158 protein-coding genes, 1 tRNA gene, 1 rRNA gene, 2 pseudogenes and 2 riboswitches (1 of these 164 only partly in view) are annotated in these 169670 nt (G+C 40.4%); of the genes and pseudogenes, 134 read left to right on the top strand and 28 right to left on the bottom strand.

Annotation, left to right across the window (positions count from 1 at the left end; all coding sequences use genetic code 11):
- The first annotated feature begins 10 nt into the window (after window positions 1-10).
- Together rrf and PCY06_RS04060 are read left to right on the top strand one after the other, a co-directional pair.
- Window positions 11-126 (top strand): 5S ribosomal RNA (gene rrf, locus PCY06_RS04065).
- Window positions 127-131: 5 nt separating this feature from the next.
- Window positions 132-205, top strand: a tRNA-Asn gene (locus PCY06_RS04060).
- A 98-nt stretch (window positions 206-303) separates the two neighbouring features.
- Here PCY06_RS04060 and PCY06_RS04055 read toward each other — a convergent pair.
- Window positions 304-1674 carry an aspartate kinase gene (locus PCY06_RS04055; protein ID WP_082307410.1) on the bottom strand — a complete coding sequence of 457 codons (1371 nt, stop codon included), beginning with the start codon at window positions 1672-1674 and terminating at the stop codon, window positions 304-306.
- 251 nt (window positions 1675-1925) lie between these two features.
- Between PCY06_RS04055 and PCY06_RS04050 the strand changes: the two genes are divergently transcribed.
- The 16 genes from PCY06_RS04050 to PCY06_RS03975 all read left to right on the top strand — a co-directional run bounded on the left by PCY06_RS04050 (window position 1926) and on the right by PCY06_RS03975 (window position 15508).
- The gene (locus PCY06_RS04050; protein WP_061596381.1) at window positions 1926-2717 is read left to right on the top strand and encodes an enoyl-CoA hydratase; all 792 of its coding nucleotides are present in this window, start codon (window positions 1926-1928) and stop codon (window positions 2715-2717) included.
- A 138-nt stretch (window positions 2718-2855) separates the two neighbouring features.
- A complete protein-coding gene (locus PCY06_RS04045) occupies window positions 2856-3290 on the top strand; it encodes a MarR family winged helix-turn-helix transcriptional regulator (protein WP_008809618.1) in 435 nt (144 codons plus the stop codon).
- Window positions 3290-4264, top strand: coding sequence for a beta-ketoacyl-ACP synthase III (locus tag PCY06_RS04040; protein WP_082307411.1), 975 nt, complete (start codon window positions 3290-3292; stop codon window positions 4262-4264). The genes PCY06_RS04045 and PCY06_RS04040 overlap by 1 nt, the downstream gene beginning before the upstream one ends.
- 55 nt (window positions 4265-4319) lie before the next feature.
- A complete protein-coding gene (locus PCY06_RS04035; RefSeq protein ID WP_002893611.1) occupies window positions 4320-4544 on the top strand; it encodes an acyl carrier protein in 225 nt (74 codons plus the stop codon).
- 288 nt (window positions 4545-4832) lie between these two features.
- Complete coding sequence (fabK, locus tag PCY06_RS04030) at window positions 4833-5807, top strand: enoyl-[acyl-carrier-protein] reductase FabK (protein ID WP_008809616.1); 975 nt, start codon at window positions 4833-4835, stop codon at window positions 5805-5807.
- The gene (fabD, locus tag PCY06_RS04025) at window positions 5800-6720 is read left to right on the top strand and encodes an ACP S-malonyltransferase (protein WP_046165205.1); all 921 of its coding nucleotides are present in this window, start codon (window positions 5800-5802) and stop codon (window positions 6718-6720) included. The genes fabK and fabD overlap by 8 nt, the downstream gene beginning before the upstream one ends.
- Window positions 6721-6729: 9 nt before the next feature.
- Complete coding sequence (fabG, locus tag PCY06_RS04020) at window positions 6730-7464, top strand: 3-oxoacyl-[acyl-carrier-protein] reductase (RefSeq protein ID WP_082307412.1); 735 nt, start codon at window positions 6730-6732, stop codon at window positions 7462-7464.
- Between the two features lie 89 nt (window positions 7465-7553).
- Complete coding sequence (gene fabF, locus PCY06_RS04015; protein WP_008809613.1) at window positions 7554-8786, top strand: beta-ketoacyl-ACP synthase II; 1233 nt, start codon at window positions 7554-7556, stop codon at window positions 8784-8786.
- A gap of 6 nt (window positions 8787-8792) precedes the next feature.
- Complete coding sequence (accB, locus tag PCY06_RS04010) at window positions 8793-9281, top strand: acetyl-CoA carboxylase biotin carboxyl carrier protein (protein WP_061600574.1); 489 nt, start codon at window positions 8793-8795, stop codon at window positions 9279-9281.
- Window positions 9278-9700 carry a 3-hydroxyacyl-ACP dehydratase FabZ gene (fabZ, locus tag PCY06_RS04005; RefSeq protein WP_082307413.1) on the top strand — a complete coding sequence of 141 codons (423 nt, stop codon included), beginning with the start codon at window positions 9278-9280 and terminating at the stop codon, window positions 9698-9700. The genes accB and fabZ overlap by 4 nt, the downstream gene beginning before the upstream one ends.
- 17 nt (window positions 9701-9717) lie before the next feature.
- The gene (locus PCY06_RS04000; RefSeq protein ID WP_008809610.1) at window positions 9718-11097 is read left to right on the top strand and encodes an acetyl-CoA carboxylase biotin carboxylase subunit; all 1380 of its coding nucleotides are present in this window, start codon (window positions 9718-9720) and stop codon (window positions 11095-11097) included.
- Between the two features lie 67 nt (window positions 11098-11164).
- Window positions 11165-12028: an acetyl-CoA carboxylase, carboxyltransferase subunit beta gene (accD, locus tag PCY06_RS03995; protein WP_082307414.1), complete on the top strand. Its 864-nt coding sequence runs from the start codon at window positions 11165-11167 to the stop codon at window positions 12026-12028.
- Complete coding sequence (locus tag PCY06_RS03990) at window positions 12025-12795, top strand: acetyl-CoA carboxylase carboxyl transferase subunit alpha (RefSeq protein ID WP_045504127.1); 771 nt, start codon at window positions 12025-12027, stop codon at window positions 12793-12795. The genes accD and PCY06_RS03990 overlap by 4 nt, the downstream gene beginning before the upstream one ends.
- 118 nt (window positions 12796-12913) lie before the next feature.
- Window positions 12914-13630, top strand: coding sequence for a hypothetical protein (locus PCY06_RS03985; protein WP_225791186.1), 717 nt, complete (start codon window positions 12914-12916; stop codon window positions 13628-13630).
- Between the two features lie 246 nt (window positions 13631-13876).
- Complete coding sequence (locus PCY06_RS03980) at window positions 13877-14425, top strand: carboxymuconolactone decarboxylase family protein (protein WP_009659051.1); 549 nt, start codon at window positions 13877-13879, stop codon at window positions 14423-14425.
- Window positions 14426-14443: 18 nt separating this feature from the next.
- Window positions 14444-15508 carry an acyl-CoA dehydrogenase family protein gene (locus PCY06_RS03975; protein ID WP_125369981.1) on the top strand — a complete coding sequence of 355 codons (1065 nt, stop codon included), beginning with the start codon at window positions 14444-14446 and terminating at the stop codon, window positions 15506-15508.
- A 498-nt stretch (window positions 15509-16006) separates the two neighbouring features.
- On the opposite strand, the gene serS is transcribed toward PCY06_RS03975, so the two are convergent.
- Window positions 16007-17284, bottom strand: a complete 1278-nt coding sequence (gene serS, locus PCY06_RS03970) for a serine--tRNA ligase (protein ID WP_061596020.1) — start codon at window positions 17282-17284, stop codon at window positions 16007-16009.
- Window positions 17285-17594: 310 nt separating this feature from the next.
- Between serS and PCY06_RS03965 the strand changes: the two genes are divergently transcribed.
- From PCY06_RS03965 to PCY06_RS03955, 3 genes are read left to right on the top strand one after another with little or no spacing between them, the layout of a single operon-like run.
- Window positions 17595-18152 carry a TetR/AcrR family transcriptional regulator gene (locus tag PCY06_RS03965; RefSeq protein WP_004193252.1) on the top strand — a complete coding sequence of 186 codons (558 nt, stop codon included), beginning with the start codon at window positions 17595-17597 and terminating at the stop codon, window positions 18150-18152.
- A complete protein-coding gene (locus tag PCY06_RS03960) occupies window positions 18145-18723 on the top strand; it encodes an NAD(P)H-dependent oxidoreductase (RefSeq protein WP_008809603.1) in 579 nt (192 codons plus the stop codon). Before PCY06_RS03965 ends, PCY06_RS03960 begins: the two co-directional genes overlap by 8 nt.
- 13 nt (window positions 18724-18736) lie before the next feature.
- Window positions 18737-19369, top strand: a complete 633-nt coding sequence (locus PCY06_RS03955; protein ID WP_082307415.1) for a GNAT family N-acetyltransferase — start codon at window positions 18737-18739, stop codon at window positions 19367-19369.
- 187 nt (window positions 19370-19556) lie between these two features.
- On the opposite strand, the gene PCY06_RS03950 is transcribed toward PCY06_RS03955, so the two are convergent.
- The 4 genes from PCY06_RS03950 to PCY06_RS03935 all read right to left on the bottom strand — a co-directional run bounded on the left by PCY06_RS03950 (window position 19557) and on the right by PCY06_RS03935 (window position 22827).
- Entirely contained in the window at window positions 19557-19919 is a 363-nt protein-coding gene (locus PCY06_RS03950) for a DUF956 family protein (protein WP_002908911.1), read from the bottom strand.
- Window positions 19920-19989: 70 nt separating this feature from the next.
- A complete protein-coding gene (locus PCY06_RS03945) occupies window positions 19990-20901 on the bottom strand; it encodes a PTS system mannose/fructose/sorbose family transporter subunit IID (protein WP_008809602.1) in 912 nt (303 codons plus the stop codon).
- A gap of 17 nt (window positions 20902-20918) precedes the next feature.
- Window positions 20919-21719, bottom strand: coding sequence for a PTS mannose/fructose/sorbose transporter subunit IIC (locus PCY06_RS03940; protein ID WP_061596018.1), 801 nt, complete (start codon window positions 21717-21719; stop codon window positions 20919-20921).
- 118 nt (window positions 21720-21837) lie between these two features.
- Window positions 21838-22827, bottom strand: coding sequence for a PTS sugar transporter subunit IIB (locus tag PCY06_RS03935; RefSeq protein WP_082307416.1), 990 nt, complete (start codon window positions 22825-22827; stop codon window positions 21838-21840).
- A 340-nt stretch (window positions 22828-23167) separates the two neighbouring features.
- Between PCY06_RS03935 and PCY06_RS03930 the strand changes: the two genes are divergently transcribed.
- From PCY06_RS03930 to yidD, 11 genes are all read left to right on the top strand, one after another.
- A complete protein-coding gene (locus tag PCY06_RS03930; RefSeq protein WP_082307789.1) occupies window positions 23168-24418 on the top strand; it encodes a diaminopimelate decarboxylase in 1251 nt (416 codons plus the stop codon).
- 54 nt (window positions 24419-24472) lie between these two features.
- Window positions 24473-24721: a YneF family protein gene (locus tag PCY06_RS03925; RefSeq protein ID WP_008809598.1), complete on the top strand. Its 249-nt coding sequence runs from the start codon at window positions 24473-24475 to the stop codon at window positions 24719-24721.
- Window positions 24722-24792: 71 nt separating this feature from the next.
- Window positions 24793-25587, top strand: a complete 795-nt coding sequence (racE, locus tag PCY06_RS03920) for a glutamate racemase (protein WP_082307417.1) — start codon at window positions 24793-24795, stop codon at window positions 25585-25587.
- Window positions 25584-26561, top strand: coding sequence for a nucleoside-triphosphate diphosphatase (locus PCY06_RS03915; protein WP_082307418.1), 978 nt, complete (start codon window positions 25584-25586; stop codon window positions 26559-26561). Before racE ends, PCY06_RS03915 begins: the two co-directional genes overlap by 4 nt.
- Entirely contained in the window at window positions 26537-27058 is a 522-nt protein-coding gene (locus PCY06_RS03910) for a metallophosphoesterase (RefSeq protein ID WP_082307419.1), read from the top strand. Before PCY06_RS03915 ends, PCY06_RS03910 begins: the two co-directional genes overlap by 25 nt.
- Window positions 27055-27516 (top strand): cyclic-di-AMP-binding protein CbpB, encoded by a 462-nt coding sequence (gene cbpB, locus PCY06_RS03905; protein ID WP_045773076.1) that lies wholly within the window; start codon window positions 27055-27057, stop codon window positions 27514-27516. Before PCY06_RS03910 ends, cbpB begins: the two co-directional genes overlap by 4 nt.
- Window positions 27513-28241, top strand: a complete 729-nt coding sequence (gene xerD / locus PCY06_RS03900) for a site-specific tyrosine recombinase XerD (RefSeq protein WP_082307420.1) — start codon at window positions 27513-27515, stop codon at window positions 28239-28241. The genes cbpB and xerD overlap by 4 nt, the downstream gene beginning before the upstream one ends.
- Complete coding sequence (locus PCY06_RS03895; protein WP_008809592.1) at window positions 28241-28942, top strand: segregation/condensation protein A; 702 nt, start codon at window positions 28241-28243, stop codon at window positions 28940-28942. The genes xerD and PCY06_RS03895 overlap by 1 nt, the downstream gene beginning before the upstream one ends.
- Window positions 28943-28944: 2 nt before the next feature.
- A complete protein-coding gene (scpB, locus tag PCY06_RS03890) occupies window positions 28945-29511 on the top strand; it encodes an SMC-Scp complex subunit ScpB (RefSeq protein WP_045504094.1) in 567 nt (188 codons plus the stop codon).
- Between the two features lie 36 nt (window positions 29512-29547).
- Complete coding sequence (locus PCY06_RS03885; RefSeq protein WP_045773079.1) at window positions 29548-30276, top strand: pseudouridine synthase; 729 nt, start codon at window positions 29548-29550, stop codon at window positions 30274-30276.
- Window positions 30273-30527: a membrane protein insertion efficiency factor YidD gene (yidD, locus tag PCY06_RS03880; protein WP_082307421.1), complete on the top strand. Its 255-nt coding sequence runs from the start codon at window positions 30273-30275 to the stop codon at window positions 30525-30527. Before PCY06_RS03885 ends, yidD begins: the two co-directional genes overlap by 4 nt.
- Window positions 30528-30895: 368 nt before the next feature.
- Here the strand turns inward: yidD and PCY06_RS03875 are convergent, their stop codons facing one another.
- Both PCY06_RS03875 and trkA read right to left on the bottom strand, forming a co-directional pair.
- Complete coding sequence (locus PCY06_RS03875; protein WP_082307423.1) at window positions 30896-32338, bottom strand: TrkH family potassium uptake protein; 1443 nt, start codon at window positions 32336-32338, stop codon at window positions 30896-30898.
- A 4-nt stretch (window positions 32339-32342) separates the two neighbouring features.
- Window positions 32343-33692 carry a Trk system potassium transporter TrkA gene (gene trkA, locus PCY06_RS03870; protein WP_048777593.1) on the bottom strand — a complete coding sequence of 450 codons (1350 nt, stop codon included), beginning with the start codon at window positions 33690-33692 and terminating at the stop codon, window positions 32343-32345.
- Between the two features lie 360 nt (window positions 33693-34052).
- Here trkA and PCY06_RS03865 point away from each other — a divergent pair, with 360 nt between their 5' ends.
- From PCY06_RS03865 to PCY06_RS03825, 9 genes and pseudogenes are all read left to right on the top strand, one after another.
- Window positions 34053-34559 carry a tRNA (cytidine(34)-2'-O)-methyltransferase gene (locus PCY06_RS03865; protein ID WP_082307424.1) on the top strand — a complete coding sequence of 169 codons (507 nt, stop codon included), beginning with the start codon at window positions 34053-34055 and terminating at the stop codon, window positions 34557-34559.
- A 55-nt stretch (window positions 34560-34614) separates the two neighbouring features.
- A riboswitch (FMN riboswitch) is annotated at window positions 34615-34765 on the top strand.
- Between the two features lie 131 nt (window positions 34766-34896).
- A complete protein-coding gene (locus PCY06_RS03860; protein ID WP_082307425.1) occupies window positions 34897-35454 on the top strand; it encodes an ECF transporter S component in 558 nt (185 codons plus the stop codon).
- Window positions 35444-36094: a phosphatase PAP2 family protein gene (locus PCY06_RS03855; RefSeq protein WP_082307426.1), complete on the top strand. Its 651-nt coding sequence runs from the start codon at window positions 35444-35446 to the stop codon at window positions 36092-36094. The genes PCY06_RS03860 and PCY06_RS03855 overlap by 11 nt, the downstream gene beginning before the upstream one ends.
- A gap of 95 nt (window positions 36095-36189) precedes the next feature.
- Window positions 36190-36498: an MGMT family protein gene (locus tag PCY06_RS03850; protein WP_082307427.1), complete on the top strand. Its 309-nt coding sequence runs from the start codon at window positions 36190-36192 to the stop codon at window positions 36496-36498.
- Between the two features lie 59 nt (window positions 36499-36557).
- Window positions 36558-37505 carry a TIGR01212 family radical SAM protein gene (locus PCY06_RS03845; RefSeq protein ID WP_082307428.1) on the top strand — a complete coding sequence of 316 codons (948 nt, stop codon included), beginning with the start codon at window positions 36558-36560 and terminating at the stop codon, window positions 37503-37505.
- The gene (locus PCY06_RS03840) at window positions 37499-38050 is read left to right on the top strand and encodes a class I SAM-dependent methyltransferase (RefSeq protein WP_082307429.1); all 552 of its coding nucleotides are present in this window, start codon (window positions 37499-37501) and stop codon (window positions 38048-38050) included. The genes PCY06_RS03845 and PCY06_RS03840 overlap by 7 nt, the downstream gene beginning before the upstream one ends.
- Before the next feature lie 239 nt (window positions 38051-38289).
- Window positions 38290-38905: pseudogene (locus tag PCY06_RS03835) on the top strand (TetR/AcrR family transcriptional regulator).
- Entirely contained in the window at window positions 38886-39839 is a 954-nt protein-coding gene (locus PCY06_RS03830; protein ID WP_082307431.1) for an ABC transporter ATP-binding protein, read from the top strand. The pseudogene PCY06_RS03835 and the gene PCY06_RS03830 overlap by 20 nt, the downstream one beginning before the upstream one ends.
- A complete protein-coding gene (locus PCY06_RS03825) occupies window positions 39826-40602 on the top strand; it encodes an ABC transporter permease (protein ID WP_082307432.1) in 777 nt (258 codons plus the stop codon). Before PCY06_RS03830 ends, PCY06_RS03825 begins: the two co-directional genes overlap by 14 nt.
- Before the next feature lie 544 nt (window positions 40603-41146).
- Here the strand turns inward: PCY06_RS03825 and PCY06_RS03820 are convergent.
- The 4 genes from PCY06_RS03820 to PCY06_RS03805 form a co-directional block, all read right to left on the bottom strand.
- A complete protein-coding gene (locus PCY06_RS03820) occupies window positions 41147-41911 on the bottom strand; it encodes a class I SAM-dependent methyltransferase (protein ID WP_082307433.1) in 765 nt (254 codons plus the stop codon).
- 119 nt (window positions 41912-42030) lie between these two features.
- Complete coding sequence (locus PCY06_RS03815) at window positions 42031-42405, bottom strand: hypothetical protein (protein ID WP_048777579.1); 375 nt, start codon at window positions 42403-42405, stop codon at window positions 42031-42033.
- 111 nt (window positions 42406-42516) lie between these two features.
- Window positions 42517-44079: a beta-carotene 15,15'-monooxygenase gene (locus PCY06_RS03810; RefSeq protein ID WP_082307434.1), complete on the bottom strand. Its 1563-nt coding sequence runs from the start codon at window positions 44077-44079 to the stop codon at window positions 42517-42519.
- The gene (locus PCY06_RS03805; RefSeq protein WP_082307435.1) at window positions 44076-44870 is read right to left on the bottom strand and encodes an ABC transporter ATP-binding protein; all 795 of its coding nucleotides are present in this window, start codon (window positions 44868-44870) and stop codon (window positions 44076-44078) included. Before PCY06_RS03805 ends, PCY06_RS03810 begins: the two co-directional genes overlap by 4 nt.
- 74 nt (window positions 44871-44944) lie before the next feature.
- Here PCY06_RS03805 and PCY06_RS03800 point away from each other — a divergent pair, with 74 nt between their 5' ends.
- The 4 genes from PCY06_RS03800 to PCY06_RS03785 all read left to right on the top strand — a co-directional run bounded on the left by PCY06_RS03800 (window position 44945) and on the right by PCY06_RS03785 (window position 50007).
- Window positions 44945-46069, top strand: coding sequence for an AI-2E family transporter (locus PCY06_RS03800; protein ID WP_096755026.1), 1125 nt, complete (start codon window positions 44945-44947; stop codon window positions 46067-46069).
- Between the two features lie 100 nt (window positions 46070-46169).
- Complete coding sequence (locus tag PCY06_RS03795) at window positions 46170-47813, top strand: phosphoenolpyruvate carboxykinase (ATP) (RefSeq protein WP_082307437.1); 1644 nt, start codon at window positions 46170-46172, stop codon at window positions 47811-47813.
- 91 nt (window positions 47814-47904) lie between these two features.
- Window positions 47905-49245, top strand: a complete 1341-nt coding sequence (locus tag PCY06_RS03790; protein WP_082307438.1) for a hemolysin family protein — start codon at window positions 47905-47907, stop codon at window positions 49243-49245.
- A gap of 231 nt (window positions 49246-49476) precedes the next feature.
- Complete coding sequence (locus PCY06_RS03785; protein ID WP_225791188.1) at window positions 49477-50007, top strand: hypothetical protein; 531 nt, start codon at window positions 49477-49479, stop codon at window positions 50005-50007.
- A gap of 289 nt (window positions 50008-50296) precedes the next feature.
- Here the strand turns inward: PCY06_RS03785 and treR are convergent, their stop codons facing one another.
- Window positions 50297-51007 (bottom strand): trehalose operon repressor, encoded by a 711-nt coding sequence (treR, locus tag PCY06_RS03780; RefSeq protein WP_046165239.1) that lies wholly within the window; start codon window positions 51005-51007, stop codon window positions 50297-50299.
- 179 nt (window positions 51008-51186) lie between these two features.
- On the opposite strand from treR, the gene treP reads away from it, so the two are divergent.
- The 9 genes and pseudogenes from treP to PCY06_RS03735 form a co-directional block, all read left to right on the top strand.
- On the top strand, window positions 51187-53196 hold the full coding sequence (gene treP, locus PCY06_RS03775) for a PTS system trehalose-specific EIIBC component (protein WP_082307439.1): 2010 nt from the start codon (window positions 51187-51189) through the stop codon (window positions 53194-53196).
- A 135-nt stretch (window positions 53197-53331) separates the two neighbouring features.
- Window positions 53332-54957, top strand: a complete 1626-nt coding sequence (gene treC / locus PCY06_RS03770) for an alpha,alpha-phosphotrehalase (protein ID WP_082307440.1) — start codon at window positions 53332-53334, stop codon at window positions 54955-54957.
- A gap of 199 nt (window positions 54958-55156) precedes the next feature.
- The gene (locus PCY06_RS03765) at window positions 55157-57496 is read left to right on the top strand and encodes an endonuclease/exonuclease/phosphatase family protein (RefSeq protein ID WP_096755028.1); all 2340 of its coding nucleotides are present in this window, start codon (window positions 55157-55159) and stop codon (window positions 57494-57496) included.
- A gap of 372 nt (window positions 57497-57868) precedes the next feature.
- Entirely contained in the window at window positions 57869-59953 is a 2085-nt protein-coding gene (locus PCY06_RS03760; RefSeq protein ID WP_061596002.1) for an FctA domain-containing protein, read from the top strand.
- 283 nt (window positions 59954-60236) lie between these two features.
- Window positions 60237-61046 (top strand): pyruvate formate-lyase-activating protein, encoded by an 810-nt coding sequence (gene pflA, locus PCY06_RS03755; protein WP_061596001.1) that lies wholly within the window; start codon window positions 60237-60239, stop codon window positions 61044-61046.
- A 135-nt stretch (window positions 61047-61181) separates the two neighbouring features.
- Window positions 61182-62117, top strand: a complete 936-nt coding sequence (locus PCY06_RS03750) for a manganese-dependent inorganic pyrophosphatase (RefSeq protein WP_002899779.1) — start codon at window positions 61182-61184, stop codon at window positions 62115-62117.
- 92 nt (window positions 62118-62209) lie between these two features.
- Complete coding sequence (locus PCY06_RS03745; protein ID WP_061596000.1) at window positions 62210-62722, top strand: YiiX/YebB-like N1pC/P60 family cysteine hydrolase; 513 nt, start codon at window positions 62210-62212, stop codon at window positions 62720-62722.
- Window positions 62715-63368: a DUF1803 domain-containing protein gene (locus PCY06_RS03740; protein ID WP_061595999.1), complete on the top strand. Its 654-nt coding sequence runs from the start codon at window positions 62715-62717 to the stop codon at window positions 63366-63368. The genes PCY06_RS03745 and PCY06_RS03740 overlap by 8 nt, the downstream gene beginning before the upstream one ends.
- Window positions 63369-63424: 56 nt before the next feature.
- Window positions 63425-63578: pseudogene (locus tag PCY06_RS03735) on the top strand (CsbD family protein); the annotation flags it as partial.
- 43 nt (window positions 63579-63621) lie between these two features.
- Here the strand turns inward: PCY06_RS03735 and PCY06_RS03730 are convergent.
- The gene (locus PCY06_RS03730; RefSeq protein WP_082307442.1) at window positions 63622-65067 is read right to left on the bottom strand and encodes a UDP-N-acetylmuramoyl-L-alanyl-D-glutamate--L-lysine ligase; all 1446 of its coding nucleotides are present in this window, start codon (window positions 65065-65067) and stop codon (window positions 63622-63624) included.
- A 97-nt stretch (window positions 65068-65164) separates the two neighbouring features.
- Between PCY06_RS03730 and PCY06_RS03725 the strand changes: the two genes are divergently transcribed.
- The 13 genes from PCY06_RS03725 (at window position 65165) to PCY06_RS03665 (ending at window position 80066) form a co-directional block, all read left to right on the top strand.
- Complete coding sequence (locus PCY06_RS03725) at window positions 65165-66796, top strand: polysaccharide biosynthesis protein (RefSeq protein ID WP_082307443.1); 1632 nt, start codon at window positions 65165-65167, stop codon at window positions 66794-66796.
- Window positions 66797-66947: 151 nt separating this feature from the next.
- Window positions 66948-68042 (top strand): cystathionine gamma-synthase, encoded by a 1095-nt coding sequence (locus PCY06_RS03720; protein ID WP_082307444.1) that lies wholly within the window; start codon window positions 66948-66950, stop codon window positions 68040-68042.
- Between the two features lies 1 nt (window position 68043).
- Complete coding sequence (locus PCY06_RS03715; RefSeq protein WP_082307445.1) at window positions 68044-69210, top strand: MalY/PatB family protein; 1167 nt, start codon at window positions 68044-68046, stop codon at window positions 69208-69210.
- A gap of 82 nt (window positions 69211-69292) precedes the next feature.
- A riboswitch (M-box (ykoK) riboswitch) is annotated at window positions 69293-69449 on the top strand.
- Window positions 69450-69718: 269 nt separating this feature from the next.
- Complete coding sequence (mgtA, locus tag PCY06_RS03710; protein WP_082307446.1) at window positions 69719-72379, top strand: magnesium-translocating P-type ATPase; 2661 nt, start codon at window positions 69719-69721, stop codon at window positions 72377-72379.
- A 97-nt stretch (window positions 72380-72476) separates the two neighbouring features.
- A complete protein-coding gene (upp, locus tag PCY06_RS03705; RefSeq protein ID WP_008809560.1) occupies window positions 72477-73106 on the top strand; it encodes a uracil phosphoribosyltransferase in 630 nt (209 codons plus the stop codon).
- Between the two features lie 172 nt (window positions 73107-73278).
- On the top strand, window positions 73279-73896 hold the full coding sequence (locus PCY06_RS03700) for an ATP-dependent Clp protease proteolytic subunit (RefSeq protein WP_256262209.1): 618 nt from the start codon (window positions 73279-73281) through the stop codon (window positions 73894-73896).
- A gap of 77 nt (window positions 73897-73973) precedes the next feature.
- Window positions 73974-74243, top strand: coding sequence for a YlbG family protein (locus PCY06_RS03695; protein ID WP_048777535.1), 270 nt, complete (start codon window positions 73974-73976; stop codon window positions 74241-74243).
- Between the two features lie 89 nt (window positions 74244-74332).
- Window positions 74333-75499, top strand: coding sequence for an ABC transporter substrate-binding protein (locus PCY06_RS03690; RefSeq protein WP_045635067.1), 1167 nt, complete (start codon window positions 74333-74335; stop codon window positions 75497-75499).
- Window positions 75500-75657: 158 nt separating this feature from the next.
- On the top strand, window positions 75658-76527 hold the full coding sequence (locus PCY06_RS03685; protein ID WP_008809556.1) for a branched-chain amino acid ABC transporter permease: 870 nt from the start codon (window positions 75658-75660) through the stop codon (window positions 76525-76527).
- A gap of 3 nt (window positions 76528-76530) precedes the next feature.
- Window positions 76531-77484 carry a branched-chain amino acid ABC transporter permease gene (locus tag PCY06_RS03680; protein WP_046165252.1) on the top strand — a complete coding sequence of 318 codons (954 nt, stop codon included), beginning with the start codon at window positions 76531-76533 and terminating at the stop codon, window positions 77482-77484.
- Window positions 77484-78248 carry an ABC transporter ATP-binding protein gene (locus tag PCY06_RS03675; protein WP_012130688.1) on the top strand — a complete coding sequence of 255 codons (765 nt, stop codon included), beginning with the start codon at window positions 77484-77486 and terminating at the stop codon, window positions 78246-78248. Before PCY06_RS03680 ends, PCY06_RS03675 begins: the two co-directional genes overlap by 1 nt.
- The gene (locus tag PCY06_RS03670) at window positions 78248-78958 is read left to right on the top strand and encodes an ABC transporter ATP-binding protein (protein WP_008809553.1); all 711 of its coding nucleotides are present in this window, start codon (window positions 78248-78250) and stop codon (window positions 78956-78958) included. Before PCY06_RS03675 ends, PCY06_RS03670 begins: the two co-directional genes overlap by 1 nt.
- A 451-nt stretch (window positions 78959-79409) precedes the next feature.
- Entirely contained in the window at window positions 79410-80066 is a 657-nt protein-coding gene (locus tag PCY06_RS03665) for a CBS domain-containing protein (RefSeq protein ID WP_060970182.1), read from the top strand.
- A gap of 62 nt (window positions 80067-80128) precedes the next feature.
- On the opposite strand, the gene PCY06_RS03660 is transcribed toward PCY06_RS03665, so the two are convergent.
- The 4 genes from PCY06_RS03660 to PCY06_RS03645 are packed head-to-tail and all read right to left on the bottom strand — an operon-like array spanning window position 80129 to window position 84705.
- Complete coding sequence (locus tag PCY06_RS03660; RefSeq protein ID WP_060970183.1) at window positions 80129-81364, bottom strand: aminoacyltransferase; 1236 nt, start codon at window positions 81362-81364, stop codon at window positions 80129-80131.
- Window positions 81365-81378: 14 nt separating this feature from the next.
- Window positions 81379-82593: an aminoacyltransferase gene (locus PCY06_RS03655; protein ID WP_061595992.1), complete on the bottom strand. Its 1215-nt coding sequence runs from the start codon at window positions 82591-82593 to the stop codon at window positions 81379-81381.
- The gene (gene yidA, locus PCY06_RS03650) at window positions 82593-83402 is read right to left on the bottom strand and encodes a sugar-phosphatase (protein WP_082307447.1); all 810 of its coding nucleotides are present in this window, start codon (window positions 83400-83402) and stop codon (window positions 82593-82595) included. The genes PCY06_RS03655 and yidA overlap by 1 nt, the downstream gene beginning before the upstream one ends.
- Window position 83403: 1 nt before the next feature.
- The gene (locus tag PCY06_RS03645; RefSeq protein ID WP_045503982.1) at window positions 83404-84705 is read right to left on the bottom strand and encodes an HD domain-containing protein; all 1302 of its coding nucleotides are present in this window, start codon (window positions 84703-84705) and stop codon (window positions 83404-83406) included.
- 104 nt (window positions 84706-84809) lie between these two features.
- On the opposite strand from PCY06_RS03645, the gene PCY06_RS03640 reads away from it, so the two are divergent.
- The 9 genes from PCY06_RS03640 to icd all read left to right on the top strand — a co-directional run bounded on the left by PCY06_RS03640 (window position 84810) and on the right by icd (window position 97872).
- Window positions 84810-85196: a DUF1934 domain-containing protein gene (locus PCY06_RS03640; protein ID WP_082307448.1), complete on the top strand. Its 387-nt coding sequence runs from the start codon at window positions 84810-84812 to the stop codon at window positions 85194-85196.
- Between the two features lie 220 nt (window positions 85197-85416).
- The gene (locus PCY06_RS03635) at window positions 85417-88113 is read left to right on the top strand and encodes a cation-translocating P-type ATPase (RefSeq protein WP_082307449.1); all 2697 of its coding nucleotides are present in this window, start codon (window positions 85417-85419) and stop codon (window positions 88111-88113) included.
- Between the two features lie 538 nt (window positions 88114-88651).
- Entirely contained in the window at window positions 88652-90196 is a 1545-nt protein-coding gene (locus PCY06_RS03630) for a peptide chain release factor 3 (RefSeq protein ID WP_061593560.1), read from the top strand.
- Window positions 90197-90510: 314 nt separating this feature from the next.
- The gene (locus tag PCY06_RS03625; protein WP_008809542.1) at window positions 90511-90759 is read left to right on the top strand and encodes a hypothetical protein; all 249 of its coding nucleotides are present in this window, start codon (window positions 90511-90513) and stop codon (window positions 90757-90759) included.
- A gap of 31 nt (window positions 90760-90790) precedes the next feature.
- Window positions 90791-91537 (top strand): CPBP family intramembrane glutamic endopeptidase, encoded by a 747-nt coding sequence (locus PCY06_RS03620; protein WP_008809541.1) that lies wholly within the window; start codon window positions 90791-90793, stop codon window positions 91535-91537.
- Between the two features lie 228 nt (window positions 91538-91765).
- A complete protein-coding gene (locus tag PCY06_RS03615) occupies window positions 91766-92674 on the top strand; it encodes a magnesium transporter CorA family protein (protein WP_008809540.1) in 909 nt (302 codons plus the stop codon).
- Between the two features lie 215 nt (window positions 92675-92889).
- Entirely contained in the window at window positions 92890-95553 is a 2664-nt protein-coding gene (gene acnA / locus PCY06_RS03610) for an aconitate hydratase AcnA (protein WP_082307450.1), read from the top strand.
- A gap of 2 nt (window positions 95554-95555) precedes the next feature.
- Complete coding sequence (locus PCY06_RS03605) at window positions 95556-96674, top strand: citrate synthase (RefSeq protein WP_008809538.1); 1119 nt, start codon at window positions 95556-95558, stop codon at window positions 96672-96674.
- Complete coding sequence (gene icd / locus PCY06_RS03600) at window positions 96661-97872, top strand: NADP-dependent isocitrate dehydrogenase (protein ID WP_082307451.1); 1212 nt, start codon at window positions 96661-96663, stop codon at window positions 97870-97872. The genes PCY06_RS03605 and icd overlap by 14 nt, the downstream gene beginning before the upstream one ends.
- 28 nt (window positions 97873-97900) lie before the next feature.
- Here the strand turns inward: icd and PCY06_RS03595 are convergent, their stop codons facing one another.
- Window positions 97901-98299, bottom strand: a complete 399-nt coding sequence (locus tag PCY06_RS03595) for a hypothetical protein (RefSeq protein WP_008809536.1) — start codon at window positions 98297-98299, stop codon at window positions 97901-97903.
- A 357-nt stretch (window positions 98300-98656) separates the two neighbouring features.
- Between PCY06_RS03595 and PCY06_RS03590 the strand changes: the two genes are divergently transcribed.
- Window positions 98657-100228, top strand: a complete 1572-nt coding sequence (locus tag PCY06_RS03590) for a DEAD/DEAH box helicase (protein WP_070492927.1) — start codon at window positions 98657-98659, stop codon at window positions 100226-100228.
- A gap of 306 nt (window positions 100229-100534) precedes the next feature.
- Window positions 100535-101281, top strand: a complete 747-nt coding sequence (locus PCY06_RS03585; protein ID WP_061410449.1) for a DeoR/GlpR family DNA-binding transcription regulator — start codon at window positions 100535-100537, stop codon at window positions 101279-101281.
- Between the two features lie 17 nt (window positions 101282-101298).
- Here PCY06_RS03585 and PCY06_RS03580 read toward each other — a convergent pair whose 3' ends face one another.
- The 3 genes from PCY06_RS03580 to PCY06_RS03570 all read right to left on the bottom strand — a co-directional run bounded on the left by PCY06_RS03580 (window position 101299) and on the right by PCY06_RS03570 (window position 104775).
- On the bottom strand, window positions 101299-101565 hold the full coding sequence (locus tag PCY06_RS03580; protein ID WP_012130671.1) for a GIY-YIG nuclease family protein: 267 nt from the start codon (window positions 101563-101565) through the stop codon (window positions 101299-101301).
- On the bottom strand, window positions 101555-102301 hold the full coding sequence (locus PCY06_RS03575) for a tRNA1(Val) (adenine(37)-N6)-methyltransferase (RefSeq protein ID WP_048777520.1): 747 nt from the start codon (window positions 102299-102301) through the stop codon (window positions 101555-101557). The genes PCY06_RS03580 and PCY06_RS03575 overlap by 11 nt, the downstream gene beginning before the upstream one ends.
- 104 nt (window positions 102302-102405) lie before the next feature.
- Window positions 102406-104775: a cation-translocating P-type ATPase gene (locus PCY06_RS03570; protein WP_048777519.1), complete on the bottom strand. Its 2370-nt coding sequence runs from the start codon at window positions 104773-104775 to the stop codon at window positions 102406-102408.
- A gap of 129 nt (window positions 104776-104904) precedes the next feature.
- Between PCY06_RS03570 and PCY06_RS03565 the strand changes: the two genes are divergently transcribed.
- The 16 genes from PCY06_RS03565 to PCY06_RS03490 all read left to right on the top strand — a co-directional run bounded on the left by PCY06_RS03565 (window position 104905) and on the right by PCY06_RS03490 (window position 121403).
- The gene (locus PCY06_RS03565; RefSeq protein ID WP_041789898.1) at window positions 104905-105645 is read left to right on the top strand and encodes a 1-acyl-sn-glycerol-3-phosphate acyltransferase; all 741 of its coding nucleotides are present in this window, start codon (window positions 104905-104907) and stop codon (window positions 105643-105645) included.
- 38 nt (window positions 105646-105683) lie between these two features.
- Window positions 105684-106211, top strand: coding sequence for an HXXEE domain-containing protein (locus PCY06_RS03560; protein ID WP_082307452.1), 528 nt, complete (start codon window positions 105684-105686; stop codon window positions 106209-106211).
- A gap of 96 nt (window positions 106212-106307) precedes the next feature.
- A complete protein-coding gene (locus tag PCY06_RS03555; RefSeq protein ID WP_082307453.1) occupies window positions 106308-106973 on the top strand; it encodes a helix-hairpin-helix domain-containing protein in 666 nt (221 codons plus the stop codon).
- Window positions 106957-109197 carry a DNA internalization-related competence protein ComEC/Rec2 gene (locus PCY06_RS03550; protein WP_082307454.1) on the top strand — a complete coding sequence of 747 codons (2241 nt, stop codon included), beginning with the start codon at window positions 106957-106959 and terminating at the stop codon, window positions 109195-109197. Before PCY06_RS03555 ends, PCY06_RS03550 begins: the two co-directional genes overlap by 17 nt.
- Window positions 109198-109287: 90 nt before the next feature.
- Window positions 109288-110325: a DNA polymerase III subunit delta gene (gene holA / locus PCY06_RS03545; RefSeq protein ID WP_096755043.1), complete on the top strand. Its 1038-nt coding sequence runs from the start codon at window positions 109288-109290 to the stop codon at window positions 110323-110325.
- A 72-nt stretch (window positions 110326-110397) separates the two neighbouring features.
- Entirely contained in the window at window positions 110398-111003 is a 606-nt protein-coding gene (locus PCY06_RS03540; RefSeq protein ID WP_045773124.1) for a superoxide dismutase, read from the top strand.
- Between the two features lie 111 nt (window positions 111004-111114).
- Window positions 111115-112188: a serine hydrolase gene (locus PCY06_RS03535; RefSeq protein ID WP_096755044.1), complete on the top strand. Its 1074-nt coding sequence runs from the start codon at window positions 111115-111117 to the stop codon at window positions 112186-112188.
- Window positions 112189-112393: 205 nt separating this feature from the next.
- Window positions 112394-113182: a YhfC family intramembrane metalloprotease gene (locus PCY06_RS03530; protein ID WP_096755045.1), complete on the top strand. Its 789-nt coding sequence runs from the start codon at window positions 112394-112396 to the stop codon at window positions 113180-113182.
- Window positions 113160-113441 (top strand): autorepressor SdpR family transcription factor, encoded by a 282-nt coding sequence (locus tag PCY06_RS03525; RefSeq protein ID WP_012130660.1) that lies wholly within the window; start codon window positions 113160-113162, stop codon window positions 113439-113441. Before PCY06_RS03530 ends, PCY06_RS03525 begins: the two co-directional genes overlap by 23 nt.
- Window positions 113428-113925, top strand: a complete 498-nt coding sequence (locus PCY06_RS03520) for a DUF1648 domain-containing protein (protein WP_082307456.1) — start codon at window positions 113428-113430, stop codon at window positions 113923-113925. Before PCY06_RS03525 ends, PCY06_RS03520 begins: the two co-directional genes overlap by 14 nt.
- Before the next feature lie 76 nt (window positions 113926-114001).
- A complete protein-coding gene (locus tag PCY06_RS03515) occupies window positions 114002-114688 on the top strand; it encodes a Crp/Fnr family transcriptional regulator (RefSeq protein ID WP_008809520.1) in 687 nt (228 codons plus the stop codon).
- Window positions 114689-114947: 259 nt separating this feature from the next.
- Window positions 114948-116177, top strand: a complete 1230-nt coding sequence (arcA, locus tag PCY06_RS03510) for an arginine deiminase (RefSeq protein WP_082307457.1) — start codon at window positions 114948-114950, stop codon at window positions 116175-116177.
- A 50-nt stretch (window positions 116178-116227) separates the two neighbouring features.
- The gene (gene argF, locus PCY06_RS03505; protein ID WP_012130656.1) at window positions 116228-117244 is read left to right on the top strand and encodes an ornithine carbamoyltransferase; all 1017 of its coding nucleotides are present in this window, start codon (window positions 116228-116230) and stop codon (window positions 117242-117244) included.
- A 175-nt stretch (window positions 117245-117419) separates the two neighbouring features.
- Window positions 117420-118367 carry a carbamate kinase gene (gene arcC, locus PCY06_RS03500; protein WP_082307458.1) on the top strand — a complete coding sequence of 316 codons (948 nt, stop codon included), beginning with the start codon at window positions 117420-117422 and terminating at the stop codon, window positions 118365-118367.
- 168 nt (window positions 118368-118535) lie between these two features.
- Window positions 118536-120050, top strand: coding sequence for a YfcC family protein (locus PCY06_RS03495; protein ID WP_082307459.1), 1515 nt, complete (start codon window positions 118536-118538; stop codon window positions 120048-120050).
- A gap of 18 nt (window positions 120051-120068) precedes the next feature.
- The gene (locus PCY06_RS03490) at window positions 120069-121403 is read left to right on the top strand and encodes a dipeptidase (RefSeq protein WP_061600483.1); all 1335 of its coding nucleotides are present in this window, start codon (window positions 120069-120071) and stop codon (window positions 121401-121403) included.
- Between the two features lie 36 nt (window positions 121404-121439).
- On the opposite strand, the gene PCY06_RS03485 is transcribed toward PCY06_RS03490, so the two are convergent.
- Both PCY06_RS03485 and queA read right to left on the bottom strand, forming a co-directional pair.
- Complete coding sequence (locus PCY06_RS03485) at window positions 121440-121910, bottom strand: arginine repressor (RefSeq protein ID WP_008809514.1); 471 nt, start codon at window positions 121908-121910, stop codon at window positions 121440-121442.
- A gap of 11 nt (window positions 121911-121921) precedes the next feature.
- Entirely contained in the window at window positions 121922-122950 is a 1029-nt protein-coding gene (gene queA, locus PCY06_RS03480; protein ID WP_045503922.1) for a tRNA preQ1(34) S-adenosylmethionine ribosyltransferase-isomerase QueA, read from the bottom strand.
- Between the two features lie 307 nt (window positions 122951-123257).
- Between queA and nagB the strand changes: the two genes are divergently transcribed.
- The 3 genes from nagB to PCY06_RS03465 all read left to right on the top strand — a co-directional run bounded on the left by nagB (window position 123258) and on the right by PCY06_RS03465 (window position 126758).
- Window positions 123258-123965, top strand: coding sequence for a glucosamine-6-phosphate deaminase (gene nagB / locus PCY06_RS03475; protein WP_045503920.1), 708 nt, complete (start codon window positions 123258-123260; stop codon window positions 123963-123965).
- Between the two features lie 154 nt (window positions 123966-124119).
- Window positions 124120-125487: a DUF1958 domain-containing protein gene (locus PCY06_RS03470; protein WP_045504827.1), complete on the top strand. Its 1368-nt coding sequence runs from the start codon at window positions 124120-124122 to the stop codon at window positions 125485-125487.
- A 98-nt stretch (window positions 125488-125585) separates the two neighbouring features.
- Window positions 125586-126758 (top strand): MFS transporter, encoded by a 1173-nt coding sequence (locus tag PCY06_RS03465; RefSeq protein WP_105165120.1) that lies wholly within the window; start codon window positions 125586-125588, stop codon window positions 126756-126758.
- 48 nt (window positions 126759-126806) lie between these two features.
- On the opposite strand, the gene PCY06_RS03460 is transcribed toward PCY06_RS03465, so the two are convergent.
- A complete protein-coding gene (locus PCY06_RS03460) occupies window positions 126807-127172 on the bottom strand; it encodes a hypothetical protein (RefSeq protein WP_061596273.1) in 366 nt (121 codons plus the stop codon).
- Between the two features lie 199 nt (window positions 127173-127371).
- On the opposite strand from PCY06_RS03460, the gene PCY06_RS03455 reads away from it, so the two are divergent.
- The 24 genes from PCY06_RS03455 (at window position 127372) to PCY06_RS03340 (ending at window position 150346) form a co-directional block, all read left to right on the top strand.
- Window positions 127372-128805, top strand: a complete 1434-nt coding sequence (locus tag PCY06_RS03455; RefSeq protein ID WP_061596272.1) for a 6-phospho-beta-glucosidase — start codon at window positions 127372-127374, stop codon at window positions 128803-128805.
- 89 nt (window positions 128806-128894) lie between these two features.
- The gene (locus PCY06_RS03450) at window positions 128895-129134 is read left to right on the top strand and encodes a SemiSWEET transporter (protein WP_070492948.1); all 240 of its coding nucleotides are present in this window, start codon (window positions 128895-128897) and stop codon (window positions 129132-129134) included.
- A gap of 110 nt (window positions 129135-129244) precedes the next feature.
- Window positions 129245-129559: a PTS cellobiose transporter subunit IIB gene (locus PCY06_RS03445; RefSeq protein ID WP_060554150.1), complete on the top strand. Its 315-nt coding sequence runs from the start codon at window positions 129245-129247 to the stop codon at window positions 129557-129559.
- 90 nt (window positions 129560-129649) lie between these two features.
- The gene (locus tag PCY06_RS03440; protein WP_185760779.1) at window positions 129650-131602 is read left to right on the top strand and encodes a BglG family transcription antiterminator; all 1953 of its coding nucleotides are present in this window, start codon (window positions 129650-129652) and stop codon (window positions 131600-131602) included.
- A 17-nt stretch (window positions 131603-131619) separates the two neighbouring features.
- The gene (locus PCY06_RS03435) at window positions 131620-131937 is read left to right on the top strand and encodes a PTS cellobiose transporter subunit IIA (protein WP_060554151.1); all 318 of its coding nucleotides are present in this window, start codon (window positions 131620-131622) and stop codon (window positions 131935-131937) included.
- Window positions 131938-131964: 27 nt separating this feature from the next.
- A complete protein-coding gene (locus tag PCY06_RS03430) occupies window positions 131965-132450 on the top strand; it encodes a hypothetical protein (RefSeq protein WP_061596268.1) in 486 nt (161 codons plus the stop codon).
- Between the two features lie 20 nt (window positions 132451-132470).
- Window positions 132471-133826, top strand: coding sequence for a PTS cellobiose transporter subunit IIC (gene celB / locus PCY06_RS03425; protein WP_061593541.1), 1356 nt, complete (start codon window positions 132471-132473; stop codon window positions 133824-133826).
- A 93-nt stretch (window positions 133827-133919) separates the two neighbouring features.
- Entirely contained in the window at window positions 133920-134873 is a 954-nt protein-coding gene (locus tag PCY06_RS03420; RefSeq protein ID WP_082307460.1) for a competence protein CoiA, read from the top strand.
- 160 nt (window positions 134874-135033) lie between these two features.
- Window positions 135034-136836 (top strand): oligoendopeptidase F, encoded by a 1803-nt coding sequence (pepF, locus tag PCY06_RS03415; RefSeq protein WP_082307461.1) that lies wholly within the window; start codon window positions 135034-135036, stop codon window positions 136834-136836.
- Between the two features lies 1 nt (window position 136837).
- Window positions 136838-137524, top strand: coding sequence for an O-methyltransferase (locus PCY06_RS03410; protein ID WP_061596263.1), 687 nt, complete (start codon window positions 136838-136840; stop codon window positions 137522-137524).
- A 202-nt stretch (window positions 137525-137726) separates the two neighbouring features.
- Window positions 137727-138656 carry a peptidylprolyl isomerase PrsA gene (prsA, locus tag PCY06_RS03405; RefSeq protein WP_012130637.1) on the top strand — a complete coding sequence of 310 codons (930 nt, stop codon included), beginning with the start codon at window positions 137727-137729 and terminating at the stop codon, window positions 138654-138656.
- A gap of 228 nt (window positions 138657-138884) precedes the next feature.
- Window positions 138885-139370 (top strand): LURP-one-related/scramblase family protein, encoded by a 486-nt coding sequence (locus PCY06_RS03400; RefSeq protein WP_082307462.1) that lies wholly within the window; start codon window positions 138885-138887, stop codon window positions 139368-139370.
- 34 nt (window positions 139371-139404) lie between these two features.
- Window positions 139405-142023, top strand: coding sequence for an alanine--tRNA ligase (alaS, locus tag PCY06_RS03395; RefSeq protein WP_061596259.1), 2619 nt, complete (start codon window positions 139405-139407; stop codon window positions 142021-142023).
- A gap of 228 nt (window positions 142024-142251) precedes the next feature.
- Window positions 142252-143274, top strand: a complete 1023-nt coding sequence (gene argC / locus PCY06_RS03390; RefSeq protein WP_061585635.1) for an N-acetyl-gamma-glutamyl-phosphate reductase — start codon at window positions 142252-142254, stop codon at window positions 143272-143274.
- Between the two features lie 17 nt (window positions 143275-143291).
- Window positions 143292-144485: a bifunctional glutamate N-acetyltransferase/amino-acid acetyltransferase ArgJ gene (argJ, locus tag PCY06_RS03385; RefSeq protein WP_082307463.1), complete on the top strand. Its 1194-nt coding sequence runs from the start codon at window positions 143292-143294 to the stop codon at window positions 144483-144485.
- An 11-nt stretch (window positions 144486-144496) separates the two neighbouring features.
- Entirely contained in the window at window positions 144497-145234 is a 738-nt protein-coding gene (gene argB / locus PCY06_RS03380) for an acetylglutamate kinase (RefSeq protein WP_082307464.1), read from the top strand.
- Window positions 145235-145236: 2 nt separating this feature from the next.
- The gene (locus PCY06_RS03375; RefSeq protein WP_082307465.1) at window positions 145237-146379 is read left to right on the top strand and encodes an acetylornithine transaminase; all 1143 of its coding nucleotides are present in this window, start codon (window positions 145237-145239) and stop codon (window positions 146377-146379) included.
- A gap of 146 nt (window positions 146380-146525) precedes the next feature.
- The gene (locus PCY06_RS03370) at window positions 146526-146855 is read left to right on the top strand and encodes a hypothetical protein (RefSeq protein WP_082307466.1); all 330 of its coding nucleotides are present in this window, start codon (window positions 146526-146528) and stop codon (window positions 146853-146855) included.
- A gap of 11 nt (window positions 146856-146866) precedes the next feature.
- A complete protein-coding gene (locus PCY06_RS03365) occupies window positions 146867-147070 on the top strand; it encodes a helix-turn-helix transcriptional regulator (protein WP_008809497.1) in 204 nt (67 codons plus the stop codon).
- On the top strand, window positions 147067-147309 hold the full coding sequence (locus PCY06_RS03360) for a hypothetical protein (RefSeq protein WP_082307467.1): 243 nt from the start codon (window positions 147067-147069) through the stop codon (window positions 147307-147309). The genes PCY06_RS03365 and PCY06_RS03360 overlap by 4 nt, the downstream gene beginning before the upstream one ends.
- A complete protein-coding gene (locus PCY06_RS03355) occupies window positions 147306-148046 on the top strand; it encodes a DUF3169 family protein (RefSeq protein WP_045773146.1) in 741 nt (246 codons plus the stop codon). The genes PCY06_RS03360 and PCY06_RS03355 overlap by 4 nt, the downstream gene beginning before the upstream one ends.
- An 18-nt stretch (window positions 148047-148064) precedes the next feature.
- Window positions 148065-148598 carry a DUF3267 domain-containing protein gene (locus PCY06_RS03350; RefSeq protein WP_082307468.1) on the top strand — a complete coding sequence of 178 codons (534 nt, stop codon included), beginning with the start codon at window positions 148065-148067 and terminating at the stop codon, window positions 148596-148598.
- A gap of 4 nt (window positions 148599-148602) precedes the next feature.
- Window positions 148603-149268 (top strand): CPBP family intramembrane glutamic endopeptidase, encoded by a 666-nt coding sequence (locus PCY06_RS03345; protein WP_061585643.1) that lies wholly within the window; start codon window positions 148603-148605, stop codon window positions 149266-149268.
- Window positions 149269-149428: 160 nt separating this feature from the next.
- Window positions 149429-150346 carry a diacylglycerol kinase family protein gene (locus tag PCY06_RS03340; RefSeq protein WP_061585644.1) on the top strand — a complete coding sequence of 306 codons (918 nt, stop codon included), beginning with the start codon at window positions 149429-149431 and terminating at the stop codon, window positions 150344-150346.
- 185 nt (window positions 150347-150531) lie between these two features.
- Here the strand turns inward: PCY06_RS03340 and nrdF are convergent, their stop codons facing one another.
- The 3 genes from nrdF to nrdH all read right to left on the bottom strand — a co-directional run bounded on the left by nrdF (window position 150532) and on the right by nrdH (window position 154122).
- On the bottom strand, window positions 150532-151491 hold the full coding sequence (nrdF, locus tag PCY06_RS03335; protein ID WP_061585645.1) for a class 1b ribonucleoside-diphosphate reductase subunit beta: 960 nt from the start codon (window positions 151489-151491) through the stop codon (window positions 150532-150534).
- 168 nt (window positions 151492-151659) lie between these two features.
- The gene (gene nrdE / locus PCY06_RS03330) at window positions 151660-153819 is read right to left on the bottom strand and encodes a class 1b ribonucleoside-diphosphate reductase subunit alpha (RefSeq protein ID WP_061585646.1); all 2160 of its coding nucleotides are present in this window, start codon (window positions 153817-153819) and stop codon (window positions 151660-151662) included.
- 84 nt (window positions 153820-153903) lie between these two features.
- A complete protein-coding gene (nrdH, locus tag PCY06_RS03325) occupies window positions 153904-154122 on the bottom strand; it encodes a glutaredoxin-like protein NrdH (protein WP_045503882.1) in 219 nt (72 codons plus the stop codon).
- 446 nt (window positions 154123-154568) lie between these two features.
- Here nrdH and PCY06_RS03320 point away from each other — a divergent pair, with 446 nt between their 5' ends.
- The 13 genes from PCY06_RS03320 to atpA all read left to right on the top strand — a co-directional run.
- Window positions 154569-154832: a phosphocarrier protein HPr gene (locus PCY06_RS03320; protein ID WP_006596636.1), complete on the top strand. Its 264-nt coding sequence runs from the start codon at window positions 154569-154571 to the stop codon at window positions 154830-154832.
- Between the two features lies 1 nt (window position 154833).
- The gene (gene ptsP / locus PCY06_RS03315) at window positions 154834-156567 is read left to right on the top strand and encodes a phosphoenolpyruvate--protein phosphotransferase (RefSeq protein WP_045635112.1); all 1734 of its coding nucleotides are present in this window, start codon (window positions 154834-154836) and stop codon (window positions 156565-156567) included.
- Between the two features lie 257 nt (window positions 156568-156824).
- Complete coding sequence (gene glgB / locus PCY06_RS03310; protein WP_048774959.1) at window positions 156825-158726, top strand: 1,4-alpha-glucan branching protein GlgB; 1902 nt, start codon at window positions 156825-156827, stop codon at window positions 158724-158726.
- Between the two features lie 184 nt (window positions 158727-158910).
- Window positions 158911-160053, top strand: coding sequence for a glucose-1-phosphate adenylyltransferase (locus tag PCY06_RS03305; protein ID WP_082307469.1), 1143 nt, complete (start codon window positions 158911-158913; stop codon window positions 160051-160053).
- Window positions 160043-161182 carry a glucose-1-phosphate adenylyltransferase subunit GlgD gene (gene glgD, locus PCY06_RS03300; protein ID WP_061583057.1) on the top strand — a complete coding sequence of 380 codons (1140 nt, stop codon included), beginning with the start codon at window positions 160043-160045 and terminating at the stop codon, window positions 161180-161182. Before PCY06_RS03305 ends, glgD begins: the two co-directional genes overlap by 11 nt.
- Complete coding sequence (glgA, locus tag PCY06_RS03295) at window positions 161179-162609, top strand: glycogen synthase GlgA (RefSeq protein ID WP_061583056.1); 1431 nt, start codon at window positions 161179-161181, stop codon at window positions 162607-162609. Before glgD ends, glgA begins: the two co-directional genes overlap by 4 nt.
- Before the next feature lie 214 nt (window positions 162610-162823).
- The gene (locus PCY06_RS03290; RefSeq protein ID WP_301387062.1) at window positions 162824-165220 is read left to right on the top strand and encodes a glycogen/starch/alpha-glucan phosphorylase; all 2397 of its coding nucleotides are present in this window, start codon (window positions 162824-162826) and stop codon (window positions 165218-165220) included.
- Between the two features lie 152 nt (window positions 165221-165372).
- The gene (locus PCY06_RS03285; RefSeq protein WP_082307471.1) at window positions 165373-165873 is read left to right on the top strand and encodes a phosphatase PAP2 family protein; all 501 of its coding nucleotides are present in this window, start codon (window positions 165373-165375) and stop codon (window positions 165871-165873) included.
- Between the two features lie 305 nt (window positions 165874-166178).
- Window positions 166179-166379, top strand: a complete 201-nt coding sequence (locus PCY06_RS03280; RefSeq protein WP_008809483.1) for a F0F1 ATP synthase subunit C — start codon at window positions 166179-166181, stop codon at window positions 166377-166379.
- 35 nt (window positions 166380-166414) lie between these two features.
- Window positions 166415-167128, top strand: coding sequence for a F0F1 ATP synthase subunit A (gene atpB / locus PCY06_RS03275; RefSeq protein ID WP_111723959.1), 714 nt, complete (start codon window positions 166415-166417; stop codon window positions 167126-167128).
- A gap of 19 nt (window positions 167129-167147) precedes the next feature.
- Window positions 167148-167642 (top strand): F0F1 ATP synthase subunit B, encoded by a 495-nt coding sequence (gene atpF / locus PCY06_RS03270; RefSeq protein ID WP_111723958.1) that lies wholly within the window; start codon window positions 167148-167150, stop codon window positions 167640-167642.
- Window positions 167642-168178: a F0F1 ATP synthase subunit delta gene (locus tag PCY06_RS03265; protein ID WP_301387061.1), complete on the top strand. Its 537-nt coding sequence runs from the start codon at window positions 167642-167644 to the stop codon at window positions 168176-168178. The genes atpF and PCY06_RS03265 overlap by 1 nt, the downstream gene beginning before the upstream one ends.
- Before the next feature lie 14 nt (window positions 168179-168192).
- Window positions 168193-169670, top strand: partial view of a F0F1 ATP synthase subunit alpha gene (gene atpA, locus PCY06_RS03260; RefSeq protein ID WP_008809479.1) — the 5' portion only. Its footprint extends 28 nt past the window's final position; the window shows 1478 of its 1506 coding nt (coding positions 1-1478); its start codon is at window positions 168193-168195; the stop codon falls past the right edge of the window.

Here is a 169670-nt window from a genome sequence, read left to right as displayed (position 1 = left end):
TACTCAATAGTTAAGTGACGATAGCCTAGGAGATACACCTGTACCCATGCCGAACACAGCAGTTAAGCCCTAGAACGCCGGAAGTAGTTGGGGGTTGCCCCCTGTGAGATATGGTAGTCGCTTAGCATTTATCCGGCATAGCTCAGTTGGTAGTAGCGCATGACTGTTAATCATGATGTCGTAGGTTCGAGTCCTACTGCCGGAGTTATATCTATAAGTAAGACAAGAAATTCTTGTCTTTTTATATTTATTGTGTTTTTGCAATTTAACTTTTAAGTTCTTATTTAATAAAAAGCTTGAAGATTATTCTTCAAGCTTTTTATGTTTATTAAAGAATGCTTCATAGAGGGCTTTAATAGCTGCTTTTTCTTGTTCAGAGTTTACTACGAGCATGATAGAAACTTCGCTAGATCCTTGAGAGATCATTTGAATATTAATTTTGCTGTCTGATAGAGCCTTTGTAGCCGTAGCAGTCAGACCGATATGGCTTTTCATTTGCTCACCTACAATCATGATGATAGACAAGCCGTGTTCGATTTCTGCATGATCTACTTCAATTTTTTGTGTAAGTTGACGGAGAATTTCTTCTTCTTTTATTGGGGTTAATTCCCTTTCTCTTAGAATGATTGATAAATCATCGATTCCTGTCGGCATGTGTTCCCAACGAATATTCAATTCTTCCAAGATTTGGAGAACTTTGCGACCGAAACCAACTTCACGGTTCATCAAATATTTTGACATGTTTATACTAACGAAGTTGGAATCTCCTGCAATACCGACAACAGGGATTGCTTTATCAGTATGATTTAGAATAATTTTTGTCCCGGGATGATTGGGGTTATTTGTATTTTTAATAACTAAAGGAATTTTACCACGGTAAGCTGGAATAAGTGCTTCATCATGAAGGACACTAAAACCTGCATATGCAAGTTCACGCATTTCACGATAGGTTAATTCTGGAATAGAGTCTGGTTCATGAATAATACCAGGATGGGCTGCAAAAATGCCATCTACATCAGTGAAGTTTTCATATAGATCAGCTTTAACTCCGGCAGCAATGATTGATCCTGTTATGTCTGAGCCACCTCTAGAGAAAGTACAGATTTGATTGTCTTTAGTTACACCAAAGAAACCAGGTATCACAAGTACTTCTTCAAAGTTGGTTAATTCTTCAATTTTATCATAGCTAGAAGGCAAAATTCTTGCGTTCCCAGGCTCGCTACTGACAAATATTCCTGCATCTCTAGGGTGAATATAACGGGCATTAAGGCCGTTTTTATTAAAGAATGCAGCAACTAGCTTGGCATTATTATTCTCTCCAGCTGCTAAAAAACTATCATAAAGAAATAGATTATCTTCGATTGGTAGTGTGGCTAGATTTAAAATGCTCTTTGTTATTTTTTCAAGGACAACAGGTTTGAGCTCTAATTCTTCAATCATCTGGGCATATCGATTAATGATCCATTCTTGGTGTGGAGTGACATCGCCTTCTTCAACGTAAGCTCGGTAATATTTGATTAGTGCGTCTGTAACTTTTGTATCAGATTGCTCTCGTTTTCCGGGTGCAGAAACAACTACAAACTTTCGTTCGGAATCAGATTTTACAATATTTAAAACTTTTTCTAATTGAGTTGCAGAGGCAAGTGAACTACCACCAAATTTGACAACTTTCATATTTTCTCCTAAAGGGTTTTGTTATTATTCAGACAATTTGTAATATTGCTTCTTTACATTATAGCAAATCTCAAGCATAGTGTCAGTTTTTTAGGAATAAAAAGTAGAAAAGCCGAACTATTGTTTTATTCTTTCAGATTTTGTTTTGAGAAAATAAAATTTTGTGCTAGAATATTTTAAAAGCAACAATTTGATATTCAAAATATTTGCATATCAAATCAAATTGCTAAGATAGAATTTGGAGAAGTGATATGACATTTACAAATATTTTCTACGAAGTTCTGGACGAAGTAGCTGTTCTTACCTTTAACCGACCAGAGGTTTCTAACGGATTTAATATTCCAATGTGCCAAGAAATTTTAGAAGCAATTTCATTGGCTGCGTCAGATGATAGTGTAAAAATTTTGCTTATCAAGGCAAATGGTAAGGTTTTTTCAGTTGGAGGAGATTTAGCAGAAATGCAGCGTGCTGTTGATGCGGATGATATCCAATCCTTGGTGAAGATTGCGGAGTTAGTAAATGTTATTTCTTTCGAGATGAAGAAATTACCTAAGCCAGTCATCATGAGTGTTGATGGACCTGTTGCAGGTGCTGCTGCTAATATGGTCGTTGCTGCTGATTTTTGTATTGCAAGTGAAAAGGCTCGATTTATTCAGGCTTTCGTTGGAGTTGGATTAGCCCCAGATGCGGGAGGATTGTATTTGCTAACTCGTGCTATTGGTGTAACTCGTGCAACCCACCTTGTCATGACTGGTGAGGCTTTGACAGCTGAAAAAGCTTTGGAATATGGGATTCTTTATCGACTTTGTGAATCTGAAAAGTTGGAGAAAACAACAGAGCAACTAATCAAAAAACTAAAACGTGGTTCAGGGAATTCGTATAAAGCAATGAAAGAAATGATTTGGAAAAGTCAATTTTCTGATTGGGAAGAATATGCTGAATTGGAATTGCACTTACAAAAGTCGTTAGCTTTCACCGAAGATTTTAAAGAAGGGGTCTGTGCTTATTCAGAAAAGCGTCGTCCTAAATTTCAAGGAAAATAATATTCGTTTAATTGAAATTATATAAATTGAAAAAAAGTAAATCATTTTCAAAAAGAACTTGCAAAAATATTTGGACTTTGATATAATTTGATAGTCAAATGTTTTGATGCTTGAATATTTATAAAGGGGGATGGATGATTGAATTACCAATTAGTAAATGATTATTTGACGTCGATTTTTAATAATGTATTGGTGATTGAAGAGTCCAGTTTGCGGGGCAGTCGCTTCAATGACGTCTCTATCAAAGAAATGCATACGATTGATGTTATTGGCGAAACTCCCAATGCAACTCCTAGTGACATTTCTAGAGAGCTTATGGTGACTCTAGGAACTGTGACAACGAGCTTAAATAATCTTGAGCGAAAAGGCTATGTAGAACGAACTCGTTCTGATATTGATCGTCGTGTGGTTCATTTGAGTTTGACGAAAAGTGGTCGTCTTTTGTATCGTTTGCATCGACGTTTTCATCATTCAATGCTAGACAAGATTATTGCTGGCATGAGCAGGGATGAGATTCAAGTAATGCAAAAAGGCTTGAAAAACCTTTATCAGTTTCTTGAGGACTTAAAATAATGAAATTTGCAAAAATCAGTCAAGTTGCTCATTATGCGCCTGAGCAAGTCGTTACGAATGATGATTTAGCCCAAATCATGGATACAAGTGATGAATGGATTTCAAGTCGGACAGGAATCAAAAAGCGTCATATTTCTCATCATGAATCGACAAGCGATTTAGCTACAAGAGTTGCCTTAGATTTGCTGAAAAAGTCAGGAATTTCTGCTCAAGATCTTGATTTTGTTATTGTTGCTACTATTACGCCAGATTCATTGATGCCATCAACAGCTGCTCGTGTTCAGGCTAATATTGGGGCAAAGAAAGCTTTTGCATATGATTTAATAGCTGCTTGTAGTGGCTTTGTATTTGCTCTTTCGACAGCTGAAAAGCTCATATCTTCAGGTGTTTATCAGAAGGGATTGGTTATTGGAAGTGAAACCTTATCAAAGGTTGTAGATTGGTCTGATCGAGGCACTGCGGTCTTGTTTGGTGATGGTGCGGGAGGAGTCTTGCTGGAAAGCACTTCTAATCAACATTTTCTTGCAGAAATCCAGAAAACGGATGGTTCTCGTGGAGAAAGTCTCACCTCTTGCCAAATTGGTTTGCAATCGCCTTTTGCACAGACTGAGGATGATGAAAAATATTTGACAATGGATGGTAGGGCAATTTTTGATTTTGCTATTCGAGATGTTGCTCAGTCCATTAAAGATACGATTGAAGCTAGTCCGCTGGAAGTTGATGAAATAGATTATTTCTTGCTCCATCAGGCTAATGACCGTATTTTGAATAAAATAGCGAAAAAGCTTGGTGTTTCAAGAGATAAAATTCCAGCTAATATGATGGAATATGGAAATACAAGTGCAGCTAGTATCCCTATTTTACTATCTGAGTGTGTCGAGCAAGGCCTTGTTAAGCTAGATGGAAGTCAGAAAATTTTATTATCTGGTTTCGGTGGAGGTTTGACATGGGGAACACTTATTGTTACAATTTAGTTAATCATGTGGTTTTCACATATTAAAAAATATTTTTATTTTAAAGGAGTCTATCATGGCAGTATTTGAAAAAGTACAAGAAATTATTGTAGAAGAACTTGGTAAAGAACCATCAGAAGTTACTCTTGAGTCAACTTTCGATGATCTTGAAGCAGATTCACTTGACTTGTTCCAAGTTATCTCAGAAATCGAAGATGCATTTGATATCCAAATCGAAACTGAGGAAGGTTTGAACACAGTTGGTGATTTGGTTGCTTATGTAGAAGAAAAAACTAAATAAGAAAAAGTAAATGGGGCTGAGAATACGTTCTCGCCCTCTTTTAAAGAAGACGAATTTGAGGTGGCAGTCTTGACTGTCTTTTATCTCTTCTAATGTTTAAGAGGAAACAATAGGTAGAGTAGAGATTCGATGAAGTCAAGATGGCCGGGGTGGAACGAAAAAGTCTGTTTAAATGATTTTTTATCCACTCCCTCTTGTTTAGGTAATAGTTTGACTGTCAAAGTATAGAAAACATTCGTTTTTAAGAGAATCAAGCTATTACTTAAGCAATGATAAAAGGAAGGTATTATGCAAACACGAATTACAGAATTACTAAATATTAAATATCCTATTTTCCAAGGTGGAATGGCTTGGGTAGCAGATGGAGACTTAGCTGGTGCTGTTTCTAAAGCAGGTGGTTTAGGAATTATCGGTGGAGGCAACGCTCCCAAAGAAGTTGTTAAAGCTAATATTGATAAGATTAAGTCTTTGACAGATAAGCCTTTTGGGGTGAATATCATGCTTTTATCACCTTTCGTTGATGATATTGTTGATTTAGTCATTGAAGAAGGCGTAAAAGTAGTGACAACTGGTGCAGGGAATCCAAGTCGGTATATGGCTCGTTTTCACGAAGCGGGTATTACGGTCATTCCAGTAGTGCCAAGTGTTGCTCTCGCTAAGAGGATGGAAAAAATTGGCGCAGACGCTGTTATTGCTGAGGGAATGGAAGCCGGAGGTCATATTGGGAAATTGACAACGATGGCCCTTACTCGTCAAGTTGTAGAAGCGGTCAATATCCCTGTTATTGCAGCTGGAGGTATTGCAGATGGTTCAGGTGCAGCTGCTGGCTTTATGTTAGGAGCAGAAGCAGTTCAATTAGGGACTCGCTTTGTAGTTGCTAAGGAATCAAATGCTCATCAAAATTATAAAGATATGATTTTGAAGGCGCGCGATATTGATACAACAATTTCAGCTCAGCATTTTGGTCATGCAGTCCGCGCTTTGAAAAATAAGCTGACAAGAGATTTTGAAAAAGCTGAAAAAGAAGCCTTCAAACAAGAAAATCCAGATTTAACAGTATTCGAAAATCTTGGTGCGGGTGCCTTAGCAAATGCAGTTGTCCGTGGAGATGTTGAAAATGGTTCGGTCATGTCAGGACAAATTGCTGGTTTGGTCAGCAAGGAAGAGACCGTTGAAGAAATTTTGAAAGATGTTTACTATGGTGCTGCTGAAAGAATTCAGCAAGAAGCTAAACGTTGGGCAGGAGTAACTAGAAATGACTAAAAAAGCCTTTCTGTTCGCTGGTCAGGGGGCACAGTACCTTGGTATGGGACGTGAGCTCTATGATCAATATGACGTGGTGAAATCAACTTTTGAGGAAGCTAGTCAAATTTTAGGCTATGATGTGCGTGATTTGATTGATAATGATGAAGAAAAACTGAATCAGACCCGCTATACCCAGCCAGCAATTTTGACTACGTCTCTGGCCATTTACCGTTTGTTAATTCAAGAAGGAATTCATCCTGATATGGTTGCTGGTCTTTCTTTAGGAGAATACTCTGCTTTAGTGGCTTCTGGAGCCTTAGATTTTCAAAGCGCTCTAGCTTTGGTTGCTAAACGCGGAGCCTTCATGGAAGAAGCAGCTCCAGCAGGTTCTGGTAAAATGGTGGCAGTTCTTAATGCTGATTTAGATCTGATAGAGAATGCATGTAAAAAGGCTAGTGCGCTTGGCGTAGTGTCTCCAGCTAACTATAATACACCTAGCCAGATTGTAATTGGTGGAGAAGCTGAAGCAGTGGATAAAGCTGTAGAGCTTTTGCAAGAAGCTGGGGTAAAGAGATTGATTCCACTCAACGTATCAGGACCTTTCCATACTGCTTTATTGAAGCCAGCTAGTGATTTATTAGCTGAAGCTTTAGAAAATGTCAATTTTTCTGACTTCCAAGTTCCCCTAGTAGGGAATACAGAAGCTAGTGTCATGGAAAAGGAACGAATCAAGGAGCTATTAACACGTCAAGTGATGGAGCCAGTTCGCTTTTATGATAGTATTGCCAGAATGCAAGAAGCTGGTGTAACTGAGTTTATCGAGATTGGTCCAGGAAAAGTTCTGTCTGGATTTGTAAAAAAGATTGACAAGTCAGCTACCATTTATCAAGTTGAAGATCAAGCTAGTTTGACACAACTTCTGGAAAAATGAGGAAACAATATGGAATTAAAAAATAAGAACGTATTGATTACAGGTTCCACTCGGGGAATTGGTCTTGCTATTGCCCATAAATTTGCTAGTCTTGGAGCTAATGTTATTTTAAATGGACGTGGAGAAGTCTCAGAGGACGTCTTGGCAGAGTTTAAAGGCTATCCTGTAAAGGTTTTTGCGGTTACTGGGGATGTTTCAGATAGCGCTGATGCAAAGCGTATGGTAGAAGAAGCAACTTTGGCTATGGGTTCAGTTGATGTTTTGGTTAATAATGCAGGAATTACTAAAGATAAACTCATGCTTAAATTGACTGAGGAAGATTTTGAACAAGTGCTAAAGGTTAATTTGACTGGTGCATTTAACATGACGCAAGCTGTTTTAAAACCAATGACTAAGGCGCGTCAGGGAGCTATTATCAATATGTCTAGCGTGGTCGGTTTGACAGGAAATATTGGACAAGCAAACTATGCCGCCTCTAAAGCAGGTTTGATTGGCTTTTCTAAGTCAGTAGCTCGTGAGGTTGCGGCTCGTAATATTCGCGTCAATGTGATTGCCCCAGGATTTATTGAATCTGATATGACTGATGGTTTGCCAGAAAAAATTAAAGAAGCTTCTTTGGCTCAAATACCAATGAAACGTTTTGGTAATACTGAGGAAGTTGCAGATGTCGCAGTCTTTCTTGCCAGTCAGGAATATGTAACAGGTCAGGTGATCACTATCGATGGTGGCTTGACAATGCAATAATTTAGTAAAAGTATAGAATAAGTTTACTTAGAATGCGTCTTATTTGCAATTTTCTAAGTTTAAATCTTACCGTAAAAAGGAGTGTTGAGATGAAACTAAATCGTGTTGTAGTAACTGGCTACGGACTAACTTCCCCAATTGGGAATACACCAGAAGAATTTTGGACTAGCCTTAAGGAAGGAAAAATTGGTATTGGGCCAATCACTAAGTTTGACCACAGTGAATTTGCTGTTCATAATGCTGCTGAGGTTCAAGATTTTCCTTTTGATAAATACTTCATTAAAAAAGATACTAACCGTTTTGATAATTATTCACTATATGCTCTGTATGCTGCTGAGGAAGCTGTAAATCATGCAGGACTTGATGTGGAAGCTATTGATAAAGATCGTTTTGGTGTTATCGTTGCTTCAGGTATCGGTGGTATTAAGGAAATTGAAGATCAAGTTATCCGCTTGCATGAAAAAGGTCCAAAACGAGTGAAACCAATGACACTTCCAAAAGCCTTGCCAAATATGGCTTCTGGGAATGTTGCCATGCGCTTTGGTGCCAATGGTGTTTGTAAATCCATTAATACAGCGTGTGCCTCATCTAACGATGCAATTGGAGATGCCTTCCGTTCTATTAAATTTGGTTTCCAAGATGTGATGTTAGTTGGTGGTTCTGAAGCTTCTATCACTCCTTTTGCGATTGCTGGTTTCCAAGCATTGACAGCTTTGTCCACAACTGAAGACCCAACTCGTGCATCTATTCCATTTGATAAAGACAGAAATGGTTTTGTTATGGGTGAAGGATCTGGAATGTTGGTGTTGGAAAGTCTAGAACATGCTGAAAAACGTGGTGCAACAATCCTTGCTGAAGTTGTTGGTTATGGAAATACTTGTGATGCTCACCACATGACCTCACCACATCCGGAAGGACTTGGTGCGATTAAAGCTATTAAACTAGCATTAGAAGAAGCCGAAATCAAGCCTGAAGATGTGGCATATGTTAATGCTCACGGAACTTCTACTCCTGCCAATGAAAAAGGAGAGAGTGGTGCGATTGTATCTGTATTGGGTAAAGATGTCCCTGTTTCTTCAACTAAATCTTTTACAGGGCATTTACTTGGAGCAGCTGGAGCAGTGGAAGCTATTGCGACTATCGAAGCAATGCGTCATAGCTTTGTACCAAAGACTGCAGGGACTCAAGAATTGTCTGATTACATTGAAGCCAATGTCATTTTTGGCCAAGGAAAAGAGCAGGAAATCCCTTATGCTATTTCCAATACATTTGGTTTTGGTGGACATAATGCTGTTCTTGCCTTTAAACGTTGGGAGGCATAATAACTTATGAATATCAATGAAATTAAAGACTTGATGGCACAGTTTGACCAATCAAGTTTGCGGGAATTTTCATATAAAAATCAACAAGATGAACTGACATTCAGTAAAAATGAAGGAAGAATTGTACCTCAAGAGGTTAATGCAAGTCCTCTTCCTACATCTACACCAGTAGCTCCAATTGCTCCAGCTCCTCAGGCAGAAGTAGTTGTTGAACAGCAAGAAGTGCCTGCTGAAGCAGCACCGGCACCAATCGCAGCTGAAGGTGATGTTGTGGAAAGTCCTTTGGTTGGAGTAGCCTATTTAGCAGCCGGACCAGATAAACCTGCTTTTGTGAACGTAGGTGACCAAGTGAAAAAAGGGCAAACCTTGATGATTATCGAGGCTATGAAAGTAATGAACGAAGTACCTGCTCCTAAAGATGGTATTATCACAGAAGTTTTAGTTCAGAATGAAGAAATGGTTGAATTTGGGAAAGGTCTGGTACGCATTAAATGATCGATATCAATGCAATAAAAGAGGCGCTTCCGCATCGTTATCCAATGTTGTTGGTAGATCGTGTATTAGAAGTTAGCGAAGATGAGATTGTTGCTTTAAAAAATGTGACAATTAATGAACCATTCTTTAACGGTCATTTTCCTCAATTTCCAGTCATGCCGGGTGTTTTGATTATGGAAGCTTTGGCTCAGACTGCGGGTGTACTGGAATTGTCTAAAGAAGAAAACAAAGGCAAATTAGTTTTTTATGCGGGAATGGATAAGGTCAAATTTAAGAAACAAGTTGTTCCAGGTGATCAGCTTATCATGACTGCTAAATTTGTGAAACGTCGTGGTACCATTGCGGTTGTTGAAGCTAAAGCAGAAGTAGATGGCAAACTCGCAGCCAGTGGCACCTTGACATTTGCTATTGGCCAATAGAAAAGGGAGATTTCACCATGTTTCGTAAAATATTGATTGCTAACCGTGGGGAAATTGCGGTCAGAATTATTCGTGCAGCTCGAGAATTGGGGATTGCTACAGTGGCGGTCTATTCAACAGCTGATAAAGAAGCCCTTCATACCTTGTTGGCAGACGAAGCTATTTGTATTGGGCCTGCTAAGTCTACGGATTCTTATCTCAATATGAATGCTGTGCTTTCAGCAGCTGTTCTGACAGAAGCTGAAGCTATTCACCCTGGTTTTGGATTTTTGAGTGAAAATTCTAAGTTCGCAACCATGTGTGAGGAAGTTGGTGTGAAATTCATCGGTCCTTCTGGGGCGATCATGGATATGATGGGCGATAAGATTAATGCTCGTGCTCAGATGATTAAAGCTAATGTTCCAGTTATTCCAGGATCTGACGGAGAAGTTTTTACTGCAGAAGAGGCTTTGGAAGTTGCTGAAAAAATTGGCTACCCTGTTATGCTAAAGGCTTCTGCTGGAGGTGGCGGAAAGGGAATCCGTAAGGTTGAAAAGGCTGAAGATTTGGTAGCAGCTTTTGAGTCTGCTTCTAGCGAGGCTAAGGCTGCCTTTGGGAATGGCGCTATGTATATGGAGCGCGTGATTTATCCTGCTCGTCATATTGAAGTGCAGATTTTGGCAGATCAGCATGGACATGTTGTCCATCTGGGCGAACGTGATTGCTCGCTCCAGCGTAATAACCAAAAGGTCTTAGAAGAAGCTCCATCAGTGGCTATCGGGAAGACTCTCCGTCAAAAGATTGGAGATGCAGCTGTACGAGCTGCTCAGTCAGTCGGCTATGAAAATGCTGGAACAATTGAGTTTCTCTATGATGAAAATAAGGGTGAGTTCTACTTTATGGAAATGAACACTCGTGTTCAAGTAGAACATCCTGTAACAGAATTTGTGACTGGTGTAGATATTGTTAAGGAACAGATTCGCATTGCTGATGGTCAAGAACTTTCTTTCACACAAGATGATATTGAAATTCGCGGTCATGCCATCGAATGCCGGATCAATGCTGAAAATCCAGCCTTTAATTTTGCCCCAAGTCCGGGTAAGATTTCAAACCTCTATTTGCCTAGTGGTGGAGTCGGCCTTCGTGTGGACTCAGCTGTTTATCCAGGTTACACCATTCCTCCATACTATGACAGTATGATTGCTAAAATCATTGTTCATGGGGAGAATCGTTTTGATGCTTTGATGAAGATGCAACGGGCTCTCTATGAATTAGAAATCGATGGTGTATTAACCAACAGTGAGTTTCAGTTAGACTTGATTTCAGACTCTCAGGTTATTGCAGGGGATTATGATACAGCCTTTTTAATGGAGAAATTTCTCCCTGCTTACCAAGAAAGATTAAAAGAAGATAAATAAAACCTTTCATAAAGCGAAGGAAGCTAAGCTTTTGTAAAGGGAAACTGTAGTAATAAAGGAGTAAATGATGGCTTTATTCTCCAAAAAGGATAAATATATCCGGATTAATCCTAATCGTTCATATAGGGAACTGCCTCAACAAAAACCAGAGGTACCGGATGAGCTCTTTTCGAAATGTCCTGGTTGTAAGCATACCATTTACCAAAAAGATTTAGGGAGCGATCGTGTTTGTCCTAATTGTGGTTATACCTTCCGTATTACAGCACTTGAGCGACTTGCTTTAACTGTAGATGAAGATACCTTTGAAGAATTATTTACAGGTATTGAAACGAAAGATCCATTGAATTTTCCTAATTATAAGGACAAATTGGCCCTAATGCGTGAAAAAACTGGCTTGGATGAAGCTGTGTTAACAGGAACTGCCTCCATCAAAGGACATAAAACAGCTTTGGGAATAATGGACTCAAACTTTATCATGGCCTCCATGGGAAGTGTAGTTGGAGAAAAAATTACACGCTTGTTTGAATATGCAACTGAACTTCGATTACCAGTAGTCTTGTTTACAGCTTCTGGAGGGGCACGTATGCAGGAAGGGATTATCAGTCTCATGCAGATGGCTAAAATTTCAGCGGCGGTACAAAGACATTCTAAAGCAGGTTTGTTTTATCTGACGATTTTGACAGACCCTACTACTGGTGGGGTAACAGCATCATTTGCAATGGAAGGTGACATTATTTTAGCGGAACCTCAAAGTCTTGTTGGATTCGCTGGTCGTCGAGTTATTGAATCCACTGTTCGTGAAAATTTACCAGATGGTTTTCAAAAGGCAGAATTTCTCTTGGAACATGGTTTTGTAGATGCTATTGTGAAACGAGCGAAATTAAGAGATAAGATTGCTAAATTGTTGGAATTTCATGGAGGGCAGCAATGACAAAGATTACTCGGATTGTAAGAGAAGCGAGAGATCAGACTCGGCTGACGGCTCTTGATTATGCTAAGGCAATTTTTGATGATTTCATTCAATTGCATGGAGATCGCTCTTTTCGAGATGATGGAGCTGTGATTGGAGGCATCGGTAGCCTAGACGGCCGTCCAGTGACTGTTATTGGAATTCAAAAAGGGAAGAATCTTCAAGATAATCTAAAACGGAATTTCGGTCAACCTCATCCTGAGGGGTATCGTAAAGCTTTGCGCCTAATGAAGCAGGCAGAAAAATTTGGTCGCCCAATCGTTACTTTTATCAATACTGCTGGAGCTTATCCAGGTGTTGGAGCAGAAGAGCGTGGGCAAGGTGAAGCTATTGCTCGAAACCTGATGGAGATGAGTGATCTGAAAGTACCTATTATTGCCATTATTATTGGTGAAGGTGGTTCTGGAGGGGCCTTAGCTCTGGGAGTGGCGAATCGAGTTTGGATGTTAGAAAATTCAATTTATGCAGTCTTGAGTCCGGAAGGCTTTGCTTCTATCTTGTGGAAGGATGGCAGTAGAGCCATGGAAGCTGCTGAGTTAATGAAAATAACATCCCACGAACTCTTGCAAATGGAGATTGTTGATAAGGTAATTGAGGAAACGGGTTTAAGCAATCAGGATTTGATTACTTCTATCAAACAAGAACTTTTAGTTGAATTAGAACAACTTTCTTCATGGAGCGTGGAAGAATTGGTCGACCAACGTTATCAGCGTTTTAGAAAATATTAAGAAGTTTATTTGAAGGCCAGGATATTCTTGTCTTGGTCTCTTTTTACAAATAGTTAGTCTACAATCTATCTTTTTCACCTTAAATCGGATAGCTTGTGCTTAGAGAAGGAGAAGTCAAATGGAAAAAAATCGTTTGTACATTATCATTGCGTCAGTAGCAGTAATAATTGGAAGTGTTTTGCCTTGGGGGACTGTAAATCTAGGTGGATTTGGTGGTTTAAGTGTTTCAGGAATTGAAGGGGATGGGAAAATTGTTATAGTTTTAGCCATCGGAGCTATTGTCCTAGCCATTCTTAAAGATCGTACTCAGCCTTTGATTAAAAACTTGGCTATGGGTGTCGTGGCTTTGGGAATTATTGAGACAGCTATTTCTATTTATGCCTTGTTTCGCTTGGGCGATATGAGTGCTAATTTTGGTTATGGTGGTTATGGTATCTCAGTTGGTATAGGTTTGTACTTGACTTCAATTGCTTCAATTGCAACATTTGTTTTAGGATTAATGGCTTTCTCAGGAGGAAAGATTTCAAAAGAAACCTTGACAGATGCAGCCAATGTAAGTAAGGAATTTGCTCAAACTGTTGGCCGTGTAACTTCTGCAACAGTGAAAACTGCTGTAAATGAAATCAAAAAAGAAACCGATCAGCCAAAAGATACAGAAACACCTGCTTCAGCTGAAGAATCTAAAAAAGTAGAAGCAGATGAAAATAAAGAAGAGCCCACAAAGCTAGCTACAGAAGAAACAGTTGAAAAACAGGTTCAGGCTGAACCAACAGTGGAAGAGGAAAGCTTAGATGCCGTGGTTTCTGACGAAGCTGTTGAGAGCGATAAAGAATAATCTTCTATAAGAAATTGCTAATGAAAAAGTCTTTTAGTAACCATAAAGGTGAAAAAATAAAAAAAGAAGCCAGAAGGCTTCTTTTTTTGGTTTAAAATTGTGTTTGATCAAGGTAAATCTAGGTAAAAAATTTTAGTTTGAATTACTGCATTATATTCTCTTTATAGGACTTATATAAAATATATATTATACAAGCTATTGGTCCTATGTTAAGATAGTTGCTAATTAAAAGAAATGAGGTTTCATATGTCAGAATTTACTATCCACACGATTGAGTCCGCACCAGCCGAGGTAAAAGAAGTCCTGGAAACTGTTCAAAAAGATAACGGTGGCTACATTCCCAATCTTATCGGTCTTTTGGCCAATGCGCCAACGGCTTTGGAAACATATCGGACGGTTGGAGCCATCAATCGCCGTAACAGCCTGACACCGACTGAGCGTGAAGTAGTGCAGATTACGGCTGCAGTTACCAACGGTTGTGCTTTCTGTGTAGCGGGTCATACAGCTTTTTCAATCAAGCAGATTCAAATGAATGATGATCTTTTGGAGGCTCTACGTAATCGTACTCCGATTGATACAGATCCGAAGCTAGATACCCTTGCTAAATTTACCATTGCTGTCATCAATACCAAGGGACGGGTCGGAGATGAGGCTTTGGCAGACTTCCTAGAAGCGGGTTATACGCATGAGAATGCACTGGATGTAGTTCTAGGTGTTAGCCTTGCGACACTTTGCAATTATGCCAATAATCTGGCCAACACGCCAATTAATCCGGAATTACAGCCTTATGCCTAGTCTTTGAGGAGGTGGCAAATGACATTTTTTTCAGAAGAGTTTATCAACTGGTTGGATGAGCACGCTGATCAGATTGACAAAGAATCCTGTGCAGCGGGTAACCAATTGATTGAGCGTATCGCCGCTGAAGGAGCCTTTCGGGTTGGCGTTCCAGAAGAGCTGGGAGGCCGAGGTGGCAATGATACGGATGTGATAGAAGTGCTCAAGGAGCTGGCTCATCATTCCTTGACTGCATCCTTTATCTCTTGGGGACAAAGGACCTTTATTGATAACGTCTTAAAGTCTGCTAATCCCTACTTTAGAGACCACTATTTGGTGGGGCTCCTGTCAGGGGAATATGCAGGTGCGACAGCTCTGTCCAATGCTGTCAAATTCCTGTCGGACTTAGAAGAGTTAAATGTCTCTATTGTGGAAGAAGATGGGCAGCTTTATCTAAAGGGGCGTCTGCCTTGGGTAACCAATGCTCGCGCGGATCGCTTCCTCAGCATATTTGTTGCCGGTTTCGAAGACGGGAGCCGCCGGCCACTTGTTCTGGCTGTGCCATCTGACGCAGAGAATTTCACCCGTTCAGCGGATTTAGAGTTTGTATCTTTGCAAGGGGGAAATACAGCTGCTCTGACCTTTAACCATGTGCCTTTGCAAGAAGAATGGATTCTCGCTCAAGATGCCAAGGCCTTTTTGGCAGAAAATCGCCCAGCTTTTCTCGGTTATCAATTTGGTCTGGCTCTTGGTCTAGCGGAGAAGTCTCTGGCAGAGGTTGAAGCCAATCTGTCAGTTCGCTCTATTTTGAGAGAGGAGTGGGAGGAGCAAGTGGCTGCTCTGACTGAAATCCAGGATCAGCTCTATAGAGGTCTTCTCCAGCCTGGCTATTTTGTTGAGCGTCCTAAGGAACTCTTTCAGCTGCGAATTGATATAGTTGATGTGGTAGCCCAAAGTCTGCTCTTGGAGTTGCAGGCTAGTGGAGGCAGAGGATACTTGAGTAATTCGACTTCAGGCTTTATACGCCGTTGGAACGAAGGAGCTTTTCTTCCCATTGTCTCACCGAGTGCAGTCCAGCTACGGCATATTTTAGAAGCTTCATAGAAATGAAGGCAAACCAGTGACTGATTTATCAGTAGAATGGACATTAAGACGATGATGCAAAAGAGTCACTTTGTAAGCAATTAAAGCTGCTCTGTTTTCTTGAATAGTCTTGATGATTTGCTTATTTCTGACACTAACGTAGCCTTGTCATCTCAAAACAATTGCAAGGATCGACATAAGCTAACATTTTTAGTGACTCTTGCTCCATATTTCAAGTCTAGTAGGCTACCTTTTATTTATTTCCTATGTGAGCTAGATATATTTTGTGAAAGTAGTTAAGTTGCTATATATCCTTTCTGACTTTTGAGATGTCGTCTATGTCTGTTTTTACGATACAGTCTCATTGCTGGTCAGAAAGATAAGAAAAAATCCAAGATGATATTCTTTGAAAATCTGTTTTTGATTTTCTCTGAGTTATTCTCGGATTTTTTTATTTTAGTAAATTAAGTCTATACTTAGACCTAGTGATATAGGCAAAGTATCAGGAGAATCTGCTTTTTATTTTGGTGCGATGACTTCTAATCCACCCATATACGGACGTAGAACCTCTGGGATAGTCACAGATCCATCTTCGTTTTGGTAATTTTCTAAGATAGCAGCCACTGTGCGTCCGACAGCAAGTCCAGAACCGTTGAGAGTATGAAGGAGTTTGACCTTGCCGTCTGCTTCGTCACGGTAGCGAATTTGAGCTCTACGAGCTTGGAAATCTTCTGTGTTAGAGCAGCTAGAGATTTCACGGTAGGTGTTCTGAGCAGGAATCCAAACTTCCAAGTCGTAGGTCTTAGCAGCTGAGAAGCCCATATCTCCAGTACAGAGTGCTACAACGCGGTAAGGCAGATTCAGCTTTTGCAGGATATTTTCTGCGTTGGCAGTCATCTTTTCTAGCTCTTCATAAGATTCTTCTGGCTTGGCAAATTTCACCATTTCAACCTTGTGGAATTGGTGCAGACGAATCAGACCGCGCGTATCACGACCGGCAGAGCCAGCTTCAGAGCGGAATGATGGGCTCATAGCCGTGAAGTAGATTGGTAATTCTTTTCCGTCGAGAATTTCGTCTCGATAGTAGTTGGTCAACGGAACTTCAGCAGTCGGAATCAGAACGAAGTTGGTATCGCTTAGCTCAAACGTATCTTCTTTGAACTTAGGATACTGCCCAGTCCCAAACATGGAATCATGGTTTACCATATAAGGAGTGATGACTTCGGTATAGCCTTCTTTGCCATGCTCATCCAGCATGAAGTTATAGATAGCACGCTCAAGTCTTGCTCCCAAGCCCTTATAGAAGAGGAAGCGAGCACCAGTAACTTTTGCCCCGCGCTCCCAGTCTAAGATATCCAGATCTTCACCCAAATCCCAGTGAGCCTTAGCTTCAAAGTCAAATTGGCGTGGTGTACCCCAGCGACGAACTTCGACATTTTCATCCTCGTCTGCTCCGACAGGAACACTTTCGTGCGGGATATTAGGTAGAGTAGTAGTGAATTCAGTCAACTTAGCATCCAGCTCAGCCAAGCTTGCGTCTAAGTTCTTGACTTCAGCAGAGAGTTTTTGCATGGCAGCAATCTTGTCATCTGCATTTTCTTTGTTGCGTTTAGCTTGGGCAATTTCGGCAGAAACAGTATTACGCTCTGCCTTTAGCTCTTCGACCTTGACCAATAAATCCCGACGTTCTTTGTCAATAGTTTTCATTTGGTTAAGGGTAGCAGCGTCAACACCTCGCGTAGCTAATTTTGCAGCTACAGTATCAAAGTCCGTACGGATGCGTTTTAAATCTAACATAGGTACCTCCAAAAATAAAAAGCACTTTATGAAACTGTTGGAGCGACAGAGCCGCGGTTCCATCCAACTTCACAAAAGTGCACTTGCTTAATTATTCATTTTTAAACTAACGGTAGAATTTCCTATTTTCTTCTTATCTGCTCACAGCCACCGCAGACTTTCTGAAAAGTGCCCAATAGTACTTATCCGTTTCGACTATTATACAGGATTTTCCGGAAAATGTAAATCCCAGGATGGGAAAAATCTTGACAGAAAAAGATAACTATGTTATCTTTAGATAGGGGTAATACAGTTATCCAAAGGAGTTCTTATGGTAAAACAAACAACGCGTGACCGTATGATTGAAAAGGCAAGCCAGCTTATCAGAGAGTATGGCTATCAGAATATCCCCCTAAGGAAACTGGCATCTCTGCTGGGGGTTACGACTGGTGCTTTCTACAAGGCTTTTGAGAATAAGGAGGAACTTTACTATCAGGTCTGTCTTTTGGAAAACCAGAAGCAGCTTAAGCGTTTAGAGGAGCAGTATCTAGATGGAGTCTCTGATCCTCTGGATTGCATTTGGCAGATAGGACTCTTTCTTTTATCGGAATACAAGACCAACAGTCAGATAATGGATTTTCTCTTTTTCAGCCCTGTAGCGACAGAGGCTTACCGGAAAGGTGAGCTTCTGGAAATCGGGAATAAGACAGTGGTTTATCTGGATCAGCTGCCTATTGAGAGTCAGAAAGAGAAAAAGATTCTCTTGCTCAAGCTGGACACCTTCATCACAGGCTATGGTCATTTTATTGCCAAAGGCTTGGAGCCTTTTGATGAGGAAGTCTATCGCTCAATGTTCAATGATTTACTAGGAGGTTACAAACATGATTAAAAATCTCATTGTTTATGCACATCCCTATGAGAAAAGCTTTAACCATGCTATTTTAGAGCAGGTTCAAGATTTGTTGGAGAAGAAAGGTCAGACCTATGAATTGATCGATCTCTATGAGGATGGTTTTAATCCAGTCTATACCAAGGAAGAGCTAGCACTTTTTAATAAAGGGCAGGCACTTGACCCACTGGTTTTAAAATATCAGGAAGCTCTTGCGTCCTGTGACCGCCTTATCATGATTTTTCCTATCTGGTGGGCGGATATGCCAGCTATTGTCAAGGGCTTTGAAGATAAGGTCTTTTTGAAAAATAAGATTTACGAGGAGAGCAAAACTCGCCAGTTAGTTGGTCGTCTGACCAATATTAAAGAGGTGTTGGCTATTACTACCTCTGCAGCACCGACCTTCTATCTTAAGTATTTCTGTGGTGACGTCGTCAAGAAAGCCATGTTGGGCCATACCTTTAAGTCTATCGGTGCTAGACAGCGCCGTTGGTTGAATTTCGGGAATATTTCTCAGTCTACAGCTGAAAAACGTCAAGATTTTTTAGAAAAATTGGCAGAAAAGATTTGAAGAGGTAGCTATCATGATTCGTTTTCGAAGAGCAGATGAACGAGATCTTGCTGCTGCGGTCTCGGTTTTAACTGCTGCTTTTGCTGTGCATGAGATCTACAGAGAAAAATTTCGTCCTCTCTTTGGCAGTAGCCAGTCTTATATTGATTTTCTAAATAGATTGCATGCAGTTATGGTTAAGGCAGCGATGCGTCATCATATTTGTCTGCTTGCTGAAGTGGACGGGCGTCTTATGGGGGTCGCTACTATTCATAAGCTCGGTAATCATCCTGTCGGTATGCTTTCCTTTTTGCGGGCAGGAGCATGGAGGATGTGGCAATATATTCCTCAGCTTTTAGCTTTTCAAAAAGTCTTTGGGGAGGGCAGTAAAGAAGCTAAAAAAAGGGGTAGTTCAACTCTTTATCTTGAATTGCTGGGGGTGCTACCTGATTATCAAGGACAGGGAGTTGGCGGTCTTTTTATCTCAAAGGGACTTGAGTTGCTTGCAAAAGAAGAGAAATGCCAGCGGCTTACTTTAATTACTCATACAGAAAGCAACTGTCGTTTTTACAAAAAGAACGGATTTAAACAACTAGATGTCCGTGATGTTGAAGGTGTCAAGACATGGACTTTTGAGAAAAAAATAGCTGATGTTTATACTTTTTGAAGATCTAATGATGCGGTCTTGCATTGATAATGTCAGCTTACTCCACCCCATCATTTCAAAGGGCTGAAATAGTGCATTCTCAAACCTGTTTCACTTTTCAATTTTTTGTGCTAGCTCCATTTTGCTGATATAAGCAACTTTTGTCTTAGTCGAAAATATAAAAAATAAGGTTGAAACTTTTTCAACCCTATTTTTTCTTCTTAAAGATTCCAGCAATTTTTTGTAACAGAGTCGGCAATCTAACCACCTTGTCGTTGCCGATATGCTCCCGAGCAATTTTGAGAATCTTACCAGAGTCTTTGGAGGCAAAGAGAAATTTTCCTTTGTCAGTCCAGATTTCAAAGTGGCGGCTGACTTTCTTGCCAGAAACATTGGCGCCGATAGCAGTGATGCTAGTCCAAGGCAGCTGAATATAATCTTCTACATTGGCATCAGCATAAAACTCAAGAGCTGTCTCGCCGATTAAAAATTTCCCAACCTTACCGCCTAATCCAAGATAGGAAACGCCAGTGGTATTAAATTCAACTGTTTTGTTTTGTGATTGCGCCATAATTGCTCCTTCAAAGTAAATCTCTTTCTATTATACCATAAGAAAAAGAAGGCCGAAACCTTCTTTTTGATTACATAATATTGAAGTAGTGAGCAACAATACCAACAATAAATAATGCAACGATGATAATGATTGGTGAAACTTTTTTCTTCAATAACCACATACAGAGGAATGTTAAGAGTAATCCTAGCAGTCCTGGTATTAAAGAATCAAGTTGACCTTGTAGGGTATTTTGTTTTACTGGTCCAAGGTTTACACCAGGGGCTCTGTTTAATATTTCAACTAATTTCTCTCCGGTTACAGGGCCGTTAGGAATTTCAACATAAGCTTTTGGATCTGTAAGAGTTGTAGATGGCAAGGCAATTTTGAAACCAATGTTGACCCATTGTTTTACAAGAACACCAATGATAAACATACCCAAGATAGAGGCACCTTTGGTAATATCTTGGAGGATACCACCAGACATATCTTTGGTGATTTCAGAACCAGCCTTGTAGCCCAATTCTTGTGTGTACCAGAGGAAAGCCATACGAATTGCATTCCAAAGAACAAAGAAAAGTAGTGGACCGATGATATTTCCTGATGCGGCTAGAGAAGCTCCTAGTGCTCCTAAAATTGGTCGTACAGTAAACCAGAAAACAGGGTCTCCGATACCAGCAAGAGGTCCCATCATACCAATCTTAACCCCTTGGATAGCTGCATCATCAATTGACGCACCGTTTGCTTTTTCTTCTTCAAGTGCAAGTGTTACACCAAGAATAGGAGCTGCAACATATGGGTGAGTGTTGAAGAATTCCAAGTGACGCTCAAGAGCCGCAGCCTGGTCTTCCTTTTTAGTGTACAATCTTTTAATTGCTGGGATTAGTGAATAAGCCCAACCCAAGTTTTGCATGCGTTCATAGTTCCAAGAACCTTGTAAGAAAGTAGAACGCCACCAAACTTTTTGACGATCTGATTTTGTTAATTGCAGTTTTTCAGTCATGATTCGTTTCTCCTTTCTTAGTAGTCCTCTAAAATATCGCCGATTGGGTCGTTAGATGAAGCGACTGCTCCACCACCATTTCCACCTTTCTTAGAAAGGTTAATGTAAATAAGAGCAAGTGCAACACCGATTGTACCAAAAGCGATGAGAGATAAACCACTAACAGCAGCAAGAGCGAAACCAATAGCGAAGAAAGGCCATACTTCACGGGTTGCCATCATGTTGATAACCATAGCATAACCGACAGCTACGACCATGCTACCGCCTACTTCCATCCCTTCTTTGAGCCAAACTGGCATTGATTGAAGAGCAGCTTTTACTGATTCTGCAGGAATCAAAAGTAAAAGAATAGCAGGGACTGCAATACGTAACCCTTGGAGGAGGAGGGCAGTATAATGTGCTCTTTCAACACCACGAATATCTCCTTTTTTAGCAGCAGAATCAGCACCATGAACTAGGGCAACTGAAGCAGTACGGACAATCATGGTCAAAAAGAGACCAGCTACTGCAAGAGGAATAGCTGTGGCTGTAGCTACTGAGATATCATCTTTTGCACCACCACTCTGCACTAAAATAATTGCAGATGCCACGGATGCAAGAGCTACATCGGGAGCTACAGCAGCACCGATATTTGCCCAACCAAGAGCGATTAGCTGAAGTGAACCACCTAGCATAACACCGACAGTTAGGTTACCTGTTACCAAACCAATCAAAGTACATGCAACAATTGGTTGGTGGAATTGGAATTGGTCCAAGATACCTTCAAGACCAGCAAGGAAGGCAACAAAGACCACTAAAACCATAGAAATAATAGACATGATTTATAATTATCCTTTCATGAGATATGAGGACGTAAAATAGTCAGGCAAGACCTAGAAAGAACTGAGAGGTGTAGTTTTGCTAAACTATCCGTCCAAATTTTATTCAATTAATGTATTATTGAACGTTTGCTTTTTCAATTAAGTCAAACAAATCTTTCTTAGAGTCATTTGGTACTTTACGCACGTCAAATTCAACGCCAAGGTCACGAAGCTTTTCGTAAGTAGCCACATCGTCCTTGTCCATTGATAGTACGTTGTTAACCATTGTTTTACCTGTCGAGTGAGCCATAGAACCTACATTGAGAGTCTTGATTGGCACACCGCCTTCAATAGCACGAAGAGCATCTTGAGGAGTTTCAAACAGGATCAAAGCATGAGTATTACCAAAGCGTGGGTCTTTTGAAACAGCAATCAGTTTGTCGATAGGCACAACGTTTGCTTTCACATTACCTGGTGCAGCTTGTTTGATTAACTCTTTGCGGAGTTCATCCTTAGCTACTGAGTCAGAAGCTACGATAATACGGTCTGCTTTTGAATCTGGTGTCCAAGCAGTTGCGACTTGTCCATGAAGCAAACGTGTATCGATACGCGCTAGATTGATTTTGAGCTTACCATCACCGATAACAGTACCTTCTGGAATAGCAGCTTGAGCAGTTGCTGCAACAGGAGCGCTTGCAACTTCTTCTGCTGGATTCAATTCTTCAGGCAGAGCTTTTACACCTTCTTTAGCTTCTTTGATGATATTAGCTACGACTGCATCAACACCAGCATTAGCATCCATCATTCTTTCTGTATATGCTTGAATCAACATTGGCAGATTCAAACCTGTAATAATAGCGAACTTGCGCTCTGGATTTTCACCCATTACACGGCTAGCTTGGTTGAATGGAGAACCGCTCCAAAGGTCAGCCAAGACTAAGACTTCATCGTCCGCATCAAACTGTGCCACAGCGTTATTGAATTTAGCATACAAATCATCAGGGCCTTCATTTGGCATAAAAGTAACAACTTGTACTTTTTCTTGTTCGCCAAAAATCATAGAACCTGATTGATGAATGCCAGCAGCAAATTCACCATGGCTTGCAATAATGATTCCAATACTCATTATTGACATTCCCCCTTATTAAAATGTTTGACCAAACTTTAAGAAAAGTTTAAGACAATCTTATTATAAAACGTTTTCAGAAAAAAAACAAGGGGGAGGCGCCAAAATGAATCAAATTCATTCAAGGAATAAAAGTATTCTAAAATATTGCTACAAGTGCATTTTTTAATATTTAAATAGTAGAAAAATATAAAAATAAAAGACCAGTTTGAAAAAGATCGGTTAATATATGAATGAAGGTGGTAGAAAATGATAGATACGAAGGAGATGTACTGGGGTGGAAAGCTTATGAGATACTTATGGTATAATAGAGTGAATTACAATGAAAGTGTGGCATATTATGAAAACTCCTTTTATCAGTCGTGAAAAGCTAGCCGAGATTACGGAACAGTTTCCAACACCTTTCCATCTATATGACGAGAAGGGGATTCGAGAAAGAGCGCGTGCCCTGCATGAGGCCTTTTCTTGGAATCCAGGTTTTAAAGAGTATTTTGCTGTCAAAGCTACCCCAAATCCTGCTATTTTAAAAATCCTCAAAGAAGAAGGATGCGGGGTGGACTGTGCCAGCTATGTTGAGCTACTCATGAGCCAAAAGCTGGGCTTTACTGGGCAGGATATCATGTTTTCGTCCAATAACACACCAGCTGAGGAATTTCAGTTTGCGCGTGACTTAGGAGCTACTATCAATCTGGATGCCTATGAAGATGTGGCTTTTCTAAAGGAAGCCGCGGGTATTCCAAAGGTTATTTCTTGCCGTTACAACCCTGGCGGTGTCTTTGAGTTAGGAACGAGCATCATGGATAATCCAGAAGAAGCCAAGTTTGGCATGACTAAGGACCAGTTGATTCAGGCTTTCAAAGAGCTCAAGGAGCTGGGAGCTGAGAAGTTTGGGATCCATGCCCTCTTGGCCTCAAATACTGTCAGCAATGACTACTATCCTGAACTGGCCCGTCAGCTTTTTGAGTTGGCTGTAGAAGTAGTTGCTGAAACAGGAGTTGAGCTGGACTTTATCAATCTCTCTGGTGGTGTCGGTATCAATTACCAGCCTGAGGGTGAGGAAAACGACATTGCGGTCATTGGTCAAGGAGTTCGTCAGGCCTATGAAGCTATTCTGACACCTGCTGGTCTAGGACAGGTCAAGATTTATACAGAGCTGGGTCGCTTTATGCTGGCACCTTTTGGCCTACTTGTTACCAAGGTTACCCATAAGAAGCAGACCTATCGAACCTATCTGGGTGTGGATGCCTCAGCGGTTAATCTGTTGCGTCCAGCTATGTACGGTTCTTATCACCACATTACCAATATGGATCAACCTGAGGGTGAGACGGAGATTGTGGATGTTGTCGGTAGTCTCTGCGAGAATAATGATAAATTTGCCATTAATCGTCCGCTGCCTATCAGCCAAATCGGTGATACACTCGTAATTCACGATACAGGTGCCCATGGCTTTTCAATGGGGTATCAGTACAACGCCAAACTTCGTTCCAGCGAAATTCTCTTGGAAGAAGACGGAAATGTTCGTATGATTCGTCGAGCTGAAAGACCAGAAGATTATTTTGCGACTCTCTATGGATTTGACTTTGAAAAATAAAGAAGATTTGGTATAATGAAAGCAACGCAAAAAAGGAAATAGGAGATTTATTTTATGAGTTTATTTTTAGCAATTTTGCTGATTATTCTTGCTTTTGCAGGTGGTGTATTTGCAGGAATGTATATCCTTCGTAAGCAAGTCGAAAAAGAATTTGCTGAAAATCCGCGTTTGAATGTGGAAGCAGTTCGTACTTTGCTTGGAGCAAGTGGACAGCGTCCAAGTGAGGCAAAAGTCCAACAAGTTTATCGCCAAATTATCAACCAACAAAAATCAGCTTTAGCTAACAGCAAAAAGAAAAAATAATCATTTGATTATTAAATATCAAAAGGGGATTTGGGCTGTAGGCCCAATCCCTTATTTAGAAAGAAGATTTTATGGATAATCGACCGATTGGTTTTCTAGATTCCGGAGTGGGCGGTTTGACGGTTGTACGTGAATTGATGCGACAGCTTCCCCACGAAGAAGTCATTTATATCGGGGATTCTGCTCGTGCTCCTTATGGACCTAGGCCGGCTGAGCAAATCAGAGACTATACCTGGCAACTGGTCAATTTTCTTTTGACTAAAGATGTAAAAATGATTGTTATTGCTTGCAATACTGCGACAGCTGTTGTCTGGGAAGAAATTAAAGAAAAACTGGATATCCCAGTTTTAGGAGTGATTTTACCTGGGGCTTCTGCAGCGATTAAGTCAACTCATTCAGGAAAGATTGGAGTGATTGGGACACCAATGACAGTCACTTCAGATATCTATCGCAAGAAAATTGAAGCTTTGTCACCTGAGATGGAGGTTAGTAGCTTGGCTTGTCCTAAGTTTGTCCCTCTAGTTGAGTCAAATGAGCTAACGTCCAGTGTTACAAAAAAAGTTGTCTATGAGACCTTGCTTCCGTTAGCAGGAAAGGTTGACGCGCTTGTTCTGGGTTGTACACATTATCCTCTCCTGAGATCCATTATTCAAAATGTGATGGGACCGGATGTTAAACTGATTGACAGTGGGGCAGAGTGTGTAAGGGATATCTCTGTTCTTTTAAACTACTTTGAAATTAATCGAAGCCGAGAAGAACAGACTTTGCAGCATCGTTTTTATACAACAGCCAGTGCTAAGAGTTTTGCTGAGATTGCTGAACATTGGCTAGGACAGAAGGTAAGCGTGGAGCATATAGATTTATGAGTGAAAAAATATACGAATATAAGGATGACCAAGACTGGTATATCACTAAGTGGAGCGAAACGGAATCTTTTAGTAATTTTTCGCAGGTATCAGCTGAGGCTGGCAAAATTTTAGAAGATTTGCAAGTAGCACTGAATAAGGATGGACATAATTTCCCAATTGAAGTGACGATTTTACGTTACCATTCTGCATATCGCTTATTAGTCTTTTTAGTAGACCTTATCAATGAAGAGGCTAAAAGAAAGTTAGAACTGATCCAGCGTCAAGGGGCTTTACTTGTAGTGGAGTCAGGCCAACTTTTGTATGTCTATATACCTCAAGGCGGAGTTTCATTGACTGATTTTTTGGGAGCTAAAGAAGTCAAGGATACTCTTTTAATTGCTACTCGAAATGAAGGCAAAACGAAAGAGTTTCGAAAGTTATTTGAAAAATTGGGCTACAAGGTTGAGAATCTCAATGACTACCCCGACTTGCCAGAAGTGGCTGAAACAGGAATGACCTTTGAAGAGAATGCTCGGCTTAAGGCAGAAACCATTAGCCAGCTAACCGGTAAAATGGTTTTAGCTGATGATTCGGGTTTACAAGTTGATATTCTTGGAGGACTTCCTGGAGTCTGGTCCGCTCGCTTTGCTGGAGTAGGTGCAACCGATGCGGAGAATAATATTAAGCTCTTGCATGAGTTGGCTATGGTCTTTGAATTAAAGGATCGTGCAGCTCATTTTCATACAACATTGGTCGTGGCCAGTCCTGAAAAAGAAAGTTTAGTAGTAGAGGCTGACTGGCCCGGTTATATCAATTTTGAGCCAAAAGGAGAAAATGGCTTTGGTTATGATCCTCTCTTTTTGGTTGGTGAAACAGGCAAGACATCAGCTGAGCTAACAGTAGAAGAGAAGAATGAGCAATCTCATCGCGCTCAGGCGGTGAAAAAGTTAATGGAGGTATTTCCAGCATGGCAAAGCAAACAATCATTGTAATGAGTGACTCTCATGGTGATCGCTCAATTGTCGAGGAGATAAAAAATTATTACTTAGGTAAGGTAGACGGCATTTTCCACAATGGTGACTCTGAATTGCCAAGCGATGACCCTGTTTGGGAGGGGATTCACGTTGTTGCTGGCAATATGGACTTTTATAGTGGCTATCCAGATCGATTAGTGACCGACTTGAATGGGACTCGTATAGCTCAGGCTCACGGTCATTTATTTCAAATTAACTTTTCTTTTCAAAAGCTAGATTTGTGGGCCCAAGAAGAAAATGCGGATATTTGTCTCTATGGCCACCTACATATTCCGGATGCTTGGATGGAAGGGAAGACTCTCTTTTTAAATCCAGGGTCTATCAGTCAACCCCGTGGTTTGATTACGGAGCGTCTTTATGCTAAGGTCGAAATTGAGGAAGATCGTTTCAGAGTGGATTATTTCACTCGTCAGCATCAACTATACCCAAGTTTGTCAAAGGAGTTTGCTAGATGATAGCCCAGGCATTTGAAGATTATCTTGTGAAACAAGAAGGTGCTTTTCTGACACCTGCTGCAAATTTAGCAGTGTTAGTAGACAGTCACAATGTTGATCACGCCATTTTATTGTTGAGTCAGATGACCTACTCTCGGATTCCAGTTGTGACGGATGAAAAGAAGTTTGTCGGAACCATTTCTCTGACGGATATTATGGCTTATCGGATGCAGCATGATCTTCCAGAAGAAGAATTTATGGCGATGGATATCGTTCACATGACTAGGAAAGATGGTTTAACTGTAGGAGTGAATTACACGATTTCAGAAGTCTTGCATAAATTGATTGATGAGTCCTTCTTGCCTGTGGTAGGAGAAGATCAGCATTTTCATGGAATTATTACGAGAAAGTCGATTCTCAAAGCAGTTAATGCCCTTTTGCATGATTTTTCAAGCAGATATGAGATGAAAGCTAAATGAAAGAAGCAATCGAACAGTTTATACATCAAAAACAGTTATCTAAAAATTCCAGGCTTGCTTATACCTACGATTTAGAACAATTCCTTGAGCAAGTTGGAAAAATAAATGATACCAGTCTGCGCCTCTATCAGTCTTCTTTGCAGCCTTTAAAGCTTTCTGTGCAAAAACGGAAATTATCAGCAGTTAACCAATTTTTGTATTTTCTCTATAATCAGAAATATATAGAACATTACTACAAATTAAGTATTCCCAAGGATCAGAAAGAAAGCTCTTCACAAGGTTCGCTTCTTGATTTATCAGCTTTTTGGCAGGAGAGTCAAGTTCCTCAGGGGCGTTTAATTGCCCTTCTAATTTTAGAAAATGGTCTTTTGCCGAGTGAAATTTTGTCTATAAAAATCACGGATATCCAGTTTGATTTTCAGATTTTGAGTGTTGAGAAAGCAGGGCAAAAGAGGATTGTCCAACTTTCTTCCAAACTGACAGAAGAATTAAGTAGGATGGCTTCAGGAACCTATTTATTTGAAAAAAAGGGAAAACCTTATTCTAGGCAGTGGGCCTTTCGTCAGCTGGAGGCTTTTTTATCAGAAAAAGGGCAGACAGGTTTGTCTGCTCAGAGTTTGAGAGAACAATATATTTTGCGTCAGTTGAAAGATAAGCGAAGCCTACATGATATCGCTCGTGACCTAGGGTTGAAAAGTATTACCACATTAGAAAAATATAGATAATGGATATAAAAATTAAAGATTTTGAGGGACCCCTGGATTTGCTACTCCATTTAGTTTCCAAGTACCAGATGGATATTTATGATGTTCCAATTACAGAGGTTATTGAACAATATCTAGCCTATGTTGCGACCTTGCAGGCCATGCGTCTGGAGGTGGCTGGGGAATATATGGTCATGGCTAGTCAGCTTATGCTCATTAAAAGTCGCAAACTTCTACCTAAAGTAGTGGATGATGCTGACTTAGAGGAAGATTTAGAACATGACCTGTTGAGTCAAATCGAGGAGTATCGTAAATTTAAACTTCTTGGTGAGAAAATGGCGGAGCAGCACGAAGAGCGTGCTCAATATTATTCTAAGCCTAAGATTGAATTAGTTTATGAAGATGCTGAGTTGGTGCATGACCGCTCAGCCATTGATTTGTTTTTGGCCTTTTCTGGCTTATTAGCTAAAAAAAGAGAAGAATTTCGTCATAGTCATACTACCATTGTCAAAGATGAATATAAGATTGAAGACATGATGGATGTGGTCTTGGAACGCTGTAAGAGTCAAAAAAAATTGGCCTTACAGGAGTTATTTACTGAGACCAAGGACATGAACGAGGTCATCACTCTCTTTTTAGCAACCTTGGAATTAGTGAAAGTACAGGAGATTCAATTGCTCCAAGAAGAAAATTTTGGAAGTATCTATCTAATTAGGAAGTAAACATGAGTAAGTTATCAGAAATAGAAGCGCTTCTTTTTGTGGCAGGAGAAGACGGCTTGAAAGTTCGGCAGATTGCTGAAATCTTGTCCATTCCTCCTACAGGAGTTAGCCAAAGTTTAGAAAAATTGGCAGCTAAGTACGAAGCTGATGCTGATTGTAGCCTGGCTTTACTTGAAACGTCGAATACTTATAAATTAGTTACCAAACAAGCTTTTGCAGAACTTTTGCGAGCTTATTCTAAATCGCCGATCAATCAGAGTCTGTCACGCGCTGCTTTAGAAACTCTGTCAATTATTGCTTATAAACAGCCAATCACTCGAGTAGAGATTGATGATATCCGTGGGGTTAATTCTAGCGGGGCGCTTGCTAAGTTATTGGCATTTGAGCTGGTTCGAGAAGATGGTAAAAAGGAGGTCCTTGGTCGTCCTAACCTTTATGTGACAACAGATTATTTCTTAGATTACATGGGAATCAACCATTTGGAAGAATTACCAGTCGTGACAGATACAGAATTGGTAGCAGAAGAAAGCCAATTATTTGGTCAAGCGACCGAATCAGAGTTAGAATAAAATGGCTGAACTGTGTATCTTGTGAAAGGATGAAAGATGAGAATTAATAAATATATTGCCCATGCAGGAGTGGCTAGTCGCCGGAAAGCAGAAGAGCTGATTAAGCAAGGCCTTGTGACAATCAATGGCCAGGTGGTTCGAGAACTGGCAACCTTGGTTAAAACAGGTGACAAAGTCGAAGTAGAAGGGCAGCCTATCTATAATGAGGAAAAGGTCTACTACCTGTTAAATAAGCCTCGTGGAGTCATTTCTAGTGTGACAGATGACAAGGGACGTAAAACGGTGGTAGACTTGTTGCCTCAAGTCAAAGAACGGATTTATCCGGTTGGTCGTCTAGACTGGGATACTTCTGGACTTCTTATCCTGACTAATGATGGCGATTTTACAGATGAGATGATTCATCCACGTAATGAGATCGACAAGGTTTATGTTGCTCGTGTAAAAGGAATCGCCAACAAAGAAAATCTTCGCCCATTGACTCGTGGTGTAGAAATTGATGGTAAAAAGACCAAACCGGCAGTTTATGAAATCATAAAAGTCGATCCTGTCAAAAATCGGTCTGTCGTTCAGCTGACCATCCATGAGGGTCGAAATCATCAAGTGAAGAAGATGTTCCAAGCGGTCGGCTTAGAGGTAGACAAGCTGTCTCGGACGCGCTTCGGACATTTGGATCTGACAGGACTTCGGCCGGGTGAATCCAGACGCCTTAATAAAAAAGAAATTAGCCAGCTTCATAATTTGGCTATCACAAAGGCTGGAAAATGATAAAAAAGCTTCTAATCGCTCCGGTTCGATTTTACCAACGTTTTATTTCACCTGCTTTTCCACCCTCCTGTCGTTTTCGGCCCACCTGCTCTAATTATATGATTGAGGCTATACAGAAGCATGGAGCCAAAGGTGTCCTGATGGGCTTAGCACGAATTTTCCGTTGCCATCCTTGGTCTCAGTCGGGAGAAGACCCCGTACCAGACCATTTCAGCCTGAAAAGAAACGATACAAGAAAAGACTCTCACTAGATACGTATAGTTCTTTATCTCTAATCGAAAGGCTCACCATTTTCTCTAGTGCTTTTAACCACTAGAGAAAATAGTGAGCCTTCATTATGAAAAAAATAAGCCACATAGAGAGGCTGGGCATAGGGCTCCAGCCTCTTTGTTTTTTTATAGGCGAAGTTGGGAAACCTATCTTGAGTAGGAGCTTCGTCTAGGTCCTCTAGGAAACTTTTTGATGATGGAGAATTTGTTTTCATTATCGTTTTACCAGGCCTATTCTTTGCAATCAAAAAGCTCTCTCATGTCTATAGTTGTTGATCCACTACAGGAATGAGAGAGCTAACATTATTTAGTAAGACTTTTTTGATAGACCGGTATTCCCTGAATGAGTCCTATCTTCTAGACCAAGTTTTGGGTAGGAAGAGCAGGAGCATTGGATAGATTTCCAGGCGTCCAGCAATCATAGCCAAGGATAAAAGGAATTTAGAAAGGGGACTGAAAATAGAAAAACTCTCAGTTGTTCCGATCATCGGTCCGATGTTATTAAAACAGCTTAGTACTCCACTGACAACGGTCATAAAATTGTTATTATCAAAGCTAACAATAAAAATAAGTGCTGCAATGGTCATCATATAGACAACCATGTACTTTAAGACCTTGTGCTGGGTATCTTTATCTAGTACATTTCCGTTGACATGCAACGTCAATACCCGATTTGGAGAAAGTGTTGATAGAATCTGATTTTTTGCAATCCTTGCCAAAATCATACAACGAATGACTTTAAATCCTCCGGCGGTAGAACCTGCAGACCCTCCGATACACATTAAAAGCAAGAGGATAAACTGTGAAAAGAGAGGCCAATCAACAGTGTTTCCAAAACCAAAACCTGTTGTAGTGATGGTGTTGGAGACTTGGAAGAATGACATTTCCAAGCTGTCAGCAATATTCCCATGGAAAATATGGAGAATATTGAAGGTGATGAGGAGAGTAGAAACCCCAACGATTGTCAAGTAACCTTTTAGTTCTTCATCCGCAAAGAAAGCCTTGAATTTTCTGATCAGGAAGAAATAGTAAAGGTTAAAGTTGACCCCAAAAGTCAAGACTCCAAAGCTAACCAGATAGGTAATCAGTGGACTGTTATAGTGGGCAATACCGTCATTATAAACGGTGAATCCACCTGTACCAGCTGTTCCCATACCAATAATGAAACTGTCAAATAAAGGCATTCCTGCTAGGAAATAAAGAAAAGTGAAAATAGCAAAAAGGGCCAAGTAGATGATGTAGAGAATCTGGGCAGTGTCTTTAAGTTTGGAGACGACCTTGCCAAAGACAGGACCTGGCACTTCAGCCTTCATGACTTCCAAGTGACCGTTCTTGGCATTATCCATAATAGCTAAGGCAAAGACCAACACTCCCATACCACCAATTAAGTGGGTAAAACTACGCCAGAAAAGTAGAGAGTGGGAGAGGACACCAACATCGTTGAGAATAGTGGCACCAGTTGTGGTAAATCCTGAGCTAACTTCAAAGAAAGCATCAATAATATTTGGAATTTGTCCAGAAAAGACAAAAGGTAGAGCCCCAAAGAAGGACCAAAGAATCCAACAGAGAGCAACAATCAAGACGCCTTCCTTAGCGTAGATGTGAGCGTCTTTGGGTTTAAAGAAAATACCAACTCCACCTAAAATTAGTAAAATACCGATTGTACAGCCTAAAGATAGAAAGACTTTAGCTGGCTCCTGATAGATGACAGCTATGACAACTGGCACTAAAAGCAGGCAGGCCTCAATCAGTAACAACTTAGAGAGAAGATAACGAATCATGGATTTATTCATCTGATTACTCCTCTAACAAGTCATAAATTTTGGTGATGTTTTGCAATAAGGTTGTGACAAGAATTTTGTCTCCAGCCTTAATTTGATCGTCACCAGTTGGGAAGATGGCTTTTCCTTGACGGATGATAGCTGCCAAAAGAACTCCTTTTTTCAGTTTCAGCTGAGACAAAGGTCGATTTGTCATCTTATTCTCTTCTTTAATCTGGAATTGCAGAGTTTCAATGCGACCGTTAGCAACATGGTGCAAGGCCTCTAAACTAGAAAATTGTGCATTGTAGCGACCGCGGATAAAGTGCATAATGGTATCTACAGCAATTCCTTTTGGTGTAACGATACTAGCAAAATCTTGACTATCAATAATTTCTAGTAGACTCGTTCGATTGATTTTTGTAATATTTTTTTGAACACCGATGCTGTTTAGGAACATAGACGCAATAATATTTTCTTCATCGACACCTGTAAGAGTAGCAACAGCATCATAATTTGGCGCACTTTCTTCTAAAAGAATATCTTTGGCAGTACCATCACCATGAACAACGTAAATATCAGGAAATTCCTGACTGAACCATTCAGCTCTTTGACGATTAATTTCTAAGACTTTAAGATCAATTTTACTATCTTTCAGAATGTTTAAAAGATAGTAGGCGATCTTACCGGCTCCGATAATCAGCAAGCTTTTGATAACACGTGGGCGGATGTAATGGTGGAAAGCCATGATTTCTGAGCGATTACCGGTCATGAATATCTTATCGTTTGCCTGGATTCTGACATCTCCATCAGGAATAGTCAGTTCATTATTCCGTTCAATAGCGCAGATAATGACATTTCCATATTGTTTCCGGAAGTCAGAAATAGTTGTCTGACACAAGGGACTATTTTCCTTTACCTTGAATTCCATCAGAGCAACCCGTCCATTGGCAAAATGCTCAAAAGATAGGGCATTAGGGAAGTCAATAATATTGGCAATCGAGCGTGCAGCCAATTGTTCGGGATTGACAACTAAAGAGAAGCCAAGAATATTTTTTTCCTTAAAGAAAGGATTAGAATATTCAGGATTGCGGACGCGGACAACAGTTTCTTTAGCTCCCATTTTCTTTGCTAAAACTGCGGAAACCATATTGACTTCGTCTTGTTCAGTCATAGAGATAAAAATATCGCAAGATTCAATATTTGCTTGCTCTAAAACTTTAAAATTAGCTCCATTTCCTAGAATACCAATAATATCGTAACGTTTGGTCAAGTGGTTGAGAACAGCCTCATCCTGCTCGATAAGAACCACATCATGATTCTCAGCAACAAGCGAGCGGCAAAGGGCGCTTCCGACTTTACCACCACCAACAAGAATAATCTTCATCTTATACCTCCGAGATATGTATCTATCATACTCTATTTTGCAAAAAATTTCATCTCTTTGCTTCAATGTAGTGGTTTTGCCTGGAATAAGAGAGGATTTTTTCTAGTTGTTCCTCTATCTGTTTGAGAAATTAAAGCTCTCTTTTTATATAATTTAGAAAAAATAAAAAAATCGTTCATTTTCAAGCTCTTTAAGTTGACATGTCAAAGGAAAATGATATACTAGAAAAGTGCTATCATTGATTTACCTCAAACCTGTTGTGATGTAAGTTAATGAAGCTTTAACCACGCTGTTTGCTGAGCTTGACTCCGGGCAGTGTGGCTATTTTTTTATACAAATGACGACTAGGAAAAGAGAAAGATGTTAGAAAATCACATTGTACTATTTGAACCTCAAATCCCACAAAATACTGGAAATATCGCTCGGACTTGTGCAGCAACAAATGCTCCCTTGCATATTATTAAGCCTATGGGCTTCCCTATTGATGACCGTAAGATGAAGCGAGCTGGTCTGGATTATTGGGATAAGCTGGATATTAGTTATTATGAGAGTCTGGAAGACTTTATGGAAAAAATGGATGGCCAGCTTTACTTGGTTTCAAAGTTCGCTGAAAAGGTCTATTCTGAAGAGGATTTTTCCAAGGAGGGCAAACATTATTTTATGTTTGGTCGTGAAGACAAAGGCCTGCCAGAAGCATTTATGCGTCAGCACCCAGAAAAAGCTCTACGTATTCCCATGAATGATCAGCATGTCAGAAGCCTTAATGTTTCAAATACAGTCTGTATGATTGTTTATGAAGCCCTGCGTCAGCAGAATTTTGTTGGCCTTGAACTGGTACATGAGTATGAAGCGGATAAGCTGAAATAATTTGTATTACATCAAACAAGGAACTTGCTATTGCTGGTTCTTTTTGGTATCATAAAAGAGTCTTCAGGGCAGGGTGAGATTCCCGACCGGCGGTAATTTTTGGACTGGAAATGTTTTTTCCTCAATGCCAAATCAAGTCCGCGAGCGCAAGCTGATGTGGTGAAATTCCACAACCGACAGTATAGTCTGGATGGGAGAAGACGAAGGGCATTGGATTTATTTTGCCATTTAATCTTTATTTAAGGGCTGAGCCTTATACTAAATAATCATTAGCTGACAAGCTTTTTTCGGTAGCCTTTCCAGCTTCTCTAATTTTTATAAATTGGAGGAACCTGTGATGACAAATACTCGTAAATTGGCGATTGTAGCAGTTTTATCTGCACTTTCATTTCTACTCATGCTTTATGAGATTCCTTTGATAACCGAGTTCTTAAAGTTGGATTTTTCAATCATTCCGATTTTACTGGCTTTGGTAGTCTTGGATTTCAAAAGCTCAATGGCAGTACTCTTGATTCGCTCGGCCTTAAAGCTAGCTTTGAATAATCATGGTATAGGCACTCTTATTGGTCTCCCCATGAATATATTGGCGGTAACTGCTTTTGTTTCTGCTTTTGCACTCTTATGGAAAAAGAGGAAGAGCTTGTCTGACTATGTGAAGGCCTCTCTGGTGGCAACGCTTGGTCTAACCGTCACTATGATTGTTTTAAATGTCATTTATGCAGTTCCACTCTTTGCGAGATTTGCTAATTTTGATATTAATAAAACATATGGTATGTCCAAGTATCTGCTGACTATGATTGTCCCTTTTAATCTATTAGAAGGAGTGATCTGGGCTGTTGTCTTTTGGCTAATTTACACACTTTTACAGCCTGTTCTAAAACGCTATGAAAAATAAACAATCTTATCTAACAAAGGGCACTTTTGCCCTTTTACTTTTCGTTATACTCGGTTATATGGTCAAATTTTATCCTGACCAGCTGACTCATTTTGATAACCCCATTCAGACCTGGTTGCGGGGAGATTTACCTGTAGCTTTGACAACTTTTTTCAAACTTGTAACCAGTGTGATTGATCCGATGGGGATTATCATCTGGGTTTCAGCTCTTGTCCTTTTTTTCCTGTATAAAAAATGGAAATTAGAAGCCGCTTTACTAGCAGGAAATCTGGTCTTACATGGGATTTTAATCAAGTTGATCAAATTTGTTTACCAAAGAAGTCGGCCCTCTATCACACATCTGGTTGAAGAAGGAGGTTATTCTTTCCCGAGCGGGCATGCCATGGCGACAGCCATTGTACTTGGGACCTTGATTATCATTGTTCAGCAACGGGTTCAGAACCAGCATATTAAGCGCTTGGTACAAGCTTTGCTCCTACTCTATATTTTCACTGTTATGGCCTCCAGAGTCTATCTGGGCGTGCACTATCCGACAGATGTAATGGGAGGAGCTTTGATGGGATTTGCCATTCTTAATATTGAATTTCCCTTTTATGACAAGCTACGCTTTCAGTGGCGTTTCAAAGGGAAGCAGAAATAAATAGAGATGAGGAAGGTTGGCTTTGCCAGCCTTTTTGTCTTGACAAAGAAAGTCTCTTTCTTTAAGATAGGAGCAAACAAGATTAGGAGGTTAGCTTGTCCAATTTAAATCAAGAACTCATCGATGCTGTTTTGGCATTAGTAGATAGTATTCCCTCTGGGCGCGTGGCGACCTATGGTCAGATTGCCCGTTTGATTGGGAGGCCTAAAAACGCTCGCTTGGTAGGAAAGATCCTCAGCCAGTCGGAGCTTTATGGCAGCAAGCACCCTTGTCATCGGGTAGTCAATGCGACAGGGCGCCTCACACCTGGCTGGGAAGACCAGAGACACTTGCTCTGGGCGGAGGGAGTGGACTTGAAGGCCAATGGCTGTGTGGACCTCAAGCGTTATCAGTGGGAGCGGTGATTTCCTTCTTTCCTTGTGAATGAGGGAATTTTTGTTTCTAAACTATTTTTTGTGGTAGAATGAAAGGTATGAAATCTTACAATTCTTTGAATGATTATTATCGAAAACTTTTTGGTGAGAAGACTTTTAAGGTGCCCATCGATGCGGGCTTTGACTGTCCCAATCGGGATGGTACGGTAGCGCATGGAGGCTGTACTTTTTGTACCGTTTCGGGCTCTGGTGATGCTATTGTGGCACCAGATGCGCCCATCCGCGAGCAGTTTTACAAGGAAATTGACTTCATGCATCGCAAGTGGCCAGATGTTCGCAAGTATCTGGTCTATTTCCAGAACTTCACTAATACACATGAGAACCTTGAAGTGATCCGTGAGCGGTATGAGCAAGCCATAAACGAGCCAGGTGTCGTTGGACTCAATATCGGAACTCGGCCGGACTGCTTGCCTGACGAGACTATTGCTTACTTGGCTGATCTGTCTGAGCGTATGCATGTGACTGTAGAGCTGGGGCTTCAGACCACCTATGAGGAGACCTCAGATCTTATCAATCGTGCCCATTCTTATGAGCTTTATGTGGAGACGGTCCAGCGAGTCCGTAAGCTAGCTCCCAAGGCGGAGATTGTTTCCCACTTGATCAATGGCCTGCCGGGTGAGACCCATGAGATGATGTTGGAGAATGTCCGCCGCTGTGTTACGGACAATGACATCCAGGGAATTAAGCTTCACCTACTCCACTTAATGACCAATACCCGTATGCAGCGGGATTATCACGAAGGGCGGCTGCAGCTGCTCAGTCAGGAGGAGTATGTCTCCATCATATGTGACCAACTAGAGATTATCCCCGAGCATATCGTCATCCACCGCATCACGGGCGATGCTCCAAGGGATATGTTGATTGGCCCTATGTGGAGCCTCAATAAATGGGAAGTTCTCAATGCAATAGAGGCAGAAATGCGTCGTCGTGGCAGCAAGCAAGGTTGTAAAGCAAAGGAGCAGAAATTCGTATGTTAAGACCCTTACAGATGGCCCATGCCTTTTTGGCAGAAGTCGTGACCAAGGAAGATATCGTGGTGGATGCTACTATGGGCAACGGACATGACACCCTCTTTCTGGCTAAGTTGGCCAAGCAGGTCTATGCTTTTGACATTCAGGAGCAGGCTGTGGAAAAGACCCGCCAGCGCTTGGCAGAAGCTGGCTTGGACAATGCTCAGCTAATCTTGGCTGGCCATGAGACTCTGGACCAATACACAGACCATTTCAAAGCAGCTATTTTTAATCTTGGCTACTTGCCTTCGGCGGACAAGTCTGTCATTACCCGACCCGATACGACACTGGAAGCTCTGGGAAAGGTCTGTCAAGGCTTAGCAAATGGCGGCCGTGCAGCTATCATGATTTACTATGGGCATGAAGGTGGCGAAGTTGAGAAAGATGCGGTGCTAGACTTCGTCAGTCAGCTGCCTCAGCAGGACTTCACCGTTGCCCTCTACAAGACCATCAATCAGATTAACAATCCACCTTTCTTGGTCATGATTGAGAAATTGAGAGAAGGAACTTGAGATACAATAAGGATACAGAGAGAAAAGCCAGACAATAGGAGCTTTCAGTACTGTATCCTTATTTTTTAAATTGTGACACTCAAATAAATAGGTCTAAAAGAAGAGGGGTATGATGTGTGTAAATTTAAAGTCTTATATTTTCTTACAAAGAAGATATAAGACTTTTGACATTTTTCAATTTATATGATATCCTATGACTGTAAAACCAAAAAACGTCATAGAGTTTTCAGGAGGAAGTTATGGCTACTGCTTTTACTACTGAAGAAAAGGAAGTAATTAGAAAGAAATTACATAAAGTTGCAAAGGAATGCCTTCAAAGATATGGGGTTAAGAAAACCACTGTAGACCAGATGGCAGCAATGGTAGATATTTCTAAAGGTTCTTTTTATAATTTTTATTCTTCAAAAGAAATGTTATTTTTTACAGTCTTAGAAGAATATCAAATAGATGTTATGAATCGCCTGACAGAACAATTAGGTATGGAAACCAAGATAGATACAAATCGTCTGGTACAGTTACTTTATGATTTTTATCAAGATTTTCGCTATTCATTTATGTATACCATATTTAAAAATCATGAAATGGAATTACTCATAAGAAAATTGCCGAAAGAGGTGATAACAAATCATCATCTGATAGATGATAGGATGGTTAAAGAAATTGTATCTCGAATCAACATTAGAGAGAATGTATCGGTAGAAATCGTCTCTGCTTTATTTAGAACGATTGCTATGACTATATTACACATCGAGGAAATCGGTGAAGAACAATTTGATACCACATTGAGGTTAGTCATACAAGGAGTTGTGGAACAAATTACTAAGGAGGATAGGTAATGGTGAAAGAAGCAATTAGAACCGCAAATCTTTCTAAAAGATATGGAACAAAAAATGTTGTCGACAACTTGAATCTTTCAATAAAACCTGGTGAAATAGTAGGTTTTTTAGGACTGAATGGTGCGGGTAAAACAACAACGATGAGAATGATGCTAGGATTGATAAAATCTACATCAGGAGAGTGTTATATTCAAGGAAAAAAGTTAGATCTGAATAATTTAGAACTTCGAAACGAAATAGGTTATATTATTGAGACGCCTTATTCTTATCCGGATTTAACGGTGAGAGAAAATTTAGAAATCATTAGTAAATTAAGAGGGGTTAATAAAGATAATATTGACTGGGTAATTGAGAAATTAAAACTAAAGCAATATGAACATAAACAGGAGAAGCATCTTTCTTTAGGAAATGTTGCGCGTTTAGGAATTGCAAAAGCGATTATTCATAAACCTAAAATTCTAATTCTTGATGAGCCAACAAATGGATTAGATCCTTTTGGAGTTATTGAAGTGAGAGAACTATTAAAGGAATTGGCGAATAATCTAGGCACAACTGTTCTTATTTCAAGTCATAATCTGGAAGAAATATCTAAAATTGCTACTAGGATAGTTATTGTACATGAGGGCAGACTTATAAGAGAAGTTGAAAGCAATGAATTAGAGCAGTACTTAGAAAAGAAGTTACTAGTAAGTGGCTCTAATAATAAGGCTATGAAAGAAGTATTATCTAACCAGGGCTATCATGTAAACATTCAATCAGACACAGAAAATAATATCGATTTCCTAGAATTAACTGATACAAAAGCTGTGGAATATCCGGAAAAAATTGCTACATTGCTAGTTAATGCAGGTTATCCACCTAAATCACTGACTGTTGAGAAAGAAGATTTAGAGCATTATTTCTTAAGAATACTGAATGACTATAATGGAGGTGTTTCGAATGAAAAAGCTTAGTTCCTGTATTTTAATTGAATGGAAAAAGTTAATAAAATCAAAACTTTCCATCGTAACTGCTTGTTCTATCTGTTTAGTTCCTTTTATTGTTGGGTTGTTTGCAACTATGATGAAATATCCAGAGAATTTCAAAAATCTTGGATTGATTTCTGCAAAAATGGAAATGATGAGGTTAACAGACTGGTCGTCGTACTTAATGACCGTATCACAAGTCATTTCTGTTGGGGGATTGCTCATTTTTGGATTTACAGCATCTTGGGTTTTTGGTAGAGAATATTCTGATAAAACGATGATAGACCTATTAGCGCTCCCGATGAAAAGAGATACAATCGTATTATCCAAGTTTATCGTTATCGCTCTATGGAGCTATATTCTATCAATTTTTGCACTTTTATTAGGATTATTAGCTGGCAATCTGATTGGGCTTGAGGGTGGGAGCTTAACGGTGATTTTCAAAGGTATACTTACTTTTGGTTATTGTACTACTCTTACGATCATACTCTCTACTCCAGTAGCTTTTTTTGCTTGTTTAGGCAGAGGATATCTGTCACCATTGGCATTTATTATTTTTACAATTATTTTTTCTCAACTTGGTTCTGCTCTTAACTTTGGGAAATACATCCCATGGGCGATTCCTGCACTCGCAAGTGGTATTGCAGGAAAAGCACTATTGAATTTTGGGAGCATTGTCAGTTTGTTTGGGGTAAGCATTCTAGGTCTTATCGCAACAATAGCTTGGTGGAGGTATGCTGATTATGATTAAAATGAAGTGATGAAAAAGCTAATAACACAAAACTAAGTCTTATTCATTTCCATTCAAAATCCCTCCTCCTGTTCAGATTGAAAAATAAGAGGGGGTACATTATGACAATCGAAAGTTTTGGACGAGAGGGTATCATATAAGTCCCGTTGGCCTAAATGAAAAGATAGTTTCTAAATATATAGGCGATTGGGAAAAAATGACCTTGTCTTTGATAAGTTAAGTGTCAAACCGTTCTCAGATGGCGGTTTTAGAACAAGGTGAAGTCCCGTTGTTATAGGCATTAGTCAAGTAACCATAGCATTAACCTGAACGAAGTTCAGTGAACGTCTTTAGACGTCGCTGGAGTGAAATGGCTTATAGCCGGTGTACAAGTCACCAGTTTTCACGGGTGGTTATGACTTCTCAAAATGAGCAAAAAAACAGTAAATCTTCGTGATTTACTGTTTCTCAAATCGTTATATTCAATTATACAAACTGGGATTTTTAGATTTTAACCCTTACGGAAAATAAAACGGGCTATTATACTGAAGTATGTTCTATAACATTATAGTTTAATGCAAAATGTAGCGATATAGTCATTTCCATAACGTGATAATCTATTTCTTTTATCACATGATTCATAAAAATCTATCATAGCGAGACCATTTTTAAGTTGTCCTCTAATCTGAGTTTCTAAGGTATGGCTAAATTCATATCCATATTCTGGATTTATGGTTATCTTGCCTTCCTCTTCAAGCTCTTTTGAATTAAAAGGTATTGAAAACTTTAAAAGTAATTCCTCATCGGGTTTGTCCCATACAGTGTCAGCATCATACATGTATATCCAAGGATTCATAAATCCGACCATTAACAATCCACCCTTTTTCAATACTCGAGAGGCTTCTTTATACATGTTTTCTAAATCTTCTATATATACATTTGAAACCGGATTAAAAATAATATCAAAAGTTTCATTTTCAAATGGAAATGGTTTTGTCATATCGCTTTGAACCGTATTGATTTTTAAGCCTTCTCTTTTAGCAACCAACTCATCTCTTTCTAATTGTGATTTAGAAAAATCCATTATGGTCACATCATAACCTTTTGCAGCAAAAACAGCTCCCTGCTGTCCACCACCACAAGCTAAACCTAATATCTTTTTCCCGTTGGCTTTTTCAAACCATTCTGTTGGAACTTTTTTCCCAACAGTTAATGCAACAGAAATTGGATGTTTTCTAACTTCTTCTAATTCTTCATGTGTCAATGGCTCAGTGTAGTCATTTTTTACATTATTCCATCTATCTTCATTTAATTTTATATAATTATTCATCTTACAACTTCCTCGTAATTTTATATGATTTCGATTTAAGTTGAATATGTTGCCATTACATTTTTCTCACATCTACAAATTCCAATTTGACGCACTGTAGATGATCCTCATTTCACATACTACATCTGTAATGCTGTTATCCAAAAACATATTCCGGCTATAAGTGAAATCGGAGTCATAACATATTTTTCTTTCTTACTTTTTGAAATCATGTTCATAATCGTATTCAAGGATAGGTAAGCGGCAAAGAAGAAACAAATATATTTAGTAACCTTGAAAGACAGCCACAGGGGAATAAAACCTCCGGCTTGCAAAATAATGATTATGGCAAAAATTTGGATAGCCACAGAAACGACTGACGCAAGTCTAAATTTCTTAGGTAAGATTTTATGTTGTCCACCCATTGTAAATTCGCCCAAAGGCAGACCGCAAGCAACAAAAACTGTCATAATTGCTATAATTCCAAATAATACTGCACCTAATATTGAAAACATAAATCACTATTCTCCCTTCGCAAAATACAAAAAATTTTAATTACAAATTCAACTTTGTGTCACTTAACAATCCTATAAAATTATAAGGAATTCTTGTCAAGTGTTCAAGTTTTATAGGTTTTTCTCAAGCTGGTCTATTAATTTCTCTTTTCCTTTGTTCTTCCACCAATCACTCAGATCGACTAAGGATTGAGCGGCGGAAGGGATGAGAAGCAGGACATAGATATAGACATACTGGCTCTTGGTTTCCCAGAAGAAGTGGAAGAGACCACCTCCCAAGAGAAAGATGAAAGGATAGAGGTCAAAAGGTGTCAGCTTTCCTCTAGTGACGAAAAAATTACGCAAGATAAAGAAACAGGACAGCAGATAGATGCTGGCTAGTAGGGTCAAGAGCAGGAAATTAACAATCTGATAACCGCTTCTTTCCTCATAAATGCTGCGCAGGACAGTTGGCTTCATATATTGCTGGCGCTCAATCTGCGGTCCGGTCCAAATGGACTGAAACGTCGGCTCAGTCCAGGTAGACTTGACTTTTTCATAGAAGAATCTCAGCGCATAAGCAGGATGCTTGCTGAAGTGAATCAAAATATTTTTCAAATCCCGAGTGGCCATTTCTGTAGCCAAATTTTCATTGTACTTGTTGCGCTTGAGAATCTTGGTATTGTAAGCATCATACCAGCCTCCCAAGGTCTGCCGATTAGGATCATCCCGTAGGCCCATAGTGATATAGGCGATTTTTGGGGTACCGACACCGATCTTTCCGCCAATCAGCTGTTCATAGTAGGCTGTCAAACCCTTGTTTGAAAAGACGATACCAACTACAATCAGGACGATAGCTAGTGGTTTTTTCCAAGACCATTTATAAAAGATGGACAGGAAGCAACATCCGATCAGCATGATGGCAAAGATGATATAGTTGTTGCGCAGGAGGCAGGCTAGACTGATGCTAGCAGCTCCCAACAAGGCATAGAGTAGGTTTCCTTTCTGGTCCAGCTTGATAAAAGCATAGAAACTGAGCAGACAGAAGAAGAGCCCAGGAATGGTGCCGTAGACAAAGAGAACGAAAAAGAGCTGTGGTAGAAAGAGAAATGTCAGCAGAATCGTGTATTTCTGGATTATTTCTCTGGCATTGAGAAGGGAAGTAATCTTGTAAATCAAGAAATGACTAAGTAGAGTCCAGACGACATTCATGCTAAAGGCAAACTGAGTCGTCGGAGAAATAAAAGCATAAAGTCGCTCCAGAGTCATCAGTCCTAGCTGATGGGGATTGCGGTACATGTAGCTTCCGACGGTTGTCAGCGAGCTGTAATCCCCTTGATTAAAGGCCAGGGCTGCATTGAAAACGTGCTTGGCGTCAGCTCGAATGCGGCCATCGTAGGCCGTTATCAGAAAAATCGCGGCTACGATAAAGATGAGAGACAGGCTCCAAAAAAGATGCTTGGTCTGAACCTTTTCTAGCAGAGGTCGGATTAAAAAGAGGCTGAAGAGAAAGAGCAGGAGGATAGGGTAGAAATACCAAGGATTACTGACGAATTGGACTCCTTCTGGAATCCTCAAAGGGATGTATGTGTGGGACAGCAGAATTTGCCCAGACAGGAAAAGCAAGGCAATCGCAGTCATGGTCAGAATCAGGAAATAGCCCAGATTGAAAATGATGTTTAAAAACTGCCTCATAAGAAGTTGCCTTCTACTTTGATGAAATAGCGACCTTCTCCCAATTCAATCAGCTCGACTGGCTGAGGATAAAAGCGGTCCATGACCTCTTTTTGGAGGATATCTTCTTTTGGACCTTGGGCTATAATTTCGCCTTCTTTCAGGAGTAGGACATGGTCTAAAGCGGATATAATTTCCTCTACATGGTGGGTGACATAGAGGATAGTTGGTGCTTGGTCCATTTGTGTAATCTTTTTGATTTGATTTAGCAGGCGCTCGCGGGCAAAGAGATCCAATCCACTAGTTGCTTCATCCAAGATAAGCAGTTCTGGCTCTTCCATAAGACTGCGGGCAATCAGCAAGAGCTGCTTTTCACCTTGAGACAGACTGATGTAGCTCCGGCCAATTAAGTCTTTTCCGCCAATGGAAGCCAGCATTTCCCTAGCTTGATCCAGCTCGGTTTGTCCATAAGCAGCATAGAGAATACTGCTTTTATACTTACCTGTTAAGACGATTTCTTCGGCAGTGAGATGGCTAGGTAGGCGCTCCGCAATGAAGGAACCAACTACTCCAATCTTAGTTCGTAGCTGAGGGATATCACCGGCACCAAATTCCGTACCTAGGACTGTCACCTTTCCTTGGGTCTTCCAATGCTCGGCCATGAGTAGGCGTAAGAGAGTTGACTTTCCTGAGCCGTTGAGACCGAGTATGGCCCAATGTTCTCCCTTGTTCACCTGCCAGTTGAGATTTTTTAAGATGGTTTGGCCTTGTTTTGCCAAGCTTACATTTTCCAGCTTGATAATCTTTTCCATTTTTATTCTTTCTTTCATTAAATCCCCTCTATTATAACAAAATTTATGGTAAAATAACTGATAGGAGGAAAAGAATGTTTCATAAGAGTAAGTTATTTTTTTGGACAGTGGAAGTTTTACTAGCAACACTTGTCTTTTTCCTGTGGAGAATGATGGGGGACTTGATTACTCCAGTGATCAGTGTTGTAAATACTATCTTAATCCCTTTTTTAATAGCAGGTTTTTTATATTATATTGCCAACCCTTTAGTGGTCTTTTTGGAAAAATACCTGAAATTAAACCGTATCTTAGGTGTCCTGCTGACATTGACAATTTTATTTGGATCTATTGTTTTAGCAGTTATCTACCTCCTACCTATCTTAGTCACTCAGCTGACTAGTTTGATTAATTCGAGCCAAAATCTCTATAGTTATGTCTATAGCTGGGTCAATGACTTAGCTCAAAATCCTGTATTCAAAAATCTCAATATCCAATCTACCCTGCAACAGCTGAATCTATCTTATATTGATATTCTGCGAAATATTCTAAACGGGGTAACGAACAGCCTGGGCAGCGTGGTATCGGCTGTAATCAATACCGTCTTTATCATCATTATGACTCCAATTTTCCTTGTTTATTTCTTACTGGATGGTCATAAGCTTCTGCCAATGCTGGAACGCAGTATTCTAAAGCGAGACAAGCTCAACATTTCTTCCTTGCTGAAGAATCTAAATGCAACAGTTTCACGATATATCAGCGGAATTTCTATTGATGCAGTAATTATTGGTTGCCTAGCCTATATTGGTTATAGTACTATCGGAATTAAATATGCTTTAGTATTTGCCATTTTCTCTAGCTTGGCTAATTTGATTCCTTATGTTGGACCAAGTATCGGTTTGATCCCAATGATCATCAGTCATGCCTTTACAGATCCAAAGAGGATGTTGATAGCTGTCATTTATATGCTGATTGTTCAGCAGATTGATGGAAATATCCTCTACCCTCGGATTGTAGGAGGAGTTATGAAAGTCCATCCGATTACTATCATGGTTCTCTTGCTCTTATCCAGTAACATCTATGGTATTATCGGAATGATTGTGGCTATTCCGACTTACTCCATCATCAAAGAAATTGTAAAATTCCTAGCTAACCTCTATGACAATCATAAAGAAGCTCAGGAGATCAAGAAGAATGAAGAATTTGGAATTATAAAAAAATAGGAGAAAGGAATCTTTCTCCTATTTTTTTATTTGAATTTTTATAACACGAAACAGTATATTTATGCTAAAATGGTAGTAATAGGATAAAGGAGGTATGGTCATGGTAACACGTCGTAAATTTTCCCCACAAGAAATAAGGAAAAATTCTTCTTACTTTTCCCCTCTGAAGACTATCGTGGAAACAGCCTTTTATGAGAATCAGGTTCAGTCTATCAAAACGGTAGAAGAGGCCTACCAGTTAGCTTCAGCAGCTGGAACAGTGGTCTTAGATATGCCTGTGATTCATACAAAGGAGTTGGGTCTTCCTTCTTATGCACGGGTTTTACTGACGAATTCAGGAGCAGTCGTTGGGCGAACGGCAAAGGCTAGAAGGATTTATGGTAGAGATAGTCAAGAAGATGAAACCTTACTTTTTCTAGTTCGTAGTGCTATTTACCAAGCTCATCATAGAGATTTTTACAAAGCGGATGCAGTTGTTGGGCTGGATGAAGACTTTATGGTCTGTGCCCACCTCATGGTTCCTAAAGAAGAAATAAACAATCTCTATTCATGGCTACTAAATTTCCAAATTTTAGATGAAGAATTTAAGAACCGTCTGAGAGTTTCAAAAAAATATGAGGAAAATGATATCTTTGTCTTTTTTGATCCCAAGTGGAAGCATCCAGAATATCCAGATGGTCTTGTCTACTTTGATACTAATCACAACTGTGCAGTTATTTTAGGTTTAAATTATTTTGGAGAGTTGAAAAAAGCCACTCTGACTTTGGCCTGGGCAACTGCTGCTAGAAATGGCTACGTAGCTTGTCACGGTGGTCTGAAAATTTTTAAGCAAAATAATGATAAAAAAGATTTCGTTGCTTCATTTTTTGGTCTATCTGGTTCTGGAAAATCCACTCTTACGCACGCCAAACATGGTCAAAAATATGACATCAAGGTTCTCCATGATGATGCCTTTATTATCTCTATCAAGGACGGATCTTCAATTGCCTTAGAGCCATCTTATTTTGATAAGACGAGTGACTATCCAACTGGACATAGGGAACAAGATTTCTTTATCACTGTGCAAAACTGCGGAGTAACCTTAGACGAAAATGGGAGAAAGGTGTTAGTTACTGAAGATATCCGCAATGGAAATGGTCGAACGGTCAAGTCTCGCTTTTCGACTCCAAATCGACTGGATCGAATTGACGAAGCTATCAATGCTATTTTTTGGATTATGAAAGATGACTCTCTACCCCCTCTAGTCAGAATTCACGATCCTCTGATGGCCTCCACGATGGGTTGTACTTTGATGACCAAACGCTCCAATGCAGAAAATGTTCTGGGGTTGCATGATGAGTTGGTGATTGAACCTTATGCAAATCCTTTTCGTGTCTATCCTTTGGTAGAAGACTACCGAAAATTCTGTCGTTTATTTGAGTCGGGAGTATCCTGTTATATTATCAATACTGGGTCTTACATGGGGAAGGCTGTCTCAAAGGAAGTATCTTTAGATGTCATTGAGCAGGTAGTGGATGGGACAGCAGATTTCAAACCCTTTGGTCATATAGTAGGCTTTGATTATCTTGAATACGAGGGATATCCCCTTCCTAATTTTGATAATGCTTACAAGAAATTGATTCGAGAAAGAATGCAGATTCGGCTAAACTTCTTGTTGGCCTTTAACCAAAAGTATCCTCTGACTGCCCTACCAGTTGGGGCTATTTCAAGACTAGAAAAGGTTTTACAAGATCTGGAATCCTAATCAGAACATAAGTTTCTATAAAATCTGTGTGCACGAAACTCAAAAATATGTTATAATCAGGGTTGATTATACTTTTTAGGAGAGGAAACTCATGGAAGACCCCAGCAGTCAGACCCTTTTGTTACAGTTTTTATTATTAGTCGTTTTAACCTTTTTAAATGCTTTCTTTTCCGCGGCAGAGATGGCCATGGTGTCACTCAATCGGGCGCGTGTTGAGCAGAAGGCAGAGGAAGGTGATAAAAAGTACATTCGCCTCTTACAGGTTTTAGAAAATCCCAATAACTTTTTATCTACTATTCAGGTAGGTATTACCCTCATCAATATCTTATCAGGGGCCAGCTTTGCTGATACTCTCGGTCGTGTATTTTCAAGTTTGATGGGCAATTCTAAAACAGCACATGCCATAGCGTCTTTTCTAGCCTTGGCCCTTTTGACCTACGTTTCTATTGTATTTGGTGAGCTTTATCCTAAACGGATCGCACTCAATCTTAAGGATGATTTGGCTGTTCGAACAGCTCCTTTTATCATCTTTTTGGGCAAGCTCGTCAGTCCCTTTGTCTGGCTTTTGTCGGCCTCAACTAATCTGTTAAGTCGCATTACGCCGATGAAGTTTGATGATGCAGATGAAAAGATGACCCGAGATGAGATTGAGTATATGCTGACCAATAGTGAGGAGACCTTGGATGCGGATGAGATTGAGATGCTACAGGGGATTTTCTCGCTGGATGAGCTGATGGCGCGTGAACTGATGGTGCCCCGGACAGATGCCTTTATGGTTGATATTCAGGACGATACCAAAGAAATCATCGAAAGTATTCTCAAGCAGAGTTTCTCGCGGATTCCTGTCTATGATGGTGATAAGGACAATGTCATTGGCCTGATTCATACCAAGCGACTGCTTAATGAAGGATTCATCAATGGTTTTGACAATATCGTTCTGCGCAAGATCCTGCAGGAGCCGCTCTTTGTACCGGAGACTATGTTTGTCGATGATTTGCTCAAGGAGTTGCGTAACACGCAAAATCAAATGGCGATTCTCTTGGATGAGTATGGCGGTATGGCCGGTCTGGTTACACTTGAGGATCTCTTGGAGGAGATTGTTGGTGAGATCGATGATGAGACCGATAAGGCCGAAATTGAAGTCCATGAAATCGGTGAGAATACATACATTGTCTTAGGTACTATGACCCTCAATGACTTTAATGAATACTTTGAAGTTGAAATTGAAAGTGACGATGTGGATACGATCGCGGGTTACTACTTGACTGGTGTAGGAACTATTCCAGATCCAAAAGAACGCATCAGCTTTGAGGTGGAAAGTCAGAATAAGAAACTGATTTTAACCAATGACAAGGTTAAAAATGGCCGTGTCACCAAGGTTAAAGTAGAAATTTCTGAACAAGTAGAAGCAGATGAAGAAGTTACTAAATAGTTGCCTATGTGTAAATCAAACAGACTTTCGATAAAGAAGGTCTGTTTTTGATTATCAAAATAGAATAACAAACAAGTACACTTGCGTAAACATTCTCAAGTTTTTGTTTAGTCAACTTTTATGATACACTGCATATAGAAAGACATAGTATTTTCTATGATGAAACGAGTAAAAATAATGTTTTTATCTCTGCTTTGACTTTTTGTGCTAGCAATCGGAGCTAAGTTTTTCATGGACAGAATGAAAGTGGACAATCTCTACCGGCATGGCTACCAGCTTTTTGAGGAACAAATCGCAACCTACCTAAAAGAGCATTACAGCGGTATCAGTAAAATCGAATTTTCTCTGATTTTTAAAAGTGGTGGAGGAGAAGGTTTTGTCTATGCTCGTATCATTCCAGTAGTTTATGATACTTATGGAAATAAAGTCTATCTACGAAATGATGGAGTGCTAGATATGGCAGTGCCAGATTATGGAACCCTTGCTGGCCTTGACTTAAGCTTTAATGTCAATGACGGGTCAGAGATTATCTATCTGCGAAATAATGAACGTGAGTCTGTTAGCTCAGAAATATATCAACACCTTCCAGAACAGTTAAAATTACAAAAAGAGGAATTTACGGATAAAGTGATGATTGGATTTATCAATGGAGGGCATTTAAAAGGAGTCAAAAAAAATAGTCAAGGTAGCCCTAAGGCTGAGATTGTTTATAATCTAGAAATTCGACGAGTAGATGTACGGGAGGTAGGTAAATGGAAGTAATGCATCAGGACATTAACCATTTAAGCTTTTTTCAAGAAATCTATAAGTCTTCCTTAAGCTTTGCTGGTTATACTATATTCATCTTAAAAGAAAAGAGGACAGTCCAATGACAATAAATAATCATAGCTCCCCAACCTTTTCACTTTTCCCCACTCAAGAAACATAAGCAGTAAAAAGCAAAAGCAAAAGTAGCAATAAAACATTTTAAAAAAATTTTTTCATCTAAATCTCCTAAATTAAATAAATAAATCTGAAAGAGCTGGAAGTTTACAACTTTCAGCTCTTTTTCTTAGTTGTGCCTTTTGGCAAAATCAACAAAGCGAAATTTATCAAGTTTGTGTCTGCTGTCTGTGAACTGAAATTGCTGCCCGTTCGCTAAATAAACCTGAGATTTGACGGAAACGACATGGTTTTCTCTCTCAATATCGAGCAAAATTTTATCTCGACTGGTCGCATGATCAATGGTGATTTCCTTTTTAGCATAGTCGATGCTAAGTCCAAGATCATTTTCAATGAAATGATAGATGGAATGCTCTGCAATTTCTCTCGTCATCGTAGGAACAAGCTCTTTATCTAAATAATCAATATCAAGGACAGAAGCAACTTGATCAACAACTCTTTGTCGAACAATTCGCCAAACCAAGCGATATTCCGGAAAACCAGTTAGCTTAGCAAGTTTTTTATCTACGGTTATCTTTTCTAGGCTGATGACATTGGTTTTAGAGTCTAGTTTATTTTGTAGGACGAGTTCCTGGTAGCTAGTCAGATTGGAGATTGGAAAATTGATGTGTTCCTGCTTGACGATTTTGGATCCTTGTCCCTTAAATTTTTGGATTAATCCTTCTTTTTGAAGTTGCTCCAGAGCCTTTCGGACAGTATCACGGCTGACTTTATAAATCTGAGTTAATTCATTCTCGCTTGGCAAAAATTCACCAACGGGGTATTTCTCGCTCAGGATATCTTGCTCGATTAGTTTAAATAATTGTTGGTATTTCTTCATAATTGACCCACTTGTTTTATTTTTATCATACAACTACTGAAATTTTAGCAAATAATAAGGGAGAAATCAACGGACATCTTTCATACATGTTTGGTATCGTTTACAATTGGTATTAGAAAGCTGTTAGGAAACTAACAAATAAATATAAGGAGAGTGCTGGTTTTCCAGCCAATAATCAAATGGGCAAATTTGAAAAAGAGGCGAAAGTCTTATTGGATGCCATTGGTGGTAAGGAAAATGTGTCTGCAGTAACCCACTGTGCCACTCGGATGCGTTTTGTACTTATTGATGAGAAAAAAGCTGATGTAAAAGCTATTGAAGAAATTGGAGCTGTCAAAGGCACCTTTACGAATGCAGGACAATTCCAGGTTATTATTGGAAATGATGTGCCAATATTTTATAATGATTTTACAGCTGTCTCTGGAATTGAAGGTGTTTCAAAAGAAGCAGCTAAGGCTGCAGCTAAGATCAATCAAAATGCGGTTCAGCGCGTCATGACCATGCTAGCTGAGATTTTTACGCCAATTATTCCAGCGATTATCGTTGGTGGTTTGATTCTTGGCTTCCGTAATATCCTAGAAGGTGTGCAAATTCAAGCTTTTGGTCAAAAAGTGGTTGATGGTGTACTTCAGTTTACTAAAGATGGAGAGCCGATTTATAAAACGATTGTGGATGTTTCAAAGTTCTGGGCTGGAGTAAACCACTTCCTTTGGCTACCAGGAGAGGCAATTTTCCAATTCCTACCAGTTGGAATTGTTTGGTCTGTGAGTCGTAAGATGGGGACTAGCCAGATTCTTGGGATTGTTTTGGGGATCTGTTTGGTGTCTCCTCAGCTCCTGAATGCTTATTTAGTAGCAGGAACTCCCCAATCAGAAATTGCTAAAAATTGGGTTTGGGATTTTGGATTCTTTACAGTGCAACGGATAGGCTACCAAGCTCAGGTTATTCCAGCTTTACTAGCAGGGCTTTCCTTGTCTTATTTGGAAATCTTTTGGAGAAAACGGATTCCAGAAGTTGTTTCCATGATTTTCGTGCCTTTCCTATCTCTCTTGCCGGCGATTATCTTGGCTCACACAGTTTTGGGGCCAATTGGTTGGACTTTAGGTCAATGGCTATCTACGATCGTTCTTGCAGGTCTAACTGGTCCTGTTAAATGGCTCTTTGGGGCTGTCTTTGGAGCTCTTTATGCGCCTTTTGTTATTACAGGTTTGCATCACATGACCAATGCGATTGACTCCCAGTTAGTGGCAGATGCAGGTGGTACTGGACTTTGGCCAATGATTGCTCTGTCAAATATTGCACAAGGATCTGCTGTTTTTGCTTATTATTGGATGAATCGTCATAATGAAAAAGAAGCGCAGATTGCCCTTCCAGCTACGATTTCTGCTTATCTTGGTGTAACTGAGCCAGCTCTATTTGGGGTCAACGTAAAATATATCTATCCTTTTGTAGCAGGAATGATGGGTTCCTCCATTGCAGGTCTTTTGTCTGTAAGCTTTAATGTGAAGGCGAATGCTATCGGAGTCGGTGGACTTCCAGGTATCTTGTCAATCCAACCTAAATATATGTTAGCCTTTGCTGCGATTATGCTCGTTGCAATCGCTGTTCCATTTGTGCTGACCATGATCTTCCGTCGCTTGGGTCTCTTTACCAAAGCAGAAGATGCAGCAGTTAAAGCACCACAAGCTGAAGCCCTGACAGAAGCAAAAAAATCTGCGCCTTTAGCTGACTTAGTTGAAATTGCAAGTCCCTTATCTGGCCAAGTGAAAGAACTTAGTCAAGCAACAGATCCAGTCTTTGCTCAAGGAGTTATGGGACAAGGTGTCCTGATTGAACCAAGTCAAGGAGACTTGCTTGCCCCGGTAGACGGCGTTGTATCGGTTCTATTTCCAACCAAGCATGCTGTAGGTATCGTGTCTGATCAAGGTGTAGAAATGCTTATGCACATCGGTATGGATACGGTGAATCTTGAAGGTAAAGGTTTCACAGCTCATGTCAGTCAAGGAGATCGAGTAAAAGCTGGCGATAAATTAATCAGTTTTGACATTGATCTCATTAAAGATGCAGGTTATGTGACAGAAACTCCAGTCATCATTACCAATCAAGATCAATACCAAGCGGATGCATTGGGCAGTTTGCCACGCCAGATAGCAGTTGGAGACGCCCTGATGACAGCAACAAAAATTTAAGAATTACATGATGGAAGTTGGGCTTCTCTTATGAGATAGGTCTTCCAGACTCTTGAGGATGGGATGAGAAATTCTATTCCTTTCAAGGAATGAAATATTCATCCCACCTCTTTTATATTCAAAAGAAGGAAAAACATGGCATTAGATAAAACAAAGGTAGTCTACCAAATTTATCCAAAATCTTTTAAAGACACGACGGGGAACGGAGTAGGAGATTTTCGCGGGATTATTGAAAAACTTCCCTATCTGAGGGAGCTAGGAGTGGACATGATCTGGCTCAATCCTTTCTATCCAAGTCCGCAGCGGGACAATGGCTACGATATCTCAGATTATACGGCTGTTGATCCTATCTTTGGAAATATGGCGGATTTTGAAGAGATGGTCAAGGTTGGCCAGCAGCATGGTATTGACTTTATGCTGGACATGGTTCTTAACCATTGCTCGATTGAACATGAGTGGTTTCAAAAGGCGCTGGCTGGGGATTCCTACTATCAGGACTTCTTTATCCTGCGGGATGAGCCAACGGACTGGCTGTCCAAGTTTGGTGGCAGCGCCTGGGCGCCATTTGGCGATACGGGCAAATACTATCTGCACCTTTTTGATGTCACCCAAGCAGATCTCAATTGGCGCAATCCCAATGTTCGTCAAGAGCTTTTTAAGGTGGTAAATTTCTGGCGGGACAAGGGCGTCAAAGGCTTCCGCTTTGATGTGATCAACTTGATTGGTAAGGACGAGGTATTGGAGGACTGCCCAGGAAATGACGGCAAGCCAGCATACACGGACAAGCCAATCGTCCATGACTATCTGCACATGATGAACGAAGCGACCTTTGGGAAAGACAATTCCTTTATGACGGTTGGTGAGATGAGTGCAACGACGATTGAAAATTGTATTCTTTACACTGCACCAGACCGGCAGGAGCTATCTATGGCCTTTAATTTCCATCATCTCAAGGTGGACTATGAGGATGGACAGAAGTGGACGCTTAAGGCTTTTGACTTTGAAGAGTTAAAACGCCTCTTCCATACTTGGGGGAAGGAAATGAGCAATCATGAAGGCTGGTCAGCTCTCTTTTGGAACAATCATGATCAGCCGCGAGCTCTCAACCGCTTTGTCGATGTAGAAAATTTCCGAAATGAAGGGGCAACCATGTTGGCAGCCAGTATTCATCTGTCGCGCGGGACGCCTTATATCTACATGGGGGAGGAGATTGGTATGGTGGACCCTGACTACGACTCCATGGAAGATTATGTGGATGTCGAGTCTCTCAATGCTTACCAGAGTCTGCTTGCTGAAGGGCAATCGCCAGAGGAAGCCTTCAGGATTATCAAGGCTAAATCTCGTGATAATTCTCGGACGCCTATGCAGTGGGATGATTTAGTCAATGCAGGTTTTACAACAGGAACCCCATGGCTTAAGGCTGGTAAATCCTATCCTCTTATCAATGTGGAAAATGAAATCAAGGGACCGATCTTTAGCTTTTATCAGAAATTGATTGCCTTGCGTAAGGAACTGCCTATCATAGCAGAAGGTAGCTATCAGCCAGCCTATGAGGACAGTCCCCAGGTCTATGCCTTTGAGCGGGAGTGGCAAGGACAAAAGCTTTTGGTTTTGAATAATTTTTATATGGATCCAATTACAGTGGATATCTTACCAGATTATCAAACTGGCCAGGTCCTTTTATCCAATTACGGCAGGACTCAGATTGACCATATTCTGACTCTACAACCGTATGAAACGCTAGCTATTCTTGTTAATTAAAAATACTATTTTGTAGTGAGGAAAGCTGATTTTTAGATATCGGTTTTCTTCACTGTTTTTATATATAGACTGATTTATCAAAATATATAACAGAAATGGAAGTATGTATGAGTTTAAGAAAGCGTTTGCGAAAATATTGTTTTTTCTATATAATATAAACAGTATAGTAATTAAGTTTCATTAGGAAAAGGAGAACTTTATGAAGAAACAAGCTTATCAAAAGCGTCTTTTTTATTCAGCAGCAGTATTAAGTGCTTTTCTGCCTTTGCTTTCCTTGGCTGTTCCAGTCGGAGCTGAAGAGACGGAAAACTCTTTGAGTTCAGCTCCAGTAACTGTTGCAGAAAGTTCAGCAGTCAGTGATTCAACAGCTAGTAGTTCTGCAGAAAATACAAATTCTTCAGGAGATTCAAGAGCTGCGTCTGCTGAAGAAGCAGATAAAAAAGAAGAGACAGTTGCTGCACAAGCCGTATCAAGCACTGCAGAGACTGTTGTCAATCTAGGAACGATTCAAGGTGAATCGCAAGTATCTCCTTATCAGGATAAAGATGTCCGAGTTTCAAATGTTGTTGTTACAAAGACAGACCGTTATGGATTTTACGTTCAAGATGTGACACCTGATGGGAATAGCAAGACTTCAGATGCGATTTATGTTGTTTCCAAAGAACAAGTCGACGTTGGAGATAAATTAACTCTTGAAGGCCGAGTAAAAGAAGGCTACATGGAAGAGCTCAGCATTCGCCAAGGACAAACTTTTAACAAGCCAAGTGGCAGTTTGACCGTCACGATGCTGGAGGCTTCAACAGTTACTAAGGATGGTAAGGCTGACCTACCTGCTCCTGTTGATATTGTAGATAAGATGCCTCAGGATACAGTAGATAATGATGTGAATAACTATCAGCCGGAAAATGAAGCTTTGGACTATTGGGAAAGTTTAGAAGGCATGTTGACGACAATCAAAAAACCACATGTCTTAGGGCCACAGTATCGAGGAGATATTTATGTTTTACCTGAGGGTTACCAGGCTCTTCCTTTAAATAATATCGGTGGTGTCAATCTACGTCCGAACGCCCAAAATACAGCGACCATCCCTGTCTACGTTGGAAATAAATTCATTGCCAAGGCCAAGGACTATTTCAATGGTGATGTGGTTGGAGTGGTTACCTATCGTGGCAAAATTTATAAACTAGATCCAACACAATTACCTGATTTGGTAGACGGTGGTCTTCAAAGACAGATTTCTCCTCTCTATCCTAGCGAAGATAAGTTAACGATTGCTTCTTACAATATTGAAAATTTCTCTGCCAATACACAAAAAGGTGAAACACCTGACGAAAAGGTGACCAAAATTGCTAATTCCTTTATCAATGAAATTCACAGTCCAGATATCATCACGCTCATCGAGGTTCAAGATGATAACGGTAGCGTTAATGATGGAACGACCAGCGGTGTGAAGAGTGGTGAAAAACTAGCAGCCCGAATCAAGGAGTTGGGAGGAAAAAACTACAAATATACTGAAGTTGCACCTCTTGATGGCCAAGATGGTGGTAAACCTGGATCTAATATCCGTGTAGCCTTTCTTTATAACCCAGATCGTGTAAAACTAGTTGAAAAAGAAGCCGGTAAGAGTGATGAAGCAGCTAGCTTCTCAGGTGGCCATCTAGTTAAAAATCCAGCCCGGATCGATCCAACGAATCCTGCTTTTACTAAGGTTCGTAAATCTTTAGCAGCTGAATTTGAATTTAAGGGACAACATGTTGTTGTTATTGCCAACCACTTGAAATCCAAGCTAGGTGATGATGCTGTATATGGCTCAAACCAGCCGGCTGTCCAACATACCCAAGCTGCCCGGATCGAAGAGGCTAAAATATTAAATAATTTTGTTCAAGAAGGCTTAAGACAAAATCCAAATCTTAAGTTTGTCCTGACTGGGGATTTCAATGACTTTGAATTCTCTGAAACCGCTAAAGCTATTGCAGGAAATGAACTCATTAACCTTATGCAGGAACATGATGCAGCTGATCGCTATTCATATTTCTACCGTGGCAGCAACCAAAGCTTAGATAATATTTTCATCTCTAAGAACCTAGCTGGTAAAGCGATTTTTGCGCCTGTCCATATCAATGCTTCTTTCATGGAAGAACATGGCAGAGCTTCGGACCATGATCCAGTAGTGGTACAGTTAGACTTCTCAAATCAGACTAACCAGCCAGATACATCTTCTTCATCTAGCTCGTCCAATCAGGGATCGAATCATACTGTTCCAAGCACTAGCAACAGCCAAACAGATTTATCTAGTCAAGATAAGGGAGAAAGTTCAAGTCAAGCTTCTTCATCTGATACAAGTCAATCCAAGCAGGTTGGTCAAGAAGCAACCAATCAAAAAGACAAAAAAACAACAGATAAGCATTCAGGTGAAAACAAAAAGAGTTTGCCTGCTACAGGTGAACAAAGAGGCCATTGGGTAGCCTTTGGTTTCTTAGTCTTAATCTTTGCTTATCCATTATCTAGAAAATCAAAAAAGTCATCTAACCTAGAGTAAACTCTAAGCATCTTCGACACCCATCTATTCTTAGCTGAATAAGTATTTTAGGCTGAAAACAAGGTAACAGTAGTAGTTCATCATTGCAACTATGACCTGCCTCTTGAGCCTAAGTATCAGTCATTTAGGATAGACTCGCTATATCTTCTTATGGTAATCAGTGGATCAATAAGATGATCCAGTTTGCCATAAGCTTGATATAGCTTTTTATTTTGAGTTTGTTTGAAGATAGGTGCCTAGCAAAAGAGCTCTTTGTGAAAGCAATTTAGAAAATGCTTGAAAATCCAAGGAAATTATTTTATAATGAAGTGATAGTTTTGTTATAAAACGATCCTGTTGTTGTATTTTTTTTTTGGAAAAGGAGATGATAAAATGAATAAAAAAATCTTGATGATGATTTTTCTTCCCCTAACTCTACTATTCAGTTTATTTGTTACTCAAGGAAATAAGGTCTTTGCTACAGAACATGGAGATGTCATTACTCGGATGTATCTGACAGATAGCAAAGGAAACGAGCTCACTTCTTCTGATGTTGATCAGTGGCAAGAATTTCGTATTAATGTGGAGTTTAAATTACACAATAATGAAATAAAGGCAGGAGACACAACGGATGTTCAACTGCCGGATGTTGTTACTTTAGCAAGTACTGGTAGCTTTGACATAAAAGACCAAGATGGAAATGTTGTTGCCAAGGCAGTTGTAGATCAGCAAACAAAAGTAGTAACGATTACATATGAACCTTATGTTGAAACACATTCGGATGTAAAAGGAACCTTTTATTTTTATGTCCGTGCGGATCATAATGTGATTAAGAAAGCAAAAGAAGTACCAATTGATATCACAGTTGGAGGGAAACTTTTCCCAGCAGGTAAGATTAACTTTACTGGAATTGGTCAAGCTAAAAAAGAAGACTTAAACAAAGTTGGTTGGCAGGATGAAGCTGAGCCAACAATTGGACGCTATTCGATTTCAGTCAACAGAAGCGGAAAAGCTATGTCTGGTGTAAAAATAGCAGACGTTTTAAAAATTCCAGGTGCTACTTATAAACAAGATACTTTCCGAGTTTATAAGGGAGTTTGGGCCTTCCGCGATGGCGATTGGGTTTTAGATAACGCTGTAGACATTACAGGCCAAACTACTGTGAACTTTACTGATGATAATTTTTCTGTTCAATTACCAGATCTTTCGGCTAATGAAGGAATTCGGATTAATTACTCGGTTCAACTGCCATATGCACCTTCAGATGGCGAAAACTTTTTAAATGCAGCTACTTTGACAACGACAAACGGAGTTGAAGACAGCCGCAATTCAACTTATACATATTACCTAGGTCATGGCGAGGCAGAAGGCTACACTTATAAAATTCAAATTAAAAAAGTATCAGATGATGGTTCAGCTTTGCCAGGTGCTAAATTTGATATTATTCGTGATCGTTCTGGTCAAGTAGTTGCTCAAGTAGTGACAAACGACCAAGGTATTGCAGAAGTCAGCAATCTCTTGAAAGATGACTATACAATTAGAGAGACAGAAGCCCCTGCTGGATATGAGTTGGCGGACGATGTTAAAGTAAGTCCGGACGACTTTGATAGCACTCTTAAAATAGCTTCAAAAACAATTGTTGATAGAAAACAATCTTCTGCATCTGCTCAGCTGATGGCTCAAAAAGTCATGATTGGTCGTGATCTAAATGGCGGCGAGTTCTTCTTCACCTTGTATGATAAGAATGGAGCTGAAATTGAGACTGTTAATAATGCGGCTGATGGCTCCATTAAATTCTCACCTTTAACTTTTACAAAAGCTGGAACTTATACTTACACAATCAGAGAAAAATCTGGCAATATCAGTGGGGTCGTATATGACTCATCTGTAATAACTGCTAAAATTAAAGTAAAAGCCGATAATCAAGGCAAGTTGGTGGCAAAAGTTAGCTATGACGATAACAAAAAACAGTTTACCAATACCTATGTCCCAGGTTCAACAACAGCTCAATTAAAAGTTAAGAAATTCTTAACAGGTCGTGACTTGAAAGATGGCGAGTTCTCATTTGAACTAAGAGATGCCAAAGGTAAGGTAGTTGAAACAGTTAAAAATAAGGCAGATGGAAGTGTAGATTTCAAGACTCTGGCCTTTACTAAAACTGGAACATACACGTATACAATTCGCGAAGTGAAGGGTGATGCACAAGGCATTACTTATGACAATAGCGAAATTAAAGTAACGATTACTGTAACGAATGAGAATGGCAATCTTCTTTCAACAGTTTCTTATGAGGGAGGAAAAGATAGCTTTACCAACAGTTACCAACCACCGAAAAATCCTAAATCAAAAACTCCATCAAGCAAGGACAGCAAGAAAGAACTTCCAAATACAGGTTCGTCAGACAGCAAATTTATCTTTGTAGTAGGACTTGCAACGCTTATGCTTCTTGGTTTGGTTTGGAAGAAAAAACATAGTTAAGAAGAAAACATAAAGAGGGGTAACCCTCTTTTTTCTTGGAATAAAGAGGGAGAGAAGGTGGTTTGATTTTTATAATAGAAAATTTTAGCCTAGAACTTGAAAAGATTAGTTTCTTGTGTCAGAGATGAGAATAAAAGTAGAGACTTATCTGTTGTAAGACAATGAAAATGAAACTGAAAAACAGTTTGTTTTCTAAAAAATAGACAAATGGAGTCATTTTTATCATTAATCGTGTTATAATAAAAATAGTTATAAAACGTTTTCAGAGTGAAGAGGTTGTGTTATGGTTGAAGAGAAAAATGAAGAAACTGTTGATTATGGAAAGGTAACTGGCATGGTTCACTCTACCGAGAGTTTCGGTGCTGTTGATGGACCGGGTATCCGTTTTATTGTCTTTTTGCAGGGCTGCCATATGCGCTGCCAGTATTGCCATAATCCAGACACATGGGAGATGGAGACCAACAAATCTCAGCTGCGGACGGTGGATGATGTCTTGCAAGAAGCCCTCCGTTATAAGGGCTTCTGGGGCAATAAAGGCGGTATCACCGTCAGTGGTGGAGAAGCCTTGTTGCAGATTGATTTTTTGATTGCCTTCTTTACCAAGGCTAAGGAGCTGGGCATTCACTGTACATTGGATACCTGTGCCCTACCTTTTAGAAATACGCCTCGCTACCTGAAAAAATTTGACAAGCTTATGGCAGTGACGGATTTAGTCTTGCTAGATATCAAGGAGATTAATGAAGAACAGCACAAAATTGTGACCAGCCAGACCAACAAGAATATCTTGGCTTGTGCCAAGTACTTGTCTGACATTGGAAAGCCAGTCTGGATCCGTCACGTCTTGGTGCCAGGATTAACTGACCGAGATGATGACTTGATTGAGCTAGGTAAATTTGTAAAGACGCTGAAGAATGTTGATAAGTTTGAAATTCTACCTTACCATACCATGGGTGAATTCAAATGGCGGGAGCTGGGCATCCCTTACAAGCTGGAAGGGGTTAAGCCTCCAACAGCTGATCGGGTCAAGAATGCCAAGGAACTCATGCAGACAGAGTCCTATACAGAGTATATGAATCGGGTGCATAATAGCTGATCTGTTTTGAGTATCAATAAAAGGACTGGTGAGTTGACCAGTCCTTTTTTCAAAAAATCTTCTTCTGTTTTTGTGAAATGATTGTAATTGTGGTAAAATAAATGCAATAAAGTTTATATAAAAAAGAGGTTTATCATGTCTAAAATTTTAGTTTTCGGTCACCAAAATCCTGACTCAGATGCTATCGGTTCATCTTACGCTTTTGCTTACTTGGCTCGTGAAGCTTATGGCTTGGATACAGAAGCTGTTGCATTGGGAGAGCCTAATGAAGAAACTGCCTTTGTTTTAGATTACTTTGGTGTAGCTGCACCGCGCGTGATTACATCTGCTAAGGCAGAGGGTGCTGAGCAGGTTATTCTGACAGACCACAATGAATTCCAACAGTCTGTGGCTGATATCGCTGAAGTTGAAGTTTATGGCGTGGTGGACCACCACCGTGTTGCTAACTTTGAAACAGCTAGTCCACTTTACATGCGTTTGGAGCCAGTTGGTTCTGCTTCATCTATTGTTTATCGTATGTTCAAAGAACATGGCGTAGCAGTTCCAAAAGAAATTGCAGGATTGATGCTGTCTGGTTTGATTTCTGATACTCTCTTGCTCAAGTCGCCAACAACTCATCCAACTGATAAGGTCATTGCACCAGAATTGGCTGAGCTGGCTGGTGTCAACTTGGAAGAGTATGGTTTGGCTATGCTTAAGGCAGGTACAAACTTGGCTAGCAAGTCTGCAGAAGAATTGATCGACATCGATGCGAAAACATTTGAGCTCAACGGAAACAATGTCCGTGTGGCACAGGTCAACACAGTTGATATTGCTGAAGTTTTGGAGCGTCAAGCAGAAATCGAAGCGGCTATTGAAAAAGCAATTGCTGACAATGGCTACTCTGACTTCGTCTTGATGATTACAGACATCATCAACTCAAACTCAGAAATTTTGGCTATCGGAAGCAACATGGATAAGGTTGAAGCAGCCTTCAACTTTGTTCTTGAAAACAACCATGCTTTCCTTGCAGGCGCTGTTTCTCGTAAAAAGCAAGTGGTGCCTCAACTGACAGAAAGTTTTAATGCTTAAAGAGCTCATTTGAGGAAATAAGTTACTAGATGAGGGCTATTCCCCTCATACTTAAAAAGGGGTCTCGGCTCCTTTTTTGATAGGCGAGAGAAATGAAGATTCAAGATTTACAAGACGGAGATTTGATTTTTACAGTCGGATCTTCAGAAATTGCTGCTGCAATCCGAGCAGCAACTGGTTCATATAGCCACGTGGCCATCTATTTTAATGGTGAGATTTATCATGCAACCCATGAGAATGGTGTTGTCAATCAAGATTTGTTTGATTTTTTACAGGATGAGGATGTTTATGACGTGTATCGCTATCCAGCTATTGATGCAGATGCTGTCTTTAAAAAGGCCAAATTACACTTAGGAAAACCTTACAATTTCGGCTTTTATTCTCAGTCTGATGGTTTTTACTGTTCGGAGTATATTGCAGAGATTTTGCCAATTTTTGATACGATTCCCATGCAGTTTGGTGATGAGGAAAATCTAATTTCTGATTTTTGGCAGGAGTATTATCGAGAATTGGACTTAGATGTGCCTTTAAATCAGCCCGGGACGAATCCTAGCCAGTTGGCTCAGTCAAGCAAACTCATCTATAAAGGAGAACTCCATGATTAAAATCATCAATCCTAGCCGTTTGACACGCCAGCCTTTTTTTCAGGAGCTAATTGATTATTTAGATCAACGTGAAGAGGTTATTTTGCGGGAGATAAAGCGAGAATTTGTGGGTGTAGCCAATATTGATCGCTCAATCGAGGACTATATCAAAGCTGGCTACATCAAGCGGGAGAATAAGCGATATTACTTATCACTGCCTCTTTTGGAAAGTTTGGAGGATTTGCAATTGGACCAGGAAGTCTTTATACGTGATGATAGTCCCCTCTATCAGGAACTGTTGGAGCTACGCTTTGAGACCCAGCTTTCCAATCAGACTAATGCGGCTGTCTTGCTGGAAGAGACAGATTTTCAGCGGGATGAGCTGACCTTGGCAAATTATTTTTATAAGATGCAGCGCCAATATCCCCTGTCTGATGCACAAAAGCCTCTCTATGCTGTCTTGGGCGATGTCAATCCAGAGTATGCACTTAAGTATATGACGACCTTTCTTCTCAAATATGTCCGCAAGGATGAGCTCATGCAGAAGCGGCGGGACATTTTTGTCGATAGCCTCGTAATCTTGGGCTATATTCGGCAAAACGAAACTGGCAAATACGAGCTAGAGACCAGCTTTGACAAGGAAAAATTAAGTTTTCGTTTGAACTGATGTTTTAAAAGAATCAGAACGTTTGAACTTTAAAAATGAGAGATTTTTCAGTTTAAAAGGAAAAACAAGGAAAGCAGACAGGAGACAGCAAAACAGAAACGAAAGGTCTTGTAGAAAAGACAATCTCCAAAGTAAAAGAAGTCATTGGAGATGCTAAAAATTGCTGTTGAAGGCAAAGTTGAAGGGATTGAAAATAGCTTGAATAAATAAATGTAGTCAAAAAGAGAGTTGACTGTCAACTCTCTTTTTATTTTTATAGATATTTTTCTGCGATTTGATAGTCACCTGGATAGGCTACTTTTTGATCATGGACAATCTGGTAAGCATCGGCTCCTTTACCAGCTAAAATAACAGCATCTCCTTCTTGCCTAGTAAGACTCATTGCTATCTTTATAGCTTCTGCACGATCAGCGATAATGGTTACGTCGTGGGAGATATAACTAGCGATTTCTTTGGCAATGGCTACAGGGTCTTCGCGATTAGGGTCGTCAGCAGTTAGTATGACTTGAATCTCTGGATGTTGGTTGAGTAAGAGTCCAAAATCCTTTCGCCTACTTTCTCCCTTGTTTCCAGTTGCTCCCAGAACAAGAATAGTCTGGTTCTTTTGATGTTCCTGGACTACACTGAGCAGTTTGGTTAAACTGTCTCCATTATGAGCGTAATCAACAAAAACTTTAGCACCATTTTTTTGGGTCAGTACTTCCATGCGACCCGGTACTCGGGTTACAGCAATTCCTTTTTTGATGTCTTCGAGACTAGCCCCCAGTCGTAGACAAGCTAGACCAGCCGCCAGAGCATTTTCTTGATTGAAACGCCCGATAAGCTGAATGTCGTATTTTCCAGCTAGCTTGCCACTTGCTTCAAAGCTAAAGGCTTGAGAATCTATGATGGTGTTGCTAGAATTTTCTCCATAGAAATCATGTTCTATTGAAGAGACTTGCTCTTTCACGATTTGGAAATGATCCATGCCACTGTTAACAATAACTGCTCTGCTATTTTCCATCAAAAGACGTTTATTGTAGAAGTAGTCTTCAAAAGTGGGATGTTCAATTGGCCCGATATGATCGGGACTGATATTGAGGAAAACACTAGCATCAAAGGTTAAACCATAGACACGTTTTTTGAGATAGGCTTGGCTAGATACTTCCATGATAAGATGGGTGCGGTCATTAGCTACAGCCTGGGCCATCATTTCAAATAAATCTAGGCTCTCTGGCGTTGTTAGGCTGGACTTGAAGAAGTTCTTGCCATCCAATGTGGTATTCATGGTGGAGAGGAGGGCTGGCCGGTGACTTTGAGACAGGATTTGGTAGGCAAAGTAAGCAGACGTTGTTTTTCCCTTGGTCCCTGTAAAGGCTAAAATTTCAAGTTTATCTTGCGGATTACCATAAAACTCCATGGCAATCAAGCTCATAGCCTGCTTGATATCATTAACAACAAGTACAGGGATTCCTACTTCAAGATCGCTCTCACTGATATAAAATTTCAGACCAGACTCTACAGCACCTTCTAGGAATTCTTTTTTGAAGTTTTCGCCTTTAACAAAGAAGAGGGTCGAATCTGTCACATTACGGCTATCATAGCTAATTTTGTCAAAAGTCAGTCCACCGTCATGAAAGAAGTAGTGGCCGTCTTTGATGATTTCACGAAAATTATGATCTTTTTTTAAAATATCTATTATTGTTTCAATTTTTATCATAATCTTATTGTAAACTTAATGGCTGGGTTTTACAAGAGGAAAGGAAAAGTTTATAATAAGATAAAAGCTATTAAATGATAAGATGAGGTTTGATCGTATGAGTCAAGAAACGACAAGTCAGCAGCAGCAGATGCTGCGAGGAACTGCCTGGCTGACTGCTGGAAACTTTATTAGCCGTCTTTTGGGGGCTATTTATATTATTCCTTGGTATATTTGGATGGGCAAGCATGGTGCGGAGGCTAATGGTCTTTTCACTATGGGCTACAATATTTATGCTTGGTTTTTGCTGATTTCAACAGCTGGAATTCCGGTGGCTGTAGCTAAGCAGGTTGCTAAATACAATACGATTGATCAAAGGGAACACAGTTTTACTTTAATTAGAGAATTCCTCAAGTTCATGTTGTTGCTTGGTGCTGTTTTTGGAGTAATCATGTATCTTCTATCTCCTCTCTTTGCTAGTTTATCCGGCGGGGGGAAAGATTTGATTCCAATCATGCAAAGTCTCTCATGGGCGGTGCTGATTTTCCCTTCTATGAGTGTTATCCGAGGATTTTTCCAAGGCTTTAACAATTTAAAACCTTATGCAATCAGTCAAGTGGCAGAGCAGTTGATTCGAATTATTTGGATGCTTCTTGCGACCTTCTTTATCATGAATTTCGGATCAAAAAATTATGTTTCTGCTGTCACCCAGTCAACATTTGCAGCTTTTATTGGGATGATTGCCAGTGTAGGAGTTTTGGCTTATTTCCTTTCTAAGGAAAATATGCTCCAAGCAATCTTCAAAAAATCACCAAGCGGAAGCAGTATTGATACCAGAGCTTTGCTTTGGGATACAATTCGTGAAGCCATTCCTTTTATTATCACTGGATCGGCTATCCAGCTCTTCCAAATTATTGACCAGATGACCTTCATCCATGTAATGAGTTGGTTTACGGATTACACTAATACCCAGCTCTTAGTCATGTTTAGTTACTTCTCGGCTAATCCCAATAAAATAACTATGATTTTGATTGCTGTAGCGACTTCTATTGGTGGGGTTGGGATTCCGCTTCTGACAGAGAATTATGTCAAGGGAGATTTTAAGGCTGCTGCTCGTTTGATTCAGGACAACCTAACCATGTTGCTCTTGTTTATCTTACCTGCAACAATTGGTGCTGTTTTGGTAGCTCGGCCTCTTTATACGGTCTTTTATGGTCAGCCAGATAAACTTGCTTTGGGACTTTTTGTATTTGCCCTTATACAGACAATTATTTTGAGCTTTTATACAGTGCTAGCTCCCATGATCCAAGCCCTCTTCCAAAACCGTAAGGCCATTGTTTATTTCTTATACGGTGTTGTGGTAAAGTTTATCTTACAAATTCCTCTGATTTGGCTGTTCAGGGCTTACGGGCCTCTGCTCTCAACGACAATTGGTCTGATTGTTCCAATCGTCTTTATGTACCGTGAAATTCGTGATATCACAGGACTCAACCCTCAAAACTTGGTCAAACGAAGTTTGCTGACTTGTATTTTAACGCTCTTAATGATATTTGTCATTGCAATAGCTGATTTGCTACTCGGTTTCTTTTTCCATCCAGCTGGACGTGTCTCAAGTATGGTTTATTTAGTTCTAATTGGTGGAGTTGGTATTGCAGTTTATGGTGGCCTAGCCTTGCGCGTTCGTTTGCTTGATCGCTTCGTAGGAGAGGCAAAAGCAAGCAGTTTGAGAAGGAAATTCCATATTTCTTAAATGTTAATTCATAAGTATTTGCCCCGGCTATTTGAAGGTCGGGGTTTTTATATAGTTTCAGACTATATCTAGCTCTTGAAAAGAACAAAGCGCAGAACTTTCGCAAGATGTTACAATAGAATAAGATTTACGAGATTGTGAGGAATAAGAAATGAGTCAAGCATTAAACTTGAATACCATACTGGCCCAAGCTGGGGTCAAAACGGATGCAACAACTGGTGCCTTAACAACACCCCTGCATTTTTCAACGACCTACCAGCACCCTGAGTTTGGTCAATCAACTGGTTATGACTACACTCGGACCAAGAATCCAACACGTGTTAGCCTTGAGGAGACTCTGGCTGCTATCGAAAGTGCTGATTATGCTCTAGCAACTAGTTCTGGTATGTCGGCTATTGTGCTGGCCTTTAGTGCTTTTCCAGTCGGAAGTAAAGTTTTGGCTGTTCGAGATCTCTATGGTGGCTCTTTCCGCTGGTTTGCCCAAGCTGAAGCAGAAGGCCGCTTTGCCTTTACCTATGCCAATACGGAAGAAGAGCTTCTGAACAAGTTGACAGAAGATATAGACATTGTCTATATCGAGACACCAACCAATCCTCTTATGGTAGAGTTTGATATTGCACGTATTTCCCAAGTGGCTCATGAGAGAGGTGCAAGGGTAATAGTAGACAATACTTTTTACAGTCCCATTTACCAAAGACCGCTGGAAGACGGTGCTGATATTGTCCTGCACTCTGCGACCAAGTATCTAGGCGGGCATAATGATGTCTTGGCTGGAGCCGTTATGACTAATGACACGGATATCTATGATAGACTTTTCTATAATCTGAACACAACTGGAGCGGTTCTTTCACCATTTGACAGTTATTTACTTTTACGAGGTCTTAAGACCCTGGCTCTCCGCATGGAGCGATCTACTCAGAATGCCCAGGAAGTGGTTGCTTTTCTGAAGCAATCTCCTGCAGTAAAAGAGGTTCTCTATCCAGGGAAGGGTGGTATGATCTCCTTTAAGATTGTAGATGAAGAAAAGATCCCTCATCTCCTAAACAGTCTTAAAGTCTTCACTTTTGCAGAAAGTTTGGGCGGAGTGGAGAGTTTGATTACCTACCCGACAACTCAAACTCATGCTGACATTCCAGCTGAAGTACGTCATTCCTATGGATTGACAGATGATTTGCTACGCCTGTCAATTGGGATTGAGGACAGCCGAGATTTAGTGGCTGATTTACGAGCTGCCTTGGAGGACTAGTATGGGAAAATATAATTTTAAAACAGCTCCTAATCGTTTTGGCCATCATACTTATAAATGGAAAGAAGCTGAAGAGGATAGGGATGTTCTTCCTGCCTGGATCGCGGACATGGATTTTGAAGTTCTGCCTGAAATCCAGCAGGCGGTTCATGACTACGCAGATCACTTAGTCTATGGCTATACCTATGCCAGTGAAGAGCTAATCAATGCCGTGCTGGATTGGGAGCGGGATGAGCATGACTATACTTTTGATAGGGAAGCCTTGGTATTTATCGAAGGAGTAGTTCCTGCTATTTCGACGGCTATCCAAGCTTTTACCAAGAAAGGCGATGCCGTTCTAATCAACACTCCGGTTTACCCTCCTTTTGCTCGCTCTGTTAAGCTCAATAATCGCCAGCTGATTACCAATTCTTTGGTAGAGCAAGACGGCCTCTTTCAGATTGACTTTGAGCAGCTAGAGCGAGATATTGTAGACAATGAAGTCAAGATTTATGTTCTCTGCAATCCTCATAATCCTGGAGGGCGAGTTTGGGAACGGGAAGTGTTAGAAATAATTGGACGTCTCTGCCAAAAGTACGGCGTCCTCCTGGTCTCAGATGAAATCCACCAAGACTTGACGCTGTTTGGCCATGAACATCAGTCTTTCAATACTGTTTCTCCTGACTTTAAGGACTTTAGCCTGATTTTATCCAGTGCAACTAAGACCTTTAATATTGCTGGAACTAAAAATTCCTATGCTGTGATTGAGAATCCCAGCCTGCGCCATCAGTTTAAAAAGCGTCAGCTGGCTAACAACCAGCATGAAATTTCAGGACTTGGTTTTGTAGCGACTGAAGCTGCTTATCGTTATGGGAAATCCTGGTTGACAGAACTTAAGACAGTCTTAGAGGAGAATATCGATTTTGTGGTTGATTATTTTGCCAAAGAAGCCCCACGCCTGAAGGTTATGAAGTCCCAAGGAACCTATCTAATTTGGCTGGACTTTTCAGATTATGACCTGACTGATGACCAACTCTTCCAGTTGTTGCGAGAAGAGGCAAAGGTAGTCCTGAATCGAGGAAGCGACTTTGGTCAAGAAGGCAAGTACCATGCTCGACTGAATGTGGCTACACCAAAGGATATGGTTGTAGAAATTTGTAAACGTATTGGAGCTGTTTTGCCTAAGTAGTCGGTCTTAGCACAGGTTTGAAAATATTTTTAAATTAGTGATTTATTTATTGACAATCCTTCCAAAGAGGAGTATAGTAATAATGGAAAATCGGTAGGTGAGGCTACCATAAGGATACGGATGACTACCGCAAAGCAGTGGAGACACTACTCGTTGGTCAACAGTCCTGATCGCCAAGGTCAAGACTAAGCTCATTTCATCGCCTTATGGAGTTAAAGCTTGAACGGTAGATGTTTACTTTATCTGTTGTAAAATAAAGTGAAAGACCTGACATGCAAACAACCCTGCCGAGAAATTGGCAGGGTATTCTTTTTTGTTGAAAATATTTCAAGTAGGCAAATAGTTGTTTACCTGCCTCTTAAGAAAAAGAAAGGAGACATGCGATGCAAATTGACGATCATCCGGAACCGCACATACACAGCCAATCGCTGATTTGTATCGTTCGGTCCTTATAAAGTGATTGGTCCCTGTGTATGAAATTTATCAATCATACATTAAGGAGAAACCAATGAAAACAGTAAAAGAAAGATTAGTTGCAGCTTTGCAGCTTCCTGTACAAGAAACCCTGGCATTCTACAAAAGTGCCTTTCGTGGTCTGACAGAAGAGCAGGTCGAAGAAAATCGTGACCTCTATGGGGAAAATATCATCACAAAGGGTCAGGAAGACTCTATTCTAAAGAAAATTTACGAATCTATTATCAACCCCTTTACGGTTATATTACTAGTAATTGCTCTGGTGTCCTTAGTGACCAATGTCTGGCTGGCTAAGCCCGGAGAGGAAGATCCGACAACTTCCATAATCATTGTCGTTCTGGTCTTGATTTCTGGAGGCATTCGTTTTATTCAGGAATTGCGTAGTGACCGCGCTGCTAGCAATCTGTCTCGGTTGATTGTCAACACAGCTACAGTCATCAGAGAAGGAGTAGAACAAGAACTTCCCATTGATGAGATTGTTGTAGGAGACATCGTCAAACTTAGTGCCGGAGACATGATTCCAGCAGATGTTTTGCTGCTAGAATCACGTGATTTCTTTGTTCAGCAGTCTGGCCTAACAGGGGAGAGCGATGCAGTAGAAAAGATATGTTTGTCTAAGTCGGATGGGCAAAATCTTGATAGCCTTTTAGAAACAGAGTCACTGGCCTTTATGGGAACCAACGTTATTTCCGGTAGAGCAACAGCTCTGGTACTGGTGGTTGGTGACGATACCATGATGGGGGCCATTGAGCAGACGCTTAACACCTACGATGAGCCGACTTCTTTTGAGCGTGATATGAATAGCATTTCTTGGCTCTTGATTCGTCTGATGCTCGTTATGGTACCTGTTGTTTTCTTCATCAATGGACTGACAGATGGAGACTGGTTGGAAGCAGGAGTCTTTGCCCTCAGCGTTGGGGTTGGCTTGACTCCAGAAATGCTACCTATGATTATCACAGCCAGCCTGGCTAAAGGTTCTATTATCATGGCTCAGGAAAAGGTTGTGATCAAAAAATTGAATGCTATTCAAGATCTAGGAGCTATTGATATCCTCTGTACGGATAAGACGGGTACACTGACCCAAGACGAGATTGTCTTGGAATATCCACTGGACATTCACGGTGATTTAGACTTGGCAGTGCTCCGTCGCGCCTTTCTAAATTCCTACTATCAAACAGGACTCAAAAACCTTATGGATCGGGCCATTATCAACCGAACAGAGAAAGAAGCCGAAAAGCATGAGCTTGTTCGTGATTTAGACCAAACCTTTAAAAAAATTGATGAACTGCCTTTTGATTTCGAGCGTCGTCGCATGAGCGTCATCGTCAAAGATGATGAAGATGTCATCAGCATGGTAACCAAGGGTGCCTTGGAGGAAATGCTGGCGATCTCTAGTTATGTGGAATACAAGAATCGCATTACGGAACTGACTGAGGAAATTCGTCAGGAAATCCTTGCGGAAGTGGCTCAACTCAATGAGCAAGGGCTACGCGTTCTTGGTGTTAGCTACAAGTCAGACCTAGAAGAAGATTACGACTATGAGGTCAAGGATGAGTCTGATATGATCTTGACGGGCTACTTGGCCTTTCTGGATCCACCCAAGTCATCTGCGGCTCCCGCTATTGAAACCTTGGCAGAGTACGGTGTTGCCACTAAGATTTTGACCGGTGATAATGAAAAGGTTACTCAGGCAGTCTGTGAAAAAGTTGGCCTTGATGTAGAAAATATCTTGCTAGGCGTAGAGGTAGATGCTTTATCAGATGAGGAATTGAGCAAAGCGGTAGAGAATACAACGGTCTTTGCCAAGCTCTCTCCTGACCAAAAAGCACGGATTATCCTTCAACTCAAGGCCAATGGACACAAGGTTGGCTACATGGGCGATGGCATCAATGATGCACCTTCTATGAAAGTAGCCGATGTTGGGATTTCTGTTGATACAGCTGTCGATATAGCCAAGGAAACGGCAGATGTCATTCTACTGGATAAGGACCTCATGGTTCTGGAGAAAGGGTTGGTAGAGGGACGCAAGGTCTATGCCAACATGACTAAGTACATTAAGATGACGGTCAGTTCCAATTTTGGGAATATCTTTTCTCTCCTCTTTGCCAGCATCTTTTTGCCTTTTTTGCCAATGGCACCAGTTCACCTGATTGTTCTCAATCTGGTTTATGATCTGTCCTGTATAGCTTTGCCTTTCGATAACGTTGATAGTGAATTTCTCAAGAAACCACGGATTTGGTCTGCTAACTCTATTACCCGCTTTATGGCTTGGATTGGGCCTATCTCATCCATTTTTGATGTTTTGACTTACTTGGCCCTTTACTTTATCATTGTTCCTATGATAACAGGAAGTAGTTATCAAGCTGGTACTGAGCAAGCGGCAACCTTTATCACTCTTTTCCAAACAGGGTGGTTTATTGAGTCTATGTGGACCCAAACTATGGTCATCTATATGCTTCGCTCACCTAAATTACCATTCGTGCAAAGCCGTCCAGCCTTGTCTGTTATTGTAACCACTATGGCTGCTGCTCTCTTTGTTACTTCTTTGCCATATAGCCTCTTTGCTTCTGTTCTCAAAACAGCTCCGCTCAATGGCGCATATTTCCTTTTCCTTCTGCTGATTATTGTGCTTTACATGGTTAGTGTAACCTTTGTTAAACACTTGTATATCAAGCGATATGGGGAATGGCTTTAGAACCAAGAAAAACTCTGAAAAGGTTTGCTTATGGCAAGCCTTTTCAATCTTTTTTTGATATAATAAGAAGAATAAATTGAAAGAAGGAAATCCAATCATGGGAAAACTTGAAGTTATCGCTCATCCACTAATTCAGCATAAATTGTCTATCTTGCGTCGTACAGATACCTCTACCAAGGCTTTTCGTGAATTAGTTGATGAAATCGCAATGCTCATGGGATATGAGGTTTTGCGGGATTTACCACTTGAAGATGTAGAAATTGAAACACCAATTACAAAAACAGTCCAAAAGCAGATTGCAGGAAAAAAATTAGCTATTGTACCAATCCTGCGGGCTGGTATTGGCATGGTCGATGGACTTCTAAGCTTGGTTCCAGCAGCGAAGGTCGGCCACATCGGAATGTACCGTGATGAAGAGACGTTGAAACCAGTTGAATACTTAGTGAAGTTACCAGAAGATATCGACCAACGTCAGATTTTCGTTGTCGATCCAATGCTAGCTACAGGTGGTTCTGCGATCTTAGCTGTGGATTCTCTTAAAAAACGTGGTGCTAGTCACATTACATTTGTATGCTTGGTTTCTGCACCTGAAGGAGTAAAAGCCTTGCAGGAAGCACACCCAGATGTGGATATTTTCACGGCTGCCTTGGATGACCATCTAAATGAACATGGTTATATCGTACCAGGATTGGGAGATGCTGGAGACCGCTTGTTCGGAACTAAATAAGATTTTGCTGAAGGGTTGTCCAAAATCCAAGAAATAGGAAAGTGGAGTGGTTTTGAAGAATAAGCTTCTCAAGGTCAGTATACTCCTAATCGATTCAAAAATTTGACCTTTATTGACCAAAGAGTTATAATGGATTCATACTTTGAATATTCTATTTCCTATTTGATAGAAAATCCAACTAACAGAAAGTGAGAAAACTATGATTCCTGTAGTTATTGAACAAACAAGCCGTGGGGAACGCTCGTATGATATTTACTCACGTCTATTAAAAGACCGCATCATCATGTTGACAGGTCCGGTAGAGGATAATATGGCTAATTCAGTCATTGCTCAGCTTCTTTTCTTGGATGCACAAGACAGTACCAAGGATATCTACCTCTATGTTAATACACCAGGTGGTTCAGTCTCAGCTGGTTTAGCGATTGTTGACACCATGAACTTTATTAAATCTGATGTCCAAACAATCGTTATGGGTATGGCAGCGAGCATGGGGACCATCATCGCATCAAGCGGTGCCAAAGGCAAACGTTTCATGCTTCCAAATGCTGAATATATGATTCACCAGCCAATGGGAGGAACTGGTGGTGGTACTCAGCAAACGGATATGGCTATTGCTGCGGAACACTTGCTGAAGACTCGGAAAACTTTAGAGCAAATTCTTGCCGATAATTCTGGTAAAACAGTTGAGCAAATTCATGCTGATGCAGAACGTGATTATTGGATGAGTGCTGAAGAAACTCTTGCTTATGGATTCATTGATGAGATCATGGCTAACAATAATTTGAGTTAATCATATAAAATCAAATTGCCCCTAAGGGGCTTTTTTGATATAATCAGTAAGTAGTTCTAGTTTGGGAAGGATCGTTTATGTATCAAAAAGAAGAACGAGTTGGAATAATTGTTTATCTTTATTATAATCGTGACGTAAAAAAAGTTGCTGCTTTTGGAGATATAGTTTATCATTCTAAAAAACGCCGGTATCTTCAGCTCTATGTACCAAAAACGCAAGCGGAAGACTTGCAGAAGAAGCTGGGACAGGAAAAGTTTGTAAAAAAAGTTCGTGCTTGTCATATTCAAGAATTGGACAAAAACTTCGTTGGTAGTCTACATCGCCAAGAGGAAAACGTTATCATTTAAAAAGCGTTTGTTTTTATATTGACAATTTTCTGATAATTCGGTATATTCTTACTATATAGTTTTGAATACACATAAAGGAGAACATTTTGATGAAGAAAAAATTTGCATTAACCTTGGTTAGTCTTGCAAGTGTTGCATTGCTAGCAGCCTGTGGAGAAGTCTCTACAACAGGAAATTCTGGTTCTGCTTCAGGAACTGAGATTGGTAAGACACTTAAAATTGGTTTCAACTTTGAAGAAACTGGTGACGTTGCTTCATACGGAACCGCTGAACAAAAAGCTGCTAAGTTAGCTGTTGATGAAATCAATAAAGCTGGTGGAGTAGACGGAAAACAAATTGAAATTACAGATAAGGATAATAAGTCCGAGTTGAGTGAAGCTTCTACAGTTTCTACAAACTTGGTGACCCAGGCTAAAGTAAATGCCATCATTGGCCCTGCGACTTCAGGTGGTACTGGTGCGGCGATTACAAATGCTGCTAAAGCTTCTGTTCCTTTGATTACTCCAAGTGGTACTCAGGATGATTTGACAAAAGGTCAAGATTACTTGTTCCGTACAACTTTCATCGATAGTTTCCAAGGGAAAATTCTTAGCAAATATGTCACAGACAATTTGAAAGCTAAAAAAGTTGTTCTTTACTACGATAACTCAAGTGACTACGCAAAAGGAATCGCCAAGGCTTTCCAAGAAGAGTACAAGGGTGAAATCGTTGCAACTGAAACATTTGCCTCAAAAGATACTGACTTCCAAGCAGCTTTAACTAAATTCAAAGGTAAAGACTTTGATGCCCTTGTTGTTCCAGGTTACTACACTGAAGCTGGTAAAATCGTAAACCAAGCTCGTGGTATGGGAATTGACAAACCAATTGTTGGTGGAGATGGATTTAACAGTGAAGAGTTTATCTCACAAGCAACTCCAGCAGCTGCAACTAATGTTTACTATGTTTCTGGTTACTCAACTAGCGGAGACATGACAGCTAAAGCTAAGAAATTCTTGGAAGCATATAAAGCTAAGTATAATGAAGAACCATCAATGTTCTCTGCTCTTGCTTATGACTCTGTTTATATGGTAGCAGAAGCTTCTAAGGGTGCGAAAAACTCAGTTGATATCAAAGAAAACCTTGCTAAGTTGAAAGACTTCGAAGGGGTGACTGGTTCTATCACAATGGATAAAAATCATAACCCAGTTAAGTCAGCCTTGATGATTGGCTTGAAAGATGGTAAAGTTGATACTGTGGAAACAGTAAAACCAAACTAAGCAATTCAACTGAATTTCTAGAATCTTACAAAAGAAGGAAAAGGAATTGTATTTAAATCAGAATACAGTTCCTTTCTGCGGGTAAGGTGATGAATTCAATTTCTAGGATTGAGTTTGTCTCTTGCCCGATTTTATTATATTAGAAAGTGTGGTGTCTTATGCTCCAACAGCTTGTCAATGGTCTAATTCTAGGTAGTGTCTATGCACTGTTAGCCCTAGGTTACACCATGGTCTATGGTATTATTAAGCTCATTAATTTTGCCCATGGCGATATTTATATGATGGGTGCTTTTATGGGGTATTTCCTCATTAATTCATTGAAATTAAATTTCTTTTTGGCCTTGATTGTGGCTATGATTGGAACAGCTATTTTAGGGGTTGTCATTGAATTCTTGGCTTATCGCCCATTACGAAATTCGACTCGTATTGCAGCCTTAATTACAGCAATTGGGGTTTCCTTCCTTTTGGAATATCTCATGGTTTATTTTGTAGGTGCAAGTACCTTACCATTCCCTCAGGTAATTCCAACTGTTCGTTTTAACTTAGGACCTATTACAGTCTCAAATATTCAGTTAATGATTTTAGGGATTTCTATTTTCTTGATGTTGGCTTTGCAATTTATTGTACAAAAAACCAAGATGGGGAAAGCTATGAGGGCAGTTTCAGTAGATAGTGATGCTGCTCAACTAATGGGAATCAATGTCAACAGGACCATTAGTTTCACCTTTGCATTGGGATCTGCATTAGCAGGGGCAGCAGGTGTTCTTATCGCTCTTTACTATAACTCATTAGAGCCTTTAATGGGGATGACTCCAGGTATTAAGTCCTTTGTTGCTGCTGTTTTGGGTGGTATCGGAATTATTCCAGGGGCTGCCTTGGGTGGTTTTGTTATTGGACTTTTAGAAACCTTTGCAACAGCCTTTGGTATGTCAGACTTCCGTGATGCGATTGTATATGGTATTTTGATTATCATCTTGTTAATTCGTCCTGCGGGGATCCTTGGGAAAAACGTGAAAGAGAAGGTGTAAGGTATGAAGCAAAATCTGAAAGTAAATCTTCTATGGCTTGCTTTAATTCTTGCAGGCTTTGTCTTGATTACTGTTTTAGCTGGTGGAGGAATACTGAACGCCTTCCATTTGCAAATCTTAGAAGAAATCGGTATTAACATTATTCTAGCGGTTGGTCTCAACCTGATTGTTGGATTCTCAGGGCAATTTTCTCTAGGCCATGCAGGTTTCATGGCTATTGGAGCCTATGCAGTTGCAATCATCGGAACAAAATCTCCAACCTATCCTGCCTTTTTTGCTGCTATGATACTAGGGGCTTTCATTGCAGGACTTGTTGCCTTGGGAGTTGGGATTCCTACACTTCGACTAAAGGGAGACTACTTGGCCATTGCAACTCTTGGAGTATCTGAAATTATTCGTATCTTGATTGTGAATGGTGGAGAAGTTACTAATGGTGCTGCTGGTATTTTAAGTATTCCTGGCTTTACTAGCTGGCAGATGGTCTATTTCTTTGTTGTTATTACTACTTTGTTCACATTGAACTTTTTGCGTAGTCCTCTGGGGCGCAAAACCTTGTCTGTCCGTGAAGATGAGATTGCAGCAGAGTCTGTAGGTGTTAACACAACTAAGGCTAAAGTCGTTGCCTTTGTCTTTGGGGCGATAACAGCATCAATTGCAGGTGCTTTGAAGGCTGGTTTTATCGGAGCAGTTGTGCCTAAGGATTACTCTTTTACCAACACGATCAATGTCCTAATCATTGTTGTATTTGGTGGTTTAGGATCTATGACAGGAACAGTTATCGCAGCAATTGTACTCGGTATTTTGAACATGCTCTTGCAAGAGTTCTCAAGCATTCGAATGATTATCTATTCACTCGCTCTTATCTTAGTTATGATCTTCCGTCCAGGTGGACTTCTAGGTACTTGGGAGCTGCAATTGTCACGCTTTTTCAAAAAAGATAAGGAGGTCAAAGAATAATGGCACTTCTTGATGTAAAAAATTTAACAAAACATTTTGGTGGTCTGACAGCCGTTGGAGATGTGACTTTAGAGCTAAATGAGGGAGAATTGGTCGGACTTATCGGGCCAAACGGTGCTGGTAAAACAACTCTCTTTAATTTATTGACGGGGGTATACGAGCCAAGTGAAGGGACAGTGACTTTAGATGGTCACTTGCTAAATGGCAAAGCTCCATATAAAATTGCATCGCTCGGACTTGGACGTACTTTCCAAAATATTCGTCTCTTTAAAGATTTGACAGTTTTAGACAATGTCTTGATTGCTTTTGGGAATCACCACAAGCCGCATACTTTTGCCTCCTTCTTCCGCCTACCAGCTTTCTATAAAAATGAAGAAGAGTTGAAAAATAAGGCTCTGGATTTGCTGAAGATTTTTGACTTGGATAAGGAAGCTGAGACTTTGGCCAAAAACTTAGCTTATGGACAACAGAGACGTCTAGAAATTGTTCGTGCTTTGGCTACCGAACCCAAAATTCTCTTTTTGGATGAGCCGGCTGCTGGTATGAACCCACAAGAAACAGCAGAATTGACCGAGCTAATCCGCCGTATCAAAAATGAATTCAACATTACCATTATGTTGATTGAGCATGATATGAGCTTGGTTATGGAAGTTACTGAACGAATCTATGTATTGGAATATGGTCGTTTGATTGCTCATGGTACACCTGATGAAATCAAGAGCAACGAACGAGTTATTGAAGCATATCTAGGAGGTGAAGCCTGATGACTATGTTAAAAGTTGAGAATTTATCAGTCCACTATGGCATGATTCAGGCTGTCCGTGATGTCAGCTTTGAAGTCAATGAAGGAGAAGTTGTTTCATTGATTGGTGCTAATGGTGCTGGTAAAACAACGATCCTTCGGACGATTTCTGGCTTGGTTCGACCAAGTGCTGGTAAAATTGAATTTTTAGGAAACGAAATCCAGAAGGTCCCTGCTCAGAAAATCGTAGCAGCTGGTCTTTCTCAGGTTCCAGAAGGTCGCCATGTCTTTCCAGGTTTGACAGTTATGGAGAATCTAGAAATGGGAGCTTTCCTCAAAACAAATCGAGAAGAAAATCAAGCCAACTTGAAGAAGGTCTTTTCTCGTTTCCCGCGCTTGGAAGAGCGTAAAAACCAAGATGCTGCAACCCTTTCGGGTGGTGAGCAGCAGATGTTGGCGATGGGACGGGCCTTGATGTCCACTCCTAAACTACTTCTTTTGGATGAGCCTTCTATGGGATTGGCACCTATTTTCATTCAAGAAATTTTTGACATCATTCAAGATATCCAAAAACAAGGGACAACGGTTCTCCTTATTGAGCAAAATGCCAATAAAGCACTTTCGATTGCAAATCGTGGCTACGTTCTTGAGACTGGTAAAATTGTTCTTTCCGGAACAGGACAAGAACTCCTCGCTTCAGACGAAGTCCGCAAAGCATATCTAGGTGGTTAAAAAGGTCCATTGGACCTTTTTAAGTTGCAGATAAAGAAAACCAAGTTTTCGTCAGAATTTCCGGGGGATTGTTTCAGGTTGAAGATTTTGGTTTTTAGGATAGAAATGACAGTAGATCTTTCATATTCTGCTTTTTATTAATTTAATTTGAATAAGCAGGAGAAATCACAAAGTTTTGAAGAATACCCTTATATATTAGGATAGGTAGGTTGGTTATAAGATTATTTATATTTAAAAATGTGATTTTGAATAGAATGAGTCTTAAGCTTAAGCCAGATAATTTTTAGAAACTTGAGTAATTCTCCAGTAGTTTTTCATTGAGGTTCTTCCAATTTTGCCAATAGCTGGATTTTTCTTAATTTTGAAAAAGTAAGAAAAATGATGAAAGCGTTTGAAATTGCGAAAAAAAAACAGTATAATAAAAGAAAGAAAAAATAGAGGAGAGACTCTTATGGCAGTAAAAGATTTTATGACACGCAAAGTCGTTTATATTAGTCCTGATACGACGGTTGCTCACGCAGCAGATATTATGCGAGAGCAAGGTTTGCACAGATTGCCAGTTATTGAAAATGATAAATTGGTTGGTCTTGTGACAGAAGGGACAATTGCTGAAGCTAGCCCATCTAAAGCAACTAGTCTATCCATTTATGAGATGAACTACCTCCTCAACAAAACAAAGATTAAGGATGTCATGATTCGAAAGGTCATCACGGTATCCCAATATGCCAGTCTAGAAGATGCGATTTACCTGATGTTGAAAAATAAAGTCGGCATTCTTCCAGTCGTGGACAATGAGCAAGTTTATGGTGTGATAACGGATCGAGATATCTTTAAAGCCTTTTTAGAAGTATCTGGTTACGGAGAAGAAGGAGTTCGAGCGCGCTTTGTTACTGAAGATGAAGTCGGTGTTTTGGAACATATTGTTCGCTTATTGGTGGAAGAAAACCTGAACATTTCAAATACAGTTAATATACCGAGAAAAGATGGTAAAGTTGTCATTGAAGTTCAAATTGATGGCAAGGTGGATTTAGAATCGCTCAAGAAAAAATTTGAAGACAATCAGATTCATGTGGATAGCATCGTTCATACAGAAGCGAAAGCCTTATAAAATATACAAAAGGACTGGGAATCATGTTCCCGGTCCTTTTGTATATTTTAGATTTACGCATCTTAACGTCTTAAAATTTTCTTTATGAGCTGAATGATTTTAAATTTAAGAGGGTTAGGATAATAACGGAAAGTTCCCATTTTTCGGACGATGAAGCCGTTGAAGTTCTGCTTGAAGCGCAGAACTCCATCAGAACCATCGAAAATTCCCATAATGCCGAGGAAATTATAAAATGGAATGCCTCGCTTGATGCTTTCAGTCATAACGTATTCCTGCAGCAGAGCAGGAGCGTAGAATTTGTTAAACTCAGGATAAGAGCCGCTGAAGAGATAGGTCGCTTCCTGAGGGGTGTAGATAAATAGGCTGGCAGCCAGAACTTGGTCTTTGTCACCGTATTTGTCAATCAGATCTTGAGCCTCTGCTTTACGGGTTTCAAAGCTGTCAAACTGACTGGAAAGCTCTCGCAACTGGTTTTGCTTCTTTTCAGATTGAGGATTGTTTTCCAAGTCAGCCTGTAGTTTCTGGATTTTCTGGCCCAGTTTCTCTTGGTCTTTTTGTAAGTTCTGAAGATAGTCCTTGAAGTTAAGGCTGGCTACCATAAAGTCCGCCTGCTGTCCAAAGCTATCATAAAAATCTTGATAGTAGTCTAGTGGCTTGTCGTCATATTCCCGTCGGTCAGAAGTGGTAGCTGTGATGTCTTTAAAAATGCTGAGTTGGTCACGTTCCAGCCTTGTTAGCTTGATACCAAAGGTGTTAGCCTTTTTGACGGTCGCCTTGCCGTTTTTACTGAAGGACTTGAGCAAGTCTTTCTCCGTCAGACCAGCTAGGTCTTTGACATAATGCCAATCAGGCTCCCCGCCTGGATAGCCTGTCTGCAGGCCGTCAAAGTCAAAGCCCAAATCAGTCAGTTGCTGGATAAGCTCGACCTTTTCATCAGATGTGGGCTGGCCATTGCTGTCAAAGGTCTGATAAGTCTCGTAGGGCTTGATGATGAGCTCTAGGGCACCTTCTTTTTTAGCATAGGCTTGCAAAGCTTGATAGAAAGGAGGCAGGTATTGAGCGTCAGTAGAGACAGGACCGCAGTTGATTTCCATATGAAGGCCACCAGTCATAGGCATGCTGTAGAGGACAGCTGACACCACTACCTGTCCCTGTGGGTCAGTGTAGCCGACATACTGGGTGCTGAAGCCCCTCTTGCTCAGTAGCTCTGCCATTTCCACGGTCTGCATAAAAGAGCGTTGGGAGCTAGCTGAGGTATGCTGGATGAATTCTTCTTGACTGAGAAGTTTAAAGGTCATAGGCTTCCTTTCTTTTAATGCTTGCTACGCAGTTTCTTTCTGATAGTGTAGGCCAGATTGGAGAGGTGGTAAAGAGGATTGGTTGGCAGGTTAAACTCACCAGCAAATTCCTCAATGGTCGGATTGAACTTGGATTTAAAGCTGTAGAGACCGCCCTTAAGATCGTTTTCGATTCCACCCATATTTTGCCAATCTGCTCCGCGCTCAAAAGCATGTTTGGCTGTTTCGTACCAAGTGATGATGGCAGGCTGATAACGACGGTATTCCTCGTCCATTCCGGCATAGATATTTTCAGAGGTTTTGCCGTATTCCAAGACCAGTGTACCAGACAGGGGAACGACAGTAGCACCTTGGCTAATTTTGTCCTGCAGAAAGTCAATCTCTTCTTGGAGGCGTTTCTGTTCTTGCTGGTTATTCTCAATCTTGCCAGGCTTGGTTTTCTCGGTAAATTTCTCTGCTTCCTTGAGTGTCTTGGTCAGCTGAGCCTGCAAGTCTTCCAATCGTGCCTTTAGATCAATACTGGACAAGGTGATGTAGGAGTGGTCAGGATAAGTATCCAAGAGTTTTTGATAATAGTTTTTGCCACGCAGGTGGATGTTTTTTCTGTTTTCTGTCTTTTTCATCAGGGCTGAAAAGTCATCCAGTAATTCTGCTCCGCCAAATTGGATTTGAATACCTTTGTTACGGGCTGTACGAATAGCCTGGCGAGTACTTTTAGAAAGCAAATCCTCACTGAAATCTTCTTTATGGATGTTAGCCTGCAAGCGAGGCTGGATGGTTTCGTCCAGAGACTCAGTCCGTCCGACCCAGACAGCTCCAGCATGCTGCAGCTCTTGAATCAGCTTTACCGTCTCGGCTTTGTCTTGCAATTCGCCACCCATCTTGCTTTCTGCCAGAAAGAGGCTAGGGTCAAACTTGACAAAGAGCGCTTTTTTCTCCTTGGCAAATTTCTTGAGCGACGCCAAAACAAAGGTCAGCAGCTCCTTGTCACCATAGTCCATGATGGGACCCCGAGGGATATAAAGCATGGTCATTCCCAAGGGCAGTGGTTTGATCAGGACACTGGCTACAGCAACCAAGTGGTCGTCTTTATAGAAGCCCAAGCGCTCATTAGCCCAGTTATCTTTGATCTGAGCCCAGGCTGAACTCTGCAGGAGATTGGCCTGGGGATGAGCCGTGACAAAATCGTCGTGTTCTTGAGCTGAAATTCCAATTTTGTAACTAAACATTATTTTAAAACCCACTCTCTAATGGCGTATGCTACGCCGGATTCGTCGTTTGATTTGGTGATGTATTTGGCGATTTTCTTGAGTTCTTCCTTGCCGTTTTCCATGACAACAGGAGAGCCGACAGCTTCTAGCATGGCGCGGTCGTTTTCTTCATCGCCGATTGCCATAGTTTGCCCTTTGTTTAAGCCAAGTTTTTCAGCCAGATGCAGGACAGCAGCCCCTTTATTGACAGTCTTTTTGACAATTTCCAGATAGAAAGGAGCTGACTTAACCAGTGTATATTTTTCGGCTAATTCCGGTGGTAGCTTAGCAATGGCTGCATCCAGAATTTCTGGCTCATCAATATACATACATTTGACGATTTCTTTATCAGCCATTTCTTCAGGCGTACGATAGAAGATCGGCATGCTGACCAGATTGGACTCGTAAACAGTGTACTTGCCGATGTTGCGATTGGCTGTATAAATGCCGTCCTTGGTGATGGCATGCATGTGGACACCTAATTTTCGCCCGAGCAGTTCGATATCCAGATAGTCGTCATAGGTCAGTGTTTCTTTGATTAATTCTTGACCTGTAACAGTATCCTGCACCAGTCCGCCGTTGAAGGTAACGACATAGTTATCTGGTTGATTAAGCTCTAGTTCCTCGAGGAGTCTTTGAACGCCAGCAATAGGACGACCGGTTGCAATGACAATTTTGACTCCAGCAGCTTTGGCATCCTGGATAGCAGAAAAGACTTCTGGTGTGATTTCTTTTTTGCTGTTTAACAAGGTGCCATCAATATCGATGGCGACTAGTTTAATGGACATCTTATTCTCCGTAAATAAAAGTATCGTTTTTCATATAGCTTAGAAAAGCTTGGCTATTTTCATTGAACAAACCAGCATCTGTCAGCATTTCTTTAGGAAAATAGAAACGGTTGTCCCCTTGACGTGTACCCGTAAGAGACTGGACAATTGGGGAAAGGCTAGACAGTTCAGCTAAACTACCGTCTTTTTGAATGATTTCAATCTGAGTACGTGGCTTTTCAACGTCTGGACGATAAAAATCATAAGGAAGGTCAAAATTACGGTGAATAGCGGTGTAATAATCAGGTTCAAAACCAACTTGTTTGACGAGTTGCCGTAGGACATCCAGATGTTTTTCATTTTCCTCTGAGAAAATCATGGATTTAAAAACTTTTCGGTTGACATATCGCTGAGCAAGGTCAGATAAGATGGTGTCAGGACTGGTCATCCAGCTTTGGAAGTAGGTGTTCATGACTCCATCGTCCAAAGCTAAATAGTCTTGCAAACTAAATCTTTTTTCAAAGAAAGGTAGTAAATTTGGCGAAGTCAATTTGAAGAAATCCTTCTGATCTTCGTAAAGGAATTTGGCTCTTTTTAGTAAGTTTTGCAACAAAACTTCCATGGCTCGACTAGCTGGATGGAAATAAACCTGCATGTACATCTGATAACGACTGACCACATAATCCTCCACGGCATGCATACCATTACGTTGAAAAGCAATTCCGTTCTCAACTGGTCGTATAACCCGTAAAATTCTTGTCAAGTCAAATTGACCATAAGAAGCGCCGGTATAAAAGGAGTCCCGTAAGAGATAGTCCATCCGGTCCACATCAATCTGACTGGAAATCAGCTGGACCACTTGCTTGTTAGGATAGGTGTGGTTAATGACGCTGGCCACTTTTTCAGGAAAATCTGGTGAAACCTGAGTCAATACACGATTAATCTCGGTTTCAGGACTTGTGATAATCTGGCGTGTGATTTCTTCATGATCGGTATCAAATAAACGCTCAAAGCTATGAGAGTAGGCTCCGTGTCCTACATCGTGTAAAAGAGCGGTGACCATTACCAAAAGAGACTCGTGATTGTCCCAGGTTTGAAGATATTTCTCATCGAAGATTTTGGTAATCCGTCGAGCGATTTCATAGGCCCCCAGACAATGCGAAAAACGGCTATGCTCACCACCATGGAAAGTGTAACCAGATGTTCCCAGTTGCTTGATGCGGCGTAGTCGTTGAAATTCTTTAGTATTAATTAAGTCGTAAATAACTTGGTGGTCCACATGGATATAGGTGTGAACTGGATCACGAAATACTTTTTCAATCATGCTTCTATTATAACACAAATGGCTTTGTAGAGAGTAGAAGAAGAAAAAACCGATAAAATTTGTTAAAATAGAAAGGAAAAAGACTAGATTGAGAGATAAAACTTATGAAGATTCGGATGAAAAACCAGATTCAATTAGATGGTCAGACAGAATTAATTGATCAAATTTACGATGCTGAATGGACTCAAAAAGGTAATCATCATTACTTACTGTTTAAAAACGAGGAAGACGAGAAAGTGGTGCTTAAATTTCATGATACGGAATTGACCATGACCCGCTTTTCTAATCCTAAAACTCTGATGCGGTTCATCAAAGATGACAGAGCCTTGGTTGGGGTGCCTACTCCTATGGGGATGCAGACCTTGATGACGGATACTCAACGATATTATCTGGATCTAGATAAGCAAATCATTTGTCTAGATTACCAGCTTAAAACACCTGATGGAGAACGATTATTTGCTGATTACCAGATGGAGATTTCTTGGTTGTAAAAAATGTGAAATTTTTTCAAAGAAGCTAGAAGATTTTCTTGCGAAAAAAGAGAAATTTTGATACAATGATAAACAACTCAAGGGAGTAGCTAACGGAATAACCGTTACATGGTCGTCAATACGAAAGCAATTTCCGGCCTTGTATGAAATAGCGAGACTTGTTTAATAAACAGGTCTCTTTTTCTATTTTAAAGAGACCCTATAAAAAGGAGGAGACAATTTGTCTAAAGAACAGAAACGTCAGGCTTTCTATACTCAGGATCAAGACTTAGTCTTGCAAGAGATGGAGACGTCTAAAGAGGGATTGACCAGCAGTGAGGTTGCAAAACGCTTATCTGAATATGGTCGCAATGAATTGGATGAGGGTGAAAAGAAATCTCTCCTCGTGAAATTTATCGAGCAGTTCAAGGATTTGATGATTATTATCTTGCTAGTAGCTGCTGTTCTTTCAGTTGTTACATCTGGTGGAGAAGATATTGCGGATGCCATTATTATCCTGGCCGTTGTTATCATCAACGCTGCTTTTGGTGTCTACCAAGAAGGTAAGGCTGAGGAAGCTATTGAAGCCCTCAAATCTATGTCTAGTCCAGCAGCGCGTGTTCTTCGTGATGGACATGTAGCCGAAGTGGATTCAAAAGAACTGGTCCCTGGTGATATTGTCATTTTAGAAGCTGGAGATGTTGTTCCTGCGGATTTACGTCTCTTTGAAGCCAACTCTCTTAAAATCGAGGAAGCTGCTCTGACAGGTGAATCTGTTCCTGTTGAAAAAGACTTGTCTGTAGAACTTGCTGAAGATGCTGGTATCGGTGATCGTGTTAATATGGCCTTCCAAAACTCTAATGTCACTTATGGTCGTGGGATTGGTGTGGTTGTAAATACTGGTATGTATACGGAAGTAGGGCATATTGCTGGTATGCTACAAAATGCTGATGAGACTGATACCCCACTCAAACAAAATTTGAATAACCTTTCTAAAGTTTTGACATACGCTATTTTGGTGATTGCAGCAGTTACCTTTGTAGTTGGTGTCTTTATCCAAGGAAAAGATCCACTTGGTGAGTTGATGACGTCTGTTGCGCTTGCTGTTGCTGCCATTCCAGAAGGTCTGCCTGCTATCGTAACTATCGTTCTTGCCCTGGGTACTCAAGTTTTGGCCAAACGAAACTCTATCGTTCGTAAGTTGCCAGCAGTAGAAACACTTGGTTCAACAGAAATCATTGCTTCTGATAAGACTGGTACTCTTACAATGAATAAGATGACGGTTGAAAAAGTCTTCTACGATGCAGTCCTACATGACTCAGCTGATGAGATTGAACTGGGCTTGGATATGCCTCTTCTTCGTTCAGTTGTTTTGGCTAACGATACCAAGATTGATGCTGAAGGAAACCTGATTGGGGATCCAACTGAAACAGCCTTCATCCAGTATGCCTTGGACAAAGGCTATGATGTTAAAGGGTTCTTAGAGAAATATCCTCGTGTGGCTGAGTTGCCATTTGACTCAGACCGCAAGCTCATGTCTACCGTTCATCCACTTGCAGATGGTCGTTATCTTGTAGCGGTTAAGGGAGCTCCTGATCAACTCTTGAAACGTTGTGTTTCTCGTGATAAGGCCGGAGATATTGCAGCAATTGATGATGCTACATCGCATCTGATTAAATCAAATAACTCAGAAATGGCTCACCAAGCCTTGCGTGTCCTAGCTGGTGCCTACAAGATTATCGATAGTATTCCAGCAAACCTTACTTCTGAAGAACTTGAAAACAACTTGATCTTCACTGGTTTGATTGGGATGATTGACCCTGAACGTGCCGAGGCAGCAGAAGCGGTTCGTGTCGCTAAAGAAGCTGGAATCCGTCCAATCATGATCACGGGTGACCACCAAGACACGGCAGAAGCCATTGCCAAACGTTTGGGAATCATTGATGAAAATGATTCTGAAGACCATGTATTGACAGGTGCTGAGCTCAACGAACTTTCAGATGAAGAATTTGAAAAAGTAGTTGGCCAATACTCTGTTTATGCACGTGTATCTCCAGAACACAAGGTTCGTATCGTCAAAGCTTGGCAAAATCAAGGTAAGGTTGTTGCTATGACAGGTGATGGTGTCAACGACGCTCCTGCTCTGAAGACAGCGGATATTGGTATCGGTATGGGGATTACCGGTACAGAGGTATCTAAGGGTGCTTCTGACATGATCCTAGCTGACGATAACTTTGCTACTATTATCGTTGCCGTAGAGGAAGGACGTAAGGTCTTCTCTAATATTCAAAAGACTATCCAATACCTCCTTTCAGCTAATACTGCTGAAGTTTTAACCATCTTCCTAGCCACCTTATTTGGATGGGATGTCTTGCAGCCAGTTCACTTGCTTTGGATTAACTTAGTAACGGATACCTTCCCAGCTATCGCTCTTGGTGTTGAGCCAGCTGAGCCTGGTGTCATGACTCATAAACCGCGTGGGCGCAAGTCAAGTTTCTTCTCAGGTGGTGTCTTGAGTTCTATCATTTATCAAGGTGTCTTACAAGGAGCATTGGTTCTGTCTGTTTATGGTTATGCTATTGCAAATCCAGTTCATGCGGGAGATCATACAGCTATTCACGCAGATGCTCTTACTATGGCCTTTGCAACTCTGGGATTGATCCAGCTCTTCCATGCTTATAATGTGAAATCTGTTTACCAGTCTATTTTGACAGTTGGTCCATTCAAATCTAAAACCTTTAACTGGTCAATCTTGGTATCCTTCATTTTACTAGCAGCAACGATTGTTATCGATCCATTAGAAAGCATCTTCCATGTAACCAAGCTTGACTTATCACAATGGGCGGTTGTTCTCTTGGGTAGCTTCTCTATGGTTATCATTGTAGAAATTGTTAAGTTTGTTCAACGTAAAATGGGATTGGATAAAAACGCGATTTAAAACTTGGTTTAATAATAAATATCATTGAGGGGGAATCGGAAAGGTTCCCTCTCTTTACATTATCTACTGCTGTAAATATAGTTTAAGATAAAATCACGGAATGAGAAAATTTTTTTACATGATTTGTCCATGATGTAAGTCAATGTCAAAAAAATAGATTTTAGGCATGAAAAGAGTGAAATGAAGATAGAAGATTTTATCCTCTATCTCTAAAAACGGAACAAAGCTGTTTTATCATGACAATTGAAGAAAAAGAAGAACTGGAAATCAGGAAAGAACGACTACTCTATTTGCTGGTTTTAATCCTAATCTTTGTAATTTTCCTCTTTAGCAATGCCATGTCAGATTTTTGAGATGAATTATATTGATAGAAATGACAGAATCGCTCACAAGGGCGATTTTTTATCTTTTCTAGATAATTGAAAAAAAGGTCTAAATCCGCTATAATAGGTAGGTTGAAAGAACTGGACTATTCCGATGTAAAATAGAAGAAAAATGAACATTCACCATTATCCTAAAACGAGAGAAAGAGAAGAAAATGAATTTACAAGAAGAAATTAAGAAACGTCGTACCTTTGCCATCATCTCCCACCCGGACGCAGGTAAGACAACCATCACTGAGCAGTTGCTTTACTTTGGGGGCGAGATTCGTGAGGCCGGTACTGTAAAAGGAAAGAAAACAGGGACTTTTGCCAAGTCTGACTGGATGGATATCGAGAAACAACGTGGGATTTCGGTAACTTCGTCTGTTATGCAGTTTGACTACGATGGCAAGCGCGTGAATATCCTAGACACGCCAGGGCACGAGGACTTCTCAGAAGATACCTATCGTACCTTGATGGCGGTGGATGCTGCGGTAATGGTAGTTGACTCTGCCAAGGGTATTGAGGCTCAAACCAAGAAATTGTTTGAGGTTGTCAAACACCGTGGCATTCCAGTCTTTACCTTTATGAATAAGTTAGACCGTGACGGTCGTGAGCCACTGGATCTCTTGCAAGAATTGGAAGAAGTCTTGGGCATTGCTAGCTACCCTATGAACTGGCCAATCGGTATGGGGAAAGCCTTTGAAGGCTTGTATGACCTCTATAACCAACGTTTGGAGCTTTATAAAGGGGATGAACGTTTTGCTAGTCTAGAAGATGGGGATAAGCTTTTTGGTAGCAATCCTTTCTACGAGCAAGTGAAAGAGGATATTGAACTTCTAAATGAAGCCGGAAATGAGTTTTCAGAAGAAGCTATTCTTGCTGGAGGATTAACACCAGTCTTCTTTGGGTCAGCCCTGACAAACTTTGGGGTGCAGACCTTCCTTGAGACTTTCTTGAAATTTGCTCCAGAACCACATGGACACAAGAAGACAGACGGAGAAATTGTGGATCCTTATGACAAGGACTTCTCAGGATTTGTCTTTAAAATCCAAGCCAACATGGACCCTCGTCACCGTGACCGTATCGCCTTTGTTCGTATCGTTTCAGGCGAGTTTGAGCGCGGTATGAGTGTCAATCTGCCTCGTACTGGGAAGAGTGCCAAACTATCTAATGTCACTCAGTTTATGGCGGAAAGTCGTGAGAATGTGACCAACGCTGTAGCAGGAGATATCATCGGGGTTTACGATACCGGTACTTATCAGGTTGGGGATACCCTGACTGTTGGAAAAAACAAGTTTGAATTTGAACCACTTCCAACCTTTACACCTGAGATTTTCATGAAGGTTTCAGCTAAGAATGTCATGAAGCAAAAATCCTTCCATAAGGGGATTGAGCAGCTGGTACAAGAGGGAGCCATTCAGCTTTATACCAATTACCAGACGGGCGAGTATATGCTGGGTGCTGTTGGTCAACTCCAGTTTGAAGTCTTTAAGCACCGGATGGAAGGCGAGTACAATGCTGAGGTGGTCATGACACCAATGGGCAAAAAGACTGTTCGTTGGATTTCTCCAGATGACCTGGACGAGCGTATGTCATCTAGTCGAAACATCCTGGCCAAAGACCGCTTTGACCAACCAGTCTTCCTTTTTGAAAACGACTTTGCCCTACGTTGGTTCGCGGACAAGTATCCGGATGTCAAGTTGGAAGAGAAGATGTAACGTACTAAGATTGCTTGGCTACATAGTAGTCTAAGCAATCTACGCCATGTCCTATGGGACCATGGCTAAGTACCTTACTAACTGCATTTGGCAAATAAAATCGATTTGCCAAACTCCGTGTCGTAACGCATTGTTTACCTGATTTAGGCTGATTCATTGACTGAATCTGAATCAAAAGTTGCTAATCAGTTGATGGCAATCGCTATGGTGATTGTCTAGCTATCTTACTAATTTTGGCGAGTAATTTGCCTCTATTTGTTTGATTTCATGTTGTAATTAATAGAAGGAATATAATTAGTGAAGTCAACTACATTGTGGATAATGAGGAAAAAGAAATTATATGGAAAATGCCTTTTAATCCATTAAAAGACAAGGCAGCTAAAGAATATATGATTAAAGAAAATGCAGAAATGCAATTATCTTACAATATAACAGAGCAGATAGGTGGACAGTTGAAGGCAGGGTTCACTTTACTTGATATATATGAAGATACGAATGGCTCTGGTAGGCTTCATGAACTGAATATTAAAACCTATATTGCAATTAAATCAGTTAAAAGATAGAAATGGGTAAATTAAAATTTAGGGGAAATTTATGAGTCGAAAAAAAGCGATCTTCCTTTATTTATTAGGGACCCTAGGTCAAATATGGCTTATATCTATTATAGTTTTTGTATTGCGTCATTTGGGAATGGTTGTAGATTATAGGACGCCAATGGGAATGCTTGCTATTGGCATAGGTGGCCTTTCCACTGCTCTATGGGGAACTATTATTGCAGTTAGATACAAAAAGTACAGTACGAAGAAAATATTAAAGGATTTTTTCGCTATAAAGCAAAACAGGGGCAGTTATTTATTTGCTATTGTGTTCTTGTTTTTGGATTTTTGCTATGTTGCATTTGATGGGGAATTAGCGTTTAATACGTGGTATATTCCTATTATCTTATTTCTTAAAGCAATCCTTTTTGGTGGAATTGAAGAAGTAGGGTGGAGATATGTTTTTCAACCAATTATGATGGAACGCCATAGTTATATTAGTTCAACTATATTTACTTTTGTTCCATGGGGAATATGGCATTTTTCTTATTTCTACATTGAAGGCACATTGCCGCAGGTACAGGCATTGGGATTTTTGCTTGGATTGTTGACTAATTGCTTTATTTTATCCGCATTATTTATAAAGACAAACAGTTTGTGGATATGTGTGATGACACATTCGGTAATAAATGTTTTCTCACAATTAGCGGTAGGTGGTAATCAAAATATATCTTATGCTTGTAGAATAATTATTATAGTAATGGCAACTGTTCTTTCGATTAGAGAGCAAAATAAAAATGACTAGCACTAAATTCTACTGGGCTCTGACTAGCCGCTTCACTAATCAACTTTTTAGGGTAATTTTAATTCATAACAATTTATATCGTAATAGATAAGATAGGCAAACTAGCCACTTTATCAATCGTACTGAGCAAGGAAGTTGTTTTGACATAGCATATTTGAATGCAAGAACAGTTTAGGGAGTTAGGCACTTGTTCTTAAAAATCATTCTAGATGTTAAGAAAGGAGTTTCATGTTTCTGGAAAGAAAACTAAAAGGTCAGGATGTCTGGATTAATATTGATTCTGATGATGTTAAGCAGACTGCGCAGATCTATCAAGATTATGAAATTGACAAAGAAACCATTGAGTATGCTCTGGATAAAAATGAACGGGCTCACATGGACTATAATCGCGAGAATGGTACAGTTGTCTTTATCTACAATGTCCTTAATCTAGCGACAGATAAGGAACATTATGAGACGATTCCGATGACCTTTGTGGCTCAGGAGGGGAGGCTCATTACTATCAGTAATCAGGACAATGCCTATGTTGTTGATATGATGAAGGCCTATACTGAGCGCCATGAGCCAGTATCGGTCTATAAATTTCTCTTTGCGAGTCTGGAGTTGATCTCCAATTCTTACTATCCAGTCGTTGAGCGGATGGACAAGCGTAAGGATGAAATTAATACTCTTCTGCGCCAGACAACTACTAAAAAGCATTTGTTTGCCCTGTCAGACTTGGAAACCTCAATGGTCTATTTAGTTGCTGCGGCTAAGCAGAACCGCATGCTTCTAGAGCATATCAAAAGCCATGGTATTTACCGCCGTTTTGACGATTTAGAAACTGAACAGTTTGAGGATGCAATGATTGAGGCTCGTCAGCTCGTTTCGATGACTGATCTGATTGCTCAAGTTCTCAGTCAGCTCTCTGGCTCCTACAATAATATCCTGAACAACAATCTGAATGACAATTTGACTGTCCTGACTATTATTTCAGTTCTTTTGGCAGTACTTGCAGTTATCACTGGTTTCTTTGGTATGAATGTTCCTTTGCCATTGTCTAATGATAAGAATGCCTGGATTTATATTGTTATCATTAGTCTAGTCATTTGGGGACTTTTGACCAAGCTGCTAAAATGGTTGGCTAATAAGAAGTAAATTTCTGAAATCAAATTATTTTTCTATAACAAGCACCGGGATGGTGCTTGTTTTTTTCTTGATTGCTAAAGAAAATAATTAGTACAGTTTGTCTTTGTTTAAAAAACTGTATTTCTATGTTAGAAAATATAACGTATTGTCAAGAAATCTTATTGCATAAAATTACATAATAAAGTATAATATAAAACAATTTAAAATAAGTGAGGGGTAGAAATATGGCAGAATACCTAAGCGATTTAAATTACAAAGGCAATGTATACCGATATATAGATTTGAAGAAAGCCTCGGCTTTGCTAGGAGGAGATATAAAAAAACTTCCTTATTCTATACGCATATTATTCGAAAGTGTCCTTCGTAAGGAAGATGGTATAGACGTTAAAAAAGATAACATTAATTCTTTGGTGCATTATCAAGCTAAATCACCAAGCGGAGAAGTTCCTTTTAAGCCTAGTCGAGTCATTCTCCAGGATTTTACAGGTGTCCCTGTCGTGGTGGATTTGGCCAGTATGCGTGATGCTATTGTTGGCCAGGGAGGTCAGGCCGATCAAATTAATCCAGAGATTCCGGTTGATTTAGTCATTGACCACAGTGTTCAGGTGGACTTTTATGGCTGTGACACAGCTCTGGAGGCCAATATGAACCAAGAGTTTCTCCGCAATAATGAGCGTTACGAATTTCTCAAGTGGGCAGAAAAATCGTTTGATAATTATCGAGCAGTTCCCCCTGCTACTGGGATAATCCATCAGGTCAATATCGAATTTCTCAGTGATGTCATCATTGAAAAGGATGGGCAACTCTATCCAGATAGTATGTTTGGGACGGACAGTCATACGACTATGATCAATGGTATTGGTGTTCTGGGCTGGGGTGTTGGTGGGATTGAGGCTGAGGCTGCCATGTTAGGTGAGGCTTCCTATTTCCCAGTTCCTGAGGTGATTGGTGTTAGACTTTTGGGCAAGTTACCTAAGATTGCGACAGCGACAGATTTGGCTCTAAAGGTCACGCAAATCTTGCGGCAGGAAAATGTTGTTGGCAAATTTGTCGAGTTCTTTGGACCTGGTTTATCAAATCTAAGTTTGGCCGACCGGGCAACAGTGGCTAATATGGCGCCGGAATATGGTGCTACCTGTGGTTATTTTCCGATAGATGAGGAAACGCTCAATTACATGCGTCTGACCAATCGGTCGGAAGATCATATTGAGCTGACCCGTCTCTATGCTCAAAAAAATCACCTTTTCTATGATGAAAAGGTTGAGCCAATTTATACCAAGGTAGTCGAAATTGATTTGTCCAGCATTGTGCCGAGTATCTCAGGCCCCAAGCGGCCCCAAGATTTGATTGAATTAACAGCTGCTAAAGAGGAGTTCCAAGCTAGTCTAGTCAGAGAAGCGGGGGTCCGAGGCTTTGGATTAGATGAGAGCGAGCTGGAAAAGTCTGCAGTGGTTCGGTTTTCTGACCATGAGGAGACAATTAAGACCGGTCATGTGGCTATCGCTGCCATTACTAGCTGTACCAATACATCTAATCCCTATGTCCTGATGGCGGCGGGGCTTTTAGCCAAGAAAGCAGTCGAAAAAGGTTTACGGGTCTCAAAGACTGTCAAGACTTCTTTGGCTCCTGGCAGCAAGGTGGTCACAGGCTATCTCAAGAAGAGTGGTCTTCAGTCCTATCTGGATCAGCTTGGTTTCAATGTTGTCGGCTATGGCTGCACTACTTGTATTGGAAATTCAGGAAATCTCCGACCGGAAGTGGCTCAGGCAATTACAGATACTGACTTGCTGGCTAGTGCTGTTCTTTCAGGAAACCGGAATTTTGAAGGGCGGATCAATCCACTGGTCAAGGCCAATTTCCTAGCTAGTCCGCCCTTGGTGGTTGCCTATGCTTTGGCTGGAAATACCAATGTCGATCTGACTAGCGAGCCACTAGGATATGATCAAAAGGGGCAGCCGGTTTATTTGATGGATTTGATGCCAGAGCACGACTTGGTTGCAGACTATGTTCAAAAATATGTGACGCGCCAGCTTTTTGAAAAAGAATATGCCCATGTGTTTGACGACAATGAAAAATGGAATCAGATTCCGACAGCCTCTTCTCAAAATTATCAGTGGAATCAAGCTTCGACCTATATTCAAAATCCACCTTACTTTGATGGTTTAGCGGATGATTTAGCTATTCAGCCACTGAAAAATCTTGCAGTGCTGGCAAAATTTGGGGATACGGTCACGACAGACCATATCTCCCCAGCAGGAAATATTGCCAGAAACAGCCCAGCAGCTTCCTATTTGCTAGAACACGGAGTGGATTACCAAGAGTTTAATTCCTATGGTAGCCGTCGGGGTAATCACGAGGTCATGATGCGGGGGACTTTTGCCAATATTCGGATTAAAAATGAACTGGCAGATGGAAAGATTGGTGGTTACACAGATTATAAAGGAGAGTTGTTATCCATTTATGAGGCGGCCATGCGCTACAAGGAAGAGCAAATTGACACCATTGTCCTAGCTGGTAAAGACTATGGTATGGGGTCCAGTCGTGATTGGGCAGCTAAGGGAGCTAATCTTTTGGGTGTCAAGGTGGTGCTGGCAGAGAGTTTTGAGCGTATCCACCGGTCCAATCTGGTCATGATGGGGATTCTTCCTCTGCAGTATCTAGAGGGTGAAAATGCGGCTAGTCTAGGCTTAACAGGCAAGGAGACTTTCGACATTAATCTGCCACAGAACCCGCAAGTTGGCCAGCTGGTTGATGTGGTAGCTCGAAAAGGTGCTGAAGAAATAGCTTTTCAAGCTCGGCTGCGTTTTGATGCAGAGGCGGATATCCGTTACTACGAAAACGGAGGAATTTTGCCCATGGTCGTTAGAAAGAAATTAGAGGAGGTGTGAGCATGAGTCAGACGGACGGTTTGAAAGATACCATTGCCTGTGATACCAGGATTAGCCAGATTGTGGATGATTCTTTGTCTTATGCAGGCTACAATATCTCTGAATTGGTAGAGCACCATGCAAGCTTTGAAGAGGTGATTTATCTGCTGTGGCATTTGCATTTGCCGACTCAGATTGAGCTCAAGCATTTTGAAGAAGATCTGCGAGATAATTATGCCATTAGCGATGCGGTGGAGCAGTGCATCCTTATCCAGTCACGTAAGCACCTTCATCCCATGAGCGTCTTGCGCTCAACGGTCAGTCTTTTGGGTGTTTATAATGTCCATGCTGAGGAAACTTCTCTAGAAGCGACCTATGAGCAGAGCATCCAGCTTATGGCAAAGATGCCGACTATTATTGCGGCTTTTGCCAGACTGAGGTCAGGTCAGACTCCGGTAGAGCCGCGGGAGGATTTGGGCTTTGCGGCTAATTTCCTCTATATGCTCAAAGGACAAGAGGCTAGTGAGCTTGAAGTCAAAGCCTTTAACTGTGCCTTGGTGCTCCATGCTGATCATGAACTCAATGCATCAACCTTTGCGGCTCGTGTCTGCGCCTCAACCTTGACCGATATTTATTCCTGCGTGACAGCAGCTGTTGGAGCGCTCAAGGGCTCGCTTCATGGCGGTGCTAATGAATGTGTCTTTGATATGCTGAAAGAGATCAGAGAGGAAGGGAATTGCCAGGCCTATCTAGACCGCAAACTGGCCTCTCATGAGAAGATTATGGGTTTTGGTCATCGAGTTTATAAGACTCAGGATCCGCGTGAAAAATACCTGCGTCAAATGGCTAAGGACTTGACACAGGGGACCAAGGATGAGGTTTGGTATCAGCTTTCAGTGGAAATTGAAGCCTATATGAAGCATACCAAGCACCTGATACCGAATGTCGATTTTTATTCGGCTACGGTTTACCATGTGTTGGGCATTGACAGCAGTATCTACACCCTGATTTTTGCCATGAGTCGGGTGGCTGGCTGGATTGCTCATATTCAGGAACAGCGCAAGAACAATAAACTGATTCGGCCACGTTCTAACTATATTGGTGCTCAAGGTTTGGAGTATCTTCCCATTGGAAGGAGATAAAATGGCAGATAAGATTTTGTTTGAGAAAGGGTGGTTGCAGGTACCAGATGCTCCTATTATTCCTTACATTCAAGGTGACGGGATTGGGGTTGATATCTGGAAAAATGCCCAGCTGGTCTTTGATAAGGCTTTAGAAAAGGCTTATGGTGGCCAGAGAAAGGTTGTTTGGAAGGAAGTTTTAGCTGGGAAAAAAGCAGCAGACCAGACAGGTGACTGGCTACCGGACGAAACGTTGGCAACGATTAAGGATTGTCTGGTGGCTGTTAAGGGGCCGCTAGAAACCCCAATCGGAGAAGGACTTCGTTCCTTGAATGTGGCCTTGAGACAGGAATTGGACCTTTACGCCTGCCTGCGGCCAGTTCGTTATTTCAAGGGAGTTCCCAGTCCGCTCAAGCACCCAGAGAAGACAGATATCACGATTTTTCGGGAAAATACAGAAGACATCTATGCAGGGATTGAGTGGGAGAGTGGAACGGCTGCCGTCAAAAAAGTTATCGATTTCCTGCAGAAGGATATGCAGGTTGACAAGATTCGCTTTCCAGAAAGCTCTGCTATTGGGATCAAGCCTATTTCTAAGCAGGGCAGTGAGCGGCTGATACGGGCGGCTATTGACTATGCACTAGCTAAAGGACTGAGGCGTGTCACTCTGGTTCACAAGGGCAATATCCAGAAATTTACAGAGGGTGGTTTTCGGAAATGGGGCTATGAACTAGCTCAAAGAGAGTATTCGGATGAGTTGGCTTCTGGAAAACTAGTTATTCAGGATGTCATTGCAGATAATTTTTTGCAGCAGATTTTGCTCTATCCCGAGAAATTTGATGTTGTTGCCTTGACCAATTTAAATGGTGACTATGCCAGCGATGCCTTGGCTGCTCAGGTGGGCGGGATTGGTATTGCGCCAGGAGCCAATATTAATTTCGAGACTGGTTATGCTATTTTTGAAGCTACTCATGGGACGGCGCCAGATATAGCGGGTCAAAACAAGGCTAATCCTTCTTCTCTTCTCTTATCGGGGGCCATGCTCTTTGATTACATTGGTTGGTCAGAGGTCTCTCAGCTCCTGACTAAGGCTATTGAGAAGGCTCTCTTTGAGCAAAAAGTGACAGGCGATTTTGCCAGTCAGCTGGAAGGAGTAGCACACTTGACCACTAGTCAATTTGCTGAGGAGCTGGTAGCTAATATAGAAAAGTGTCCATAATGAAAAAAATGATGAAGAATCTGCCTATCTAGACAGTCTCTTCATCACTTTTTTGTCTTTTTCGATATTCCAGTCCCCAGCCGATGATCCAGCAAAAGACTAGCAGATAATTTTCAATCCAGCCCAGTAGATTCGCTTGATTCGCCTTTGCCAGATAGCCTAGCAGATGGTTGGTACCAAAGCCCAGCCCGCCCAGAATCAGTGCTAGCAAGGTCATACGCAGATAGAACCAATCATACTTTATGTTGGCGGCAATGGCTAAAGGCAGAATAGCCAGATTCCAGAAACCAATTTCCCGCTGCCAGTAGGGAGCTAGACCATAGATGGACTCATTGCCCAAGAGCTGGGGCTGGAATATCTGGATCATAGCCGCGCCCAGCATAGCTAAGATAAGTAAAATGAAAATCACTCGTAAAAATTTGTTCATACCTGTCTCCTTTCTTCTTTGTAGATTATAATGCTTTTGAAAATGATTTTCAAGTTTTCATTTTTTACAAAAGAAATCTCTAATAAAATATTTTACAGTCAAGTCCTATCTTTTTAACCTTATTTATGGTATACTAGATAGGTTGCAAAACTTACAGTTTTTCTATTCAGTGGGAACTAGCGACCGAGTCGGCGCTTTTTTAGTGCCTGGACTTGAGAGACCATATTTATGAAGAGAAGAGCGAATACTCTCAGAGAATCGAGATTTATCAAGCGAAAGCACTTGTCATGTTTCGATAGATGAGTATCAAAAGCCTTATAAGGTGGCTTCGCACCGCCTTTAGAAAGAAGAAGAACATTGAAATTTAATGAATTACATTTATCTGCTGAATTATTAGCAGAGATTGAAAAAGCTGGCTTTGTAGAAGCGAGCCCTATTCAAGAGCAGACGATTCCACTTGCTATGGCAGGTAAGGATGTTATTGGTCAGGCCCAGACAGGGACAGGAAAGACAGCGGCCTTTGGCTTCCCAACTCTGGAGAAGATTGATACAGATAATCCTGCAGTGCAGGCCTTGGTTATCGCTCCAACCCGCGAATTGGCCGTGCAGAGTCAGGAAGAGCTTTTCCGTTTTGGCCGCAGCAAGGGCGTCAAGGTGCGTTCTGTCTACGGTGGCTCCAGCATCGAAAAGCAAATCAAGGCCCTCAAATCTGGTGCTCATATCGTCGTAGGAACACCTGGCCGTCTCTTGGACTTGATCAAACGCAAGGCGCTTAAGTTGAACCAGATTGAAACTTTGATCTTGGACGAAGCGGATGAAATGCTTAACATGGGCTTTTTGGAAGATATTGAGTCGATCATTTCCCGTGTGCCAGAAGAACGTCAGACCTTGCTCTTTTCAGCGACCATGCCGGATGCTATCAAGCGTATCGGTGTCAAGTTTATGAAAGAGCCTGAGCATGTTAAGATTGCTGCTAAAGAGCTGACAACGGAGCTGGTGGATCAGTATTATATCCGTGTCAAAGAAAATGAAAAATTTGATACCATGACTCGCCTGATGGATGTGGAGCAGCCTGAGCTGTCAATCGTCTTTGGTCGGACCAAGCGCCGGGTGGATGAGCTGACTCGCGGTCTGAAAATCCGTGGTTTCCGAGCAGAGGGTATCCATGGTGATTTGGACCAAGGCAAGCGCCTTCGCGTCCTGCGCGACTTTAAAAACGGCAATTTGGATGTCTTGGTGGCGACAGATGTGGCAGCGCGTGGATTGGACATTTCTGGTGTGACCCATGTCTACAACTACGATATTCCTCAGGATCCAGAAAGCTATGTTCACCGGATTGGTCGGACTGGTCGTGCTGGTAAGTCAGGTCAGTCTATCACTTTTGTTGCGCCAAATGAAATGGGCTATTTGCAGATTATCGAAAATCTGACCAAGAAGCGCATGAAAGGCCTCAAGCCAGCGACTGCAGAGGAAGCTTTCCAAGCTAAGAAAAAAGTTGCTCTTAAGAAGATTGAACGCGATTTTGCTGACGAAAGCATCCGTTCTAACTTTGAGAAATTTGGTAAAGATGCTCGCAAGCTAGCAGCAGAATTCAGCCCAGAAGAGCTAGCTATGTATATCCTCAGCTTGACGGTGCAGGATCCAGATACCCTTCCTGAAGTAGAAATTGCACGTGAAAAACCATTGCCATTTAAACCGTCTGGCGGTGGCTTTGGCGGAAAGGGCAAAGGAAGTCGTGGCGGAAAAGGCAACCGTCGCAACAATGACAATCGCCGTGACCGAGGTGGCCGTCACGACCAATTTAAGAAAGGTCGTAAAGAAGAGGGTTTTGACAAAGAAAATCGCTACCGCAAGGACCACAAGAAGCCACGCAATACTTCTAGTGAAAAGAAAACAGGCTTTGTTATCCGTAATAAGGGTGATAAATAAACAATTGAAAGACTGCTAGTTAAAACTAGTGGTCTTTTTCTGTTCTAGAATTGTGAGATACCCTTGTAAAGAGTTTTTGTTTTTTGTAGTAAAAGACAAGCTCAAGTTTAACAAAGTAAAACATTTTTTAACAAAAATAACTAAATTTCATATTTTTATGTGTATCTTTTTCAAAAGGTGTAGTATAATAGGAGTAGAAGACCTACTCATATTAAGATAGGCATTACATTGAATACGGGTTAACCAATAATGTTGAAGATTAGGCGCTGCCATCTCATTTTAACAATAAACAAAAGGAGCAGGTAAATGAAGGAAGGTAGACATAGAATTATTCTGCAGGAGCTTGACCGGGCGGGTTTGGTATCAGTTAGGAAATTAAAGGATCTTTTGGATGTAACGGATATGACCATTCGTCGCGATTTAATTGATCTTGAGAAGCAAGGCTTTTTAGTTCGGGTTCATGGAGGGGCACATAAAAAAGTTAGAGATGGCTTAGTGGAAGTTCCTCATACTGAAAAAATCATGATCAACACGGAAGAAAAAGAAGTGATTGCTAAAAAATGTGCAGATCTCATTTCTTCAGGAGATACAATTTTTATCGGTTCAGGTACTACAACAGCTTTGATTGGAGATTTCCTTGATGATAAGACTGTTAATATTGTTACCAATTCCTTGCCAATTTTTGAAAAACTAAAGGATAATCCTCACTATGATATCCTTTTGATTGGTGGTCGTTATCGGGTTAAAACGCAAACTTTTGTAGGACAATTTGCCGTTAATTTACTCAAAGAAATCAAGGTTTCTAAGGCTTTTATTGGGGCTAATGGAATTGATGGTCACAATGTTACAACAGCTAATGAAGAAGAGGGAAATGCGGATGCTATTATCCTTAACAATGCGATTGAAAAATACATTGTTGCTGATAATAGTAAATTTGATAGTTATTCTTTCTACACTTTTTATCGCTTAGATGACGTGAATGCTATTGTAACGGATGACAATATTTCGCAGAGAATGAAAGATAAGTATCAATCTTATACAAAAGTTTTATAAAAAACAAAAATGCCAAACTAGTGTTGGGCATTTTTTTGTGCTTCAATATAAGCCAATTTTTCTTGGCGAGTTTTCTGTTTGAAGAGAGCTTCTGCTGACATGGCAGAAGATTTGTCAGGGTATTCTTCCTGATAAAGCAGTTTAACAGGAAGTCTGGCACGAGTATACTTTGCACCTTTTCCTGCATTGTGGACAGCCAAACGCTTTTGCACGTCCGTGCTATAACCGGTGTAGAGAGTACCATCAGTGCACTCTAAGACATACATATAGGCTTTAGTTTCCATGGTAGATCTCATATATTTCTGGAGTATAGCTACCGTCTTCCTCGTGAAGAATCAGAGGTGGTAGTATCTTTAAGCCGTCCCTTGAGCCATCTTTAATAGCCTCAATCAAAAGCATATTGGCTCCTTTACCCATCTTGGGATAGACAAATTGGATTCTTTTTGGTGCCAGGTTATGAGCTTTCATAGTATCCAAAATATCTAAGAAGCGGTCGGGTCTATGAACCATAGCAAGGCGACCGTTTGATTTGAGGACACGCTGGGCGACAGTACAGATTTCTTCAAGATTAGTTGAAATCTCATGTCGGGCCAGAAGATAGTGCTCGCTTTCATTGAGATTGGAATGTTTGTCAACCTTGAAATAGGGGGGGTTACAAAAGATCATATCCACCTTACTACAAGGAATATAGTGAGGGAGATTTTTTAAATCATCGTGAATGACTTGCATTTGCTGGTCAAGTTGATTGAGCTGGATGGAGCGTTGCGCCATATCTGCCAGCCGTTCCTGGATCTCAACTGCAATAATCTTAGCCTGAGTGTGGGCACTGGCAAATAAGCCGACAGCACCATTGCCGGCACAGAGGTCTACAATCAAGCCATTCTTGGGTAATTTTGGAAAGCGAGAGAGCAGAACACTATCAACAGAATAGCTGAAGACCTCTCGGTTTTGAATGATTTTAACGTCAGTAGAAAAGAGCTGATCCAGCCGTTCTCCTTCTTTTAATACTGCTTTTTCCATAGTGTTATTATAGCACGAGTCAAAGGACGAATTCAATCTTGAATAGAAAAAAGTTCTAACTAGAAAAAAGTTAGAACTTTAATGAATGTTTCTTAATTCTATCTTCAATTGCTGAATTGGCCATTATCGGATTTTTCATTTTTTTCTTGGAGATAATTGACCAAGATAAAAATAAGGCTGAAAACAAAAGCTAGGATAAGGAAGATAGGGGTAGTTTGACTGGTCAAGGTTCCAATTTCGATAAAGGAACGAAGGAGGTAGGCTGTTCCGAAAAATCCTCCAATAGACCAGATGATGAGAAGAATTCTCCAAAGATTGAGCGGAATACAAGCGCGTGCTACAGAAAGAAAACCAATGGTTCCTAGTAAGTAGTAAGAGACTGTAGACATATCAAGAGAACTCCAGCCATTATAAGAACCGAAAATTCGGACAAATAGTACACTGAAGACAACCATGAGTCCGCTTGGCAGGGCTTTGAAAATTGCTTTTTTAAGGAACTTAGGCTCTACCGGACGGATATTGCGCTCGAATGTCAGCACAAATGGAGGGAATCCTTCAACAAATTGGTCAAAGAGAGTGATTTGCACTGGAATGAAAGGAAAGACAAGAAGCCATTCTTTATTTCCTAACAAGACACTGGCGATACAAATCATGGTCAAGATAAAGGAGTAGATGGTCTTCACCAAGAAAATAGGAGCGATACGGGCAATGTTATTTACCACGCGCCGACCTTCAAAGAGAATCTCAGGAACATCATTGAAATCTGAGTTGAGAAGAACGAGATTAGCAATCTGCCGTGTCGCAGGATCTCCTTCAGCCATAACAATCGAGCAGTCTGCTTCGCGCAGGGCTAGAATATCGTTTACCCCGTCTCCAGTCATGGCTGTTGTATGACCTGCTTTTTTCAGGGTTTGAATAATGAGCTTTTTCTGATGAGGAGATACACGGCCAAAGATAGCTGTTTCTTCAGCAGTAGCAATCAAGTCAGTATCTGAGACAGTCGAACAGTCAAGATAGCTTTGATAATTCTCAAAGCCTGCCTTGGCGGCAATATTTGAAACAGTAATTGGATTATCACCAGAGATGATTTTCAGATTAACGTCTTGGGATCGCAAGTATTCGAGTGTATCAGCAGCCCCTTGCCGGATAGGATCTGTAATTTCTAAGACAGCCAGAACTTCAATCTGTTGTGGCAGAGTCATGTGCTGGTGGTTAAGTTTATCAGTGCTAGAAGCTAGGGCCAGAACCCGCGAGCCACGTTCTTGGGCTTCTTGAACTGATTTTAGATTTTGCTGATGGAGCAAGATTTCGGGTGCTCCTAGGAAGATAGTCCCAAAGGGTTCCATTTCCATAGCTCCCCATTTTCGATCACTGGAGAAGGGGATGGTATTTGACGTTTGGTATTTTGTTTGGCCTGAAGGAAATCTTTTACGAATGGCCTGAGCAGTAGGGTTTTTATCATCGCTGTTGGCCATATAGTTAGCTAAAATATTTGAGATAGTCTCTGCTGAAATAGATTCTGACAAGGGATAAACTTGCTCGACTTTCATCTTACCTTCAGTAATGGTTCCTGTTTTATCCAAGCATAAAGTATCCACATGAGCCAGGGTTTCAACTGAGTACATTTCTTGTACCAGGACTTTGCGCATCCCCAGTTTAATAACAGCTGTTAAGAGCGAAGTGATAGTCAACAGTGCAATTCCTTTTGGTAGCATACCCAAAAGGGCTGTTGATGAATTGATAACAGAGTCTTTGACAGGAAGCTGTTTGATGAGTAAGGCTTCAAAGAAGAGCGCTAAACCGCAGGGAATGATGATTTTTCCAGTAAAAGCAGCGATTTTATTCAAAGAATCCAAGATGCGAGAGTTGAGTGGCTTAAGGGTCTTGGCTTCTAACATTAGTTTTGCAGCGTAGTTATTAGCCCCTACTTGAGATACTTGGGCTAAGACTTGCCCGCTAGCTAAGAAACTACCCGACAGCAATTGATCGCCAACTTCTTTAAGCACAAGATCACTTTCACCAGTAAGCATGGCTTCATTGGCTTCTGCAAAGCCATCTAGTACAATGGCATCACTGGGAACCTGTTCTCCAGCTGACAACTGAATTACGTCCTCTAAAACGATTTCTTCAGGATTTATCTTTTCTTCCAGTCCATTTCGAATCACGCTAATCTTTTCTCTAGTCATAAGATTCAGCTTGTCGATCATCCTTTTAGCCCGAAGCTCAGTCATAATACCGGTTAAGGCATTGAATGATATGACTGCAAAGAATACCATATTACTCCAGGCTTGAACAAAAGCCAGTGCAACAGCAATAACAAAGTTTAGGGCGTTAAATAGTGTGAAGACATTGCGTTTAATAATATCCCAAGTACTGGAGCTGGTCTTAGCCGTAAAATCGTTGGTTAAGCCTTGTTGGATTTTTTCAGACACCTGGTTAGATGTTAAACCAGTAAATTTTTTCATATTTTCCATGTCGCTATCATATCATTTTTTAGGGAAAATTTCTAATGGAATCCGCCTCCAAGCAAAAATGAAAAACATTGCAGTTGATAGAAGGTTGAGGTATAATGGAAAAGTGAATGTATAGAAAGGTTTATGATTATGTTTTATACCTATTTAAGAGGATTAGTAATGTTTATTCTATGGGCTTTAAATGGAAATGCCCATTATCATAATTTGGATAAAATTCCTTCTAAGGATGAAAATTATATTTTAGTTGCACCACACAGGACCTGGTGGGATCCTGTTTATATGGCTTTTGCAACCAAGCCAAAGCAATTCATCTTTATGGCTAAAAAAGAATTGTTTAAGAATCGTATTTTTGGCTGGTGGATTCGGATGTGTGGTGCCTTCCCTATTGACCGTGAAAATCCTGGACCTTCAGCTATCAAATACCCAGTTAATATGCTGAAAAAGAGCAATCGTTCCTTAATCATGTTTCCAAGTGGTAGTCGCCATTCAACAGATGTAAAGGGCGGTGTCGCTGTTATTGCCAAGATGGCAAAGGTTCGGATTATGCCCGCTATTTACGCTGGCCCCATGTCTCTTAAGGGACTAGCTTCTGGTCAACGGGTGGATATGAATTTTGGTAATCCAATTGATATTTCTGATATTAAACGGATGGATGATGCCGGTATTGAAGAAGTGGCAAGACGGATTCAAGCTGAATTTGACCGGTTAGATGCTGAGGTAGTGCCTTATCAAAAAGCTAAAGCGCCAAACATCTTATGGCGCGTATTGCGCTTGTTGGCCTTTGTTCCAGCAGCCATCATTGGTCTTTTAACCATTCTTTTTAGCTTCCTAGCTAGCTTCGTCTGGGATCCGGATAAACATAAAAAGTAGGTTTAGTTATCATTTTCTTTTAGGAGAAAGGAGAGGCTATGTCACTAGCCTTGTTATCTTTTATCGTCCTATCGCTTTTTATGATACATGAGTTTGATGAAATTATACTTGTCAAACCTTGGATCAAACAGAATCAAGATTACCCTGCTTATCAGAAGGAAATGTTCATTGCAGGAAAGTCAAGTTATCCTTCGACCGAGAGCTTAGCCTTGATGATTGCTGAGGAATTTATTTTAGCTTTCCTCCTGCTCTTAGTAGCAATTCTCTGCCGATTTTCTGAGTTGGCCTTAGCAATTACTATCTGTCATACCTTGCATTTATTGGGCCACATTAGTCAGGTTATAAAATTTCGCTCTTTGGTTCCAGGTGGACTGACTGCAGTTCTAACCTTTCCAATCTTGTTAGTGATTTTAGCAGTCTATTTATCTCAGAATTCAGTTTCTTGGGTTTTACTGATTCTGCTCAGCATTCTAGTCATGCTAGCTCTCTTAGGTAATCTACTTTTTCTACATAAACAGGCTCCAACCATTCATGCTTGGATTTATAGAATCAGTAAAAGAAATTAAGAAATATCCTAAAATTATCAAAAGTCAAGTTTACTTGGCTTTTTTTCTTCTTTTACGAATAAATAGGTAATACTTAATTTTACTAAAGGAGAAATGATGATAGAAGATTTGATAGAAAAAGCAAAGCAATATAAAATTGCTCTAGGTCTTGGTCTATTAGGAGCGATTGCAGCAGGCTTTATTTTACTACAGGGAAGAGATCAAGGGGGGACAGATGTTCAGCAATTGACAGAGCAAACTTCTTCCTCTAGTTCATATATGAATGAAAAAAGTAACAAGAGTAATGAGATCAGTCAAACCGAGACAGAAGATCAGTTGGTTACAGTTGATGTCAAGGGTGCGGTAAAAAAGCCTGGTGTCTATCAGTTGCAGTCTAATAGTCGGGTTCATGATGCTTTAGAAAAGGCAGGTGGTTTAACTGACGAAGCTGACTTAAAATCCGTCAATCAGGCTCAGAAACTGAGCGACGAGGCGGTAGTATATGTAGCCAAGGTCGGAGAAAATGCTGTAGATGTTACGGCGAGTGCCCCTGCAAGTGCAACATCAGGAACAAATCAGACAAAATCCGCCCTGGTCAATCTTAATACAGCAACAGAAGCAGACTTTCAAACTATTTCTGGTATCGGGCAAAAACGAGCACAGGATATTATTGCTTATCGAGAAGCCAATGGCAGATTTAAGTCTGTAGATGATCTGAAAAATGTATCAGGTATTGGGGCCAAAACTCTAGAAAAATTAAAAGAATATGTCACAGTGGATTAAAAAACTTCCCCTTTCACCAATCTACTTGTGCTTTCTTTTGGTTTGGCTCTACTTCGCTATTTATAGTGGGGAAAAGCTCGCTTATATGGGAGTTTTTCTGCTTATAGCCCGACTAATCTGGCATTATCCAAGAAAGAAATGGTTGCCAACTGTAGCTATCCTAATTGCTTTTTTTATCTTTTTTTATGCTAGACGTGAGTTGGCGGAGCGAACCTTTCAGTCTCAACCAGCTCCAGCAAGACAAGTCTTAGTTTTACCAGATACAATTAAAGTAAATGGAGATTCCCTGTCATTCCGTGGTAGAATAGGTGGCAGACTCTATCAGCTCTACTACAAATTAGCAAGTCCAAGAGAGAAAGAATCATTTCAAAAACTAGCGGACTTGGTCACTTTAGAGATTGAAGCAGAGTTTAATCTAGCAGAAGAACGGCGCAATTTCTCTGGCTTTGACTATCAGGCTTATTTAAAAAGTCAGGGAATCTATCGGACGGTTAAGGTCAGTAGGATTATGTCTAGTCGTTCTAGTCAGTCTGCTAATCCATTTGATTGGCTGTCTGTTTGGCGTAGGAAGGCCTTGGTTTTCATTAAGTCTACTTTTCCAAGCCCGATGAGTCACTACATGACAGGACTCTTGTTTGGTGATTTAGATATTGATTTTGCAGAGATGAATGACTTGTACTCAAGTTTAGGAATTATCCATCTTTTTGCTTTATCAGGAATGCAAGTTGGTTTTTTTATGGATGTCTTTCGGAAAATTCTTCTACGCATAGGCTTAAGGATGGAAACAGTAGATTGGTTGCAATTCCCTTTGTCCTTCGTGTATGCTGGTTTGACCGGATTTTCTGTGTCAGTAGTTAGAAGTTTAGTGCAAAAGTTGTTGTCTCAATTTGGAGTGAGGCGCTTGGATAATTTTGCGATGACCGTGATGGTTTTGATGTTTCTTATGCCAAGTTTTCTCCTGACAACAGGTGGAGTCCTATCTTGCGCTTATGCCTTTATCATCACTATGTTGGATTTTGAGGATTCTAGTGGTTTTCGTAAAGCCGTGCTAGAGAGTTTAAGTATCTCGTTAGGCATTTTACCGATTCTTATCTACTATTTTGCAGAATTCCAACCTTGGTCTATCCTCTTGACCTTCCTTTTTTCAATCGTCTTTGATACATTTATGTTGCCTCTCTTGAGTCTAATTTTTCTCATTTCGCCTTTGTTTGCCTTCACTCAAGTTAACATCTTCTTCCAATGGCTGGAAATGGTGATTCGTTGGGTAGCTAGTTTGTCAACAAGGCCGATAATTTTAGGACAGCCAAATCTGCCTTTGCTTATTATTCTCCTGCTGGTCTTAGCCTTGCTCTATGACTTTAGAAAACAAAAAAAGATTAGGGTTGGCCTGAGTCTCTTAGCAATCTTACTATTTTTCCTAAGTAAACATCCTTTACAAAATGAAATCACAGTGGTAGATATTGGGCAGGGAGACAGTATATTTCTGAGAGATGTCAGAGGTAGGACTATCGTGATTGATACAGGAGGACGGGTGGAGATTGGAAAAAAAGAAGCTTGGCAAGAGCGCGTGAGAAAAAGTAATGCGGAAACGACCTTGATCCCTTATCTAAAAAGCCGAGGAGTGGATCGATTGGATAAATTGGTCTTGACTCATACCGATACAGACCATATGGGAGATATGTTGGAGTTAGCTAAGCACTTTTCTATCCGAGAAATTTATGTTTCCAAAGGAAGTATGACTCAAGCTGATTTTGTAGACAAGTTAAAGAAGATGAAAGCTAAAGTTCATGTGGTCGAGGTGGGAGATCGGCTTCCTATTTTTGATTCGGCTCTTGAAGTGCTCTACCCGCTTACTCAAGGAGATGGAGGTAATGATGATTCAATTGTCTTGTATGGTGAATTTTTCCGAACCAAGTTTCTTTTCACAGGAGATTTAGAAGCTCTAGGTGAAGGTCAGATGGTGACAGCCTATCCAGATTTAAGAGTAGATGTGCTCAAAGCTGGGCATCATGGTTCTAAAGGATCTTCTAGTCCAGAATTTCTAGAGCATATTAAGCCTAAGTTGGCCTTGATTTCAGCTGGTAAAAACAACCGTTACCAGCATCCGCATAAGGAAACTTTAGATAGATTCGAAAAAATCCGGACTAAGATTTTTCGGACAGATGAGCAGGGAGCTATTCGATTTAAAGGCTGGAATTCTTGGCAGATAGAAACGGTTCGCTAGCCACTTAGGAATGAGATTGGACAGGCATTATCTTAAGCTGTGTGGTATAATATAGAGAACCAAAATAAGACAAACTAGGAGAAAGATTTCTTGTTAGCAATTGAGGCCATCAAAAAAATAAATTTATCCAATCTACCTCCTCTTACGGTATTAACAGGAGATGATTTGGGACAATTCGAATTGCTGAAAGAACAGTTGTTGAAGCAAATTGCATTTAATGCAGCTGACTTGAATTATGCGCTATTTGACATGAAGGAAGCGGATTACCAGCAAGTGGAATTAGACTTGGTGAGTCTTCCTTTTTTCTCAGATGAAAAAATTATTATTCTAGATCATTTTATAGATATCACAACTGCTAAAAAGCGAAATTTATCAGATGATGAATTGAAGTCTTTTGAGGCGTATTTGGAGCATCCGGTTGAGACAACTAGGTTGATTCTTTTTGCAGAAGGTAAATTAGATAGCAAACGTAGAATTGTTAAGCTTTTAAAACGAGATGCAGAGATTTTTGAAGCATCAGAGCCAAAGGAACAGGATTTAAGGTCCTATTTTAGTAAAGTGGCTCAAGCAGATAATCTTCAGTTCGCTCCGACAGTTTTTGATCAGCTCTTGATTAAATCTGGCTTTCAATTTAGTGAAATTAGTAAAAACTTATCTTTTTTAAAAGGATATAAGCCAGATGGTCAAATTGAGCTTGAAGATATTACAGAAGCCATTCCAAAGACCCTGCAGGACAATATTTTTGACTTGACTCAGTTAATCCTAAAGCAAAAGGTTGATGAAGCTAGAAGTCTTGTTAGCGACCTAAGGCTACAAGGAGAGGATGAAATCAAACTGATTGCCATCATGTTAGGGCAGTTCCGTATTTTTACTCAGGTCAAGATTTTGTCGGAAAATGGCAGGGCAGAAAGCCAGATTGTATCGGACTTATCTGATTATCTGGGACGCAAGGTCAATCCTTATCAAGTTAAGTTTGCTTTTAAGGATGCACGTTCTTTGAGTTTGTCTTTTTTAAAAAAGACCATGGCTTGTTTAATTGAAACAGATTATCAGATTAAATCTGGACTTTACGAAAAGGATTATCTATTTGATCTTGCATTGCTTAGGATTGCAACTGGAAATCTGTAAGCAAAATAGTTGAAAAAAAAACATGATTGCGTTATCATTTTCATAATAAATAAAGAAAAAGAGGTTTTGCAAATGGCAATTATTTTACCTGATCTTCCTTACGCTTATGATGCATTGGAGCCATATATCGATGAAGAAACTATGCACTTGCACCATGACAAACACCATAATACTTATGTAACAAATGTCAATGCGGCACTTGCAAAACACCCTGAAATTGGCGAAGATTTAGAAAAATTATTGGCTGATGTCGAGTCTATTCCAGCTGATATCCGTCAAGCAGTTATCAACAATGGTGGTGGACACCTTAACCACGCTCTTTTCTGGGAATTGATGACAGCAGAAGAGACTGCTCCTTCTGCAGAATTGGCAGCTGACATTGATGCTACTTTTGGTTCATTTGAAGAGTTCCAAGCAGCTTTCACAGCTGCAGCAACAACTCGTTTTGGATCAGGCTGGGCTTGGTTGGTTGTTAATAAAGAAGGAAAATTAGAAGTAGTTTCAACTGCAAACCAAGATACTCCAATCTCAGAAGGTAAGACTCCAATCTTGGGCTTGGATGTTTGGGAACATGCTTATTATGTTAAATACCGTAATGTTCGTCCTGATTACATCAAGGCTTTCTTTTCAGTGATCAACTGGAATAAAGTTAACGAACTTTATGCAGCAGCTAAATAATATAAATTAGGAGCGAATCGTGTAGATTCGCTTTTTTAGTTACTATTTTGCCCTTTAGACTTGTTATTTTTCTCATATTTTTTTATAATACTAAAAATTAGGAGAAAAAATTTGACTAAAAAATATATAACAATTGCCGTTGCTGTCATTTCCACCCTCTGCCTGATCGGTTTATTTATCTTCTTTGCTATTGAGTGGAAGATGGCCTATGAGAAACAAAGTCGGATTAATGCTGAATCTACAAGCACTGCTAGTCATCAGAGTCAAAAAGACAAAGAAGCGACTATAGAAAAACCAGAAGAAACCAAGCCTGTTCAAAAAAGTCCTGAAGAAAAGCAAAAAGTCATGGAGGCGGATGGACCGACTATGGATGCTTTAGGTTTACGTTATGACTATGCCAATTTGGATTTGACTCAGGTAGTTCAGGCTTATTTAGCTGAAGCGGGAATTGAACAATCGCAGATTGCCTTTTCTTATAAGGACCTGACGACAGGTCAAACATTTGCCATGAATGATACCCAGCCTATGACAGCTGGCTCAACTTATAAACTACCACTCAATATGTTGGTAGTAGATGAGGTGGCAGAGGGGAAATTATCAATGGAAGAGCGCTTTGATATTACCCAAACTCACTTTGAGTATCAAGGAGAGCATGATAATTATGTTGCAGCCTTTAATGGTGCTATGTCGATTCCTGATATGCAAGAGTATTCCTTGGTTTATTCTGAAAATACACCGGCTTATGCTTTGGCAGAGCGTCTGGGCGGGATGGACAAGGCTTATGAGATGTTCAGTCGCTACGGTCAGTCCAAGGGTGAGCTGAAAACTATTAGTCGTGAAAATAATAAGACCACAACGGATTACTATATCCAAGTACTAGAATATCTGTCCAAAAATCAAGAGAAATATAAGGATATTCTTTACTATATTGGCGAATCCTTCCCTGGTGAATATTATAAGCGCTATCTACGTGATATTACTATTTACCAAAAGCCAGGTTATGTTCGTGAAGCGCTAAATGTTGATGCTCTAGTTATGGAGGAGAAACCCTATATTGTAGCTCTCTATACGGCTTACTTAGGGGGCAGTACTGAATCTAGTGATGAAATCAGCGGACTTGGAATTGAGCAGGTGGGCCAACTAGCCTATGTTATCAATGAATGGCATCGGGTTAATAAGAATTGATTGACAATGAATTATAAGAATTTAAAAGTATGCTTAGATACAGATCTAGGCATATTTTTTCTTATAATGAATGATACTTTAAATAGTATAAGTAAAACTGATAATGGAACCTATTTAGAAAAATATCGAAATATCCTTGACGCTTAAAAGATAGAGGTGTATAATTCTATTTAGAAAATAATCAAAATACTTTGGGAGGATGACTATGATTACTACACATATTATGATTTCTATGTTGCTTATTCTAGTGGCAGTCTTAGTTCCTGTTATTTATTTCAAAAAGAGCAAGCACATTTCTCTGGTAGTCTTTTTTTTAGGAGGAGTTGGTTTTTATTTATCAAGCCAAATTCTTGAAAAAATCTTGCACTGGATTGTTTTACAGCCTCAGGCTGATGGAAGCATAGCTTTGCAGACGGAAAATCCTTGGCTATATGTCCTTTATGGTGTTGCTGTGGCAGCTATTTTTGAAGAAACAGCCCGATGGATCGTCTTTTACTTGTTACAAAAGAAGCGCCCAATGACAGTTAGCGATGGTTTGGCTTATGGCTTGGGGCATGGCGGTATTGAGGCTCTGTTTGTTGGAATTGTGAGTCTCTTAAACTTTTGGATTATAGCTCAAGCAGTGACTCAGGGGAATGCGCAGTTAGTGACTAAAATTCCTCAAGCAACGATTGACTATATTAAGTCTCTGAGTGCTGGAAGCATCTATCTTTTGGTTTTTGAACGTATCGTGGCAGTAATCTGTCAAGTCTTACTAAGCTTTTGGGTTTGGAAGTCAGTCAAAGAAAAGGCCCTGATTTATTTTCTAGCTGCTCTAGGACTCCATGCTTTGATTGATCTAGCTCCTGCATTGGGACAGATTCAGTTGCTTTCACCTCTAGTTGTTGAAGCAATATTCTTTGTTGAAGTAGTTGGTCTAGCTTATCTGACCAAGAAAATAATGAAGGGTTATCTGAAAGAAGGTTCTTATCATGGGAATCAATCAAACACTTAAAGCCTTAGCGGATCCAGTCCGGAGAAATATTTTAGAAATGCTTAAACAGGGCCCTAAGTCGGCGGGAGAAATAGCTCAAGCTTTTGAGCTAACTCCCGCCACAGTGTCCTACCATTTATCGCAGCTGAAAAAGGCAGGCTTATTATTAGAAGAAAAAAAGAAAAACTTTATTTATTATAGTTTAGATATCACAGTTTTTGAGGAAATTTTAGTTTGGTTCCAATCTCTCGGAGGAGGAAATGGAAATGAAAAAAAATAGTTTACAAGAATTAGGTTGGGCACTTGGCGTCATGCTCTTGCCAGTTTTATATGCCGTATGGGTCTATCAAACATTACCAGAAAACCTGGCTATTCATTTTGATTTGTCTGGGAGGGCTGATGCTTTCTTACCCAAATTTTTGGTAGTTTTTATTTTTCCTATTATAATGATGGTTCTTGAAGCAATTATTTATTGGTCGACAATGGTTAAAGATATAGTCAATAGCAACTTTAAACAGATCATCCGCTGGTTCATTCCCTTCATCTTTGTTTTGTTGTATATGGCTACAATTTATCGGAGCATAGATGAAAACTTTAATATTCGTAAAATAGTACTTATTATAGTTGCTTTCGTTTTACTGATTATAGGAAATTATTTGCCTAAAAAAGTACAAGAAAACAGACGACCCCTGAATAGAAAACTGGCTTATCTTTTTGTTGGAATAGGATTTTTATTGTTTGTAATTGCTATCTTCTGTTTGTAAGCAGAATACATAGATATATCTTTATTTGTAAGCGTATTTATGATATACTGTCATTATCAAATATAAAAGGGTTATTATGATTAATAAGGAACATTATCAGTTTATCCGCCAGCATCCTGCATTTGAGAATTTTCCAGTAGAGTCTTTTGATAAATTAGCCATTGAAATTCAATTTCATAAGGTTTCGAAAGGTCAAATTATCTTTTTTTCTGGAGATCGGCGTGATCGCCTTTTTCTTCTCTATCAAGGATATGCTCGAATAGAACAGTATGATGCTACCGATACTTTTTCTTATACTGATTATATAAAAAAGGGGAATGTTTTCCCTTATGGTGGCATCTTCTTTGATGAGCGCTATCATTATACTGCAAGTGCTGTGACACAGGTGGAATATTTTAGTATTCCTATGAAATTGTTTGAAGATTTTTCTAAGAAAAATGTGAATCAGCTGTTGTTTATTACGCAGAAACTATCCAGAATCTTGGAGTTTCAAGAATTACGCTTGCGAAATGTTGTTGCGGTCAGTGCAACAGACAGAGTTGTTCAGTCCCTTTCGATCTTATGTATGGATTTATGCAAAACAGGGGATGTTTTGCCATTTCCAATTAGTATGAAGGAGTTGGCTAAACTAGGAGCTACAACCCGTGAAACAGTTAACCAGGTTCTCAAAAGGTTGAGAGAAGAAGGCCGTATCAGCTATGAGCACAAACAGTTGGTTTTTACTGATAGAGAATATTTTATGAAATATTTCAAAGAAAGTTAGTCTACTGGACCGACTTTCTTTTTTTAGCAAAAACAAAGATTTTATAAAAAAATAAATATTCGCAAAAATCATAAAAGATATAAAATATGCAAAGAAAACGCTTCAAAACATAAAAAAATTTAAAAAAAATCTAAAAGTGATAAAAATTTGGCATTTAGAGTGTCAGTTTTTTTGTGTAAGTGTTTTCAAAAAATGCTAGAATATTATATGTAAACGGGCTTAGGAAAACCTAAACCGCAAAGAACAAGGAGGAAAGTAGATGTCTACACATCCAATTCATGTTTTCTCAGAAATCGGAAAACTGAAAAAAGTTATGTTACATAGACCTGGTAAAGAGTTGGAAAACTTGATGCCAGACTATCTCGAACGTCTTCTCTTTGATGATATTCCGTTTTTGGAAGATGCACAAAAAGAACACGACAACTTTGCTCAAGCACTTCGCAATGAAGGTATCGAAGTGCTATATCTAGAAAAACTGGCTGCTGAGTCTTTGACTTCACCAGAAATTCGCAATCAATTCATCGAAGAGTATCTTGATGAAGCAAATATCCGCGGACGCCAAACTAAAGTGGCTATTCGTGAGTTGCTTCAGGGCATTAAAGATAACCAAGAATTGGTTGAAAAAACAATGGCTGGTGTTCAAAAAGCTGAATTGCCAGAAATTCCAGAAGAAGCAAAAGGCTTGACTGACTTGGTGGAATCAGATTATCCATTCGCTATTGATCCAATGCCAAACCTTTACTTCACACGTGACCCATTTGCTACAATCGGTAATGCAGTATCACTCAACCACATGTACGCAGATACACGTAACCGCGAAACTTTGTATGGTAAATATATCTTCAAATACCACCCAGTTTACGGTGGAAATGTTGAACTTGTTTACAATCGTGAAGAAGATACTCGTATCGAAGGTGGAGATGAGTTGGTTCTTTCTAAAGATGTATTGGCAGTTGGTATCTCACAACGTACTGATGCTGCATCAATTGAAAAATTGTTGGTAAACATCTTCAAGAAAAACGTTGGCTTTAAGAAAGTATTGGCTTTCGAATTTGCTAACAACCGTAAATTCATGCACTTGGATACAGTCTTCACAATGGTAGACTACGATAAATTTACTATTCACCCAGAAATCCAAGGCAATCTTCGCGTCTTCACAGTAACTTATGAAAACGAACAATTGAAGATCGTTGAAGAAAAAGGAGATTTGGCAGAACTTCTTGCTGAAAACCTTGGTGTTGAAAAAGTAACATTGATTCCATGTGGAGATGGCAACGCTGTTGCTGCAGCACGTGAACAATGGAACGATGGTTCAAACACACTTACAATCGCTCCAGGTGTTGTTGTTGTATATGACCGCAATACAGTTACTAATAAGAAATTAGAAGAATACGGCTTACGTTTGATTAAGATCCGCGGAAGTGAATTGGTTCGCGGTCGTGGTGGACCTCGTTGTATGTCAATGCCATTCGAACGTGAAGAAATCTAAACGTTCAATATCTTAAGAAATTCTAATAGATAGAAAGAGGAAATAAAAGAATGACAAATTCAGTATTCCAAGGACGTAGCTTCCTTGCAGAAAAAGACTTTACCCGTGCAGAGTTAGAATACCTTATTGGTCTTTCAGCTCACTTGAAAGATTTGAAAAAACGTAACATTGAACACCGTTACCTTGCTGGTAAAAATATTGCCCTCTTGTTTGAAAAAACATCTACTCGTACGCGTGCAGCCTTTACTACAGCAGCTATCGACCTTGGCGCACATCCAGAATATCTTGGTGCTAATGATATTCAGCTTGGTAAAAAAGAATCAACTGAAGATACAGCTAAAGTTTTGGGCCGTATGTTTGATGGTATTGAATTCCGCGGTTTCAGCCAACGTATGGTAGAAGAATTGGCAGAATTCTCAGGTGTTCCAGTTTGGAATGGTCTGACTGACGAATGGCACCCAACTCAAATGTTAGCTGACTACCTGACAGTTCAAGAAAACTTTGGTCGCCTAGAAGGCTTGACATTGGTATACTGTGGTGACGGACGTAACAACGTTGCTAATAGCTTGCTAGTGACTGGTGCTATTCTTGGTGTTAATGTTCACATCTTCTCTCCAAAAGAACTCTTCCCAGAACAAGAAATTGTTGAATTGGCAGAAGGATTTGCGAAAGAAAGTGGCGCTCACATCTTAATCACTGAAGATGCTGACGAAGCTGTGAAAGGTGCTGATGTACTTTACACTGACGTTTGGGTATCAATGGGTGAAGAAGACAAATTTGCAGAACGTGTCGCTCTTTTGAAACCATACCAAGTAAACATGGATTTGGTTAAGAAAGCTGATAACGAAGACTTGATCTTCTTGCACTGCTTGCCTGCTTTCCACGACACAAATACTGTTTATGGTAAGGATGTTGCTGAAAAATTTGGCGTAGAAGAAATGGAAGTAACTGACGAAGTATTCCGCAGTAAATATGCTCGTCATTTCGACCAAGCAGAAAACCGTATGCATACAATTAAAGCAGTTATGGCTGCAACCTTAGGTAATCTTTACATTCCAAAAGTATAACCTTAGAAACAATTAAACTGTAATACCAACAGCTATGAGGGCTGCGACTAATAGCTTTAGTCCGCCCTCATTTTTAATAGTCAAACAGTTTATCTTTCTAAATTGAAAAACAAACTGGAGGACATTATTATAATCAAAATTAAAACGCATTTACCTTGCGTTGAAGGAGAATTATATGGCAAATCGTAAAATCGTAGTAGCCTTGGGAGGAAATGCCATCCTTTCATCTGATCCATCAGCAAAAGCACAGCAGGAAGCCCTGGTAGAAACTGCTAAGCATTTAGTGAAACTGATTAAAAATGGAGATGACCTCATCATTACTCACGGGAATGGTCCTCAAGTAGGAAATCTCTTGTTGCAACATTTAGCAGCCGACTCTGAAAAGAATCCTGCTTTTCCACTCGACTCTCTCGTAGCCATGACAGAAGGAAGTATCGGCTTCTGGTTGCAAAATGCTTTGCAAAATGCTCTCTTGGATGAAGGAATTAACAAAAACGTTGCTTCAGTTGTAACACAAGTAGTTGTAGATAAGAACGACCCAGCTTTTGTTAACCTTAGCAAACCAATCGGTCCTTTCTATTCAGAAGAAGAAGCAAAAGCAGAAGCTGAAAAGAGCGGAGCAACTTTCAAAGAAGACGCTGGACGTGGTTGGCGTAAAGTCGTTGCTTCACCAAAACCGGTTGACATTAAGGAAATTGACACCATTCGTACTCTTTTAAATGATGGCCAAGTGGTGGTAGCTGCTGGTGGTGGCGGTATTCCTGTCATTAAGGAAGACAACGGTCATCTTTCAGGAGTTGAAGCTGTTATCGATAAAGACTTTGCATCTCAACGTTTGGCTGAGTTAGTTGAAGCTGACCTCTTCATCGTGTTGACAGGAGTAGACTATGTCTTTGTAAATTACAATAAACCTGATCAAGAAAAATTAGAACATGTGAATGTTGCTCAGTTGGAAGAATATATCAAACAAGATCAATTTGCTCCAGGAAGTATGCTTCCAAAAGTTGAAGCAGCTATTGCCTTTGTTAACGGTCGTCCAGAGGGTAAAGCGGTTATTACTTCACTAGAAAATCTGGGTGCTTTGATTGAGTCTGAAAGCGGAACAATTATTCAAAAAGACTGAAATCAATTTTGAACTATAGACTAGTTTAAAAGATTTGCTCTAAAAAACTCTAGTAATTTCCATGTCAATATGATAAAATATTGGTGATAAATAAACATTTTCTTGGATATTTATTCAAGAAGAGAGCTTGGTTTTTTGCACTTTGTTAGATTTTAGGAGGAGAAAACAATGAGTGAAGAAACAAAAAAAGGGTTTAGGATGCCTTCTTCCTATACCGTGTTGATTATTATCATTGCTGTTATGGCAGCACTAACTTGGATTATTCCGGCTGGTCAGTATGATGTCAACAAAGAAGGAAACCTGATTGCTGGAACATATAAACAGGTTGCTTCTAACCCTCAAGGGATTTGGGATGTTCTCATGGCACCGATTCGTGCGATGCTTGGACACGAACCTACAAAGGCAGCGATTGACGTTTCCTTCTTTATCCTGATGGTAGGTGGTTTCCTTGGTGTTGTTAATGAAACTGGAACCTTAGATGTAGGGATTGCTTCTATCGTGAAGAAATACAAAGGCCGTGAAAAAATGTTGATTGTCATCCTTATGCCTTTGTTTGCCCTTGGTGGTACAACTTATGGTATGGGTGAAGAAACTATGGCTTTCTACCCACTTCTTGTTCCTGTTATGATGGCGGTTGGTTTTGATAGTATTACAGCCGTAGCCATTATCTTACTTGGATCTCAAATTGGATGTTTGGCATCCACTCTAAATCCATTTGCAACAGTTATCGCTTCGGATACAGCAGGCGTGCCGACAGCAGATGGTATTGTGCTACGTCTTATCTTCTGGTTTGTAATGGTTGCAATGAGCACTTACTTTGTTTATCGTTATGCAGATAAGATTCAAAAAGATCCTACCAAATCTTTGGTATATAGCCAAAGAGAAGAAGATTTGAAACACTTCAATGTAACGGATAACGATGATGCACCTTCTGTCTTGAGTAAGAAACAAAAACATGTTTTATATCTCTTCATTGCAACATTTGTTATCATGGTTGCCAGCTTTATCCCTTGGACAGACCTTCATATCGATCTTTTTGAAAACTTTAATTCTTGGTTAACAGGACTTCCTGTAATTGGTAAAATTATTGGTTCTTCAACTGGGGCTTTAGGTACTTGGTACTTCCCAGAAGGCGCAATGCTCTTTGCCTTTATGGGTATCTTGATTGGTATCGTTTATGGTCTTAAAGAAGACAAGATTATCTCAGCCTTCATGAATGGTGCTGCAGATTTGCTCAGTGTTGCCCTTATCGTAGCGATCGCGCGTGGTATCCAAGTTATCATGAACGATGGTATGATTACTGCGACTATCCTTCACTGGGGTGAACAAGGACTTAAAGGTTTGTCATCTCAACTATTCATTATCTTGACTTACATTTTCTACTTGCCAATGTCATTCTTAATCCCATCTTCATCTGGTCTTGCCAGCGCAACAATGGGTATCATGGCACCTCTAGGAGAGTTTGTCAATGTGAAAGGAAGCTTGATTATCACTGCTTACCAATCAGCTTCAGGTGTTCTTAACTTGGTAGCACCAACTTCAGGTATCGTTATGGGAGCTCTTGCTCTTGGCCGTATCAGCCTTGGTACTTGGTGGAAATTCATTGGTAAATTGATTGTAGCCATTATCGTTGTCAGCATTTTGTTGCTTCTCTTGGGTACCTTCATTCCAGCTATTGGTTAAGAGATGTGAGGTGCTTCCATGAAAAATTATCTAACAGAACAAGTAAAAAAAGAATTTCTCGAATCTTTGAAAACTCTTATTTCCTACCCATCTGTTCTTAATGAAAATGAAAATGGAACACCTTTTGGACAAGCTATTCAAGATGTCCTAGAAAAAACTTTAGAAATATGTCGAGGAATAGGCTTTACAACCTATCTCGATCCTAAAGGTTATTATGGATATGCAGAAATCGGTCAGGGAGAAGAACTCCTGGCCGTTCTCTGTCATTTGGATGTTGTTCCATCAGGTGAAGAAGCAGATTGGCAAACACCGCCGTTTGTGGCAACTGAAAAAGATGGCTATCTCTTTGGACGCGGTGTTCAGGATGATAAAGGACCGTCAATGGCAGCTTTGTATGCTGTTAAAGCATTGCTAAATAGTGGTGTTCGCTTTAAAAAACGAGTGCGTTTTATTTTCGGGACAGATGAGGAGACACTCTGGCGTTGCATGGGTAGATACAATGAATTGGAAGAAAGGGCGACTCTTGGTTTCGCTCCTGATTCATCCTTCCCATTGACCTATGCTGAAAAGGGGCTTTTACAGGTCAAGTTGCATGGACCCGGGTCCGATTTTATCAAACTTGAAGCTGGGGATGCTTTTAATGTTGTACCAGCTAAAGCTAGTTACCAGGGTCCTTTCTTAGAGAAAGTAATTGCGGGTCTAAGAGCGACAGGCTTTGATTACGAAGTATCGGCTAATCAGGTGACGGTTCTTGGTGTTCCAAAACATGCTAAAGATGCTGCTGAGGGAGTCAATGCAATTGTTCGACTGGCTAAGGTACTCCAAGTTCTTGCTCCCCATCCTGCTTTAGCTTTTATTGCTGAAGCGGTAGGAGAAGATGCAACAGGAGCCCACTTATTTGGTCCCGTTTCAGATGAACCATCCGGAAGTTTATCTTTTAATATTGCCGGATTGACAGTCAGTTCCGAAAAATCAGAAATCCGAATTGATATTCGAATTCCTGTTTTAGCAGACAAAGAAAAATTAGTTCAAACATTGACCGACAAGGCATCTGATTATCGCTTGGTTTATGAGGAGTTTGATTATCTAGCGCCTTTATATGTACCAAAAGATAGCGAGTTGGTCAGTACTTTGATGAGTATTTATCAAGAAAAAACTGGTGATGATAGTCCAGCTATGTCATCGGGTGGAGCAACCTTTGCTCGTACTATGCCAAACTGTGTTGCCTTTGGTGCTCTTTTCCCTGGTGCTGAGCAGACGGAACATCAGGCTAATGAACGAGCTAAACTAGATGATCTTTACCGAGCGATGGATATCTATGCGGAAACGATCTTCCGTTTGGCTGGAGAATAAAAATAAAAAGGAGTTGAAATTTTCAACTCCTTTTGCTTATTTACTAAAGAAAAATGGTGGGGCAAATTCTTTAAGCTTATCAAAACATTCAATGGCAGATGAATTGTCTTCGCAGATGATCAAACAGACATCATCTCCACAGACAGTTGCAACAATTTGAGGTAATTCCAGTGCATCCAGAATCGCTCCAAAAGACTGGGCTAGGCCGGGTAGAGTTTTCATGACCACTTGATTCTGAACGGGCCGTAGCATGATGAGGGCATCTTCCATATAAAAACGCAGGCGCTTCTCCCAGCGGGAAGGAGCAATGCTGTTTATAACATAGTAAGAGATATTGTTTTCAGTGACCTTGACCAGGTTGAGGGCCTTCATATCACGAGACAAGGTTGATTGGGTAACAATAACGCCGTTGGCTTCAAGGAGTTCCTGAAGTTCTTGTTGAGTATGGACTTTTTTTTCCATAATCAGGGAACGAATTAAACGATGTCTACTTTCTATTTTGTTCATAAAATTACCTACTATTTGATAAACATAGCGTCTCCAAAGCTGAAGAAGCGGTAACGCTCAGCAATAGCGTGTTCGTAAGCCTTTAAGGTTAGGTCTCGTCCAGCAAAGGCTGAGACTAGCATAACTAAAGTCGACTTTGGTAAGTGGAAATTGGTCGAAAAGGCGTCGACAATTTGCCACTGATAGCCTGGTTTGATAAAAATATTGGTCCACCCAGAATCAGCTTGAATGTCGCCTTGGAACTTATTTCCGATGGTTTCTAGAGTTCGGATTGAAGTTGTTCCGACGGCGATAACACGGTGACCATTTGCCTTAACCTCACGGAGGGTAGCGGCAGCTTCTTCAGACAAAGTGTAAAACTCAGAATGCATTTCGTGGTCATCTAGATTGTCAACAGAAACTGGTCGGAAGGTGCCAAGTCCAACGTGAAGGGTCAGATAAACCAACTTAACTCCCTTGGCTTCAATTTGTGCAAGCAGTTCTTTGGTGAAATGAAGTCCAGCTGTTGGGGCAGCAGCAGAGCCATTCTCTTTAGCGTAGACAGTTTGGTAGCGTTCGCGATCTGCTAATTTTTCATGAATATAAGGAGGCAGAGGCATTTCACCCAAGCTCTCTAGCACTTCTAAGAAGATCCCTTGATAGTCAAAGCGGACAATCCGTCCCCCGTGTTCTAGTTCATCCACAACCGTAGCTGTCAGTCGACCATCCCCAAAGGAAACTTGAGCACCAACTTTCAAACGTTTAGCTGGTTTTGCTAAGACCTCCCATTGATCTCCTTCAGTATTCTTTAAAAGTAAGAGTTCAACGTGACCGCCAGTTCCAGGTTTCTCACCGTAGAGACGAGCAGGCAGGACCCGAGTGTTATTCATGACAAGGGCGTCGCCAGGCTGGAGTTGATCAATAATTGAGTCAAAATGCTGGTCAGAAAATTCTCCACTTGATCGGTCTACAACCAATAAACGAGAGGCATCGCGCTTTTCAAGAGGAGTTTGGGCAATAAGCTCCTCTGGTAAGTGAAAGTCAAAATCGGCAGTGTTCATTATTTCTCCTTAAACAGTCCATATAATCCATAAAAAGTAAGCACAACATAAAATTGGAAGGCTAGTTAGTAAAATTCCAATACAAAGAGCTATCATTCTTAATGTTTTGATGGCTCTAAAAAATAGGCTGAGTACGAGAAAGACAACACCCAGTAAAAATAAAAGTAATAAATACAGTAACATTCTTATATTATATCACGATTTTATCTTTCTTTGCTGGCAAAATTTAAAATATGGAAATTTCTATCTTGACAAAAATTGGTCTATACCATATAATAATATTAGAGAAAAGTTCAGGAGGATTCTGATGAAAATTATTCAAGTAGCTGACCAAAATGAAGGCGGGAAAGTAGCAGTAGAAATCTTAAGAAGCAAGCTAGCAGAAGGCGCTAAAACACTTGGTTTAGCTACTGGTAGTAGTCCGCTTAGTTTCTATAAGGAATTAATTGAAAGCGATATTGATCTCTCTGATTTAGTCAGTGTAAATCTGGATGAGTATGTTGGCTTAGAGGCTGATGATCCCCAATCTTACCATTACTTTATGAAAGAAAACCTTTTTTCTCATAAACCTTTTAAAAAGAGTTTTTTACCAAATGGCAAAGCTGAGGATGCTGAAGAGGAGACAGCAGCTTATAACAGAATTTTAGCGGAGAATCCAGTAGATTTCCAAATTTTAGGAATTGGAACTAATGGTCACATCGGTTTTAATGAGCCAGGAACAAGTTTTGAGAGTCAAACCCACCTGGTTGATTTGACTCCGTCCACAATCGAAGCAAATGCTCGTTTCTTTGAAACAATCGACCAAGTTCCGACTCAGGCAATTTCCATGGGGATTGCAAATATTATGGCTGCCAAGTCAATTGTCTTGTTTGCTTATGGGAAAGGAAAAGCTCAGGCAATTGCTGGAACAGTAGCAGGACCTGTTACTGAGGAGTTGCCAGCCAGCGTACTGCAGGGCCATGAGGATGTTACGATTATTGCAGATGCTGAAGCACTTAGCCTATTAGATAACTAAAATTTCCTGCCTGTTTATCAGGTGGGATTTTTTTGAAAAAATATATCTACTTTTCAGATGTATTTTCTAAAATATTTTCTATTTTGTTTGGGAAATATGATATACTAATTAGTAACGATGAAAAATTAGGAGGCTTCTGGTGAAGAAGAAATGGATAGCACTTGTTTGCTTGGTAACATTATTATTTGGGGCAGCTACAGTTAGTGCAGATGAGCTGATGGATATTACTCGGAAAGCCTATCCAGATGTAAAAGATATCAATCGTCCCAGATCTTCACTGATTATAGATGGGAACACGGGAGATGTCCTTTGGCAGGATAACATTGATGAAGTTCGAGATCCAGCGAGTATGAGTAAATTGATGACGCTTTATCTTTTGTTTGAGGCTATGGGGCAAGGAAAGCTTTCAGAAGATACCATCATCAAAGCTAGCCAGACAGACCAGAATATTGCTGGAATTTATGAAATTTCCAATAACAAAATTGTAGCGGGTGTAGATTATACAATATCTGAGTTGATTACTATGACAGTCGTTCCTTCTTCTAATGCAACGACAGTTATGATCGCAAATTACTTATCTAATAATGATCCAGACGCTTTTTTGGACCAAATGAATAGTAAGGCTAAAGAACTTGGCATGACCAACACACATTGGTATAATGCGAGTGGAGCAGCGGCTTCATCCTTTAAAGGCTTCTACACTCCTCAACGATATGATAATAATGCGGCCAACCAGACAACAGCTCGTGATCTAGCGATCCTTGCTTATAATTTTGTTAAGAAATATCCTGGTATTCTAAAATACACAAACAAGCCAGTAGTTACTGTCAAAAAAGGAACACCTTATGAAGAAACTTTTGAGACTTACAATTACTCAGTTCCAGGAGCCAAGTATGGATTGGAAGGAGTAGATGGCTTAAAAACAGGTTCCAGTCCTAGAGGAGCCTTCAACTATATTGCAACTGTTAAACGTGGTGAACAACGTATTATCAGTGTGATTATGGGGGTAGGAGATTGGTCTGATCAGGATGGTGAGTACTATCGTCATCCGTTTGGAAATGCTTTGATTGAAAAAGCCTACGCAGATTACGAATATAAGAAACTCCTGACTGCAGGAGAGCACAAAATTGATGGAAAAACCTATAAACTTGAAAAAGATTTTTATGGGACTGTCAAAAAAGGAACAAATCCAAAGCTAGTTGTGAAGGATGGCGTTTTGGAAGTTGATAATGGACTTTTAACCCTGTCTACATTAATTAGCGATGGAATGAAAGTCGAACTGGCTGACGATGGAGACTCACCAGTTATGGATTCTAAAAATGATCAAGGGGCAAATTCTTCAAATAAGGCAAAATCTGGACTTTTATTAGATCCCAAATTGCTTTTATTAGTTCCAGTCTTGGTACTTTTTGCGATTGTTTTTCTTGAATCTGGTCGAAGAAAAAAACGGAATCGACCTCTTGCTGGACGCGATAACCTGGAAGATGATCCTCAGAATTATTCGCGTCGAAATGGGCGATAATGTATAGTGGCTGGGATTTCCCAGCCCTTTTGTAATGTTAGAAATACACTCCAATGTTTTTTTAATAAGATTTAATATTAGTAAAGAATGAGAGAACGATGTTTAAAAAGTTTTATAATAGCTATCTAGCTTATGTCCTGGTTTATACTTTTTATTTTTTATCCTTTGCCTTGTTTTCAAGCTTGATTTCGGTCTATATGCTGGGTTTGGGCTTCTCAGCTGGTCAGACATCCGTAGTCGTATCGGTCGCTTTTTTTGCTTCAATGCTGGCCCAACCGGTTATGGGAATTTTGAATGACCGCTTGAGTATCAAGAAGGTGACCCTGTTTAGCTTTGGAGCCATTATCTTTATTGCAATCTATTTTATGCAAGCTAGAGATTTGTTGGGCTTAACTATTGGATACAGTTTGGTGGTTATGCTGATTAATGGTGTCAATCCAGTTATGGATGTACTTGCTGCGCGTAGTCCCTATACTTATGGAAAAATTCGAATCTGGGGAACGATTGGCTATGCTTTAGGTTCTCAACTGGCTGGTGTACTGTACCAATATGTTTCTCCTATGGCTATTTTTATTGCTTTCATCGGAGCAATGATCATTACAATTGTCGGTGTCCTTTCCATTAAAATCCGCTCTGAATCCCCCAAATCAGATGAAGTCCCCAAAACCAAGAAAGACTCTTATATCAATCAGATTTTGACCAATAAAACCTATCTCTACTATTTACTGATTGTTGCTCTTTATTCAGGAGTTGGAAATGCAGGTCATACTTATATTCCTGCCATGTTGCAACATAGCGGTCTGAGTGTTGGAATGGCCTCAACAGTTGTATCGATTTCTGTTATCTGTGAGTCACCACTGATCTTTTATTCTTATATTTTTATGGATAAATTATCTGCTAAAAAGCTCTTATTGTGTCCTTTACTGATTATGTTAGTCCAATACACAATTTATGGCCTCAATCTAGGGCTAGCCTCTAAAATCATTTTGACCCTGGCATCTAAGCATGTTTCAGGTATGCTTCTCATTATGGTCACCTTAAAGATTGTTTCAGACATTGTGGATTCTAAGTACCTAGTGACTGCTATTGCCCTAGTACAGACGGTTAGAAGCCTTGGCTCCATTTTTATTCAGCATTTTGCTGGGGCTGTTATTGATGCGGCGGGATATGAGATGATGAGTTTCTTTCTAGCAGGTTTAATGGTCTTGGTAATAGTTTTAGCTTGGTTTTTAAAGGTGCCTGAAAAAGAAGGCCAGAAGTTGTTTTCATAAAAAAAGGAGATGGGATTTATCCTGGTCTCCTTTTTATATTCTTAATGTTTAGAATCTGATTGCGGCAGAAGCAACTTTCATTGTTTCTGGTACAGTTACAAGCACTTGACCAGGATTCAGATGATATTCCTTTTCAATCCAGTTTTGAAGCTCTCTGTCTGAGAGTTTTGAGAATCCTTTAAAGTAATTAGCTTCAGGAAAGTATTCCCATTTACCAGTTTTAAGGAAATTTGGGTTGTCTAGTAAGGGAGGAATGCTGTCCAAATGCTCAAATCGAATCAGAGTATAGTAGGTATTTCCCCGCGATAGTATATTGCTTTTTAAGAGAATGGATAGCTTAAAAAATCCGTAACAAATAGCAGGTATCAGAATGACCATGCCTAAAAAACTAAATAAAAATGTTAAGAAAGACATAAATTTAAACCACCTTTCCTTTAGTCTATTTATGTTGAGAGCATTATAGCACTTCCTGAAAACGCTGTCAAATTTTTGTTCTATTTTTTAAAGGATAAAATAAAAGCTTTTTTCCGTTTCGATATGGAAAATCTTGCTATTCAAAATAGCGCTTTCTTTTCCTATAATGGAATTAGTAAAAACTAGGAGGAAATGCAAAATGTCAACATTTAAAGATGGATTTCTCTGGGGTGGAGCTGTAGCTGCTCACCAATTAGAAGGCGGCTGGAAAGAAGGTGGGAAGGGAATCAGCGTGGCTGATGTTATGACCGCGGCTCGTCATGGTGTTCCTCGGGAAATAACGCCGGGCGTCCTAGAAGGCAAGTACTATCCTAACCATGAGGCCATTGATTTTTATCATCGTTACAAGGGAGATATTGCTCTTTTTGCAGAGATGGGCTTCAAGTGTTTTCGGACTTCCATTGCCTGGACGCGGATTTTCCCTAAGGGGGATGAAACGGAACCCAATGAAGCTGGCCTGCAATTTTATGACGACCTTTTTGATGAATGCCTCAAGTATGGTATTGAGCCTGTTATCACTTTGTCTCACTTTGAAATGCCTTATCATCTAGTAACCGAGTATGGAGGTTGGAAAAACCGTCAGGTGATTGACTTATTTGTCCGTTTTACAGAAGTTGTTTTTGAGCGTTATAAGGATAAAGTCAAATACTGGATGACTTTCAATGAAATCAATAACCAAGCTAATTATCAGGAGGATTTTGCTCCTTTCACCAACTCTGGGATTGTCTACAAGGAAGGCGATGATCGCGAAGCAATCATGTATCAGGCTGCTCACTATGAGTTAGTGGCTTCGGCGCGTGCAGTTAAGCTTGGTCACGAAATCAATCCTGACTTCCAAATCGGTTGTATGATTGCCATGTGTCCTATTTATCCGGCTACTTGCAATCCCAAGGATATTCTCATGGCTATGAAAGCTATGCAGAAGCGTTATTACTTTACAGATGTGCATGTCTTTGGTCGATATCCTGAGCATATTCTCAAATACTGGGAAAGAAAGGGAATTAAGGTAGACTTCAGCGAGCAGGATCAGGAAGACTTGCTGGCGGGCACTGTTGACTATATTGGCTTTAGCTACTACATGTCCTTTGCTATTGACTCCCATCGGGAGAATAACCCTTACTTCGACTATATAGAGACTGAAGACTTGGTTAAAAATAACTTTGTCAAGGCTTCTGAATGGGAATGGCAGATTGACCCAGAAGGACTGCGTTATGCTCTCAATTGGTTTACAGACCATTATCATCTACCGCTTTTCATTGTAGAAAATGGCTTTGGAGCTATTGACCAGGTGGAAGAGGATGGTATGGTTCACGATGATTACCGAATTGACTATCTGGGCGCCCATATTCGCGAGATGAAAAAGGCCGTAGTAGAAGACGGTGTGGATCTCATGGGCTACACGCCTTGGGGCTGTATTGACCTAGTGTCAGCAGGTACGGGTGAAATGCGCAAACGCTACGGCTTTATCTATGTTGACAAGGATGATGATGGCAAGGGAACCTATGAACGCTCACCGAAGAAGTCCTTTAACTGGTATAAGGAAGTCATTGCATCAAATGGAGCTAATCTTTAGTAAGCTATAAAATTACCACAAAATATAGAGGAGGAGATGGTAAGTGTGCTGTTTTCCGCCTCTTTTTTTGGAAAAATTAGGAGAAAAACATGATTGGAAGTATTGCAGCAGTTTTAACAACCTTCGCCTTTTTGCCACAGGTCATTAAGGTCATCAAAACGAAAGATACCGAATCTATAGCGCTTGGTATGTATCTGATGCAAGTTCTAGGAATCGCCTTATGGTTAGCACATGGCCTAGTCATTCAGGATTTACCGCTCATTTTAGCTAATAGTGTTTCTTTTATTCTTTCAGGAATAATTTTAGTCTATAAAATAAGGTATAAGTAGCTCTTTAGAAACCATTTCCGTTTCGATACGGAAAAAGGCTAAATGGAGATTGGTAGCGTTTTCATATATAATTGAGTTAACAAATAAAAATTTTAAAAAGGAGAATAATCATGGCAAAAGCATTAATTATCTGTGCAGCAGGGATGTCTTCATCACTAATGGCAAAGAAAACAACAGAGTTTTTGAAAGCAAAAGGAGAAGATGTTGAAGTAGATGCCATTAGCGCGACTGAAGGTGGTAAAGCTATTGCAGATGCAAACTTTGATCTTTATTTAATTAGCCCGCAAACTAAAATGTACTATAAACAGTTTGAAGATGCTGCCGCTAAAGTAGGAAAACCAATCGTTCAAATTCCTCCTCAAGCTTATATCCCAATTCCTATGGGGATCGAAAAAATGGCTAACTTGATTAAAGAAAATATTTAAGTGGTAAACTAGAGGTAGTGACAACTGATTTTGTAAGGAAGGAGGATAAGTGTTTTGCATCAAAAGGAAAAAATAATTCTACAGTATTTGATGGATAATGCTGACCAATACATAACTAGTATGGAATTGGCAACACACTTAACCTGTTCCGATAGAACTGTTAGAAACTACCTCAAAAGTTTAATCGGGATGCCTACTAGTCAAACAGGCTGGAAAATTATTGCCAAGCAGGGGCATGGCTATCGATTCGTTATTGATAATAAAGACGTATACCAAAAATTTCTTCAAAAAGAAGTATTGGGAGAAGCGTCAACAGAGGCTATTGAAGGTATCGATGATCGCTATAATTATATCCTAAATAAGCTCCTCTTTGAGCAGGAATCCATTTATTTCGATGATTTAGCTGACGAATTATATGTTAGTCGTTCTACCTTGTCTTCTGATTTTAAAAAGATTCGACATGATTTATCCAAGTATGACTTACAAATCGAAAGTAAGCCTAATCGTGGTGTCTACGTCACAGGAGATGAGCGTAATATTAGACGGTTTATTATTGATTTTTTCTTTCATGACAAATTTTTCCAAATTCTTCATAATTATATCAAGATAGAGGTTTCTGGTAGACCAATTAGTCTTGAAGAATTAACGATTATCGTCCTTGATGAATGCCGGGAAGGTCGGTTAAAACTCTCTGATTTTGTCATTCAAAACTTAGTCATTCATATAGCTCTTTCTCTCAAAAGAATTGGAGAAGGCTTTCATATTAAGCAGTTAGATAGTTGGCCAATGGATGAATATAGGGAAGAAGGCGAAATTGCAGAGAAAATCTTAAAACGCGTCTATCATTCAACAGGACTCGAATTTCCAAAAGAAGAAGTGGATTATATAACTCTACACTTGGTTTCAAAGGGAAATGTTCCAACGAACAAGTGTGAGAATGAGGATGTCGCTCAGCAAATCAGAAAACAATTATTATCGGTTCTAGAGCAAAATAATTTTACTCATAAATACCCTTTTAAGAATGATTTTCAATTGATAGAAGGTTTGGTTGCTCATTTGTCTACCCTCTTTGTTCGGCTGAAAAATCATGTCAAAATGGATAATCCTCTTTTGGCAGAAATCCAAAATCAGTATGCGGGAATCTTAGAAATGACGGGCAATATTTTATCGGCTATGCCGATATTTGCTAACGAAAAATTGTCTGACGATGAAGTGGCTTATGTAGCTCTACATTTTATGACTTCTTTGGAGCGCCTGAAAGAGAAACAAAAGTTTAATATACTAGTCATCTGCGCAACTGGCTATGGTTCAGCCCAAATGCTTAAACATCGAATCGATAATGAGTTGGGCAATCTAGTTCGTATTGTTGATGTGATTGGTTACTATGAAATAAATGATGAATGTTTGAAGGATATTGATTTTATCATATCTTCTATAGATCTATCAAACCTGGTCTTTAATATTCCGGTTTTTACTGTCAGTATTTTTCTTAATTCGGATGAAATTAGGGAAATCAGACATAAAATTTCTCTTTTAAAACCGATAAAAAAATACGGGTTAGGACAAGAAACTGATGTAGTTAACTCAGATCAAGAGAGAATATTCGATGGATATTTCTCACCTGAATGTTTTGCTGTACTTCATGATGTCAGTAAAGGTCAAGTAATAGATAGCCTTTTGCAAAGAATGTCCCAGGGTGAAGATGAACAATTTGTACCTAAAATGAAGGACTTGATTGAGCAAAGGGAAATGATGAGTTCGATTGTTTTTTCTGACACTGTTGCTGTTCCCCATCCAATCAAAGCTTATGCAAATGGCCATAAGATTGGAGTTGCGCTCATACCTGAAGGAGTAGTCTGGTCTCCAGAGTATCCAAAGATAAAATTGGTATTTCTGCCTTCACCTTCCATTTTTGGTAACGAAGAATTGGCTGATTTGACTTCCAAAATTATCCTCTTGCTTGAGCAAGAAGAGCTACAAAAACAGATGATCAACTGTCAAACTTTCACAGACTTTAAAAAACTATTTCTCAGAATTCGATAAGGTAAAGGAGGCTTTTTATGAATCAAGAAGAGCTACAAGTGGCTGCTTTTGAAATTATTTTGAATAGTGGCAATGCTAGAGCGACTGTCCATGAAGCATTTTCGGAAATGCGTGAGGGTCATTATGCTGAAGCAGAGGAAAAATTAGAGCTAGCTAATACAGAATTAGTAGAAGCCCATCGAGCTCAGACAAAGTTACTGCAGGATTATGCAAGTGGAATTGAGATGAAGATGGAAATTATTATGGTTCATGCTCAAGACCACCTTATGACAACCATGACGCTTCGGGAAGTAGCTCTTGAGATGCTGAATCTGTATCGTAAGATTGAACAATGAGATAAACTGAATGAAGGGGAGCGAAACATGCAAACACAAGAGCAAAAACGGAAAGAAAATAGCCTGAAATCGACTTATTTCAACCGTTATTTGATGCTAAGATATTCTTTAGCAGCTATGTTTTTTGGAAATTTGTACTGGTTGCTTGTCCAGCTCTTTAACTGGACTTTATATGTAGTCATGCCGATCATTTTGCTGTTTTTTGCTGTATTAGCAATAGCTGAGCAGTTTAAAATGTATGGCACAAAAGAAGTTTATTTGACTAAAACAAGATTGTTTTTCAATTTACAATCGATCGTTCAAATTCTATTGATCGCTCTTGTATTATGCACTGATCAAATCTCAATCATCTTTCCTATCTTCACTGCTAAGCTAAATAGCAAGATGTTCATTGCTTTCGTACTGGGGTTAGGCCTGTTGATTAGTCTTTTTAGTCTTCATAGAATAAGATTAATTTTGGAAGGTCGAGATCGAGCTTTGTTAAGACTTCAGCAATTAGAAAAAATAATGTAAAAATATAAGGAGGTTTCGTTATGGAACAACAAGGAGGACTATTTGGTTTCTTAGAGAAATATCTCATGGGACCAATGGGGAAAATTGCTCAGTACAAAATAGTGCGGGCGATCACAGCTGCAGGTATGGGGGCAGTACCATTTACCATTGTTGGCTCAATGTTTTTAGTATTTAGTGTGCTGCCACAATCCTTCTCATTCTGGCCAATCGTTGCAGATATTTTTGCAGCTTCATTTGATAAGTTCCAATCGCTCTACATGATTGCCTATTATGCAACAATGGGTGTCTTATCACTTTATTTCGTTCTAGCTATGGGCTATGAATTGACAAAAATTTATGCCGAAGAAGAAGGTCTAAACATGAATCCGCTCAACGGAGCAATGTTGTCACTCTTTGCTTTCATCATGACCATTCCTCAAATTGTCTTTGAAAAAGGTGCTATGACAGCAGTGACTAGTCTCAAAAAAGGTGCTGTTATTGCTGATGGTTGGGCAATTAGTAATGGAGTGACTCGTTTTGGCACAACAGGTATTTTCACAGCAATTATCATGGCAGTAGTAACCGTTCAGCTCTACCGCCTCTGTCTCAAGAAAAACTGGGTCATCAAGATGCCTGAAGCTGTTCCAGAAGGTGTGTCTCGTGGTTTCTCTGCTTTGATTCCTGGTTTTGTTATTGCCTTTACAGTTCTTTTCATCAACGGAGCTCTAGTGATGATGGGGACAGACATCTTCAAAGTAATTGCGATTCCTTTTAGCTTTGTAACTCACTTAACCAATTCCTGGATTGGTTTGATGATTATCTATTTCTTGACCCAATTGCTATGGATTGTTGGGATTCACGGTGCAAACATTATCTTTGCCTTTGTTAGTCCAATTGCCCTTGCAAATATGGCAAGTAATGCATCAGAGGGAACCCGTTTCATTGTAGCCGGCGAGTTTTCTAATATGTTTGTTATTGCAGGTGGTTCTGGTGCGACTCTAGGTCTATGTATCTGGCTTGCAACTCGTGCCAAATCTGAGCAATTAAGCGCTATTGGTAAGGCTTCAATCGTTCCCGGTATCTTTAACATCAACGAACCTCTTATTTTTGGTATTCCTATCATCTACAACCCTACACTAGCCGTACCATTTATTTTGGCGCCTATGACCTCAGCGACCATCTACTATTTAGCGATGGAGCTAAACTTGATTAAGGCAGTCTTTGCGCAAGTTCCTTGGCCAACTCCTGTCGGAATAGGAGCCTTCTTGGGAACAGGTGACCTAAAAGCGGTAATAGTAGCCCTTGTCTGTGCTCTAGCCGCCTTCTTAGTCTACTATCCATTCATCCGTGCTTATGACAAGAAGCTTCTCAAAGAAGAACAAGGAGCAAGTCTTTAATAAGCGCAGTGATATAGAAAAAGAGAAACTTGATAATAACAAGTTTCTCTTTTCTTTTACGAATAAAGAAGGTAAATGTTTTAGGAGGTGCTCATGTTTTCAGCGCGTGATAAGGACGGAAAAGTGCTTCATTTATTAAAGGAGTCATCCGTTTCAAAAGGAGATTATTTTTGCCCAGGGTGTGGAGGGCCTGTCCGTTTGAAAAAGGGGAAGATCATGCAGCCTCATTTTGCACATATTCGTTTATCCGACTGCCATTATAGTGTCGAAAATGAAAGTAGAGAACATCTAAACCTTAAGGCTACACTTTTTCGTTGGGCCAATCAAACGACAAGAGTAGATGTCGAAGTGTTTTTGCCAGACTTGCAGCAGGTAGCGGATGTCTTAGTTGATGAGCGTCTTGCTTTAGAAGTTCAGTGTAGCAGTCTTTCTCAAGATAGACTTTGGGAGCGGAGTCATAGATATCGACAAGCTGGCTATCAAGTCCTCTGGCTCTTGGGAAAGAAACTCTGGCTCAGGCAAACTCTGACACCTTTGCAGAAGCAATTCCTATATTTCAGTCAAAACATGGGTTTTTATATCTGGGAACTGGACGAGGAAAGAAAGACACTAAGGCTGAAGTATTTGATTCATGAAGACCTTCATGGGGGACTCCAGTATAAAGAAAAAGAATTTCCTTTTGAAAAAGGAGAATTATTAGATATCTTACGCCTGCCTTATAGCAAGCAGGAAATGTGTAGTTTCTTAGTGAAGTCAGATCCTGATATTTGTCACTATATCCGACAGCAACTCTATTATCGAAATCCCAAGTGGATGAAAATACAGGCCAGCTATTATCAAAAAGAAAAAAATCTTTTAACCATGTCCAGAGAAGAATTTTATCCGCAGGTACGCCCGATTCGTTCAGACCAGCCCTTGTGTCAGATTTCCCAAGACCTATCTGCTTATTATGAAAACTTTCAGCGCTATTATCAACATTCTCCAAATAAAAGGTACCAGATTGTCTACCCACCAGCCTTTTACGCAAGTTTAGATCAGTCTTGCTGAAAGTTGGTGTAGCCCAGTTGTCTATTTTTTTCTTGGTCAGGAATTAGCCTCAAAGACTTTTTTAATATGCTTTATCAAATGAAATATACAGCCATTTTCAAACTTGAGTTTTATATAAACAAGGAATTTGTGATAAAATAAAAGGAATGGAGGATTTTTTATGGCTAAACAAAGAAATGAAATTGAAGAAAAATATACATGGGATTTAAGTACGATTTTCCCTACAGATGAAGCCTTTGAGACTGAACTTGCACAGGTTTCTGAAGAATTAAAAAATGCAAGCAATCTAGCAGGACATCTGCTGGATTCGGCAGAAAGTCTTTTGACAACAACGGAAATTCAATTAGACTTGATGCGCCGTATTGAGAAACTTTATTCCTATGCTCACATGAAGAATGACCAGGATACTCGTGTAGCAAAATATCAGGAATACCAAGCTAAAGGAATGACTATTTATAGTGAGTTTGGCCAAACTTTTGCTTTCTATGAGCCAGAATTCATGGAAATTACAGAAGATCAATACCAAGCTTTTTTGGCTGAAAAACCTGAACTACAAACCTATCAACATTATTTTGATAAGCTTTTGCAGAAGAAGGAACACATCCTGACCCAGCGTGAAGAGGAGTTGTTGGCTGGTGCTGGAGAAATCTTTGGTGCTGCCAGTGAAACCTTTGCTATTTTGGACAATGCGGATATCGTTTTTCCGGTGGTTCACAATGAAAAGGGCGAAGAAGTCCAGTTGACACATGGGAACTATATTTCTCTAGTAGAGTCTAAAAATCGAGAAGTTCGTAAGGAAGCTTATGAAGCTCTTTATAGTGTATATGAGCAGTATCAGCATACTTATGCTAAGACCTTGCAGACAAATGTTAAGGTTCAAAATTACAACGCGAAAGTCCGCAAGTTCTCATCTGCCCGTGAGGCTGCTTTATCGGCTAACTTTATCCCGGAAAGTGTCTATGATAGCTTGGTTTCTGCTGTAGACAAACACCTTCCTCTGTTACAACGTTATATTGCCTTGCGAGCAAAGATTTTGGGTATTTCTGATTTGAAGATGTACGATTTGTACACGCCTTTATCAGAAACAGATTACAAGTTCACTTATGAAGAAGCCTTGGCTAAGTCTGAGGAAGTCTTGGCAATTTTGGGTGAGGATTATTTGAGTCGAGTGAAGACAGCCTTCTCAGAGCGCTGGATTGATGTTTATGAAAATCAAGGTAAGCGCTCAGGAGCATACTCAGGTGGCTCTTATGATACCAATGCTTTTATGTTGCTCAACTGGCAGGATACGCTGGACAATCTCTTTACCTTGGTGCACGAGACAGGCCACAGTATGCACTCCAGCTATACTCGTGAGACCCAGCCTTATGTTTACGGAGACTATTCTATCTTCCTAGCTGAGATTGCTTCAACGACCAATGAAAATATCCTGACAGAGAAGCTCTTGGAAGAAGTAGAAGACGATGCTACTCGCTTTGCGATTCTTAATCACTTTTTGGATGGCTTTAGAGGAACGGTCTTCCGTCAAACTCAGTTTGCTGAATTTGAGCATGCTATCCACAAGGCTGACCAAGAAGGACAAGTGTTGACTAGCGAGTTTCTCAATGAGCTATATGCAGACTTAAACGAGAAATACTACGGCTTGAAAAAAGAAGACAATCCGCAGATTCAGTACGAATGGGCACGCATTCCTCACTTCTACTATAATTATTATGTTTTCCAATACTCGACAGGATTTGCGGCCGCTTCGGCCTTGGCCGAAAAGATTGTCCATGGTAGCCAAGAAGACAAGGACAAGTATCTGGATTATCTCAAAGCTGGGAACTCTGACTATCCGCTCAATGTCATTAAAAAGGCAGGTGTGGATATGGAAAAAGAAGACTATCTAAATGCTGCCTTTGCAGTCTTCGAACGCCGCTTGGATGAATTTGAAGCTTTGGTAGAAAAGTTGGGATTAGCATAAGATGGTCGAGACTTATAACCAAAACTCTAATCCCAATATGCGTCGGCCAGTGGTTAAAGAAGAAATCGTAGACTTTATGAGACAGCGTCTCCAGACGGTCGCTGGTGGACTCAAGGAGCTGGAGGATTTTGCTAAAGCCGAAAATGTACCCGTGATTCCCCATGAAACAGTGGCTTACTTTCGCCTGCTTCTCGAAAGTCTCCAGCCAGAGAAGATTTTAGAAATCGGTACGGCTATTGGATTTTCTGCCCTTTTGATGGCGGAGCATGCACCTCAAGCTCAGATTACGACTATTGATCGCAATCCAGAGATGATTGAGCTCGCCAAGGCTAATTTTGCTAAGTATGATAGCCGCCAGCAGATTACCCTGCTGGAAGGTGATGCAGTGGATTTACTTGAGACGTTAGAGGATTCTTACGACCTTGTCTTTATGGACTCTGCCAAGTCCAAGTATGTGGTCTTTCTGCCTCATGTCCTTAAACGCCTCAATCCTGGTGGCCTGGTCCTTATTGATGACGTCTTCCAAGGCGGAGACGTTGCTAAGCCTTTTGAAGAAATTAAACGCGGCCAACGGGCTATTTACCGAGGATTGCATAGTCTTTTTGATGCAACTTTGGACAGTCCTGATCTGACTGCGAGTCTGTTACCTTTGGGAGATGGTCTTCTCATGCTTAGAAAATCAAAATAAGCTGTAGATTTATAGGATTTTATCTAATTTTTAGAAAAATTTAAGCCATCAAATTTAATTTGTGGTACAATAGGAAAAGTGAGTAAACCAAGCTGTGCACTTCATTTTTAAAGAATAAAGAACGCAGTAACTCAATCAAGAATAGAGACAATGGAATGAATTGTTTCAAGTCTAACAATTTTACAAAGGAGTTTTCATTAAAATGAAGAAAAAAATTGTCGCTGGGGCAGTAACCCTTTTGTCAGTAGCTGTCTTAGCTGCTTGTGGAAAAACATCAGGTTCTGACAAGGACATCATTACTATGAAGGGTGATACTATTACAGTATCTGAGTTTTATGATAAAGTGAAAAGCAACCCTTCTGCTCAGCAAGTTTTGTTGAATTTAACGATTAAAGAAGTATTTGAAAAACAATACGGCAAGAAAGTGACTGATAAAGAAGTCGAAGAAGCTTATGAAAAGAGTTCAAAGGCTTATGGAGATAATTTTGCTCGTGTCTTGGCTCAAGCAGGTTTGACAGAAGATGCTTATCGTGAACAAATTAGAACCAATAAGCTTGTAGAGTACGCCGTTAAAAAAGCTGCAGAAAAAGAACTTACTGATGAAAATTATAAAGCTGCATATGAAGCTTATACACCAGAGGTAACTGCGCAAATTATCAAGGTAGATAGTGAAGATAAGGCTAAGGAAGTGTTAGCAGCTGCTAAAGCTGAAGGAGCTGATTTTGCACAGTTGGCTAAAGACAATTCAACAGATGGCGATACCAAAGATAAAGGTGGCGAAATCAAGTTTGACTCTGCAGCTACTAATGTACCAGATGCTGTGAAAAAAGCAGCTTTTGGATTAGAAGCTAATGCAGTTTCAGATCTTGTAACTGTTCGTAGCAATCAAGGACAAGCAAGCTATTATATCGTTAAGTTGGTCAGCAAGACAGAGAAGTCTTCTAAGTGGGAAGATTATAAAGACAAATTGAAGCAAGTTATCTTAACTGCTAAGCAAAACAATACAAGCTTCATCCAAAGTGTTGTAGCAAAAGAATTGAAAGATGCAAACATCAAAGTTAAAGATGCTGCTTTCCAAAATCTCTTTTCTCAATACACCCAAACAAATACTTCATCTTCTTCATCAAAATAAGTTGACGAAGAAGGCATAAGCAAGTATAATGAAATGGTGAGAATTGATTTTTCAAGTTCTTAGTTCAGAGAATTGGCGGTGCTGCAAGCCATCTGAGACGAAAAATCATGCTACTCATCCTGCAAAATTGAATATAAAATGAGAATGACAAGTTCATTGAATGAAGGTGGTACCGCGGTTTTTCGCCCTTCGTGATATGGACTTGTCTTTTGGTTTTTGGAGGTGTTTATGAAGACATTTCTTGTGAAACAAAAGTTTCGTTTTGGAGGCGAACGCTTCGATATCAAAGATGATAGAGGAGTAATAAACTATCAGGTGGAGGGATCTTTTTTCAAAATTCCTAAGACCTTTACCATCTATGACGCCCATGGGGAGCAAGTCAGTGAAATCAGTAAAGAAATTTTCACCTTGCTTCCTCGCTTTAATATTCAGTTATGTGACGGTTCGAATTTCTTCATTCGGAAGAAGTTGACCTTCTTGCGTGATAAGTATGAGTTTGATAGACTAGGGCTTCGAATTGAAGGCAACATCTGGGATTTAAATTTCAAATTGTTGGATGACCGTGATCAACTTGTCGCTGAGATTAAGAAAGAGATTTTCCATTTGACCTCGACTTACACTGTAACTGTCCTTGAGGACTCTTATGCAGATCTAGTCATTTCCCTCTGTGTGGCTATTGACTACGTCGAGATGCTGGAAAGTTCATCATCATAGGAAAAATATTGAAAAGATTTAAGGAGAAAAATAAATGAAACAAATGTCAAGTGCTCAAATTCGTCAAATGTGGTTAGACTTTTGGGCAAGCAAAGGCCACTCTGTAGAACCATCAGTCAGCTTGGTTCCTGTAAATGACCCAACTCTTTTGTGGATCAACTCAGGTGTGGCAACTCTTAAGAAATATTTTGACGGAACTATCAAGCCTGAAAATCCACGGATTACCAATGCGCAAAAAGCCATCCGTACCAACGACATTGAAAATGTCGGAAAAACAGCTCGCCACCATACTATGTTTGAGATGTTGGGGAACTTCTCTATTGGTGATTACTTCCGTGATGAAGCCATCACTTGGGCTTATGAGCTTTTGACAAGTCCAGAGTGGTTTGACTTCCCCAAAGACAAGCTCTACATGACCTACTATCCAGACGATAAAGATTCTTACAATCGCTGGATTGAAGTAGGAGTGGATCCAAGTCACTTGATCCCAATCGAGGACAACTTCTGGGAAATCGGTGCGGGACCTTCTGGACCTGATACTGAGATTTTCTTTGACCGCGGAGAAGCTTTTGACCCAGAAAATATCGGCATTCGTCTTCTTGCAGAAGATATCGAAAACGACCGTTACATTGAAATCTGGAACATCGTTTTGTCACAATTTAACGCAGACCCTGCTGTTCCTCGTAGCGAATACAAGGAATTGCCACACAAAAATATTGATACGGGCGCTGGTTTGGAGCGTTTGGTAGCGGTTATCCAAGGGGCTAAGACAAACTTTGAAACAGACCTCTTCATGCCGATCATTCGTGAAGTTGAGAAGTTGTCAGGTAAGGTCTACGACCAAGATGGCGACAACATGAGCTTCAAGGTTATCGCTGACCATATTCGTTCCCTTTCATTTGCTATTGGAGATGGAGCTCTTCCAGGAAATGAAGGTCGTGGTTATGTCCTTCGTCGTCTCCTCCGTCGTGCTTCCATGCATGGTCAAAAATTGGGCATCAACGAGCCTTTCCTTTACAAACTCGTTCCAACTGTTGGAAAAATCATGGAAAGCTACTACCCAGAAGTGCTTGAAAAATGCGACTTTATCGAGAAAATCGTTAAGAGCGAGGAAGAGTCATTTGCTCGTACTCTTCACTCAGGTCAACACTTTGCAGAAACCATTGTAGCTGACTTGAAAACTAAAGGTCAAAGCGTCATCGCTGGACAAGATGTCTTCAAACTCTATGATACTTATGGATTCCCAGTTGAATTGACTGAAGAAATTGCTGAAGAAGCTGGTATGACTGTAGACCGTGAAGGTTTTGAAGCAGCCATGAAAGAGCAGCAAGAACGTGCGCGTGCATCAGCTGTCAAAGGTGGCTCAATGGGTATGCAAAATGAAACCCTTCAAAATATCACAGTAGAGAGTGTCTTCAACTACAATGCTAGTCAATTGCCTTCTAAGTTGGTGGCTATCGTAGCGGACAATGCTGAAGTTGAAGCTGTTTCTGAAGGAACTGCCTCTCTTATCTTTGCGGAAACTCCATTCTACGCTGAAATGGGTGGACAAGTAGCTGACCACGGTCAAATCTTGGATGCTGCAGGAAACATTGTAGCGAAAGTGACAGATGTTCAAAAAGCACCTAATGGACAACCACTCCATACGGTTGAAGTCCATGCTCCGCTTGCTTTGAATGCAGAATACACTTTAGCGATTGATACTGACCGTCGTCTTCGTGTGATGAAGAATCACACAGCGACTCACCTGCTTCATGCAGCTCTTCACAATATCCTTGGTCACCATGCGACTCAAGCAGGTTCTCTGAACGAAGTAGAATTCCTTCGCTTTGACTTTACGCACTTCCAAGCCGTAACTCCTGAAGAATTGCGTGCTATTGAACAGCAGGTCAATGAGAAAATTTGGGAAGCAATTGCAGTGGAAACTGTTGAGACAGATATTGACACTGCTAAAGAAATGGGAGCTATGGCCCTCTTTGGTGAGAAATATGGTAAAGAAGTTCGTGTTGTGACCATCGGTGATTACTCTGTTGAGCTTTGTGGTGGTACCCACGTTGGCAATACTTCTGAGATTGGTCTCTTCAAGATTGTCAAAGAAGAAGGTATTGGTTCAGGTACTCGCCGTATCTTGGCAGTGACTGGTAAGGAAGCTTTTGAAGCCTATCGCGAACAAGAAGATGCTCTGAAAGCAGTAGCAGCAACCCTGAAAGCACCTCAACTCAAGGAAGTACCTCACAAAGTCGAAGGACTTCAAGAGCAACTCCGTCAATTGCAAAAAGAAAATGCAGAGTTGAAAGAAAAAGCTGCAGCTGCAGCAGCAGGCGATGTCTTCAAAGATGTGAAGGAAGTCAACGGACACCGTTACATTGCTAGTCAAGTTTCTGTATCAGATGCAGGTGCTCTTCGTACATTTGCGGATAACTGGAAACAAAAAGACTACTCTGATGTGCTTGTTCTTGTCGCAGCAATCGGTGACAAGGTGAACGTTCTTGTAGCTAGCAAGACTAAGGACCTTCATGCAGGAAACCTGATCAAAGAATTGGCTCCAATCGTCGATGGACGTGGTGGTGGTAAACCAGACATGGCCATGGCAGGAGGAAGCAACCAAGCGAAAATCCAAGAACTCTTGGATGCAGTAGCAGGTAAATTGTAAGAAAAAAAGATCTATCCATTTGGGTAGGTCTTTTTCCGTGCTCTCAGCTTCATCACTTCTCTATATGAGAAGCAAATAAGCCACTTTTAGGCAAGCAATCAAGCATGTTCTTTCAAATCATTAATGCTATCTTCAAAAAATATTGCATAAAAATACAAAAAATACTTGACAAAGTGGAGAAATATACGTAAAATAAAACGCATATTTATACGGAGGTTTTTTAAAAATATGCGAATTTCGATTGTAGGAATTACTGGTTACTCAGGAATGGAACTCCTCCGTATTTTACTGCAACATCCGCAGGTGGAGGTCGTTTCCCTTCATGCCAGCCGAGATATGGAATCTCCTGTGTCAGAGCTTTATCCTCATTTGAAGGGGATTTGCGGCTTGAAAATAGAAGCTTTTGACAGTCAGGAAATAATGCGACGAGCAGATTTTGTTTTCTTTGCAACGTCAAGTGGAGTGGCTAAAGATTTGTCAAAAGACTTTGTTGAAGCAGGATTTCCAGTCATTGACCTATCCGGCGATCATCGTTTATCAGGGAATATTTATAAAAAATGGTATCAGAAAGAGCCAGCTGAAGACCATGTTCAAAAAAAGTTTATTTATGGACTGTCTGAGTTTACAGATGTCAAAGGGAAGCGATTTATTGCCAATCCCGGATGTTATGCGACGGCTACAGAGTTGGCCTTGATTCCCTTGTTGCAGGCTCAGGCTATTGAGCTGGACTCCATTATTGTCGATGCCAAGAGCGGTTTGACAGGGGCGGGAAAAAATCCAGCTGCATCCAGCCATTTTGTTCATGTGCACGACAACTATGTGACTTACAAGCTGAATCAGCATCAGCATATTCCTGAGATTGTACAGCAGTTACAGCGTTTTGATGAGGGATTGCAGCAGATTCAGTTTTCAACATCCCTCATTCCTGTCAATCGTGGCATTGTAGCGACGGTTTACAGCAAGTTGAAAGAACCTTTGACTCGAGAAGAACTGACTGCTATTTACCAAGAATGCTATCAGGACAAACCTTTTGTTCGTATCCAAGCTTCTCTGCCAAATTTGCACCAAGTTGTCGGTACTAATTATACAGATATTGGTTTTGACTATAACCCTGTGACAAATATTTTAACTGTAGTGGCTGTGCTGGATAATCTGATTAAGGGGGCTGCTGGTCAGGCGATTCAAAATATGAATCTAATGCTGGGTTTTCCTGAAACAGATGGCTTGCTCAGTCAACCGTCCTATGTCTAGATGAGAAAGGGTTAGTTATGAAGATTATTGATGGAACGATTGCCAGTCCGTTAGGATTTTCGGCTGACGGTTTGCACGCTGGCTTTAAGAAAAAGAAGTTGGATTTTGGTTGGATTGTATCAGAAGTACCGGCTAGTGTGGCAGGAGTTTATACGACTAATAAGGTTATCGCTGCTCCGCTTCTAGTGACCAAAGCATCAATCCAAAAGAGCCAGAAATTGCAGGCAATAGTGGTTAATTCTGGTGTTGCCAATTCCTGTACAGGCCAGCAGGGACTGGACGCTGCCTATGAGATGCAGCGATTGACTGCTCAAAAGCTGAAGATTGAGCCCGACTTGGTAGGTCTGGCTTCTACAGGAGTCATCGGCGAGCAGCTTCCAATGGATGCTCTGAAAAATGGCCTGTCACAGATTCTGGTGAGTGGCAAGGCAGAAGATTTTGCTGAGGCTATCTTGACGACGGATACTTGTACTAAGACCTGTGTAGTCACAGAAGAGTTTGGAACTGACCTGGTGACTATGGCAGGAGTGGCTAAGGGATCGGGCATGATTCATCCGAATATGGCGACCATGCTGGCCTTTATCACTTGTGACGCTAATATTTCTAGCGCAACCCTGCAAGCGGCTCTCAGCCAGCATGTTGAGACGACTTTCAACCAAATCACGGTGGATGGAGATACATCGACCAATGATATGGTGCTAGTCATGGCTAACGGCTGCCGGCAAAATGAAGAAATCCTGCCAGATACGGAAGAATTTGAAAAGTTTTCTAAGATGCTCCGCTATCTTATGGCTGACTTGGCTAAGAAAATTGCCAAGGATGGCGAAGGAGCGACCAAGCTGATTGAAGTCAATGTTCGGCATGCCAAGGATGAACAGAGCGGGCGTATGATTGCAAAGAGTGTTGTTGGCTCTAGCTTGGTCAAAACAGCTATTTTTGGCCAAGATCCCAATTGGGGACGTATCTTAGCAGCTATCGGCTATGCGAGAGCAGATGTCTCAGTGGACAATATTGATATTTGGATTGCGGGGATTCCAGTTATGCAGGCCTCTACCCCTGTGGCATTTAATCCTGAGGAGACTAGTGATGCCATGGCTGGGGAGCTACTGATCTTGACCATTGACCTGCACGATGGGGATGCTGAAGCTCAGGCCTGGGGTTGCGATCTATCCTATGATTATGTGAAAATCAATGCCCTCTATAGAACCTAAGGAGAAATGCAATGAAAGATGTGATTGTTATAAAAATTGGTGGTGTTGCTGCGCAAAAGCTGTCTGATAAGTTTATCAAGCAGATGCAAGAATGGATAGCAGCTGGTAAGAAAATCGTGGTCGTTCACGGGGGCGGTCTGGTAATAAACCAACTCATGAAAGAGCGTCAGCTACCAACTCGCAAGGTTAAGGGGTTGCGGGTGACAGCCAAGTCTGACTTACCCATCATTGAGCAGGCCTTGTTGGGTCAAGTCGGCCGGACACTGACTCAAGAACTGAACGATTCAGATATTGAAAGTCTTCAGCTGGTTTCACATTTGGGAAAGACAGTTTCGGCAGATTTTATCGATAAAGATCTCTATGGCTATGTCGGTCAGGTGACGGCGATTCAAACTGCTTATCTAGAGCTGCTGCTGGCTGAGGACATCGTCCCAGTGTTGGCTTCGCTAGGACAAAATGCAACTGGCGAGCTCTTAAATATCAATGCAGACTATCTGGCAGCAGCTGTTGCCAGCAGTTTACAGGCAGAGAAGCTGATTCTGATGACAGATATAGAAGGGGTTTTAGAGGATAAAAAAGTGCTGCCTCAACTTCTGACCAGTCAGGTTTCCAAGAAGATTCAGACAGGTGTCATCAAGGGTGGCATGATTCCCAAGATTGAGAGTGCTGTTCAGACTGTGCTTTCCGGTGTCGGGCAGGTTCTGATTGGCGATAATCTTTTGACGGGCACCTTGATAGCAGAGGGATAATTATGACTTATTTATTTGAAAACTACAAGCGAGCGCCTATTGAGTTTGTTAAAGCAGAGGGCTCCTATCTGATTGACAGTGAGGGAAAGGTTTATTTGGACTTTTCATCGGGGATTGGCGTAACCAATCTTGGCTTTCACCCGCAGGTTCAGCAGGCTTTGATCCAGCAAGCAGGGCGCATCTGGCACAGCCCCAATCTTTATCTTAGCTCCCTGCAAGAGCAGGTGTCTCAGGAACTGGCAGGTTCTTATGATTATTTGGCATTTTTCTGTAATAGCGGAGCGGAAGCCAATGAAGCAGCTATTAAGCTAGCTCGTAAGGCTACTGGCAAGCAAGGCTTTATCACCTTTCAGCAATCCTTTCACGGTCGGACCTTTGGTGCTATGGCCGCAACAGGACAGGATAAGATTAAGGAAGGATTTGGTGATGGGGTGCCCCATTTCAGCTATGCGGTTTACAATGATCTTGCCAGCGTAGAAAAGTTGGTCAATCAGGATACGGCAGCTGTCATGTTGGAATTGGTCCAAGGAGAATCAGGGGTTCGTCCAGCAGAAGCAGCTTTTGTCAAAGACTTGGCTGATGTCTGTCAACAAGAGGGGATTTTGCTGATTGTTGATGAGGTCCAGACAGGTATGGGGCGCACTGGTCAGCTTTATTCCTTTGAGCATTATGGGATTATACCGGATATTGTGACACTGGCTAAGGGTCTGGCCAATGGCCTGCCCGTAGGCGCTCTATTAGGAAAATCCAGCTTGGCTCCCGCTTTTGGACCTGGCAGTCATGGTTCTACCTTTGGTGGCAATAAATTAGCCATGGCAGCTGCCTTGGAGACCTTGCATATCATGAAAGAGGCGGGCTTTATGGAAGAAGTCAGGTCTAAGAGTGCCATCTTACTGGAGCAGTTGCAGCTTGCTTTTCAGGACCATCCAAAGATTTCTGCTGTTCGCGGTCTGGGCATGATGATTGGGATTGAGACAAGCGCCAGTCTGTCAAAGATTGTTGAAGCTGCTCGTCAGAAAGGCTTGATTATCCTGACCGCCGGAGAGAATGTTATCCGTCTCCTGCCACCTTTGACTATCAGCAGGGAGGAAATTCAGCAGGGGATTGCTGTTTTAAAAGAAGTATTTTCAGAATTAGATGAATAAAGGAAAAGGATTCAGTTTGAGCTGGATCCTTATTTGTCTATGATAATAGTATTTATGACAATAATCATTATTTTTTTGACAAATATACTTGTCAAAAAGAAAAGAATCTGTTACAATATTTTTGAACAGGAAATGGAGGGACGCTTATGAATGCATTCTTATGGTTCTTGCTTCCGATGACTTTTATGGTTTTTATCTTTGGGATTGATTCTTCCAATAAGTTAAAACGGATGCAGGGACGGATAAAGTCTTTAGAAAGAAATAGAAAAGGAGAGAAAACAATGTCACGATTTTTAAAAGAGATGATTGGAAAGAAACCGGTGATTACAAGTGAATTGATTGGGACAAATGATTGGCTTGTAGTGGATGTGGATGAAGACTGGGTTAAGCTTAGTAAAACAGATAAAAAAGGCCAGAAAAAAACGAAGCTTATGCGCATTGAAGATATTCGGTCTGTTGAATTGCTGGAGAATTGAGAGGAAATTTCATGAAATTAAAGAATCGTCTCAAGGAGTTGCGAGCACGAGATGGCCTCAATCAGACAGAGTTAGCAAGGAGAGCAGAAGTATCCAGACAGACTATCAGTCTCTTGGAACGAGGCGAGTACACTCCCTCTATCATCATTGCCTTGAAAATTGCTCATATTTTTGGAGAAACTGTCGAGAACGTTTTTAGAATCGAGGAAGAATGAAACAACTTAAAAATAATAGTCAACTTTTGCTTTTATCTTTGTTTATTGTTTATGTCTTGTCTTATGTTTTAAAAGATGCAGGGCTACTTCAAATAGAATTGCCCCTGAGGTTAGAATGGGCTGTTGTGTTTTATCTCACTCTAGCATCTATCCTAGATAAAAGAATAAGCCATAAAAGAAAAGCTAGCTGTAAGTCTAGTGTAGGCTCTAAATTGAGAGATAGGAAAGGAAAATCATGACAACGAAAAAGAGAATAATAAGGAATGTAATTTTCTTAATTCTAGCCATAATCATTGGAGGAGTGATTGGTTTCTTTGCTGGACGCATTGAACACATATCTTGGCCAAGTTTTTTGAATGTAGGACTACTACAAAATATAGGACGTGTATGTTTAACCATCCTCTATCCTTTTACTTTTTATTTTATATACCAAGCAAATAAATATCATCAATCTATGGAGAAAGAAGAGGATGAAGATAAGGAGTATGAACTTTATCGTCAAACCTTTAAAACGTTAGAATCTGTGACAATCTTATATAATGTCACCTCTGCTTTGACTTTATTTACCTTATTTGTTGGTGTAAACTATGTTTTTCCATTATTAGAAGCTGGTGCGGTGTTTTGGATTAATCTATATGATGGAGTTATTCTTCTAGCCCTTGTAATTGCCCAAATAGTATTGCTCAAGACGACACAGAAAATCCGAAAATATAAACTATCGATAGCACCTACTGTTGAGGAAATGAAGAAATTTGCTTTTTCCTTTGACGAGGGAGAGCTTCAAGCTCACTATGAACAGAGTCTTTTAATCCTTTTTAATCTAAATCAATGGGTTATTCCTGGCCTTTATATTCTTATGTTTTTGGTCGGCTTACTGACTCCGATGAATGTTGTTTCAGCTTATATTGTACTGACCATTATTTTCATTTATATCAATGTCATGTTCTATCCTATGGTTAAAAAGTACTATAAATAAAAGAAGAAAGGATTGACTATGAAATTATTGCGAAAGATTGATCTTTTAACGGATAAGAAAACGAACCTTTGGCTCAATATAGGAGCTCTTTTATTAATTCTCCCTTTTTTCTTTTTCTTTGCTTGGATAGCACTTGAATTACTAGAAGAAGACGAGGGACTGTTCGTCTTTACAGACTTTTTATACTTGTTCGTCTTGCTGGTTGTGCATGAGTTGATCCATGGCTTTTTCTTCAAGATCTTTGGTGATGCAAAAACGAAGGTCAAATTTGGTTTTAAAAACGGTATGGCCTACGCGACTAGCCCTGGGAGTTTTTATAGCAGGGGTAAGATGTTGATCATTGCTCTGGCACCCTTTGTTTTGATCAGTCTCTTTTTAACAGTCTGTTGTGAACTTGAATGGCTATCCAGCCCTTCCTACATTGCTCTGGCTGGCATTCATGCAGCCTCTTGTATCGGTGATTTTTATATGTCTTATGTCCTCATTAGTCAGAAGGAAGAAATTCTTGTTGAAGATACCGAAGTTGGTCTTAATATTTATCGAAAGGATTAGAAATATGAAGAATACAAAGAACATCAAAACATTCCTTGCCCATTTAGGGCTTTATTCATTAGTTATATTGTCTTATTTTGTTATTTTTTCAAGCATCATTTCTAGTGTCCTAGAATCTCTGATGATGGGAACCTCTCAATATATTGCTCTTCCGATCCTTTTATTCTTATCGGCTTTATATATTATTCCTTTGTGGAAATGGTATCAGCATGATTTAAAATTAGAGGTGAAAAAAACAAGGATAATCTCTTCTGTTTGGCTACCGGTCATTCTTTTGATTGCTTTTATAATTTTCCAAGAATTAATGCCCACGAATCCGTCGGAAAATCAAAATAATGTAGAAATGCTGATTGCCTATCAGCCTGCATTTGCTTTTATTTTTGTTGTTTTCCTTGCTCCGATTGTTGAAGAGCTACTGACTCGAGGTTTTATGGCTAAGTTTTTTTTCTCAAAACAAGTGACTTCCTTACGAAAGTTACTCTATATTCTTGCCTCCTCTACTTTATTTTCTCTACTTCATAGGCCAGCAACCCCAGGCCAATTTCTAACGTATTTTATTATGGGAGTTATCTTTGCCTTAGGCTATTTATGTAGAAAAGATTTACGTTATGCGATTGCTTTGCATATGGCTAATAACCTAATTGCCTTTGTTCTCTTTGTCTTCTTTTAATAGAATAACGAAATATAAGACAGCACTTCTAAAGTTAGGCAGAAAAGTCTAACGGTAGAAGTGTTTTCTTTGGAATAGAGTTTAAATACCAAACTACTTTTCTGATCTTTCGAAAGCTAGCAGTTTCAAATAGTTGTGAAAGTGTTTTCCGGATGGTATAATGAGCTATCAAACGAAAAGAGGTTTCCTTATGTCCAAAGTCCTATTAATTGTCAACCCTAGCTCGGGAGGCGAAAAAGCCAAGTCCTATGAAGACTTGGCAAGAGAAAAGCTGGCAGAATGTTTCAATGAGGTAGTAGTCAAGCATACTGAAAAAGGCGGAGACGCAACAGCTTTTGCTAAGCAAGCCGCAGAAGACCATTATGATAGCGTCTTTGTCATGGGCGGCGATGGAACAGTCAATGAAGGGATCAGTGGTCTGGCTGAACTAGACTATCGTCCGACCTTTGGTTTCTTTCCACTTGGTACGGTCAATGACTTGGCGCGTGCTCTCGGCATTCCTCTAGACGCTGAAGAAGCCATCCAAAATCTGGATATCAACAAAGTCAAGCCGCTTGATATCGGCAAGATTAATGACCAATACTTTATGAATGTGGTTGCCATTGGAACCATTCCAGAGTCGATCAACAATGTAGATTCTGAAGACAAGACCAAGTGGGGCAAGTTTGCCTACTTTATCTCTGGTTTCAAGCAGTTGATGGATACTAGTTTTTACGAATTTTACTTGAAGATTGATGGAGAGGAGCGCACGATAAAGAGCAGTACACTCTTGATTGGCTCTACCAACTCAATCGGAGGTTTCGAGAGTATTCTTCCTGAAGCCACTGTCAATGACGGCTTGCTTCACCTCTTGTATCTTAAGGATAAAAATCTCTTTGACACCTTGGTTTCTGTGCCAGATTTGATTTCGGGCAATGGTGAGAAAAGTGATAATATCGAGTATCTAACCTTTAAGGAAATCACAGTTGAGTTGGCTGATGCAAACGCAGAGCTCAGCGTCAACGTTGACGGAGATGAGGGAGACCAACTGCCAGTGACGATTCGTGTCTTACCATCCCACTTGAATGTTTATTACTAAATGTTTTGGGAAAATCAGAAAAGCTAGATGATGTTTGCTTTATCTGTTCTCCTTGCTAGTTTAGATTACAAAACCCCTCTTTCCTTCGTTGGAAAGAGGGGTTCTTTGTTTTATAAAGCGTAATTATAATCGCCATATTTCATACTTTATAACGTATGAAATATGTTTTTATTTGGTTCATAATCTTATAAACCGTAATTGTAGTCGTCATCTTGCATGGCTTCAACTTCGCCCAGCAGGTAGCCGTTACCCACTTGGGAGAAGAAGTCGTGGTTAGAAGTACCCGTAGAGATACCGTTCATTACAATAGGGTTTACATCATCAGCTGTATCTGGGAAGAGAGGGTCTTGGCCTAGATTCATCAAGGCCTTATTGGCATTGTAGCGTAGGAAGGTCTTGACTTCCTCTGTCCAGCCAACTTCATCATAAAGTGTTTCAGTATAGCCTTCTTCATTTTCATAGAGGGTGTAGAGTAGGTCATACATCCATTCTTTGAGTTTTTCTTGCTCGTCTTCTGGCAGTTCGTTAAAACCTAGCTGGAACTTGTAGCCGATGTAGGTTCCGTGGACAGATTCGTCACGGATGATTAGCTTGATAATCTCAGCGACGTTAGCCAGTTTATTATTACCCAGATAGTAAAGTGGAGTGAAGAAACCAGAGTAAAAGAGGAAGGTTTCCAAGAAAACGCTGGCTACTTTCTTTTCTAAAGCTGTACCATTTAAGTATATCTCATTGATGATTTCAGCTTTCTTTTGCAAGTAAGGGTTTGTATTGGTCCAAGCAAAGATTTCATCGATTTCTGACTTGGTGTTAAGCGTAGAAAAGATAGAAGAGTAAGACTTGGCGTGAACGGACTCCATAAATTGGATGTTGTTGAAGACAGCTTCTTCGTGGGCTGTACGGACGTCCTTACGCAGGGCATCTACACCAGATTCAGACTGGAGGGTATCCAAAAGGGTCAGACCACCGAAAACCTTGCCTACCAAGTCCTTTTCCTTGTGAGACAGCTTTCTCCAGTCATCCAAGTCATTGGATAGGGGAATCCGCGTATCTAGCCAGAATTGCTCGGTCAGTTTTTCCCAGGTGGACTTATCGATAACATCTTCAATAGCGTTCCAGTTAATGGCTTTGTAGTAAGTTTCCATTTGAAATCTCTTTCTATGTGTTGTGATGTGATAAAGAATCATTATTATTTTATCACAATTTTATAAGGGGATCGAACAAAAAGTCGGCGAACCGACTTTTGAGTTGCTAGCTGATGATGGTAATCAAGTCAGTAAGTAAAAACGAGATGACTGATTCCTAGAGAAAAACTAGATCACACAGCTTTCACATTGGTTGGCACCTACTTCGCCACCATCGTCAGTGAAGGTGCGGACGTAGTAGATGGATTTGATACCCTTGTTGAAGGCGTAGTTACGCAGGATAGAAAGGTCACGAGTTGTTTGCTTGCTTTCTTTTTTCCACTCGTAGAGACCTTTAGGAATATCGCTGCGCATAAAGAGAGTCAGAGAAAGACCTTGGTCCACATGCTCGGTTGCAGCTGCGTAAACATCGATAACCTTGCGCATGTCCATGTCATAAGCGCTGGTGTAGTAAGGGATAGTCTCAGTTGACAGACCAGCAGCAGGATAGTAGATCTTACCAATTTTCTTTTCTTGACGTTCTTCGATCCGTTGAGTGATTGGGTGAATTGAAGCAGAAACGTCATTGATGTAGCTGATAGAGCCATTTGGTGCAACAGCTAGGCGGTTTTGGTGGTAGAGACCATCAGCCTTGACCTTGTCGCGCAACTCAGCCCAATCCTCTGCAGACGGGATAAAGATGCCTGCGAAGAGTTCTTTGACACGGTCAGACTTAGGTACAAATTCACCTGTCAGGTATTTGTCAAAGTAAGTTCCGCTAGCATAGTCAGATTTTTCAAAGTTATGGAAGGTCACGCCACGCTCGCGAGCGATATTATTAGACTCAACCAAAGTCCAGTAGTTCATGAGCATGAAGTAGATGCTGGTGAACTCTACAGCTTCCGCTGATCCGTAATCGATCAACTGCTGAGCTAAATAACTGTGTAGCCCCATAGCACCTAAACCAAAAGTATGAGCTAGGCTATTTCCGTGATCGATAGAAGGCACAGCTGTGATGTGTGAACTATCAGTAACGAAAGTAAGAGCGCGAGTCATAGTCCGGATGGATTTTCCAAAGTCAGGAGAAGTCATCATGTTCACAACGTTGGTAGAACCTAAGTTACATGATACATCTGTTCCCAAGTGAAGATACTCTTGTGCATCATTTAAAAGACTAGGTTCTTGCACTTGCAGGATTTCAGAGCAAAGGTTACTCATGATGATTTTACCGTCAATTGGATTTGAACGATTAGCTGTATCGATGTTTACGACATAAGGATAGCCAGATTCTTGTTGGAGTTTAGAAATTTCTGTTTCCAAATCACGAGCCTTGATCTTGGTTTTAGTGATATTTGGATTAGCGACCAATTCATCATATTTTTCAGTGATGTCAAGGTAGGCAAATGGCACTCCGTACTCGCGTTCAACAGAATATGGGCTGAAGAGATACATTTCTTCATTTTTACGAGCTAATTCGTAGAATTTATCTGGAATGACAACACCGAGTGAGAGGGTTTTAACCCGAACTTTTTCGTCAGCATTTTCTTTCTTAGTTGAAAGGAAAGCGATGATATCTGGGTGGAAGACGTTGAGATAAACAACTCCAGCTCCCTGACGTTGTCCCAGCTGGTTAGAGTAGGAGAAGCTGTCTTCAAAGAGTTTCATAACAGGCACAACGCCAGACGCAGCTCCTTCATAACCCTTGATAGGTGCTCCAGCTTCCCGCAGATTGCTGAGGGAAATACCGACTCCGCCTCCGATACGAGATAGTTGAAGGGCAGAGTTGATAGAGCGACCGATTGAGTTCATATCATCTGTTACTTGGATGAGGAAGCAAGATACCAATTCACCGCGACGAGCTCGACCTGCATTAAGGAAGCTTGGTGTAGCTGGTTGATAGCGTTGGTGGATGATTTCATTGGCAATATCCTTAGCAATGGCTTCGTCTCCCTTGGCAAAGTATAGGGCGTTAAAGAGAACACGCTCTTCCATGCCTTCCAGATAGTATTCACCATCATTTGTCTTTAGTGCATACTGGTTGTAGAATTTGTAGGCCGCCATGAAAGATTTAAACTTGAAATCTTGTGCATGGATAAAAGCAGCCAGCTCTTCGATGTACTCAGGAGAATAAAGCTGGATAAATTCTTTTTCTAGATAGTTTTCTTCCATTAAATAATTAATTTTTTCTGTAATTGAAGAAAATTGTTTAGTATTCGGCTCAACGTTTTCTTTAAAGAAAGCTTCCAATGCTTCTTGGTCTTTATGAAGCATGATTTGACCGTTGACAGGACGGTTAATTTCATTATTAAGACGGAAGTAAGTAACGTCTTCTAAGTGTTTTAAACCCATAATCGTTTCCTTTATATTTTTTTCTGCAAAAGAAAGTGCTCCTATATACTATAGAAGCTCCTCCTTCTTTTTGTCTTGCTATTCTTATGATAGTTGTTTTAATTTATTTGGTTGGAAACCAGAGAATGCATCAGTTGCTGTTTGGATAACCGGAGCAGCATTGAAGCCTAGGTTTTTGACGTGCTCGATGTATTCTGGTTGTTCGTCAAGATTAATTTCTCTATATTCCACATGATTTGTATCCAAGAATCGTTTGGTCATTTTGCATTGAACACAATTATTTTTTGAGTAAATCGTTACCATAAAAGGAACTCCTGTTTATTAAAAATTTAATTCTTTCTTAGTATATCTCAAAGAAAAAATCTTGTCAATGGATTAGACTAAATATTGTGTTATATTTTATTATAACACAGTGTAGAATACAAGATATGGTGTTTTGCAAGGAAAGAAAAAAGAGAGAAAGCATCTTAAAGATTGATATATCAAGGTTTTTACATAGGTAATAAAATTCTTTTCTAATATTTTTGAAAATTGTACTAACGATTCTCAAATAAAAAGTTAGCTGGAGACATAGCTAGATAGATCTTGTAAAATAAGGTGTCAGATAAGATTTTAGATTGAAAAATGCTGTTGAAATTTGAAAAAACTAATACTGATTCTTGAAAAAGATTTCAAAAAATGATATAATCAGAAATTGTAAGGGTTATCAAAATATCCTAAAAAAGAATTATTTAAAGGAGAGTCTAATTATGGCTTCTAAAGATTTCCACATTGTGGCAGAAACAGGTATTCACGCTCGTCCAGCAACTTTGTTGGTTCAAACTGCAAGTAAATTTGCTTCAGATATCACTCTTGAATACAAAGGTAAATCAGTAAACTTAAAATCAATCATGGGCGTAATGAGCCTTGGTGTTGGTCAAGGTGCAGACGTAGTTATCTCTGCTGAAGGTGCAGACGCTGACGACGCACTTGCAGCAATTGCAGAAACAATGGAAAAAGAAGGATTGGCATAATATGACAGAAATGCTTAAAGGAATTGCGGCATCTGATGGTGTTGCTGTTGCTAAGGCATATCTATTAGTCCAACCGGATTTGTCATTTGAGACTGTTTCAGTCGAAGATACGAATGCAGAAGAGGCTCGTTTGGATGCAGCTCTTGAAGCTTCACAGAACGAGCTTTCTATTATCCGCGAGAAGGCAGTAGGTAGCCTTGGTGAAGAAGCAGCCCAAGTATTTGATGCTCACTTAATGGTTCTCTCTGACCCTGAAATGGTTGGTCAGATTAAAGAAACAATCCGTACGAAAAAAGTGAACGCTGAAGCGGGACTTAAAGAAGTAACGGATATGTTTATCACAATTTTTGAAGGTATGGAAGACAATCCGTACATGCAGGAACGTGCAGCGGATATCCGTGACGTTACAAAACGTGTTCTTGCAAACCTTTTGGGTAAAAAATTGCCAAACCCAGCTTCTATTAATGAGGAAGTGGTTGTCATTGCACATGACTTGACTCCATCTGATACAGCACAGCTTGATAAAAACTTTGTTAAGGCTTTTGTAACAAATATCGGTGGACGGACTAGTCACTCAGCAATCATGGCTCGTACGCTTGAAATTGCTGCTGTTCTCGGTACTAATAATATTACAGAATTGGTAAAAGACGGGGACATCATTGCAGCTAATGGTATCACTGGTGAAGTGATTATCAACCCAACTGAAGATCAAATTTCAGACTTCAAAGCAGCTGGTGAAGCTTATGCAAAACAAAAGGCTGAATGGGAATTGCTTAAGGATGCCGAAACTGTAACTGCAGATGGCAAACACTTCGAGTTGGCGGCTAACATTGGTACACCAAAAGACGTTGAAGGTGTAAATGCAAATGGTGCAGAAGCTGTTGGTCTTTACCGTACTGAGTTCCTCTATATGGATTCACAAGATTTCCCAACAGAAGATGAGCAGTATGAAGCATACAAAGCTGTTCTTGAAGGAATGAACGGAAAACCAGTGGTTGTTCGTACGATGGATATTGGTGGAGATAAGGAACTTCCTTACTTCGATATGCCACATGAAATGAACCCATTCCTTGGCTTCCGTGCTTTGCGTATCTCTATCTCTGAAACTGGTAATGCAATGTTCCGTACACAAATTCGCGCTCTCTTGCGTGCTTCTGTACATGGACAATTGCGCATCATGTTCCCAATGGTAGCTCTTCTGACAGAATTCCGTAAAGCTAAAGCGGTTTACGAAGAAGAAAAGGCTAAGTTGCAGGCTGAAGGTGTTGCTGTAGCGGACAACATTCAAGTAGGTATCATGATTGAAATTCCAGCTGCAGCTATGCTAGCGGATCAATTTGCTAAAGAAGTTGACTTCTTCTCTATTGGTACCAATGACTTGATTCAGTACACTATGGCAGCAGACCGGATGAATGAACAAGTTTCTTACCTCTACCAACCTTATAACCCATCTATCCTTCGCTTGATTAACAATGTTATCAAGGCAGCTCATGCTGAAGGTAAGTGGGCAGGTATGTGTGGAGAAATGGCTGGTGATCAAACAGCTGTACCATTGCTTGTTGGTATGGGCTTGGATGAGTTCTCTATGAGTGCGACATCTGTTCTTCGGACTCGTAGCCTCATGAAGAAGTTAGATACTAAGAAGATGGAAGAATTGGCTCAACGTGCATTGACAGAATGTGCAACGTTGGAAGAAGTCTTGAAGCTTGAAAAAGAATATCTGGACTTTGATTAATTAATTTTATAGAGCGGGAAACCGCTCTTTTTTAGAACCATTTTCAAAATGGTTCTTTCTTTAAATTTCGTTCGTCAAAATAGCGACTTATATATGGATGAAAATGAATCAACAGGAAATTGGTATATAAGAAAACGGAGAGAGGTCAATCGTTCGGTTTTTGGAAAAATTTGCCAATATTTATGAAATTTACTTGAAAAAATGTCGAAATTAAGATAAAATAGAAACATAGAAAACGCTTACAAAGAGGTGATTGCATGGACAAAAACGAAGCATTAAGAACCTTTACAACTGGTGAAAACTTTCATTTGCAACACTATCTAGGAGCACATCAGGAAGAAGTAGATGGTAAGGTTGGCTACTCTTTCCGTGTTTGGGCTCCCAATGCTCAGAGTGTTCATTTGATTGGTGATTTCACTAATTGGTATGAAAATCAGATTCCTATGGCACGTAATGAAGCAGGGGTCTGGGAGGTATTTACAGATCTACCCAAGGAAGGGGATATTTACAAGTACAATGTCAAACGTAGCAGTGGTCAAGAAATTTTGAAAATTGATCCACTGGCTGTATATTTGGAAGAGCGACCTGGAACTGGAGCAGTTATCCGTACGATTCCTGAAAAGAAATGGAAAGATGGTCTCTGGCTAGCCCGTCGGAAACGCTGGGGTTTCTTCTCACGACCTGTCAATATCTATGAAGTGCATGCTGGTTCATGGAAACGTAATGAAGATGGCAGTCCGTATAGCTTTGCCCAGTTAAAAGAAGACTTGATTCCTTATCTGGTGGAAATGAACTATACGCATGTGGAATTCATGCCACTTATGGCTCACCCGCTAGGACTTAGCTGGGGTTATCAGCTTATGGGTTACTTCGCTTTTGAGCATACCTATGGTACGCCTGAGGAATTTCAAGACTTCGTCGAAGAATGCCACTTAAACAATATCGGGGTTATTGTAGACTGGGTACCAGGTCACTTCACTATTAATGATGATGCTTTAGCCTACTATGATGGCACACCGACTTTCGAGTATCAGGACCACGATCGGGCTCATAACTATGGTTGGGGTGCTCTCAACTTTGATTTGGGCAAGAATCAGGTTCAGTCTTTCTTGATTTCCAGCATTAAATTCTGGATTGATTTCTATCATCTGGACGGGATTCGGGTTGATGCTGTCAGCAATATGCTCTATCTAGACTATGATAGCGGACCTTGGCAACCAAACAAAGATGGAGGCAATCGCAACTATGAAGGGTATTACTTCCTGCAACGCCTTAATACAGTTATCAAGTTAGCCCATCCTGATGTTATGATGATTGCTGAGGAAAGTTCCTCAGGCACCAAGATTACGGGGATGAGAGAGCTGGGTGGTCTAGGTTTTGACTACAAGTGGAATATGGGCTGGATGAATGATATTCTTCGTTTCTACGAGGAAGATCCGATTTATCGTAAGTACGATTTTAATCTGGTAACCTTTAGCTTTATGTACGTATTCTCTGAAAACTTCCTACTGCCATTCTCGCATGATGAAGTGGTTCATGGCAAGAAGAGTCTCATGCACAAGATGTGGGGCGACCGTTACAATCAATTTGCAGGGCTCCGCAACTTGCTGACCTACCAAATCTGCCATCCGGGCAAGAAATTGCTCTTTATGGGATCAGAATTTGGTCAGTTCTTAGAATGGAAGTCAGAAGAGCAACTTGAGTGGTCTAATCTGGACGATCAGATGAACAAGAAGATGCAGGGCTTTACTGCTGCACTCAATGCCTTCTATAAAGACAATCGTCCGCTTTGGGAGATTGATCTGAGCTATGATGGCATCGAAATCATAGATGCAGATAATGTTGATCAAAGTGTCCTCTCCTTTATTCGTAAGACTGAAAAAGGAGATATGTTAGTTTGTGTATTCAATATGGCGCCGGTAGAGCGGAAGAACTTTACCATTGGTGTTCCAGTGGAAGCCATTTATGAAGAAGTATGGAACACTGAATTAGAAGAATGGGGAGGTGTTTGGAAGGAACATAACGAAACAGTTCAGTCTCAAGAAGGACTTTGGAAGGATTATCCGCAGACCTTGACCTTCACACTGCCAGCTCTTGGAGCCAGCATCTGGAAGATTAAGCGTCGTATTAAATCAAAGTCGACTAAAAATAAAAAATAGGGTTATCCCATTTGTTGTAATTGAACTTGTATTAAAATATCGGAGAAAAATACGCAATTTGCGAAATGAAATGAGCCATAAGTTCGGATGCTGTAAGGTATAAGTCTTCCTTGGAGTACCGTTCCGTCAACACATTTCCTGTTTTTGATGTTTAATGCACTCGAACCTTAGCAAGGAGTAGTCTATGAAGAATGAAATGCTAGCTTTGATTCTTGCCGGTGGGCAAGGAACACGTCTTGGAAAGCTTACACAGAGTATTGCAAAACCTGCAGTACAGTTTGGTGGACGATATCGTATTATTGACTTTGCCCTGTCTAACTGTGCTAATTCCGGCATTCACAATGTCGGTGTCATTACTCAATACCAGCCGTTGGCTTTGAATAGCCATATTGGAAATGGGTCCAGCTGGGGATTAGATGGCATTAATACAGGGGTGTCCATTCTTCAGCCTTATTCTGCTAGTGAAGGAAATCGCTGGTTTGAAGGAACTAGTCATGCAATATTCCAAAATATTGATTACATTGACAGTATCAATCCAGAATATGTCTTGATCTTATCTGGGGACCATATCTACAAGATGGATTATGATGAAATGCTCCAGTCTCACAAGGACAATAATGCCAGCTTGACAGTAGCTGTACTGGATGTGCCTCTCAAAGAAGCCAGCCGTTTTGGTATCATGAATACAGATGCTAATAATCGGATTGTTGAATTTGAAGAAAAACCAGAAAATCCTAAGTCAACTAAGGCTTCTATGGGAATTTATATCTTTGATTGGCAACGTCTGCGCAATATGCTGGTGGCGGCTGAAAAGAGCAATGTGGATATGTCCGACTTCGGTAAAAATGTTATCCCTAACTACTTAGAATCTGGCGAAAGTGTTTATGCTTATGATTTTGAAGGCTATTGGAAAGACGTTGGTACGGTTGAGTCTCTCTGGGAGGCTAATATGGAATATATTAATCCAGAAAATGCTTTGGATAGCCGTAACCGTCGCTGGAAGATTTATTCTCGTAACTTGATTTCTCCGCCAAACTTCCTCAGTGAAAATGCCAAAGTAGAAGATTCTCTGGTTGTTGATGGTTGCTTAGTTGATGGGACTGTTAAACACTCCATTCTTTCTACTGGGGCTCAAGTTAGAAAGGGTGCTGTTATTGAGGACTCTGTCATCATGAGTGGTGCTATTATTGGTCAGGGTGCTAAGATTAAGCGGGCTATTATCGGAGAAGGTGCCATTATTGCAGAAGGTGTAGAAATAGATGGCACAGAGGAAGTATTTGTTGTCGGATACAACGAGAAAGTGGGGGTACCAAAAGATGAAGATTGATAAATATTCAGCGATTTTAGGAAATACTGTCGGGTTCCACGATATGTCTACTTTGACGGATCATCGTCCAGTGGCCAGCCTTCCGTTTGGTGGAAAATACCGCTTGATCGACTTCCCTCTTTCAAGTCTGGCTAACGCAGGAATTCGTAGCGTCTTTGGTATCTTCCAACAGGACAACATTAGCTCAGTATTTGACCATATCCGTTCAGGTCGTGAATGGGGGCTATCTACTCTCCTCAGTCACTACTATTTGGGAATCTACAATACTCGTGTAGAAAGCTCTACAGTCGGTGAGGAATACTATGATCAGCTCTTAACTTATCTCAAACGTTCTGGTTCTAACCAAACTGTTGCTCTCAACTGTGATATTTTGATTAATATAGATCTCAATCAGGTTTTCCACTTACACAATACAACGCAGCAACCGATCACAGTTGTTTATAAGAAACTGCATAAAGAAAATATTTCTGAAGTAAACTCTGTTTTAAATATTGATGAAACAGACCACGTCAGAGGTCATAAGCTCTTTGATGAGCGGGAAGATGCAGAACTCTTCAATATGTCTACGGATATCTTTGTTGTGGATACTCCATGGTTAATTGAAAAGTTGGAGGAAGAGGCTAAGAAAGAACATCCTCAAAAACTACGCTATGTCCTACGTGATTTGGCGGTTGAAGAAGGGGCTTTTGCCTATGAATATACTGGCTATTTGGCCAATATCCACTCTGTAGAAACATACTATCAGGCTAACCTCGATATGTTAGAAAGCAAAAAATTCTATTCACTCTTTAGTCCAAATCAAAAAATATATACCAAAGTTAAGAATGAGGAACCTACCTATTATGCTCCTTCTTCAAAGGTGTCTCGCGCCCAATTTGCGTCTGGAAGTATTGTCGAGGGTGAGGTTGTTAATTCAGTGATCTCACGTAATACAAATATCAAAGCTGGTAGTCAAGTGAAAAATAGTATTCTATTTCCTCGGGCTGAAATTGGTGCAAATGCAACAGTTGAATATGCCATTCTTGACAAGGGTGTTGAGGTTGCAGAAGGTGTTGTAATACGTGGAACAGAAGATAATCCAATTGTTGTTAAAAAAGGTCAAAAAGTAACAGAGGACATAATTCGATGAAGATTTTATTTGTAGCAGCAGAAGGAGCACCATTTTCGAAGACAGGTGGTTTGGGGGACGTTATAGGCGCTCTCCCAAAATCACTTGTTAAACATGGTCACCAAGTTGGTGTTATTCTTCCTTATTATGATATGACGGATGCTAAATTCGGCAATCAAGTAGAGGATCTCTTCTACTTTGAGATCAGTGTTGGTTGGCGACGTCAGTATGTCGGGGTTAAGCGCCTGGTCTTGAACGGTGTGTCCTTCTATTTCATTGATAATCAGCATTATTTCTTCCGAGGCCATGTTTATGGGGACTTTGATGATGGGGAACGTTTTGCCTACTTCCAACTAGCAGCTGTTGAGTTGATGGAGCGGATTGATTTCATTCCAGATGTCCTCCACGTTCACGATTACCATACTGCGATGATTCCTTTCTTGGTTAAGGAAAAATATCGCTGGATTCAAGCATATCAGAATATCAAAACCGTCTTGACCATCCATAATTTGGAGTTCCAAGGTCAATTCCCGGACAGTATGCTCTGGGAGCTCTTCGGAGTAGGCTATGAGCGCTATGCAGACGGAACCCTTCGCTGGAATGACTGCCTCAACTGGATGAAGGCTGGTATTCTCTACGCAGACAGAGTGACCACTGTATCTCCTAGCTATGCTGGTGAAATTCGGACTCCAGAATTTGGTTGCAATTTGGATCAGATTCTGCGGATGGAATCTGGTAAGCTAGTGGGTATTGTTAATGGTATTGATACAGAGATTTACAATCCTGAAACAGATCCATTGCTAGCCCATCACTTTGACAAATCTGACTTATCTGGTAAACTAGAAAATAAGAGAGCTTTACAGGAACGTGTAGGCTTGCCTGTTAGAGACGATGTTCCACTTGTTGGGATTGTATCGCGTCTGACTCGTCAGAAAGGTTTTGACCTAGTGGTTGAAGAGTTGCATAATTTTCTTCAGCAAGATGTACAAATCGTCCTTTTGGGTACAGGTGATTCAGCATTTGAGCAAGCCTTTGCATGGTTTGGTCAAGCTTATCCAGACAAGCTTTCGGCTAACATTCTCTTTGATGTGGGATTAGCTCAAGAGATTTATGCTGCCAGTGATATTTTCCTGATGCCTAGTCGCTTCGAACCTTGTGGTCTATCTCAAATGATGGCTATGCGTTATGGAACCTTGCCTTTGGTACATGAAGTTGGCGGTCTGCGCGATACAGTAGAACCTTATAATGTTTATACAGGTCAAGGAACTGGATTTAGTTTTAATAATTTTTCTGGTTATTGGTTGAGCTGGACTTTTAAAGAAGCTCTTAACCTCTATACCCACGATAAGGAGGCATGGAAATCCATGCAAGAACAGGCCATGGAAAGAGATTTTTCTTGGGACACGGCTAGTTTGGCGTATAGTGATTTGTACCAATCACTTCTATAACATTTACTTTGGAATCAGTATAAGCAAATCCTCTCTTGACCTTGGGACAAGGGAGGATTTCCGTGAGAATTACTTTTTTATATATTATCATGCTGTTTTGGAGCTTTGTTTTTAGCCGGTAGCTGAAGCGAGTGTTTCCCATCTTGATTGAAAAAAGTATTTCTACATTAAAAAACTGTTTCCCGCTATCAAGAAAGGGAGATTATCGTCCACAATGGAACTGACAAAAGAGCAATTTATCCGAGATTTTAAGGATATTTTACATGAAAGACAATTAATAAAAGTAGCTGATGCAACGCCGAGAGAACTCTTCCAAGCTCTAGCTAATACTGTCCGTAAGTATATTACTCCACTATGGTTGGAACGTCGTAAAAAGTTGGTCGAACACCGCCAAAAAACAGCTTATTACTTCTCTATTGAGTTTTTACCGGGTCGTATGTTAGAAACTAACCTACTCAATCTTGGGATCCTTGATACTGTCAAAGATGGTTTTGCAGAAATGGGCGTGGATTTTACAGCTGTAAAAAATGCTGAGCATGACATGGCTCTTGGAAATGGTGGTCTCGGTCGTTTGGCTGCTGCCTTTATGGATTCTCTTGCTACAACGGGCTATCCTGGTTTTGGAAATGGGATTCGCTATCGCTATGGCCTCTTCAAACAACGGATTGTAGATGGATACCAGGTTGAAATTCCCGATGACTGGTTTGGAAGACTGGGGAATGTCTGGGAGACTCGAAAGGATCATGATATTGTAGACGTTAAAATTTTTGGTAATGTTTATCTTCGTGCTAACGAAGAAGGAAGAATTGTACCAGTTTATGAGAATTCTAAAACCTTGCGTGCGGTGCCTTATGATGTGCCTCAGATTGGTTTTGGCAATGACAATGTCAATAACCTGCGACTTTGGGATGTTGAGATTCCAGAAGAATATGAGTTGGACTATCCGACGATCGAAGCTCGTCGCCGTGTGCAGGATATAACAGCTATTCTCTATCCAGATGATTCTAGTCATGAAGGTAAAGAACTGCGTTTGATTCAGGAATACTTTATGACCAGTGCAGGTTTGCAGACAATTATCAAATCCTACCTCAAGCAAGGTCGTCCGCTCAAGGATATTCATGAGAAGGTTTCTGTCCATATCAACGATACCCATCCAGCTGTTGCACCAGCTGAATTTATGCGTCTTTTGATGGATGAATATGGTCTTGAATGGGCAGATGCTTGGAATGCAACGGTTAAGACTATGAGTTATACCAACCACACTATTTTATCTGAAGCTTTGGAAAAATGGGATGCTGAACTCTTTAAGAATGTCCTGCCTCGGGTCTATCAAATTATCTTGGAAATTGATAACCGCTATGTGACGGAAATGGCTAGTCGGGGGATTGCTCCGCAAATCATTGAAAATACTCGGATCGTCAAAGACAATCAAATCCACATGGCTCATTTGGCGATCATTGGTGGCCATTCGGTAAACGGGGTTGCCAAACTCCATACTGAATTGCTCAAAGAAGATACCTTGCGTGACTTTTATGCTATCTATCCAGAGAAATTTAACAACAAAACAAATGGAATTATCCAACGTCGCTGGTTGCAGATTGCGGATGAGCCTTTATCAGCTGAGATTGATAAGCTAATTGGTAAGGGCTGGAGACGTGATATCCATGAGCTGCGTAAGCTTTTGGAATTCAAGGACAATCAGCAAGTTCTAGGTGATTTCTACCGAGTGAAGCAAGAAGCCAAGGCTCGTCTAGCCGACTTCATCAAGGAATCAACAGGAGTAGAGGTCTCTACAGATGCTATCTTTGATGTACAGGTGAAACGCCTCCACGCCTACAAGCGTCAGCTTCTTAACTTGCTTCATATCATCAAGCTCTACTGGGACCTCAAGGACAATCCTGACAAGGATATGGTGCCACGTGTCTTTATCTTTGGTGCTAAGGCTGCTCCGGGCTACCACTTTGCCAAGTCTGTTATCAAACTGATCAATGAAGTGGCCAATCTGGTCAACAAGGATGAAAGCCTGCAAAGCAAACTCAAGGTTGTCTTCTTAGAAAACTACCGGGTCAGCCTGGCTGAGCTCATCATTCCAGCAGCAGATGTGTCTGAGCAGATTTCTCTGGCTTCCAAGGAAGCTTCTGGTACTTCCAATATGAAGTTCATGATGACAGGTGCCATTACCCTAGCTACTCTGGACGGGGCCAATATTGAAATCAAGGACGAGGTCGGTGATGACAATATTGTCATCTTTGGAATGGACAAGGACCAAGTTTACGAGCACTATGCCCGCCACGATTACTACTCACGCGGTGTCTATGAAAGCAATCCAGACATTCGTCGGGTGGTCGACACCTTTGTCAATGGAACGATTCCAAATGTTCGTGAAGAAGGCTCTGAAATCTACGAAGCCCTCATCACCCACAACGACGAATACTTCCTCTTGGAAGACTTCCATGCCTACGTGGAAGCTCAAGAGAAGATTGATGCTCTCTATCGTGACAAAGAAAAATGGGCTCGCATGAGCTTGATCAACATCGCTACATCTGACAAGTTTACCTCAGATGATACCATTGAGCAATATGCTAAGGAAATCTGGAACTTAGAGAAGTAGTATTCTTTGACAATTATGAATATTAAGAGATTGAGACTTTGTGCTTAGTCTCTTTTGGTATTCAACTGGGATCGCATTTTAAAACGTCAAAATTAAAACCGAAATTAGAAAGAACATATGAGCTTAACTTATTTGAAAAACGGTGATAAGGTTTGAAAGACTACACAATTTTCTATCAACAATTAACGGCTCCCTTTCGTAGTCGACCTCAATGGGTGAAGGGATTTGCTTATTTTAATCGGACGATGACAATTTTCATGCCCTTAGTCTATGGATTTGTCCTGCTTAGTGCCTATCTAAATAAAGGGTGGAAAGAATTGCTTGCTTTTATACTCCTACCAGCTATTGGATTTGCTCTGTTGTCAGCTATTCGCAAACGACTGAATCAAGCACGCCCTTACGAAAAATGGGCTATTCAGCCTTTGCTGGATAAGGATACATCAGGCAAGTCCATGCCCAGCCGCCATGTCTTTTCGGCGACAGTGATTTCCATGTGCTTGCTATACTTTTTCTGGCTACCGGGGCTCCTCTGCCTCTTGCTTTCGTCAGGGCTTGCCATAGTGCGCGTGATTGGCGGAGTGCACTATCCAAAGGATGTGCTAGTAGGCTATCTTTGTGGCATTTGCTGGGGAAGTATTCTTTTCATATTTTAAAATGCCTACGGAGATTTCGATTTTTCTACCGCTAACCTAAATAAAGAAATTTAGCAGCAGTTATCAATTTATTATTGTTGATTTGACAAAGAAGAACAGTTTTAGCACTTTTGTCCTATTTAAAAGCCATCTTTCGGGAAAAAAGAGAAAGAAATAGCGAAACATAGCGGTTTTTATTTACTATATTTAATGAATAAAAGGGTAATAAATTAAAATCGCTTACAATGTATAAAAACATTTGACAAAACAGTTTTTTAGGACTAAACTAAGGAAGTAATTTTAAAAACACAAAAGGAGAATTCATCATGAATTTAACATTTTTAGGACTTTGTTTGGCCTGTATGGGTGTTTCGATTGCAGAAGGAATGCTTATGAGTAATCTTTTCAAATCAGCCGCTCGTCAGCCAGAGATTATTGGACAATTAAGAACTTTGATGATTTTGGGTGTTGCCTTTATTGAAGGGACTTTCTTTATAACCCTTGCAATGTCATTCTTGCTCAGATAGAAGAAAGTTATCCTTAGAAAAGGAGGTGGAGTTCGTTGGAAGAAAGTGTAAATCCAACCATTCAGTTAGGTCCTGTGACCTTTAATTTAACTCTGCTTGCTATGTCGCTTTTAGCTGTTCTTTTGGTTTTTGCCTTCGTTTATTGGGCGAGCCGCAAGATGACCCTCAAGCCGTCGGGAAAACAAAATGCCTTAGAATATCTCTACGATTTTGTGATTGACTTTACCAAGGGAAATATCGGAAATAGATATATGAAGAACTATTCGCTCTTCTTATTTTCGCTTTTCTTATTTCTGGTGGTGGCCAATAACCTTGGTCTCATGGCAAAACTGCAAACAACTAGCGGTGAAAACCTGTGGACATCACCGACAGCCAATATTGCTTTTGACCTTAGCATGTCTTTCTTAATTACTTTGATTTGTCATGTGGAAGGCATTCGTCGTCGGGGCTTTAAAAAATACTTAAAAGCTTTTGTGACACCGGGCTTTATGACGCCAATGAATATCTTGGAAGAGTTTACCAACTTTGCTTCTTTAGCCTTGCGGATTTACGGAAATATCTTTGCAGGGGAAGTCTTGTCTGGTTTGCTGGTCACTCTTTCTCATCAAGCAGTATTTTACTATCCACTAGCATTCGGATTAAACTTAGTATGGACAGCCTTTTCTGTTTTCATTTCTTGCGTTCAGGCTTATGTTTTCACTATGTTGACATCCATGTACTTGGGCAAGAAAATTAATGGTGAGGAATAAAGAGAAAGGAGTCGAATAAATGAATATAACCATAGGTGAATTGATTGGAAACTTTATCCTTGTGGCAGGTTCCTTTCTTCTTTTGATTGTCCTAATCAAGAAATTTGCTTGGGGCAATATCACCAGCATTTTTGAAGAAAGAGCAAAGAAAATTTCTGACGATATTGATAGTGCAGAATCTGCTCGTAAGAATGCAGAAGTCTTGGAGCAAAAGCGTGAAGAAGCACTGGCAGGAAGTAGGGCAGAAGCAGCTACTATTGTTGAAACAGCTAAAGAAACGGCTGAGAAAAACAAAGCGAGTATTTTAGCTGACACGACTGAAGAAGTTAGCCGATTGAAGCAAAAGGCAAATCAAGAAATTGCTCAATCAAAAGCAGACGCTTTAAGATCAATCAAGGGCGATGTGGCAGATTTGTCAATTGATTTGGCTAGTAAGATTATTGGCCAAACTTTAGACAAGGAAGCTCAAAGTCAATTGATAGACAGTTATATCGACAAGCTAGGAGATGCCTAATGGACAAGAGAAGCAATGCAACCGTTGAAAAGTATGCTGCTCCATTTGTCCAAATAGTGCTTGACAAAAACCAGCAAAGAGATGTGTTTAGAGAATTAAGTCAGATTAAGGGGATTTTTGAAGAAACCCATCTTGCTGACTTTTTATCGCATATTGGCGTCAGTCAAGCTGAAAAAAGTAAGGTTCTTCGTTTGTTTCAAACATGTGATTCGGTCTTGGTTAACAACTTGATCGAAGTCCTAGTAAAAAATGGACGGGAAGACTTCTTTTATCCAATCTTACTCGATATCTTGAAGAAAATCGAGAAGGAAACCAATGAATTTGAGGTAACTATCCATTCAGTGGAGGGATTATCAGAAGAGCAGAAGGCTCGGCTTATTCCTGTGATTGAGAAGAAGATGAACCTCAAGGTTCGTTCCATTAAGGAAAATTTGGATAGGAGCTTGATTGGAGGCTTTGCCATCACAGCCAATCATAAGATAATTGACACAAGCATTAAGCGTCAGTTGAAAGCAGTTAAAGAAAAATTGAAATAGAAAGTGGTGTTCTTTTGGCAATTAACGCACAAGAAATCAGCGCTTTAATTAAGCAACAAATTGAAAATTTCCAGCCGGATTTTGATGTTACTGAGACAGGTGTAGTAACCTATGTTGGTGACGGAATTGCGCGTGCGCATGGGCTGGATAATGCCATGAGTGGAGAGCTCTTAGTCTTTGAAAACGGCTCTTACGGGATGGCGCAAAACTTAGAATCAAATGATGTTGGGATTATTATTTTAGGAGATTTTACCGACATTCGTGAGGGAGATACCATCCGCCGTACAGGTAAGATCATGGAAGTTCCTGTAGGGGAAGCCTTGATTGGACGGGTTGTGGATCCTTTGGGTCGGCCGGTAGATGGTCTGGGTGATATTGCAACAGATAAAACACGACCAGTTGAAACGCCTGCTCCAGGTGTTATGCAACGGAAATCAGTTTCTGAACCTTTGCAGACTGGTCTCAAGGCGATCGATGCCTTGGTTCCGATTGGTCGTGGCCAACGGGAATTGATCATTGGGGACCGTCAGACTGGTAAGACAACCATTGCTATTGATGCGATTCTAAACCAAAAAGGCCAAGATATGATCTGTATCTATGTAGCTATTGGTCAGAAAGAATCAACAGTTCGTACACAGGTAGAAACGCTCCGCCAGTATGGTGCACTTGACTATACTATTGTCGTGACTGCATCTGCTTCACAACCTTCTCCATTGCTTTACCTTGCTCCTTACGCTGGTGTAGCAATGGCGGAAGAGTTTATGTACAATGGCAAGCACGTTTTGATCGTCTATGATGATTTGTCAAAACAGGCGGTAGCTTATCGTGAATTGTCCCTCCTTCTTCGTCGTCCACCAGGTCGTGAAGCTTTCCCAGGGGATGTCTTCTATCTTCACAGTCGTCTCTTAGAGCGTTCAGCTAAGGTTTCTGACGAACTAGGTGGAGGTTCTATCACAGCTTTGCCATTTATTGAAACACAGGCAGGTGATATCTCAGCCTATATCGCGACCAACGTGATTTCAATCACTGACGGACAAATTTTCCTCAGCGACAGCCTCTTCAATGCTGGTGTTCGTCCGGCGATTGATGCGGGTTCTTCTGTATCGCGGGTTGGGGGATCAGCTCAGATCAAGGCTATGAAGAAGGTAGCCGGAACCTTACGGATTGACTTGGCTTCCTATCGCGAGCTAGAAGCCTTTACCAAATTTGGTAGCGACTTGGATGCTGCGACTCAGGCAAAACTAAACCGTGGTCGTCGAACAGTAGAAGTATTGAAACAGCCAGTTCATAAGCCACTTCCTGTGGAAAAACAAGTAGTTATTCTCTACGCTTTGACCCACGGCTTCTTGGACAGTGTTCCGGTTGATGATATTCTTCGCTTTGAGGAAGAATTATTTGCCTACTTTGATGCACATCAAGAAGGTATTTATGAAACAATCCGGACGACTAAGGATCTTCCGAGTGAGGAAGTTCTGGATGCCGCTATTACTGA

Origin of the sequence: Streptococcus sp. SG1 (assembly GCF_030439935.1) — a bacterium.
Lineage (GTDB): Bacteria > Bacillota > Bacilli > Lactobacillales > Streptococcaceae > Streptococcus > Streptococcus gordonii.
The sequence above is the reverse complement of the archived record's forward strand: the minus strand, read 5'-3'. Positions and strand labels throughout refer to the sequence as shown.

What these genes read in the sequence shown, in the direction of transcription:
- PCY06_RS04055 (WP_082307410.1), bottom strand. Translation starts at nt 1,674, where the DNA reads ATGAAAGTTGTCAAATTTGGTGGTAGTTCACTTGCCTCTGCAACTCAA.
- PCY06_RS04050 (WP_061596381.1), top strand. Translation starts at nt 1,926, where the DNA reads ATGACATTTACAAATATTTTCTACGAAGTTCTGGACGAAGTAGCTGTT.
- PCY06_RS04040 (WP_082307411.1), top strand. Translation starts at nt 3,290, where the DNA reads ATGAAATTTGCAAAAATCAGTCAAGTTGCTCATTATGCGCCTGAGCAA.
- PCY06_RS04035 (WP_002893611.1), top strand. Translation starts at nt 4,320, where the DNA reads ATGGCAGTATTTGAAAAAGTACAAGAAATTATTGTAGAAGAACTTGGT.
- fabK (WP_008809616.1), top strand. Translation starts at nt 4,833, where the DNA reads ATGCAAACACGAATTACAGAATTACTAAATATTAAATATCCTATTTTC.
- fabD (WP_046165205.1), top strand. Translation starts at nt 5,800, where the DNA reads ATGACTAAAAAAGCCTTTCTGTTCGCTGGTCAGGGGGCACAGTACCTT.
- fabG (WP_082307412.1), top strand. Translation starts at nt 6,730, where the DNA reads ATGGAATTAAAAAATAAGAACGTATTGATTACAGGTTCCACTCGGGGA.
- fabF (WP_008809613.1), top strand. Translation starts at nt 7,554, where the DNA reads ATGAAACTAAATCGTGTTGTAGTAACTGGCTACGGACTAACTTCCCCA.
- accB (WP_061600574.1), top strand. Translation starts at nt 8,793, where the DNA reads ATGAATATCAATGAAATTAAAGACTTGATGGCACAGTTTGACCAATCA.
- fabZ (WP_082307413.1), top strand. Translation starts at nt 9,278, where the DNA reads ATGATCGATATCAATGCAATAAAAGAGGCGCTTCCGCATCGTTATCCA.
- PCY06_RS04000 (WP_008809610.1), top strand. Translation starts at nt 9,718, where the DNA reads ATGTTTCGTAAAATATTGATTGCTAACCGTGGGGAAATTGCGGTCAGA.
- accD (WP_082307414.1), top strand. Translation starts at nt 11,165, where the DNA reads ATGGCTTTATTCTCCAAAAAGGATAAATATATCCGGATTAATCCTAAT.
- PCY06_RS03990 (WP_045504127.1), top strand. Translation starts at nt 12,025, where the DNA reads ATGACAAAGATTACTCGGATTGTAAGAGAAGCGAGAGATCAGACTCGG.
- PCY06_RS03985 (WP_225791186.1), top strand. Translation starts at nt 12,914, where the DNA reads ATGGAAAAAAATCGTTTGTACATTATCATTGCGTCAGTAGCAGTAATA.
- PCY06_RS03980 (WP_009659051.1), top strand. Translation starts at nt 13,877, where the DNA reads ATGTCAGAATTTACTATCCACACGATTGAGTCCGCACCAGCCGAGGTA.
- PCY06_RS03975 (WP_125369981.1), top strand. Translation starts at nt 14,444, where the DNA reads ATGACATTTTTTTCAGAAGAGTTTATCAACTGGTTGGATGAGCACGCT.
- serS (WP_061596020.1), bottom strand. Translation starts at nt 17,284, where the DNA reads ATGTTAGATTTAAAACGCATCCGTACGGACTTTGATACTGTAGCTGCA.
- PCY06_RS03965 (WP_004193252.1), top strand. Translation starts at nt 17,595, where the DNA reads ATGGTAAAACAAACAACGCGTGACCGTATGATTGAAAAGGCAAGCCAG.
- PCY06_RS03960 (WP_008809603.1), top strand. Translation starts at nt 18,145, where the DNA reads ATGATTAAAAATCTCATTGTTTATGCACATCCCTATGAGAAAAGCTTT.
- PCY06_RS03955 (WP_082307415.1), top strand. Translation starts at nt 18,737, where the DNA reads ATGATTCGTTTTCGAAGAGCAGATGAACGAGATCTTGCTGCTGCGGTC.
- PCY06_RS03950 (WP_002908911.1), bottom strand. Translation starts at nt 19,919, where the DNA reads ATGGCGCAATCACAAAACAAAACAGTTGAATTTAATACCACTGGCGTT.
- PCY06_RS03945 (WP_008809602.1), bottom strand. Translation starts at nt 20,901, where the DNA reads ATGACTGAAAAACTGCAATTAACAAAATCAGATCGTCAAAAAGTTTGG.
- PCY06_RS03940 (WP_061596018.1), bottom strand. Translation starts at nt 21,719, where the DNA reads ATGTCTATTATTTCTATGGTTTTAGTGGTCTTTGTTGCCTTCCTTGCT.
- PCY06_RS03935 (WP_082307416.1), bottom strand. Translation starts at nt 22,827, where the DNA reads ATGAGTATTGGAATCATTATTGCAAGCCATGGTGAATTTGCTGCTGGC.
- PCY06_RS03930 (WP_082307789.1), top strand. Translation starts at nt 23,168, where the DNA reads ATGAAAACTCCTTTTATCAGTCGTGAAAAGCTAGCCGAGATTACGGAA.
- PCY06_RS03925 (WP_008809598.1), top strand. Translation starts at nt 24,473, where the DNA reads ATGAGTTTATTTTTAGCAATTTTGCTGATTATTCTTGCTTTTGCAGGT.
- racE (WP_082307417.1), top strand. Translation starts at nt 24,793, where the DNA reads ATGGATAATCGACCGATTGGTTTTCTAGATTCCGGAGTGGGCGGTTTG.
- PCY06_RS03915 (WP_082307418.1), top strand. Translation starts at nt 25,584, where the DNA reads ATGAGTGAAAAAATATACGAATATAAGGATGACCAAGACTGGTATATC.
- PCY06_RS03910 (WP_082307419.1), top strand. Translation starts at nt 26,537, where the DNA reads ATGGCAAAGCAAACAATCATTGTAATGAGTGACTCTCATGGTGATCGC.
- cbpB (WP_045773076.1), top strand. Translation starts at nt 27,055, where the DNA reads ATGATAGCCCAGGCATTTGAAGATTATCTTGTGAAACAAGAAGGTGCT.
- xerD (WP_082307420.1), top strand. Translation starts at nt 27,513, where the DNA reads ATGAAAGAAGCAATCGAACAGTTTATACATCAAAAACAGTTATCTAAA.
- PCY06_RS03895 (WP_008809592.1), top strand. Translation starts at nt 28,241, where the DNA reads ATGGATATAAAAATTAAAGATTTTGAGGGACCCCTGGATTTGCTACTC.
- scpB (WP_045504094.1), top strand. Translation starts at nt 28,945, where the DNA reads ATGAGTAAGTTATCAGAAATAGAAGCGCTTCTTTTTGTGGCAGGAGAA.
- PCY06_RS03885 (WP_045773079.1), top strand. Translation starts at nt 29,548, where the DNA reads ATGAGAATTAATAAATATATTGCCCATGCAGGAGTGGCTAGTCGCCGG.
- yidD (WP_082307421.1), top strand. Translation starts at nt 30,273, where the DNA reads ATGATAAAAAAGCTTCTAATCGCTCCGGTTCGATTTTACCAACGTTTT.
- PCY06_RS03875 (WP_082307423.1), bottom strand. Translation starts at nt 32,338, where the DNA reads ATGAATAAATCCATGATTCGTTATCTTCTCTCTAAGTTGTTACTGATT.
- trkA (WP_048777593.1), bottom strand. Translation starts at nt 33,692, where the DNA reads ATGAAGATTATTCTTGTTGGTGGTGGTAAAGTCGGAAGCGCCCTTTGC.
- PCY06_RS03865 (WP_082307424.1), top strand. Translation starts at nt 34,053, where the DNA reads ATGTTAGAAAATCACATTGTACTATTTGAACCTCAAATCCCACAAAAT.
- PCY06_RS03860 (WP_082307425.1), top strand. Translation starts at nt 34,897, where the DNA reads ATGACAAATACTCGTAAATTGGCGATTGTAGCAGTTTTATCTGCACTT.
- PCY06_RS03855 (WP_082307426.1), top strand. Translation starts at nt 35,444, where the DNA reads ATGAAAAATAAACAATCTTATCTAACAAAGGGCACTTTTGCCCTTTTA.
- PCY06_RS03845 (WP_082307428.1), top strand. Translation starts at nt 36,558, where the DNA reads ATGAAAGGTATGAAATCTTACAATTCTTTGAATGATTATTATCGAAAA.
- PCY06_RS03840 (WP_082307429.1), top strand. Translation starts at nt 37,499, where the DNA reads ATGTTAAGACCCTTACAGATGGCCCATGCCTTTTTGGCAGAAGTCGTG.
- PCY06_RS03830 (WP_082307431.1), top strand. Translation starts at nt 38,886, where the DNA reads ATGGTGAAAGAAGCAATTAGAACCGCAAATCTTTCTAAAAGATATGGA.
- PCY06_RS03825 (WP_082307432.1), top strand. Translation starts at nt 39,826, where the DNA reads ATGAAAAAGCTTAGTTCCTGTATTTTAATTGAATGGAAAAAGTTAATA.
- PCY06_RS03820 (WP_082307433.1), bottom strand. Translation starts at nt 41,911, where the DNA reads ATGAATAATTATATAAAATTAAATGAAGATAGATGGAATAATGTAAAA.
- PCY06_RS03815 (WP_048777579.1), bottom strand. Translation starts at nt 42,405, where the DNA reads ATGTTTTCAATATTAGGTGCAGTATTATTTGGAATTATAGCAATTATG.
- PCY06_RS03810 (WP_082307434.1), bottom strand. Translation starts at nt 44,079, where the DNA reads ATGAGGCAGTTTTTAAACATCATTTTCAATCTGGGCTATTTCCTGATT.
- PCY06_RS03805 (WP_082307435.1), bottom strand. Translation starts at nt 44,870, where the DNA reads ATGGAAAAGATTATCAAGCTGGAAAATGTAAGCTTGGCAAAACAAGGC.
- PCY06_RS03800 (WP_096755026.1), top strand. Translation starts at nt 44,945, where the DNA reads ATGTTTCATAAGAGTAAGTTATTTTTTTGGACAGTGGAAGTTTTACTA.
- PCY06_RS03795 (WP_082307437.1), top strand. Translation starts at nt 46,170, where the DNA reads ATGGTAACACGTCGTAAATTTTCCCCACAAGAAATAAGGAAAAATTCT.
- PCY06_RS03790 (WP_082307438.1), top strand. Translation starts at nt 47,905, where the DNA reads ATGGAAGACCCCAGCAGTCAGACCCTTTTGTTACAGTTTTTATTATTA.
- PCY06_RS03785 (WP_225791188.1), top strand. Translation starts at nt 49,477, where the DNA reads ATGGACAGAATGAAAGTGGACAATCTCTACCGGCATGGCTACCAGCTT.
- treR (WP_046165239.1), bottom strand. Translation starts at nt 51,007, where the DNA reads ATGAAGAAATACCAACAATTATTTAAACTAATCGAGCAAGATATCCTG.
- treP (WP_082307439.1), top strand. Translation starts at nt 51,187, where the DNA reads ATGGGCAAATTTGAAAAAGAGGCGAAAGTCTTATTGGATGCCATTGGT.
- treC (WP_082307440.1), top strand. Translation starts at nt 53,332, where the DNA reads ATGGCATTAGATAAAACAAAGGTAGTCTACCAAATTTATCCAAAATCT.
- PCY06_RS03765 (WP_096755028.1), top strand. Translation starts at nt 55,157, where the DNA reads ATGAAGAAACAAGCTTATCAAAAGCGTCTTTTTTATTCAGCAGCAGTA.
- PCY06_RS03760 (WP_061596002.1), top strand. Translation starts at nt 57,869, where the DNA reads ATGAATAAAAAAATCTTGATGATGATTTTTCTTCCCCTAACTCTACTA.
- pflA (WP_061596001.1), top strand. Translation starts at nt 60,237, where the DNA reads ATGGTTGAAGAGAAAAATGAAGAAACTGTTGATTATGGAAAGGTAACT.
- PCY06_RS03750 (WP_002899779.1), top strand. Translation starts at nt 61,182, where the DNA reads ATGTCTAAAATTTTAGTTTTCGGTCACCAAAATCCTGACTCAGATGCT.
- PCY06_RS03745 (WP_061596000.1), top strand. Translation starts at nt 62,210, where the DNA reads ATGAAGATTCAAGATTTACAAGACGGAGATTTGATTTTTACAGTCGGA.
- PCY06_RS03740 (WP_061595999.1), top strand. Translation starts at nt 62,715, where the DNA reads ATGATTAAAATCATCAATCCTAGCCGTTTGACACGCCAGCCTTTTTTT.
- PCY06_RS03730 (WP_082307442.1), bottom strand. Translation starts at nt 65,067, where the DNA reads ATGATAAAAATTGAAACAATAATAGATATTTTAAAAAAAGATCATAAT.
- PCY06_RS03725 (WP_082307443.1), top strand. Translation starts at nt 65,165, where the DNA reads ATGAGTCAAGAAACGACAAGTCAGCAGCAGCAGATGCTGCGAGGAACT.
- PCY06_RS03720 (WP_082307444.1), top strand. Translation starts at nt 66,948, where the DNA reads ATGAGTCAAGCATTAAACTTGAATACCATACTGGCCCAAGCTGGGGTC.
- PCY06_RS03715 (WP_082307445.1), top strand. Translation starts at nt 68,044, where the DNA reads ATGGGAAAATATAATTTTAAAACAGCTCCTAATCGTTTTGGCCATCAT.
- mgtA (WP_082307446.1), top strand. Translation starts at nt 69,719, where the DNA reads ATGAAAACAGTAAAAGAAAGATTAGTTGCAGCTTTGCAGCTTCCTGTA.
- upp (WP_008809560.1), top strand. Translation starts at nt 72,477, where the DNA reads ATGGGAAAACTTGAAGTTATCGCTCATCCACTAATTCAGCATAAATTG.
- PCY06_RS03695 (WP_048777535.1), top strand. Translation starts at nt 73,974, where the DNA reads ATGTATCAAAAAGAAGAACGAGTTGGAATAATTGTTTATCTTTATTAT.
- PCY06_RS03690 (WP_045635067.1), top strand. Translation starts at nt 74,333, where the DNA reads ATGAAGAAAAAATTTGCATTAACCTTGGTTAGTCTTGCAAGTGTTGCA.
- PCY06_RS03685 (WP_008809556.1), top strand. Translation starts at nt 75,658, where the DNA reads ATGCTCCAACAGCTTGTCAATGGTCTAATTCTAGGTAGTGTCTATGCA.
- PCY06_RS03680 (WP_046165252.1), top strand. Translation starts at nt 76,531, where the DNA reads ATGAAGCAAAATCTGAAAGTAAATCTTCTATGGCTTGCTTTAATTCTT.
- PCY06_RS03675 (WP_012130688.1), top strand. Translation starts at nt 77,484, where the DNA reads ATGGCACTTCTTGATGTAAAAAATTTAACAAAACATTTTGGTGGTCTG.
- PCY06_RS03670 (WP_008809553.1), top strand. Translation starts at nt 78,248, where the DNA reads ATGACTATGTTAAAAGTTGAGAATTTATCAGTCCACTATGGCATGATT.
- PCY06_RS03665 (WP_060970182.1), top strand. Translation starts at nt 79,410, where the DNA reads ATGGCAGTAAAAGATTTTATGACACGCAAAGTCGTTTATATTAGTCCT.
- PCY06_RS03660 (WP_060970183.1), bottom strand. Translation starts at nt 81,364, where the DNA reads ATGACCTTTAAACTTCTCAGTCAAGAAGAATTCATCCAGCATACCTCA.
- PCY06_RS03655 (WP_061595992.1), bottom strand. Translation starts at nt 82,593, where the DNA reads ATGTTTAGTTACAAAATTGGAATTTCAGCTCAAGAACACGACGATTTT.
- yidA (WP_082307447.1), bottom strand. Translation starts at nt 83,402, where the DNA reads ATGTCCATTAAACTAGTCGCCATCGATATTGATGGCACCTTGTTAAAC.
- PCY06_RS03645 (WP_045503982.1), bottom strand. Translation starts at nt 84,705, where the DNA reads ATGATTGAAAAAGTATTTCGTGATCCAGTTCACACCTATATCCATGTG.
- PCY06_RS03640 (WP_082307448.1), top strand. Translation starts at nt 84,810, where the DNA reads ATGAAGATTCGGATGAAAAACCAGATTCAATTAGATGGTCAGACAGAA.
- PCY06_RS03630 (WP_061593560.1), top strand. Translation starts at nt 88,652, where the DNA reads ATGAATTTACAAGAAGAAATTAAGAAACGTCGTACCTTTGCCATCATC.
- PCY06_RS03620 (WP_008809541.1), top strand. Translation starts at nt 90,791, where the DNA reads ATGAGTCGAAAAAAAGCGATCTTCCTTTATTTATTAGGGACCCTAGGT.
- PCY06_RS03615 (WP_008809540.1), top strand. Translation starts at nt 91,766, where the DNA reads ATGTTTCTGGAAAGAAAACTAAAAGGTCAGGATGTCTGGATTAATATT.
- acnA (WP_082307450.1), top strand. Translation starts at nt 92,890, where the DNA reads ATGGCAGAATACCTAAGCGATTTAAATTACAAAGGCAATGTATACCGA.
- PCY06_RS03605 (WP_008809538.1), top strand. Translation starts at nt 95,556, where the DNA reads ATGAGTCAGACGGACGGTTTGAAAGATACCATTGCCTGTGATACCAGG.
- PCY06_RS03595 (WP_008809536.1), bottom strand. Translation starts at nt 98,299, where the DNA reads ATGAACAAATTTTTACGAGTGATTTTCATTTTACTTATCTTAGCTATG.
- PCY06_RS03585 (WP_061410449.1), top strand. Translation starts at nt 100,535, where the DNA reads ATGAAGGAAGGTAGACATAGAATTATTCTGCAGGAGCTTGACCGGGCG.
- PCY06_RS03580 (WP_012130671.1), bottom strand. Translation starts at nt 101,565, where the DNA reads ATGGAAACTAAAGCCTATATGTATGTCTTAGAGTGCACTGATGGTACT.
- PCY06_RS03575 (WP_048777520.1), bottom strand. Translation starts at nt 102,301, where the DNA reads ATGGAAAAAGCAGTATTAAAAGAAGGAGAACGGCTGGATCAGCTCTTT.
- PCY06_RS03570 (WP_048777519.1), bottom strand. Translation starts at nt 104,775, where the DNA reads ATGGAAAATATGAAAAAATTTACTGGTTTAACATCTAACCAGGTGTCT.
- PCY06_RS03565 (WP_041789898.1), top strand. Translation starts at nt 104,905, where the DNA reads ATGTTTTATACCTATTTAAGAGGATTAGTAATGTTTATTCTATGGGCT.
- PCY06_RS03560 (WP_082307452.1), top strand. Translation starts at nt 105,684, where the DNA reads ATGTCACTAGCCTTGTTATCTTTTATCGTCCTATCGCTTTTTATGATA.
- PCY06_RS03555 (WP_082307453.1), top strand. Translation starts at nt 106,308, where the DNA reads ATGATAGAAGATTTGATAGAAAAAGCAAAGCAATATAAAATTGCTCTA.
- PCY06_RS03550 (WP_082307454.1), top strand. Translation starts at nt 106,957, where the DNA reads ATGTCACAGTGGATTAAAAAACTTCCCCTTTCACCAATCTACTTGTGC.
- PCY06_RS03540 (WP_045773124.1), top strand. Translation starts at nt 110,398, where the DNA reads ATGGCAATTATTTTACCTGATCTTCCTTACGCTTATGATGCATTGGAG.
- PCY06_RS03530 (WP_096755045.1), top strand. Translation starts at nt 112,394, where the DNA reads ATGATTACTACACATATTATGATTTCTATGTTGCTTATTCTAGTGGCA.
- PCY06_RS03525 (WP_012130660.1), top strand. Translation starts at nt 113,160, where the DNA reads ATGGGAATCAATCAAACACTTAAAGCCTTAGCGGATCCAGTCCGGAGA.
- PCY06_RS03520 (WP_082307456.1), top strand. Translation starts at nt 113,428, where the DNA reads ATGAAAAAAAATAGTTTACAAGAATTAGGTTGGGCACTTGGCGTCATG.
- PCY06_RS03515 (WP_008809520.1), top strand. Translation starts at nt 114,002, where the DNA reads ATGATTAATAAGGAACATTATCAGTTTATCCGCCAGCATCCTGCATTT.
- arcA (WP_082307457.1), top strand. Translation starts at nt 114,948, where the DNA reads ATGTCTACACATCCAATTCATGTTTTCTCAGAAATCGGAAAACTGAAA.
- argF (WP_012130656.1), top strand. Translation starts at nt 116,228, where the DNA reads ATGACAAATTCAGTATTCCAAGGACGTAGCTTCCTTGCAGAAAAAGAC.
- arcC (WP_082307458.1), top strand. Translation starts at nt 117,420, where the DNA reads ATGGCAAATCGTAAAATCGTAGTAGCCTTGGGAGGAAATGCCATCCTT.
- PCY06_RS03495 (WP_082307459.1), top strand. Translation starts at nt 118,536, where the DNA reads ATGAGTGAAGAAACAAAAAAAGGGTTTAGGATGCCTTCTTCCTATACC.
- PCY06_RS03490 (WP_061600483.1), top strand. Translation starts at nt 120,069, where the DNA reads ATGAAAAATTATCTAACAGAACAAGTAAAAAAAGAATTTCTCGAATCT.
- PCY06_RS03485 (WP_008809514.1), bottom strand. Translation starts at nt 121,910, where the DNA reads ATGAACAAAATAGAAAGTAGACATCGTTTAATTCGTTCCCTGATTATG.
- queA (WP_045503922.1), bottom strand. Translation starts at nt 122,950, where the DNA reads ATGAACACTGCCGATTTTGACTTTCACTTACCAGAGGAGCTTATTGCC.
- nagB (WP_045503920.1), top strand. Translation starts at nt 123,258, where the DNA reads ATGAAAATTATTCAAGTAGCTGACCAAAATGAAGGCGGGAAAGTAGCA.
- PCY06_RS03465 (WP_105165120.1), top strand. Translation starts at nt 125,586, where the DNA reads ATGTTTAAAAAGTTTTATAATAGCTATCTAGCTTATGTCCTGGTTTAT.
- PCY06_RS03460 (WP_061596273.1), bottom strand. Translation starts at nt 127,172, where the DNA reads ATGTCTTTCTTAACATTTTTATTTAGTTTTTTAGGCATGGTCATTCTG.
- PCY06_RS03455 (WP_061596272.1), top strand. Translation starts at nt 127,372, where the DNA reads ATGTCAACATTTAAAGATGGATTTCTCTGGGGTGGAGCTGTAGCTGCT.
- PCY06_RS03450 (WP_070492948.1), top strand. Translation starts at nt 128,895, where the DNA reads ATGATTGGAAGTATTGCAGCAGTTTTAACAACCTTCGCCTTTTTGCCA.
- PCY06_RS03445 (WP_060554150.1), top strand. Translation starts at nt 129,245, where the DNA reads ATGGCAAAAGCATTAATTATCTGTGCAGCAGGGATGTCTTCATCACTA.
- PCY06_RS03440 (WP_185760779.1), top strand. Translation starts at nt 129,650, where the DNA reads ATGGATAATGCTGACCAATACATAACTAGTATGGAATTGGCAACACAC.
- PCY06_RS03435 (WP_060554151.1), top strand. Translation starts at nt 131,620, where the DNA reads ATGAATCAAGAAGAGCTACAAGTGGCTGCTTTTGAAATTATTTTGAAT.
- PCY06_RS03430 (WP_061596268.1), top strand. Translation starts at nt 131,965, where the DNA reads ATGCAAACACAAGAGCAAAAACGGAAAGAAAATAGCCTGAAATCGACT.
- celB (WP_061593541.1), top strand. Translation starts at nt 132,471, where the DNA reads ATGGAACAACAAGGAGGACTATTTGGTTTCTTAGAGAAATATCTCATG.
- PCY06_RS03420 (WP_082307460.1), top strand. Translation starts at nt 133,920, where the DNA reads ATGTTTTCAGCGCGTGATAAGGACGGAAAAGTGCTTCATTTATTAAAG.
- pepF (WP_082307461.1), top strand. Translation starts at nt 135,034, where the DNA reads ATGGCTAAACAAAGAAATGAAATTGAAGAAAAATATACATGGGATTTA.
- PCY06_RS03410 (WP_061596263.1), top strand. Translation starts at nt 136,838, where the DNA reads ATGGTCGAGACTTATAACCAAAACTCTAATCCCAATATGCGTCGGCCA.
- prsA (WP_012130637.1), top strand. Translation starts at nt 137,727, where the DNA reads ATGAAGAAAAAAATTGTCGCTGGGGCAGTAACCCTTTTGTCAGTAGCT.
- PCY06_RS03400 (WP_082307462.1), top strand. Translation starts at nt 138,885, where the DNA reads ATGAAGACATTTCTTGTGAAACAAAAGTTTCGTTTTGGAGGCGAACGC.
- alaS (WP_061596259.1), top strand. Translation starts at nt 139,405, where the DNA reads ATGAAACAAATGTCAAGTGCTCAAATTCGTCAAATGTGGTTAGACTTT.
- argC (WP_061585635.1), top strand. Translation starts at nt 142,252, where the DNA reads ATGCGAATTTCGATTGTAGGAATTACTGGTTACTCAGGAATGGAACTC.
- argJ (WP_082307463.1), top strand. Translation starts at nt 143,292, where the DNA reads ATGAAGATTATTGATGGAACGATTGCCAGTCCGTTAGGATTTTCGGCT.
- argB (WP_082307464.1), top strand. Translation starts at nt 144,497, where the DNA reads ATGAAAGATGTGATTGTTATAAAAATTGGTGGTGTTGCTGCGCAAAAG.
- PCY06_RS03375 (WP_082307465.1), top strand. Translation starts at nt 145,237, where the DNA reads ATGACTTATTTATTTGAAAACTACAAGCGAGCGCCTATTGAGTTTGTT.
- PCY06_RS03370 (WP_082307466.1), top strand. Translation starts at nt 146,526, where the DNA reads ATGAATGCATTCTTATGGTTCTTGCTTCCGATGACTTTTATGGTTTTT.
- PCY06_RS03365 (WP_008809497.1), top strand. Translation starts at nt 146,867, where the DNA reads ATGAAATTAAAGAATCGTCTCAAGGAGTTGCGAGCACGAGATGGCCTC.
- PCY06_RS03360 (WP_082307467.1), top strand. Translation starts at nt 147,067, where the DNA reads ATGAAACAACTTAAAAATAATAGTCAACTTTTGCTTTTATCTTTGTTT.
- PCY06_RS03355 (WP_045773146.1), top strand. Translation starts at nt 147,306, where the DNA reads ATGACAACGAAAAAGAGAATAATAAGGAATGTAATTTTCTTAATTCTA.
- PCY06_RS03350 (WP_082307468.1), top strand. Translation starts at nt 148,065, where the DNA reads ATGAAATTATTGCGAAAGATTGATCTTTTAACGGATAAGAAAACGAAC.
- PCY06_RS03345 (WP_061585643.1), top strand. Translation starts at nt 148,603, where the DNA reads ATGAAGAATACAAAGAACATCAAAACATTCCTTGCCCATTTAGGGCTT.
- PCY06_RS03340 (WP_061585644.1), top strand. Translation starts at nt 149,429, where the DNA reads ATGAGCTATCAAACGAAAAGAGGTTTCCTTATGTCCAAAGTCCTATTA.
- nrdF (WP_061585645.1), bottom strand. Translation starts at nt 151,491, where the DNA reads ATGGAAACTTACTACAAAGCCATTAACTGGAACGCTATTGAAGATGTT.
- nrdE (WP_061585646.1), bottom strand. Translation starts at nt 153,819, where the DNA reads ATGGGTTTAAAACACTTAGAAGACGTTACTTACTTCCGTCTTAATAAT.
- nrdH (WP_045503882.1), bottom strand. Translation starts at nt 154,122, where the DNA reads ATGGTAACGATTTACTCAAAAAATAATTGTGTTCAATGCAAAATGACC.
- PCY06_RS03320 (WP_006596636.1), top strand. Translation starts at nt 154,569, where the DNA reads ATGGCTTCTAAAGATTTCCACATTGTGGCAGAAACAGGTATTCACGCT.
- ptsP (WP_045635112.1), top strand. Translation starts at nt 154,834, where the DNA reads ATGACAGAAATGCTTAAAGGAATTGCGGCATCTGATGGTGTTGCTGTT.
- glgB (WP_048774959.1), top strand. Translation starts at nt 156,825, where the DNA reads ATGGACAAAAACGAAGCATTAAGAACCTTTACAACTGGTGAAAACTTT.
- PCY06_RS03305 (WP_082307469.1), top strand. Translation starts at nt 158,911, where the DNA reads ATGAAGAATGAAATGCTAGCTTTGATTCTTGCCGGTGGGCAAGGAACA.
- glgD (WP_061583057.1), top strand. Translation starts at nt 160,043, where the DNA reads ATGAAGATTGATAAATATTCAGCGATTTTAGGAAATACTGTCGGGTTC.
- glgA (WP_061583056.1), top strand. Translation starts at nt 161,179, where the DNA reads ATGAAGATTTTATTTGTAGCAGCAGAAGGAGCACCATTTTCGAAGACA.
- PCY06_RS03290 (WP_301387062.1), top strand. Translation starts at nt 162,824, where the DNA reads ATGGAACTGACAAAAGAGCAATTTATCCGAGATTTTAAGGATATTTTA.
- PCY06_RS03280 (WP_008809483.1), top strand. Translation starts at nt 166,179, where the DNA reads ATGAATTTAACATTTTTAGGACTTTGTTTGGCCTGTATGGGTGTTTCG.
- atpF (WP_111723958.1), top strand. Translation starts at nt 167,148, where the DNA reads ATGAATATAACCATAGGTGAATTGATTGGAAACTTTATCCTTGTGGCA.
- PCY06_RS03265 (WP_301387061.1), top strand. Translation starts at nt 167,642, where the DNA reads ATGGACAAGAGAAGCAATGCAACCGTTGAAAAGTATGCTGCTCCATTT.